This is a genomic window from Rhodococcus sp. Z13_19A (assembly GCF_058133575.1).
Genome location: NZ_JBYUNN010000004.1, coordinates 393,937 through 555,931, shown reverse-complemented (window position 1 = coordinate 555,931; position 161,995 = coordinate 393,937). Strand labels below are relative to the sequence as shown.

152 protein-coding genes, 3 tRNA genes, 1 other RNA gene and 1 pseudogene (1 of these 157 cut by a window edge) are annotated in these 161,995 nt (G+C 72.2%); 70 read left to right on the top strand and 87 right to left on the bottom strand.

Translation table 11 applies throughout. The features are described from left to right. Positions 1-69 precede the first annotated feature (69 nt). Entirely contained in the window at positions 70-1,062 is a 993-nt protein-coding gene (locus AC3YNX_RS17590) for an NlpC/P60 family protein (protein WP_127783354.1), read from the bottom strand. A gap of 306 nt (positions 1,063-1,368) precedes the next feature. On the opposite strand from AC3YNX_RS17590, the gene AC3YNX_RS17585 reads away from it, so the two are divergent. Beyond that, the gene (locus tag AC3YNX_RS17585; RefSeq protein ID WP_489996276.1) at positions 1,369-2,931 is read left to right on the top strand and encodes an MDR family MFS transporter; all 1,563 of its coding nucleotides are present in this window, start codon (positions 1,369-1,371) and stop codon (positions 2,929-2,931) included. Next, positions 2,928-6,848: an ATP-dependent RNA helicase HrpA gene (hrpA, locus tag AC3YNX_RS17580; RefSeq protein ID WP_489996275.1), complete on the top strand. Its 3,921-nt coding sequence runs from the start codon at positions 2,928-2,930 to the stop codon at positions 6,846-6,848. The genes AC3YNX_RS17585 and hrpA overlap by 4 nt, the downstream gene beginning before the upstream one ends. Before the next feature lie 161 nt (positions 6,849-7,009). Here hrpA and AC3YNX_RS17575 read toward each other — a convergent pair whose 3' ends face one another. Both AC3YNX_RS17575 and ctaC read right to left on the bottom strand, forming a co-directional pair. Next, positions 7,010-7,408 (bottom strand): cytochrome c oxidase subunit 4, encoded by a 399-nt coding sequence (locus AC3YNX_RS17575; protein WP_127783357.1) that lies wholly within the window; start codon positions 7,406-7,408, stop codon positions 7,010-7,012. A gap of 22 nt (positions 7,409-7,430) precedes the next feature. Next, a complete protein-coding gene (gene ctaC / locus AC3YNX_RS17570) occupies positions 7,431-8,396 on the bottom strand; it encodes an aa3-type cytochrome oxidase subunit II (RefSeq protein ID WP_127783358.1) in 966 nt (321 codons plus the stop codon). Positions 8,397-8,607: 211 nt separating this feature from the next. Between ctaC and asnB the strand changes: the two genes are divergently transcribed. Beyond that, complete coding sequence (gene asnB / locus AC3YNX_RS17565; protein ID WP_127783359.1) at positions 8,608-10,533, top strand: asparagine synthase (glutamine-hydrolyzing); 1,926 nt, start codon at positions 8,608-8,610, stop codon at positions 10,531-10,533. A 75-nt stretch (positions 10,534-10,608) separates the two neighbouring features. Here the strand turns inward: asnB and AC3YNX_RS17560 are convergent, their stop codons facing one another. Both AC3YNX_RS17560 and AC3YNX_RS17555 read right to left on the bottom strand, forming a co-directional pair. After that, positions 10,609-11,586 (bottom strand): carbohydrate kinase family protein, encoded by a 978-nt coding sequence (locus AC3YNX_RS17560; protein ID WP_127783360.1) that lies wholly within the window; start codon positions 11,584-11,586, stop codon positions 10,609-10,611. A 156-nt stretch (positions 11,587-11,742) separates the two neighbouring features. Continuing rightward, positions 11,743-12,096: a HesB/IscA family protein gene (locus tag AC3YNX_RS17555; RefSeq protein WP_127783361.1), complete on the bottom strand. Its 354-nt coding sequence runs from the start codon at positions 12,094-12,096 to the stop codon at positions 11,743-11,745. A 137-nt stretch (positions 12,097-12,233) separates the two neighbouring features. Between AC3YNX_RS17555 and AC3YNX_RS17550 the strand changes: the two genes are divergently transcribed. Next, entirely contained in the window at positions 12,234-12,851 is a 618-nt protein-coding gene (locus AC3YNX_RS17550; protein ID WP_127783362.1) for a DUF3043 domain-containing protein, read from the top strand. A 20-nt stretch (positions 12,852-12,871) separates the two neighbouring features. Here AC3YNX_RS17550 and AC3YNX_RS17545 read toward each other — a convergent pair whose 3' ends face one another. Next, positions 12,872-13,069 carry a hypothetical protein gene (locus AC3YNX_RS17545; RefSeq protein WP_127783363.1) on the bottom strand — a complete coding sequence of 66 codons (198 nt, stop codon included), beginning with the start codon at positions 13,067-13,069 and terminating at the stop codon, positions 12,872-12,874. A gap of 125 nt (positions 13,070-13,194) precedes the next feature. Between AC3YNX_RS17545 and cobU the strand changes: the two genes are divergently transcribed. From cobU to AC3YNX_RS17530, 3 genes are read left to right on the top strand one after another with little or no spacing between them, the layout of a single operon-like run. Beyond that, positions 13,195-13,713, top strand: a complete 519-nt coding sequence (cobU, locus tag AC3YNX_RS17540; RefSeq protein WP_241248893.1) for a bifunctional adenosylcobinamide kinase/adenosylcobinamide-phosphate guanylyltransferase — start codon at positions 13,195-13,197, stop codon at positions 13,711-13,713. Between the two features lie 60 nt (positions 13,714-13,773). Then, positions 13,774-14,859, top strand: a complete 1,086-nt coding sequence (gene cobT, locus AC3YNX_RS17535) for a nicotinate-nucleotide--dimethylbenzimidazole phosphoribosyltransferase (protein ID WP_127783364.1) — start codon at positions 13,774-13,776, stop codon at positions 14,857-14,859. Next, positions 14,856-15,620 carry an adenosylcobinamide-GDP ribazoletransferase gene (locus tag AC3YNX_RS17530; RefSeq protein ID WP_489996274.1) on the top strand — a complete coding sequence of 255 codons (765 nt, stop codon included), beginning with the start codon at positions 14,856-14,858 and terminating at the stop codon, positions 15,618-15,620. Before cobT ends, AC3YNX_RS17530 begins: the two co-directional genes overlap by 4 nt. Positions 15,621-15,654: 34 nt before the next feature. On the opposite strand, the gene AC3YNX_RS17525 is transcribed toward AC3YNX_RS17530, so the two are convergent. Next, positions 15,655-16,761 carry a branched-chain amino acid aminotransferase gene (locus AC3YNX_RS17525; RefSeq protein ID WP_489996273.1) on the bottom strand — a complete coding sequence of 369 codons (1,107 nt, stop codon included), beginning with the start codon at positions 16,759-16,761 and terminating at the stop codon, positions 15,655-15,657. 24 nt (positions 16,762-16,785) lie between these two features. Beyond that, positions 16,786-17,892, bottom strand: a complete 1,107-nt coding sequence (gene gcvT / locus AC3YNX_RS17520) for a glycine cleavage system aminomethyltransferase GcvT (protein ID WP_489996272.1) — start codon at positions 17,890-17,892, stop codon at positions 16,786-16,788. A 129-nt stretch (positions 17,893-18,021) separates the two neighbouring features. Here gcvT and AC3YNX_RS17515 point away from each other — a divergent pair, with 129 nt between their 5' ends. Continuing rightward, positions 18,022-19,542 (top strand): leucyl aminopeptidase, encoded by a 1,521-nt coding sequence (locus tag AC3YNX_RS17515; RefSeq protein WP_489996271.1) that lies wholly within the window; start codon positions 18,022-18,024, stop codon positions 19,540-19,542. Positions 19,543-19,551: 9 nt separating this feature from the next. On the opposite strand, the gene AC3YNX_RS17510 is transcribed toward AC3YNX_RS17515, so the two are convergent. Continuing rightward, positions 19,552-19,902: an oxidoreductase gene (locus AC3YNX_RS17510; RefSeq protein WP_489996299.1), complete on the bottom strand. Its 351-nt coding sequence runs from the start codon at positions 19,900-19,902 to the stop codon at positions 19,552-19,554. A gap of 194 nt (positions 19,903-20,096) precedes the next feature. Here AC3YNX_RS17510 and lpdA point away from each other — a divergent pair, with 194 nt between their 5' ends. Genes lpdA through AC3YNX_RS17475 form a run of 7 tightly spaced genes read left to right on the top strand, consistent with a single transcriptional unit; the run spans position 20,097 to position 27,985 of the window. After that, positions 20,097-21,482, top strand: coding sequence for a dihydrolipoyl dehydrogenase (gene lpdA / locus AC3YNX_RS17505; protein ID WP_127783369.1), 1,386 nt, complete (start codon positions 20,097-20,099; stop codon positions 21,480-21,482). A gap of 49 nt (positions 21,483-21,531) precedes the next feature. Beyond that, on the top strand, positions 21,532-23,454 hold the full coding sequence (sucB, locus tag AC3YNX_RS17500; RefSeq protein ID WP_489996270.1) for a 2-oxoglutarate dehydrogenase, E2 component, dihydrolipoamide succinyltransferase: 1,923 nt from the start codon (positions 21,532-21,534) through the stop codon (positions 23,452-23,454). A 7-nt stretch (positions 23,455-23,461) separates the two neighbouring features. Further along, entirely contained in the window at positions 23,462-24,346 is an 885-nt protein-coding gene (locus tag AC3YNX_RS17495; RefSeq protein WP_489996269.1) for a TIGR01777 family oxidoreductase, read from the top strand. Positions 24,347-24,372: 26 nt separating this feature from the next. Next, entirely contained in the window at positions 24,373-25,128 is a 756-nt protein-coding gene (gene lipB, locus AC3YNX_RS17490; protein WP_127783372.1) for a lipoyl(octanoyl) transferase LipB, read from the top strand. A gap of 20 nt (positions 25,129-25,148) precedes the next feature. Beyond that, on the top strand, positions 25,149-26,147 hold the full coding sequence (locus AC3YNX_RS17485; RefSeq protein ID WP_127783373.1) for an oxidoreductase: 999 nt from the start codon (positions 25,149-25,151) through the stop codon (positions 26,145-26,147). 46 nt (positions 26,148-26,193) lie between these two features. Next, entirely contained in the window at positions 26,194-27,195 is a 1,002-nt protein-coding gene (lipA, locus tag AC3YNX_RS17480) for a lipoyl synthase (RefSeq protein WP_489996268.1), read from the top strand. A gap of 52 nt (positions 27,196-27,247) precedes the next feature. Beyond that, the gene (locus AC3YNX_RS17475) at positions 27,248-27,985 is read left to right on the top strand and encodes a DUF4191 domain-containing protein (RefSeq protein ID WP_127783375.1); all 738 of its coding nucleotides are present in this window, start codon (positions 27,248-27,250) and stop codon (positions 27,983-27,985) included. Positions 27,986-28,019: 34 nt separating this feature from the next. Here AC3YNX_RS17475 and AC3YNX_RS17470 read toward each other — a convergent pair whose 3' ends face one another. Continuing rightward, on the bottom strand, positions 28,020-28,472 hold the full coding sequence (locus AC3YNX_RS17470; protein WP_489982921.1) for an RDD family protein: 453 nt from the start codon (positions 28,470-28,472) through the stop codon (positions 28,020-28,022). Between the two features lie 173 nt (positions 28,473-28,645). On the opposite strand from AC3YNX_RS17470, the gene glnA reads away from it, so the two are divergent. Continuing rightward, the gene (glnA, locus tag AC3YNX_RS17465) at positions 28,646-30,079 is read left to right on the top strand and encodes a type I glutamate--ammonia ligase (RefSeq protein ID WP_127783377.1); all 1,434 of its coding nucleotides are present in this window, start codon (positions 28,646-28,648) and stop codon (positions 30,077-30,079) included. Between the two features lie 80 nt (positions 30,080-30,159). After that, positions 30,160-30,645, top strand: coding sequence for a hypothetical protein (locus AC3YNX_RS17460; RefSeq protein ID WP_241248894.1), 486 nt, complete (start codon positions 30,160-30,162; stop codon positions 30,643-30,645). A 4-nt stretch (positions 30,646-30,649) separates the two neighbouring features. On the opposite strand, the gene AC3YNX_RS17455 is transcribed toward AC3YNX_RS17460, so the two are convergent. From AC3YNX_RS17455 to AC3YNX_RS17440, 4 genes are all read right to left on the bottom strand, one after another. Then, positions 30,650-31,477 carry a heme ABC transporter ATP-binding protein gene (locus tag AC3YNX_RS17455; protein ID WP_489996267.1) on the bottom strand — a complete coding sequence of 276 codons (828 nt, stop codon included), beginning with the start codon at positions 31,475-31,477 and terminating at the stop codon, positions 30,650-30,652. Next, a complete protein-coding gene (locus AC3YNX_RS17450; protein ID WP_489996298.1) occupies positions 31,477-32,502 on the bottom strand; it encodes a FecCD family ABC transporter permease in 1,026 nt (341 codons plus the stop codon). Before AC3YNX_RS17450 ends, AC3YNX_RS17455 begins: the two co-directional genes overlap by 1 nt. A 104-nt stretch (positions 32,503-32,606) precedes the next feature. Beyond that, positions 32,607-33,599 carry a heme/hemin ABC transporter substrate-binding protein gene (locus tag AC3YNX_RS17445; RefSeq protein ID WP_489996266.1) on the bottom strand — a complete coding sequence of 331 codons (993 nt, stop codon included), beginning with the start codon at positions 33,597-33,599 and terminating at the stop codon, positions 32,607-32,609. A gap of 65 nt (positions 33,600-33,664) precedes the next feature. Further along, complete coding sequence (locus tag AC3YNX_RS17440; RefSeq protein ID WP_489996265.1) at positions 33,665-34,321, bottom strand: biliverdin-producing heme oxygenase; 657 nt, start codon at positions 34,319-34,321, stop codon at positions 33,665-33,667. Positions 34,322-34,498: 177 nt separating this feature from the next. On the opposite strand from AC3YNX_RS17440, the gene AC3YNX_RS17435 reads away from it, so the two are divergent. Together AC3YNX_RS17435 and AC3YNX_RS17430 are read left to right on the top strand one after the other, a co-directional pair. Then, positions 34,499-35,161 (top strand): neocarzinostatin apoprotein domain-containing protein, encoded by a 663-nt coding sequence (locus tag AC3YNX_RS17435; RefSeq protein WP_489982916.1) that lies wholly within the window; start codon positions 34,499-34,501, stop codon positions 35,159-35,161. 52 nt (positions 35,162-35,213) lie between these two features. Beyond that, positions 35,214-36,983 (top strand): MFS transporter, encoded by a 1,770-nt coding sequence (locus AC3YNX_RS17430; protein WP_489996264.1) that lies wholly within the window; start codon positions 35,214-35,216, stop codon positions 36,981-36,983. 48 nt (positions 36,984-37,031) lie between these two features. Here AC3YNX_RS17430 and AC3YNX_RS17425 read toward each other — a convergent pair whose 3' ends face one another. Genes AC3YNX_RS17425 through AC3YNX_RS17410 form a run of 4 tightly spaced genes read right to left on the bottom strand, consistent with a single transcriptional unit; the run spans position 37,032 to position 43,865 of the window. After that, positions 37,032-40,031, bottom strand: a complete 3,000-nt coding sequence (locus tag AC3YNX_RS17425; RefSeq protein WP_127783381.1) for a bifunctional [glutamine synthetase] adenylyltransferase/[glutamine synthetase]-adenylyl-L-tyrosine phosphorylase — start codon at positions 40,029-40,031, stop codon at positions 37,032-37,034. Then, complete coding sequence (locus AC3YNX_RS17420) at positions 40,028-40,783, bottom strand: type 1 glutamine amidotransferase (RefSeq protein ID WP_489996263.1); 756 nt, start codon at positions 40,781-40,783, stop codon at positions 40,028-40,030. Before AC3YNX_RS17420 ends, AC3YNX_RS17425 begins: the two co-directional genes overlap by 4 nt. Before the next feature lie 31 nt (positions 40,784-40,814). After that, positions 40,815-42,158 carry a glutamine synthetase family protein gene (locus tag AC3YNX_RS17415; protein WP_127783383.1) on the bottom strand — a complete coding sequence of 448 codons (1,344 nt, stop codon included), beginning with the start codon at positions 42,156-42,158 and terminating at the stop codon, positions 40,815-40,817. A gap of 54 nt (positions 42,159-42,212) precedes the next feature. Next, positions 42,213-43,865, bottom strand: coding sequence for an alpha/beta hydrolase (locus AC3YNX_RS17410; RefSeq protein ID WP_489996262.1), 1,653 nt, complete (start codon positions 43,863-43,865; stop codon positions 42,213-42,215). Positions 43,866-43,964: 99 nt separating this feature from the next. Between AC3YNX_RS17410 and AC3YNX_RS17405 the strand changes: the two genes are divergently transcribed. From AC3YNX_RS17405 to AC3YNX_RS17390, 4 genes and pseudogenes are all read left to right on the top strand, one after another. After that, complete coding sequence (locus tag AC3YNX_RS17405) at positions 43,965-45,692, top strand: NAD+ synthase (RefSeq protein ID WP_489996261.1); 1,728 nt, start codon at positions 43,965-43,967, stop codon at positions 45,690-45,692. 108 nt (positions 45,693-45,800) lie between these two features. After that, on the top strand, positions 45,801-46,688 hold the full coding sequence (panB, locus tag AC3YNX_RS17400; RefSeq protein ID WP_489996260.1) for a 3-methyl-2-oxobutanoate hydroxymethyltransferase: 888 nt from the start codon (positions 45,801-45,803) through the stop codon (positions 46,686-46,688). A 335-nt stretch (positions 46,689-47,023) separates the two neighbouring features. Then, on the top strand, positions 47,024-48,118 hold the full coding sequence (locus tag AC3YNX_RS17395) for a ferredoxin reductase (RefSeq protein ID WP_241248897.1): 1,095 nt from the start codon (positions 47,024-47,026) through the stop codon (positions 48,116-48,118). An 11-nt stretch (positions 48,119-48,129) separates the two neighbouring features. Continuing rightward, positions 48,130-49,263 (top strand): annotated as a pseudogene (locus tag AC3YNX_RS17390) (fatty acid desaturase family protein); the annotation flags it as partial. A gap of 67 nt (positions 49,264-49,330) precedes the next feature. On the opposite strand, the gene AC3YNX_RS17385 reads toward AC3YNX_RS17390, so the two are convergent. The 7 genes from AC3YNX_RS17385 to AC3YNX_RS17355 form a co-directional block, all read right to left on the bottom strand. Beyond that, the gene (locus tag AC3YNX_RS17385; protein WP_489996259.1) at positions 49,331-51,226 is read right to left on the bottom strand and encodes a glycosyltransferase family 2 protein; all 1,896 of its coding nucleotides are present in this window, start codon (positions 51,224-51,226) and stop codon (positions 49,331-49,333) included. Positions 51,227-51,233: 7 nt separating this feature from the next. Next, the gene (locus AC3YNX_RS17380; protein ID WP_489996258.1) at positions 51,234-53,060 is read right to left on the bottom strand and encodes a hypothetical protein; all 1,827 of its coding nucleotides are present in this window, start codon (positions 53,058-53,060) and stop codon (positions 51,234-51,236) included. Continuing rightward, a complete protein-coding gene (locus tag AC3YNX_RS17375; protein ID WP_489996257.1) occupies positions 53,057-54,250 on the bottom strand; it encodes an NAD-dependent epimerase/dehydratase family protein in 1,194 nt (397 codons plus the stop codon). Before AC3YNX_RS17375 ends, AC3YNX_RS17380 begins: the two co-directional genes overlap by 4 nt. A 91-nt stretch (positions 54,251-54,341) precedes the next feature. Next, positions 54,342-55,079, bottom strand: coding sequence for a hypothetical protein (locus AC3YNX_RS17370; protein WP_206517994.1), 738 nt, complete (start codon positions 55,077-55,079; stop codon positions 54,342-54,344). A 20-nt stretch (positions 55,080-55,099) separates the two neighbouring features. After that, entirely contained in the window at positions 55,100-55,858 is a 759-nt protein-coding gene (locus AC3YNX_RS17365) for a helical backbone metal receptor (RefSeq protein ID WP_489996256.1), read from the bottom strand. After that, positions 55,855-57,327 (bottom strand): RNB domain-containing ribonuclease, encoded by a 1,473-nt coding sequence (locus AC3YNX_RS17360; protein ID WP_489996255.1) that lies wholly within the window; start codon positions 57,325-57,327, stop codon positions 55,855-55,857. The genes AC3YNX_RS17365 and AC3YNX_RS17360 overlap by 4 nt, the downstream gene beginning before the upstream one ends. A 22-nt stretch (positions 57,328-57,349) precedes the next feature. Continuing rightward, positions 57,350-57,535 carry a hypothetical protein gene (locus AC3YNX_RS17355; RefSeq protein WP_127783394.1) on the bottom strand — a complete coding sequence of 62 codons (186 nt, stop codon included), beginning with the start codon at positions 57,533-57,535 and terminating at the stop codon, positions 57,350-57,352. 139 nt (positions 57,536-57,674) lie between these two features. Here AC3YNX_RS17355 and AC3YNX_RS17350 point away from each other — a divergent pair, with 139 nt between their 5' ends. Next, complete coding sequence (locus AC3YNX_RS17350; RefSeq protein WP_489996254.1) at positions 57,675-58,493, top strand: formate/nitrite transporter family protein; 819 nt, start codon at positions 57,675-57,677, stop codon at positions 58,491-58,493. 49 nt (positions 58,494-58,542) lie between these two features. Here AC3YNX_RS17350 and uca read toward each other — a convergent pair whose 3' ends face one another. Genes uca through AC3YNX_RS17335 form a run of 3 tightly spaced genes read right to left on the bottom strand, consistent with a single transcriptional unit; the run spans position 58,543 to position 63,757 of the window. Further along, a complete protein-coding gene (uca, locus tag AC3YNX_RS17345; protein WP_489996253.1) occupies positions 58,543-62,196 on the bottom strand; it encodes an urea carboxylase in 3,654 nt (1,217 codons plus the stop codon). Then, a complete protein-coding gene (locus tag AC3YNX_RS17340) occupies positions 62,196-62,861 on the bottom strand; it encodes an urea amidolyase associated protein UAAP2 (RefSeq protein ID WP_489996252.1) in 666 nt (221 codons plus the stop codon). Before AC3YNX_RS17340 ends, uca begins: the two co-directional genes overlap by 1 nt. Continuing rightward, the gene (locus AC3YNX_RS17335; protein WP_489996251.1) at positions 62,861-63,757 is read right to left on the bottom strand and encodes an urea amidolyase associated protein UAAP1; all 897 of its coding nucleotides are present in this window, start codon (positions 63,755-63,757) and stop codon (positions 62,861-62,863) included. Before AC3YNX_RS17335 ends, AC3YNX_RS17340 begins: the two co-directional genes overlap by 1 nt. A gap of 198 nt (positions 63,758-63,955) precedes the next feature. Between AC3YNX_RS17335 and AC3YNX_RS17330 the strand changes: the two genes are divergently transcribed. From AC3YNX_RS17330 to AC3YNX_RS17320, 3 genes are all read left to right on the top strand, one after another. After that, positions 63,956-64,654 (top strand): TetR/AcrR family transcriptional regulator, encoded by a 699-nt coding sequence (locus tag AC3YNX_RS17330; protein WP_489996250.1) that lies wholly within the window; start codon positions 63,956-63,958, stop codon positions 64,652-64,654. 197 nt (positions 64,655-64,851) lie between these two features. Next, complete coding sequence (locus AC3YNX_RS17325; RefSeq protein ID WP_489996249.1) at positions 64,852-65,706, top strand: hypothetical protein; 855 nt, start codon at positions 64,852-64,854, stop codon at positions 65,704-65,706. A 36-nt stretch (positions 65,707-65,742) separates the two neighbouring features. Continuing rightward, positions 65,743-67,281 (top strand): amino acid permease, encoded by a 1,539-nt coding sequence (locus AC3YNX_RS17320; protein ID WP_489996248.1) that lies wholly within the window; start codon positions 65,743-65,745, stop codon positions 67,279-67,281. 602 nt (positions 67,282-67,883) lie between these two features. Here AC3YNX_RS17320 and AC3YNX_RS17315 read toward each other — a convergent pair. Continuing rightward, positions 67,884-68,234, bottom strand: a complete 351-nt coding sequence (locus AC3YNX_RS17315; protein WP_489996247.1) for a VOC family protein — start codon at positions 68,232-68,234, stop codon at positions 67,884-67,886. Between the two features lie 530 nt (positions 68,235-68,764). On the opposite strand from AC3YNX_RS17315, the gene AC3YNX_RS17310 reads away from it, so the two are divergent. From AC3YNX_RS17310 to AC3YNX_RS17300, 3 genes are all read left to right on the top strand, one after another. Beyond that, entirely contained in the window at positions 68,765-69,328 is a 564-nt protein-coding gene (locus AC3YNX_RS17310) for a hypothetical protein (protein ID WP_489996246.1), read from the top strand. Positions 69,329-70,226: 898 nt separating this feature from the next. Then, positions 70,227-71,267, top strand: a complete 1,041-nt coding sequence (locus tag AC3YNX_RS17305; protein WP_489996245.1) for an acyltransferase family protein — start codon at positions 70,227-70,229, stop codon at positions 71,265-71,267. 642 nt (positions 71,268-71,909) lie between these two features. Then, the gene (locus AC3YNX_RS17300; protein WP_489996244.1) at positions 71,910-72,302 is read left to right on the top strand and encodes a hypothetical protein; all 393 of its coding nucleotides are present in this window, start codon (positions 71,910-71,912) and stop codon (positions 72,300-72,302) included. 200 nt (positions 72,303-72,502) lie between these two features. Here the strand turns inward: AC3YNX_RS17300 and rnpB are convergent. Continuing rightward, positions 72,503-72,935, bottom strand: an RNA gene (gene rnpB / locus AC3YNX_RS17295) — RNase P RNA component class A. A gap of 114 nt (positions 72,936-73,049) precedes the next feature. Here rnpB and AC3YNX_RS17290 point away from each other — a divergent pair. From AC3YNX_RS17290 to AC3YNX_RS17275, 4 genes are all read left to right on the top strand, one after another. Further along, on the top strand, positions 73,050-74,255 hold the full coding sequence (locus tag AC3YNX_RS17290; protein WP_489996243.1) for an MFS transporter: 1,206 nt from the start codon (positions 73,050-73,052) through the stop codon (positions 74,253-74,255). Between the two features lie 631 nt (positions 74,256-74,886). Beyond that, on the top strand, positions 74,887-75,171 hold the full coding sequence (locus AC3YNX_RS17285) for a hypothetical protein (RefSeq protein ID WP_489996242.1): 285 nt from the start codon (positions 74,887-74,889) through the stop codon (positions 75,169-75,171). A gap of 201 nt (positions 75,172-75,372) precedes the next feature. Then, on the top strand, positions 75,373-75,906 hold the full coding sequence (locus tag AC3YNX_RS17280) for an ArsR/SmtB family transcription factor (protein ID WP_489996241.1): 534 nt from the start codon (positions 75,373-75,375) through the stop codon (positions 75,904-75,906). Then, on the top strand, positions 75,903-76,742 hold the full coding sequence (locus AC3YNX_RS17275) for a M23 family metallopeptidase (protein ID WP_489996240.1): 840 nt from the start codon (positions 75,903-75,905) through the stop codon (positions 76,740-76,742). The genes AC3YNX_RS17280 and AC3YNX_RS17275 overlap by 4 nt, the downstream gene beginning before the upstream one ends. A 15-nt stretch (positions 76,743-76,757) precedes the next feature. On the opposite strand, the gene AC3YNX_RS17270 is transcribed toward AC3YNX_RS17275, so the two are convergent. Both AC3YNX_RS17270 and AC3YNX_RS17265 read right to left on the bottom strand, forming a co-directional pair. Further along, positions 76,758-77,255, bottom strand: coding sequence for an anthrone oxygenase family protein (locus AC3YNX_RS17270; protein ID WP_489996239.1), 498 nt, complete (start codon positions 77,253-77,255; stop codon positions 76,758-76,760). Between the two features lie 35 nt (positions 77,256-77,290). Continuing rightward, the gene (locus AC3YNX_RS17265) at positions 77,291-78,121 is read right to left on the bottom strand and encodes an alpha/beta fold hydrolase (protein WP_489996238.1); all 831 of its coding nucleotides are present in this window, start codon (positions 78,119-78,121) and stop codon (positions 77,291-77,293) included. A gap of 82 nt (positions 78,122-78,203) precedes the next feature. On the opposite strand from AC3YNX_RS17265, the gene AC3YNX_RS17260 reads away from it, so the two are divergent. The 3 genes from AC3YNX_RS17260 to AC3YNX_RS17250 are packed head-to-tail and all read left to right on the top strand — an operon-like array spanning position 78,204 to position 80,801. Continuing rightward, positions 78,204-78,782: a TetR/AcrR family transcriptional regulator gene (locus AC3YNX_RS17260; RefSeq protein WP_489996237.1), complete on the top strand. Its 579-nt coding sequence runs from the start codon at positions 78,204-78,206 to the stop codon at positions 78,780-78,782. 31 nt (positions 78,783-78,813) lie between these two features. Next, on the top strand, positions 78,814-79,566 hold the full coding sequence (locus AC3YNX_RS17255) for a sulfite exporter TauE/SafE family protein (protein WP_489996236.1): 753 nt from the start codon (positions 78,814-78,816) through the stop codon (positions 79,564-79,566). Further along, positions 79,563-80,801, top strand: coding sequence for an ArsB/NhaD family transporter (locus AC3YNX_RS17250; protein WP_489996297.1), 1,239 nt, complete (start codon positions 79,563-79,565; stop codon positions 80,799-80,801). The genes AC3YNX_RS17255 and AC3YNX_RS17250 overlap by 4 nt, the downstream gene beginning before the upstream one ends. Before the next feature lie 9 nt (positions 80,802-80,810). Here the strand turns inward: AC3YNX_RS17250 and AC3YNX_RS17245 are convergent, their stop codons facing one another. From AC3YNX_RS17245 to cobC, 4 genes are read right to left on the bottom strand one after another with little or no spacing between them, the layout of a single operon-like run. Next, positions 80,811-81,917, bottom strand: a complete 1,107-nt coding sequence (locus tag AC3YNX_RS17245; RefSeq protein WP_489996235.1) for a bifunctional RNase H/acid phosphatase — start codon at positions 81,915-81,917, stop codon at positions 80,811-80,813. Further along, a complete protein-coding gene (locus AC3YNX_RS17240; RefSeq protein WP_127783413.1) occupies positions 81,914-82,651 on the bottom strand; it encodes a zinc ribbon domain-containing protein in 738 nt (245 codons plus the stop codon). Before AC3YNX_RS17240 ends, AC3YNX_RS17245 begins: the two co-directional genes overlap by 4 nt. After that, complete coding sequence (locus tag AC3YNX_RS17235; RefSeq protein WP_489996234.1) at positions 82,648-83,823, bottom strand: Nif3-like dinuclear metal center hexameric protein; 1,176 nt, start codon at positions 83,821-83,823, stop codon at positions 82,648-82,650. The genes AC3YNX_RS17240 and AC3YNX_RS17235 overlap by 4 nt, the downstream gene beginning before the upstream one ends. After that, the gene (cobC, locus tag AC3YNX_RS17230) at positions 83,820-84,866 is read right to left on the bottom strand and encodes an Rv2231c family histidinol phosphate aminotransferase CobC (RefSeq protein ID WP_489996233.1); all 1,047 of its coding nucleotides are present in this window, start codon (positions 84,864-84,866) and stop codon (positions 83,820-83,822) included. The genes AC3YNX_RS17235 and cobC overlap by 4 nt, the downstream gene beginning before the upstream one ends. Before the next feature lie 96 nt (positions 84,867-84,962). Here cobC and AC3YNX_RS17225 point away from each other — a divergent pair, with 96 nt between their 5' ends. Continuing rightward, positions 84,963-85,820 (top strand): SURF1 family cytochrome oxidase biogenesis protein, encoded by an 858-nt coding sequence (locus AC3YNX_RS17225; protein WP_489996232.1) that lies wholly within the window; start codon positions 84,963-84,965, stop codon positions 85,818-85,820. Here AC3YNX_RS17225 and AC3YNX_RS17220 read toward each other — a convergent pair. The 5 genes from AC3YNX_RS17220 to AC3YNX_RS17200 all read right to left on the bottom strand — a co-directional run bounded on the left by AC3YNX_RS17220 (position 85,752) and on the right by AC3YNX_RS17200 (position 88,673). Then, complete coding sequence (locus AC3YNX_RS17220) at positions 85,752-86,735, bottom strand: cobalamin biosynthesis protein (protein ID WP_489996231.1); 984 nt, start codon at positions 86,733-86,735, stop codon at positions 85,752-85,754. The genes AC3YNX_RS17225 and AC3YNX_RS17220 overlap by 69 nt on opposite strands. A 60-nt stretch (positions 86,736-86,795) precedes the next feature. Next, a tRNA-Val gene (locus AC3YNX_RS17215) sits at positions 86,796-86,870 on the bottom strand. A gap of 49 nt (positions 86,871-86,919) precedes the next feature. Continuing rightward, on the bottom strand, positions 86,920-87,384 hold the full coding sequence (locus AC3YNX_RS17210; protein WP_127783418.1) for a peroxiredoxin: 465 nt from the start codon (positions 87,382-87,384) through the stop codon (positions 86,920-86,922). Positions 87,385-87,524: 140 nt separating this feature from the next. Beyond that, positions 87,525-87,944: a DUF3052 domain-containing protein gene (locus AC3YNX_RS17205; protein ID WP_127783419.1), complete on the bottom strand. Its 420-nt coding sequence runs from the start codon at positions 87,942-87,944 to the stop codon at positions 87,525-87,527. A gap of 156 nt (positions 87,945-88,100) precedes the next feature. After that, a complete protein-coding gene (locus AC3YNX_RS17200; protein ID WP_489982882.1) occupies positions 88,101-88,673 on the bottom strand; it encodes a hypothetical protein in 573 nt (190 codons plus the stop codon). A 177-nt stretch (positions 88,674-88,850) separates the two neighbouring features. Here AC3YNX_RS17200 and aceE point away from each other — a divergent pair, with 177 nt between their 5' ends. Continuing rightward, on the top strand, positions 88,851-91,772 hold the full coding sequence (aceE, locus tag AC3YNX_RS17195; protein WP_127783421.1) for a pyruvate dehydrogenase (acetyl-transferring), homodimeric type: 2,922 nt from the start codon (positions 88,851-88,853) through the stop codon (positions 91,770-91,772). A 33-nt stretch (positions 91,773-91,805) separates the two neighbouring features. Here the strand turns inward: aceE and bluB are convergent, their stop codons facing one another. Together bluB and AC3YNX_RS17185 are read right to left on the bottom strand one after the other, a co-directional pair. Further along, positions 91,806-92,480 carry a 5,6-dimethylbenzimidazole synthase gene (bluB, locus tag AC3YNX_RS17190; protein ID WP_489982881.1) on the bottom strand — a complete coding sequence of 225 codons (675 nt, stop codon included), beginning with the start codon at positions 92,478-92,480 and terminating at the stop codon, positions 91,806-91,808. Between the two features lie 158 nt (positions 92,481-92,638). Next, on the bottom strand, positions 92,639-94,249 hold the full coding sequence (locus AC3YNX_RS17185; protein ID WP_127783423.1) for an ABC transporter substrate-binding protein: 1,611 nt from the start codon (positions 94,247-94,249) through the stop codon (positions 92,639-92,641). A gap of 196 nt (positions 94,250-94,445) precedes the next feature. Here AC3YNX_RS17185 and AC3YNX_RS17180 point away from each other — a divergent pair, with 196 nt between their 5' ends. From AC3YNX_RS17180 to AC3YNX_RS17155, 6 genes are all read left to right on the top strand, one after another. After that, positions 94,446-95,633 carry a PucR family transcriptional regulator gene (locus AC3YNX_RS17180; RefSeq protein WP_206517997.1) on the top strand — a complete coding sequence of 396 codons (1,188 nt, stop codon included), beginning with the start codon at positions 94,446-94,448 and terminating at the stop codon, positions 95,631-95,633. A gap of 202 nt (positions 95,634-95,835) precedes the next feature. Next, a complete protein-coding gene (locus tag AC3YNX_RS17175) occupies positions 95,836-96,753 on the top strand; it encodes an ACP S-malonyltransferase (RefSeq protein WP_127783424.1) in 918 nt (305 codons plus the stop codon). After that, positions 96,750-97,739, top strand: coding sequence for a beta-ketoacyl-ACP synthase 3 (locus AC3YNX_RS17170; RefSeq protein ID WP_489996230.1), 990 nt, complete (start codon positions 96,750-96,752; stop codon positions 97,737-97,739). Before AC3YNX_RS17175 ends, AC3YNX_RS17170 begins: the two co-directional genes overlap by 4 nt. 40 nt (positions 97,740-97,779) lie before the next feature. Continuing rightward, positions 97,780-98,019, top strand: coding sequence for an acyl carrier protein (locus tag AC3YNX_RS17165; RefSeq protein WP_127783426.1), 240 nt, complete (start codon positions 97,780-97,782; stop codon positions 98,017-98,019). Beyond that, positions 98,016-99,272: a beta-ketoacyl-[acyl-carrier-protein] synthase family protein gene (locus AC3YNX_RS17160; RefSeq protein ID WP_127783427.1), complete on the top strand. Its 1,257-nt coding sequence runs from the start codon at positions 98,016-98,018 to the stop codon at positions 99,270-99,272. Before AC3YNX_RS17165 ends, AC3YNX_RS17160 begins: the two co-directional genes overlap by 4 nt. An 82-nt stretch (positions 99,273-99,354) precedes the next feature. Continuing rightward, on the top strand, positions 99,355-100,791 hold the full coding sequence (locus tag AC3YNX_RS17155; protein WP_127783428.1) for an acyl-CoA carboxylase subunit beta: 1,437 nt from the start codon (positions 99,355-99,357) through the stop codon (positions 100,789-100,791). Positions 100,792-100,913: 122 nt separating this feature from the next. Here AC3YNX_RS17155 and AC3YNX_RS17150 read toward each other — a convergent pair whose 3' ends face one another. Beyond that, on the bottom strand, positions 100,914-101,429 hold the full coding sequence (locus AC3YNX_RS17150; protein ID WP_489996229.1) for a DUF3145 domain-containing protein: 516 nt from the start codon (positions 101,427-101,429) through the stop codon (positions 100,914-100,916). 427 nt (positions 101,430-101,856) lie between these two features. Between AC3YNX_RS17150 and AC3YNX_RS17145 the strand changes: the two genes are divergently transcribed. The 3 genes from AC3YNX_RS17145 to AC3YNX_RS17135 all read left to right on the top strand — a co-directional run bounded on the left by AC3YNX_RS17145 (position 101,857) and on the right by AC3YNX_RS17135 (position 104,451). Beyond that, positions 101,857-102,945, top strand: coding sequence for a GH25 family lysozyme (locus AC3YNX_RS17145; protein ID WP_164860636.1), 1,089 nt, complete (start codon positions 101,857-101,859; stop codon positions 102,943-102,945). A 12-nt stretch (positions 102,946-102,957) separates the two neighbouring features. Beyond that, a complete protein-coding gene (locus AC3YNX_RS17140; RefSeq protein ID WP_164860637.1) occupies positions 102,958-103,104 on the top strand; it encodes a hypothetical protein in 147 nt (48 codons plus the stop codon). 186 nt (positions 103,105-103,290) lie between these two features. Further along, positions 103,291-104,451: a lipase family protein gene (locus tag AC3YNX_RS17135; RefSeq protein ID WP_164860638.1), complete on the top strand. Its 1,161-nt coding sequence runs from the start codon at positions 103,291-103,293 to the stop codon at positions 104,449-104,451. A 66-nt stretch (positions 104,452-104,517) separates the two neighbouring features. Here the strand turns inward: AC3YNX_RS17135 and bphC are convergent, their stop codons facing one another. The 4 genes from bphC to AC3YNX_RS17115 all read right to left on the bottom strand — a co-directional run bounded on the left by bphC (position 104,518) and on the right by AC3YNX_RS17115 (position 107,135). After that, positions 104,518-105,423, bottom strand: a complete 906-nt coding sequence (bphC, locus tag AC3YNX_RS17130; RefSeq protein WP_127783432.1) for a biphenyl-2,3-diol 1,2-dioxygenase — start codon at positions 105,421-105,423, stop codon at positions 104,518-104,520. Positions 105,424-105,466: 43 nt separating this feature from the next. After that, entirely contained in the window at positions 105,467-106,648 is a 1,182-nt protein-coding gene (locus AC3YNX_RS17125; RefSeq protein WP_489996228.1) for an acyl-CoA dehydrogenase family protein, read from the bottom strand. Between the two features lie 274 nt (positions 106,649-106,922). After that, a tRNA-Ile gene (locus tag AC3YNX_RS17120) sits at positions 106,923-106,996 on the bottom strand. 63 nt (positions 106,997-107,059) lie between these two features. Continuing rightward, positions 107,060-107,135 (bottom strand) — tRNA-Asn (locus AC3YNX_RS17115). Positions 107,136-107,302: 167 nt separating this feature from the next. Here AC3YNX_RS17115 and AC3YNX_RS17110 point away from each other — a divergent pair. Beyond that, positions 107,303-107,584: a hypothetical protein gene (locus tag AC3YNX_RS17110; protein ID WP_127783434.1), complete on the top strand. Its 282-nt coding sequence runs from the start codon at positions 107,303-107,305 to the stop codon at positions 107,582-107,584. On the opposite strand, the gene AC3YNX_RS17105 is transcribed toward AC3YNX_RS17110, so the two are convergent. Both AC3YNX_RS17105 and dnaG read right to left on the bottom strand, forming a co-directional pair. After that, the gene (locus AC3YNX_RS17105) at positions 107,581-108,093 is read right to left on the bottom strand and encodes a hypothetical protein (RefSeq protein WP_489996227.1); all 513 of its coding nucleotides are present in this window, start codon (positions 108,091-108,093) and stop codon (positions 107,581-107,583) included. The two genes, AC3YNX_RS17110 and AC3YNX_RS17105, sit on opposite strands and share 4 nt — an antisense overlap. After that, complete coding sequence (gene dnaG, locus AC3YNX_RS17100) at positions 108,090-109,979, bottom strand: DNA primase (RefSeq protein ID WP_489982876.1); 1,890 nt, start codon at positions 109,977-109,979, stop codon at positions 108,090-108,092. Before dnaG ends, AC3YNX_RS17105 begins: the two co-directional genes overlap by 4 nt. A 69-nt stretch (positions 109,980-110,048) precedes the next feature. Here dnaG and AC3YNX_RS17095 point away from each other — a divergent pair, with 69 nt between their 5' ends. Further along, positions 110,049-110,969 carry a sigma-70 family RNA polymerase sigma factor gene (locus AC3YNX_RS17095; protein WP_489996226.1) on the top strand — a complete coding sequence of 307 codons (921 nt, stop codon included), beginning with the start codon at positions 110,049-110,051 and terminating at the stop codon, positions 110,967-110,969. A 10-nt stretch (positions 110,970-110,979) separates the two neighbouring features. On the opposite strand, the gene AC3YNX_RS17090 is transcribed toward AC3YNX_RS17095, so the two are convergent. Next, the gene (locus AC3YNX_RS17090; RefSeq protein ID WP_489996225.1) at positions 110,980-111,573 is read right to left on the bottom strand and encodes a carboxymuconolactone decarboxylase family protein; all 594 of its coding nucleotides are present in this window, start codon (positions 111,571-111,573) and stop codon (positions 110,980-110,982) included. Positions 111,574-111,697: 124 nt separating this feature from the next. Between AC3YNX_RS17090 and AC3YNX_RS17085 the strand changes: the two genes are divergently transcribed. Further along, complete coding sequence (locus tag AC3YNX_RS17085; RefSeq protein WP_489982874.1) at positions 111,698-113,326, top strand: long-chain fatty acid--CoA ligase; 1,629 nt, start codon at positions 111,698-111,700, stop codon at positions 113,324-113,326. A 6-nt stretch (positions 113,327-113,332) separates the two neighbouring features. Here the strand turns inward: AC3YNX_RS17085 and AC3YNX_RS17080 are convergent, their stop codons facing one another. Genes AC3YNX_RS17080 through AC3YNX_RS17070 form a run of 3 tightly spaced genes read right to left on the bottom strand, consistent with a single transcriptional unit; the run spans position 113,333 to position 116,243 of the window. Further along, the gene (locus AC3YNX_RS17080; protein ID WP_489996296.1) at positions 113,333-114,589 is read right to left on the bottom strand and encodes a deoxyguanosinetriphosphate triphosphohydrolase; all 1,257 of its coding nucleotides are present in this window, start codon (positions 114,587-114,589) and stop codon (positions 113,333-113,335) included. A 14-nt stretch (positions 114,590-114,603) separates the two neighbouring features. Then, positions 114,604-115,245, bottom strand: a complete 642-nt coding sequence (locus tag AC3YNX_RS17075; protein WP_489996295.1) for a YdcF family protein — start codon at positions 115,243-115,245, stop codon at positions 114,604-114,606. Between the two features lie 2 nt (positions 115,246-115,247). Beyond that, positions 115,248-116,243, bottom strand: a complete 996-nt coding sequence (locus tag AC3YNX_RS17070) for an XdhC family protein (protein WP_489996224.1) — start codon at positions 116,241-116,243, stop codon at positions 115,248-115,250. A gap of 118 nt (positions 116,244-116,361) precedes the next feature. Here AC3YNX_RS17070 and AC3YNX_RS17065 point away from each other — a divergent pair, with 118 nt between their 5' ends. Further along, positions 116,362-116,847, top strand: coding sequence for a nitroreductase family deazaflavin-dependent oxidoreductase (locus AC3YNX_RS17065; protein ID WP_489996223.1), 486 nt, complete (start codon positions 116,362-116,364; stop codon positions 116,845-116,847). 34 nt (positions 116,848-116,881) lie between these two features. On the opposite strand, the gene AC3YNX_RS17060 is transcribed toward AC3YNX_RS17065, so the two are convergent. Next, positions 116,882-118,285: a glycine--tRNA ligase gene (locus AC3YNX_RS17060; protein ID WP_489996222.1), complete on the bottom strand. Its 1,404-nt coding sequence runs from the start codon at positions 118,283-118,285 to the stop codon at positions 116,882-116,884. A gap of 135 nt (positions 118,286-118,420) precedes the next feature. On the opposite strand from AC3YNX_RS17060, the gene AC3YNX_RS17055 reads away from it, so the two are divergent. Then, the gene (locus tag AC3YNX_RS17055; RefSeq protein ID WP_127783440.1) at positions 118,421-118,765 is read left to right on the top strand and encodes an ArsR/SmtB family transcription factor; all 345 of its coding nucleotides are present in this window, start codon (positions 118,421-118,423) and stop codon (positions 118,763-118,765) included. After that, a complete protein-coding gene (locus AC3YNX_RS17050; protein WP_489982870.1) occupies positions 118,766-119,221 on the top strand; it encodes a Fur family transcriptional regulator in 456 nt (151 codons plus the stop codon). It abuts the gene before it with no gap. Between the two features lie 23 nt (positions 119,222-119,244). Here the strand turns inward: AC3YNX_RS17050 and AC3YNX_RS17045 are convergent, their stop codons facing one another. The 15 genes from AC3YNX_RS17045 to hemW form a co-directional block, all read right to left on the bottom strand. Beyond that, positions 119,245-119,646, bottom strand: a complete 402-nt coding sequence (locus AC3YNX_RS17045; protein ID WP_127783441.1) for a hypothetical protein — start codon at positions 119,644-119,646, stop codon at positions 119,245-119,247. A gap of 48 nt (positions 119,647-119,694) precedes the next feature. Further along, positions 119,695-120,525 (bottom strand): isoprenyl transferase, encoded by an 831-nt coding sequence (locus AC3YNX_RS17040; RefSeq protein ID WP_206518001.1) that lies wholly within the window; start codon positions 120,523-120,525, stop codon positions 119,695-119,697. Continuing rightward, on the bottom strand, positions 120,482-121,321 hold the full coding sequence (gene recO / locus AC3YNX_RS17035; RefSeq protein WP_489996221.1) for a DNA repair protein RecO: 840 nt from the start codon (positions 121,319-121,321) through the stop codon (positions 120,482-120,484). The genes AC3YNX_RS17040 and recO overlap by 44 nt, the downstream gene beginning before the upstream one ends. 40 nt (positions 121,322-121,361) lie before the next feature. Further along, positions 121,362-121,802, bottom strand: a complete 441-nt coding sequence (locus AC3YNX_RS17030; protein ID WP_489996220.1) for a DUF2752 domain-containing protein — start codon at positions 121,800-121,802, stop codon at positions 121,362-121,364. An 82-nt stretch (positions 121,803-121,884) separates the two neighbouring features. Then, positions 121,885-122,292: a CD225/dispanin family protein gene (locus tag AC3YNX_RS17025; protein WP_127783444.1), complete on the bottom strand. Its 408-nt coding sequence runs from the start codon at positions 122,290-122,292 to the stop codon at positions 121,885-121,887. 86 nt (positions 122,293-122,378) lie between these two features. Beyond that, complete coding sequence (locus tag AC3YNX_RS17020; RefSeq protein ID WP_489996219.1) at positions 122,379-122,918, bottom strand: hypothetical protein; 540 nt, start codon at positions 122,916-122,918, stop codon at positions 122,379-122,381. 90 nt (positions 122,919-123,008) lie between these two features. Further along, a complete protein-coding gene (era, locus tag AC3YNX_RS17015) occupies positions 123,009-123,929 on the bottom strand; it encodes a GTPase Era (RefSeq protein WP_241248902.1) in 921 nt (306 codons plus the stop codon). Then, positions 123,922-124,206: a cytidine deaminase gene (locus tag AC3YNX_RS17010; RefSeq protein WP_489996294.1), complete on the bottom strand. Its 285-nt coding sequence runs from the start codon at positions 124,204-124,206 to the stop codon at positions 123,922-123,924. The genes era and AC3YNX_RS17010 overlap by 8 nt, the downstream gene beginning before the upstream one ends. Positions 124,207-124,261: 55 nt before the next feature. Next, on the bottom strand, positions 124,262-125,641 hold the full coding sequence (locus AC3YNX_RS17005) for a hemolysin family protein (protein WP_489996218.1): 1,380 nt from the start codon (positions 125,639-125,641) through the stop codon (positions 124,262-124,264). After that, positions 125,638-126,186 (bottom strand): rRNA maturation RNase YbeY, encoded by a 549-nt coding sequence (gene ybeY / locus AC3YNX_RS17000; RefSeq protein WP_127783448.1) that lies wholly within the window; start codon positions 126,184-126,186, stop codon positions 125,638-125,640. Before ybeY ends, AC3YNX_RS17005 begins: the two co-directional genes overlap by 4 nt. Beyond that, on the bottom strand, positions 126,183-127,205 hold the full coding sequence (locus tag AC3YNX_RS16995; RefSeq protein WP_489996217.1) for a PhoH family protein: 1,023 nt from the start codon (positions 127,203-127,205) through the stop codon (positions 126,183-126,185). The genes ybeY and AC3YNX_RS16995 overlap by 4 nt, the downstream gene beginning before the upstream one ends. A gap of 181 nt (positions 127,206-127,386) precedes the next feature. After that, on the bottom strand, positions 127,387-128,145 hold the full coding sequence (locus tag AC3YNX_RS16990; protein WP_489982866.1) for a 16S rRNA (uracil(1498)-N(3))-methyltransferase: 759 nt from the start codon (positions 128,143-128,145) through the stop codon (positions 127,387-127,389). After that, entirely contained in the window at positions 128,146-129,297 is a 1,152-nt protein-coding gene (gene dnaJ, locus AC3YNX_RS16985) for a molecular chaperone DnaJ (protein ID WP_489982865.1), read from the bottom strand. Between the two features lie 96 nt (positions 129,298-129,393). Continuing rightward, positions 129,394-130,425 carry a heat-inducible transcriptional repressor HrcA gene (hrcA, locus tag AC3YNX_RS16980; protein WP_127783452.1) on the bottom strand — a complete coding sequence of 344 codons (1,032 nt, stop codon included), beginning with the start codon at positions 130,423-130,425 and terminating at the stop codon, positions 129,394-129,396. Between the two features lie 117 nt (positions 130,426-130,542). Continuing rightward, complete coding sequence (gene hemW, locus AC3YNX_RS16975; protein WP_489982864.1) at positions 130,543-131,757, bottom strand: radical SAM family heme chaperone HemW; 1,215 nt, start codon at positions 131,755-131,757, stop codon at positions 130,543-130,545. 86 nt (positions 131,758-131,843) lie between these two features. Between hemW and AC3YNX_RS16970 the strand changes: the two genes are divergently transcribed. From AC3YNX_RS16970 to AC3YNX_RS16935, 8 genes are all read left to right on the top strand, one after another. Then, positions 131,844-131,942 (top strand): putative leader peptide, encoded by a 99-nt coding sequence (locus AC3YNX_RS16970; RefSeq protein ID WP_489982863.1) that lies wholly within the window; start codon positions 131,844-131,846, stop codon positions 131,940-131,942. Between the two features lie 90 nt (positions 131,943-132,032). Then, the gene (locus AC3YNX_RS16965; protein WP_127783454.1) at positions 132,033-133,718 is read left to right on the top strand and encodes a nitrite/sulfite reductase; all 1,686 of its coding nucleotides are present in this window, start codon (positions 132,033-132,035) and stop codon (positions 133,716-133,718) included. Further along, positions 133,715-133,921, top strand: a complete 207-nt coding sequence (locus AC3YNX_RS16960) for a hypothetical protein (protein WP_127783455.1) — start codon at positions 133,715-133,717, stop codon at positions 133,919-133,921. Before AC3YNX_RS16965 ends, AC3YNX_RS16960 begins: the two co-directional genes overlap by 4 nt. Beyond that, a complete protein-coding gene (locus AC3YNX_RS16955) occupies positions 133,918-134,616 on the top strand; it encodes a phosphoadenylyl-sulfate reductase (RefSeq protein WP_489996216.1) in 699 nt (232 codons plus the stop codon). Before AC3YNX_RS16960 ends, AC3YNX_RS16955 begins: the two co-directional genes overlap by 4 nt. Positions 134,617-134,660: 44 nt before the next feature. Further along, entirely contained in the window at positions 134,661-135,548 is an 888-nt protein-coding gene (cysD, locus tag AC3YNX_RS16950; protein WP_127784833.1) for a sulfate adenylyltransferase subunit CysD, read from the top strand. Next, positions 135,548-136,843, top strand: a complete 1,296-nt coding sequence (locus tag AC3YNX_RS16945) for a sulfate adenylyltransferase subunit 1 (protein WP_489996215.1) — start codon at positions 135,548-135,550, stop codon at positions 136,841-136,843. The genes cysD and AC3YNX_RS16945 overlap by 1 nt, the downstream gene beginning before the upstream one ends. Positions 136,844-136,933: 90 nt before the next feature. Next, entirely contained in the window at positions 136,934-137,716 is a 783-nt protein-coding gene (locus AC3YNX_RS16940; RefSeq protein WP_127783458.1) for an enoyl-CoA hydratase family protein, read from the top strand. After that, positions 137,709-138,101 carry an RNA-binding S4 domain-containing protein gene (locus AC3YNX_RS16935; RefSeq protein WP_127783459.1) on the top strand — a complete coding sequence of 131 codons (393 nt, stop codon included), beginning with the start codon at positions 137,709-137,711 and terminating at the stop codon, positions 138,099-138,101. The genes AC3YNX_RS16940 and AC3YNX_RS16935 overlap by 8 nt, the downstream gene beginning before the upstream one ends. A 51-nt stretch (positions 138,102-138,152) precedes the next feature. Here the strand turns inward: AC3YNX_RS16935 and AC3YNX_RS16930 are convergent, their stop codons facing one another. The 4 genes from AC3YNX_RS16930 to AC3YNX_RS16915 all read right to left on the bottom strand — a co-directional run bounded on the left by AC3YNX_RS16930 (position 138,153) and on the right by AC3YNX_RS16915 (position 141,909). Next, complete coding sequence (locus tag AC3YNX_RS16930; RefSeq protein ID WP_127783460.1) at positions 138,153-139,058, bottom strand: ABC transporter permease; 906 nt, start codon at positions 139,056-139,058, stop codon at positions 138,153-138,155. Then, positions 139,045-139,836, bottom strand: coding sequence for an ABC transporter ATP-binding protein (locus AC3YNX_RS16925; RefSeq protein ID WP_489996214.1), 792 nt, complete (start codon positions 139,834-139,836; stop codon positions 139,045-139,047). Before AC3YNX_RS16925 ends, AC3YNX_RS16930 begins: the two co-directional genes overlap by 14 nt. A gap of 10 nt (positions 139,837-139,846) precedes the next feature. Beyond that, a complete protein-coding gene (locus AC3YNX_RS16920) occupies positions 139,847-140,926 on the bottom strand; it encodes an ABC transporter substrate-binding protein (protein WP_127783462.1) in 1,080 nt (359 codons plus the stop codon). A gap of 80 nt (positions 140,927-141,006) precedes the next feature. Then, entirely contained in the window at positions 141,007-141,909 is a 903-nt protein-coding gene (locus AC3YNX_RS16915) for a sulfite exporter TauE/SafE family protein (protein WP_489996213.1), read from the bottom strand. 249 nt (positions 141,910-142,158) lie between these two features. Between AC3YNX_RS16915 and AC3YNX_RS16910 the strand changes: the two genes are divergently transcribed. Continuing rightward, on the top strand, positions 142,159-142,662 hold the full coding sequence (locus tag AC3YNX_RS16910; protein WP_489996212.1) for an RrF2 family transcriptional regulator: 504 nt from the start codon (positions 142,159-142,161) through the stop codon (positions 142,660-142,662). A 112-nt stretch (positions 142,663-142,774) separates the two neighbouring features. On the opposite strand, the gene AC3YNX_RS16905 is transcribed toward AC3YNX_RS16910, so the two are convergent. Further along, positions 142,775-142,999: a hypothetical protein gene (locus tag AC3YNX_RS16905; protein ID WP_127783465.1), complete on the bottom strand. Its 225-nt coding sequence runs from the start codon at positions 142,997-142,999 to the stop codon at positions 142,775-142,777. A 38-nt stretch (positions 143,000-143,037) separates the two neighbouring features. Between AC3YNX_RS16905 and AC3YNX_RS16900 the strand changes: the two genes are divergently transcribed. Together AC3YNX_RS16900 and AC3YNX_RS16895 are read left to right on the top strand one after the other, a co-directional pair. Continuing rightward, on the top strand, positions 143,038-144,003 hold the full coding sequence (locus AC3YNX_RS16900; protein ID WP_127783466.1) for a quinone oxidoreductase family protein: 966 nt from the start codon (positions 143,038-143,040) through the stop codon (positions 144,001-144,003). Between the two features lie 68 nt (positions 144,004-144,071). Then, positions 144,072-146,048 (top strand): glycoside hydrolase family 15 protein, encoded by a 1,977-nt coding sequence (locus AC3YNX_RS16895; RefSeq protein ID WP_127783467.1) that lies wholly within the window; start codon positions 144,072-144,074, stop codon positions 146,046-146,048. An 8-nt stretch (positions 146,049-146,056) separates the two neighbouring features. On the opposite strand, the gene AC3YNX_RS16890 is transcribed toward AC3YNX_RS16895, so the two are convergent. Together AC3YNX_RS16890 and lepA are read right to left on the bottom strand one after the other, a co-directional pair. Continuing rightward, the gene (locus AC3YNX_RS16890) at positions 146,057-147,100 is read right to left on the bottom strand and encodes a nitronate monooxygenase (protein ID WP_489996211.1); all 1,044 of its coding nucleotides are present in this window, start codon (positions 147,098-147,100) and stop codon (positions 146,057-146,059) included. Between the two features lie 4 nt (positions 147,101-147,104). Continuing rightward, on the bottom strand, positions 147,105-149,015 hold the full coding sequence (gene lepA, locus AC3YNX_RS16885; RefSeq protein WP_127783468.1) for a translation elongation factor 4: 1,911 nt from the start codon (positions 149,013-149,015) through the stop codon (positions 147,105-147,107). Positions 149,016-149,105: 90 nt separating this feature from the next. Here lepA and AC3YNX_RS16880 point away from each other — a divergent pair, with 90 nt between their 5' ends. Then, on the top strand, positions 149,106-149,639 hold the full coding sequence (locus AC3YNX_RS16880; RefSeq protein WP_127783469.1) for a type II toxin-antitoxin system PemK/MazF family toxin: 534 nt from the start codon (positions 149,106-149,108) through the stop codon (positions 149,637-149,639). Here AC3YNX_RS16880 and AC3YNX_RS16875 read toward each other — a convergent pair. Beyond that, on the bottom strand, positions 149,636-150,439 hold the full coding sequence (locus AC3YNX_RS16875) for a sulfite exporter TauE/SafE family protein (protein ID WP_241248904.1): 804 nt from the start codon (positions 150,437-150,439) through the stop codon (positions 149,636-149,638). The genes AC3YNX_RS16880 and AC3YNX_RS16875 overlap by 4 nt on opposite strands. 131 nt (positions 150,440-150,570) lie before the next feature. Between AC3YNX_RS16875 and rpsT the strand changes: the two genes are divergently transcribed. After that, complete coding sequence (rpsT, locus tag AC3YNX_RS16870; protein ID WP_127783471.1) at positions 150,571-150,837, top strand: 30S ribosomal protein S20; 267 nt, start codon at positions 150,571-150,573, stop codon at positions 150,835-150,837. 81 nt (positions 150,838-150,918) lie between these two features. On the opposite strand, the gene holA is transcribed toward rpsT, so the two are convergent. Next, positions 150,919-151,917, bottom strand: coding sequence for a DNA polymerase III subunit delta (gene holA / locus AC3YNX_RS16865; RefSeq protein ID WP_127783472.1), 999 nt, complete (start codon positions 151,915-151,917; stop codon positions 150,919-150,921). 179 nt (positions 151,918-152,096) lie between these two features. Between holA and AC3YNX_RS16860 the strand changes: the two genes are divergently transcribed. The 3 genes from AC3YNX_RS16860 (at position 152,097) to AC3YNX_RS16850 (ending at position 155,181) form a co-directional block, all read left to right on the top strand. After that, positions 152,097-152,591: a MarR family winged helix-turn-helix transcriptional regulator gene (locus AC3YNX_RS16860; RefSeq protein WP_241248905.1), complete on the top strand. Its 495-nt coding sequence runs from the start codon at positions 152,097-152,099 to the stop codon at positions 152,589-152,591. After that, the gene (locus tag AC3YNX_RS16855; protein ID WP_489982852.1) at positions 152,588-154,300 is read left to right on the top strand and encodes an MDR family MFS transporter; all 1,713 of its coding nucleotides are present in this window, start codon (positions 152,588-152,590) and stop codon (positions 154,298-154,300) included. Before AC3YNX_RS16860 ends, AC3YNX_RS16855 begins: the two co-directional genes overlap by 4 nt. 188 nt (positions 154,301-154,488) lie before the next feature. Further along, positions 154,489-155,181, top strand: coding sequence for an NADPH-dependent F420 reductase (locus AC3YNX_RS16850; RefSeq protein WP_489996210.1), 693 nt, complete (start codon positions 154,489-154,491; stop codon positions 155,179-155,181). A 48-nt stretch (positions 155,182-155,229) separates the two neighbouring features. Here the strand turns inward: AC3YNX_RS16850 and AC3YNX_RS16845 are convergent, their stop codons facing one another. The 8 genes from AC3YNX_RS16845 to nadD all read right to left on the bottom strand — a co-directional run. Then, a complete protein-coding gene (locus AC3YNX_RS16845) occupies positions 155,230-157,551 on the bottom strand; it encodes a ComEC/Rec2 family competence protein (RefSeq protein WP_489996209.1) in 2,322 nt (773 codons plus the stop codon). Continuing rightward, positions 157,548-158,354, bottom strand: a complete 807-nt coding sequence (locus AC3YNX_RS16840) for a ComEA family DNA-binding protein (protein WP_489996208.1) — start codon at positions 158,352-158,354, stop codon at positions 157,548-157,550. The genes AC3YNX_RS16845 and AC3YNX_RS16840 overlap by 4 nt, the downstream gene beginning before the upstream one ends. Before the next feature lie 99 nt (positions 158,355-158,453). Next, positions 158,454-158,849 (bottom strand): hypothetical protein, encoded by a 396-nt coding sequence (locus AC3YNX_RS16835; RefSeq protein WP_489996207.1) that lies wholly within the window; start codon positions 158,847-158,849, stop codon positions 158,454-158,456. 248 nt (positions 158,850-159,097) lie between these two features. Next, positions 159,098-160,006, bottom strand: a complete 909-nt coding sequence (locus AC3YNX_RS16830; protein ID WP_489996206.1) for a DegV family protein — start codon at positions 160,004-160,006, stop codon at positions 159,098-159,100. Between the two features lie 50 nt (positions 160,007-160,056). Then, positions 160,057-160,773, bottom strand: a complete 717-nt coding sequence (octT, locus tag AC3YNX_RS16825) for a diglucosylglycerate octanoyltransferase (RefSeq protein ID WP_127783478.1) — start codon at positions 160,771-160,773, stop codon at positions 160,057-160,059. Further along, the gene (locus AC3YNX_RS16820; protein ID WP_489996293.1) at positions 160,770-161,381 is read right to left on the bottom strand and encodes a histidine phosphatase family protein; all 612 of its coding nucleotides are present in this window, start codon (positions 161,379-161,381) and stop codon (positions 160,770-160,772) included. Before AC3YNX_RS16820 ends, octT begins: the two co-directional genes overlap by 4 nt. A gap of 11 nt (positions 161,382-161,392) precedes the next feature. Continuing rightward, positions 161,393-161,848 carry a ribosome silencing factor gene (rsfS, locus tag AC3YNX_RS16815; RefSeq protein ID WP_489996205.1) on the bottom strand — a complete coding sequence of 152 codons (456 nt, stop codon included), beginning with the start codon at positions 161,846-161,848 and terminating at the stop codon, positions 161,393-161,395. Then, positions 161,845-161,995, bottom strand: partial view of a nicotinate-nucleotide adenylyltransferase gene (gene nadD / locus AC3YNX_RS16810; protein WP_489996292.1) — the end only. 560 nt of this gene lie beyond the right edge of the window; only the last 151 of its 711 coding nucleotides appear in the window; its start codon lies off the right edge, out of view; the stop codon is at positions 161,845-161,847. Before nadD ends, rsfS begins: the two co-directional genes overlap by 4 nt.

The window sequence follows — 161,995 nt, the reverse complement described above, 5'->3', positions numbered from 1 at the left end:
CTCGTGCTGAACCTAGATGCTCGTGCTGAACCTAGATGCTCGTGCTGAACCTAGATGCTCGTGCTGAACCTAGATGCGGCGAGCGGTGTTGTACTCCAGGTACTGGATCGGCGTGTACTTCACGCCCTGGCCGGCGGTGGGGGCGTTGAGCACGTTGCCCTTGCCGTCGTAGATGCCCACGTGCGAGACCGGGCTGTAGAAGAACACCAGGTCCCCGGCCTTGAGGTCACCCTTGGCGACGTGGCTGCCCACCGTGGCCTGCTGTGCCGCCGTGCGCGGGATGTTGATCCCGATCTGCCGGAAGGCCCAGGAGGTCAGGCCGGAGCAGTCGAAGGTGCTCGGGCCGTTGGCGCCCCACACGTAGGGCGCACCCAGCTTGGTGGCCGCCACGGCCAGCGCCTTCTGCCCCGCCGAGGACGGTGCCGAGGTGGTGTGCGCGGCCGGCGCCACCGCGGCGGCGGCGTTGCCGATCACCCGGGTCGCTCCGGTCTTGGCGTTCCAGATGATCGACCCGCCCTGGAAGTCGCTGCGCTTGCCCTCGCTCACCTTGTACTCGTCGGAGGTCGGGTAGCCCAGGGCGCCGGTCTCCCAGCCCATGCTCTTCCAGCGGTCCCGGATCGCGCCGTGCACCTCGTGCGCCCCCGTGGCGTGGGACCAGTAGATGCTGCCGCCCTGGAAGTGGTTGAACGAGCCGGTGTGCTTGGCCGTGCCCCACTCGTCGTTCAGCGGAAAGCCCAGGAAGGACCCGCTGGCTCCCATGTTGTAGTAGTGCTCGCGGATGAGGCCCTTGACGCTGTGGGCGCCGGACTTGTCGCTCCAGTAGACAGCGCCACCGGCGAAGCCCTGGGCACGACCGCCCGGCACCGCATGCTCGTCGTCCACACAGTGCCCGAGATAGGACTTGTTGCCCCCGGCGCCGTGCCAGGTGCTGCCGATCTCCCCGTAGGGCTGGCACGCCGGAGCCGCCTGTGCCGCACCCTGCCCGATACCGACTCCAGCGACTGCGCCAGCGGCCACGGCAGCCAGCGTGATCATGTCTCGCAGGCGGTTCTTTACACCCATGTCGTTCCCCAGTCACTCTTCGTCAGTGCGTGGCTACGCATCGTTTGGAGTACGTGACGGTAACGGATCGTGACCTCAGCCCAGGGGACCTTCGCCCGGTCAGCGGCCACGCCGCGGGGGCACTGCGGGACTCAGGCTTGCGCCCAGCCGCGGCCGGGTGTCACTATCCGCAGCGGGGTAGTTGGTTTCTGCACGTAATAGAAAAAGGACAGAGTGGGCATGGGGCGAGCGACGCGAGGCCACTCCGGACCGACCGCACCTGTCGCCGCCCCCGGCGCCGCTCCAGGCATGACTCACCGACAGGTCATGGAAGCCTTGTCGGGCTTGTTGCTTGCCATGTTCGTCACCGCGCTGGCATCCACAGTGGTGGCCAACGCGCTGCCCACCATCATCCCTGACCTGCACGGCAGCGACGCCGCCTACAGCTGGGTGGTCACCTCCACGTTGCTGGCGATGACCGTCTCCACGCCGCTGTGGGGCAAGCTCGCCGACCTGTTCTCCAAGAAGCTGTTGATGCAGCTTGCACTTGTGATATTCACCATCGCCTCGGTTGCGGCCGGCATGTCGGCGTCCACCGGGATGCTGCTCACCTGCCGGGCGTTCCAGGGCGTCGGGGCCGGCGGGGTCGCCGCGCTCACCCAGGTGGTGCTGGCCGCGATGGTGTCCCCGCGCGAGCGCGGTCGCTACAGCGGCTACCTCGGCGGGACGTACGCCCTGGCCACCGTGAGCGGGCCCCTGATCGGCGGCGTCCTGGTGGACACCAGCTGGCTCGGCTGGCGGTGGTGCTTCTACGTGGTGATCCCCTTCGCCGTGGCCGGGATCGTGGTGCTGCAGCGCACCCTGGTGCTGCCCGTGCAGCGCCGGCCGGTGCGCATCGACTACCTCGGGGCCCTCCTCATCAGCGCGGGGGTCTCGGCGCTGCTGATCTGGGTGAGCCTGGCCGGCAAGCGCTTCGCGTGGGCCTCCCCCACCACTGCAGTGCTGGTCAGCGGCGGGGTGCTGCTGCTGGCGATCGCCGTGGTGGTGGAGACGCGGGTGGCCGAGCCGCTGCTGCCGCTGAACCGGCTGCGCGGACGCACCGTCGTGCTGGCCACCGTGGCCTCCACCCTGGTCGGGGTGGTGATGTTCGCCTGCACGGTCTTCCTCAGCCAGTACTTCCAGGTCAGCCAGGGCGTGTCGCCCACCAAGGCGGGCATGCTCACCCTGCCCTTCATCGGCGGCATGTTCGTCGCCTCCACGGTGGTGGGCCGGCTGGTCAGCGCCTTCGGCTACTGGAAGCGCTACCTCGTGCTCGGCGCGGTCCTGCTGGTCGCTGGTCTCGCCGCGATGGCCACCGTCCGCGCGGACACGTCCTACCTGGTCCTCGCCCTGGCGATGTGCAGCCTGGGCACGGCGATGGGCCTGCTCATGCAGAACCTCATCCTGGCGGTGCAGAACACCGTGGACATGCGCGACATCGGTGCCGCCAGCTCCGGCGTGATGTTCTTCCGCACCCTTGGCGGTGCGGCGGGAGTGTCGGCCCTCGGCGCCCTGCTGGCCACCCGCGCCGCCCACCACGCCCGGGGCACCGGTGCGCTGCAGCCCGGCGGCGGCGGTGCGCTGCCCGACGTGGCCGCGCTGCCCGAGGCGACCCGCGCGGTGGTGCAGTCGGCCTACGGCCACGGCACCGGGGACCTCTTCCTGGTGGCCACCCCGCTGGGGATCCTCACGCTGATCTGCATCCTGCTCATCCGGGAGGTGCCGCTGCGCAAGACCGTGGACGCCAGCCCCACCGGGCCCACCGCGGACGCCCCCGCCGCCGGGGCCGCACCGACCGCAGCGGCGCCGCCGGCCCTCGGTGCGCCTCCCGGTACCCTGTCTGGGGCATGACCTCCACCTCTCCCGCACCCCGCGCCACCCCGTCGGTGGCAGAGCTGCGCGCGCGCCTGCCCGAGCTGGCCCTGCGTGACCAGCGCCGGCTGCGCAGCCGCTTGGAGCGGGCCCGCAAGGGCAAGGACCCTGCCCGCGCGCTGGAGCAGGTGGCCCGCGAGGTCGACGCCGCCGAGCTGCGGGTGGCCGGGCGCCGGGCCGCGGTGCCGGCCATCACCTATCCCGAGCAGCTGCCAGTCAGCCAGCGCCGCGACGACATCGCCGCAGCCATCCGCGACCACCAGGTGGTGGTGGTGGCCGGGGAGACCGGGTCCGGCAAGACCACCCAGCTGCCCAAGATCTGCCTGGAGCTCGGTCGCGGCGTGCTGGGCACCATCGGGCACACCCAGCCCCGCCGCATCGCCGCCCGCACCGTGGCCGAGCGGATCGCCGAGGAGCTGGACACCGAGCTCGGTGGCGCCGTGGGCTACACCGTCCGCTTCCACGACCAGGCCGGCGACACCACCCTGGTCAAGCTGATGACCGACGGCATCCTGCTCGCCGAGATCCAGCGCGACCCGCTGCTGCAGCGCTACGACACCCTCATCATCGACGAGGCGCACGAGCGCAGCCTGAACATCGACTTCATCCTGGGCTACCTCAAGGAGCTGCTGCCGCGCCGGCGCGACCTCAAGGTCATCATCACCTCGGCCACCATCGACCCGCAGCGCTTCGCCGAGCACTTCGCCACCGACGCAGGGCCGGCACCGATCATCGAGGTCAGCGGACGCACCTTCCCGGTGGAGGTGCGCTACCGGCCGCTGACGGTGGAGGTGGGCGAGCAGAGCATCGACCGCGACCCGGTGGACGCGGTGTGCGAGGCGGTGGAGGAGCTGGGCGAGGCCGGTGACGGCGACGTGCTGGTGTTCCTCTCCGGCGAGCGGGAGATCCGCGACACCGCCGAGGCGCTGCGCGAGCGCAACCTGCGCGGCACCGAGATCCTGCCGCTGTACGCCCGGCTCACCGCCGCCGAGCAGCATCGGGTGTTCACTCCCCCGGCCCCGGGCACCCGCCGCCGGGTGGTGCTGGCCACCAACGTCGCCGAGACCTCGCTGACCGTGCCCGGCATCCGGTACGTGGTCGACCCGGGCACCGCCCGCATCTCCCGCTACAGCGTGCGCACCAAGGTGCAGCGCCTGCCCATCGAGCCGATCAGCCAGGCCTCGGCCAACCAGCGGGCCGGCCGCTGCGGCCGGGTGGCCGACGGCATCTGCATCCGGCTGTACTCCGAGGAGGACTTCCAGTCCCGCCCGGAGTTCACCGACCCGGAGATCCTGCGCACCAACCTCGCGTCGGTGATCCTGCAGATGAGCGCCCTGGGCCTCGGCGACATCGCCGCGTTCCCGTTCGTGGAGCCACCGGACGCCCGCAGCATCCGCGACGGCGTGGCCCTGCTGGAGGAGCTGGGCGCGCTGCAGCCCGGTGAGCCCGACCCCCGCAAGCGACTCACCGCCTCCGGCCGCGAGCTGGCGCAGCTGCCGGTGGACCCGCGGATGGCCCGCATGCTCTCCCAGGCCCACCGCAACGGCTGCCTGGCCGAGGCGCTGGTGATCGTGGCGGCGCTGTCGATCCAGGACCCCCGGGAGCGCCCCACCGAGCACCAGCAGGCGGCGGATGAGCGCCACGCCCGCTTCGCCGACCCCACCTCGGACTTCCTGGCCTTCCTCAACCTGTGGAACCACCTGCGCGAGCAGCGCACCGAGCTGAGCAGCAACCAGTTCCGCCGGCAGTGCAAGGCCGACTTCCTGCACTACCTGCGCATCCGGGAGTGGCAGGACCTGCACGGGCAGCTGCGCTCCATCACCAAGCAGCTGGGGTGGACGCCCAACACCTCCCCGGCCGCCCCCAACGCGGTGCACCAGGCGCTGCTGGCCGGCCTGCTCAGCCACGTCGGGCTCAAGGAGGGCGAGAAGCGCGAGTACCTCGGCGCCCGAGGGGCCCACTTCGCGGTGTGGCCGGGCTCCGCGCTGGCCCGCAAGCCCCCGCGCTGGGTGATGGTGGGCGAGCTGGTGGAGACCAGCCGGCTGTGGGGACGCACCGCCGCACGCATCGAGCCGGAGTGGGCCGAGGAGCTGGCCCCACACCTGGTCAAGCGCACCTACTCCGAGCCGCACTGGTCCATCAAGCGGCAGTCGGTGATGGCCTACGAGCGGGTCACCCTCTACGGCATCCCCCTGGTGGCCCAGCGCCCGGTGCAGTACGGGCGCATCGACCCGGAGGTCTCCCGCGAGCTGTTCATCCGGCACGCCCTGGTGCAGGGCGAGTGGCGCACCCAGCACCGGTTCTTCCACGCCAACCGCGAGCTGCTCGAGGACGTCGCCGAGCTGGAGAGCCGAGCACGGCGGCGCGACATCGTCGTCGACGACGAGACGCTGTTCGAGTTCTACGACGCCCGGGTGGGCAAGGAGGTGGTCTCCGCCCGCCACTTCGACACCTGGTGGAAGAAGGCGCGCCGGGAGGACCCCGAGCTGCTGACGTTCACCCCCGAGGTGGTCACCAACCCGGCGGCGGCACCGGTGCTGGAGGGCGAGTACCCCGACGCCTGGCGGCAGGGCGAGATCCTGCTGCCGCTGAGCTACTCCTTCGAGCCGGGCGGCAACGCCGACGGGGTCACCGTGCAGGTGCCGCTGCCGCTGCTCAACCAGGTGCGTCCGCTGGGCTTCGACTGGCTGGTGGCCGGCATGCGCCACGAGCTGGTGACCGCGCTGATCAAGACGCTGCCCAAGCAGCTGCGCCGCAACGTGGTGCCGGCGCCGGACTACGCCACCGCCGTGCTGGACCGGGTCAAGCCGCGCAGCGCTCCCCTCACCGATGCCGTGGCCGACGCCCTGTGGTCGCTCAGCGGCACGGAGATCCCGCCCAGCGCCTTCGACCTGGACGCCCTGCCCGACCACCTGCGGATGACCTTCCGGGTGGTGGACACCGCCGGCGCCACGCTGGCCGAGGGCAAGGACCTGGAGGCGCTGCGCCGCCGGTTGCAGCCCAACGTGCGCACCGCGGTCAGCCAGGCGGTCTCCGGCGTGGAGCGCTCCGGGCTCACCGCCTGGAGCATCGGCGAGCTCCCGCGCAGCGTGGCGCACGCCGTGGGCGGACAGACCGTGCGCGGCTACCCCGCCCTGGTGGACACCGGCGACGCCGTGGCGGTGCAGGTGCTGCCCAGCGCCGCCGAGCAGCGCCGCGCCATGGCCGCCGGCCTGCGCCGCATGCTGCTGCTGGCGGTGCCCAGCCCCAGCAAGTCGGTGGTGGCGCGACTGAGCAACGCCGACCGGCTCGCGCTGAGCCAGAACCCGCACGGCAGCGTCGCCGCGCTGCTCGCCGACTGCACCGCCGCCGCGGTGGACGCGATCGCGGCCGAGGCCGGTGGCCCGGTGTGGAGCGAAGCCGGCTTCGCCGCGCTGCGGGACAGGGTGCGCGGCGAGCTGCCCGAACGGGTGTTCGCCGTGCTCACCGCGGTGCGCCCGGTGCTGGTCGCCGCCCAGCAGCTGCGCCTGACCCTGGCCGGCGCCCGGGGCGAGCCCGCCGAGGACGTGGCCCAGCAGCTGGCCGACCTGGTGCACGCCGGGTTCGTCACCGAGGTGGGCCAGCGACGCCTGCCCGACCTGGCGCGCTACCTCACCGCGGCGCAGCGCCGGCTGGAGTCGCTGCCCGGCAGCGCCAACCGCGACCGCGACGCCATGGTGGTGCTCAACCGGGTGCGCACCGAGCACGCCCAGCTGCTGGCGTCGCTGTCGCCGGACCGCCACGACGACCCCGACGTCGCCGAGCTGCGCTGGATGATCGAGGAGCTGCGGGTCAGCCTGTTCGCGCAGACCCTGCGCACCGCCTACCCGATCTCGGAGAAGCGCATCTACAAGGCCATGGACGCCCTCCCCGCCTGATCCCGCTCTCGGGGCGTCCAGGTCCCTCCTCGACCTGGCAGGGGCGAAAAGGGCGACAAGGGACCTAAACGCCCACCCGGGTCGGCCGGCAACGAGCCGCTCACCAAACGACTGATCGCCCCCGGCCGGTGGCCGAGGGCGATCAGTGGGGCGCGTTGCTGCTAGTGCTTCTCCGGGCCCATGTGGTACTCGAAGACCATCCCGGCCGCGGTGAGGATGACGACCACACCAGCCAGCACGATCATCCACACGTGGTAGAAGGCCAGGGAGATCGCCATCATGCCCGCGGCGGCAGCCACGACGACCGGCCAGTAGCTGCCCGGGCTGAAGAAGCCGAGGTCACCGGCACCATCAGAGATCTCGGCGTCGCCGTAGTCCTCCGGACGCAGGGCCAGCCGTCGGGCGACGAACCGGAAGTAGGTGCCGACGATGAGCGAGAGCCCAGCGCTGAGGGCCAGCGCCGTGGTGCCGATCGGCTCCTGGGAGAGCACTCCGTAGATCACCGCGACGATGAGGAAGAACGCGGTGAGCAGCTCGAAGATGCGCGCTTCGATTCTCATGGGTCAGTCCACGTCTCTCTTGTCAGTTGCCGTCGGCGACGGTCGCCTGGCGAGCGTCACGCTTGGTGTCGAACGGGATGGTCGACGTGGAGACCGGGCTGCACAGCTCACCGCAGGCGGTGTCCTGCTTGCCCAGCTCGCTCAGCGCGCCGGCCGTGGTGTACGGAGCGTTGGTCGCGGGGTCGACCTGCTTGCGCAGCGCGACGTAGCGGTCGAACAGCTCGGGGCTGACGGCGCGGACCTCGAAGTTCATCGCCGAGTGGTAGGTGCCGCACATCTCGGCGCAGCGGCCGACGAAGGCACCTTCCTTGTCGATGCTGGAGATCTGGAAGACGTTCTGGCTGTCGTTCTTCTCCGGGTGCGGGAACACGTCACGCTTGAAGAGGAACTCCGGGACCCAGAAGGCGTGGATGACGTCAGCCGACTCGATGGTGAACTCCACCCGCTGGCCCGTGGGCAGCACCAGGATCGGCACCTCCTCGCTGGAGCCGATGGTGGTGACCTCGCCGCCAGAGGGGGTGTCCCCCTCCTCCGGGTAGCTGAACTCCCAGTTCCACTGGAAAGCAGTGACGTTCACCTTGACGTCCGGGTCGGCCTGCACGTCGGTGACCTTGTTCTGCGTGATGACCGTGAAGTAGAAGAGCACGGCGATCATGAGGAACGGGATGACGGTGTAGACGACCTCGAGGGGGAGGTTGTACTGCGTCTGGCGGGGGAACTCCTCCGCACCCTTCTTCTTGCGGTGGAAGGTGATGGTCCAGAACATCAGGCCCCACACCAGCAGACCCACGACCAGGGCGGCGATGACCGACCACGTCCACAGCTCACGCATGTCCTCGGCCTCAGGCGTGATGCCCTCGGGCCAGCCGAAGCGGAGCACTTCCTCCGATGAACACCCGGACACCAGAACTGCGGTCAGCGCGAGCAGCGCCGCGAGCCCTGTACGGGTCGCCCGACGACGGGTGTTCCCACTCTGCGCCACGTCCACGCCCTCCTAGTCACAAACCCCAGCAGGTCTGCCGGGGTGGCGAAAGACTATCGCAGCCCGCCGCGCACGCGCGCCGTGGGTTCGCCCGGTGCGGCGCCGTGTCCCGGCGGCCCGTGGTGACTGTTCGCGAGGGCAGCAAGCGGCATACTGAGACCGTCGTCGGTCGCCCTGGCGATCCTCCCGACCAACTTGATTGAGGTGCTCTTACAGCGTGTGCGGACTGCTTGGACTTCTGACCTCCTCGGCTGACGCCGCCGACCATGCCAACGCGGTCGCCGCCGCCATGCACTGCCAGCGCCACCGCGGTCCGGACGAGACCGGCAGCTGGCACGACGAGGACCTGGCACTCGGCTTCAACCGCCTCTCCATCATCGACGTCGCGCACTCCCACCAGCCGCTGCGCTGGGGGCCGCCGGAGTCGCCGGACCGCTACGCCATCGCCTTCAACGGCGAGGTCTACAACTACGTCGAGCTCCGCGAGGAGCTGGAGCGCGAGCACGGTGTGGTGTTCACCACCCAGGGTGACACAGAGCCGATCGTGGCTGCCTTCCACCACTGGGGCCCGGACGCCGTCACCCGGCTGCGGGGGATGTTCGTCTTCGGCATCTGGGACACCCAGACCCGCGAGCTCTTCCTGGCCCGCGACCCGTTCGGCATCAAGCCCTGCTTCCTGGCCACCTCCGCCGCCGGCACCGCGTTCAGCAGCGAGAAGAAGAGCCTGCTGGAGCTGGCCTCGGCGATGGAGCTGGACACCGGCCTGGACCAGCGGGCGCTGCAGCACTACCTGGCGCTGCAGTACGTGCCCGAGCCGGAGACCCTGCACGCCCAGATCAGCAAGCTGGAGTCGGGCTGCTGGGCCGTGGTGCGCCCCGGCAAGGACCCGGAGATCACCCGCTACTTCCACGCCGAGCTCTCCGTGGTGCCCTTCGCCAAGGGCGACGCCACCCGGCGCTACGCGGAGATCTCCGAGGCGCTGCAGGACTCGGTGGCCAAGCACATGCGCGCCGACGTCACCGTGGGCGCGTTCCTCTCCGGCGGGATCGACTCCACCGCCATCGCAGCGCTGGCCAAGCGGCACAACCCCGACCTGATCACCTTCACCACCGGGTTCGAGCGGGAGGGCTACTCCGAGGTGGACGTGGCCGCGGAGTCCGCCGCCGCCATCGGTGTGCGCCACGTGGTGCGCACCGTGGGCCCGGAGGAGTTCGCCGCCGCGCTGCCCCAGATCGTCTGGTACCTCGACGACCCGGTGGCCGACCCCGCGCTGGTGCCACTGTGGTTCGTGGCCAAGGAGGCCCGCAAGCACGTCAAGGTGGTGCTCTCCGGCGAGGGCGCCGACGAGCTGTTCGGTGGCTACACCATCTACCGCGAGCCGCTGTCGCTGGCGCCGTTCGAGCACCTGCCCCGCGGCCTGCGCCGCGGGCTGGGCCAGCTGTCCAAGCGCATCCCGGACGGCCGCCGCGGCAAGGACCTGCTCCGCCGCGGGGCGCTGACCCTGGAGGAGCGCTACTACGGCAACGCGCGCAACTTCCGCGACGACGAGCTGCAGACGGTGCTGCGCGACTTCAACCCCGGCTGGGGCCACACCGACGTCACCGCCTCGCTCTACGCCCAGACCGAGGGCTGGGACCCGGTGGCGCGGATGCAGCACCTGGACCTGTTCACCTGGCTGCGCGGGGACATCCTGGTCAAGGCGGACAAGGTGACCATGGCCAACTCCTTGGAGCTGCGGGTGCCGTTCCTGGACACCAGGGTCTTCGAGGTGGCCTCGGCGCTGCCGCACCAGCAGAAGATCACCAAGGACACCACCAAGTACGCGCTGCGCCGGGCGCTGGAGGACATCGTGCCCGCGCACGTCCTGCAGCGGCCCAAGCTGGGCTTCCCGGTGCCGCTCAAGCACTGGCTGCGCGGCACCGAGCTCAACGCCTGGGCCCGCGACATCGTCACCCAGTCGGGCACCGACCACCTGCTGGACAAGGCCGCGGTGCTGCGGATGCTGGACGAGCACCAGGCCGGCACCACCGACCACAGCCGGCGCATCTGGACGGTGCTGGTGTTCATGCTCTGGCACGGCATCTTCGTGGAGCAGCGGATCAATCCGGAGATCTCCGACCAGCAGTACCCCGTGCTGCTCTAGCCCAGCACCCCGCCACGAGCAGGGCCCGGACACCGCGTGGTGTCCGGGCCCTGCTCGGTCTCAGGTGTCCAGGCGCTAGACGGGCAGGAGGGCGCCGAGCTCCTCGGCCGCCTCGTCGCCGTAGGCGCCCCGCAGCCGCGCGAGCGCCGCGTCGCGGTCCAGGGTCCACTCCTGGGTGCCCACCGTCTCCAGCACCAGCACCGCGATGAGCGAGCCCAGCTGGGCGGCGCGCTGCAGGCTCAGCCCGGCGCTGCGGGCGGTGAGGAAGCCCGCACGGAAGGCGTCGCCCACGCCGGTGGGGTCGGTCTTGTCGGTCTCGGGCACCACCCCCACGTGCAGCGAGGTGCCGTCGGCGCTGACGATCTCCACGCCCTTGTGGCCCAGCGTGGTCACCCGCATGCCCACCTGGTCGAGCACCTCGGCCTCGGTGAGCCCGGTCTTGCGCAGCAGCAGGTCCCACTCGTAGTCGTTGGTGAACAGGTACGTCGCGCCCTCGATCAGCCGGCGGGCCTGGTCACCGTCGAGGCGGGCCAGCTGCTGGGACGGGTCGGCGGCGAAGGGGATGCCCAGCGCGCGGCAGCCGTCGCTGTGGCGCAGCATCGCGTCCGGGTCGTCGGCGCCGACGAGCACCAGCTCCAGCTCGCCGTGCTTGTCCAGCAGCGGGCCCAGCTCGATGTCGCGGGCCTCGGCCATCGCCCCGGAGTAGAACGAGGCGATCTGCGCCATGTCCACGTCAGTGGTGCACACGAAGCGCGCGGTGTGCGCGGTCTCGGAGACGCGCACCGCCGTGCAGTCCACGCCGTGGCGCTCCAGCCAGGCGCGGTAGTCGGCGAAGTCGGCGCCCACCGCCCCCACCAGCAGCGGGTTGCCGCCGAGCACCCCCATGGCGAAGCAGATGTTGCCGGCCACCCCGCCGCGGCGGATCACCAGCTCGTCGACGAGGAAGCTGAGCGACACCTTGTCCAGGCGGTCGGCGACCAGCTGCTCGGAGAAGCGTCCGGGGAACTTCATCAGGTGATCGGTAGCGATGGAACCGGCAACGGCGATCGTCACGGTGGCAAGACCTTTCCAGTGTGGAGCGCGAGTCTGTCTACCGTACGGGCACCGTGGTGCGGACACGACCGAGGACCGCCACCCACGGGGGGGTGACGGTCCTCGGAAGCTCTGCCGGCTCGCGCCGTGCCCGGCCCGGCTAGCGGGCCGCTGGACTCAGTTGAACGAGTCGCCGCAGGCGCAGGAGCCGCCCGCGTTCGGGTTGTCGATCGTGAAGCCCTGCTTCTCGATGGTGTCCACGAAGTCGATGGAGGCACCGTCGACGTAGGGGGCGCTCATCCGGTCGACCGCGAGGTCGATGCCGTCGTAGCTCTTGACGAGGTCACCGTCGAGGGTGCGGTCGTCGAAGAACAGCTGGTAGCGCAGGCCCGCGCAACCACCCGGCTGGACAGCGATGCGCAGCGCCAGGTCGTCCCGGCCCTCCTGCTCGAGCAGCGCCTTCGCCTTGCTGGCGGCGGCCTCAGTCATGATCACACCATGGGTGGTGGTGGTCTCGTCCTGAACGCTCATGGGTCTCCCTCAGCTCGTGCTATTGGCTTTGCCTGGGCTAACGGTACTCCGCCTCCTGGCATTCCCTCACCCTGTGACCGGTACGTCCTGCCACCAGCACTGGTGACCGTCGTGGAGCTCTCGCCTACCCTGGTGCTGTGAAACTCCTGCGCCGACGCACGCCCACTCCCTCCGACACCGTGGAACCCACGGTCTCCGAGCCGGAGGTCGTGAACGGCAAGGGGCGCCCCACGCCCAAGCGGCGCGACGCCGAGGGTCGCCGCCGCGGACCGGTCCCCCCGCCGCCGGTCACCCAGCGCGAGGCCTACAAGCGCTCCAAGACCACCAAGGGCGCCAAGACCACCAAGTCGGAGCGACGCCAGGCCGCGGCGGAGCGGCGCGAGCGGATGATGTCCGGCGACGACCGCTTCGTGCTGGCCCGCGACCGTGGTCCGGCCAAGGCGCTGGCCCGCGACGTGGTGGACGGGCGCCGCAACATCACCGGGCTGTTCATGCCGCTGGCGCTGGTGGTGGTGCTCACCTTCATGATCCCGTCGCTGCAGAACGTCGTGGCCATCGGGATGCTGCTCATCATGATCGTGATGGCGGTGGAGGGTGTGTACCTGGGCAGGCTGGTCTCGGCCCGGGTGCACGAGCGCTACCCCGACGACACCACCAGCGGGCTGCGGCTGGGCTGGTACTCCTTCATCCGCGCCTCCCAGATCCGCCGCCTGCGGGCGCCGCGTCCCCGGGTCAAGCCCGGCGACCCGGTCTAGCCGCTCCCCCCGCCGGCCCGTCAGGCCGGGTCCAGGCCCATCGGTCCGTAGACCTTGGTGTCGCCGTCCAGCAGCACCACCTGGTGCACGCCGGCGCCGGCCAGCTCCTCCCAGCTGTCGCTGAACCAGGCCTCGGCCTCGGCGGCGTCGTCGAACTCCAGGTCCGGGCCCGCCACGGGGTGGCCCGCACTGTCCTCGTAGCGCCAGCGGTGTGCCATCGGTGTGCTCCTCCTGCGTGCGAGCTGCCCCGGTCGGGCGACCCTGGGGTGTGCCCAGACCGTAGCGGCGGCGCCGGGTGGCCGTGCCGCCGACCACGTCGTCGCGCACGGTAGCGTGCCCGGACGTGCGGACACTGGTGCTGGGCGGGGCCCGATCGGGCAAGTCCGCGCACGCCGAGCAGCTGCTGGGCACCGGGCCGGTGCGGTACGTGGCCACCGCCGCCGACCGCCCGCAGGACTCCGACTGGGCCGCGCGCATCGCCACCCACCGCGCACGCCGCCCCGCGCACTGGCTGACCGTGGAGGACGCCGACCTGGTGGCCGTGCTGGACGGTGCCGTCGCCGGCGACGTGGTGCTGGTGGACGACCTGGGCACCTGGCTCACCCGCGAGCTCGACGAGGCCGGCGCCTGGGAGTCCCCGCGCGGCACGCTGGCCCCCCGCTGCGCGGAGCTGGTGCGGGCCGTGGCCGGCTGCGCCGCCCGCCTGGTGCTGGTGACCCCCGAGGTGGGCATGGGCGTGGTGCCCGCCACCGTGTCCGGCCGGCTGTTCCGCGACGAGGTCGGTGCGCTCAACGGTGCCGTGGCCGCGGTGTGCGACGAGGTGCTGCTCGTGGTCGCCGGGCTGCCGCTCCGGCTGCGCTAGCCCAGTGACCCCGTACCCCGACCGCCGCACGTTCCCCACCCGTCCACCGAGAGGCTGCCCGTGAGCACCGACTTTCCCCCCGTCGCCCCGCCCGACGAGCAGGCGCACCGCGAGGCCGTGGCCCGTCAGCTGCAGCTGACCAAGCCCGCCGGCTCGCTCGGCCGGCTGGAGGAGCTGGGCGTGTGGATCGCCGCCTGCCAGGGCACCTGTCCCCCGCAGCCCATCACCCGCGCCCGCGTGGTGGTCTTCGCCGGTGACCACGGGGTGGCCGCGCACGGGGTGTCGGCCTACCCGGCCGAGGTCACCCCGCAGATGCTGGACAACATCCTCGCCGGCGGTGCCGCGGTGAACGTGATCGCCGCCGCCGCAGGGGCCACGGTGCGCGTGGTGGACGTGGCCGTGAACGTGGACACCGCCGACGTGGTCTCCGGCGGCAAGATCCGCCGCGGCTCCGGCCGCATCGACCGGGAGGACGCCCTCACCGCCCAGGAGTGCGCCGACGCCATCGCCCTGGGCCGGCGGCTGGCCGACGAGGAGGTGGACTCCGGCGCGGACCTGCTCATCGCCGGCGACCTGGGCATCGGCAACACCACCCCCGCCGCGGTGCTGATCTCCGCGCTCACCGGCGCCGAGCCGGTCACCGTCATCGGCCGTGGCACCGGGGTGGACGACAACGGCTGGATGCGCAAGGCCGCCGTGGTCCGCGACGCCCGCCGCCGGGCGATGGCCGTGGTGGACCACCCCGAGGCCCTGCTGCGCAGCGTCGGCGGCGCGGACTTCGCCGCCATGGCCGGCTTCCTGGCCCAGGCCGCGGTCCGCCGCACCCCGGCCATCCTGGACGGCATGGTGGTGACCGCCGCCGCGCTGGTCGCCGAGCGCCTCGCCCCCGGCGCCAAGGCATGGTGGGTGGCCGGGCACCGCTCCGCCGAGCCCGCGCACGAGCTGGCCCTGGGCCGCCTCGGCCTGGTGCCGCTGCTGGACCTGGAGATGCGCCTGGGCGAGGGCTCGGGCGCGGTCACCGCACTGCCGCTGGTGCAGTCCGCGGTGCGCATCCTCACCGACATGGCCAGCTTCGACAGCGCCGGCGTGGCCGGGCCCGCGGGTGATCCCGCTCCCGCCCCGGCGATCCCCTCCTCCGAGCGGTGAGCGCCACCCCAGCGGACTCGGCCCGGCTGGCGCTGTCCTGGTTGACCGTCGCCCCCGTGCGTGGCCCCGAGCAGGTCGACCGGCGGGTGGCCGGCGGCGCGATCACCGTGGCGCCCGTGGTGGGGCTGCTGCTGGGCGCGGTCACCGCGGGGCTGCTGTGGGTGCTGGGCGAGGCGCAGGCCCCGGCGCTGCTGGCCGGCCTGCTCGCGGTGGGCTGGCTGGCCCTGGCCACCCGCGGGATGCACCTGGACGGGCTGGCCGACACCGTGGACGGGCTGGGCTGCTACGGCCCGCCCGAGCGGGCGCTGAGCGTGATGCGCGACGGCAGCACCGGACCCTTCGCGGTGGTGGCGCTGGTGCTGGTGCTCGGCGTGCAGGTAGTGGGGCTGGGCACGCTCGCCGTCGAGGGCCGCTGGTGGGCGGTGGTGCTGGCGGTGGCCGCCGGACGAGTGGCCGTGGGCTGGGCCTGTCGCCGCGGCGTGGCCGCCGCCCGCCCGGAGGGGCTGGGCGCGCTGGTGGCCGGCACCCAGCCGGTGGCCGTGCCGCTGGCGTGGGGCGCGGTGCTGCTGGTGGCCTCCGCCGCGGCGGTGGACGGGCGCTGGTGGCAGGGCCCGGTGGCGGTGCTGGTCGGTGCCGCGGTCGCCGCGGCGCTGTCCTGGCACACCACCCGTCGCTTCGGCGGCGTCACCGGTGACGTGCTGGGGGCCTGTTCGGAGAGCGTGGTCACCGCGACCGTGCTGGTTCTCGCCCTGGGCGCCTAGCCCAGGGCACGCGGCCTGCGCCCTGCCGGGACGGTCAGCTCTTGATGACCTGCATCCAGCCGTGGGTGTCGGCGACGTCGCCGCGCTGGATGCCGGTGAGCGTGGCCCGCAGCTGGGACGTGACCGGCCCGGTGACCTCGTCGGAGATGGTGAACTCGCCACCGGCGTGCTTGACCCGACCGACCGGGGTGATGACCGCGGCCGTGCCGCAGGCGAACACCTCGGTGATGTCCCCGGAGGCGGCGCCCTTCTCCCACTCCTCGGTGGAGATGCGGCGCTCGGTCACCGGCAGGCCCATGTCCTGGGCCAGCTGCAGCAGCGAGCTGCGGGTAATGCCGGGCAGCAGCGAGCCGGACAGCTCGGGGGTGACCACCTGGGCGTCGGCGCCGGAGCCGAGGACGAAGAACAGGTTCATCCCGCCCATCTCCTCCACCCAGCGGCGCTCGGTGGCGTCCAGCCACACCACCTGGTCGCAGCCCTCGTCCGCGGCCTGGGCCTGGGCGAGCAGCGAGGCGGCGTAGTTGCCCGCGAACTTGGCGGCACCGGTGCCGCCGGGAGCGGCCCGCACGTACTCGGTGGACAACCACACGCTCACCGGCTTCACCCCACCCTTGAAGTAGGCACCGGCGGGCGAGGCGATGAGCAGGTAGCGGTACTCCCGCGCCGGGCGGACGCCGAGGCCGCCCTCGGTGGCGAACAGGAACGGGCGCAGGTACAGCGACTCCTCACCCCCGGCCGCGGGCACCCACGCCTCGTCCGCCTCCAGCAGCGCGGCGATGGAGCCCATGAACAGCTCCTCGGGCAGCTCGGGCATGGCCAGGCGCCGGGCGGAGGTGCGGAAGCGCTCCGCGTTGGCGGTGGGGCGGAAGGAGCTGATGGTGCCGTCCGCGTGGCGGTAGGCCTTGAGGCCCTCGAAGATCGCCTGCCCGTAGTGCAGCACCATCGCCGAGGGGTCCAGCTCGATGGGGCGGTAGGGCAGCACCTGCGCGTCGTGCCAGCCCCGCTCCTCGGTGTAGCTGATGCTCACCATGTGGTCGGTGAAGTGCGCGCCGAAACCCGGAGCAGCGAGAATGTCCGCACGCGCCTGCTCCGGGGCGGGGGACGGGTGCGGAGCTCGGGTGAAGGTGGCGGGCGCGTTCATGCCCTGCACGGTAGTACCCGCCGGTCAGCGGGTGTGCGCCGGGACGAACGGTGGCGCCACCACCTCGCAGGGCAGGCTGCGCCCGCGCACGTCCACCACCACCTGGCTGCCCGCGGACAGGCCCGCGGCGGTGTCCAGCAGCGCCAGCGCGATGCCGGTGCGCAGGGTCGGCGAGAACGTCCCGGAGGTGGTGCGGCCGACCTGCACGCCGTCGACGAGCACCGGCATGTCCGCCCGTGGCACACCGCGCCCGCTGGCCCGCAGGCCCCAGGTCCGGCGCACCGGACCGGTCGCCTTCTCCGCCTCCAGCGCCTGCTTGCCCCAGAACTCCGGCTTGCCCCAGCCGACGGCCCAGCCCGCCCGCGCCTGCACGGGGGTGATGTCGGTGGTGAGCTCGTGGCCGTGCAGCGGGTAGCCCATCTCGGTGCGCAGCGTGTCCCGGGCACCGAGCCCGCACGGCTGTCCCCCGAGCGGCTCGGCCGCGCCCAGCAGCGCGGCGAACAGCTCGGCGGTGTCCGCCCACCGCGGCAGCAGCTCGTAGCCGTGCTCACCGGTGTAGCCGGTGCGGCACACCCGCACCGCCCGGCCCTGCCACTGCGCGTCGGCGAAGGCCATGTAGTCCATGTCCTGCGGCAGACCCAGCTGGGCGAGCACCTCCGCCGAGCGGGGACCCTGCACGGCCAGCACGCCGTGGCCGGTGTGCTCGTCGGTGACGGTGACCCCCGCGGGCGCCGCCGCGGACAGCGCGGCACAGACGGCGGCGGTGTTCGCGGCGTTGGGCACCAGGAACACCTCGTCGTCGCTCACCAGGTAGGCGATGAGGTCGTCCACCACGCCGCCGTCGGGGTTGCAGCACAGGGTGTACTGCGCCTGGCCGGGGCTGATGCGGCCCAGGTCGTTGGTGAGGCAGCGGTTGACCAGCTCGGCCGCACCCGGTCCGCGCACCGCGGCCTTGCCCAGGTGGCTGACGTCGAACACCCCGACGGCCTCGCGCACGCTGGTGTGCTCGGCGACCACCCCGGCGTAGGACACCGGCATCTCCCAGCCGCCGAACGGGGCGAAGGTGGCGCCCAGCGCGACGTGCTGGTCGCGCACCGGGCTCTGGCGCAGCTGGCTCGACTGTTCGTCCACGTGCTGACGGTATCCCGCGGTGCCGGCGCGAACCGCTGGCGGCAGCCCGGACGCCGCTGCCGGCCCGGCACTAGCATCACCGGACAGAGACACGCGCTGTTCCCGCAGACCATCCCAAGGAGTCACCCCGTGAGCGCTCAACCAGCCAAGACCCTGCCCACCACCCCCGAGCTGCGGCTGGTCGAGGAGGTCGAGGGCGGCGTCGACGTGCTGGTCGTCGGGCTGCTGAAGGGCTCCAACGGCGACTCGCCCAGCCCGGAGCTGGTGGGCGCGGACGTGCTCGGGGGCAGCGAGCTGCTCGCCGAGCTCGCCGTCCTCGGTGCCACCGGCTCGGCCGGTGAGGTGACCAAGCTGTCGACTCGGGGTGCGGTGGGCGCCGCCACGCTGCTCGCCGTCGGGCTCGGCGCACTGGAGGAGGGCACCAGCGCCCCCACCGGCGAGCAGGTCCGTCGCGCCGCCGGCGTGGCCGCGCGCGCGCTGGCCGGCACCGCCCGCGCCGCCACCACGTTGTCCACGGTGGACCTGGGCGCCACCGCGGAGGGCGTCATCCTGGGCAGCTACGTGTTCACCGCGTACAAGTCCGAGGCGGGCAAGGCGCCGCTGGCCCGGATGGACCTGGTGGTCCCGGACGCTGCCGACTCCGCCGCCAAGGCCGCGCTGGCCCGCTCCACGGCGATCGGCGGTGCAGTGGCCACCGCCCGCGAGCTGATCAACACCCCGCCCAACGACCTGTTTCCCGCCTCCTTCGCCGACCGGGCCGCCGCCCTGGGCAAGGCCGCCGGGCTCAAGGTCGAGGTCCTGGACGAGAAGGCCCTGGCCAAGGGGGGCTACGGCGGCCTGCTCGGGGTGGGGCAGGGCTCCAGCCGGCCCCCGCGCCTGGTGCGGCTGTCCTACACCGGCGGCAAGCGGGGCAAGCCCTCGGTGGCGCTGGTCGGCAAGGGCATCACCTTCGACACCGGTGGCATCTCCATCAAGCCCGCCGCCGGGATGGACGCGATGACCTCCGACATGTCCGGTGCTGCTGCCGTGGTCGCCACCGTGGTGCTGGCCGCACAGCTCGCGCTGCCCATCAACGTGACCGCCACCGTGCCGATGGCGGAGAACATGCCCTCCGGCACCGCGCAGCGCCCCGGCGACGTGCTCACCCAGTACGGCGGCACCACGGTGGAGGTGCTCAACACCGACGCCGAGGGCCGCCTCGTGCTGGCCGACGCGATCGTGCGGGCCTGCGAGGACAACCCCGACTACCTCATCGACACCGCCACCCTCACCGGCGCGCAGATGGTCGCCCTGGGCAACCGCACCCCCGGCGTGATGGGCACCGAGTCGTTCCGGGACCGCGTCGCGGTGATCTCCCGCGAGGTGGGCGAGGGCGGCTGGGCCATGCCGCTGCCCGCCGAGCTGCGCGCCGAGCTGGACTCCCCCATCGCCGACCTGGCCAACGTCGCGGGCAACCGCTGGGCGGGCATGCTGGTGGCCGGCACCTACCTCAAGGAGTTCGTGGCCGACGGGGTGCAGTGGGCGCACATCGACATCGCCGGCCCGTCGTACAACACCGGCAGCCCGCACGGCTACACCGGCAAGGGCGGCACCGGCGTTCCGGTGCGCACCATGATCGCGGTCCTGGAGGACATCGCCGAGCACGGCTGATCGCTCGCGTCAGCCCCCGGACAACCCGGCCGCCCGCCTGCGCAGGATGCGTAGGCGGGCGTCGTGGTCCCGCATCCGCTGCGGGTAGCCCACCCGGTGCACGTCGTACACCGGGATCCTCAGGTCCTTGCCCAGCCGGCGCGCCGCGTCGGGGCCGTCGACGCGGCGGCGCGTCCACTCCCCGTCGTGGGCCACCAGCACCACCGTCATCCCGGTCACCGCGGTGGCCGGCTCGACGTAGGCCTCCACCCCGAGGTGCTCGCGCGCCCATGACCGCAGGTGACGCCCGTCCGCGGGCTCGGCCCGCTGCCACCGGTTGATCGCCGTCACGTCGCGGCGTCGCCGCCTGAACATCCCCACCGTGTGTCCCCCGGTCACGTCTGCTCGCACTGCCGTTGTGGCACTGAGCGGGTCGATAGTGCCACCTCGCCACCCGGCCGAGTTGGAGAAGTGAAAGGATGACCGGGCACCTGCTGCACCACCCGTCCCACCGGCGAGACGCCGCACTTCCGGTGCTGGACAGCAGGACGTGCGGCGACGACGAAGAGGAGACGATGTTGAGCGAAGCCACCGACCTGGTGATCCTCGGCGGAGGTTCCGGCGGGTACGCCTGCGCGCTGCGCGCGGCCGAGCTGGGCCTCACGGTCACGATGATCGACAACGACAAGGTGGGTGGCACCTGCTTGCACAAGGGCTGCATCCCGACCAAGGCCCTGCTGCACGCGGCCGAGGTGGCCGACTCCGCCCGTGAGGGTGACGCCTTCGGGGTGAAGACCTCCCTCGAGGGCATCGACATGAGCGGCGTCAACTCCTACAAGGACGGCGTGATCGCCAAGCTCTACAAGGGACTGCAGGGCCTGGTCAAGAGCCGCAAGATCACCGTCGTGGAGGGCACCGGCCGGCTGGTCGACAACACCACGGTGGAGGTGGACGGCGAGCGCTACACCGCCACCAAGGCCGTCGTGCTGGCCACCGGCTCCTACGCCCGCAGCCTGCCCGACCTGGAGATCACCGGTCGCGTGGTCACCAGCGACCAGGCGCTCAACCTCGACTACGTGCCCGAGCGGGTGGTGGTGCTCGGTGGCGGCGTGATCGGCGTGGAGTTCGCCAGCGTGTGGCGCTCCTTCGGCGCGGAGGTCACCGTGGTGGAGGCGCTGCCCCGCCTGGTCGCGCTGGAGGACGAGTGGTCCTCCAAGCAGCTCGAGCGGGCATTCCGCAAGCGTGGCATCACCTTCAAGACCGGCGTGAAGTTCACCGGCGTGGAGCAGTCCGACTCCGGCGTCACGGTCAGCCTGGAGAAGGGCGACCCCCTCGAGGCCGACCTGCTGCTGGTGGCCGTGGGTCGCGGACCCCGCACCGCCGACATCGGCTTCGCCGAGGCCGGCGTGGAGATGGATCGCGGCTTCGTCCTCACCGACGAGCACCTCAAGACCAGCCTGGACGGCGTCTACGCCGTGGGCGACATCGTCCCCGGCCTGCAGCTGGCCCACCGGGGCTTCGCCCAGGGCGTCTACCTGGCCGAGCACCTCGCCGGCCTGGAGCCGGCGCCGATCGACGAGACCGGGATCCCCCGCGTCACCTACTCCAACCCCGAGGTCGCCTCGGTCGGGCTCACCGAGTCCCAGGCCAAGGAGAAGTTCGGCGAGGTCAGCACCGTCGTCTACGACCTCGCCGGCAACGGCAAGAGCCAGATTCTCAAGACCGCCGGCGGCGTCAAGCTCATCCGTGCCGGCGGCAAGGACGAGCAAGGTCCCGTGGTGGGCGTGCACATGGTGGGCGCCCGCGTCGGAGAGCTCGTCGGGGAGGCCCAGCTGGTCTACAACTGGGAGGCCTACGCCGACGACGTTGCCCAGCTCATCCACGCCCACCCCACCCAGTCAGAGGCTTTCGGCGAGGCGCACCTGGCGCTGGCCGGCAAGCCCCTGCACGCACACTCCTAACCACCGTTAACAGCTTCACTCCGCTACGACTGACGAGGAGTCAGACGAAATGGCCTTCTCCGTCCAGATGCCGGCCCTCGGTGAGAGCGTCACCGAGGGCACCGTCACCCGCTGGCTCAAGCAGGAGGGCGACACGGTAGCCGTCGACGAGCCGCTGCTCGAGGTCTCCACCGACAAGGTCGACACCGAGATCCCCTCGCCGGCCGCCGGCGTGCTGCAGCGCATCGTCGCCGCCGAGGACGAGACGGTCGAGATCGGCGCCGAGCTCGCCGTCATCGCCGAGGAGGGTGAGTCCACCGACGACGGTGGAGACTCCGCCGACGACACCGCCGAGCAGGACAGCACCGAGGACGAGGACTCCGCTGCGGAGCCCGAGGCCGAGGAGTCCGGCGCCGAGGAGTCGAGCACGGAGGAGTCCGGCGCTGAGGAGTCCAGCCAGGACCAGGACGAGGCTGAGCAGGCACCGGCCGGTGGCGCCAAGCCCAACAAGGGTGGCTCCGGCACCGACGTGACCATGCCCGAGCTGGGCGAGAGCGTCACCGAGGGCATCATCACCCGCTGGCTCAAGCAGGTCGGTGACGAGGTCGCCGTGGACGAGCCCCTGGTGGAGATCTCCACCGACAAGGTCGACACCGAGATCCCCTCCCCCGTGGCCGGCGTGCTCCTGGAGCAGACCGCCGCCGAGGACGACACCGTCGAGGTCGGCGGGGTGCTGGGCAAGATCGGCTCCGCCGACGACGCCTCCGCCGGGGCCGACGACACCGACGACAGCGAGCCCGAGCAGGAGACTGCCGAGGGCGAGGCCACCCAGGACGAGACGGCGCAGCGCGCCGAGACCGACGACGCCGCGGAGGAGGCCGCCGAGGAGCAGGAGGCGGCCGAGCCGGCCAAGGCCGAGTCCAAGCCCGCCGACTCCAAGCCTGCTGAGGCCAAGCCCGCCGACTCCAAGCCTGCTGAGGCCAAGCCTGCCGACTCCAAGCCGGACGCGAGCACCTCGGCTGGGGACAAGGGCTCCGCGCCCTACGTGACCCCGCTGGTGCGCAAGCTCGCCAACCAGAAGGGCGTGGACCTCGACTCGCTCACCGGCACCGGGGTGGGTGGCCGCATCCGCAAGCAGGACGTGCTGGCCGCCGCCGAGGCCAAGGACGCCGACTCCCAGCAGGCCGCTCCGGCCGAGGAGGCCGCCAGCACCAGCGACACCGGCCGCTCCCCCGCGGCCACCGCTGGCGTGCGTCCCGAGCTGGCCGCCCTGCGTGGCACCAAGCAGAAGGCCAACCGGATCCGGCAGATCACCGCAACCAAGACGCGGGAGTCGCTGCAGACCACCGCGCAGCTCACCCAGACCTTCGAGGTCGACATGTCTCGGGTGGCGGCGCTGCGCACGCGGGCCAAGGCCTCGTTCCAGAAGTCCGAGGGCGTCAACCTGACGTTCCTGCCGTTCTTCGCCAAGGCCGTGGTGGAGGCGCTCAAGGCGCACCCCAACGTCAACGCCTCCTACAACGAGGACGCCAAGGAGATCACCTACCACGGCGCGGTGCACCTGGCGATCGCCGTGGACACCCCCAACGGGCTGCTCTCCCCGGTGATCCACAACGCCGGCGACCTGTCCCTGGCTGGGCTGGCCCGGGCCATCGCCGACCTGGCCGACCGCACCCGCAACAACAAGCTCAAGCCCGACGAGCTCTCCGGCGGCACGTTCACCATCACCAACATCGGCAGCCAGGGCGCCCTGTTCGACACCCCGATCCTGGTCCCGCCGCAGGCGGGCATGCTCGGCACGGGCGCCATCGTCAAGCGGCCGGTCGTGGTCACCGACGAGCTCGGCAACGACTCGCTGGCGATCCGGTCGATGTGCTTCCTGCCGCTCACCTACGACCACCGCCTCATCGACGGTGCCGACGCCGGACGCTTCCTGACCACGGTCAAGCAGCGACTGGAGGACGCAGCGTTCGAGGCTGACCTCGGTCTGTAGCGCCACGATGCGCGTGGTAGTCGCCGGCTCCTCCGGCCTGATCGGCACAGCCCTGGTGGCTCACCTGCGCGCAGGTGGGCACGAGGTGCTGCGGCTGGTCCGGCGCACGGCGGGAGCCGGCGACGAGCACGAGTGGGACCCTGCGGCCGGCCACGGTGCCGACGCCGCGCTCGACGGCGCCGACGCCGTGGTGAACCTCTGCGGCGTCGGCATCGGCGACAAGCGCTGGACCGGCAGCTACAAGCAGCAGATCCGGGACAGCCGCATCGCCCCTACCGAGGTGCTGGCCCGGGCAGTGCTCGCCCAGGGCGTGCCCACCTTCCTCAGCGCCAGTGCCGTCGGCTACTACGGCGACACCGGCGACGCGGTCGTCACCGAGGCGTCCCCGGCCGGACCGGACTTCCTCTCCCAGGTCTGCGCCGACTGGGAGGGCGCCGCCCTGCCCGCGGCAGCGGCCGCCCGCGTGGTGCTGCTGCGCACCGGGCTGGTCCTCGCCCCCAGCGGCGGACTGCTGGGCCGGCTCAAGCCGCTGTACTCCCTGGGCCTGGGCGGGCGCCTGGGCAGCGGCCGGCAGTACTACCCGTGGGTCTCCCTGGACGACCAGGTCGCCGCCATCGCCTTCGCGCTGGAGAACCCAGCCATCTCCGGCCCGATGAACGTCACCGGGCCCGCGCCGGTCACCAACGCCGAGTTCTCCCGTGCGCTCGCCGCGGTGCTGCACCGCCCCGCCCCGTGGGTGGTGCCCGGCTTCGCCCTGCGCGCCGTCCTCGGGGAGTTCGCCACCGAGGGCGTGCTGGCCGGGCAGCGGGCCGTGCCCGCGGTGCTGCAGCAGGCCGGCTACCGGTTCCGGCACGCTGACGGTGCGTCCGCCCTACGGGCAGCCTGCCGCTGAGCGCGCCGGGCGTAGCGTGTGCGCCCATGAGCGCACCCACCCGTTCGCTGCGGGCCGGCCACGACGCCGTGGTGGTCTCCCGGCACGGACTCCTCGACTACACCGAGGCCCTGGCCCTGCAGCGCGCCCACGCTGCGGCCCGCGCCGACGGCACCGGTGCGGACACGCTGATGCTGCTGGAGCACCCGCCGGTGTACACCGCGGGGCGGCGCACCACCGACGAGGAGCGCCCCACCGACGGCACCCCGGTGATCGACGTGGACCGCGGCGGCAAGATCACCTGGCACGGCCCCGGCCAGCTGGTCGGCTACCCCATCATCGGGCTGGCCGAGCCGCTCGACGTGGTGGACTACGTCCGGCGCCTGGAGCAGGCCCTGATCACCGTCTGCGACGACCTCGGCGTGCCCACGGGACGCGTGGACGGCCGGTCCGGGGTGTGGCTGGCGGCCACCAGCACCCAGCCCGAGCGCAAGATCGCCGCCATCGGCGTGCGGGTGCAGCGCGGGGTCACTCTGCACGGGTTCGCCCTCAACTGCAGTGCCGACCTGCGCAGCTTCGACAGCATCGTTCCGTGCGGCATCACCGACGCCGGGGTCACCTCGCTCACCCGCGAGCTGAACCGGCAGGTCGAGCCCGCCGACGTGGTCGACGCCGTCACCACCGCGGTGCTGGCCGCGCTCGAGGGTGCGCTGCCGCTGACCGAGCGGGACCTGCCGCGGCGCCCCCTGCAGGTACCCGGCCTTGACCTGCACCTGGGTTCCCTGGCCAGCAGCCAACCCTGATCACAGGGTATGCATAGAGAATGAACGTTCGAGCGACGCGCCCCACGTGGACCGAGATCGACATGCTGGACCAGAGCGGCCGCACCATCGTGGTGACCGGTGGGACCGGGGCGCTGGGTCTGCGGTCGGCCTGTGCGCTGGCCGAGCGTGGGGGCAAGGTGCTCATCACCGCCCGCAACCCCGAGCGGGGAGCTGCTGCGCTCGAGGAGGTCACCGCCTGCGCCACCGGGCAGCGCCCCGAGCTGGTGCAGCTCGACCTGGGGGACCTCAGCTCGGTGCGCCACGCCGCGGCCGACATCCGCGAGCGCACCGGTGACTCCGTGCACGCGCTGATCAACAACGCCGGCATCATGGCTCCGCCGCTGACCCTCACGGTGGACGGCTTCGAGTCGCAGTGGGCCACCAACCACCTGGGCCACGCTGCGCTCACCTGGCTGCTCTACCCCGCGCTGACCGCCACCCAGGGCGCTCGGGTGGTCACCGTCTCCAGCGTCACCGCACGCTTCGCCAAGATCTCCCCGCTGCGACTGGACGCGCAGAGCCGCGGCGCCGACTACAACCCGCAGTCCGCCTACTCCCGCTCCAAGCTGGCCAACCTGCTCTTCGCCTTCGAGCTGCACCGCCGTCTGCGGGTGGACGCCCCGCACGTGCTGAGCGTGGCTGCGCACCCCGGCTTTGCCGCCACCAACCTGGCCAACAGCATGCAGCGCGGCCCGCGCAGCCTCACCGGCCGCGTCACGGAGTTCGGCATCGGCCTGCTGGGCCAGACGCCTCGCCGGGGTGCGCTGCCCCAGCTCTACGCGGCCACCGCGCCCGGAGTGCTCAGTGGCGAGTACTACGGCCCCTCCGGACTCGGGCAGCTGCGCGGCGCCCCAGAGCTCATCGGGCCCTCCCCCGTCGCCCAGGACGAGCGGCTGGCCAAGGTGGTGTGGTCACTCAGCGGGCAGCAGTCCGGCATCGTTCCCGCGCCCAGCCTCATCCACCCGTCGGGACCGTCCAACCGCATCTCGCACGGCTGACTCGCCGCCCCAGGGGTGTCCGTTCGCCGGGCGTAGGATCCGGGACGTGACTGTGGCACCAGAGGGACGCAAGCTTCTCCGCATCGAGACCCGCAACGCCGAGACGCCGATCGAGCGCAAGCCGAGCTGGATCCGCACCACCGCGAAGATGGGCCCCCAGTTCACCGAGCTCAAGGGCCTGGTGAAGCGGGAGGGCCTGCACACGGTGTGCGAGGAGGCGGGCTGTCCCAACATCTACGAGTGCTGGGAAGACCGCGAGGCGACCTTCCTGATCGGCGGCGAGCAGTGCACCCGCCGCTGCGACTTCTGCCAGATCGACACCGGCAAGCCCGCCGCGCTCGACCGCGACGAGCCGCGCCGGGTGGCCGAGAGCGTGCAGGCGATGGGCCTGCGCTACTCCACCATCACCGGCGTCGCCCGCGACGACCTGCCCGACGGCGGTGCGTGGCTGTACGCCGAGACCGTCCGCCGAATCCACCACCTCAACCCGGACACCGGCGTGGAGCTGCTCATCCCCGACTTCACCGCCCAGCCCGACCAGCTGGCCGAGGTCTTCTCCTCCCGCCCGGAGGTGCTGGCCCACAACGTGGAGACCGTGCCCCGGATCTTCAAGCGGATCCGTCCCGCCTTCCGCTACCAGCGCTCGCTGGACGTCATCACCGCCGCCCGCGAGGACGGCCTGGTCACCAAGTCCAACCTGATCCTGGGCATGGGCGAGACCTTCGACGAGGTGACCGAGGCGATGTCGGACCTGCAGCAGGCCGGCTGCGAGATCCTCACCATCACCCAGTACCTGCGGCCCAGCCCGCTGCACCACCCCGTGGACCGCTGGGTCAAGCCGGAGGAGTTCATCGCTCACTCCGAGGCGGCCACCGCCATGGGCTTCTCCGCCGTGATGTCCGGGCCGCTGGTGCGCTCCAGCTACCGCGCCGGCCGGCTGTTCACCCAGGCCGTCACCCACCGGGGCGACGTCGTGCCGGAGAACCTGCGCCACCTCGCCGAGGCCGGCACGGCCCGCCAGGAGGCCAGCGCGCTGCTCGCGCGCTGACTCCGGGCCACCGGCGGCGAGCGGAGGGTGCCTCCGCCGTATCCTGGGAGGCATGGCGAAGGGCAAGCCCGACAAGGCGGCAAAAGCAGAGGCTCGGCGCGTGCGCAAGCAGGCGTCGAAGGAGCGTCGTGGCCAGATGTGGCAGGCGTTCCAGATGCAGCGCAAGGAGGACAAGGCGCTGCTGCCGATCCTGGTGGGCACCGTGGTGCTCACCACCCTGGTGCTCTTCGGGCTCGGCTACCTCATCGGCATCCAGTGGCTCACCCTGCCGTTCGGCCTCGTCATGGGTGTGCTCATCGCGTTCGTCGTGTTCGGCCGCCGCCTGCAGCGCAGCGTCTACACCAAGGCCGAGGGCCAGCCCGGTGCCGCCGGGTGGGCGCTGGAGAACATGCGTGGCGCGTGGCGGGTCAAGTCCGCCGTTGCTGCCACCACCCAGTTCGATGCCGTGCACCGCGTGGTCGGGCGTCCCGGCGTCATCCTGGTCGCCGAGGGTGCCCCGCACCGGGTGAAGGGTCTGCTGGCGCAGGAGAAGAAGAAGGTCGCCCGCCTGGTCGGCGACACCCCCATCTACGACATCGTGGTGGGCAACGAGGAGGGCCAGGTTCCGCTGAGCAAGCTGCAGCGGCACGTGGCCAAGCTGCCTCGCAACATCGACACCAAGCGGATGGACACCATCGACTCCCGGCTGTCGGCACTGAGCTCGCGCGGCGGTGGCCCGGCCATCCCCAAGGGGCCCAACCCCGCCGGCGCCAAGATCCGCAACCCGCAGCGCACCGCTCGCCGCCGCTAGGACACCCGGGTGCCGGGGCCCGGTCAGCGCGGGATCAGCGGGAGCGGATCACGGCGGTGCTGGTGAGCCGGTCCTGCACGCCGCGGCCGTCGCCGTCGGTGAACAGCGCCGGCAGCACGAGCCCCACCAGGGCGACGCGCACGACGGAGCGCCACAGCCCCACCGGCGCCTCCCGGTCGACGCGGGCCACCCCGATGCCCACGGCGGCCTGGCCGGGCGTCATCGAGAACAAGGCCACCGAGATGATCGACACAACCGCCCAGACGGCCAGGTTCCAGGACATCGAACCGATCGCCGCGGCGATCACCGTGGCGATGGCCCAGTCGATGGCCAGCCCCCCGGCCCGACGGCCCACGGTGGCCAGCGCACGTGGCCCAGTCTCGGGCAGCCCCAAGCGTTCTCCCCGGTAGCGTGCGGGCTTGCCGTCGGCTCCCATGGGCAGCCCCGCTGCCGATCCGGACAGCCAGGAACCGGTGATTCGTGCCATGCGGTCCAGGGTAGGCGGGCCCGCACGGGGCAGGGACCACCCCTCCCGCCCCGTCCCCGTAACATTGGCGAAACATACGGTTGACTACCGGGCAACAAGGCCTGTTTACAGTCAGAGCCCGTTGCAAACCCGCACGCTCTTGCCGCGCGGGACCGAGCGAAGGAGCCACTAGGTTGTTCAAAAATTCTGAAGAGGTCCTGAAGTACCTGGCTGACGAGGACATCGAGTACGTCGACATCAGGTTCTGCGACCTGCCCGGCGTGATGCAGCACTTCACCGTGCCGGCCAAGGCCTTCACCCAGGACGTCTTCGACGACGGCCTCGCCTTCGACGGCTCCTCGGTGCGTGGATTCCAGTCCATCCACGAGTCCGACATGATGCTGCTGCCCGACCCGGCGACGGCGCACCTGGACCCGTTCCGTGCCGCCAAGACGCTGAACATGAGCTTCTTCGTGCACGACCCGTTCACCCGCGAGTCCTACAGCCGCGACCCCCGCAACGTCGCCCGCAAGGCCGAGGAGTACCTGGCCAGCACCGGCATCGCCGACACCTGCTTCTTCGGGGCGGAGGCCGAGTTCTACATCTTCGACTCGGTCACCTTCGACTCCCAGCCCAACGGCACGTTCTACAAGCTCGACGCCGAGGCGGGCTGGTGGAACACCGGCCGCGAGAACGAGCTGGACGGCTCCCCCAACCTGGGGCACAAGACCCGCTACAAGGGTGGCTACTTCCCCGTGGCCCCGGCCGACCACTACGTCGACCTGCGCGACACGATGTCCACCAACCTGCAGAACGCCGGCTTCGAGCTGGAGCGCCTGCACAGCGAGGTGGGCTCCGGCGGCCAGGCCGAGATCAACTACAAGTTCAACACCCTGCTGCACGCCGCCGACGACGTGATGCGCTTCAAGTACATCATCAAGAACACCGCCAAGGCCGCGGGCAAGACGGTGACGTTCATGCCCAAGCCGCTCTTCGGTGACAACGGCTCCGGCATGCACTGCCACCAGTCGCTGTGGAAGGACGGCGTGCCGCTGTTCCACGACGAGGCCGGCTACGCGGGCCTGTCCGACGTCGCCCGGCACTACATCGGCGGCATCCTGCACCACGCCCCGAGCCTGCTGGCGTTCACCAACCCGACGGTGAACTCCTACCACCGCCTGGTGCCGGGCTACGAGGCGCCGATCAACCTGGTGTACTCCCAGCGCAACCGCTCGGCGTGTGTCCGCATCCCGATCACGGGCAACAACCCCAAGGCCAAGCGCATCGAGTTCCGCTCCCCCGACTCCTCGGGCAACCCGTACCTGGCCTTCGCCGCCATGATGATGGCCGGCCTGGACGGGGTGAAGAACAAGATCGAGCCCGCCGCCCCGGTGGACAAGGACCTCTACGAGCTGCCGCCCGAGGAGGCCAAGGACATCGCGCAGGCTCCGACCTCGCTGCCCGCCGTGATCGACCGCCTCGAGGCCGACCACGACTACCTGCTCGAGGGTGGTGTCTTCACGCCCGACCTCATCGAGACCTGGATCGAGATGAAGCGCACCAACGAGATCGACCCCGTCCGGCTGCGCCCGCACCCGTACGAGTTCTCCCTGTACTACGACTGCTGAGCACCTGAGCTGATCGACCGAGAGCCCGCACCAGTCCTGGTGCGGGCTCTCGGCGTTGGTGTGCGTGGAGGGGTGGCGCGATGTTCTCGACGGCGGGGCTGCTGATCGGGGTGGCCGTGCTCGGCCCGAGCCTGCTGCTCCTGGTCGCACCGCCCCAGGAGGGCCTGGCGGCACTGGGTGCGGGCACCACCACCACCGACCGGGTGCTCACCGTGCTGGAGCGGCTGGGCCAGGCGGGGGTGCTGGTGGCGCTGGTGCTGTCCGGCGACCGGTACTCCGCGCCGCTGGACGGCTGGTTCGCCGTGGGCGCGGCGCTGCTGGCCGGCTACTACGCGCTGTGGCTGCGGTACCTGCTGCGCGGACGGCACCTGGCGCTGCTGTTCGGCCCGCTCGCCGGGGTGCCGGTGCCGCTGGCGGTGCTGCCGGTGCTTGCCCTGGGCTGCGCAGCGGCGTGGGGTCGCTCGGTGTGGCTGGGCACAGCCGTGGTGGTGCTGGCGGCCGGGCACTGGCCCACCAGCTGGCGCACCTGGCGGCGGCTCGAGCAGCCGACCGCCGCCTCGGCGTGAGCTCCTAGCCGCGGGTGGGCACCACGATGGGCACCTGGGTGCGGGGATGGCGGATGACGTCGATGGACACCCCGTAGAGCTCGGAGAGCAGGTCGGGGCGCAGCACCTCCTCGGGGCTGCCACAGCCCACCACCCGCCCGTCACCGAGCACCACCACGCGGTCGGCGTGCACCGCGGCCGCGGACAGGTCGTGCAGCACCACCACCACGGCGCAGCCCTGCTCGGCGCGGCGGCGCATCAGGTCCATCACCGCCTCCTGGTGGCCGATGTCCAGCGCCGCGGTGGGCTCGTCCAGCAGCAGCACCTGGGTGTCCTGGGCCAGCACCCGCGCCAGCGCCACCCGGGCGCGCTCGCCGCCGGAGAGCTCGGTGAACCGGCGCTGGTCGAGGTGGGCGACGTCGGCTGCGGCCATCGACGCGGCGATGATGCGCTCGTCGTCAGCGGGCATGCTGGTCGCCGCCCAGGGGTGGCGCCCCATCGCCACCACCTCGTGGGCGCTGAAGGGAAAGCCCACCCCGTGCTGCTGCGGCAGCACCGCGCGGCGCCGGGCCCGCTCCCCGTCGGAGAACCGGCTGAGCTCGCGCTGGTGCAGCTGCACGGTGCCGGCCGCGGGTGCCACGTCGCCGGCGAGCACGCCGAGGGCGGTGGACTTGCCCGCCCCGTTGGGACCCACCAGCACCAGCACCTCCCCGGCCCGCACCTGCGCCGTGAAGTCGTCCAGCACGGTGCGCCCCCCGCGGCGCACCACCACCCCGGCGCAGCTGAGCAGTGGGGTCCCGGCCGGCGCGGTCGCCGGTGCACCCTCGGGGGCACGCCCGAACGGCAGGCGCATCACGACCAGCCGCCCTGGCGAGCACGGGTGCGCAGGATCAGCACGAAGAACACCGGACCGCCCACCAGCGCGGTGAGCATGCCCAGCGGGAGGTCAGCGTTGTGCACCAGGGTGCGGGCGCCCATGTCGGCCACCAGCAGCACCAGGGCACCGGCGACCGCGCTGGCGGGCACCAGCAGCCGGTGGCCGGGGCCGACCAGCATGCGCACCGCGTGCGGCACCACCAGGCCGACGAAGGCGATGATGCCGGTGAACGCCACGGCGGCGGCCACCAGCAGCGCGACCAGGGCGACCACGGACAGCCGCAGCCGCTCCACGTTCACGCCGAGGTGGCGCGCGGGGGCCTCCCCCAGGGCCAGCAGGTCCAGCTGGTGCGACAGCAGCACGGCTCCGAGAGCTCCGAGCACGATGGGTCCGGTGGCGAGGGCCACCGCCTCCCAGGTGGCGCTGCCCAGGGTGCCCAGCTGCCAGAACACGATCTGGTCGCGGGCGGTGGGTGAGCTGATGTAGGTGAACAGCGCGATCAGTCCGCCGGCGACGGCGTTGATGGCCACGCCCGCCAGCACCAGCGTGATCACGTCGGTGCGCTGGTGGGAGCGCGCCATCGCGTAGACCAGCATGGTGGTGAGCAGGCCACCGACGAAGGCGGCGCCGGCCACGCCCCACACCGCGGTGCCGGCGCCGCCGATGACGATGGCGGCACTGGCACCCACCGCCGCACCGGAGGACACCCCGATGACGCCGGGCTCGGCCAGGGGGTTGGCGAAGGCGCCCTGCAGCAGGGCCCCTGCGCAGCCCAGCGCCGCCCCGACCAGCAGCCCCAGCGCCACCCGCGGGAAGCGGACGTGCCAGAGGGTGTCGGTGGCCGCCGGGTGGGCGGGGCTGTCCAGCCAGTCCAGGCCCACCCCGTGCAGCAGCACGCCGAGCACCTCGGTGGGCGAGGTGGGGACCTGCCCGATGCAGGCGGCGAGGATGGCCGCGGCCACCGTGGCCAGCACCAGGACAGGCAGCAGCGTGCGGCGCAGCGTGGGCTGCAGCCGCCCGCGGCGGGACCCGCCGCGCGCCGGCGTGGCCGGCACGGTGGCCGGTGCGGCCTCCCCCACGCGCTGCGGACGCACCCTCTGGGTCGTCACTGTCCGGCGCTGCGGTGCACTGCCTCGCCCAGCGCCCGGATGACGTCACCGGTGTCGGCGCCGAAGCTGAGCAGGTCGGTGTCGTCCATGACCACCACGCGCCGGTTCTGCCCGGCCGGGGTCTGGGCGATGCCCGGCACCTGCAGCAGGCCGTCGATGCCGCCCACCGACTCCAGCCCGTGCGTCATCAGCAGCAGCACGTCCGGCTTGGCCACGATCAGCGCCTCGGGGGTGATGGGGGTGTAGGCGGTGCCGAGGCCGGAGTCCACCCCGGCGTCGACCTCGCCGATCGCGGCGATCAGCTCGTCGGCCCCGGAGCCCTTGCCGCCCATCATCGCCACCGAGGTGCCGCGCAGGTACAGGAACGCCACCCGCTCCCCCGTGGCGCGCTGGCGGGCCTGGGCGGTCGCGTCGGTGATGGCGGTGGCGGCGTGCTCGGCGAGCTGGCGGCCCTGGTCGGGAACACCCAGCGCCGTCCCGACCGCGGCCACGAGCCCGCCCACGCCCGCGACCGTCCGGTCACCGGGGAAGGTCACCACCGGGATGCCCGCGTCACGCAGCTGCTGCACGGCCGAGCGAGGGCCGATGCTGCCGTCGGTGAGCACCACGGTGGGCCGCAGGCCCAGCACGGCCTCGGCGTTGAGCTGGTGGCCGCCGGGGGTGATCACCGGCAGGTCGTGCACCTCGGGGAAGTCGGTGGCCAGGTCGCGGCCCACCAGCCGCTCCCCCAGGCCGAGCGCGAACACCGTCTGCCCCAGGGTGCCGTTGCGGTCCACGGCGACGATGCGATCGGCCGAGGTGACGGTGACCGGGCTGCCGTCGGCCGAGGCCACCGTCACCGGCAGCGTCGGCGCAGCTGTGGTGGCGACGATGCGTGGTGACTCCTGGGCCAGCGTCGCCGTGACCGGTGCGGAGGAGGAGGAGGAGGAGGAGGAGGCGGTGTCCCCGGCCGCCGAGCAGCCGGCCAGCACGGCGCCGGTCAGCAGCACGACGGCGACTGTTCGGAGGGGCCGGGAACGGACCCGGGCGGGGCTGGTGCGGTGCACGGCCGAGCTCACCGGGTGGCGGGGTGGCCGCCGACGTGGGCGTCGAGGTCCACGAAGAGCGCCTGGTTGAGCCCGAACGCCACGATCGCCTCCGCCACCACGCGCTGCGCACCGTCCTCGTCCACGTCCAGCGCGTCGAGCTTGGCCCGGTAGGCGTCCTTGTACGGCTTGGTCTTCGGGATCAGCGGGAAGTCGTAGAACTCCAGGCCCTCGTGCGTCAGACCCAGGTGTTCCTGCAGCTTGCGGCGCATGATCTGTCCACCCGAGAGATCGCCGAGGTAGCGGGTGTAGTGGTGCGCCACGAAGGCCAGCGGGTCCTTCGCCGCCACCGTCTCCAGCCGGTCGACGTAGGCCGAGGTCGCCGCCAGCGGGGTGACCGCCGCGCGCCAGCCAGGCTCCCCGAAGAGGTGGTCGAGGTCGCGCTCGAGAGCCGCCAGCCGCAGCAGTGCCTGGTCCACGAAGACCCCGGCGAGCGGGTCGTCGGCCAGTCGCTCACCGGCCCGCTCCAGCGCCCGGTAGAGGAACCAGGACTGCACCAGCAGCTCGCGGTAGTCCGCCCGGCTGAGGTGTCCCTCCACCAGGTTGGTGACGAAGTCCTGGCTCTCGGCCTGCTCGTGGACGGCCCGGGTCTCGTCCTTGAGCCGAGCGGCGAGGGACTGGGTCATGGCGGTCTCCCTTGAGTCAGCGCCAGGCGAGCGACGACCGCCGGCCCCGGTGCCACAGTGATATAAGTAAACCCATCCTAACTGAGTGAAGCCTAACCTAATGGCGACCTTTCCACTGGCCGGTCAGGACCCTCGGCCCCGCTGCCCACCTGCCAACCCTCACCACTGGAGCCCCCGATGAACCGTCGCACCGCCGCCACCGCCCTGGCCACCCTCTCGACGGGCGCCCTGCTCGGCCTCGCCCCCGGCACCGCCCTCGCCGCCGAGAACGTCGACCTCACCGTGACCAAGTCCGCGGACGTGCAGCCGGGCGAGAAGCTCACCGTCAGCGGCACCGGCGCCGACCCGCAGGCCGGCTACTACGTCGCCCTGTGCGCCGCCGGCACCACCAGCCCCAAGGGTCCCGACTGCCTGGGTGACCGCACCCAGCCCGGCACCCAGGTGTGGCTGAGCAACTCCCCCGGCGGCACGGCCAAGCTGGGCGCTGACGGCACGTTCAGCACCGAGCTGACCGTCCTCGCCAACGGCACCACCTCCACCGGCAAGGCCATCGACTGCACCACCACCGCCTGCGAGGTCACGCTCTTCCACGACCACCGCAACGGCTTCGACACCGTCGCGACCGTGCCGCTGAAGCTCGCCGCAGCCAGCTCGAGCAGCGCCACCCCCGCCACCAGCACCCCGTCCGCCGGCGCCCCCGCAGACTCCGCCACCACCAACACCGCGGCGGAGTCCGAGGACAGCAGCAGCGCCACCGGCTGGATCATCGGCGGGGTGGTCGTGGTGGTCGCTGCTGCCGCTGCCGCCCTGTATGTCCGGTCCCGGCGAAACGTCGGCTGAGCGGCGAGATCGGCAGCGACGGCGTCTGCGGTGCGCCGTACGGTGGGGGGTCGTGACCAGTACCGGCGCCGACTCCGGCGCACCCAGCCCGCGCGATGACCAGACGGGTGCCACCTCCCGCAGCAGCGGGGCGGTGCGCACCGACCAGGCGGCGAGCACGCGACCGCACGTCAACCCGTGGCTGTCGCTGACGGCCACCCTGATCGCGGTGTTCATGCAGCTGCTGGACGTGTCGATCGTGAACGTGGCGCTGCCGAGCATCTCCACCGAGCTGGGTGCGTCCTTCTCCACCCTGCAGCTGGTGATCACCGCCTACACGCTGGCCTTCGCCTGCACCCTGATCACCGCCGCCCGGCTGGGTGACCTCTACGGCCGGCGCAAGGTCTTCCTGCTCGCGCTCGCCTCGTTCACCATCGCCTCGGTGCTCTGCGGCATCGCGCAGAGCCCGGTGGAGCTGATCGGGGCCCGCTTCCTGCAGGGGCTCACCGCCGGGATGATGCTGGCGCAGACGCTGGCCATCATCACCTCCACCTTCCCCGCCGAGCAGCGCGGCAAGGTGTTCGGCATCTACGGCGCCACCATCGGGATGGCCACCATCCTGGGCCCGACCCTGGGCGGCGCCCTCATCTCCTGGGACGTCCTCGGCCTGGAGTGGCGGGCGATCTTCCTGGTCAACGTGCCGCTCGGGATCATCGCGCTGCTGTTCGGCTACCGACACCTGGTGGACAGCCGCGCGGAGTCCGCTCAACGCCTCGACCTGCCCGGCGTGGGGCTGTCGGTGCTGGGCCTGTTCCTGGTGGTCTACCCGCTGGCGGAGGGCCGTGAGCGGGACTGGCCCACCTGGTTGGTGCTGATGCTGGTGGCGTCGGTGCCGGTGCTGCTGGGCTTCGTGCTCCACGAGTACCGCCGTGGGCGGCGCAACGACTCCCCGCTGGTGGAGCTGCGAGTGTTCCGGGACCGCGCGTTCAGCGTGGGCTGTGTGATGGCGCTGCTGTTCTTCAGCTGCCTCATCTCGTTCTTCTTCACCATCTCCCTCACCCTGCAGGCGGGCTTCGGGTTCACCGCCCTGCACTCGGGGCTGATGACGCTGCCGTTCGCGCTCGGCTCGGCCGTGGCCTCGGGCTCGTCCAACAAGGTGGCCCAGAAGCTGGGCAGCCGGGTGCTCATCGTGGGTGCCGGGGTGCTGGCGGTGGGGCTGCTGTCGCTCTCGGTGGTGATGAACCAGCAGGGCACCTCTCCGCACTGGCTGGCCTACGCCGCACCGCTGCTGGTGTCCGGCGCCGGCCTGGGGCTGTTCATCGCTCCGCTGCAGACCATCATCCTGTCGGAGGTCAAGCAGGAGCACGCCGGCTCCGCCTCGGGGCTGCTGCCCACCTTCCAGCAGCTCGGCGGCTCCGTGGGGCTGGCGGTGATCGGCGTGCTGTTCTTCACCTTCATCGGCAACCAGGGACAGGCCGCGGTGCAGAACGTCACCCCGGAGCTCACCCAGCAGGTGGCCGTGAGCGGGCTGCCCGCGCCGGCGCAGTCGGAGATCATCGGCTCGTTCGGCACCTGCGCCGAGCGGCGGCTGTCGTCGGCCGACCCCACCTCGGCGCCCCCCGGGTGCGAGCCCGCCACCGCCACCCCGGGCAGCCCACAGGCGCAGGTGGGCCCGGCGCTGGCCGCGGCGGGCAAGGAGGTGGGTGGCCAGGCCTTCCTGCAGGGCCAGCGCCGCACGCTGTGGGTGTTCTCCGGGGTGCTGGTGGTGGTGATGGCGCTCGCGCTGGCGCTGCCCCGCCGCACCTCCGGCCACGGCGGGCCCTCCCGCGGCACCGCCGCCTGAGCACGGTCCGGGGCGCAACCGCCGCGCCCCGGACCAACCATCAGGTGCTCAGGTGCCGAAGGAGTGTTCCACCACGCCACGGGCCCGCCGGGTGACCTTGCGGTAGTGGTCCATGAAGGCGCCTGGGTCGTCGTCGGACCAGCCGGCGGCCGTGGCCACCGCGGCCAGCACCCGCCCCGGACCGGGCAGCTGGTCAGCGGGCTTGCCCCGCACCAGCACCAGCGCGTTGCGGGCCAGGGTGGCGGTCAGCCACGCCGTGCGCAGGGTCTCCGCGTCGGCGGCCGACAGCAGCTCGGCCGCACCGGCGGCCTCCAGCGCCTGCAGGGTGGAGGTGGTGCGCAGCGACGCGATCTCGTGGCCGAAGCGCAGCTGCAGCAGCTGCACCGTCCACTCCACGTCGGCGAGCCCACCGCGCCCGAGCTTGGTGTGGGTGGCCGGGTCGGCGCCGCGCGGCAGCCGCTCGGAGTCCACCCGGGCCTTGATCCGGCGGATCTCCCGGATGGTGGCGGCGTCCACCCCACCGTCGGGGTAGCGCACGTCGTCCACCATGGCGCAGAAGCGCTCGCCCAGCTCCCGGTCGCCGGCCACCGCGCGGGCCCGCAGCAGGGCCTGCGCCTCCCACGGCGCCGACCACTGCTGGTAGTAGGAGCGGTAGGAGGACAGCGTCCGCACCATCGGGCCGCTGCGGCCCTCCGGACGCAGCCCGGTGTCCACCTCCAGCGGCGGGTCGGAGCTGGCCTTGGCCAGCAGCGCACGCACCTTGTCGGCCACCCGCGACGCCCACCGCACCGCGGTCTGCTCGTCGGCGTCTCCCCGGGGCTCGCAGACGAAGAGCACGTCGGCGTCCGAGCCGTAGCCCAGCTCGGCGCCGCCCAGGCGGCCCATGCCGATCACCGCGATGGCCGCCGGAGCCTCGCCGTCACCGCGGGCCTCGGCGGCCACCGAGCTCAGCGCGGCGTCGAGCACCGCCGCCCACACCGAGGACAGCGCGGCGCAGACCTGGGGGACGTCGAGCAGCCCCAGCAGGTCGGCGCTGGCCACCCGGGCCAGCTCGTGGCGACGCAGCCCGCGGGCCGCCTCCACCGCGCGCTGCGGGTCGCGGTGGCGCCCGGCGCTCACCTGCAGGCTCTGCGCGACGTCGGCGGGCTCCACCTCCAGCAGCCGCGGCCCGCTGGGGCTGTCGGCGTAGAGGCGGAGGACCTCCGGTGCCCGGATGAGCAGGTCGGGCAGGTAGCTGGAGGTGCCCAGCACCCGCATCAGCCGCTTGGCCACCGCGCCCTCGTCGCGCAGCGTCCGCAGGTACCAGGGGGTCTCCCCCAGCGCGTCGGACAGCCGCCGGTAGGCCAGCAGCCCGCCGTCGGGGTTGGGGGTGTCGGCCAGCCAGCCCAGCAGGATCGGCAGCAGCACCGTCTGCAGCTGGCTGCGTCGTGAGGACCCCGCGGTGAGCGCGCGCAGGTGGTTCAGCGCGCTCTCCGGGGAGGTGTAGCCCAGCGCGGCCAGCTGGCGGGCGGCGGAGTCCTCCGACAGCCGCAGCTCCTCCGGCTCCGAGCGGGCCACCGCCTCCAGCAGCGGGCGGTAGAAGAGCTTCTGGTGCAGCCGGCGCACCCGCACCGCGTTGCGCCGGATCTCCGCGGCCAGCACCCCGGCGGCGTCGGTGCGACCGTCCGGGCGCACGTGCGCCGCCCGGGCCAGCCAGCGCATCGCGGCGGCGTCGTCGGGGTCGGGCAGGGTGTGCGTGCGCCGCATCTGCTGCAGCTGCAGGCGGTGCTCGAGCAGGCGCAGGAACTCGTAGGAGGCGGTGAGGTTGGCGCCGTCCTCGCGGCCGACGTAGCCGCTGGAGGACAGCGCACCCAGGGCGTCCACGGTGGACTGCACGTGCAGCGCCTCGTCGAAGCGGCCGTGCACCAGCTGCAGCAGCTGGACGGCGAACTCCACGTCGCGCAGGCTGCCGCTGCCCAGCTTGATCTCGCGGTCGCGCAGCTCGGCGGGGACGTTCTGCTCCACCCGGCGGCGCATCGCCTGCACCTCGGGCACGAAGTCCTCCCGCTGCGAGGCCGTCCACACCATCGGCGAGACCGCGTCGATGTACTCCTGGCCCAGGGCCATGTCGCCGGTCATCGCTCGGGCCTTGAGCAGGGCCTGGAACTCCCAGGTCTTCGCCCAGCGCTGGTAGTAGGCCAGGTGCGACTCCACCGTGCGCACCAGCGCCCCGGAGCGGCCCTCCGGACGCAGCCCGGCGTCCACCTCGAAGAAGGCGCTGCTGCCGATGCGGACCATCGCGCCGGCCAGCCGGTTGGCCACCGCGTCGGCGGGCTCGCCCACGAAGATCACGTCCACGTCGCTGACGTAGTTGAGCTCGCGGGCCCCGCACTTGCCCATGGCGATCACCGCGAGCCGGGTGCTGCAGGGCTCGTCCCCGCACACCTCGGCCACGGCCACGGCCAGGGCGGCGGTGAGCGCGGCGTCGGCCAGGTTGGCCAGGTGCAGGCCCACCTCCTTGTACGGCAGGACGGGCAGGTCCTCCACGGTGGCGGCCAGGTCGGCAGCGGCGAGCACCAGGGTGCGGTCGCGGTAGGCCGTGCGCAGCGCCGCCACGGCGTCGGAGCCGGTGAGCAGCGACCGCCACAGCGCGCTGCCGGGCTCGGGCTTGGCGTGCACCACGCCGAGCAGCTCTTCCTGCAGCTGCTCCACGCCCGGCAGCTCGATGTGCTCACCGGCCAGCAGCTGCCAGGTGTCGCCGTGGGCCACCAGGTGGTCGCTCAGCGCCGTTGAGGAGCCCAGGACGCCGAACAGCCTGCCGCGCAACGGCTTCTCGGTGAGCAGTCGCTTCGACAGCTCTTCCCAGCGCGACTCGGAAGACTCCGACAGGCGCTCCAGGCCGCGCAGGGCCAGGTCTGCGTCGGGCGAGCGGGACAGCGCCCAGAGCACCTCACGGTGCTTGTCGGTGGTCCAGCCCAGCTTGGCCAACACGTCCGCTGCACCCGGGTCGATCAGTCCCAGCCGGCCGGGGGTGGGCAGAGCCGAGCGGTAGCGATCAGAAGTTGTCACGACTCTCCGAGCAGGGGTAGGTCGATCCGCGTGGACTTCGGGCGGTGCGCGTCGGCGATCCCGACGAACGTGGCGACGATCGGCCGCCACGTCTCGGCGAGGTCGGCGTGGCCGTCCTCGAGCACGCCCGGTTGGTGCTGTGCCGGCGGCATGGTGGCCGCGGTCTCCGGGTTCTCCGTCATCCACCGGCGCACCAGCTCCGGCGTGGTCTCGATGTGGAACTGCAGGCCCCACGCCGTCGCACCCACGCGGTAGGCCTGGTTCGGGCAGCGCTGCCCGGCCACCAGCAGGGTGGCGTCGGCGGGCAGGCGGTGCACCTCGTCGGCGTGGAACTGCAGCACGTCGGGAGTGAAGGGCAGGGTGGCCAGCAGTGGGTCGGCCGCGGCGGCGTCCCGCTTGGCCACCAGCCGCAGGCCCGCCTCGGGACCGTCGGGCATGCGGCGCACGTCGCCACCCGTGGCCAGCGCCAGCAGCTGGGCACCCAGGCAGATCCCCAGCACCGGGGTGCCGGTGCGGACCGCGGCGCCGAGCAGGGCGCGCACGTCGGCCAGCCACGGGTGCTCGGCGTCGTCGGCGGCGCCCATCGCCCCGCCCAGGCAGACCAGCGCGTCCACCCCGGCGAGGTCGGCCGGCACCGGCTCACCGGCGAAGGGCCGCACCAGCCGGAGGTCCGCACCCGCCTCGACCAACCAGTCCTGCATCGGTCCGAGCGGATCGTCCGCCGCCGGCTGCAGGACGAGGACAGTGCTCACGGGCAGAGCCTAGCCACCAGCCGTGCCGCCGCTACAGGTTGAGGTAGGTCTTGAGCTCGTACGGCGTCACGTTGCGCCGGTAGCTGTCCCACTCCGCGCGCTTGTTTCGCAGGAAGTAGTCGAAGACGTGCTCGCCCAAGGCATCTGCCACCAGCTCCGAGCTCTCCATCAGCCGCAGCGCCTCGCTGAGGTTCTGCGGCAGCTCCTGGTAGCCCATCGCTCGGCGCTCGGCCTCGCTCAACGAGGACACGTCATCCTCCGACGCCGGCGGCAGCTCGTAGCCCTCCTCGATGCCCTTGAGCCCGGCCGCCAGCATCACGGCGAAGGTCAGGTAGGGGTTGCACGCGGAGTCCGGGGTACGGATCTCGATGCGTCGCGAGGAGGCCTTGCCCGGGGTGTACATCGGCACCCGGACCAGGGCGGAGCGGTTGGCCGCGCCCCACGCGGAAGCGGTGGGTGCCTCGCCGCCGGTGATCAGGCGCTTGTAGGAGTTCACCCACTGGTTGGTGACGGCACACAGCTCGGGGGCGTGGCGCAGGATTCCGCCGATGAACGCCTTGCCGGTGGCGCTGAGCTGGTTGGGGTCGTCGGGGTCGTGGAAGGCGTTGGTGTCGCCCTCGAACAGGCTCATGTGGGTGTGCATCGCCGAGCCGGCCTCGTCACGGAAGGGCTTGGGCATGAACGAGGCGCGCACTCCCTCGTTGATGGCCACCTCCTTGATGACGTAGCGGAAGGTCATCACGTTGTCGGCCATGCTCAGCGCGTCGGCGTAGCGCAGGTCGATCTCCTGCTGGCCGGGGGCGGCCTCGTGGTGGCTGAACTCCACCGAGATGCCCATGGACTCCAGCGCCTCGATGGCGTGGCGGCGGAAGTTCGGCGCCTCGTCGTTGACGGCCTGGTCGAAGTAGCCGCCGGAGTCCGCCGGGATCGGCACCGAGCCGTCGACGGGTCCCGGGCGCAGCAGGAAGAACTCGATCTCCGGGTGCACGTAGCAGGTGAAGCCCATGGCCTTGGCCCGGTTGAGCTGGCGGCGCAGCACGTGGCGCGGGTCGGCCCAGGACGGCGAGCCGTCGGGCATGACGATGTCGCAGAAGATGCGGGCGGAGTGCTGCTCGCCGCCATCGGAGTCCACCCAGGGCAGGATCTGGAACGTGGACGGGTCGGGCTTGGCCACGGTGTCGGCCTCCGACACCCGCGAGAAGCCCTCCACCGACGAGCCGTCGAAGCCGATGCCCTCCGCGAAGGCGCCCTCCAGCTCGGCAGGAGCGATCGCCACCGACTTGAGGTAGCCGAGCACGTCGGTAAACCACAGGCGCACGAACTTGATGTCGCGCTCTTCCAGGGTGCGGAGCACGAACTCCTGCTGACGATCCATAGCGGTGACCCTAGGCATTCCGGGTTACAAGCGTGTGTCGAGGGTCCTTGAGCGTCAGCACCGGGTGCCCTCCTCCGGCAGCTTCAGGTCCTCCAGGTAGGCGGTGACCACCTCGTCCACGCAGGACTGGCCCTGCAGCGCAACGGTGTGCTGGTTGCCCTCAAAGCTGAGCAGGCGGGCCTGCAGCTGGCGGGCCAGGTCGACCCCGGCCGCGTACGGGGTGGCGGGGTCGCCGGTGGTGGAGATGACCAGAACCTCCGGCAGGTCCGGGGCGCTGACCGGGTGCGGGGTGGACGTGGCGGGGACCCGCCAGAACGCGCAGGTGTCCAGCGCGGCGGCCCCGGTGGCGCGGCCGTCGTCCAGGAACGGCGCGACCTTGCGGTACTGGGTCTCGGCGGCGTCGTTGGTGGCGCGGTCGGTCAGCGGCGGGTCGTCCACGCACCGGATGGCGTTGAAGGCGTCGTTGGTGTTGTTGTACGAGCCGTCGGCGTTGCGGCCCTCGTAGAGGTCGGCCAGCGCCAGCAGGGTGTCGCCCTTGCCCGCGGCGAGCTGGGCCAGCCCGGCCCGCAGCGCGCTCCACAGCTGCGGGGAGTACAGCGCCTGCAGCGTGCCGGTCTGGGAGTCGGCGTAGCTGAGCCCGCGCGGGTCCCTGGTGGTCACGGGGGCGGCGACGAGCGGGTTGACCAGCTGGCGGTAGCGGACCACCGCCGCCTCCGGGACTGGTCCCAGCGGGCAGTCGCTGAGCTTGACGCAGTCGGCGACGAACGCGTCGAACGCGCCCTGGAAGCCCTGGCCCTGCAGCACCAGCTCCTGCACCGGGTCGGCCATCGGGTCGACGGCGCCGTCGAGCACCAGGGCCCGCACGTTGGCCGGGAACGCCTCGGCGTAGGCCGTGCCGATGCGGGTGCCGTAGGAGTAGCCCAGGTAGGTCAGCTTCTGCTCGCCGAGCACCGAGCGCAGCACGTCCATGTCCTTGACCACCTCACGGGTGCCGACGTGGGCGAGCACGTCCACCCCGACCCGGTCGGCGCAGGTGTTGGCGTAGTCCTTGGCCACCTGCTCGCTGCGGGCGATGCCGGCCGGGGAGGTGTCCACGTCCACCAGCGCGCGGCGGGCGTCGTTCTCCGGCCCGGTCAGGCAGGTCACCGCCGGCTCTGACGCGCCGACCCCGCGCGGGTCGAAGCCGACGAGGTCGAAGTGCTCCCCGACCGGGGTGCCGGCGACCGCCGAGGCCAGGTCGGCGGCCAGGCCCATGCCCGAGGCCCCCGGTCCGCCGGGGTTGACCACCAGCGACCCGGTGCGGGCCCCGCTGGCCGCCTTGCGCAACACGCCCACCGTCACCTGCCGGCCCGCCGGCTGGGCGTAGTCCAGCGGCACGGTCATCCGGGCGCACTCCAGCCCGTCGGCGGCGTAGGCCTGCTGGCTGTCCGGGCTGACCGCGAACTTCTCGCAGTCGCCCCAGGTGAGCGTCTGGGCGTAGAACTCCCCCAGCCCCTCCGGCACCGGGCCCACCGGCATGCCCGGGCTGGCCGAGACGCTCGGCGGGCCGGCGACCACCGGCTCCCCACCGTCGGCGGCGCAGCCGGTCAGCGCCAGCACCACGGCCCCACCCACGGCGATCCCGGCGGCCACCCGGCGGGTGCGGGGGCGCTGCCGCCACGGACGGGGCGGGCTCGGGGCGGGCGGGCTCGGGTGGCGCAGCGTCATGGGAGCGATCGTGCCACGCCCGCACCCGCACAGTGGTGACCCGACAGGGCCGTTCACCGTCGGCGCCCCCGTGCGCACCCGCCGATTAGGCTCACGCCCATGCCTCAGCTGCGACTGGCCCTCGCCCAGGTCAACCCGTGCGTCGGCGACCTGAGCAGCAACACCGACCTGGTGCTCGAGTGGACCCGGCGCGCCGTGCAGGGCGGTGCCCACGTGGTGCTGCTGCCGGAGATGGTGCTCACCGGGTACCCGGTGGAGGACCTGGCGCTGCGTCGCTCGTTCGCAGCGGCCTCGCGCCAGGCGCTGGACGCCCTGGCCGGCCGGCTGGCCGAGGCGGGCTGCGGCGACGCCTGCGTGGTGGTCGGCTACCTCGACCACGACGACCAGGGCGCCCGCAACTGCGCCGCGGTGCTGCAGGACGGCGTGGTGCAGGCCCGCTACACCAAGCACCACCTGCCCAACTACGGCGTCTTCGACGAGTTCCGCTACTTCGCCGCCGGCGACGACCTGCCGGTGCTGCGGGTGCACGGCCTGGACCTGGGCATCGTGATCTGCGAGGACATCTGGCAGGACCACGGCCCGGTGGCCGCCTACGGCGAGGCGGGGGTGGACCTGCTGCTGTGCCTGAACGGCTCGCCCTACGAGCGCAGCAAGGACGACACCCGCGGCGCGCTGGTGGCCCGGCGCGCGGCCGAGGCGGGCGCGGCGATCGCCTACGTCAACCTGGTGGGCGGACAGGACGAGCTGGTCTTCGACGGCGACTCCATGGTGGTGAACGCTGCCGGTGACGTCCTGGCGCGGGCGCCGCAGTTCAGCGAGCACCTGCTGCTGGTGGACGTGGACCTGGCCGCCGGCGGCGAGCGCGCGCAGGCGGTGCCGGGCTGGCAGCTGCAGCGGGTGACGCTGTCGCCGGAGCCGCTGCCGGCGTGGGAGCCGCAGCAGGCCCCGGTGGTGGCAGCACTGTCGGAGCCGGCGGAGGTGTGGGGCGCGCTGGTCACCGGGCTGCGCGACTACGTGCACAAGAACCACTTCGCCTCGGTGGTGCTGGGCCTGTCCGGGGGCATCGACTCGGCGGTGGTGGCCGCGCTGGCGGTGGACGCGCTCGGCCCGGACGCGGTGCACGGGGTGTCGCTGCCGTCGTCGTACTCCTCCGAGCACTCCCGCTCCGACGCCGACGACCTGGCCAAGCGCACCGGGCTGCACTACCGGGTGGAGCCGATCGCGCCGCTGGTGGACGCCTTCGTCCAGCAGCTGCACCTCACCGGGCTGGCCGAGGAGAACGTGCAGGCCCGCTGCCGCGGTGTGACGCTGATGGGGCTGTCCAACGCCGAGGGCCACCTGGTGCTGGCCACCGGCAACAAGAGCGAGCTCGCGGTGGGCTACTCCACCATCTACGGCGACGCCGTGGGCGGGTTCGCCCCGATCAAGGACGTGCCCAAGACGATGGTGTGGGAGCTGGCGCGGTGGCGCAACGCCGCGGCCGCCGAGCGCGGGGAGACCCCGCCCATCCCCGACGCGTCGATCACCAAGGAGCCCTCGGCCGAGCTGCGGCCGGGCCAGCTCGACAGCGACTCGCTGCCGGACTACGCGGTGCTGGACGAGATCCTGGCCCGCTACGTGGAGGGCGACGCCAGCTTCGCAGAGATGGTGGCCGACGGCTTCGACCCCGAGCTGGTGGAGGACGTGGTGCGCAAGGTCGACCGCGCGGAGTACAAGCGGCGCCAGTACCCGCCGGGCACCAAGATCGGCGTCAAGGCCTTCGGCCGGGACCGCCGGCTGCCGCTGACCAACAGCTGGCGCGAGCGCGCCCCGGAGCAGCAAACGTGACGAAGGTCGCTCCCGTGCGGAACCTGACGCTGCGAGTGGCACGATTTGCGCTGTCAGCACCGTGCAACCCGGGGACCCGACGAGGGCCTCGAGGGAGGATGGACAACGATGTCCGCAACCAGCCACGACCAGACCCAGCCCGCCGAGACCCCACCCGCTGAGACCCGGCCCTACGGCGGCACCCCGGCTGAGCCCCAGCGCCGCGGCAAGACCCGCACGCACCACATCGCGGCGATGAAGGAGCGTGGCGAGCGCTGGGCCATGCTCACCGCCTACGACTACTCCAGCGCCAAGATCTTCGACGAGGCCGGCATCCCGGTGCTCCTGGTGGGCGACTCCGCCGCCAACGTGGTCTACGGCTACGAGACCACCGTCCCGGTGACCGTGGACGAGCTGCTGCCGCTGGTGCGCGGTGTGGTCCGGGGCGCTCCGCACGCCCTGGTGGTGGCCGACCTGCCCTTCGGCACCTACGAGGCCAGCCCGGAGCAGGCCGTCGCCACCGCGGTGCGCTTCCTCAAGGAGGGCCTGGCCCACGCGGTGAAGCTGGAGGGCGGCGAGCGGGTGGCCCCGCAGATCGCCGCGATCACCGCCGCGGGGATCCCGGTGATGGCCCACATCGGCTTCACCCCGCAGAGCGTCAACGGCCTGGGCGGCTTCCGGGTGCAGGGCCGCGGCAGCGGTGCCGACCAGCTCGTCGCCGACGCCCTCGCCGTGCAGGACGCCGGTGCGTTCTCCGTGGTGATGGAGATGGTCCCGGCCCACCTGGCCGAGGAGATCACGGCCAAGCTGGGCATCGCCACCGTCGGCATCGGGGCCGGCCCGGCCTGCGACGGCCAGGTGCTGGTGTGGCAGGACATGGCGGGGATGAGCTCGGGCAAGGGCCCCAAGTTCGTCAAGCGCTTCGGCGAGGTGGGCAGCGCCCTGGGCGACGCCGCGTCGGCCTACGCCGAGGAGGTCCGGGCCGGGTCCTTCCCCGCCCCGGAGCACTGCTTCTAGCCAGGGCGAGCCGCACGCCGCCGGGGCGCACCCGTGCCCGGTGGCGCGCGGCCCACGCTCCCGCCGACCGGTACGGGCAACCCGGGAGCAAAGCCGCTGGTCACCCCGCTGCCACCCGGGTAGACGTTTCAGTGGACAGTCGTGCATCATGGCCCCACCCAGTCCTGTGAACTGCATCACGCAGACCTGAGTGCCGTTGGTCATCCGATCACGAGGGGGCTCCCGCCGTGCCAGCAAGATCCGTACCACTGCCGCAACTGCGTCGGCGCACCTGGACGGCGGCGGGCGCCGCAGCTGCAGCGCTGGGCGCCACGGCCATGGAGGTCCGTCGCCGGATGCAGGAGACCAAGGATCCCGCCGCCGCGCTGCACCCGGACGTGGACCTGCTGCGCGGTGCCGCCTCCCGGCTCACCACTCCCCTGCTGCCCGACGACTACCTGCACCTGCTCAACCCGTTGTGGTCGGCGCGGGAGCTGCGCGGCAAGGTGGTCAAGGTGGTCAAGGAGACCGACACCGCCGCCACGCTGGTGATCAAGCCCGGCTGGGGCTGGTCCTTCGACTACAAGCCCGGCCAGTACGTCGGGATCGCCACCCAGCTGGAGGGCCACTGGTACTGGCGCTCGTACTCGTTGACGTCCTCGCCGCGCCGCGACCAGGGCCACATCTCCATCACCGTGAAGGCCACGCCGGAGGGCTTCGTCTCCAACCACCTGGTCAACGGGGTGGAGCCGGGCTCCATCGTGCGGCTGGCCTCTCCCAAGGGGGACTTCACCCTGCCCGACCCGCCCCCGGCGAAGGCGCTGTTCCTCACCGCCGGCAGCGGCATCACCCCGGTGATGGGCATGCTGCGCACCCTCAAGCGGCGCGGCGGCATGACGGACATCCTGCTCATCCACTCCGCCCCCGACGCCGCGGACATGCTCTTCCGCGAGGAGCTGAAGCAGCTGGAGGCGGACTTCCCGACCTTCCGGCTGCACGAGCAGCTCACCAGGGAGAAGGGCAAGCTGCAGCTCAAGGACCTCGGCGAGGTCTGCCCGGACTGGACGGAGCGCCAGACCTGGGCGTGCGGTCCGGCGCCGATGCTGGACTCCGCCGAGGAGCACTGGAAGCAGCACAACCTGTCCGAGCAGCTGCACATGGAGCGCTTCACGGTGGCGCTGTCGGGGGGCGGCGGCGAGGGCGGCACGGTCACCTACCAGGTGTCCGACAAGACCATCGAGGTGGACGGGGCCACCACGCTGCTGGACGCCGGCGAGAAGGCCGGCATCCAGATGCCCTTCGGCTGCCGGATGGGCATCTGCCAGTCCTGCGTGGTGCCGCTGCTGGAGGGCAGCGTGCGCGACCTGCGCTCGGGGCAGGACCACCACGAGGGCGACCGAATTCAGACTTGCGTCTCCGCTGCCGCGGGCGACTGCGTACTCGAAGCTTAGGGGAGAAGAGCATGGCAATCACCGACATCAAGGCCTACGCGCACCTGACCGAGGCCGACGTGGAGAACCTCGGCCGAGAGCTGGACGCGATCCGGCGCGACGTGGAGGAGTCCCGCGGCGACAAGGACGCCGCCTACATCCGCAAGGCGATCCAGCTGCAGCGCGGCCTGGCCGCCGGTGGCCGCATCACCCTCTTCGCCAGCGCCTTCCCACCTGCCTGGGTGGCCGGCACCGCCATGCTCGGCGCGGCCAAGATCATCGAGAACATGGAGCTGGGCCACAACATCATCCACGGCCAGTGGGACTGGATGAACGACCCGGAGATCCACTCCACCAGCTGGGAGTGGGACACCACGTGCCCGTCCTCACACTGGAAGCACTCGCACAACTACATCCACCACAAGTACACCAACGTCGTCGGCAAGGACAACGACGTGGGCTACGGCATCCTGCGCGTCACCCGGGACCAGAAGTGGCACCCCATCAACCTGGGGCAGCCGCTCTACAACGCCATGCTGGCCACGCTGTTCCAGTACGGGGTGGCCCTGCACGACCTGAACATCGAGGCGATCCGCAAGCGGGAGAAGCCGCTGAGCGAGGCCTGGGCCCAGCTGAAGGTGATCGGCCGCAAGGTCGGCAAGCAGATGGGCAAGGACTACGTGGTCTACCCCCTGCTCACCGGCCCGGCGTTCGTCTCCACGCTCACCGCCAACGCCACGGCCAACCTCATCCGCAACCTGTGGTCCTACACGGTGATCTTCTGCGGCCACTTCCCCGACCGTGCGGAGAAGTTCACCGAGGCCGAGCTGGAGCGGGAGACCCCGCCGGAGTGGTACCTGCGCCAGCTGCTGGGCTCGGCCAACTTCCGCGGCGGCAAGCTCATGACGTTCATGAGCGGCAACCTGAACTACCAGATCGAGCACCACCTGTTCCCCGACCTGCCCAGCAACCGCTACATCGAGATCGCTGAGCGGGTCAAGGCGCTGTGCGAGAAGTACCAGCTGCCGTACACCACCGGCTCGCTGGCCCACCAGTACTGGCAGACGCTGCGCACCATCTGGAAGCTGTCGCTGCCGGACCGCTTCCTCACGGCCACTGCCGACGACGCACCGGAGACGGCCTCGGAGCGCAAGTACGAGCTGCGTGCGGTGGCCTGAGCAGCTGACCAGCCAGGCGCTGGGGTGACCTCGGCCGACCTGAAGAAGGCCGAGGTCACCCGGGGGTCTTCCTCCCGTGCTCTCGCCGCACCTGACGAGAGGTGAGCCGCGCCTTCGGGGAGCCCAGGGGTGGGAACTTCAGGCTGAGCACCGCAGCCAGCGTGAAGTAGCTGCGGACCAGGCGGAAGAGCAGGTACTCGGGCACGTAGAGCACCGCACGCGGTCGGCGCAGCAGCAGGCACACGGCGACCGCGAACAACGCCGGCAGGCCGATCACCATCGCCAGCACCGGCTCCCAGCGCAGCCCGGTGAAGGTGCCCGAGAAGACGCCGAACGTGAGGAGCGCGAACAGCAGGACCGGAAGCAGCATCGCGCGGCGCGCGGCGTTCCACAGGGCGAAGGGGAGCACGACGGCGCCGGCCATCGAGCCCTGCCGCAGCAGCGCCCGCCGGTGGTGGGCAGCGACGTGGTAGGTGCTGCGGAACCACCGGATCCGCTGCTCGGTCAGGTGGGCCCAGGTGAGGGGCACCTCGGCGTGGTAGACGGCGCGCGGCTCGACGAGGCACCGGTAGCCCAGCGAGTTCATCCGCATGCAGATGTCGGTGTCCTCGCCGTTCATCCCCTGGCTGATCGGACCGGTCTCCGCGAGGGCCGATCCCCGGTACGCCGTGAGCATGCCCGGGATCCCCACGATCCCGTCGTAGCCCAGCCGTGCGACCTGGTAGAAGCCGTGTCGCAGGAGCGCCTCGACCAGGCGGACCCGATCGATGAAGGTCTCGTTCTTCGCCGGCAGCGGCAGCCCACCCACCGCACCCACCCGGTCGTCGTGGAAGTGCCGCACGACCTGCTCGAGGCAGTGGTCGCTGATCACGGTGTCGGCGTCGATGCGGACCACGAAGGGTTCCGTGAGCCGGTCCAGGCCGTAGTTCAGGGCCCTGGCCTTGCCCGGTGTCGGACAGGACAGCATGCTCGAGCTCAGGTGGTGGGCGCGGCCCATGGCTCGCTCGGCGATCCTGGCGGTGTCGTCGGTGGAGACGTTGTCCACCACGTACAGGTGCACCGACGCTGCGTAGACCCCGGCCGCACGGTCGACCGCAGCGATGGTCTCGGCGATACCGTGGGCTTCGTTGTGCGCCGGGATCAGCACCCCGATCGGCGGTGCGAACCGGACCTGGCGGGACCGGGCGACCAGCACGACGCCGATGCCGGCTGCGATGAGCACGATCACCTGTTGCACCAGAAAGATTCCGGGGCCGACGCCGCCGAGCAGGGCGACCTCCCGCATCCCGGACAGGACGGGACCGAATCGCTGCGCGACCAGGGCTGCCAGTGCCCCCGCGATGCTCAACGGCACCAGCAACCGGACCCAGGCCACGGCGCGGATCCGGGCTGTAGCCGCAGGGGCTGGCGCGGGGTCCGGCAGGTGGGCGTTGCGCAGCACGACCACCGGGAACAGCGCCAGTCCCACGATCGCCGCCGTGATCTGCTGGACGGCCACTGGCGGCGAGAGGGCGGGGACCTGGCCAGCGACCAGCGCGGCGAGGTCCACGGCGAGGGCGGCCAGCAGCACACCACCGCACAGCTCGACCAGCACCAGCAGGCGACGCCAGAGGTTGGTGGCCAGGCTGAGGCTGAACACAACGAAGAAGACCAGGACGAACACCCGAACGGGGATCGTTGCTCGATCGCCCGAGGCGGAGAACACGACGATGTCGCGGCTGTCCTCCAGGTAGCCCAACCCGACCAGGACGGTGATCGCCAGCAGCGCCAGCAGGCTCAGGGCCACGAACGAGACCAGGCAGCTGTTCACCGCCCGCGGCGACCGGTTCAGGGAGTACTCCTCCGGCGCGCTGTCCACCGAGCGGTAGTGCTCGAGGACCGCCTCCGGGGCGGTGAGCTCCTCGAGCCTGGAGTCGGCCTGGCCTGACCCGCCCCTCGCCGGGGCGCTCACCGGGTGATCACCTCGGGCTCTCCGCCCGCACCTCGGGGGAGCTCACCACCTGGCCGGTCCTGCTCACCACGAACCCGCCACCGCCTTCGGTGACCAAGCGGGCCTCCTCACGCCCGTACGCCGGGACGCGCGTGCCCGGGTCGCCCACCGTGGTGAGCACCATGCCGCGCGAGCCCGGCCCGCGCACGCACTGCAGCACGATCCCGTCCTTGAAGGAGGAGAGATCGAAACCACCGGAGCGGATCCTGCCGTCCGCCACGGTGACCAGGGTGGAGACGCCGGCGGGGGGTGGCCCGAGGAACAGGAAGGGGCTCGCCCCGGGGGCGCCGTCCCACACGAAGGCGGCGTCTTGTCGCCAGCCACTGAACTCGGCCAGCGTCGGCACCAGCCCGGTGAGCGACACGGTCGGGTCCTGGAGGCTGGCGGCCGGCACGATCACGTCGAACCCACCGGAGTACTGCGCGGGCACGGCGGTGAAGCCGGCGCCGTCTCCGCCGAGCGCCAGCGACGACTGCTTGAGCAGCTGGACGTCGTAGGAGGTCTGGCGCACGTTGCACCCGCCGAGGTCACGATCGCGGATCAGGGTCACCACCAGCTCGTTGCGCACGCGCTGGGCGGCGGCCGGCAGCGGTGCCACCGCCGACTGCCGGCCGACACCCAGCGGCGAGCTGGCGACCAGCTCGTCGTTGAGTCGCACCTCCACCAGCCAACGGGCGTCGGCAGTGGTGGCTGGAATCAGCATCGCGAGACCGAACGACGTCGGAACGGCGCCGCCGGGGAGGTCGGCCAGCGAGTACGGGACCCGCCAGCTCCGACGGTCGGTGATCTGCTGCACCGAGGTGTCCACCCCGAGGGACTCCAGGGTGACCGGGCCAGCGCCGCTCCGCTCCAGCCGCACGGCCCTGGGGGCGGTGGACCCGGCGTCGGCGGTGGTGACCGTGCTCGTGGTGAGGAAGGTCGGCACCACGCCGGCCGCGGGCTCCACCACCCCGAGCGTCGCCTCGTCGGCGCGCTTGCCCACCCGCACCGAACCGTCGTCGGTCTCCGCGGCCCAGCCGAGAGTGGCGAGCACGTCGGGGGGCCCGAGAAGCACCGGAGTGCCCCTGCCGCCCGCCCCGTCCCCGCCGTCGGGGACCTGCTCGGAGTAGGACACGACCCGTCCCTGCTGGGTGAGGAACGCGCCCAGCCGCGCGGCGGTCTCGTACCACTCCCGGGAGTGCGCCCCGGGCGGGAGGACCAGGGTCACCTCGTGGTTGATCTCCGCGACCACGTCGCGCACCGTGCGCAGCGGCTCGTCCAGCGTGCCCCGGACCCGGGTGCGGTCCGGGTCGAGCACCACCAGCGCGCCGAGCTCGGTGGTGATGTTGCAGAACCGCTGGTCGAGGCTGCCGGTGGTGCGGACCTGCACCCTGAGCTCGCCGTCCTCGACCAGCGACTCGGGCAGGTCGATGTCGGCGTCGAGCGCGTGCTCGCCGGCCTCGAGCTGGTCGACGTACACGGCCTCGCCGTCGACCAGCACGCGCAGGAAGTCCGTGCTCGCCTCGGCCACCTGGGTGCGACCGCGCAGGGTCAGCACCAGGTCGTCGACCCGGGAGTCGACCGGTACCGGGACGGTGAAGCTCTGCGACGTCGTGGTGTCGTCACTGAGACGGATCCCGTTCGTCTCGCCGATGTCGAGCAGGCTCGTGGAGAAGGCCCGGTCGGCGGGCACGTCGTCCTCCTCGTCCTGGGTGAACCAGGCCGGGCGCAGCAGGGCGACACCGCCCACGACGAGCGCCGCGACGAGGAGGAAGGCCAGGGCCCCGATCGGCAGCCAGGTTCGTCGCCCGCTCACTGCCCTTCCTCCGCCGCGGCCCGACGGTCCATGGTCCAGAAGGACTCGGCCCGGATCTTCGAGCGGTCGCAGCGATCGGCATACCTGGTGGCGATCTCGACGGACTCCTGCATCAGCCCCTCGCTGACCAGGATCGGCTGGAACCCGAGCGCCCGCAGGTTGCTGTTGCGCAGGGCCAGCTCGTTCGCGGCGGCCTCGACCCGGGGGTTGGCGACGTGGTCGATCGACCCGTCGAGCATCCCGGCCACGAGTCGGGCGAGGTCCTCCACGCGCAGCGTCTCGGCGAGCTGGTTCATGATCCGAACCCGGCCCTTGACCTGGTCTGCGGACTCGACGGCCAGCCGGACGCAGCGCACGGAGTCCGCGATGTTGATGAACGCGCGGGTCTGGCCGCCGGTGCCGTGCACCGTGAGGGGGTAGCCGATGGCCGCCTGCATCAGGAACCGGTTGAGCACGGTGCCGAAGTCACCGTCGTAGTCGAACCGGTTGACCAGTCGGTCGTCGAGGCGGGTGTCGTCGGTCTGGGTGCCCCACACGATGCCCTGGTGGAGGTCGGTCACCCGCAGGTTGTCGTTCTCGGCGTAGTACTGCAGCAGCAGCTGATCCATCGACTTCGTCAGGTGGTAGACGCTGCCTGGCTTGGTCGGGTACAGGATCTCCCGCGTGACCGTCCCACCGAACCGGTCGGGATAGGTCACCTCGAGGTAGCCCTCGGGCAGGTCGACCGGCGAGGTCTCGTACCCGTAGACGCCGGTGGTGCCGAGGTGGACCAGGTGGGCGTCCAGCCGCGCCTCGACCAGACCGGTGAGCACGTTGTGCGTGGCGTTGACGTTGTTGTCGACCGTGTACCGCTTGTGACCGCTGTCCTCCATCGAGTACGGCGCGGAGCGCTGCTCGGCGAAGTGGACCACTGCGTCTGGACGCAGCCCGTCCAGCACGGCCAGCAGCCGGTCGTAGTCCTGAGCGAGGTCGAGATCCTCGTACCCGATCCCGAGGCCGGTAGCTTCTTCCCAGGCCGCCAGCCGTTCGGCGATCGGGGCGATCGGGGTCAGCGACTGCACCCCGAGCTCGTCGTCGGTCCGCCGCCGCACCAGGTTGTCGACGATGGTCACCTCGTGGCCCGCGCGGGACAGGTGCACCGCACTGGGCCACCCGCAGAAACCATCTCCCCCGAGCACAAGAACCTTCATCGCCTGCCCCTCGCTGTGGGATGCCATCCAGCGTAGGTCGGCCGCGGAGACCGAGTCGGCCGTCGGTCGCCGGACCGGTCATCCCGGACAGCTAGGCGTTGGGGGCGCCGCCCACGAAGTCCCGGACCCTGTTCCACCGAGCCTCGTAGGCGGCGTCGAAGCGCTGCTCGGCGCGGGCCCGGCGACGAGGGCGCTCGCGGTAGCGGCGCTGCGCCCACCAGGACCGGGGCTTGGCCAGCCGCAGCGCCCCCGCCAGCCCCACCGGTGGGACGAACACCGCCACCACGCCGGTGAGCACCTTGGCCTTGAGCAGGCAGACCACGGCCAGCACCAGGTCGACGACGAGCAGGGCGACCGAGCCCCACCAGGCGGCAGTCAGCGGGGCGCCGGAGACGAAGTCAGCGCCGCCGACGAGCAGACCGGTGGTGGCCAGCACGCAGAACATGGCGTCCACCGACTTGCGGCCGTCCTCGGTCCAGTAGACGTCCTCCAGGTGCAGCCACAGGGCGAACTCGTCGAAGGTCAGGCTCACCCCGATGCCGAACAGGGCGGCGAACACGTGCAGCGCGGCCCCCTCCGGGGTGGCGCCGATGAGGCCGAGCCCGGCGAGCAGCATCAGCGCGATGCCGAACACCTGGTGGTGGACGTGCACCCCGCCGATGGTGAGGTCGTTGAGCGCCCCGCCCGGGGTGGTGCGCGCGCGGATGTGCCGGGTGACGTAGCGGGTGCCGAGGAAGGTGACCAGCACCGCGAGGAACATGGTCATCAGCGGGCGGGTCATCGAGTCGTCACCGAGGTCGACGTTGATCTCCTGTGCCAGGACCGTCACCGCTACCCCCGGGCTCGTCGCTAGGTGGTCAGCTGCTCGCCGAGCAGGGTGTGGGCCGCCAGCAGCGACGGACCCCACCAGGTGAGGTGGCGGCCGGAGACCAGCACCGACGGCGTCGTGGGAAAGTGCTGCGGGCCGTCGTCGGCGGTGAACTCGTAGGGCTCGTCGGGCAGCACGGCCAGCTCGGCGCCCTGCAGCTCGGCGAGCGGCGGGCGTGGGTAGCGCTCCTCGTGGTCGGCGAAGGCGTTGCCCACCCCCAGCCGCAGGAGCACGTCCCCGGCGAAGGTGTCGCGGCCCAGCACCACCCAGGGCTTGCGCCACACCGGCACCACCGCCACCACCCGGGTGGGTGGCACCGCCGACCACAGCTGCTCGGCCTCCGGCAGCCAGATGGGCACGGCGAGGCTCAGCGCCTCGGTGAACATCCGGCGCAGCGCGAGCAGGGCCTGCGGCACCGACGCGGCCGCGGCGGTGGTCCACACCGGGACCCCGGCCGCCCGCAGCTCCAGCACGTCCTGCTCGCGGTTCTCCTCGGCGTTGGCCAGCACCAGGTCTGGCTCGCACGCCAGCACCGCCGCCACCGAGGGATATTTCGAGCCACCCACCCGGGCCACGTCCAGCCCGGCCGGGTGCACGCAGTAGTCGGTGGCACCGACCAGCAGACCGGAGTCGGCGAGGCACTCGGTGATCGACGGCACCAGGCTCACCACCCGCCGGGGCGGCTGGGCCAGGTGGACGGGAGCGGCCAGGTCGTCGCGCAGCCCGGAGCCGGCGGTCACACCGGCTCCGCCTGGGCGAAGACCACTGAGCGGGTGGCCGGGTCGGCGGTGGTGAGCACCGCCGTGACGTGCGTTCCGGGGTCGAGCAGGCCAGTGCAGGCAGCCAGCCGCGGGGGCTGCTCGATGAACACCTCGCCGTGCTCCTCCTCGTCGGCGCTGCGCACGGCGACCGCGGGGAAGGACTCGCCCACCCGGGAGGCGAGCACCGTCGCGGTGGTGAGGTCGACGCAGGAGTCGTCCACCTGGCGCACCACCGCGTCGGAGCTGTCCATCACGGCCGGCAGGGAGAGCAGCACCTCCCGCACCCACTCCGGGACCGGCTGGCCCTGGCTGGCGGCCAGGCACACCTCGGTGGCGTAGCGGTCGACCACCCGCCGCAGCGGGGCGGTGACGTTGGCGTAGGGCACGCCGAGCCCGTAGTGGGTGGTGGCGGCGGGCGGCTCGCCGTCGAAGGCGGCATAGGTGGCCCCGGCCAGCAGCGCACCAGCGGCGCGCTCGAGCACCAGGGTGGTGGGCGCGGCCTGGTCGAGGTTGGCCAGCACCTCCCCCACGGGGGCCTCCAGCGGCCAGGTCACGCCCAGCGCGCGGGCCCGGGCCCGCAGCCGCGCCACGGTGGTGGCCGCCGGCTCAGGGACGACGCGCAGGATGCCGGTCCCGACCTCCAGCATCATCGCCGCCGCGCAGCCACCCACCAGCAGCGCCAGCTCCGCCTTCCAGTCGTCGACGTCGCTGCGGCGGCGCACGCTCAGCTGCCAGCGGTGCTCCCCGGGCAGCTCCCGCACCTCCTGCTCGGGCTGGCGCAGGGCGATCACACCACGATCGCGGGCCGCGGACTGGCGCAGCCGGCCCAGCTCGGGCAGCGCCGCCAGGGAGGGGTGCAGCTCGGCGGAGCCGTCCACGCTGCGCTGCACCTCGTCGTAGCTGAAGCTCCCCACCGACCGCACCACGGCACGGCGCACCGACCTGTCCACCACCTGCGCGTCGTCGTCCAGCTCGATCCGCCACAGCACGGCGGGGCGAAGCAGGTCCAGCAGCAGGCTGGCGGCACGCTCGGTGAGCACCGCGGGGTGCAGCGGCACGGAGCCGCCAGGCAGCGGCACGCTCTGGCCGCGGCGGCGCGCCTCGGTGTCCAGCGAGCCACCGGGGGTGACGAGGGCGGCCACGTCGGAGACCGCCACGTGCAGCAGGAACCCGGCCGAGGTCCGCTCCACCTGGAAGGCCTGGTCGATCTCGCGGGCGCCGGCCTGGTCCAGGCTCACCAGCGCGAGGCCGGTGGCGTCGTCCCGGTCGGCCCACGGGGCGGTGGCCCACACGGGGTCGGTCGGCGGCACGTCCTGGGCGGCGGTCACCGCGGCCAGAGCCGCCTCGGCCTCGGCCAGCGCATAGCTGGGGAAGTCGACACTCAGCCCGAGCTCGTCACCGATGGCCGAGAAGTCGAAGGCAGGCGCAATGATCCGCGTCGTCGGCACAGCGTGAGGCTAGCCCGCGGGCTCAGCCGTTCCACTCACGGTCGGCGGCATCGGCTGCCTCGTTGCGGGCCCGCACCGTCGTCAGCGCCGCCTCGGCGGCCGCCTTGGTCGGATAGGGACCCATGCGGTCCAGCGCGGGCGCGTCCTTGCCCCGCCGCACCGAGTGGTCAGAGAGGGAGTAGTACCACTGGTCGTCGTCATCACTCATGGGCCCAGCATGACACCGGCCGCCACCGCCGGGAAGTGCTCCTCCCCCGGACCACTCACCGCGCGGGATGGGTGCTGCGTCCCTACGGTTTCCGGGTGCCCGTTCCCCAGCCTCACCGCCGCCCGCGCCAGGAGTTCCCGTGACCGACGACAGCAGCGCAGCCCACGAGCCCGACGCCAGGGGCAACGACACCGAGGACTCCGTGGACGACGCCTTCGAGCGCCTCGTCGACGAGGGCGACGAGCGGCTGTCCCGGCCGCTGTCGGCACTGGTGGGCACCGGCCTGCTCGGCGGCGTGGACGTGGGCACCGGGATGCTGGCCTACTTCGTGGTGCACCACCTCACCCACAGCACGCTGCTGGCCGGGATCGCGTTCTCGGTGGGGTTCGTGGCCCTGCTCATGGCGCACAGCGAGCTGTTCACCGAGAACTTCCTGGTGCCGGTGACCACCGTGGTCGCCGGACACCGCCCGGTGTGGTCGCTGGCGCGGCTGTGGGGCATCACCCTGGTGACCAACCTGATCGGCGGGTGGGTGGTGGCCTGGCTGATCATCACCGCGCGGCCGGACCTGCGGTCGACGGCGGTGGAGGTCTCCAACCACTACTTCGCGCTCGGCTTCAGCCTGAGCTCCTTCGCCCTCGCGGTGCTGGCGGGGCTGGTGATCACGTTGATGACCCGGATGCAGCACGCCGCCGACAGCCTGGGGGTGCAGATCGTTCCCGCCATCCTGTTCGGCTCCCTGCTGGCCGGTGGGCAGCTGTTCCACTCGGTGCTGGACTCGCTGTTCATGTTCGCCGGCCTGCACTCCGGCTCCGGGTACGGCTACCTGGACTGGCTCGGGGCGCTGGGCTGGTCGGCACTGGGCAACCTGGTGGGCGGGCTGGGCCTGGTCACGTCCATCCGCCTGCTGCGCACCAAGAACCGGGTGCAGCGGGAGCGTCAGAAGACCAAGGGCTGACGCCCCGCCGCACCGGTCGGGTCAGGCGGCTGCCGCCGCACCGGTCGGGTCAGGCGGCTGCCGCCGCGGGCACCTCAGCCAGCACCACCAGCGGCTCGCCGGCCACCACCTCGGTGGCGGTGCCCACCAGCACCTGCTCCACCACCCCGTCGGTCGGGGCGCGCACCACGGTCTCCATCTTCATCGCCTCCAGCGACAGCAGCGACTGTCCGGCCACCACCTGCTCCCCCACGGCGACGTCGACACGCCACACGTTGGACACGAAGGGTGCCTCCACCACGGTGGCGCCCTCGGGCACGACCAGCTGGGTGGCGTCGACGGCCACGGCGGGCTCGGCGGTCTGCCGGTCGAACTCGCCGCTGGCCTGCCAGGCGGTGCGCTCGGCCTCGAACGCGGTGGCCTGCTGGGCCCGGAAGTCCGCGATCGAGCCGGCGTTGGCGTCCAGGAACCGCTGGTGCTCGGCCAGGGAGAACTCGCCCTCGGTGATGTCCACCGTGCCGCGTCCGGCCGCGAGGTCGGCACGCAGGTCGAGCAGCTCCTCCGGCTCCACCGGGTACCAGGAGATCTTGTCGAAGAACCGCAGCAGCCACGGCGAGCCCGCCTGGAACGGGGAGCCGTCCAGCCCGGCGTGGTAGCGGCTCCACACCTGGGTGGTGCGCCCGACGAACTGGTATCCGCCGGGGCCCTCCATGCCGTAGATGCACAGGTAGGCCCCGCCGATGCCGACGGCGTTCTCCGGGGTCCAGGTGCGGGCCGGGTTGTACTTGGTGGTGACCAGGCGGTGGCGGGGGTCCAGCGGGGTGGCCACCGGCGCCCCCAGGTAGACGTCGCCCAGGCCGAGCACCAGGTACTCGGCGTCGAAGACGGTGCGGTAGACGTCGTCGGTGTGCGCCAGGCCGTTGATGCGCCGGATGAACTCGATGTTCCAGGGGCACCACGGGGCGTCGTCGCGCACGCCGCTCATGTAGCGCTGGATGGCCTCGCGGGTGGCCGGGTCGTCCCAGGACAGCGGCAGTCGCACGGTGCGGCTGGGCACCACCAGCTCCTGCGCCGAGGGGATCTGCGCCTCCAGCTCCAGCACCAGCCCCACCAGGGTGCGCACCGGAAGCACGTCCGGGTCGACGTGCACCTGCAGCGAGCGGATGCCCGGGGTGAGGTCGAGGATGCCGGGGCGGTTCACCTCCACCAGCCGCTGGTGCAGGGCGTGCACCCGGGCGCGCAGGCCGAGGTCGAGCACGATGTCGCCCAGCTCCACCAGCACGTTGTCGTCCCCGGAGCGGCGCACCGTGATCGAGGGCAGCCCGTCGCCGCGCGGGTCGCGGTGCAGCACCCCGGAGTCGCCGTCGCCGCCGGTGCTGGCCACGGTGACGGTGGCGGCGCCGCGGGTGGCGCTGAGGTCCCGCGGGGAGGGTGCGGCGGCCACCTGCACCGGGACGAAGCGCACGGTGTCCCCCGGCGCCAGCTGGCCCAGCTTCCACCGGTCGGCGGTGACCACGGTGACCGGGCAGACGAAGCCCCCCAGGCTGGGGCCGTCCGGGCCGAGCAGGATCGGGGTGTCGCCGGTGAAGTCCAGCGCGCCGATGGCGTAGGCGTTGTCGTGGATGTTGGACGGGTGCAGCCCCGCCTCCCCGCCGTCGGTGCGCGCCCACTGCGGCGTGGGCCCCACCAGGCGCACGCCGGTGCGTGCGGAGTTGAAGTGCACCTCGTAGCTGGTCTCCAGCAGCGTGGCGATGTCGTCGGGGGTGAAGAACTCCGGGGCACCGTGCGGGCCCTCGGTCACCGCCAGCTGCCAGCTGCGGGTCATCGCGGGACGGACGTCAGCAGCCACCCCAGTGGTGGCCTGTGCTTCGGTGGCGTGCGCGCGCAGCACGTCGGCGGGGCGCAGCGCGCGCCCGGCGTGCCCGCCGAACTGGCCGAGGGTGAAGGTGGCCGCGCTGCCCAGGTATGCCGGCACGTCCAGTCCGCCGGCGACGAGGACGTAGGTGCGCAGCCCGCCGCTGCCGGTGGGCGTGCCGTCCACCGTGCCGACGTCGAGCACCCCGCCGGCGGGCACGCGCACCGGCTGCCACTGCGGCACCGGATCGCCGTCCACGGTCACCGCCACCTCCGCACCGGTGACGCAGACGTCGGTGGCGTGGGTGAAGCGCAGGGCGGGCCCGGAGACGGTGCACTCCAGGCCGGGCGCGCCCTCGTCGTTGCCCAGCGCGGTGTTGCCCAGCCGGAAGGACAGGTCGTCCATCGGCCCGCTGGGTGGGACCCCCACCTGCCACAGGCCGACGCGGCCGGGCCAGTCCTGCACGGTGGTCATCAGCCCGGCCCGCTCCACCTCGATGCGCGGGGTGGGGTCGGTGACGTCGGCCAGGGTGGCGGTGCTGTGCGCGGCGGCGCGGACCACGGGGTGGGACACGATGGCGCGCAGCAGCCCCAGGTTGGTCTCGATGCCGTCCATCCGGGTCTGTGCCAGCGCCGCACCGAGGGCGTCCAGCGCGGCGTCGCGCGTGTCACCGGCGGTGATCACCTTGGCCAGCAGCGGGTCGTAGCTGGTGGAGACGTCGCTGCCGCTGCGCACCCAGCCGTCCACCCGCACCCCGGGCAGGTCCGGCAGCGCCACGTGCGTGAGTGTGCCGGCGCTGGGCCGGAAGTCGTGGTGCGGGTCCTCGGCGTAGACGCGAGCCTCCACGGCCGCACCGGACACCGGCACGGACCCGTCGGGGTAGGCGTCCAGGAAGGTGGTGTCGCCCTGCGCCGCGCGCAGCATCCAGGCCACCAGGTCCACCCCGGTGACCGACTCGGTGACCGGGTGCTCCACCTGCAGCCGGGCGTTGACCTCCAGGAACGACGCCTCCCCGCGGACGGGGTCGTAGACGAACTCCACGGTGCCGGCGGAGCGGTAGCCCACCGCGGCGCACAGGGCGCGGGAGGTGTCGTGCAGGCGGGTGCGCAGCGCCTCGTCCAGGTCGGGCGCGGGCGCCTCCTCCACCACCTTCTGGTTGCGCCGCTGCAGCGAGCAGTCGCGGTCGCCCAGGGTGAGCACGCGGCCGGTGCCGTCGCCGAACACCTGCACCTCCACGTGCCGGGCGTTCTCCACGTAGCGCTCGGCGAACACCCCGGTGGAGCTGAAGCTCTGCGCCGCCTGGCGCACCACGGTGCGGTACGCCTCGCGCAGCTCGTCGTCGCTGCGGCACACGGTCATGCCGATCCCGCCACCGCCGCCGGTGGCCTTGAGCATCAGCGGGTAGCCGATCTCGGCCGCCGCGGCCAGGGCGGCGTCGACGTCGGCCAGCAGCTCGCTGCCGGCGATCATCGGCACGCCGGCGGCGCGGGCGGCGGCCCGGGCGGTGTGCTTGGTGCCGAACAGGCGCAGCTGCTCGGGGGTGGGGCCGACGAAGACCAGGCCCGCCGCCTGCACGGCCTCGGCGAAGTCGGCGTCCTCGGAGAGGAACCCGTAGCCGGGGTGCACCGCGCCCGCACCGGTGGCGGCCGCGGCGGCCAGGATCGCCTGCGGGCGCAGGTAGGACTCCGCCGCGGGCGCGGCGCCGATGTGCACCGCCTCGTCGGCCAGCCGCACGTGCTCGGCGCCGCGGTCGGCCTCGGAGTACACCGCCACCGTGCGCAGGCCCAGCTCGCGGGCGGAGCGGATGATGCGGCAGGCGATCTCGCCGCGGTTGGCCACCAGCAGCGTGTCGAAGGCGGGCGCGCCCATCAGGACTCCTCGGTGATGATCATGCGGACCGGGGTGGGGTCGAAGCCGTTGCAGGGGTTGTTCACCTGCGGGCAGTTGGACACCAGCACCAGGGTGTCCACGTCGGCGCGCAGGGCCAGGCGCTTGCCGGGGCCGGAGCGGCCGTCGACGATGCCCAGGCTGCCGTCGGGGTCGACCGGGACGTTCATGAAGAAGTTGACGTTGGGCGCCAGGTCACGCTTGCCCAGGCCCCAGCGGGAGCCCTCGGCCAGGAAGTTCTCCACACAGGCGTGCTGGTGCTTGGTCTGGTGGCCGTAGCGCAGGGTGTTGGACTCCTGCGAGCACGCCCCGCCCACGGTGTCGTGCTGGCCCACCTCGTCGGCGACGATCGTCATCAGCGCGGTGGAGTCACCGGCGCGCAGCACGCTGCCGGTGGACAGGAAGATGTTGCGCTGCGCGGCGATGGTGGTGGCCGCGCAGTAGCGGCGGGTGTGGTCGGCGGCGGCGTAGAACAGGGTGTCCACGGCCTGGTTGCCGCGCAGGTCGACGATGGTGAGCACCTGCCCGGCGCGCACCACGGCCGACCAGGGGGCGCGGGCCGCCACCACGGAGTCGGCGAGCACGGTGCCCGGCACCAGGGCCAGGTCCTCGGGGCGGGCGGTCTCGGGGTGGGTGGCGGTGGTCATCAGGCGTCCTCTCCGGGCTGGGCGGCGGTCCAGGTGTCCTCGGTGTTGAGCACCGCGCGGGCGTACTCGGGGTCGGGGTTGGGCAGCTCGGCCAGCTCGGCGGGTGCCCGCCAGGCCAGCACCTCCAGCGACGTGGTGCCGAAGGTCTCGGCGGGGTCCAGCGGGTGCGCGGTGTTGGCGATCAGCACCACCAGCGGCAGGTGCAGCAGCAGGTCCACCGCGGTGTCCGGTCCGGCGCTGCCGGTGCTGAGCAGCTCACCGGTGGGACTCACCCGCACGCCGTGGAAGAACGACACCGAGGGGCCCAGGTCGCGCGGGGTGAGCCCGTGCTTGGCGGCGGCCAGGGTGAGCAGCTCGCGTCCGGCGGGGCTGGCGGTGTGCGGGGCACCCGCGCCGTAGCGGGCGGTGTTGGACTCCAGCGTGGTGGTGCCGCAGAGCGCGTCGTGGTGGGCGGAGGTGTCAGCCACCACCGTGGCCAGCACCCGGCCCTGGTCGGACAGCAGCGGGTGCCCGTGGCCGAGGTAGGCCTGCCACGGCACCTTCACCGTGTCGGCCATGGCGTAGCGCTCCCACGGCGCGTCGGCGCGGTGGAGCAGCACGTGCGCGCAGGCCGAACCGGCGACGTCGCGCAGCCGCAGCCGGGTCCCCCGGGCCAGCACCTTGGCGGTGTAGCGCCCGCCCGGCACCGTCTCGGCCCAGGTGAGGCGGGAGGGATCGACGTCGGCGGGCGGGGTGGGCCAGCTGCTGGCCGGCAGCACCGGCATGGCGTCGGTGACGGCCCCGGCCTGGGCGCGGGCGTGGGCCCGGGCGGCCGCCGTGGTGGCCGTGCTGCTGGTGGAGGTGCTGCTGGTCACTGTGCTGCTGGTGGAGGTGCTGGATACCGTCTCGGCGCTCATCGTGCTCCTGTCCGTCAAGGTCGACCGCCCCGCATTTCCTGTCAGGTGACAGTTTTGCGGGGCGATGTGTGCCGGACGTGTCTGCTGCGTGACGGCCACGGGTCGCTGTGTAACGGTGTCGTTTCCTGAGCGGAGCTGTGCCCGCGGCACCCGGGCAGGGGCGCTGGGCGCGCGCGGCGCGCTGGCACAATGACTCTCATGTCCACCGCCGGGCCAGGCCGACCGCGGCTGGCCGCGCCGCGTCGCCCGGGTCGCACCACCCGCGCGGAGATCCTCGACGCCGCCGCCGAGCTGTTCGTCAGCCACGGCTTCTCGGCCACCTCCACCCGCAGCATCGCCGAGGCCGTGGGCATCCGGCAGGCCTCGCTGTACCACCACTTCGCCACCAAGGAGCACCTGCTCACCGCGCTGCTGGCCGACACCGTGGACGCCCCCAACCGGGTGGCCACGCAGCTGCTGGAGCGCTCCGACCCGGCCGACGTGCGGCTGTACGCGCTGTGCCTGTTCGACGCCGGGCACCTCAACGCCGGCCGGTGGAACCTGGGTGCGCTGTACCTGCTGCCCGAGCTGCGGGGGGAGCAGTTCGCCGACTTCCGCGGCCAGCGCCAGGTGCTGCGGGAGCGCTACCACCGGCTGGCCTCGGCGGCGCTGGCCGAGCTGCGGCCCGGGCCCGGTGACACGGCGACCCTGCTGGCCGAGCTGCCCTTCCGCATCGTGGAGTCGGTGATCGACGTCCGCTCCGACGCCGACTCACCCGACCCGGGGCAGCCGGTGATCCTCCCGGCCCAGCTGGTGGCGGAGACCTGCCTGCGCGCCGTCGGCCACGCCGGGCCGGACGCGGAGCTGTGCCGTCAGGCGCAGGAGCTGCTCACCGAGCTCGACGTCGCCCTGCCCTGATCCCTGGGTCCTGCTCGCCTGGGCCGGACCGGTGCGTGGGGCTGTTCCGGCCTGCTGGCGTGGTCACGTCACACGAACGCAACGTGGCGGGCAATCACTTACCCACTCGAAACACGCCCTCAACTCCCCGGGTTCATCTGCTGGCTTCAATACCTGTCAGTCGAACGAAAACCCGTCGCAGCCCTGGGAGCGTGCCCGTGCTCGTGCAGACCACCGCCGTCGGACCCTGGCCCCAAGGTCCACCCGCCGACGCCAGCGTCCCCCAGCCCACCGAGCTCAACGGTGTGCTCAACCGCGACCTCATCGTCTGGCACGGCGGTGGGTCGGACACCACCACCACGGTCACCTGGCTGCAGGCCGACGGCTACTACGCCGACCTGCGCCAGCCCGCGGAGCAGCCGAGCTTCGCGGGAGTGAGCTGTCTGCGCGAGCTCACCGCCGAGCACGTCGGCTGGATGGTGCGCCAGGAGGCCTTCGCCGGCCGGCTGCTGCAGTCCACGGTGGATCCTGCGCACTACACGTGGGAGCGGGCCGTGGACTTCTCGCCCGCCCCGGCCGGGATCGACCACGGCACCCTGCACCGCGAGGGCGCGCTGCTGGTGGAGCGTGGCCTGGACCTGCCCTACCTGGAGCTGTGGGAGCACACCGAGCAGCACCAACCCGGCGACAGCGCCACCCTGGTGCTGGCCGATCCGGAGACCGCAGCCACCGCGCTGCTGCTGCGCACCGGCAACCGCTTCGCCCTGGTCCGCCCGCGCCCCGTGGCGGTGGAGCGGTTCCTGCGGCCCGACGAGCTGACCGACCCGGACGCGCTGCGCCAGGCCCAGGACCAGCTCGACTGCGAGGTCTCCCTGGGGACCGTGCGGCCGGACGGCTGGGTGATCGACCGCTCCACGCTGCCGTTCAAGGTCGGCTCCACCGCCGCCTTCACCGTCAGCGCCGCCCGCGACACCGTCCACCTGCACGACCTCTCCCCCGCCGGGCAGGCCTCCCTTCGCCGCTGGGTGGTCACCGACGTCGTGGGCGACCCCAGCCTGCTCACCCCCGCCTAGCCCCGACCACCGCCTCCACCCACCACAGGGGGAACCATGACCGCCACCCTTCCCAGCCTGGCCGCGCCCGCGACCCAGCGCGACGACCTGGGCGAGTTCGGCTACGAGCAGCAGCTGCACCGCAAGCTCGGCTCGTTCGCCTCCTTCGCCGCCGGCTTCTCCTTCATCTCGGTGCTCACCACCGTCTTCCAGCTCGCCGGGCTCGGCTTCTCCTTCGGTGGGCCGGCCTTCATCTGGGCCTGGCCGCTCGTGCTCGGCGGTCAGCTGCTGGTGGCGCTGTGCTTCGCCGAGCTGGCCGCTCGCTTCCCCATCTCCGGGGCGATCTACCAGTGGACCACCCGCATGTCCAACAGCACCTACGGCTGGTTCGCCGGCTGGATCATGATCGTCGGGCAGACGGTGGTGATGACCGCCGCCGCCATCGCCCTGCAGGTGGTGCTGCCCTCGGTGTGGTCGGGCTTCCAGGTGATCGGCGACGACCCCGACATCACCTCCACCTCGGGGGCGCAGAACGCCATGCTGCTGGCCGGTGGGCTGATCGTGGCCACCACCGTCATCAACATCATCGGCGTGCGGCTGATGGCCGTGGTGAACAACGTGGGCGTCACCTGCGAGATCGTCGGCGCGCTGGTGATCATCGGCCTGCTGCTCACCCACACCAACCGCGGCACCGAGGTGGTCTTCGACCTCGGCTCGGTGTCCTCCTCCGGCTACTTCGGCGCGTTCCTGTGCGCCTCGTTCACCGCCGCCTACGTGATGATCGGCTTCGACAGCGCCGGTGAGCTGTCCGAGGAGACCCGCGACGCCCGCCGGGTGGCGCCCCGGACGATGCTGCGCGCGCTGCTGGCCGCCGGCCTGCTCGGTGGAGCGCTACTGATGGCGCTGCTGCTGGCCGCTCCGAGCCTCACCGACGGCCGCTTCGCCAGCGAGGGCCCCGCCTACGTCATCAGCGCGCTGTTCACCGGCCTCACCGGGCACGTGCTGCTGCTGATGGTGGCCATCGCGATCTGCGTGGCCACCCTGGCGGTACAGACCTCGGGCTCGCGGATGTTGTTCTCCATGGCCCGCGACGGCAAGATGCCGATGGCCAAGACCCTGGCGCACGTGCCGAGCAGCACCGGCACCCCGGTGTACGCCGCCACCGCCATCGGGCTCGGCGCCATCGGGGTGCTGGCGCTCAACCTCGGCCCGCACTCGGCGTTCATCAACCTGGAGTCCACCTGCATCGCCCTGGTGTACCTGGCCTACCTGATGCTCACCACGGCCATGCTGGTGCAGCGGCTGCGGGGCAACCCGCTGCTCGCCGCGCACGTGGTGGACGAGCAGGGCGCGGCGGTGTTCAGCCTCGGCCGCTGGGGCCTGCCGGTGAACGTCGCCGCGGTGCTCTACGGGCTGGCCATGCTGGTGAACCTGGCGTGGCCGCGCCAGGAGATCTACGACCCCGAGGGCGGCAGCTGGTACATGCAGTACTTCGCCATCCTGTTCACGCTGGGCACCGCGGCGGTGGGGGTGCTGCTGTACTGGGCCAGCCAGCGCCGCCCGGAGCCGGTCGCGGAGCCGGTGCTCGCGGGCTGACCGGATCACCACGTGGGGCAACAAGGGCCCTGAACGCCCCTCATTCCGGCTCCGCCGGGGCGTTCAGGGCCCTTGTTGCCCTTCTAGCGACGGCTGGAGCGCAGCAGCACGACGGTGAGCACGACCCACAGGATCAGCCCGAACCCGACCCCCTCGAGCGCGGCTGACGACCACGCCTCGTCTTCCGTGACCTGCACGAGCGTCAGCAGAGCTCCTGCAGTGATCCCGCCGACGAGGCCGCCGACCACAACCCGGCTGCGGTAGTGACGTGGTCTCGCTGCCAACCCAGCCTCGTCCTGCGGCGTCCGCATCCCCGGCTGGGCAGCTCGTCGCCGGGCACGCACCGACTCCCACAGCGTGTAGGACGTCGAGGCCAGGAGGACGACACAGACGACGATCCGGCAGCGCCCTCCCCACCGAGGACGCTTCCCAGCAGAGCGACGCCATGAACGCCACGACGACCGCGCCCAGAGCGATCCCCCACCGCGAGGTCGGGAAGCCTGGCTGGACCGAACGCCTTGTCTCGCTGTTCTTCTACCCCATGCGCTCACCGTAGCGACCAGCGATCCCCGTCAGCTGACTTCCGGCGACGCGCGAGCTGGCTACGGCTGCGCGAGCACCAGGCACCACTCGTCGCCCTCGGGGTCGAGCATCACCTGGAACGCCCCGGCGACGTCGCGCTGGACCTCCCCCACGCGGCGGGCACCCAGGGCCTCGGCCGCCAGGGTGGCCACCTCCAGGTCGCGCACGTCGATGTCCAGGTGCAGCCGGTTCTTGCCGGTCTTGACCTCGGGCACCCGCTGGAAGGCCAGCCGCGTGGAGCCGGGCGGATCGACGTAGGCCCAGTCGTCGCTGCGCACCCGTGGCTGCCCACCCAGCACGACCGACCAGAAGCGGACCAGAGCGGCCGGATCAGCGCAGTCGACGACCACCGCGTCGATGTGTCCGATCATGGTTCGACGCTAAGCACCGAGCCGCGTCAGGGAGATGCGGGACGAGCTGGCCCGCAAGCCGGACACAGTGCAAACTACGACACACTCCCAGGTCAAAGCCCTGCATTGCAGGGCCTATCCCGTCTGCATCCCGTCACTCGACCGGCGTAGCGCCACAGCCCCGAGTACCGCGTGATGGCCTCCTCGGCACTGGTGCGCTCAATGCGGGCCATCACCTCACGCACCGACGCGCTGCGCCGCGCCGTTGGAGGAGGACACCTCTGTCCGTACCTGGTCAGGTCACCGACTATCGCCACGCTCGGTGGCGCCTGTGGCAGTGAGCGCCGGCACCGGGGAGATCATGGACGAACATAACTACCTCGTAGAGTGGCCCGTGCAGCTGGCCAATCAACTGGTGTGCATCCGGGTGGGACCGTGCTGCGTATTTCGGTCGCCGCCCTCTGGCTCGCCTCCCAGCCCCAGACCCTGCGCACAATGAACGGCGCGGTGGAGGCATAGACGAGATCGCCGACGTCATCGCCTCGGCCCGCATGTCCATAGAGCACCGCGAGCTGACCTGGGTGGGGCCGTGCAAGCGGTGCGCCCACGACCTCTACCTCGAGTCCGGCATCGACACCGTCATCTGCTCGCATTGCGGCGCCACGTACCTGCCCGCCGACCTAGGACGGATGCTGCTCGGCCAGGTGATCGACATCAATGTCATCCGCGAGGAGGCCGTCGGTGCGGTGCAGGCGTACCGCGGCGACCTAATCCCCGACGCCACCTGGCGCACCTGGCGGGCCCGGGGCCAGCTCAAGCCGCGGGCGTGGTCCGCATGGGCGACATGCTCGCCCTTCTCTCCGCCAAGCCACCCACCGCCCGGCGCAAGGTCCGCCGGCGCGCCCGAGAGGAAGCCGCCACATGAGCACCGAGGACCAGCAGCCCGCGCCGCCGAGAGCCTGCACATCAGCCCGACAACATCACCGCGGGTGCTCACCTCGTCTCGCGGATGCAGCGTGGGCACGGTCGTCCTCGACGAGGCACGGCTAACCCTCGACCCGCTCGAGGCCCGCGTCGCCGAGGCGTTCGAACCGTGGCTGCGGGGCCAGGTATGAGCCCGCCCACCGCGTCCCCGCGGCCCCGACCTCGAGGCGCTGGTGCGCGAGGAGGTCGCCAGGACGGTGCGCCACCGCGAGCAGAACGGCTCCCCTGGGAGCCGGGGTAGATGTTCGAGCTTGTCCGCGCTCGGGCGGCTGACGTGTGCCAGCAGGGCAGCCGGCTCGGCGACGACGGCCGACTGGTTCGCCGAGCGTCAGACGGCGTTCTTACGCGACATCTTCGGGCTGGAGCCGAGCCAGTGAGCAACGTGCAGGTGATGGTCGTGACCAGCTGGTCACGATCCTCCTGCTACACCGTCTGCAACGCCGCAAAATGACACGCTCTCGGCGGCCGACGCCATGCGCCCCCTCCGGCCCGAGTGCGTCGCTAAGAGTGCATTGCTTGGCGGCCAACAGCTCGCGAAACCGCTCCTGCTCCTGCTCCTGCTCCTGCTCCTGCTCCTGCTCCTGCTCCTGCTCCTGAAGGAGTGTCTCGCGAGCGCTACCTCCTCATTTCTGGCGTTCGCCTTTCCACGTTGCACCCAGCCTAGGTCTCGCCAGCAATTCCGTGACAGCGCTGGCGATTCTGCGGGGGTGGATTTTGACATGATGCTCAAGCCAACGGCGATCGCCTGATCTAGGGTTCGAGCATCGGCGTCGGCCACAAGGTGGGCCACGACCCCGGCGTAGGCCCCCTCTGGCAACCCCTCACCGTGGCGTAATTGCCACTCCAGCGTGCCCACCTTCGACCTCCGGATCTCGCTGGACGACTCGCCCGCCGACGGGGTGCATCAGCGCGCAACAACCGGGGGGGCACGGCCTGCCGCGTCGACAGAAATTGCACGCTACCTGACGTATGCGCCCACGTAGCAGAGCGGTTTTCAGGGGCACGCCGGTTGTGCGGCATGATGTCGCCATGATATCATCGATGGTAAGTCACAAACGGCACGGCTTCGACGTACTGCGCATAGCCGCCGCCTCTGCCGTACTCGTCGGCCACGCCTACCTACTCACCGGTGCCGACCTGTTCCCAATTTCATTCAGCGATACCCGCTACGCACTCGGCGCTGTCGGCGTGTTCGTGTTCTTCTCGATCAGCGGGTATCTCGTCACTGGATCATGGATGCGAGAGCCTGTCGTCGGACGATTCATAGAGAAACGCGCTCGGCGGATCTGGCCCGCACTCGCGGTGATGGTCCTGATTACCGCGTTCATTGTCGGGCCACTCTTCTCGAACCGTGACAGCTACTACACCGATCTCGAACCGTGGAAGTACATCGTCCGAAACTTGCTCGTGTTGCCGTATCAGCAGGAGATCGCCGGCACTTTCGCCAGCAACCCGTTCCATGAGATCAACGGTGTCATCTGGACGCTCGGTGTCGAGGTGCTCGCGTACGCTGCGCTGGGTATAGCGGGGTATGTCGGCGTCGTTAGGAAGTTGCCATGGCTCCTGCTAGCCGCTGCAGTTTCATGCGCACTGATCGGATGGCCCGCGCTGACCGGCGACTACCTCCCGAACCCACTGATCGTTCGGGTTGGCCTGTTCTCGTACTTCTTCATAGGCGCATTCGTCAAGGCCGTAAGCGCGGAACGCTTCTTGACGCCCTACGTCGTCGTCTCGCTCATCACGCTTGCTGGAATACTCGCCGTTTTCAATACGCCAGCCTCGATAGTCGCCGTGCCCGCGATCGCCGTCACCAGCCTGTATGTCGGAACTCGACAGTGGGCATGGGCTGAGACGATCACAAGCAAGGGCGACCCCTCGTACGGGGCGTACATCTTCGGCTATCCGATTCAGCAGATCTTCGTCCACAGCGGCTGGCTGGACGAGAACCCACCGTTGTTCGCCGTCGCGTCGGTGATCCTCGGCCTCCTGGCGGGTTACGTCTCGTGGCACGTGCTCGAGAAGCGAGTACTGCACCCGCGTCGGAAAGCCGACGCCCCACTGGTCGTTTAAACCACTGTCCCTCTGACCCCGTTGCTGCTGGCTCCTGCGCAGCGGTTCGGGCCTGTCGGACGCGAGCGCCGCGCAATCAGCGCCGAGGCCGAGGTTGCCAGGCGCGACGTCTGGCACTGGTAGGGGGACTGCCACCGCTGCTTCCATCCGCGCCGCGACCACGCCGACGATGGGCTCGGCCGCTGCGAGTCAACCGAAGGCGCCGACTGGGACGAGTGCAGCTGCGCCGGCTTCGGGGAGCCCGGCCAGTGAGCGCGATGGCGTGGCTGGTGCTGGCGCTCTTGCTGCTGGCGCCGGACGTCGAGTGTGAGTCACCACCGGGTCACCACTCCGTGGAGCACTGGGTCGGCGACTCATACGTCCCAGTGCGAGCCGAGTGCCTACCGTGCGGCCCGCCATTCGGGATCCGCGCCCTAGGACGCCGACCCGCCGCACCGACGTTGCCACGCTTGACGTGGTGACCTGACAGATGTCATGCGTCTGCGAGGCAAGATGAGACGACTGGCTGCGTCCGGGTCTCACCTTTTCGTCGATGCTGGGCGTGATCGCCTAAGCCATTGGCTAGGGCAGGGGCCACCACCACCCCAGACCGCCCCCCGGGGGCTGGGGCACAACGTCCCGCAGCCTGGAGGTCCGGCGCGGATGAACCGCTACACCGCGCTCGGCATCGCCATGGACGTCCACAGCGGCAAGACAGTGTGGGCGGTGCTCCCGCGGGATGGCGTGCCCGGCGGGGTCGCTGCGGCGCTCGACGAGATCCTTACCGCAGACCTGCCCGGGGATGGCGCTGGTCGATCCTGGACGACTACGTCCGAGTGCGCCCAGGCCCACGGCGACGAGCGGATCAGCCACCACTCGGGCGGCCGCGTGGTGGCTGATCGCGGCATCCGGTCCTACGCCGCGCAGCACATCGCGCCCGACGTCGCCCACTTAAGGGCGAGCCTCCCGCCCCGACGAATGGGAGGACGCGATGCTCATGCTCGGCAATTACGGTCGCCCCTTCGAAATCGTCCGCGGCTGATCACACCGGACTGACCGTAGCGGTGACGTCGTCATCGGCCCACCCGCCTCCGCTCCGGGTCCGACCATCCACTGCGGCGCCGCATCCCGTCAATATCCAGTCACTCGATTCAGTTTGGCGCATTCTGTGCGTTCGGTACGCGAAATGGCCCGGCCTAGAACATGTCCTCTGAGCTGGTAAAACGCCCCCCCCAGGGGATTTCCGAGAAGTTTAGGGGACGAGCTGGCCTGTAAGCCGGATCCTGTGCCTCGACGTGCTCCGAGGAGCGCGTCGAGCGGCGACCATCCATCTGGGTACATCGTCACCGATGCCCTCACGCGGTCCACCCGCAGGCTCGGGCGAGCAGCCCTCAAGCACCTGCGCAGCGGAACCTGCCGACCGAGGTCGACCGGTACCGCCTTTGACCTTGCTCCGGGTGGGGTTTACCTAGCCGCCCCGGTCACCCGGGGCGCTGGTGCGCTCTTACCGCACCGTTTCACCCTTACCAGTGCACGCACTGGCGGTCTGTTTTCTGTGGCACTGTCCCGCGGGTCACCCCGGGTTGCCGTTAACAACCACCCTGCTCTGCGGAGTCCGGACTTTCCTCGGCGACGGGCCTGGCAGCAGGTGCTGCCGGTTCCCGTCAACGCGGCCGCCCGGCCAGCTCGTCCGCCCCGCACTCTACTTGCCCGCCGGGTCCGGGTCCGCCACCCGGGATGGGCCGTTTCTCACATTGTGAGAAACGTTTCTCACTTCACGAGACAGCGCGGCACAATGGGTTCATGAGCTCCGCCGTGGCCTCCCCCAGTCGCTATCGCTGGGTGGTGCTCGGCGCCGGCACCCTCGCGCAGGCCTCCACCGCCGCGGTGTTCCTCGGCCTGGCCTCGATCACACCGCTGCTGCGCGAGACCTACGCCCTCAGCGTCTCCGGTGTCGGCCTGCTGCTCGGGCTCATCTCCGCCGGCATCCTGCTCACCCTCCTGCCGTGGGGCATGCTCACCGACCGCGTGGGCGAGCGTCCGGTGATCGTCGCCGGACTGGTCGGCGCCGCCGCCTCGCTGGGCGTGCTGTCGCTGACCACGTCCGCGGTCGCGGCCGCGCTCCTGCTGCTGCTCGCCGGCGCCTTCGGGGCCAGCGTCAACGCCGCGAGCGGCCGGGCCGTGCTCACCTGGTTCCCCGTGCGCGGACGGGGCGTGGCCATGGGGGTGCGCCAGTCGGCGGTGCCGCTGGGCGCGGCCGTCGCTGCCGCGGTGCTGCCGGGCATCGGCGAGACGCACGGGCTGCCCGCGGTGTTTCGCACCCTGGCGGCGGTGTGCCTGCTCAGCGCCGTGCTGGCCGCGGCGACGATCCACGACCCGGCAGGCACGGTGCGCCGCCCGGCCGGGCGCACGCCGATCAGCCGGGTGCTGGGCCAGCGCAGCCTGCTGCGGTTGTCCGCGGCCAGCGGCCTGCTGGTGGTGCCCCAGTTCACCCTGGGCGCGCTGCTGGTGGAGTACCTGCACGACGACAAGACGGTGGCGCTCACCGCGGCGGCGGCCACGCTCTCGGTGGCGCAGCTGGCCTCGGCGGTGGGCCGCCTGGCGGTGGGTGCGTGGTCGGACCGGGTGGGCAGCCGGGTGCGTCCACTGCGGACGCTCGGCTTGTGCACCGCCGCCTGCTTCCTGCTGATCGCCGTGCTGGACGTGGTGGTCACCGGGCCGACGCTGGTGGTGCTCGCGCCCGTGCTGGTGGTGGGCACCGTGCTGGCCACCTGCTGGAACGGCCTCGCCTTCACCCTGGCCGGCGAGATCGCGCCGCCCGGGCAGGCTGCCGCCGCCATGAGCCTGCAGAACTCGGCGAACTACTTCGCTGCCACCCTCACTCCGGCGCTGGCGGGGGCGGTGGCGGCGGGGCTGGGTTGGGCCGCGGTGTTCGTGCTCGCCGGGGTGTCGGCGCTGGGATCGGCCGCGCTGCTGCACCCGCGCCGGTTGGCCCGCGTCGCCGCGTGAAGCGGGGCGAGGTACACGGGAAACCCGCTCGGCCACACCTGTCTGCAAGGTCCAGCGTGCGTCCACGTGTAGTTGTGCGCGATCTGCTCACGTCACCCAACCCCCAGTCCCACCACCGCGAGCGCACAATCAGCGACACTGCAGCATCTGCACTTCGCACGAGGACGGAGGATTCCCATGGGTAGGCGGCTCGCGCGACCACCCTCTGAGCCGCAGGACGCTTCGGCCGCCAGGCCGGACCCGGATCCGCGGAAGCGGAAGACCCTGTGGCAGAGACCGGGGCTGCGGGTTGTCGGCCGGACGCTCAGCGCGCTGATCGAGAGCCTCCCGTCCTGATTTGTCGGCGTCCGTCGCCAGCCGCGAAACATGGGTGGCCTACGTGCAGAAGAACCCATTTCTCACCAACGATGTTGCGCCGGAGGGTCATTGGGCCTCTACGGTGAGCGCATGGGGCAGAGCCAGGGGTCGAGCCGGGTCCCCTTCCCGGGGTCGCGGTGGTGGGTGACGGTCTGCGCTGTCGCGGTCACCATCATGGCGGTCGGTGTCGTGGTCACCGTGGCGACGGGGCCGGACGTCGGTGAGCTTGTGATACCCCTCGTCCTTCTAGTGACCACGTCGTATGCGCTGCGGGATGCGCTACGTGCTCGCCGGAGAACTTCTCGGTGACGACGTTTGCTCGCAGGGCGGTCGAGCCCACGCACGGGCGCAATCGCGTCATGCGCACGACATGACCAGTCGAGGCAAGCACGCGCTGGTAGCGGGCATCGTCATCTACCTCATCGCACTGTCGGTCATCTCGGGCTTGGAGAACACGGCGGTGACGGTGTCCGGCTGGCTCATCCTCGTTGCTGCCGCCATCGGGGTGGGGTGCGTCCAGCTCGTGCGGCAGCGGCGGTCGAGCTCCGAGCGCCCCTAGACCTGGCTGCGCCGCACGTGCACTGGTAGCCCGTGGACCAGCCGGTCGACGCCCTGCCCGCTACAGCGGAGCCGTGCTGGTGGTCAGCCACGACGACGACCTGCTGGCTCGCCTGGACCTCACCACCACCCTGCTCCTCGACGCGGCGGGCGGGTTCACCCGAACAGATACGTAAGTACGTAGTGCCATATATTGCTAGGCATGGACGAGAACCTGGCCGACCTGCGAGACGAGCTGCGGCAGCTCACGCAGCGGGTAGCCGCGCTGGAAGGCGCTCGGCCGACGGCCAGTGGACAGCCCACCCCACCACTGGACCCGGCCACCTTCTGGGCCCTCACCGGGCTGCAGGAACGCCTCGCCGATCACCCCGGGACGGCGGACGGCGCGGTGCTGGTGGTGGGGTCGCTGACGCTGCCCACCGGCGAGCCCGTGGCCTGGCAGGAGGGCGCCGGGACCGCGGGAATGATGGAGACCGACTGGACCGACCACGCAGCCACGTTCGCCGCCCTCGGCCAGCCGGTGCGCCTGGAGCTGTTGCGGCACATCCTCTCCGGTGTCCGGACCACCGCCGACCTGGCCGCGATCGAGTCGCTCGGCACCACCGGGCAGCTGCACCACCACCTGCGCCAGCTGGTGGCCACCGGCTGGGTCCGCCAGAGCGGCCGCGGCAGCTACGAGGTACCGGCCGCCCGCGTCGTCCCGCTGCTGGCCTGCGTGCTGGGTGCAGGCGGATGAAGCGGATAGTGGTGGCGCTCTACCGGGTCCGGTTCCCCCTCTTCTACTGCGCGGGCGCCACCCTGGTGGCCAACAACCTGGTGGGGTCGCGGCTGCCGGGCGTGCTGGCCACCCGGATCTGCGCCCTGCTCGCGCTGCTCACCATGATCCTGGTGCTCGCCCTGGTCACGCTCGGCCCCCGGCACCTTCCGACCCACCCGACCACCGTGGTGGCGCCGCCGGTGCGCGGGCGGTGGCTGGCCCTGAACAGCCCGGCCACCAAGGTCCCCAGCCACGGCGTGCGCGCCTACGGACAGGCGTTCGCGGTCGACCTGGTGCACGAACCGACCGACGGGGCCCGCCCCGCCTTCGGTGGCACGGCGATGCGCGCCAACGGGCAGTACCCGGCGTTCGGACAGCCAGTGTTCGCGATGATCGACGGAACCGTGGTCAAGGCCTCCGGCTGGCGGCGCGACCACCGGGCTCGCTCCAACACCCTCGCCGTCATCCTCATGATGATCGAAGGGTCCGTTCGGGAGCTGGGTGGGCCCGGGTTCATCATCGGCAACCACGTCACCATCCGCAGCGACGACGGGGTCTTCGCCACGGTCGCGCACCTGCAGCGCGGATCAGTGCGGGTTCGGGTGGGCGACACCGTCCGCGCGGGCGAGCAGATCGGGCGGTGCGGCAACTCCGGCAACAGCAGCGAGCCACACGTGCACGCCCAGCTCATGGACCGGGCCTCCCCCTGGACCGGGCAGGGCCTGCCCCTCGCCTTCGCCGGCATCACCCTCGGCGACGACCCGCCCCAGGTCGACGCCGTCCCCCGCAACGACCAGCACATGAGCACTGTCTAGCGCGGACCGAACAGCTCAGGGTGTCCCGATGACCGCGAGGGCGAGGAACGCGAGCGCGGCGGTGCTGGTGGTGGTGCGCACCAGGTTCCAACGGTTCCAGCGACTCTCGAAGTGCTGGCGCGCCGCCTGGCGCTGCGCCTCGGACGCCACGGGTGCGGCATCGAGCGTCTGGTTCAGCGGCACGTTCGCCACGGCGGTGATGACGAACGTGGCCACCGAGCAGGCGGCGGCGGCCACCAGCCACGGCAACGAGACATCCCGGTGGGAGCCGAGCGCGAGGGCGGTCGCCGCGACCGCGGCCAGTGGCGCCGCGCCGAACACGGACAGGAACCAGGCGTTGAGGATCGCAGAGTTGATCGCACGAAAGGCGGTGACGTAGGAGCGGTCGTCGACCCGGCGCAGCGCGGGGCAGATGGCGCAGCTGAACGCGAAGAACAGCCCCGCCAGCAGCCCGTTGCCGACCACGGCGACGAGGAGCACAGCGGCGTAGGTCCACGAGCCGAGCGTCGTCATCACCGGACCTCCGAGTGTCTGTGCCGCAAGGCTAGTCAGTCGCTGAGGAACCGAAGAACCTCGTCGGTGACCCGCTCGGGTGCGTCCTCCATGACGAAGTGCCCGGCCTCGGGGATCACGACCAGCTCGGAGCCGGGGATGTCGGCGTGCAGCCGGTGTGCGTAGGCGACCGGCTGCCACTGGTCCTGCTCGCCCCAGACGATGCGGACCGGCATCGACAGCGTGCCGAGCTGGTCGGTGATCTCCTCGGTGTAGGTGGAGTCGTAGTGCCGCACCTGGTGCTCGAAGAACGACGCCCGCCCGACGGCCGACTGGTGCGGGGCGAGGTAGGCCTGCAGAGTTTCGCCGGTCATCAGCCCGGTGTCGTGGACGGTCATGCGCAGCTGGTCGGTGAGCAGCTGGTCGAGCTCGTCCTGCGGCAGACCGGCGTAGTCGTCCAGGTGCTCGTCGATGATCTTCTGCCAGGTGGACGACGGCCAGGAGTCGTAGCTCACGGTGTCGAGCACCATGAGTCGACGTACCCGCTCCGGGTCGGCGAGGGCGAAGCGGAGCCCGATCGCTCCCCCGATGTCGTGCGCGATGATCGTCGCCTGCGTCACACCGAGCCCGTCGAGCACGGCCCCGAGCAGCTCGGTCTGCCCGGCCACCGAGGTGTCGGCGGCAACCGGACGCTCGGAGCGCCCGTAGCCGAGCAGGTCGTAGACGATCGTGCGGTAGCCGGCCTGCTCCACCCGAGGCACCACCGCCCGCCACTCGTAGGAGTGCGACGGCGTCCCGTGCAGGAACACCACGGGCTCGCCCGTGCCGTGGTCCCGATAGGCGATTCGCGCGCCACGGGCGATGAGCGTGTCGGTGAGCAGTGCCATGTCTGCCGCCTCTCCGTGCAGTAAACCGATCTGTCACCCCCAGCATAAACAGATCTGTTTACTCGTGTCCTAGGCTGGGTTCATGACCGTGGTGCGGACGAAGAAGGCGGCGCAGGTCCTGCAGGCCGCCTCGGAGCTGTTCTACGCGCACGGCATCCACGCGGTCGGGGTGGACACCATCGCGGAGCGGGCCGGCGTGTCCAAGAAGACGCTGTACGAGCGCTTCGGCTCCAAGGACCGCCTGGTGGCGGAGTACCTGGCTGAGCGCGACTCCCAGTGGCACTCGTTCCTGCACGACTGCTTGCGGGAGGCCGACCCCTCGCCCGTGGAGCAGGTGGTGGCCATCTTCCGCGCCTCCGGCCAGTGGGCGGCAGAGCGGGGCGGCAAGGGGTGCGCGATGGTCAACGCCCACGCCGAGATCAGCGACCCTGCCCATCCTGCCCACGCGGCGATCGTCGGTCAGAAGCGCTGGATGCTCGAGCTGTTCCGCGAGCTGGCCGTCCAGGCGGGCGCGGCGGAGCCGGACGAGGTGGCCGAGACCCTCATGCTGCTGCACGAGGGCGCCGTCGTCTCTGCCGGCATGAGCACCTTTGCCGGCGCGTTCGACCGAGCCGCCACCGCCGCGCGGAGACTGATGGTGAGCCCGGCTCGTCGCCGGTGACGCCCGTTCCGGCTGGCTAGAGTCAGCAGCCGTGTCCGCCGCCCAGATGACGCTGCTGGCACTGGTCGGCGTGATCTCCGGTGCGGCCAACGCCATCGCCGGCGGTGGCTCGCTGATCGTGTTCCCGGCGCTGCTCGCCGTGGGCCTGCCGCCGCTGGATGCCAACGTCACCAACTCCATCGCCCAGTGGCCCAGCTACTTCGGTGCCACGGTGGGCCAGCGCGCCGACCTGCAGGGCCAGTCGGCCCGGCTGCGGCTGGTGGTGCCGCTGGCGGCCGCGGGCTCGTTCACCGGGGCGGTGCTGCTGCTGGTCCTGTCCAGCGCGGTGTTCGACACCGTGGTGCCGGTGCTGGTGCTGGCCGCCAGCGCCCTGATGGCCGTGCAGCCGCGGATCACGCACTGGATCGGTGACCCCCAGCCCGGGGACCCCGACCGCACGGTGGCCCTGGGCCTGTCCGTCTTCGTCGCCACGCTCTACGGCGGCTACTTCGGCGGTGCGCTGGGCATAATCATGATGGCGCTGCTGGCGGTGACCGCCAACGACACCCTGCGCCGGCTCAACGCGGTGAAGGTGGCGCTGTCCATGGTGGCGGCAACGGCCGCGCTGGCGGTGTTCGCCCTCGGCGCCCCGGTGCACTGGGGCTGGGTGGCGGTGATCGGCCCGGCCACGCTGGTGGGCGGCTACGCCGGCGCCAAGATCGCCCAGCGGGTGCACGCCGCGGTGCTGCGCTGGTCGGTGGTGGTGCTCGGGGTGGCGGTGGGCGCCTACCTGGTGGTGACCTGAGCGTGCTGGCGCTCGCGCTGCTGGTGGTGGTGCTGGTGTTCACCGTGGCCGCCCCACACCGGTGGCCGGAGGCGGTGGTGGCCGTGCCCGCCGCGGTGCTCACCGTGGCGGTGGGCGCGCTGTCCCCGGCCCAGGCGTGGGAGCAGGTGCGCGAGCTCGGCCCCACCGTCGGCTTCCTGGCGGCGGTACTGGTGCTGGCGCACCTGGCCGACGTGCACGGAGTGTTCCGCTGGGTCGGCGCGCTGCTGGCCGGCGGGGCCCGCGGGCAGCCGCGCCGGCTGCTGAGCCTGGTGTTCGTGGCTGCCTCGCTCACCACCGCGGTGCTCAGCCTGGACGCCACCGTGGTGCTGCTGACCCCGGCGGTGCTGGCCACCACGCTCCGGCTGCGGGTGCCGGCCCGTCCGCACGTCTACGCCACCGCGCACCTGGCCAACTCCGCGTCGCTGCTGCTGCCGGTCTCCAACCTCACCAACCTGCTGGCCTTCTCCGCCAGCGGGCTCAGCTTCCTGGGCTTCGCGGCGCTGATGGCGTTGCCGTGGCTGGTGGTGGTGGCCCTGGAGCTGGTGCTGTTCCGGCTGTTCTTCGCTGCTGATCTGCGTCCGCGCCTTGCCCTCGAGGTCCCCGTGGAGCCGGCCCCCACGCCGCGGCTCGCCCTGGTGGTGCTCGCGCTCACCCTCGTCGGGTTCGCGGTGTCCGGGCTGGTCGGGGTGGGGCCGGGGTGGGTGGCGGCCGTGGGCGCTGCGGTCCTGGCGGTGCCCGCGCTGGCGAACCGCAGCACCTCCGCGCCCCGGCTGGTGCGCGAGGCTGCGCCGTTGTTCTGCCTGTTCGTGCTGGCCCTGGGGGTGGTGGTGGGCGGGGTGACCGCTGGCGGGCTCGGGGGGCTGGTGGGCGAGCTGGTGCCAGAGCACCCCACGCTGCTGGCCCTGCTGGGCACGGCGGTGCTGGCGGCAGTGGCGGCCAACGTGGTGAACAACCTGCCCGCCACGCTGCTGCTGCTGGCCGTGCTCGGAACCACCGCCGACCCGGGGCTGGTGCTGGCGGTGCTGCTGGGGGTGAACATCGGCCCCAACCTCACCTACGTGGGCTCGCTGGCCACCCTGCTGTGGCGGCGGGTGCTGCGCAGCCGCGGGGTGGCGCCGTCGCTGCGCACGTTCACCGTGCTGGGCCTGCTCACCGTGCCGCTCACGCTGCCCGCGGCCGTCCTCGCGCTGTGGCTGGGCCTGCAGCTGCGGTGAGGGCTCGCCTCAGCTGGTGGGAGCGTTGACCAGGCGCACGCTGCTGCCGCCGTCGGGGTAGAACTCCGCGGTGCTCAGCGACGCCAGGTCCAGGTGCAGCCGGAACAGCAGCGACGGGCCGCAGTCCAGGGCCAGGCGCAGCAGCGTCTTGATCGGGGTGACGTGGCTGACCACCAGCAGGGTGGCCCCGGGGTGCGCGGCCACCAGCTCGTCGCGCGCCGCCTGCACCCGCTGGTGCACCTCGTCGAAGCTCTCCCCGCCGGGAGGAGCCACCGAGGTGTCCCCCAGCCAGCGGCGGTGCAGCTCGGGGTCGCGCTCGGCGGCCTCGCGGAAGGTCAGCCCCTCCCACTCGCCGAAGTCGGTCTCGGTCAGGCCCTCGTGCACGGTGACGTCCAGGCCCAGCTCCTGCGCCGCGGCGGCGGCGGTCTGGCGGGCACGCCCCAGCGGGGAGGACACCACGGCGGTGATCCCGCCGAGGCCGGCCACGTGCTTGGCTGCGGCGGCGGCCTGCTCGCGGCCCGCCGCGGTCAGCTCGGGGTTGCCGCGCCCGGAGTAGCGCCGGTCCACCGACAGTGCCGTCTGCCCGTGGCGCAGCAGCAGCAGCCGGGTGGGCGTACCCACGGCGCCGGTCCAGCCGGGAGACGCGGGCTTGGCCGCGGCGACCGGGGTTACGGCCGCGGGCGTGGGGGCCGGCGCAATGCCGGCGGCGGCGTCCATGGCCTGGTTGGCCAACCGGTCGGCGTGGGAGTTCTGGGCCCGCGGGATCCAGGTGAAGCCCACCCGGGACAGCTGCGCCACCAGCTCCTTGGCCTCAGCGGCCAGCGGGATCATGTCCGGGTGCTTGATCTTCCAGCGCCCGGACATCTGCTCCACCACCAGCTTGGAGTCCATCCGCACGTCCACCTCGTGGGCACCGAGCTCGATGGCGGCCTGCAGCCCCGCGATGAGCCCGCGGTACTCCGCGACGTTGTTGGTGGTGCGCCCCAGCGCCTCCTTGCGCTCGGCCAGCACCGTGCGCGCACCGTCAGCGCTGAGCACCACCGCGCCGTAGCCGGCGGGCCCGGGGTTGCCCCGCGAGCCTCCGTCGGCCTCCACCAGCACGTGGGCCAAGCTCACAGACCGGACTCCTTGGTGCGCACCAGGATGGCGCCGCACTCCTCGCAGCGCAGCACCAGCTCGGGCGGGGCAGCGGCGAAGCGAGCCATCACGCTGCGGTCCAGCTCCATGCGGCAGGCACCGCAACGGCGGGCCTGCAGCAGGGCCGCACCGGCACCGCGGGAGGCGCGCTGGCGCTCGTAGACGGTGAGCAGCTCGGCCGGGAAGCGCGGCAGCTGCTGGGCGCGCTGCTCGATGCAGCGCCTCTCGGCGGTGTCCAGGTCGGCCAGCGCCTCGTCGCGCTGGCGGGCGGCCTCGTTCAGCTCGTCCTCGACCTTGCTCAGCTGCGCGCCGGCGTGCTCGTGGTCGGCGGCGCTGGCCTCGCGCTGCTCCATCACCTCGAGCAGCTCGTCCTCCAGGATCCCCTGCCTGCGGGTGAGGGTCTCCAGCTCGTGCTGCAGCTCGGTCATCTGCTTGGGGGTGACGGTGCCGCCCTCGAGAAGCTTGCGGTCGCGGTCCTCGCGGCTGCGCACCGCCTCCACCTCGCGCTCGAGCTTGCGGATGTCGCGGTCGAGGTCTTCCACCTGCATCTGCACGGCCACGGCGGCGTCCTTGCGGGCCTGTCGCTCGGTCTCCAGGCGCTCCACCTCCTGCGCCTCGGGCAGGGTGCGGCGCCGGTGGGTGATGCGCGCCAGCTCGGCGTCGGTCGCGGCCAGGTCCAGCAGCGTGCGCTGCACGGCGGGGTCGACGTTCACTCGATGGGCTCCAATGTGTTGGTGTGTCCGGTGCCGCAGCCCACGGTCCAGGGGTCGGTGCGCAGCTGCGACACGCGCGTGCTCACCCTATCCCCGAACGCGGCCTGCACCACGCCCTGCGCCTGTGCGCACCACGGCTGCTCGCTGGCCCAGTGCGCCACGTCCACCAGGGCCGGCCCGCCGGTGCGCAGGTGCTCGTCGGCGGGGTGGTGGCGCAGGTCGGCGGTGAGGAACACGTCCGCCCCCAGCCGGGCCACGGTGCCCAGCAGGGAGTCGCCCGCGCCACCGCACACCGCCACCCGCTGCACCTGCCGATCGGGGTCGCCGGCAGCCCGCACGCCCCACACCGTGGCGGGCAGCGCGGCGGCGGCACGGGCTGTGAACTCGCGCAGCGTCTCGGCCTCGGCCAGCTCACCCAGGCGGCCCAGCCCCTGCGACGACGGCCGCGGCGCCACTTCCAGCACGTCGTAGGCCGGCTCCTCGTAGGGGTGGGCCCACACCAGGGACGCCACCACCTGCGCGCGCAGCCGCCGCGGGGCCACTACCTCGAGGCGGGTCTCGGCCACCTCGGTCAGCTCCCCGACCTCGCCGATCGAGGGCAGCGAACCGCCGCCGGGCAGGAATTGCCCGGTGCCGGTGACGGAGAACGCCGCCCGGCTGTAGGCACCCAGCTCGCCGGCCCCGGCGGAGAACAGCGCCGCCTTGACCCGCTCCACGTCCGCCCCCTGCGGGACCATCGTGACGATCTTGTCCAGGGCCGGCTCGGGCTCGGCCTCCAGCGGGCCCAGCACGCGCAGCCCCAGCCGCTCGGCGAGGGCGTCGGACACCCCGGGGTCGGCGGCGTCGGCGTTGGTGTGGGCGCTGAACAGCGCGCAGCCCCCGCGGATCAACCGGGTCAGCAGCGCCCCCTTGGCGGTGTCGGCCCCCACGCCGGTCACTCCGCGAAGCAGCAGCGGGTGGTGCACCACCAGGGCCTGCGCGCCCCACTCCAGCGCCTCGTCCACCACGGCCTCGGTGGCGTCGACGGCGAAGAGCACCCGGCCCACCGGGTCGGCGGGGTCGCCGCACACCAGCCCGACGGCGTCCCAGTCCTGGGCCAGCTCCGGCGGGTAGGCCGCGTCCAGGGTGGCCACCAGGTCAGCCACCCGCACACCGGTTGCTGCTGCAGTCATCGGAGCACCTCCGTCATCGTCTCGGTCAGCCGGTGGGCGTCTGCGCTGCTGCGCACCGCCACCCGCAGGTAGTCAGGTCCCAGCCCGGGGAAGGTGTCGCCGCGGCGCACCGCGATGCCGCGGGTGCGCAGCTCGCGGCGCACCCGCTCGCCGTCGGGCACGCGCAGCAGCAGGAACGGTCCCTGCGCGGGCCCGCACAGCCACGGCGCCAGCAGGGCCGCCATCTCGGCGCGCTCGACGGCGATCGCCTCCGCCTCCCGCTGCGTCCACGCCACGGCGTCGGGCTCGCAGCAGGCGCGAATGGCCTCCAGCTGCAGAGTGCCCAGCGGCCAGTGTGGACGTCCGCGCACCAGCCGGGCCAACAGGTCGGGCGGGCCCAGCACGTAGCCGGCGCGCAGCCCGGCCAGCGCCCAGGTCTTGGTGAGGCTGCGCAGCACCAGCACGTCCGGCAGCCGCTGGCCCGCCAGGCTCTGCGGCTCACCGGGCACCGCGTCGGCGAAGGCCTCGTCCACCACCACCACCCGGTTCGCGCGGCGCAGGCCCAGCACCTGCTCGGCGGGGTGCAGCACCGAGGTGGGGTTGGTGGGGTTGCCCAGCACCACCAGATCGGCCCCCGCGGGCACCGGCGCCCCGGCCAGCTGCCACGGCGGGGCCAGCACCACGCGCTGCACGGGCACGTCGGCCTCCCGCAGCACCAGCTCGGGCTCGGTGAAGGAGGGGTGCACCACGGCGGCCAGGCGCGGGCGCAGCCGCGGCAGCAGCGCGAAGCCCTCGGCCGCACCGGCCAGCAGCAGCACCTCGTCGGGGCGGCGGCCGTGCCGGGCGGCAACCTGCTCGCGGGTGGCCAGCTCCTCGGCCGCACGGGGGTACGCGCCCAGGTCGTCCAGGCGGGCGGCGAGGCGCTCGCGCAGCCACGCCGGCGGCGCCGTGCCCCGGACGTTCACCGCGAAGTCCAGCAGACCTGGCTCGGCGTCGACGTCGCCGTGGTGGCGCAGGGCCCGGTAGTCCAGTGCTGTGCAGTCCGGCCCAGTGGTGTCCTCCACGGCCACGACCCTACGGCCCGCCCTCGCCCGCCTGACGTGCCAGGGACCACACCTGGCGGAGGCGGCGCCCGGGCCACCGTGGCCTACCGTGGAACCGTGCGCCGACTGCGAACTCTGCTCAAACCGGGCTGGCTGGCCCTGGCCGTGGTGGTCGCCGGGTTCGCCTACATGTGCTTCACCGTGCTGGCGCCGTGGCAGCTGGACAAGAACTCCAGCACCGAGCAGCGCAACGACCAGATCAACGCCTCCTTCTCCGCCGAGCCGGTGGAGCTGGCCGAGGTGGTGCCGGGCACCGAGGCGCCGGAGAGCACCGACGAGTGGCGTCGCGTCACGGTCACCGGCGCCTACCTGACCGACGACCAGGTGCTCGCCCGCCTGCGCTCGGTGCTGGGCCAGCCCGCCTACGAGGTGCTCACCCCGTTCCGGGTCACCGAGGGCGTGCTGACCAACCAGGTGGTGCTGGTCAACCGCGGCTTCGTCCGCCCGATCCAGGGCACCCAGCCCCCGGCCATCACCGCCCCGCCGAGCGAGACCGTGAGGCTGGAGGCGCGCATCCGCCTGGACGAGCGCCCGCAGCCGCGACCGAGCTTCGACGACGGCGGAGTGCGGCAGATCTACGGCGTCAACGCCGGCCAGGTGGGCGAGGTGACCGGGCTGACCGTGCGCCCGGGCTACCTGCAGCTGGGCGACAACCAGCCCGGGGTCCTCGAGGCGCTGCCGCTGCCCCAGCTGGACGCGGGACCCTACCTGTCCTACGGCCTGCAGTGGATCGCGTTCGGCATCATGGCGCCGCTGGGCCTGGGCTACTTCGTGTGGGCCGAGCTCCGCGAGCGGCGGGACAACAAGCGGCGGATCGACCCCGCTGCCACCCCCGAACCGGAGCTCTCACCGCAGTCGCAGCCTGCCCCGGAGCCGGTCTCCACCCTGGCCGACCGCTACGGCAAGCGCCGCTGAGGCGAGCACCGCCCCACCCTGCACCAGCCGGGACAGCCGCACCGCCCGCCGCAGGTCCGCCACCGTCGGTGCCGCGCCGTGCCCCAGCAGCGGCCGCTGCTGCACCCCGTACGGGTAGGGCGTCGCCCCACCCAGCTGCACGCCCAGCGCGCCGGCGGCGGAGGCCTCCACCACCCCCGCGTTGGGGCTGGGGTGCGCTGCGCCGTCCCGACGCCACGCCCGCACCGCCTGCCGCGGTGAGCCGCCCACCAGCGGCGCGGCCGCCACGGTGAGCACCCCGGCCAGCCGAGCCGGAGCCAGGTTGAGCCCGTCGTCCAGCCGCGCCGCGGCCCACCCGAAGCGCTCGTAGCGCGGCGAGTGGTGCCCGATCATGGCGTCCAGGGTGTTGGCGGCGCGGTAGACCAGCAGGCCGGGCACCCCAGCCAGCGCACCCCACACCAGCGGGGCCACCGTGGCGTCAGAGGTGTTCTCCGCCACCGACTCCACCGTGGCGCGGGCCAGGCCGGCGGCGTCCAGCGCCGAAGGGTCGCGCCCGCACAGGGAGGGCAGCCGCCGGCGGGCGGCGTCCAGGTCGTCGGCGGTCAGCTCGGTGGCCATGGCCGAGCCCTCCCGCAGCAGCGAGGTGCCACCCAGCACCGCCCAGGTGGCGGCGGCCGTGGCCAGCACGTGCCCCATCCCGCGGCGGGGCGCCATCAGGCCCAGGCCCGCGGCGCCGGCCACCAGGACGCCGACGTGCAGCGCGCCGGCGGGGCGGGAGTCGCGGTAGGTCAGCCGCTCCAGGGCCGCGGCGGTGGAGCCGAAGCCGGCCACCGGGTGCCAGCGACGGGGGTCGCCGAGAGCACGGTCGAGGGCCAGGCCGAGCAGCAGACCGACCGCGCGGCGGCTGCCCGCGGTGGTGGAGACGAGAGCGGGCACGGGCGACACGGTACCGACCCGGCGGGCACGCCCGCGTGGGGCGGCCCCGGAGGAACAACGTGGTGGGCGCGATAGGGATCGAACCTACGACCGCCTGTGTGTAAGACAGGTGCTCTACCGCTGAGCTACACGCCCGTGCACACCCCGGCCGGAGCCGCGGCGTGCAGTGATCAACTCTGAGCGCTCACGCCGGCAGCGCTGCCAGCGCCTTGTCCCACGCGGACTGGTCGCGGGCCTCGCCGGGGCCGTTCATCTCAGCGAACCGGATGACGCCCTGCTTGTCGATGACGAACGTGCCCCGGTTGGCGAAGCCGGTCGCGTCGTTGAACACGCCGTAGGCCTGGGCAACCTCGCCGTGCGGCCAGAAGTCGGCCAGCAGCGGGAAGGTGTAGCCCTGGTCGGCGGCCCAGACCTTCAGCGAGGGCGCGGAACCGACCGAGACGGCGAGCACGACGGTGTCGTCGTTCTGGAACTTGGGGAGGTCGTCGCGCACCTGGCAGAGCTCGCCCTGGCAGGTTCCCGTGAACGGCAGGGGGTAGAAGACCAGCAGGACGTTCTTGTCACCCCGGTAGGAGGACAGCGTCACTTCCTGGTTGTTCTGGTCCTTGAGGGTGAAATCAGGTGCAGTCGTACCGACGTCGAGCGTCATGGAAGTCCTCTCCGTACCGCGGAGCCGCCATGGTGCAGCGGCGTCCGGGCGCACCCTGCGCCCCGCAAAAGCCTAGCGGGACGGGCCGGAGACTCCACGCACGGCTGAGACTCCACCCGGTGGTCACCCGACCGGCAGGATCAGCGCTTGGCCTTGGTCCGAGGCTGCACCAGACGGTTGGCGGTCCAGTCACCCAGGTTCATCGTCAGCGTCTGCGTCAACCCTGCGGTGGGCGCGGCCTCAGCGATCTCGCTCGGCTCGACGTGCCCGTTGACGCCGGTCTTGGGGCTCAGCACCCACACCACGCCGTCGTCGGCCAGCGGTCCGATGGCGTCCACCAACGCGTCGACCAGGTCGCCGTCACCGTCCCGCCACCACAGCAGCGCCACGTCGATGACCTCGTCGGTGTCCTCGTCGACCAGCTCGCTGCCGGACTGCTGCTCCACGATCGCCCGCAGGGAATCGTCGGTGTCCTCGTCCCAGCCAATCTCCTGCACCACCATCCCGTGCACAATTCCGAGCTTCTCGGCGTCATTTCGGGAATCCCCCGCGGCGACCACGGTGCGGTCCTCCTTCAGTTGGTGCTCAGGAACGGCGGTCGCCGCACCTCGTGTCGTGTTGCTCGTGTCAGGTGAGCGAACAGGCTCAGGCCCCCAGACGCAAGCCGAGACAGGATATTGAGACAGCGCCCTCCACACCAGCACCCGGGGCACGACCTAGGAGGTGCAGGAGGTCTTGATCTTGTCGAGGTGGGCGTTGTAGTCGTTCTTGGCGGCGTTGAACGGCGCCGACATCCGCTGCGGGATCGCCGCGATCACCGCGTCCAGCGAGGTGGCCATCAGCGGCAGCTCGGTGGTCAGCAGGTCAGTGGCCGGCAGCCGCTCCACGCCGGGGACGGTGCGCAGCTGTTGCGGCAGGGGCCCGAGCTTGGCGAGCGCGGCGGTCTCGGCGGCGACCAGCTCCGGGGTGACCCCCTTGCCGGCGTTGGCCACCGTGAGGAAGTCGTTCACGGCCTTGGTGGCCGCGTTGGTGAGCTGCGGGATGCGCCCGCACACCACGAGGCGGTCCCCGACGGCAACGACGGTGGGCGGCACACCCGTGGCGGATGCAGCGGTGCTGGTCGGGCGCGTGGTGGTGGGGCGCGCCGTGGTGGGGCGGGCCGTGGTGGTGGTCGTCGCGGTGGCTGAGGTGGTGCCCCGGGCCACGGCCAGCGCGGGGTCGGGCTTCGCCTCGCCGTCCACCTGGCTGGTGCAGGCCGCCCCGGCGCCGACCACGAGGAGCGCACCCACCAGAGCCGCCGTTGACCCCACTCGTGTCCTGCCCATCAGTCCCACCCGCTCTGCTCGTTCGCCGAATGCCCCAGGAGAGCAACGGTGCTCGTGCCAGCACCCCCGCTCCGGCGAGGACGCTACCCGCTGGTAGGGATCCCCATCGCACCTTGACCACTACATGCGGCACGATTGAGCATGGGACACACCGACTCCGTCGCTGCTGCCCCCGCCGTCCGCACCACGGACGCGTCCGGCACCGGGCTCACCCCAAGGCCCGTGCCCACCCAGAGTGAGGAGCACACCGTGGCCGAGCGATCGAGCGCCCCGTCGGAGCTTGGCGGGAGCGACACGCCCGCGAAGGGTCCGGCACGGGTTCGTGTCATCCGGGAAGGTGTCGGTTCCTACCTCCCCGACATCGACCCCGAGGAGACGGCCGAGTGGCTGGAGTCCTTTGACGCGATGCTCAGCGAGGCCGGTCCGCAGCGCGCCCGCTACCTGATGCTCCGGCTGCTCGAGCGCGCCGGTGACGCCCGGGTGGCCCTGCCGTCGCTGACCTCCACCGACTACGTCAACACCATCCCCACCGAGAACGAGCCGTGGTTCCCCGGCGACGAGGAGGTGGAGCGCCGCTACCGCGCCTGGATCCGCTGGAACGCCGCGGTAATGGTGCACCGGGCGCAGCGCCCAGGCGTCGGCGTCGGCGGACACATCTCCACCTACGCCAGCTCCGCAGCGCTGTACGAGGTGGGCTTCAACCACTTCTTCCGCGGCCGCGACCACCCCGGTGGCGGCGACCAGGTCTTCATCCAGGGCCACGCCTCCCCCGGCATCTACGCCCGCGCGTTCCTCGAGGGCCGGCTCTCCGCCGAGCAGCTCGACGGCTTCCGCCAGGAGTACAGCCACGCCGGCGAGAGCGGCGGCCTGCCGTCGTACCCGCACCCCCGGCTGCTGCCGGACTTCTGGGAGTTCCCCACGGTGTCCATGGGCCTCGGCCCGATGAACGCCATCTACCAGGCCCGCTTCAACAAGTACCTGCAGCACCGCAGCATCAAGGACACCTCCGACCAGCACGTGTGGGCCTTCCTCGGTGACGGCGAGATGGACGAGCCGGAGTCGCGCGGGCTGGTGCACGTGGCGGCCACCGACCAGCTGGACAACCTCACGTTCGTCGTCAACTGCAACCTGCAGCGCCTGGACGGGCCGGTGCGCGGCAACGGCAAGATCATCCAGGAGCTGGAGAGCTTCTTCCGCGGCGCCGGCTGGAACGTCATCAAGGTGGTGTGGGGCCGGGAGTGGGACAGCCTGCTGCACGCCGACCGCGACGGTGCGCTGGTCAACCTGATGAACAGCACCCCCGACGGTGACTACCAGACCTACAAGGCCAACGACGGCGGCTACGTCCGCGAGCACTTCTTCGGGCGCGACCCGCGCACCAAGGAGCTGGTCGACCCGATGACCGACTCCGAGATCTGGAACCTCAAGCGCGGTGGGCACGACTACCGCAAGGTGCACGCCGCCTACGCCGCCGCGATGGCGCACAAGGGCCAGCCCACGGTCATCCTGGCCAAGACCATCAAGGGCTACGGGCTGGGCACGCACTTCGAGGGCCGCAACGCCACGCACCAGATGAAGAAGCTGACCCTCGACGACCTCAAGCACCTGCGCGACAGCCAGCACATCCCGATCAGCGACGAGGACCTCGAGCGCGACCCGTACCTGCCGCCGTACTACCACCCCGGCGCCGACGCCCCGGAGATCAAGTACCTGCGGGAGCGCCGCCGGGTGCTGGGCGGCTACCTGCCCACCCGCAAGGTGACGGCGAACAACCCGCCGCTGCCCGAGGACAAGACCTACGACGTGGTCAAGCGCGGCTCGGGCAAGCAGGAGGTGGCCACCACCATGGCCTTCGTCCGGCTGCTCAAGGAGCTGATGCGGGACAAGGGGTGGGGCAAGCGGTTCGTCCCGATCATCCCCGACGAGGCGCGCACCTTCGGCATGGACTCGATGTTCCCCACGCTGAAGATCTACAACCCCAACGGCCAGCTGTACACCTCGGTGGACGCCGACCTGATGCTCGCCTACAAGGAGAGCGAGGTCGGCCAGATCCTGCACGAGGGGATCAACGAGGCGGGCTCGACGGCCGCGTTCACCGCGGTCGGCACCTCCTACGCCACCCACGGCGAGCCGATGATCCCGATCTACATCTTCTACTCGATGTTCGGCTTCCAGCGCACCGGCGACGGGCTGTGGGCCGCCGCCGACCAGATGGCCCGCGGCTTCGCCCTGGGGGCCACTGCCGGGCGCACCACCCTCACCGGTGAGGGCCTGCAGCACGCCGACGGCCACTCGCTGCTGCTGGCGGCGAGCAACCCCGCGGTCGTCGCCTACGACCCGGCCTACGGCTACGAGATCGGCCACATCGTGCGCGAGGGCCTGCGCCGGATGTACGGCGACGGCGGCCCGGACGGCGCCGGCGAGAACGTCTTCTACTACCTCACCGTCTACAACGAGCCCTACCAGCAGCCGGCCGAGCCCGAGGACGTCGACGTGGAGGGCATCCTCCGCGGCATCCACCGGGTGAGCACCGCACCGGCGGGAACGGGTCCGCGCGCGCAGATCCTCGCCTCCGGCGTGGCCCTGCCGTGGGCGATGAAGGCCCAGCAGCTGCTGGCCGACGACTGGGACGTGGCGGCGGACGTGTGGTCGGTGACGTCGTGGAACGAGCTGCACCGCGACGGCGTGGAGTGCGAGCGTGAGGCGCTGCGCCACCCCGAGGCGGACAAGCGCGTGCCCTACGTGACCGAGGCGCTGACCGACCTGGCCGGACCCGTGGTCGCGGTGTCGGACTGGATGCGTGCGGTGCCGGACATGATCCGCCAGTGGGTGCCCAACGAGTACATCACCCTGGGCACCGACGGGTTCGGCTTCTCCGACACCCGACCGGCGGCCCGCCGGGTGTTCAACGTGGACGCCGAGTCGGTCGTGGTGGCCGTGCTGTCCTCGCTGGCCGAGTCCGGCGACGTGCCCGAGAAGGCACCGGTCGAGGCGGCCGCGCAGTACAAGATCGACGACCCCCGCGCGGCCGGCCCCTCCACCGGCGACACCGGCGTCGCCTGAGCGGGTAGCTCCGCACTCACCGAGGCCGTGCGATCAGGAGCCGTAGCGCTCCTGGTGCACGGCCTCGCTGAGCGGGCGGCGGCTGCGCCAGCCGAAGCGCTCCAGGTCGGGCACCTCCTGGCGCCGGGCCACGTGGCCCACGCACAGCCAGCCGATGGGTCGCACCGGCTCGGCCACCCCCACCAGCTCGGCGAGCACCTCCTCGTCGTAGAAGCTCACCCAGCCCACCCCGAGCCCCTCGGCCGTGGCGGCCAGCCACAGGTTCTGCACGGCCAGCACGGTGGAGAACAGGCCGGTGTCGGCCACGGTGTGCCGGCCCAGCACGTGCTGGCCGCCGCGGCTCTGGTCGTGGGTGACCACCACGCCCAACCCGCTCTCCTGGATGCCCTCCACCTTGATGGGGTCGAAGGTGGTGGCCCGCTCGGGCGGCAGCGTGGCAGCGAACTCCCGGCGCTTGGCGGCCACGTGCTCGGCGAAGCGGTGCAGGGTCTGCGGCCGGCGCACCAGGACGAAGTCCCACGGCTGGGTCATGCCGACGCTGGGCGCGGCGTGCGCGGCGGTGAGCACCCGGTGCAGCACGTCCTCGGCCACCGCTTCTCCGGTGAACTCAGCCCGGACGTCCCGGCGCATCCGGATGGCGTCGTAGAGGGTGGTGGTGGGCTCGGCGCTGGGGGTGGACCCGGAGCTGTCGCGACGTTCGGCCGTCATCGGAGCCACGCTAGCCCAGCGCCCACACCCCGGTCACGGCGCTGCGCGCGCCGGTCAGCGGGAGTGACAGCACTGCGCGCCCCGAGGAAGTCCTCGGGGCGCGCAGTGGAGGGCGTCAGCCCAGCCCTACTTCATCCAGGCCCTACTTCATCCAGGCCTTACTTCATCCAAGCCTTGTCGAACAGGATGATCCCGTCCAGGCTCGGCTTGAGGCCGTGCACCGAGGTCTGCCACGGGATCAGCGCGGCCTGCGTGCCCCAGGTGAGGAACGGCACGGTCTCGTTCATCAGCTTCTGGATCTCCGCGATGGCGGTGCGCTTGTCCGCGTCGGTGCTCGCCGACTTCACCTTCACCAGCGCGGCGTCCATGGCCGCGTTCTTGTAGCCCATGGAGTTGGTGTCGGAGTCACTGGCCAGGGTGCTGGCGAGGCGGATCTGCGGAGCCGCCTCCCACAGGCTGAACGACCCGCGGCTGATGTCGTAGTCGTTGTCGACGTAGATCCGCTTGGTCAGCTCGGTGACGTTGTTGGCGTAGCTGATCTCCACGGTGAACCCGACGGCCTGCAGCATCGCCTGGACGGCCAGCGCCTGCGCCTGGGCCTTGGGCTCCATGAAGCCGGCGTAGGTGAGGCGACCGTCGTACCCGTCCTTCTTCGCCTCCTCGAGCAGCTGCTTGGCCTTCTCCGGGTCGTAGCCCAGCCCACGGACGTCGGTGTGCCAGCGCGACCACTCGGGGAAGAGGTCGGCGCCGGGCATGCCCTTGCCGGCGTACACCCGCTGGTCGATGGCCTCGGGGTTGACCGCGTAGGCCATCGCCTGGCGAATGCGCACGTCGGCGCCCGGGCGACCCGGACGGTGGTTGATCACGCCCACGTTGCCCAGCGCACCGGTGTCCACGAAGGCAGGTGCGTTCATCGCCGTGATCTGCTCGGTGGCCTCCGGGTTGCGCAGGTAGATCATCTGCACGCCACCGGACTTGAAGGCGTCGACCTTGGCCTGCTCACCGGCGATGTTCACGAAGCGCAGCGTGCTGATGTTCGGCTCGCCACCCCAGTAGCCCGGGTTGGCCTTGAGGACCAGCTCGTTCTGCGGAGACAGCCGCTCGACGGTGTACGGACCTGCCCCGATCGGGGTGAACTTCCCGCTCTGCATCGAGCTGGGCGCCACGATGACGCCCGGCCCGGAGGACAGCATCGCCCAGAACTCCGGCCACGCCTCGGTGAGGGTGAACACCACGGTGCTGGGGGTGGGTGACTCCATCTTGGACACCCCGGTCTTGAACAGCTGGCTGTTCAAGCCCCGCTTGTCCAGGTACCGCTGGATGCTCCAGAGCACGGCCTGCCCGTTCAGGGGCGTGCCGTCGCTGAACGTCACGCCGTCGCGCAGGGTCAGCGTCCAGGTCTTCTGGTCCTCGCTGACGTCCACGGCCTTGGCCAGCTGCGGCTCGTACTTGTCCGTCTGGGCGTCGTAGCGCACCAGCAGGTCGTAGACCGCGGCCAGCTCGGTGCCGCCGGTGGATCCGGTCGCGTAGGTGACGAGCGGGTCCAGGGTGGACACCGGGGCGTAGGTGGCATAGCTGAGCGTGCCGCCGCGGACCGGCTCGCCGCCGTCGCCCTGCTCACCGACGAGCCCGACCCGCACGGCAGGGCCGTCCTGGGCGGTCTTGTCACCGCTGCTCTCGGTGCCGCCGGCGCACCCGGCGAGCAGCAGGCTGCCCACCACGGTGGCTGCAGCCATCCGGCTCCAGCGCGTCCTCGTCAGACGGGTCATCGATGTTCCTCCTCCAGACGTGCAGGACCGGTGCGCGACGCCTGCTGAGACGTGCATCACGCACCGGAGATCGCCGCAATCCTGGTGATGCGGACCACACCTCGGCGGTTCGCCTCCCACTCACCGGAATGCGCCTGGGGCTGTGCCGCCCTCCCCTGCGCGCCGTTGCGCGTCGGCAGGCGCTACCTTGCCGAGGGTGTCCCCCTCCGCGTCCCGCCCCTCCGCGCCCCTGCCGAGCCGGCTGATCCGCAAGCTCGAGCTGTCCTCCGGCGAGTACTCGGTGCAGGCGATCGCGGCGATGCACGAGACGCTGCCCTTCTTCGAGGAGCTCGGCGCGGACGTCCGCGCCAGCGTGGCCCTGGTGGTGCAGACCGGCGTCACCAACTTCGTCCGCTGGCTGCGTGACCCCGACTCCGCGGTACAGCTGACCACCCAGGCCTTCGGCGCGGTCCCCCCCGAGCTGATGAAGCAGGTCAGCCTGCGGCAGACCGTGGACATGGTGCGCACCGCCACCGGGGTCTTCGAGCGCTACCTGCCCGCGCTGGCCTACGACGACGAGCAGCGGGTGGCCCTCACCGAGGCGGTGCTGCGCTACAGCCGGGAGATCGCCTTCTCCGCGGCCACCGTCTACGCCTCGGCGGCGGAGTCCCGGGGGGCCTGGGACGCGCGCCTGGAAGCCCTGGTGGTGGACGGGGTGGTGCGTGGCGACGCCGACGAGTCCTTGTTGTCCCGCGCGTCGGCGCTGGGCTGGGACCTCGGCTCGCTGGCCACCGTGCTGGTGGGCAACCCGCCCGACGACGAGGGCCTGGCACTGGTGGGTGCGGTGCACGCCGCGGCCGCCGAGCACGGACGCAACGCCCTGGTCGGGGTGCAGGGCTCGCGGCTGGTGGTGATCGTGAGCGGGCGGCTGCAGCCCGCCCTGCTCGACGACCTCGCGGCCTGCTTCGCCGCAGGGCCGGTGGTGGTGGGCCCGACGTCGAGCTCGGTGGGGGCAGCGCACCGCAGCGCACTGGAGGCGATGGCGGGGTTGCGCGCCGTCCCCGCCTGGCCCGCCGCACCGCGCCCGGTGCTCGCCGCCGACCTCCTGCCCGAGCGCGTGCTCGCCGGGGACCCCTACGCAGAGCGCGCCCTGCTGCAGGGCGTGGTGCACCCCCTGGACGAGGCCGGCGGGTCGCTGGCCAGCACCCTGCAGGCCTACCTGGAGGGGGGCGGCGCCATCGAGAGCTGCGCGCGGTCGTTGTTCGTCCACGCCAACACGGTGCGCTACCGACTGCGAAAAGTGGCAGAGATCACGCACCGCGAACCGAGCGTTCCGCGCGACGCGTACGTCCTGCGCGTTGCCCTGGCCGTCGGCCGACTCACCGAGTCTCGCCCCTCTGCCTAGCGATTCATCCGCACCCAGCCACGACGTCCGCGCACGTCAGCGACTCGCCCGCCCGCTAAGGACGCCCACTGCGGTTGCCCGCCCGGATGGCGCGGCACACCGACCGCCCCGGGACCGTTGTAGGAATCCCACAACACCGAGCCGCAGACTTGGTGCCCCAGAACGGGGACCTGCTGCACCCGGACCGTGTTTCCTGATGTCCGTGATCGCCTTACTCGCACCCGGCCAGGGCTCGCAAGCTCCCGGCATGCTCGAACCGTGGCTGGCGCTGCCCGGCGCACCAGAGCGAGTGGCGGCGTGGTCGGCTGCCGCTGACCTCGACCTCGCCCGGCTGGGCACCACCGCGACCGCCGAGGAGATCACCGACACCGCGGTCACCCAGCCGCTGGTCGTGGCCCTCGCGCTGCTGGCCTACGAGGAGCTCGAGCGTCGTGGCGAGCTGCCCAGCGAGGTGCTGACCGCCGGACACTCCGTGGGTGAGCTGGCCGCCGCCGCCATCGCCGGGGTCTTCTCCCCCGACGACGCGGTCGCGCTGGCCGCCGTGCGCGGTGCGGCCATGGGGGCCGCCTGCGCCGCCGAGGCCACCGGCATGGCGGCCGTGCTCGGCGGCGACGCCGCGGAGGTCACCGCCCGCCTGGACGAGCTGGGCCTGGTCCCGGCCAACCAGAACGCCAAGGGCCAGGTGGTGGCCGCTGGACTGCTCACCGCCCTGGACGCCCTCGAGGCCGACCCGCCGGCCAAGGCCCGGATCCGCCGGCTCAGCGTCGCCGGCGCCTTCCACACGCCCTACATGGCCTCCGCGCAGGACGCCGTCGCCGAGCGCGTCGCCGCCATCACCCCGCACGACCCGGTCCGCCCCCTGCTGTCCAACGCCGACGGCCAGGTGGTCCACAGTGGCCAGGACGTGCTGCGACGACTGGTCACCCAGGTGACCAACCCGGTGCGCTGGGACGCGTGCATGGCCACCATGGCCGAGCTCGGCGCCACCGCACTGGTGGAGCTTCCCCCGTCCGGGGCGCTGGTGGGCATGGCCAAGCGGGAGCTGCGCGGCACCCCGACCCTGGCCCTGAAGACCCCGGACGACCTCGCTGCGCTCACCGCCCTCGCGGTGACCCAGTGAGCCCCGCGCTCCAGCTGGCGGCACCTGTCGTCGGAGCCCGCCTGCTGGGCGTCGGCAGCTACCAGCCGGCCCGCGTGGTCACCAACGACGAGCTGGCCCTGACCATCGACACCACCGACGAGTGGGTCCGCTCCCGCGTCGGCGTGGTCAGCAGGCACGTGGCCGACCCCGCCGAGCTGCTGGTCGACATGGCCACCTCCGCCGCCACGGCGGCCATCGCTGATGCGGGCCTGGTGCCGGCCGACGTCGACACGGTCATCGTGGCCACCTGCACCATGCCCACCTCGGTGCCCAACGCCGCCGCCCGCGTGGCCACCGGCCTGGGCGTCAACGGCATCGGCGCGTTCGACGTGAACGCCGCCTGCGCCGGGTTCACCTACGGCCTGGCCGTCGCCGCCGACCTGGTCCGCTCCGGCAGCGCCCGCACCGTCGTGGTGGTGGGCGCGGAGAAGTTCACCGACTGGGTCGACCCGCAGGATCGCTCCACCGCCATCATCTTCGCCGACGGAGCCGGTGCCGCCGTGATCGGCGCAGCCGACGCCGAGCACCCCGCCGGCATCGGTCCGGTGGTGTGGGGCAGCTCGGGCGACATGGCCGACGTGATCAGCATCCCCGACCGCACCGCGTTCCTGCAGCAGGAGGGCCAGACGGTCTTCCGCTGGGCCACCACCAAGATTGCGCCGGTGGCGCTGGCCGCCATCGAGCGCGCCGGGATCAAGCCGGGCGACATCGACGTGCTGATCCCCCACCAAGCCAACCTGCGCATCCTCGAGGCCATCGCCAAGGCCCTGCGCAAGGAGGGCGCGCGGGACGAGATGGTCCTCGCGCGCGACATCATCAGCTCGGGCAACACCTCGGCTGCATCTATACCCATGGCACTGGACCACCTCCGCACGGAGGGGACGGTGCGCAGCGGCGACGTGGCCCTGCTCGTCGGCTTCGGCGCCGGACTGTGCTTCGCAGCCCAAGTTGTGCTGCTGCCATGATCTTGCGGTTCTACCCAACACCAGAAGGGAATCACCACCTGTGAGCAACGAAGAGATCACCTCCGGCTTGGCCGAGATCATCGAGGAGGTCGTCGGCATCGAGGCGTCCGAGGTGACCGTGGACAAGTCCTTCGTGGACGACCTGGACATCGACTCCCTGTCGATGGTCGAGATCGCGGTCCAGACCGAGGACAAGTACGGCGTCAAGATCCCGGACGACGAGCTCGCCAACCTGAAGACGGTCGGCGACGCCGTGAACTACATCGCGAAGAACAAGTGACGTCTTTCTCCAGCACTCCCGGTGACGGCGCCCCCCAGGGGGTCGTCGTCACCGGGCTCGGTGCCACCACACCCCTGGGCGGGGACGTCGCCTCCACCTGGTCCGGCCTGCTCGAGGCCCGCAGCGGCATCGCGCCGATGCACCAGGAGTGGGTCACCAAGTTCGACCTGCCCGTCACCATCGCCGCCCAGCTCGCGGTGCAGCCCACCGAGATCCTCACCCGCGTCGAGGCTCGCCGCCTGGACCGCTGCCAGCAGCTCGCCGTGGTCGCCTCCCGCGAGGCCTGGGCTCACGCCGGTGCCCCCGAGGTCGACCCCGAGCGTCTCGCCGTGGTCGTCGGCACCGGCATCGGCGGCGCCAACACCCTGCTCGACCAGGACGACCTGCTGGAGGGCCATGGCCTCCGCAAGGTCTCCCCCCTCACCATCCCGATGCTCATGCCCAACGGTGCGGCCGCAGCGGTCGGCCTGGAGCGCGGCGCCCGCGCCGGCGTGCACGCCCCGGTCTCCGCCTGCGCCTCCGGCGCCGAGGCGCTGGCCTGGGGCTGGCGGATGATCATGACCGGCGAGGCCGACGTGGTCATCGCCGGCGGCACCGAGTCGTGCATCGCCGCCATCCCGTTCGCCGGCTTCTCCCAGATGCGCGCGATGAGCACCCGCAACGACGACCCGACCGGGGCCTCGCGGCCCTTCGACGTCGACCGCGACGGCTTCGTCCTCGGCGAGGGCGCCGGCATCGTGGTGCTGGAGCGGGCCGAGTTCGCCGCTGCCCGCGGCGCGACCATCCTCGGGCGGCTCGCTGGCGTCGGCACCACCTCCGACGCCTTCCACATCACCGCCTCCCCGCCGGACGGCGAGGGCCAGTCCCGCGCCATGCGCAAGGCGCTCGCCACCGCCGGCATCTCCGCCGCCGACGTGGGCCACGTCAACGCGCACGCCACGTCCACCCCGATCGGCGACGCCGCCGAGGCGGCATCGATCCGCGGTGCCATCGGCGAGCACGCCGCGGTCACCGCCCCCAAGTCGTCGCTGGGCCACCTGCTCGGCGCGGCCGGTGCGGTGGAGTCCATCGTCACGGTGCTCTCGATCCGCGAGGGGGTCATCCCGCCGACTGCCAACCTGCACAACCAGGACCCGGCCATCGATCTCGACGTGGTCACGGGGTCGCCGCGCAAGGTGACCATCGACGCGGCGATCAACAACTCCTTCGGGTTCGGCGGGCACAACGTCGCGCTCGCCTTCACCCGCGTCTGACCAGCTCTGTGAACCTCTCTCTCCCGAACTGAGAGTCCGACCCGACCTGGGCCTGGCTCCCGCTGTCTGCCCAGGAGCACCCATGACCGCACTTGCCCACACCGAGGCAGCACCCCTCGAGGAGCTGGACCCGCGCGACCCGCTGGTCCGCCTCGAGAACTTTTTCGACCCCGGCACCGTCGTGCTGCTCCGCCCGCGCGACACCTCCGGGGTGCTGGCCGCCCGCGGGCTCGTGGACGGCGCCAAGGCGGTGGCCTTCTGCACCGACGCCACCAAGATGGGTGGCGCGATGGGTTCGGCGGGCTGCCTGCACATCGTCGAGGCCATCGACAAGGCCACCAAGGAGCGCTGCCCGGTGATCGGGCTGTGGCACTCCGGTGGTGCCCGGCTGGCCGAGGGCGTGGAGGCGCTGGACGCCGTGGGCCTGGTGTTCGCGGCCATGGTGCGCGCCTCGGGGAAGGTGCCCCAGATCTCGGTGGTGCTCGGCCCTGCTGCCGGCGGTGCCGCCTACGGGCCGGCGCTGACCGACGTGGTGATCATGGCGCCGGAGGGGCGGGTGTTCGTCACCGGACCGGACGTGGTGCGCAGCGTCACCGGCGAGCAGGTGGACATGGCCGCGCTCGGGGGCCCGGAGGCGCACGGCAAGAAGTCGGGCGTGGTGCACGTGCTGGCCGAGGACGAGCCGGACGCCCTGCAGCGGGCACGCCGCTTCGTGGGGCTGTTCGCGCGGCCGGGCATCTTCGACATGGCCAAGGCCGCGGTGCAGACCGACCTCGGCGTGGTGCTCCCTGTCGCCCGCCAGCGGGCCTACGACGTCCACCCGCTGCTGTGGGAGCTGCTGGACGACACCGCCGAGGGCATCTCCTCCTTCGAGGAGATGCAGCCCAAGTGGGCGCCCAACGTGGTGATCGGGCTGGGCCGGCTGGCTGGACGCACCGTGGGTGTGGTGGCCAACAACCCGCTGCGCCTGGGCGGCTGCCTGAACTCCGAGAGCGCCGAGAAGGCGTCCCGGTTCGTGCGGATGTGCGACGCCTTCGGGGTGCCCCTGGTGGTCATCGTGGACGTGCCCGGCTACCTGCCCGGCGTCGGCCAGGAGTGGGACGGGGTGGTGCGCCGCGGCGCCAAGCTGCTGCACGCCTTCGCCGAGGCGATCGTGCCGCGGGTGACCCTGGTGACCCGCAAGGCCTATGGCGGCGCCTACATCGCCATGAACGCCAAGTCCCTGGGCGCCACCGCCGTCTACGCCTGGCCCAACGCCGAGGTCGCCGTGATGGGGGCCAAGGCCGCGGTGGGCATCCTGCACCGCAAGGCGCTGGCCGCCGCGTCGGAGGAGGACCGCGAGGCCCTGCACCAGCGGCTCGCCACCGAGCACGAGGAGATCGCCGGCGGGGTGAACCGTGCCATCGCCATCGGGGTGGTGGATGACGTCATCGACCCCGCCGACACCCGGCGGCGCATCGCCGAGACCCTGGCGTCGGCCCCGGCCGGCCGCGGCGCGCACGGCAACATTCCGCTGTAGCCGCCGGGGGCAGGCAACCACCACCTCGTGGGGCGTTCAGGTTCCTGAGCGCCCCACAGGCGTCTCTCCAGGGGCGACAAGGGCCCGCAACGCCGGGTGAGCCTCCACCCCCGAGGCCGGCGTCAGCCGACGCTGCGGCGCAGCCAGGTGACCTCGAGGCCGTCGCCGCTGCAGCGGTAGGGCTCCAGCGCCTCGTCCCAGGCCGCGCCCAGCGCGCTGTCCAGCTCGGCGGCAAGCCGCTCGGAGTCGGCGCCCGCGGCGGCCATCATGGCCCGCAGGCGCTGCTCGCCGAGCACCACGTCGCCGTTGGCGCTGGTGCTGCCGTGCCACAGGCCCAGACCGGGCACGTGGCTGAACCGCTCGCCGTCCACGCCGAGGCTCGGGTCCTCGGTGACCTCGAAGCGCAGCATCGGCCACGCACGCAGCGCACTGGCCAGCCGCGCCCCCGTGCCCACTGGGCCGACCCACGAACAGGTCGCCTTCAGCTGCCCGGACAGCGCGGGCTGCTCGGTCCACCGCAAGCCGGCGCGCGTGTTCAGCGCGGCCGACAACGCCCACTCGACGTGTGGGCACACCGCAGCGGGGGACGAGTGGACGTAGACCACGCCCATCGTTCCCTCTGCGCACTGCTCTGACATGCCCACAAGTCCACCTCCGGCTCAGACGAGGTACGTCTTCCCCAACGACCTCGGTCCCGAAGCTGACACGTGCGCGTGTGCCGCAGCGCACTCAGTGTGCCCTGCGGTGCCCCTGTTACGCCAGTGACAGTTCTCTCAGGAAAAGAAATGGAATCTCCCCTTCTAACATCACTGTCCGTATGTTAGACATCACTGTGCGTCGGCGTGTTGGGCGACGGTGCACAACCCGCCCATGTCGCCGAGCGCGGAGCCCGCTCGAAAGGGCGCCCGCTCGTCGGTGAACGGTGCACCCGAGCGTTTCTCCGGGTGGCACGCACGAAACGCTGAGAATGCACCGCCGCTGACCACGCACGCCGTACCGAGAGAGGGTGCCATGAAGGCTCTCCCTAAGTCCCCCCGCCGATTCCGCTTCCGCACCGCGGCCACAATGACCCTCGCCTCAGCCTTTCTGCTGGGGCTGACCGGAACCGCCGCAGCACAGATATCCGGGGTCGACGCGGCGTCCTACCAGCACCCCAACGGGCAGAGCATCAACTGGTCCGCGGTCAAGAACCAGGGCGGGCAGTCCTTTGCCATCGTGAAGGCCACCGAGGGAAACTGCGGCTACGTCAACCCTTACTTCCGCAACGATGCGGTCGGCGTGAAGAACGCCGGGATGTACCTGGGCACCTACCACTACGCGCGCCCCACCGTGCAGGCCGGGGACCGCTACGCCTCTGCGGAGCAGCAGGCCAACTGCTACCTGGACACGATCGGCGACTACGCCAAGGTGGGGCACCTGCCGCCCGCGCTGGACTACGAGGACACCGGCTCCCAGCTCGGCGCGACCGACCTGGTCAACTGGGCGCAGCGCTGGCTGGACACCGTCGAGCGCCGCACCGGCCGGGTGCCCCTGGTCTACGCCGCACGCTGGTACTGGTCGGAGTACCTGAACAACACCACCCAGTTCGCCCGCTACCCGCTGTGGGCCGCGCACTACAACACCTCGATCTCCGCGCCCACCCTCTTCGGCGGCTGGACCTCGTGGAAGATCTGGCAGTACAGCGACACCGGCCGGATCGCCGGCATCAACGCCAACGTCGACATGAACCGCTTCTCCGGCGACGCCAACGCCCTGGCCCGGCTCGCCGGCAGCAGCGGCGGCGGGGCGGCCCCGGTCCCCCCCAAGACCGCCGACCTGCAGGTGACCCTCCAGGCTCCGCTGAACGTGGCCCCGGGGCAGAGCTTCACCGCCACCGTCACCGCGACCAACCACGGGCCCGCCAGCTCGCCGGCCGCGACCGTCAGCGTGATCCCGCTGGGCGCGTTCACCACCACCAGCACCGGTGGCGGCACCGCGGCGGGCCCGAACACCGACCTGACCGTTCCGGCACTGGCCGCGGGCAAGAACAAGACGTTCCCGCTCACCATCACCGCCAACGGCGGGCTCGGTGCGCTCATCGCCATCAGCCTGCCCTCCCCCGCCGACCCCGACTTCTTCAACAACATCGGCTTCGCGCCGGTGCTGTCCTTCTGAGAGGCTCTCCCCATGAGCAGCCATCCCGACCGTGACCCGGACCCGCGCAGTGACGACAGCCCCGAGCTGACGCCAGGACCGGAGGACAAGGGCGGTCACGGCGGGATGGCCACTCGCGAGGTGGAGGCGGAAACCCCGGGCGCACCCCACCGCGACTGACCTGGGCAAACACCCTCTGTAGTTCTGTATTGACAGGGCGTAGTTCTTTCCGCTATTCTCCCTGTTTTCCCTCGCCGCAGCGCCTGGGTCCGCTACTTTGCTGTCACTGTTGTCAGCAAGGGGGACTCAATGCACAGTGGACAAAAACGGGCCTGGGGGCACCGTGTTCGGAAGATGGTTCCGGCCATGGCGATCGCGGTGGCGGCGGTCACGACCACAGTGGTCGCCCCGCCGGCCGCGGTGGCGGCGCCGATGGTGCCGACGCCCGTCGCCGACCCGTTCTTCGCCGCGCCGGCCAACCTGGCCGCGCTGGCGCCGGGTGAGGTGATCCGGTCTCGACCGGTGACCATCCAGCTCTACAGCTATCCGGTATCCGGCTACCAGCTGGTCTACCGGTCCAACGACAGCCAGCAGAACCCTATCGCCGCAGCGACCACCGTGCTGCTGCCGGCCGACAACGGTCCGCGGCGGGTGGTCTCCTTCCAGGCCATCATCAACTCCATCAGCCCCGACTGCGCGCCGTCCCAGACGCTGCCCACCCGACGGTTCGGCGAGGAGTTCCACCTCGCGCTGCTGCTGCTGCTGGGCTACACCGTGACGGTCCCCGACCACGAGGGACCCAACGCCGCCTACGGCGCGGGGCGTCTCTCCGGGCAGGTGGTCCTCGACGGTGCCCGGGCGGTGCGGGGCTTCACCCCGCTGGGCATCGTCGGGCCCGACACTCCGTTCGGGCTGTGGGGGTACTCCGGCGGCGGACAGGCCACCGCGTGGGCCGCGCAGCTGCACGGCGCCTACGCGCCTGACCTGAACATCGTGGGCAGCGCCGAGGGCGGCGTCTCCTACGACCTCAACGACATCGCCCGCCGCAACGACGGGTCCGGCGCGTCGGGGCTGCTGCTGCGCTCCACCATCGGCCTCGGCCGGGAGTACCCGGATGCCGGCATCGAGGACCTGCTCAACGCCGAGGGGCAGAAGGTGCGGGACCAGCTGGCCACGGCGTGCGGCGACAGCACCAACTGGATCGGCGCGAACCGGCGGATCGACGAGCTCACCGTCACGCCCAACGCACTGGGCACCCCGGGCGTCCAGAATGCACTGGCGGACAACACCCTCGGTGGCAGCCCGCCGAAGTCGCCGGTGCTGATCTACCACGCGTTCATCGACATCCCCGTGCCCACCGAGGGCGCCGACCGGCTCGTCGGGCTGTACTGCGCGCAGGGGGCCGTCGTGGAGTCCCAGCGGATTCCGTGGCCCGACCACGGACTCCTGGCCATCCTGGGCATCCCGAGCGCCTTGGGCTTCCTGGGCGCCCGGTTCGGAGGGGCACCACCGGTCAACGTCTGCTGACCCACCACGCGCAGGGGGCCGGCTCACCCATGGGTGAGCCGGCCCCCTGCGTCGTGCAGGTGCGGACTACATCGCCGCGAGCGGCTCGCTGCCGGACCAGTCGTGGCCCCAGTAGCTGTCGGCGGTGATCTCCTCGCCGGAGTAGGTGCTCTGGTCGACCGTCATGCCCTCGGTGCCGAACTCGATGTCCCAGCCACCGGGTGCCCGCACGTAGAAGGACACCATCTTGTCGTTGGTGTGGCGGCCCAGGGTGGAGGACAGCGAGAACCCGTCCTTGGCCACGCGGTCCAGGGCCTGGCCCACGGCGTCGAGGGTGTCCACCTCCACCATGATGTGGATCAGGCCCGGGTCGCCGGACTTCTGGGTGGGGGCGAGCGCCAGGCTGTGGTGGCGCTCGTTGACCCCCAGGAAGCGGACCCGGATGGCGCCGTACTCCGGCGGGGTGGGCAGGCGGAAGGCGCCACGCGGGTAGAAGCCGAGCACCTCGGTGTAGAAGTCGAAGGTGCCGTTGAAGTCCTGCGCCGGCAGCACCACGTGACCCAGGCCCTGCGAGCCGGTGACGAACTTGGCGCCGTAGGGGGTGACGACGGGGCTGTGGTCGAGCACCGCGCCGTGGAAGATCTCGATGGCGGCGCCGGCCGGGTCGGTGAAGGCGATGACCTCCTCGACGCGGCGGGCGTCGGCCTCGGCGAGCGACAGCTGGGTCACCTCGACGCCCGCCTTCTCCAGGCGCTCGCGCACCCGCACCAGCGCGGCGTGGTCACCCACCTCCCAGCCCACGTTGACGACGCCGTCGGACTCAGCCGGGACGACGATGATGCGGGCGGCGCGCTCGTCCATGCGCAGGTACATCGCCTTCTCGTCGGGGCCGCTGCCCTCGGCGAAGCCCAGCACCTTGAAGGCGAAGGTGCGCCAGCGCTCCATGTCGGCGGTCTGGATCTTGACGTAGCCGAGGCCCTTGATGTCGGTCATCGTGTCTCCGTGTCTGTGGTGGAAGGTGCTGGTCAGAGAGAAATCAGATCATGGCGCGCAGCGCGCCCTGCGGCTCCGCGCCGAGCCGGCTCAGGGAGGCGGCGTGGAACACCGTGCTGGGAACGTGGATCGCGTGGTGCTGTCCGGCGTGGGCGTCCCGCCAGAACCGCTGCAGCGGCTTGTCCATCCGCAGGGCGTTGCCGCCACAGCGCGGGTAGATCTGGTCGATGGCGTTGACCGCGGTCCAGGCGGCGCGCACCTGGGTCTGGCGGCCCGCGGCGCGCTCCTCGAAGCTGACGGTCTTGCCGGCGTCGACCTTGTCCCAGATGCGGTCGACGTTGGCCAACAGGCTGTCCCGGGCAGCGCGGAGGTCCGCGGTGGCCTGGCCGAAGTGGTACAGGGTGTAGGGGTCGTCCTTGATGGCCGTGCCCGAGGCGCCGATGCGGTCGGCCTGGTACTCGTTGGCGTGGTGCAGCAGACCCTCGCAGATGCCGAGCGTGGCCGAGGTGATGCCCAGCGGGAACATGGTGGACCAGGGCATGAGGTACAGCGTCTCGGTGCGTCCGTACTTGCGTGCCGCGGTGCCGTCGCAGACCTCTTCCCACTCCATCACCCGGTAGTCGGGCACGAAGGAGTCCTTGACCACGACGTCCTTGGAGCCGGTGCCGCGCAGGCCCACGACGTCCCAGGAGTCGTCGATGATCTGGTAGTCGGTGCGCGGGATGATCACGTGCAGCATCTTCGGCGGCATGACCATGCTGCCGTCGGGGTTGCAGGCGAAGGCACCGAGAAAGGCCCAGTCGCAGTGGTCGGTGCCTGAGGAGAACTGCCAGCGGCCGGAGAACTGGTAGCCGCCGTCCACCGGCACGCAGGTGCCGCCGGGCATGTACGGCGAGGCCATCCAGGTGTTCTCGTCCTCGCCCCAGATCTCCTGCTGCACCCTGGGGTCGGCGTAGGCCAGCTGCCACGGGTGCACACCGACGATGCCGTGCACCCAGCCCGCGGAGGGGTTGATGGAGGCGGTGCGCATCACCGTCTCGGCGAACTCCCGCGGGTGCACCTCCAGGCCGCCGAACTCCTTGGGCTGGAGCATGCGGATGGAGCCGGCCTCCTTCATCTTCTTCGCGGAGTCGTCGGCCAGGCGACCGATGCGCTCAGCCTCCTCGCCCTCGACGAAGAGGGCATCCGCGTGCTCGTTGATGCGGGCGAGAACCTCGTAGCTCATGCAGTCGTCCTTCTGGGGGTGTCCGTGCCGGATGCTGCCGGAAGGTGCCGGCTCGCGCGCGGCGTGAAGGCTGGCGCGGCGCCCGGCGCCAGGGCGCGGTCCCGGACGACGTCGTCGGTGACGTGCATCAGTTCCTCCGCGGGGCCGCTCACGACGGCACTGGACAGTGCGTCTCGGCCATCGTGGCCCTGTGGGAGGTGAGGTAGCCGGCTCGTCCCGTTCAGCGGGAGCGGCGCGGCGGACGGCCCGCACCCTCGGCGGGGCAGGCTGTGCGTGGGGCAGGTCGGACTTGAACCGACGGCTGGCGGATTATGAGTCCGCTGCTCTAACCAGCTGAGCTACTGCCCCAGGTAGTGGACGGCTGGACGAGCCAGTCCTGAGCACACTAGCTGGGGACTGGCTCTGGAGTGGTGGCTCCCCCGACTGGACTCGAACCAGTAACCTGCCGATTAACAGTCGGCTGCTCTGCCAATTGAGCTACAGGGGACCGCAGTGCGCCGCTCCGGTGCTGCGTGGGGCGACGGGTTGAAACCTTAGCGCACGCCCAAGGGGGCCTCGCACCGGGCCAGGTTACCTCCGCCCGCGGTGCCCTGTACGACGCCGTACGGCAAGATGGACCGGGGCAGACGCACCGAGCGAGAGGGACCACCGACGATGATCGGGTATGTGATCGTGGCCGCGACCGGATACGTCATGGGCACCAAGGCCGGGCGCGAGCGCTACGAGCTGATCAACCGCAACTACCAGCGGATCGCCAACAGCCCCACCACGCGCAAGCTGGCCGTCATCGCGCGCGACGTGGCGCGGGACAAGCTGCTGGTGGCGCTGGACGCCCCGTCGACCAGGCAGCTGGAGCCGCTGGACGCCGACGGCACGGTGTACGTGGAGAAGCAGCGCGGCGCCGCGCGCACCACCACCGGCCCCACCCAGCCCTAGCGCGGCAGCTGCTCCGCCACCGAGGCGGCGATGTCGGCCACCACCTCGGCATCGGTGCCCCGGTCGACCCGCACCTGCAGCACCACCCCGTTGCGCCCGGGCACCGCGCGCTGCACGAACCACGCGCCGCCACCGGGCAGCGCCTTGTGGTGGGTGGAGCGGATGCTCGACGTCACTCGCTGCTGCACCACCTGGGGCAGCTTGCCGGGCCGCTCCAGCGCGTAGCTGTGCCGCTCCGCGTCGGCCAGCAGCACGGCCCGTCCCGCCTGCCCGGTGACCTCGGCGACCACCAGCTCCAGCGCGGCACCGTCCCAGGTGGCCTTGCTCACCAGGTGCCAGTCCAGCCGGCGCGGGCCGGCTCCCCCCGGCACCCACAGCCCCAGCCGCGTCGCCACCAGGTGCCCCTCGCGCAGGGGCGCCGCCACCAGCGCCTCCTCCTGGGGCTGCAGCGTGCCCACCGAGCCCTCGGGAACCGGGACCCGGTGCAGCAGCCGGTCGAGCAGGCTCACCCCACGCCCTGCTCGCCGTTGGTCTGCTCCAGCAGTCCGCGCCGGTACTGCTCGAGGGCGACCAGGTCGCCGAAGAGGTTGTGGTACTCGTCCGGGTCGTCCGCCGGTGAGATGCGCTGCAGCCGCGACTTCAGCTCGGCCACCTGCTTGCCCACCCAGACCTCCTGCAGCCGCGACAGCACGCTCTGCACGTACCGGGGCTCGTCGGTGGTGGTGATCCGCAGCGGCTCCACCGACAGCTCGGTGAGCAGCGACCGCACGGTGGGCGCGGCCACCTGGTGGGCGACGGCGTCCATCCAGGCCGCGCCACCCAGCCCGGCGGCGGTGCCGCCGGCGGCGCCGATCGCGGCGTGCAGGGCGACGTAGGCGGGGTGGTCGAAGGTCTCCGGGGGCAGCGAGTCGAACACCGGCCCGGCCACGGCGGGCAGCTGCAGCGCGGCCTTGAGCGCCTCGCGCTGCACCCACAGCCGCGGGTCGGCCGGGTTGGGCCGGGCCGGCCCCTCCGGTGCGGCCACGACCTCCACGGCGCGCGTGCGGCGCGGGCGCACCGGCCGCTCCCCCGCGCTCTCCCGCACCCGGCGCAGCACGTCGGCGGTCTCGTCCCAGCCGATCCAGCCGGCGAGCTGGCGGGCGTACTCGTCGCGCAGCGCCACGTCCTTGATGCGGGCCACCACCGGCGCGGTGCGGCGCAGCGCCTCCACCCGGCCCTCGGCGGTCTCCAGGTCGTGCTCGGCCAGCAGCGCCTTGACGGCGAAGGCGAACATCGGGGTGCGCCGGGCCACCAGGTCACGCACCGCGGCGTCGCCGGAGGCCTGCCGCAGCTCGCACGGGTCCTGTCCGGCCGGGGCCACCGCGATGAACGTCTGGGCAGCGAACTTCTGGTCGCTGTCGAAGGCCTTGAGCGCCGCCGCCTGCCCGGCCTTGTCGCCGTCGAATGTGTAGATCACCTCGCCGCGGAAGTAGGAGTCGTCCATCAGCAGCCGGCGCAGCACCCCCATGTGCTCCTCGCCGAAGGCGGTGCCGCAGGTGGCCACCGCGGTGGTCACCCCAGCCAGGTGCATGGCCATCACGTCGGTGTAGCCCTCCACGATGACCACCTGGTGGCGCTTGGCGATCTCCCGCTTGGCCAGGTCCAGCCCGAAGAGCACCTGCGACTTCTTGTAGAGCATGGTGTCGGAGGTGTTGACGTACTTCGCCTCGAGGGTGTCGTCGTCGTAGAGCTTGCGGGCGCCGAAGCCGATGACGTCGCCGCCGAGGTTGCGCAGTGGCCACAGCAGCCGGCGGCGGAAGCGGTCGATCGGGCCGCGCTTGCCCTCGAAGGCCAGGCCCGCCTCGATGAGCTCCTTGGCCTCGAAGCCCTTGTTCAGCAGGTGCTTGGTGAGGGTGTCCCAGCCGCCGGGTGCGTAGCCACAGCCGAAGGTCAGCCACGCCGCGGCGTCGAAGTTGCGCTCCACGAGGTAGGCGCGAGCGGCCTCGGCGTCGGGCTCGCGCAGCCGGGCGGCGTAGAACTCCTGCGCCGCGGCGTTGGCCGCCACCAGCCGGGCCCGGGTGCCGCGGTCGCGGTGCACGGTGGTGCCGCCGCCCTCGTAGGTGATCTTGTAGCCCACCCGGTCGGCCAGGCGCTCCACCGTCTCCACGAAGCTGAGGTGCTCCACGTTCTGGATGAAGCTGATGGCGTCACCGCCCTCGCCGCAGCCGAAGCAGTGGTAGGTGCCGTGCTCGGGCCGGACGTTGAACGAGGGGCTCTTCTCGTCGTGGAAGGGGCACAGGCCCTTCAGCGAGCCGCTGCCCGCGGGCTTGAGCGCCACGTAGTCGCCGACGATCTCGTCGATGCGGGTGCGCTCACGAATCTCCGCGATGTCACGTTCGGGGATTCGGCCAGCCACGCCCTGGAGTCTAGGACCCGGCACCAGCGAGGGGCGACCACCTCCGCCTCGCTCAGGCACACTGCCCTGGTGAGCGTCACACCCGACGCGCTGGCCCAGCGCTTCGTCGAGCACCGGCCACACCTGCTGGCGGTCGGCTACCGGCTCACCGGCAGCATCGCCGACGCCGAGGACGCCGTGCAGGAGGCGTGGCTGCGCCTGGCCGGCCTGGGCACCGACGCCGCGACGGAGATCACCAACCTGCCCGCCTGGCTCACCACCGTGGTCAGCCACCTCTGCCTGGACCGGCTCCGCTCGGCCGCGGCGCGCCGCGAGACCTACCCCGGCCCGTGGCTGCCCGAGCCGGTGGTCACCTCCCTGGACGCCGCGGGTGCCGACCCGCTGGAGCGGCTGGTGCACGACGACGACGTGCGCCTGGCCGTGCTGGTGGTGCTGGACACCCTCAGCCCGGAGCAGCGGGTGGCGTACGTGCTGCACGACGCCTTCGGGGTGCCCTTCGCCGACGTGGCCGCGACGCTGGGCTGCACGGTGGCCGCGGCCCGCCAGCACGCCTCCCGCGGCCGGCGGCGGCTGGCCGAGGCCGGCCCAGCTCCGCGCGCCGTGCCCGCCGCCCAGCAGCAGCTGGTGGGTGAGCTCTTTGCGGCGCTGGCCACCGGGGACGTGCTCGCGGTGACCGCGCTGCTGCACCCCGACGTGGCGCTCACCGGCGACGGCGGCGGCCGGGCGCGCACCGCGCTGAAGGTGGTGGTCGGTGCCGAGAAGGTGGCACGGTTCCTGCTCGGCCTGGTGCACAAGTACGGCTACGACCAGGCCCGGGCGGTGCCGGTGCTGGTCAACGGTGAGCTGGGGCTGGTGCTGCCGGCTGACCCCGGCGACGCCGAGCACGCGGCCACCGGCACGCACGTGGTCACCCTGGACGTGCGCGACGGGGTGATCACCGCGATCTACGACGTGGCCAACCCGGACAAGCTGCGCCACCTGCCCGCCTGAGCGCACCAGCTCAGGGCCGCGGCCCTGGGCTGGCGACGGGCACCGCGCACGCCGACCCGCTGGTGAAGCCCTGGTCGGTGATCCCCAGGGCGGCGTTGCCCCGTGCCCGGGCGTTCTCCAGCGCCACCAGGTAGGTGAGCTCCAGCAGCCCGGCGTGGCCCAGCCGGCGGTCCAGCTCAGCCACCTGCTCGTCGGTGACGGTGACCGGCAGCGCCGTCATGGCCCCGGCGTAGTCCAGCGCCAGCCGCTCGGTGTCGCTGTACAGCGGCGAGGTGGCGTAGTCGTCGAGGTGGCGCAGCCGGTCGGCGTCCAGCCCGCGGTGCAGGGCGAGCATCGCGCCGAAGTCGACGCACCACGAGCAGCCCACCACCGTGGCGGTGCGGTGCTGGACCAGCTCGCGCAGGCTCGGCTCCAGCACGGTGGCCGCCCGCTCCACCGCCGTCTCGTGGACCGCGGAGGCCAGCATCAGCCGTCGGTGGTGCCCGGCCACCGCCACCGGCTCGGGCACCGCCCCGAAGCGCCGGCGGGCGTAGGCGTGCACCACCCGGTTGAGCAGTCCGGCACCACGGCTGGGCACAGCAGGAACACGAGGCATGGTCGTCATCTCCTCCGCCTGGGCCCACCCGGTGTGGGCCGCACACCCTCCCGACGAGGCGGTGCACCCGGACGTGACACCGGCACCCCCACTTCCGCTGTTGTGTGACGTGGCTCACTGGCATGATCGGCCCATGCGCGGACTGATGCAGGACTACCCGCTCACCATCGACTCCCTCTTCCGGCGGGCGGAGACGCTCTACCCGGACCGGGAGCTGGTCAGCGCCGGCCCGGCGCCGGTCCGCACCACCTACGGGCAGTGGGCCGAGCGCACCCGACGGGTCGGCGGGATGCTGAACACGCTGGGCCTGAGCCCGGACGCCCGGGTGGGCACCTTCGCGTGGAACTCCACCCGCCACCTGGAGCTGTACTTCGCCGCCCCGTGCACCGGGCGCGTGCTGCACACCCTGAACATCCGGCTGTTTCCCGAGCAGCTCACCTACGTGGCCGACCACGCCGGGGACGAGGTGGTGTTCGTGGACCGCTCGCTGCTGCCCCTGCTGGCCCCGCTGCTGAACTCCATCCCGTCGGTCACCAACGTGGTGGTGATGGACGACGGCGCCGGCCCCGACGCGGCGGACGTGGTGATCACCACCGCCGAGGTGCACGACTACGAGGACCTGCTGAGCCAGTGCGACCCGGTGGACTTCCACGTCGACGACGAGCTGCAGGCCGCCGCCATGTGCTACACCAGCGGCACCACCGGCAACCCCAAGGGCGTCGTCTACTCCCACCGGTCCACCTGGCTGCACTCGATGTCGATGATGACCACCGCCGCGATGGCGGTGGCCGAGAGCGACGTCATCCTGCCGGTGGTGCCGATGTTCCACGCCAACGCCTGGGGCCTGGCGCACGCCGCGCCGATGGCCGGGGCGTCGCTGGTGCTGCCCGGTGCGGACCTGTCGCCGCAGTCGCTGCTGCAGCTGATGATCGACGAGCGGGTGACCCTCGCCGCCGGGGTGCCCACCATCTGGGCGGGCATGCGGCCCCTGCTCGCCGACGTCACGCTGCCCGCGCTGCGCGCCGTGCTGTGCGGCGGCTCGGCGGTGCCCGAGGCGCTCGCCGAGCTCTACCGCACCACCCTGGGCGTGCCGGTGCTGCAGGCCTGGGGCATGACCGAGACCCACCCGGTGGCCAGCGTCGGGCACGTCCCGCACCGCGAGCACCAGGCCGGCGACGCCGCCCAGGCCGCCCTGCGGGCCCGCCAGGGCACCCCGGTGCCCGGCGTGGAGCTGCGCATCGTGGAGCCGGGCGCCACCACCCCGCTGCCCTGGGACGACGTCACCAGCGGGGAGCTGCAGGTGCGGGGGCCGTGGGCGGCGGCCGGCTACCACCGCCCCGACCCGGGGGTGGAGCTGATGACCGCGGACGGGTGGATGCGCACCGGCGACGTGGCCTGCGTGGACGCCTTCGGCAACGTGCGCGTGGTGGACCGCACCAAGGACCTGGTGAAGTCCGGCGGCGAGTGGATCAGCTCGGTGGAGCTGGAGAACCACCTGATGGCGCACCCCGGCGTGGCCGAGGCGGCGGTGATCGGCATCGCCCACCCCAAGTGGGACGAGCGCCCGCTGGCCTGCGTGGTGCGCTCGGACGGCTCCAGCGTCACCGCCGAGGAGCTGCTGGAGCACCTGGGCCCGCGGGTGGCCCGGTGGTGGCTGCCCGACGCCATCGAGTTCATCGACGAGGTGCCCAAGACCAGTGTCGGCAAGTTCTCCAAGAAGGACCTGCGCACCGAGTTCGCCGACTACCAGCTGCCCGACTGAGCGGCCTCAGGAGCTGAGCAGGCCGCCCTCGCGCAGCATCCGCTCCAGCCGAGCCTCGGTGCACGAGGCGATCTGGTCCAGCACCACCCGGCGGCGGGCGGCGTCGTCGGCGGCGTGGCGCCAGTGGTCGGCGAACATCGGGTCCAGCGCCGGCTCCCCCGCCGCCAGCAGCAGCTGCACCGCCGCGTGCACCCACTCCCGCTGCCGGTTCTGCTCGGCCAGGCGCACCGGGTCGCTCATCACGTACCGCATCGCCATCGCCTTGAGCACCGCCACCTCCCCGGCCACCACCGGCGGCACCGACAGGTCCGCCGCGTAGCGGGTGAGCGCACCGTCGCCGGCCACCGCCCGCGTCCCGGTGACGGCGGCGGAGGCGAAGCGGCCCACCAGCTCGCTGGTGAGCCGCTTGAGCGACACCGAGGCGGTGAGCGAGCCGTCGTAGGGCCACACCGCGGCCACCACCGGCAGGTGCGCCAGTCCCGCAGCCGCCTCGATCAGCACCCCCTCGTCGGCCTCGCGGACGTAGCGCCGCGCCAGCTGGGCCAGCACCCGCTGCTCGCTGGGCACGCCCAGGGCCCGCAGGTCGATGCGACCGGCGATGATGCCGTCCTCCACGTCGTGCACCGAGTAGGCGACGTCGTCGGCCCAGTCCATCACCTGGGCCTCCAGGCACCGGCGGCCCTGCGGCGCTCCCTCGCGCACCCAGGCCAGCGCCTCGGCGTCGTCGTCGTAGGCGCCGTACTTCACCTCCCCGTCCCGGCGCAGCCACGGGTACTTGATGGCGGCGTCCAGGGCGGCACGGGTGAGGTTGAGCCCGGCGCTGCGGCCGGTCTCGTCGAGCACCTTGGGCTCCAGGCGGGTGAGGATGCGCAGGTTCTGGGCGTTGCCCTCGAAGCCGCCGCAGCTGGTGGCCGCCTCGTTGAGGGCCTGCTCCCCGTTGTGGCCGTAGGGCGGGTGGCCGATGTCGTGGGCGAGCCCGGCAGCGTCCACCACGTCGGGGTCACAGCCCAGCTCCAGGGCGATGCCCCGGCCGATCTGGGCCACCTCCAGCGAGTGGGTCAGCCGGGTGCGCGGGGTGTCGCCGTCGCGCGGACCGACCACCTGCGTCTTGTCGGCCAGGCGGCGCAGCGCGGCGGAGTGCAGCACCCGGGCCCGGTCGCGGGCGAAGTCCGAGCGCGAGCCCGGGGCGGCGCCGGACAGCGCGGCCTGCTTGGGGGCCTCCAGCACCCGGCGGGCCACCGAGTGCTCGTCGTAGGCCGGCACGACGGCTGCCACGACTACCAGTTCGCCGTGGTCTCGAACAGCGTGCTGGGCGCGTCGGTGAGCCGGTAGTACAGCAGCGCCCCCGTCTCGCGCATGATGCCCTGGAACTGGCTCTCCCTGGTGAGCACCGACGGGCCCTGCCGGGTGGGCGAGGACTGCGCGTGCAGGCCCTCGTTCTCGGCCATCGCCATGGTGCGGGCGGAGTGCCAGGGGTCGCTGACCACCACGACGCTGCTGAGGTTGTCCGCCCGCATCAGCTCCGCCACCGCCTTGATGCTGCCCAGCGTGTCGGCGCCGTCCTCCACCGCCACGATGGCGCTGGCCGGCACCCCGGCGTCGACCAGGTAGCGGCGCCCAGAGGCGGCCTCGGTGAACTCGTCCCCGGGCTGCTTGCCGCCCACGGTGATCACCAGCGGCGCCACGCCCTCGGCGTAGAGCGCCCTGGCGTGCTCCAGGCGGGCGGCGAAGACCGCGGACGGGGTGCCGTCGTACTGGGCGGCCCCCAGCACGAGCAGCGCGTCGGCCGGCGTGCGGTCGTCGTCACGGGCCACCTGCCACACCCGCAGCGCGGTGCCGCACAGCAGCACGACAGCCATGACGAGGGTGCCCACCACCAGGCGCACGGCCCAGGCCCCCAGTGCACTTCGGCGTCGCATGCTCACGCCTTGATCCTGCCAGTGGTTGCGGAGAGGGCACTGGGAGCGCGCCCAGAACGGACCGAGATGATCTCGGCCACCACCGACACCGCGGTCTCCGCCGGGGTGCGCGCACCGAGGTCCAGGCCCACCGGCCCGTGGATGCGGGCCAGCTCCTCCTCGGTGGCGCCGGCCGCCAGCAGCCGCTCGCGGCGCGCAGCCTGGGTGTGCCGCGAGCCCAGCGCCCCGGCGAAGCCGGGCCCCCGCGCGGTGCGCAGCAGGGCGCCGTCGAAGGCTGGGTCGTGGTCGAGCACCACCACGGCGTCGGCCTGGGTGAGCCCGGCCACCGTCTGCTCGGTCTCGGCCACCCCGGTGCGCACCAGCACGTCCCAGTCCAGCAGCCGAGCCTGGGCGCCGAGGGCGTCGGCCAGCGCTCCCCCACCCACCAGCACCAGCCGGCTGCGCGGCACCAGCACGTCCACCAGCGCCTGTCCGCCGTCGGTCAGCTCGACGGTCTCGGTGCAGCTGCGGCCGCGGCGCAGCAGCCCGCGCACCGCCGCCAGCGCCGGCTCGGGGTCGTCCAGCTCGGTGCTGACCTGCTCGGCGTCGCGACCGACGGTGACCACCAGCCCGGCCGGCGCGGACAGCAGCGCGACCGGGGAGCCGGCGAGAAAGCCGTCTGCCACGAGCTCGGCGGCCGCGTCCGGGAGCAGGTGGGCGTGCAGGGTGGCCCGTCCCGCGCAGGCCAGCCCGCTGCGCGCGGCGTTGGTCTCGTCCACGGCCACCTCAGCCTGGCGCGCGACGCCGTCGGCGAGCACCTGGGCCGCCAGCCCCCTGGCCTGCTCGTCGGCCGCTCCGGACAGCAGGCTGCCGTGCAGCTCCGCGCCATCGCTGAGCAGCAGCTGGGTGGGAGCGGTGGCGCCGAAGCCGTGCACCTCGCTCACCCGCACCACGCACACCGGGGTGTCGTTCAGCCGCCAGCGGGTGAGGGCAGCGCCCAGGTCCACGAGTTCAGCCATGCCTCCATCGTGCCCTACCCGCGCACCAACCCTGTTGCCCGGCAACGGCGTCCTGCCGGCCTGCAGGGCTGCGCGCAAACCCCCGCTCCGCCAGGCGTGGCGCGCCTAGAATCCGCCCATGCACCCTCTGGCCGCGATCGCGCGCGCAATCGGCACCAAGCCGTGGTTGATGAAGATCGAGCCGGCCATCCCGCGGGTGGAGCGGTGGCTGGCTCGGCTCACCCACGGCCGGATCACCCTGTTGCGCCTGGCCGGCCTGCCGGGGGTGCGGATCACCGTGCCGGGCCGCACCAGCGGCAAGCCGCGCACCACCAACCTGCTCTGCGTGCCCCACGGCGACTCGTTCATCGTCAACGGCTCCAACTGGGGCCGACCCCAGCACCCGGCGTGGACGGCGAACCTGGCGGCCGCCGACACCGCGGAGGTGTTCTTCGAGGGCGACACGTTCACCTGCCAGGTGCGCCAGGTCACCGGCGAGGAGCGCGCCAGGCTGTGGCCGCTGATGCTGCAGGTGTGGCCCGGGTACCGGATGGAGCACGAGATGTCCGGCCGGGAGTCGCGGGTGTTCGTGCTCACGCCGGTCGCAGCCAGCGCCGCTGCCTGAGCAGCGCGGGCGCGACCGGAGGTGAGTCAGGGCGTCAGCAGCCGATGAGCCGCGCGGCCAGGTAGCTCTCCACCTGGTCCAGCGCCACCCGCTCCTGCGCCATGGAGTCCCGCTCGCGCACGGTGACGGCCTGGTCGTCGAGGGTGTCGAAGTCCACGGTCAGGCAGAACGGCGTGCCGATCTCGTCCTGGCGGCGGTAGCGGCGGCCGATGGCTCCGGCATCGTCGAACTCCACGTTCCAGTGCTCGCGCAGCCGCGCGGCCAGCTCCTTGGCCTTGGGCGTCAGGTCGGCGTTGCGGCTCAGCGGCAGCACGGCGGCCTTCACCGGCGCCAGCCGGCGGTCCAGCCGCAGCACCACGCGCTTGTCCACCCCGCCCTTGGCGTTGGGCGCCTCGTCCTCGGTGTAGGCGTCCAGCAGGAAGGCCATCATGGCCCGGCCCACGCCGGCTGCCGGCTCGATGACGTAGGGGGTGTAGCGGGTGCCGGTGGCCTGCTCGAAGTAGTCCAGCGAGGTGCCGGAGGCCTCGGAGTGGGTGCGCAGGTCGAAGTCGGTGCGGTTTGCCACCCCCTCCAGCTCGCCCCACTCGCTGCCGCCGAAGCGGAAGCGGTACTCGATGTCGGCGGTGCGGGTGGAGTAGTGCGACAGCTTCTCCTTGGGGTGCTCGAAGAGCCGCAGGTTGTCCGGGTTGATGCCCAGGTCGGTGTACCAGCGAGTGCGCTCCTCCAGCCAGTACTCGTGCCACTCCGCGTCGGTGCCGGGCTCGACGAAGAACTCCATCTCCATCTGCTCGAACTCGCGGGTGCGGAAGATGAAGTTGCCCGGGGTGATCTCGTTGCGGAAGCTCTTGCCGATCTGGCCGATGCCGAACGGCGGCTTGCGCCGCGACGCCGTGAGCACGTTGGCGAAGTTCACGAAGATGCCCTGCGCGGTCTCCGGGCGCAGGTAGTGCAGGCCCTCCTCGGAGTCCACCGGGCCGAGGAAGGTCTTGAGCAGGCCGGAGAAGGCGCGCGGCTCGGTCCACTCGCCGCGGGTGCCGCAGCTGGCGCAGACGATGTCGGCCAGGCCGTTCTCCGGCTCGCGGCCCTTCTTCTCGGTGTACTCCTCCACGAGGTGGTCCTCGCGGTAGCGCTTGTGGCACTGCAGGCACTCCACCAGCGGGTCGGAGAAGGTGGCCACGTGGCCGGAGGCCTCCCAGACCTGGCGGGGCAGGATCACCGAGGAGTCGATGCCCACCACGTCGTCGCGGCGGGTGACCATGGACCGCCACCACTGGCGCTTGATGTTCTCCTTCAGCTCCACCCCCAGCGGCCCGTAGTCCCAGGCCGAGCGGGTGCCGCCGTAGATCTCCCCGCTGGGGAACACGAAGCCCCGTCGCTTGCAGAGGCTGACGACGGTATCGATGGGGGACGACTTGGCAGCCACTGAGATGAGCTCCATACAGGTATCGACGACGACGCGGTTGAACCCCAGACTATCCGGCGCACCAGGCGCACCTGTCCGGCTCCCCACCCGGTTTGTCGGCGCTCACTACGATGGGGGTCCACTCGTGATTTCACGACATCGGAGGCATTGGTGACCATCGAGGCAGAAGCGGTGCGGCACGCCGCCCACCGCACGCCGGTGGCCGCGGTGCCGCCCAAGGAGATCCTCGCCGGCGCGGGCGACCTGCTGCGCGCCCTGGCCGCCCCCGTGCGCATCGCCATCGTGCTGCAGCTGCGGGAGTCGCCGCGCTCGGTGCACGAGCTGGTGGAGGCGCTCGCGTTCTCCCAGCCCCTGGTCAGCCAGCACCTGCGGGTGCTCAAGGCGGCGGGCGTGGTGCACGGGGAGCGTGCCGGTCGCGAGGTGGTCTACAGCCTGGTGGACGAGCACCTGTCGCACATCGTGATCGACGCCGTCGCGCACGCCGAGGAGGACTGAGTGGCCGAGTCGACCAGGGGCGGCACCCGTGCGGCGGAGGTCCGCTCGCCCGAGGTGGGGGTGCGCGCCACCAAGCAGCGCAGCGCCATCTCCAGCCTGCTCGACGCCACCGAGGAGTTCCGCTCCGCCCAGGACCTGCACGAGCAGCTGCGCCGCCGCGGCGAGGGCATCGGGCTGACCACGGTGTACCGGACGCTGCAGAGCCTGGCCGACGCCGGCTCGGTGGACGTGCTGCGCAACGACAACGGCGAGGCGGTCTACCGCCGCTGCTCCTCCGGGCACCACCACCACCTGGTCTGCCGGCACTGCGGCGCCACCGTGGAGGTGGAGGGCCCGGCGGTGGAGCGCTGGGCGCAGACGGTGGCCACCGAGCACGGGTTCAGCGACGTCAGCCACACCGTCGAGGTCTTCGGCACCTGCCGGGCCTGCGCAGAGTCCCCGGACGCCGCGGGCTAGCAGCGCCCCGAGGAGACTCCGACCTAGCTGGCGGCCAGCACCTCGGTGCGCGCGTGCGAGGCGGCGGAGAGCACCAACAGCAGCAGCGTGGCCAGGGCTTCGGTGTCCAGCCCCGCGGCCGGGAAGGCGTAGCGCAGGGTCACGTCGGCGCGGTCGCCGTCGTCGAGCAGCCCCAGCGCACCGAACTGCACGTTGGCACCGGCCCGGGCCACCGCCGCGTCCAGCACCGCACTGCGGTCGAGGTCCCACGCGATGACGCAGGTGACCGACAGCACCACCAGCCCCTCGGCCAGCTCGATGGCCTGCGCCGCGCAGGGCACCTCCCCGTGCGCGAAGGCCAGTGCCCCGCTGGGGTCGACCGCCACGTCCACGTACCGCTCCAGGGCGGTGCGGGCCTCGGCGAGCAGCTCAGGCGCCGTGCTCACTGCGCGACTCCCGTCGCGGTGCTCACTGCGCGACTCCCGTCGCGGTGCTCACTGCGGCTCCTGTGGCGCCCGCTCGGGCACCCCGCCGAAGCGTCGGTCGCGGGAGGCGTACTCCACGCACGCCGCCCACAGGTCGCGGCGGTCGAAGTCCGGGAACAGGGTGTGCTGAAAGACCATCTCCGCGTACGCCGACTGCCACAGCAGGAAGTTGGAGGTGCGCAGCTCGCCGGAGGGCCGCAGGAACAGGTCCACGTCGGGCATGTCCGGCTCGTCGAGGTGGCGGGCGAGCATCTTCTCGTCCACCTTCTCCGGGTTGATCTCCCCGGCGGCGACCCGGCGGGCGATCTCCCGGGCGGCGTCGGCGATCTCCGCCCGCCCGCCGTAGTTCACGCACATGGTCAGCGTGAGCACGGAGTTGCCCGCGGTGAGCTGCTCGGCGGTCTCCAGCTCGTTGATCACGCTGCGCCACAACCGAGGCCGCCGACCGGCCCAGCGCACCCGCACGCCCATCTCGTTCATCTCGTCGCGGCGCCGGCGGATGACGTCGCGGTTGAAGCCCATCAGGAAGCGCACCTCCTCGGGGCTGCGCTTCCAGTTCTCGGTGGAGAAGGCGTACACCGACAACCACTCCACGCCCAGCTCGATGGCACCGCTCACCACGTCCATCAGCACGGCCTCGCCGCGCTCGTGCCCGGCGGTGCGGGGCAGCCCGCGCTCCTGGGCCCAGCGGCCGTTGCCGTCCATCACCAGGGCGACGTGGCGGGGCACCAGCTCCGGCTGCAGCAGCGGGGGCAGGGCGCCGGAGGGGTGCGGATCTGGCGGACGGACCGTCCGCTCAGACGCGGTGCGCAGACGTCGGCGTGGGATCACGGTGCCCATCCTGCCGGAGGGTGTCTGGGGTGTCGGTCTCCGGACCGGCCACCGGGGCGGGCACGTGGTGCGGACGGCTGCGCTCGATCAGCGGCAGGGTGCGCAGCTGGCGCTCCAGGTGCCACTGCAGGTGCGCGGCCACCAGCCCGCTGGCCTGGCGGCGGACGCTGCTGGTGACGTCCTCGGTGGTCGACCACTGCCCGTGCAGCAGGGCCAGCATCAGCTCGATCACCTCGGGGCTCGGGGTGGCCGAGCCGGCCGGGCGGCAGTGCACGCAGACCGCACCGCCGGCGGCCACGTGGAAGGCCCGGTGCGGTCCGGGCGCTGCGCAGCGCGCGCACTCCGCCAGCGCCGGTGCCCAGCCCGCGAACGCCATGGCCCGCAGCAGGAAGGCGTCGAGCACCAGCTCCGGAGCACGGTCACCGGCGGCCAGCGCGCGCAGGGCGCCGACGGTGAGCAGGTGCAGCCGCAGCACCGGCGTGCGCTCCTCGCTGGCCAGCCGCTCCGCCGTCTCCAGCACGGCGCAGCCGGTGGTGTAGCGGGTGTAGTCGGCGGCCAGCGGGCTGCTGAAGGCGTCCAGGGTCTGCACCTGGGTGATGATGTCGAGGTTGCGGCCGGGGTAGAGCTGCACGTCGATGTGCTCGAAGGGCTCCAGACGGGCGCCGAACTTCGACCGGGTGCGGCGGATGCCCTTGGCCACCCCACGGACCACGCCGTGCTGGCGGGTGAGCAGGGTGATGATGCGGTCGGCCTCCCCCAGCTTGTGCTGCCGGAGCACCACCGCGTTGTCTCGGTAGAGCCTCACGCTGCCATCGTCGCACTCCGGCCGTCGCGCTTCACCATCGCTAGACCTGCAGCCCGGTGAACGGCGCCCACGGCAGGTTGCGCACCACGAACCAGGTCAGCGTGACCACCAGCGCCACCCTGGGCACCCAGCTGACGTGCTGCCAGGAGCGCACCAGGTGGCCACGGCGCAGGCTCAGCACCCAGGCGCCCCACGCCCACACCATCATCACCACCGCCACCAGGGCGACAGCGTTGTACCGCAGCGCACCCGTGACGTCACCGTGCAACAGCGTGTAGACCATCCGCATGCCGCCGCAGCCGGGGCAGGTGAGGCCCAGCAGCGCGTTGGTCGGGCACACCGGCAGCACGCCACCCGGCGTGGTGGGGTCGGCAAGCCACAGCAGTGCGCACCCGGCCACGGCGGCCGCCGCCGCACCGGCCGGCGCGAGCCAGCGGGAGCGGTCGGCCGGCGGGGCCGAGAACGGGTGCGCGGTGCTCACGGCATTGCCTCCGGTGGTGCTGCGACTGACCGGACCAATCTAGCGAGCGGCCCCGACAGCGTTGGTGCCGTCGACGCGCTGCCTAGCTGCTGGTGTCGGTGTCTAGCTCAAAGCTGGCGAAACCGGCGGCGATCCCGATGACGTACAACACCAGGAACCCAACGGTGGTGCAGGCCGCGTAGATGGCGAACTTCTTGGCCTGGTCGGCCGACGCCCGGGCGGCGTCGTGCTGGCCCTGCGCCCACAGCGAGCTGACCTGGGTCGCCTTGACGATCGAGACGACGCCCAGCGGCAGGCAGCAGAACACGGTGGACAGGATCGCCCACACCAGGTGGTTGTCCGGCGCCGCCATCGGCGCCCCGTACCCGCCCTGGCCGGAGCCGCCCTGACCGTAGCCACCCTGGTCATAGCCACCCTGGCCGTAGCCGGGCTGGCCCTGCCCGTGCTGCTCCTTGTCCCAGCCTGAGCCCGGTCCGTTGGACGTGGTCATCGCTTCCCCCCCAGCGCGCGGTGGTCGCCCTCGGCGACCGGTCACCGAAAGTTACTGTGCCGCAACGTCGGTGGCAACCCCCGGGGTCAGTACCGCTGCGGGCTGAAGTACGCCTTGGCGGCGGGTCGGTACATGAACACGATGGCCGCGACCACGACCACCGCGGACACCAGGTTGACCACCGCGGCCAGGCCCGAGCCCTGGCTCAGGCTGAACACCGAGGACAGCACCCCGACGACGCCGAGCACCGTGAGCACGATGCGCGCCCAGTTGCGCCCGGCCCGCATCTTGAACACGAACAGCAGCTGCAGGGCCAGGATGATCAGCCCGATCACCGCGATCGACACCACGGTGGCGTTGACGACGGCGTCCACGTCAGCCGGTGCACTGCCCTCCGCGATCAGGTCCTGCTTGAGCTTGTCCCGGTCGGTGGCCAGCAGCCCGACGACGGTGCCGATCAGCCCGATCACGATGCTGGCCAGCCAGAGCTTCCACGCCTTGTCCACGTCGGCGGGCACGGTGCGGGGCTGCTGCCCGGGGTCGTTGCTGCCCGGCATCGGCCCGAGGTTGCCGGGGCCACCCGGGTAGGCAGGGGTGCCGGAGGGATGCTGCGGGCCGTCGGTCATGAGGGTCTCCAGGGGACGCAGGGAAAGGAGGACACCCCGAAACTACCCAGGAGAACCGGACATCGGGCCCAACGACGTCCCACGGCGTGGCTAGAACCCCAGCTTGCCCATCTGCTTGGGGTCGCGCTGCCAGTCCTTGGCCAGCTTGACGTGCAGGTCGAGGTAGATGCGGACACCAAACATGTTCTCGATCTGCTGGCGGGCCTCGGTGCCCACGTCGCGCAGCCGCGAGCCGCCCTTGCCGATGACGATGGACTTCTGGCTCTGGCGCTCCACGTACAGCAGCGCCCGCAGGTCCCACAGGTCCTTGCTGCCCTCGCGCGGGGCGAACTCGTCGATCACCACGGCCAGGCTGTGCGGCAGCTCGTCGCCGAGGCCTTCCAGCGCGGCCTCGCGGATCAGCTCGGCCATCATCTTCTGGTCGGACTCGTCGGTGATCTCGTCCTCGGGGTAGAGCTTGGGCCCCTCGGGCAGGTGCGCGGCCAGCACGTCGGCCAGCACGTTCACCTGCTCGTCCTTGACCGCGGAGACCGGTACCACCTCGGCCTCCTCGCCCAGAAGCGCCGACACCGCCATCAGCTGCTGCATCACCTGCTGCCGGCCCACCTTGTCGATCTTGGTGACCACGCCGACCACCGGCACCCGCGGGGCCACGTGGCGCAGCTGCTGCAGGATCCAGCGGTCGCCGGGGCCGATCTTCTCGTCGGCGGGGATGCACAGCCCGATGACGTCGACCTCGGAGTAGGTGTCCTTGACCAGGTCGTTGAGCCGCTGGCCGAGCAGCGTGCGCGGCCGGTGCAGCCCCGGGGTGTCCACCAGCACCAGCTGCGCCTCGGGGCGGTGGATGATGCCGCGGATGGTGTGCCGGGTGGTCTGCGGCCGGCTGGAGGTGATGGCCACCTTGGTGCCCACCAGCGCGTTGGTGAGGGTGGACTTGCCGGTGTTGGGCCGGCCCACCAGACAGGCGAAGCCCGACCGATGCGGCGCCACGGACTGCTCGGTGTCAGGCACCGGCGACCTCCTGGACGGTGCCGGTGCGGTCGGCGCGCAGCAGCAGCGCCTTCGGCGACAGGTCACGCACCGCGCGGGCACCGTCGGGGTCGAGCACGTCGGCCCCGGTGACCACCGCGGCCGCCTCCAGCCCGTCCACGCCGCTGGCCACCGCGGCGGCGACCGCGGCCTGCAGGGCGGTCAGCGACAGCGACGGCAGCGCCACGGTGGACGCGGCGTAAGTGCGCCCGTCGGTGTCGCGCACGGCGGCACCCTCGGCGGCACCGGTGCGGCCCATCGAGGAGCGGGCCAGCGTCACCAGCTTGGCGTCGTCGGGGTCGATCGGGCCGTGCTCAGCCACCGTAGGGGCTCCTGTCCTCTGCTGACGTCAGCTCCGGGGTTCGGTCGGAGCCGTCTGACCTGTCTGGGTGCTGCCGATCTGGGTGGTGCTCGCCGCCGTCGTCCGGCTGGTCGCGGCGCACCACGACGGTGCCCACCCGCACCCGCCCACGGATCTCCGGGCCGGCCTCCGCGCGCAGCACCAGCCCGTGGGTGGTGACCTCGGAGCCGGGCAGCGGCACGCGGCCGAGCACCTGCCCGAGCAGCCCGCCCACCGACTCCACGTCCTCGGCGGGCAGCTCGATGCCGAACACCTCGCCCAGGTCCTCCACCGACAGCCGCGCGGAGACCCGCACCGCACCGTCGTCGAGGTACTCCACCGGGGGGCGCTCGTCGGTGTCGTACTCGTCGGCGATCTCCCCGACGATCTCCTCCAGGATGTCCTCGATGGTGATCAGCCCGGCCACGCCGCCGTACTCGTCCACCAGGATGGCCATGTGATGGCGGCCCAGCTGCATGTCGCTGAGCAGCTCGTCCACCGTCTTGGAGTCGGGGACGAACACCGCCTCGCGCATCAGCTCGCGCACCGGCTCGCCGCGCTCGCCGTCGCGCAGGGTGAACGAGCGCTGCACCAGGTCCTTGAGGAAGACGATGCCGAGCACGTCGTCGGGGCCCTCGCCCACCACCGGGATGCGGGAGTGGCCGCTGCGCACGGCCAGGGACATGGCCTGGCGCATGGTCTTGTCCTGCTCGATCCAGATCATGTCCGTGCGCGGGACCATCACCTCGCGGGCGATGGTGTCGCCGAGGTCGAAGACGGACTGGATCATCCGTCGCTCCCCCGCGTCCACCACGCCACCCTGCTGCGCCATGTCCACCAGCTCGCGCAGCTCCACCTCGGAGGAGAACGGGCCCTGGCGGAAGCCGCGGCCGGGGGTGATGGCGTTGCCGACCAGGATCAGCAGCTTGCTCAACGGGTCGAGCACCGTGCCGAAGATCTTCAGCGGGGCCGCGGCCACCAGGCCGATGCGGTAGGCGTGCTGGCGGCCCAGGGTGCGGGGGCCGACGCCGATCACCACGTAGCTGACCACGGCCATCACCGCGGCGGCGATGAGCACGGCGAGCGCGGTGGACACCCAGCTGGCCACCGCGACGGCCACCAGCACGGTGGCGGTGGCCTCACAGGCCACCCGCAGCAGCACCAGCAGGTTGACGTAGCGCGGGCGGTCGCCAACCACCTCGAGCAGCTTGGGGGCACCGGGGCGCTCGTTGCGGGCCAGCTCGGCCACCTGCGCGTGCGAGACGGTGCTCAGGGCGGCGTCCAGCGCGGCGAAGAGGCCGGCGAGCGGGACGAGCACGATGGCGGCGAGGAGCATGGCAAGCGATCCGCTCACCGGGCGCGGCCTCCATCGTCGTCCAGCCCCACGGTGCCCAGCAGCCGCTGGTCGGCGGCGTCGAGCACCGCTTGCCGGGCCGCGCGCCGGCGGTCGGTGTGGAAGTCGGCCAGCAGGCGGTCCTGCAGGCCGAACATCTCGCGCTTCTCCTCGGGCTCGGCGTGGTCGTAGCCCAGCAGGTGCAGCACCCCGTGCACGGTGAGCATCCGCAGCTCCTCGGCCAGGGTCTTGCCGGCCTGCTCCGCCTGGTCGGCGGCGAAGGCCGGGCAGAGCACGATGTCACCGAGCATGGACGGGCCAGGGTCGGCCGCGTCGGGCCGACCGCCGGGGCGCATCTCGTCCATCGGGAAGGACATCACGTCGGTGGGGCCGGGCAGGTCCATCCACTGCTCGTGCAGGGTGGCCATGGAGGCGTTGTCCACCAGCACCATGGACAGCTCGGCGGCGGGATGCACCTGCATCCGCTCCAGCGCGAAGCCGGCCACGGCGACCAGGTCGGCCTCGTCCACCTCGACGCCGGACTCGTTGGCGATCTCGATGCTCATCGGCGGGTCCCGCGTCGCTGGCCGCCGCTGCGGTGCGCCGGGGCGTGTCCGACCGACTCCGGTCGGGTCTCGGCCTCGAAGCGCTCGTAGGCGTCGACGATGTCGGACACCAGCCGGTGGCGGACCACGTCGTTGCTGGTCAGCGTGGAGAAGTGCACGTCGTCCACGCCGTCGAGGATCTCCCGGACCACCCGCAGCCCCGAGGACGCCCCGCCGGGCAGGTCGACCTGGGTGACGTCGCCGGTGACCACGATCTTGGAGCCAAAGCCGAGCCGGGTGAGGAACATCTTCATCTGCTCGGCCGTGGTGTTCTGCGCCTCGTCCAAGATGATGAACGCGTCGTTGAGCGTGCGCCCGCGCATGTAGGCCAGCGGAGCGACCTCGATGGTGCCCGCCTCCATCAGCTTGGGGATGGCCTCGCGGTCCATCATGTCGTGCAGCGCGTCGTAGAGCGGGCGCAGGTACGGGTCGATCTTCTCGTTCAGCGTGCCCGGCAGGAAGCCCAGCCGCTCCCCCGCCTCCACCGCGGGACGGGTGAGGATGATGCGGCTGACCTGCTTGCTCTGCAGGGCGTGCACCGCCTTGGCCATGGCCAGGTAGGTCTTGCCGGTGCCGGCGGGGCCGATGCCGAAGACGATGGTGTGGGTGTCGATGGCGTCGACGTAGTGCTTCTGGTTCAGCGTCTTGGGCCGGATGGTCTTGCCGCGGCGCGAGAGGATGTCCAGGCTGAGCACCTCGGCGGGCGAGGCGGCCGTGTTGGCCTCCAGCATGCCCACCGTCCGGCGCACGCCGTCCGAGGTCAGCTCGGGGTTGCGCAGGGCCATGGCCACGAGCTCGGTGACCGCGCGCTCGGCGAAGGCCACGTCGGCGGGCTCGCCCAGCAGGCGCACCTCGTTGCCACGGACGTGGACGTCCGCGGCGAGCAGCTCCTCGAGCACCCGCAGGTTGCGGTCGGCGGAACCGAGAAAGGGCAGAACACCAGCGTCAGGGATGACGATGGTGCTGGTCACAGGATCCATTACCTCCTCATTCTATCCGGCTGTCCCGATGGTGACGGGGTGTCCACGCACCGGTGGCCGGAAAGGGCAAGCCTACGGCGCGGACGGCGCGATCTCGCGCTGCCCTTGGGACAACAGCCCGCAGGCCGCGCGTGTTCCGGCCCACCCGGGCGAGCCCGCCTAGGCGAACCGGCGAGCCCGGCTAGGCGAACGGGCGAGCCAGCCAGCGCGGGGTGAGCACACCCAGTGCGCCCAGGGCGACCGCGGCAGCGGTGGAGGTGCGCAGCACGGTGGGACCCAGGTGCACCGCGACCGCACCCTGCGCGGTGAGCGCGGCCAGCTCGTCGTCGGCGATGCCGCCCTCGGGGCCGACCACCAGCAGCACCCGCGGTCCGTCCAGCACCAGGTCGGCCATCGGCGCCTGCGCCGACTCGTGCAGCACCAGGGCGTGCCCACCCTCGGCCACCGTCCGCGCCACCAGCTCCGCCACCTCGGTGGTGCTGTGCAGCGGCGCCACCTCGGGCACGTGGGCCCGGCGGGACTGCTTGGCGGCCTGGGTTGCGGTGCTCTGCCAGCGCTGCACCCCCTTGTCGGCCTTGGGCCCCTGCCAGCGGGCCACGCAGCGCGCTGCCTGCCAGGGCACCACCGCGTCCACCCCGGCCTCGGTGGCCAGCTCCACGGCGAGATCGGAGCGCTCGCCCTTGGGCAGCGCCTGCACCACCGTCACCTGCGGCACCGCGGGCGCCACGTCCTGGCGCGCCTGCACGGCCAGCTCCAGGCGGTCGCGGCCCACGGTGGTGACGGTGCAGTCAGCCACCCCGCCGCGGCCGTCGGTGAGCAGCACCCGCTCCCCCGACCGCAACCGCCGGACCGTGGCCGCGTGACGGCCCTCGGCGCCGTCGAGCACCGCGGTGGCCCCGGCCGGCGGGAGCGGGGCCAGGTGGAAGACCGGGGGCGCCACCTAGCGGCCGCTGAAGGTTTCCCGCAGCCGGGAGAACAGGCCGCCGCTCTGCTTGGAGCCGGCGGTGACCACCTCGGACTGGTCCCGGGTGCGCAGGTCGGCGAACTGGCGCAGCAGGTCGGCCTGCTTGTGGTCGAGTTTGCTGGGCACCACCACGTCCAGGTGCACGTGCACGTCGCCGCGCACCCCGCTGCGCAGCCGGGGCATGCCGTGCCCGCGCAGGGTGGTGATCGTGCCGGGCTGGGTGCCGGGCTCCACCGCGATCTCGGCGTGGCCGTCGATGGTGTCCAGGCCCACCTTGGTGCCCAGCGCCGCGTCCGTCATCGGGATGCGGATGGTGCAGTGCAGGTCGTCGCCGTCCCGGACGAAGGTCTCGTGCGGCTTCTCCACCACCTCCACGTAGAGGTCGCCGGCGGGGCCGCCGCCGGGGCCGACCTCGCCCTGCCCGGAGAGGCGGATGCGCATGCCCTCGGCCACGCCGGCGGGCACCTTGACGGTGATGTCGCGGCGGGAGCGCACCCGGCCGTCGCCGGCGCACTGCTGGCAGGGGTCGGGGATGGTCTCGCCGGTGCCGCGGCAGGTGGGGCACACCCGTGCGGTGACCACCCGGCCCAGGAAGGACTGCTGCACCGACTGCACCTCGCCGGCGCCGCCACAGGTGTCGCAGCGCACCGGGCTGGTGCCGGCCGCGGTGCCTGCGCCGTGACAGGTGGTGCAGAGCACGGCGGTGTCCACGCTGATGTCGCGCTGCACCCCGCTGGCGCACTCGGCCAGGGTGAGCTCCACCCGCAGCAGGGCGTCGGAGCCGGGCTGCACGCGGCTGCGCGGCCCACGACCGCCGCCGCCCCCGCTGCCGCCGAAGAAGGCGTCCATGATGTCGCCGAAGCCGAAGCCCTGGCCGCCGAAGCCACCGGCGCCGTTGCCGCCGCCCCCGCTCTCCAGCGGGTCGCCGCCGAGGTCCACCACCTGACGCTTGGCCGGGTCGGAGAGCACCTCGTAGGCGGTGGTCACCTCACGGAAGCGGGCCTGCGCGGCCTCGTCGGGGTTGACGTCGGGGTGCAGCTCCCGGGCCAGCTTGCGGTAGGCGCGCTTGATCTCGTCGGCACTCGCCTTGGTGCCGACGCCGAGCGTTCCGTAGTAGTCCCGTGCCACGTGTCCCTCTAGTCCTTACTGGTAGGTCTGGTCTGTCTCTCAGCCGCGGGTGTGCAGCCTGCCGGACGCCCTGGGGGCGCGCTCCGGTGGTGGGGGTCAACGACCGGCGAGCACCTCGCCGACGTAGCGGGCCACCGCGCTCACCGAGGCGATGGTGGCCGGGTAGTCCATCCGCGTCGGTCCCACCACGCCCATGCCCCCGAGCACGGTTCCGGCGGCACCGTAGCCGATGGACACCGTGGAGGTGGCGCGCATCTGCTCGGCCTCGTTCTCCCGGCCGATGCGCACCGTCACCGTCTCCGGGCGCTTGGCGGCGGCCAGCAGCTTGAGCACCACCACCTGCTCCTCCAGCGCCTCGAGCACGGCCCGCAGCTCGCCGGGGAAGGGGGTGAAGTCGGCGGAGCTGGTGAGGTTGGCGGTGCCGCCCACCACCATGCGCTCCTCGTGGTGCTCCACCAGGGTCTCGATGAGCACCGTGGAGGTGCGCAGCACCACGTCCTTGAGGTCGGCGGGCACCTTCTCGTTCAGCTCGGAGACCGCCACGGAGGCGTCCGCCAGGCGCTTGCCCTCCAGCGCCTCGCCCAGCAGCTGGCGCAGCCGGCCCACGCCGTCCTCGTCGAGGACGTCCCCGAGCTCGACGATGCGCTGGTCCACCCGGCCGGAGTCGGTGATGAGCACCAGCAGCAGGCGCGCCGGGGTGAGCGAGACCACCTCGATGTGGCGCACCGAGGACACCGACAGCGTGGGGTACTGCACCACCGCCACCTGGCGGGTGAGCTGGGCCAGCAGCCGCACGCCCCGGCGGAGCACGTCGTCGAGGTCGACGCCGGTCTCCAGGAAGCCCTGGATGGCCCGGCGCTCGGCCGACGACAGCGGCTTGACGGAGTCGATGGCGTCCACGAACTGGCGGTAGCCCTTGTCGGTGGGGATGCGTCCGGCACTGGTGTGCGGACGCACCAGGTAGCCGTCGTCCTCCAGCGCCGCCATGTCGTTGCGCACGGTCGCGCTGGACACCCCCAGGTTGTGCCGCTCGACCAAGGTCTTGGAGCCGACCGGCTCCTGGGTGGACACGTAGTCGGCGACAATGGCGCGAAGCACCGCAAAACGACGGTCATCGGTGTTGGACATCGGTCGTCACCTCCGGTTTCGCAGGGGGCACCACTGTCGAGCCCCAGCGGGGCTGCATCCCCGCCATTCTAGGCGTTGCGCCCGCTATGCCCTGCTCAGCACTCGCCAGCCCCGGAGCTATTCCCCCACCAGCACCCGGCGGATCACCGCGTCGGCCAGCAGCCGGCCGCGCGGGGTGAGCACCAGGTGCGTGCCCTCGTCGGTGAGCAGCCCGTCGTCCACCACCCGCTTCGCGGCGGCCAGCTCGTCCGGGCTCAGCTCCACCACCGGCAACCCGGTGCGCAGCCGCGCGGTGAGCATCACCCGCTCGGTGTGCTGCTCCTCGGCGGTGAGCAGCTCGCGCCCAGCCGCCGGGGAGGAGCCCTCGCCCAGCAGGGTGGCGTAGCGCGCCGGCGCCTTGACGTTCCACCAGCGCACCCCGCCGACGTGGCTGTGCGCCCCGGGGCCGGCGCCCCACCAGTCGCCGCCGTCCCAGTAGCCCAGGTTGTGCCGGCAGCGGGCGTCGTCGGTGCGCGCCCAGTTGGACACCTCGTACCAGTGCAGCCCGGCCGCGCGCAGCCCGGCGTCGAGCTGCTCGTAGCGGTCGGCGAGCACGTCGTCGTCGGGCATGGGCAGCTCGCCGCGGCGCACCCGCCGGGCCATGGCGGTGCCGTCCTCCACGATCAGCGCGTAGGCGGAGACGTGGTCCACCCCGGCGTCGAGCACCGCCTGCAGCGAGCCCGCGAGGTCGGCGTCGGTCTCGCCGGGGGTGCCGTAGATGAGGTCGAGGTTCACGTGGTCGAAGCCGGCCGCGCGGGCCTCGCGGGCAGCGGCCACCGGCCGACCCGGGGTGTGCGTGCGGTCCAGCACCCGCAGCACGTGGGCGGCGGCGGACTGCATGCCCAGCGACACCCGGGTGTACCCGGCGCGGCGCAGGCCGTCGAAGAACTGCGGGGACGTCGACTCCGGGTTGGACTCGGTGCTCACCTCGGCGCCGGCGGAGAGCCCGAAGCTGGCGCGCACGGCGTCGAGCACCTCGGTGAGGCCCTCGGCGCCGAGCAGCGACGGGGTGCCGCCGCCGACGAAGACGGTGTCGGCGGTGGGCGGGGTGCCGAGCACCCGGGCGGCCAGGTCCAGCTCGCGGCGCAGTCCCTCCAGCCACGACTGCGGCGACGCCGCGCTGCCCAGCTCGGCCGGGGTGTAGGTGTTGAAGTCGCAGTAGCCGCAGCGGGTGGCGCAGAAGGGGACGTGCACGTACACCCCGAACGGGCGGGTGCCCAGCCCCTGCAGCGCGGCCGCGGGCAGCGCGCCGTCGGTGGGTGCGGGATCGCCGTCGAGGGGGGTGCTGGCCATGCCCCCATTCTCCCCCGCCTGCGCAGTGGTCCAGGTCATGGTGCTCCGATGCGGACAGCGGAGAGTGACGTGGCAGACTGTGACGCATGACTGGTGCAGGTGTGCGACTCGTGGCGCGGCGCCACGTCGACCTGCAGCGAGTCGCCAGCGCGCTCTGCCGCTGCTCCTCACTCTCACGCCCCTGATCCAGCTCACCCAGCGGCGTCGGACGTGCCGTGTGGGTGCAGCCCTGCGTCGTGCTCCGGTGCCTGAGATCTCCGGAGGACCTTTCCCCGATGACGACCACCACGGACCGCGCGGTGCCCGCTCGACCGCGCAAGAAGTCCGAGGGCCAGTGGGCCAAGGGTTACCGCGAGCCGCTCAACCAGAACGAGCGGACCAAGAAGGACGACGACGCGCTGAACGTCCGGGCCCGCATCGAGAACATCTACGCCAAGCAGGGCTTCGACAGCATCGACGGCGGTGACCTGCGCGGACGCTTCCGCTGGTGGGGGCTGTACACCCAGCGCGCCGAGGGCCTGGACGCCACGTTCACCGGCATGGACGACGAGGAGCAGCTGGACGCGCGCTACTTCATGCTGCGCATCCGCACCGACGGCGCCCGCCTGAGCACCGAGCAGCTGCGGGTCATCGCCGGCATCTCCACCGAGTTCGCCCGGGACACCGCCGACCTCACCGACCGCGAGAACGTGCAGCTGCACTGGGTGCGCATCGAGGACGTGCCGGAGATCTGGCGCCGGCTGGAGCAGGTGGGCCTGAAGACCACCGAGGCGTGCGGGGACTGCCCGCGTGCCTTCCTCGGCTCGCCGCTGGCCGGCGTGGCTGCCGACGAGGTCATCGACGCCACCCCCGCCATCGAGGAGACGGTGCGCCGCTACGTCGGCGACCCGCGCTTCTCCAACCTGCCGCGCAAGTTCAAGACGGCCATCTCCGGGCTGCAGGACGTCGCCCACGAGGTCAACGACGTCTCCTTCGTCGGCGTGAACCACCCCGAGCACGGCCCCGGCTTCGACCTCTGGGTCGGTGGCGGGCTGTCCACCAACCCGATGGTGGCCCAGCGCCTGGGTGCCTGGGTGCCCATCGACGAGGTGCCCGACGTGTGGGAGGGCGTGGTCTCGGTGTTCCGCGACTACGGCTACCGCCGGCTGCGCTCGCGGGCCCGCATCAAGTTCCTCATCAAGGACTGGGGCGCGGCGGAGTTCCGCCGCGTGCTGGAGGAGGAGTACCTCAAGCGTCCGCTGCTGGACGGTCCGGCGCCGGCGCCGCAGGTCGGCATCCGCGACCACATGGGCGTGCAGCGCCAGCGCGACGGCCGCAACGCCGTGGGCGTCGCCCCGGTCGCCGGCCGGGTCAGCGGCACCAAGCTCGCCGCCGTCGCCGACGCCATGGACCGGGCGGGCACCAACCGGGTGTGCATCACCGCCTACCAGAAGCTGGTCTTCCTCGACGTCGCCGACGACACCCTCGAGACGTTCGTGGCCGACCTGGACGCCCTGGAGCTGCCCGCCCGTGGCTCGTCCTGGCGGCGCAACGTGATGGCCTGCTCCGGCCTGGAGTTCTGCAAGCTCGCGTTCACCGAGACCCGGGTGCGGGCGCAGACGCTGGTGCCGGACCTGGAGCAGCGCCTGGCCGACCTGGAGCACGAGCTGGACACCCAGGTGACGGTGAACATCAACGGCTGCCCCAACTCCTGCGCCCGCGTGCAGGTGGCCGACATCGGCTTCAAGGGCATCCTGCTCACCGACGACGACGGCCAGCCCGTGGACGGCTTCCAGGTGCACCTCGGTGGTGGGCTGGGCGCCGACGCCGGCTTCGGCAAGAAGCTGCGCGGGCACAAGATCACCACCCACGAGCTCGGCGAGTACGTCGAGCGCGTGGTGCGCAGCTACGCCAAGCAGCGCGAGCACGGTGAGCGCTTCGCGCAGTGGGTCACCCGGGCCGAGGAGTCCGACCTGCGATGAGCAGGGCCGTCGGGAACACGCCCAGCCCACGTGCTGTTCCCTTCTACTGTCCCTACTGCGGTGACGAGGACCTCCGTCCGGACGCCGCCGACGGGGTGGCCCTGCCGCACGGCACCTGGCGGTGCGGGGCGTGCCAGCTGATGTTCGCGCTGAAGCGGCTCGCCACCAGTCCGGTTCGAACGGAAGATGAGGTGACCGAGTGAGCGTCTCCACCGATCTCGACCTTCGTGCGGTGGCCGAGCGTGGCGCGGCCGACCTGGACGGGGCCAGCGCGGCCGACGTCCTGCAGTGGGCCGCCGACACCTTCGGCGACCGCTTCATCGTGGCCTCCAACATGCAGGACGCGGTGCTGGTGCACCTGGCCGTGCAGGCCCGCCCCGGCGTGGAGGTGCTGTTCCTGGACACCGGCTACCACTTCGCCGAGACCATGGGCACCCGCGACGCGGTGGAGCAGGTCTACGGCGTGCGCATCGTCAACGCCAAGGCCGATCTCAGCGTGCCGGAGCAGGACGAGGTGCACGGCAAGAACCTCTTCGCCAGCGCGCCGGACCGCTGCTGCGCCATGCGCAAGGTGGCCCCGCTGAAGAAGACCCTCGCCGGCTACGACGCCTGGGTCACCGGCGTGCGCCGGGTGGAGGCCCCCACCCGGGCCAACGCCCCGCTGATCTCCTTCGACGAGGCCTTCGGCCTGGTCAAGGTCAACCCGATCGCAGCGTGGTCCGACGAGGACATGCAGCACTACATCGAGGAGCACTCCATCTTGGTCAACCCGCTGGTCGACGCCGGCTACCCCTCCATCGGCTGCGAGCCGTGCACGGTCAAGCCGCTGCCGGGTGCGGATCCGCGCAGCGGCCGCTGGGCCGGGCGCGCCAAGATCGAGTGCGGGCTGCACCAGTGAGCGCCGCCACGGTGCAGACCCCCACTCCGGGCTTCGTCACCCCGATGTCCACCCTGGACGCCCTGGAGTCGGAGGCGATCCACATCTTCCGCGAGGTGGCCGGGGAGTTCGAGCGCCCGGTGATCCTGTTCTCCGGCGGCAAGGACTCCACCCTGCTGCTGCACCTGGCGATCAAGGCGTTCTGGCCCGCCCCGGTGCCCTTCGCGCTGCTGCACGTGGACACCGGCCACAACCTGCAGGAGGTGCTGGACTTCCGCGACATGGTGGTGGCCAAGCACAACCTGCGGCTGCACGTGGCCAAGGTGCAGGACTACCTCGACGACGGCCGGCTGCAGGAGCGCCCGGACGGCATCCGCAACCCGCTGCAGACGGTGCCGCTGCTCGACGGCATCGCCGAGGGCAAGTTCGACGCGGTGTTCGGCGGTGCCCGCCGGGACGAGGAGCGCGCCCGAGCCAAGGAGCGCATCTTCAGCCTGCGCAACGCCTTCGGCCAGTGGGACCCCAAGCGCCAGCGGCCCGAGCTGTGGAACCTCTACAACGGCCGCCACGCACCGGGTGAGCACGTGCGGGTGTTCCCGCTGAGCAACTGGACCGAGCTGGACGTGTGGCGCTACATCGCCCAGGAGAAGGTCGAGCTGCCCAGCATCTACTACGCCCACCAGCGCGAGGTGTTCCTGCGCGACGGCATGTGGCTCACCGAGGGCCCGTGGTTCAGCGCGCGCGAGGACGAGGAGGTGCGCACCCTGTCGGTGCGCTACCGCACCGTCGGCGACGGGTCCTGCACCGGCGCGGTGGAGTCCACCGCCGCCGACGTGCAGGCCGTGCTGGACGAGGTGGCCGCCTCCCGCGTGACCGAGCGGGGCGCCACCCGTGCCGACGACCGCGTCTCCTCCGCCGCCATGGAGGACCGCAAGCGAGAGGGCTACTTCTGATGAGCACCACCCAGCTCCTGCGCCTGGCCACGGCCGGCAGCGTGGACGACGGCAAGTCCACCCTCGTGGGGCGGCTGCTCTACGACACCAAGTCGGTGCTCGCCGACCAGATCGACGCCGTCACCCGCGCGTCGGTGGACAAGGGGCTGACCACCCCGGACCTGTCGCTGCTGGTGGACGGCCTGCGCGCCGAGCGCGAGCAGGGCATCACCATCGACGTGGCCTACCGCTACTTCGCCACGCCCGCGCGGTCGTTCGTGCTGGCCGACACCCCCGGCCACGTGCAGTACACCCGTAACACCGTCTCCGGCGCCTCCACCGCGCAGCTGGTGATCCTGCTGGTGGACGCACGCAAGGGGGTCATCTCCCAGACTCGCCGCCACGCGGCCGTGCTGGCGCTGCTGGGCGTGCCGCGGCTGCTGCTGGCGGTCAACAAGATCGACCTGGTGGCCGACGCCGCCACGGTGTACGCCGAGATCTCCGCCGAGTTCACCGCCCTCACCCGGGCGCTGGGCTGGTCCGAGGACGCGGTGCAGACCATCCCGGTCTCGGCCCTCAACGGCGACAACGTGGTCAACCGCTCCGAGCACACCCCCTACTACGACGGTCCCACCCTGGTCGAGCACCTCGAGCAGGTGCCGGTGGACGCCGAGCCGCACCGGGTGGGCCTGCGGATGCCGGTGCAGTACGTGATCCGGCCCCGCACCGCGGAGCACCCCGACTACCGCGGCTTCGCCGGGCAGGTCGCCGCCGGCACCGTCTCCCCCGGCGACGAGGTGGTCGTGCTGCCCTCGGGGGTGCGCACCACCGTGCTGCGCGTGGACACCCCGGACGGCGAGCTGGCCACCGCCGAGGTCGGGCGCAGCGTCACGCTGGTGCTGGCCGAGGAGGTCGACGCCTCCCGCGGTGACCTCATCGCCTCCCCCGCCGACGCCCCGGTCCCGGTCTCCGAGCTGGAGGCGACGGTGTGCTGGCTGGCCGAGGCGCCGCTGCGCCCGGGAGCACGGCTGCTGATCAAGCACGGCACCCGCACCACCCAGGCCATCGTCTCGACCATCGTGGAGCGCTTCGACGAGCAGGCGCTGTCCGCGGTGCCCACCCCGGACACCCTGGCGCTGAACGAGATCGGCCGCGTCAGCATCCGCACCGCGGAGCCGCTGGCGGTGGACGACTACGCGCTGAACCGGCGCACCGGCAGCTTCCTGCTCATCGACCCCGCCCAGGGCAACACCCTGGCCGCGGGCCTGGTGGGCGACGCGCTGTCCAAGGTCGAGCTGAACGCCACCCTGGTCTAACCCGCCCTGGTCTGACCCGCCCTGATCTGACCCGCCCTGGTGAGCCGCTCGGGGCAGGCGTCCTGGCGCACCCGTCGTAGGGTCACCACCATGACGTCTGCCGCCACCGAGCTGGTGCACCTGGAGATCGCGGCGGGAGTGGCCACCCTCACCCTGGACTCCCCCGCCAACCGCAACGCGCTGTCCACCCAGCTGCGCGAGGAGCTGCTCCGCCACCTGCGCGACTGCGCGCAGGACACCGAGGTGCGGGTGCTGGTGCTCACCCACACCGGCACCGTGTTCTGCTCCGGGATGGACCTGCGCGAGGCCGAGGGCGCCGCCCCTGACGAGCAGGGCGTCAACGAGTTCCCGGAGATCCTGCAGACCATCTGGCAGCACCCCAAGCCGGTGATCGCGCGGGTGGCCGGGACCGCCCGGGCCGGCGGCATCGGCATCATCGCCGCCTGCGACCTGGCGGTGGCCGGGGCCTCCACCACGTTCGCGTTCAGCGAGGTGCGCATCGGGGTGGTGCCCGCGGTCATCTCCGTCACCGTGCTGCCCCGGGTGCAGCCCCGCGCCGCCCAGGAGCTGTTCCTCACCGGGGAGACCTTCGACGCCGAGCGGGCCGCGCAGATCGGGCTGCTCACCGCCGCGGTGCCCGACGACGACCTCGACGCGGCCGTCGCCCGCTACGTCGCCGCGCTGGCCAAGGGCGGACCCCGGGCGCTGGCCGCCACCAAGGTGATGCTCAGCGCCCGCAACGGCCACATGGCCGAGGAGTTCAGCGAGAAGTCCACGCTGTCAGCGTCCTTCTTCGCCTCCGAGGAGGCCCAGGAGGGCATGGCCGCCTTCGGCGAGAAGCGCCCGCCGGCCTGGGTGCCGAGCGATGGCTGAGGCCGCCACCGTCCGGGTGGACGCCTGGCTGTGGGCGGTGCGCATCACCAAGACCCGCTCGCTGGCCGCGGCGCAGTGCAAGGGCGGGCACGTCCGGGTGAACGGGTCCTCGGCCAAGCCGGCCCAGCTGGTCAAGCCCGGCGACGAGGTACGGGTCCGCGCGGGCGGGCTGGAGCGGATCCTGGTGGTCCGCCGCTGCATCAACAAGCGGGTCAGTGCCACCGTCGCCGCCGAGTGCCTCACCGACAACAGCCCCCCGCCGCCGCCCAAGGAGCTGGCGGCCCCGCCGCTGCAGCGCGACCGCGGCGCGGGGCGGCCGACCAAGCGGGACCGCCGGCTGATCGACCGCCTCCGCGAGCGCGGCTGGCAGCCGCCGGAGGAGTAGGCACTCCCCCGGCGGCCCCACGGCAGCCAAGCGGGCTAGCGGGCTAGCGGGCTAGCGGGAGACGAGCAGTCCGCGGCTGCGCAGCACCCGGCGCTCCAGCGGCGCGAAGATCAGCACGTCGATGGCCACCCCGACGATGAGGATCATGATGATCGCCACCACCACCAGGCTCAGGTCGCTCAGCTCGCGGCCCTGGTTGAGCATCTGGCCGAGGCTGCGCCCCAGCGCCGGCGAGTAGGAGATGATCTCCGCCGCCATCAGCGAGCGCCAGGAGAACGCCCACCCCTGCTTGAGGCCCGCGATGAAGCCGGGCAGCGACGCCGGCAGCAGCACGTACCGGATCTGCTGCAGCCAGTTGGCCCCCAGCACCGTGCCCACCCGGGCGTACAGCGGAGGTACCTGGTCGAGCCCGGCCACCAGCCCGTTGGCGATGGACGGCACCGCGCCCAGCACGATGACGAAGTACATCGCTCCCGGGGTGAGGCCGATGAGGATGATCGCCGCGGGCACCCAGGCCACCGACGGCAGGCTCTGCAGCCCGCTGACGATCGGCCCGATGGCGGTGCGCACCAGCGGGACGCGGGCGATGAGCAGTCCCAGCGGTGCACCGATCACCACCGCGATGGCGAAGCCGACGATGCCGCGGCGGACGCTGTTGTACACCGACTCCCAGGCGGCGCCGGAGCTCCACTCCGTCCGGAAGGTCTCCCAGACGTCGGTGGGGGACGGGGTGTTGTAGGCCGCCGAGCCGGTGCGGGTGCTGGCGTAGAGCTGCCAGACGAGCAGCACCAGCGCCACGGCGACCACTGGGGGGAGCACGGAGCGGCGCAGGCGCTGGCCCCAGCCGTGCTTGACGGTCACCTCGGTGGAGAGGGCGTCCAGGCCCGCCTCCACCGATCCCGTGTCAGGTGCCTCGGTTCCCGAGGGCTTGACCGATCCTGGCTCAGCGACGCCCATGGCGGATGATCTCCTCTCGCAGCACGGCGGTGATCTCGGTGGACAGCGCCGCCACTGCGGGCGACTCGATGCGCCGCTCCCCGGTGATGTCGACCTCCCACTGCCGGACCACGCGGCCCGGACGCGAGGACATCAGCACCACGCGCTGGCCCAGCCGGACCGCCTCGCGAACGTTGTGCGTCACGAACACGATGGCCACGCCCGTCGCCCGCCAGATGCGGATCAGCTCGTCGTGCAGCACGTCCCTGGTGATGGCGTCGAGCGCAGCGAACGGCTCGTCCATCAGCAGCACGTCGCGCTGCTGGGCCAGGGCCCGGGCCAGGGCCACCCGCTGGCGCATGCCCCCGGACAGCTCGTGCGGCCGCTTGCCGTAGGCGTCGTCCAGGCGGACCAGGTCGAGCAGCCGCCGGGCCTCCTCCTTGGCCTCGGCCCGGCCCACGCCGCGCAGCTTGAGCGCGAGCTCGACGTTGCGCCCGGCGGTGAGCCAGGGGAACAGCGCCGCGTCCTGGAACATCAGCGCCGCCCCGCTGCCCGCCACCTGCAGCGTGCCGGCGGTGGGCCGGTCCAGCCCCGCCACCAGGTTCAGCAGGGTGGACTTGCCGCAGCCGGACGCCCCGAGCAGCGCCACCAGCTCGCCAGGCTGCACGGTGAGCGAGACGTTCTCCAGCACCGGCAGCGGCGAGCCGCGGAAGCTCTTGCTCACCCCGTCGAGCTGCACGGCGGGGTGGGTGGTGCTGCTCACCGGCGGGACCTCCTGGTGGATCTGCGTGCTCGTCACGTCGGGTGCCTCAGCCCTGTCCGAGGCCGGCGTCGCCCAGCGCGGGCTTGCCCTGCTCGGCGAGCAGCGCGTTGAGCAGGCGCAGGTCGTAGATGCCCGTGAGCTCGCCCTGCTTGGTGGTCCCTGCGGTCACCGCGTCGTCGGCCGACTTCTGCAGGCTGGCCGCCAGCGGGTCGTAGGTGAAGTCCAGGTTGGGCCATGCCCGGTCGATGGTCGGCTGCGTGAGTGGCTTGCCGGTGAGCTCGTCGATCTGGTTGTTGGTGTCCTTCTTGGCCGCCTCGCTGTTGGCCGAGATGAACTCCACCGACTCGAGGTTGGCGGCGAGCAGGTCACGCACCGTGCCCGGGTAGCTGTTGAGGAAGTCGGTGCGCACGATCAGCTGGGTGGTGACGAACTTGCCCTCCGGCCACAGCGTCTTCTCGTCCACCAGCACCTTGGCCCCGGCCTCCAGCACCAGCCGCGAGGACCAGGGCTCGGGCAGCCAGGCGCCGTCGATCTTGCCGTCCCGGAACAGCTGCAGGGTGGTGGCGTTCTCGGTGGGGGTGATGGTCACGTCGCCGCCGGAGCTCACCGAGGTCTTCAGGCCGTTCTCGTCCAGCCACGCGCGCAGGGCGACGTCCTGGGTGTTGCCCAGCTGCGGGGTGGCCAGCGTCTTGCCCTTGAGGTCGGCGACGTTGTTGATGCCCTCGCGGACCACCAGCTGCGCACCCCCGGAGGCCGCCCCGGAGACGATGCGCAGCGCCTCGCCCTTGGTCTGGAGGAAGCCGTTGACCGACGGGCTCGGGCCGATGTAGGTGGCGTCGATGGAGCCCGAGCGCAGCGCCTCGATGGCGGCCGGTCCGGCGTTGAACACCTGGGTGCTGAGCTTGGTCGCGCCCAGGTTCTTGGTGAGGAATCCCTCGCTGAGGCCGACCAGGGCCGGGGCGTGGGTGACGTTGGCGAAGAAGCCCAGGCGCAGCTCGGCCGCCTTGGCGGTGGGGTCGGCGGACGGGGCTGAGGCGGCCTCGCCGCTGGAGCCGCAGGCGGCGGTGAGTCCCACCACGGCCAGCAGGGCAGCGGCGACGAGCGCACGGGTTCGGAAGAGCGTCATGACGAAGGGGCTCCAGCTGGGCCAGGGCCGACCGCCCGCAGGACGGGCGGCCGATCACGGGGTGACGGGGTGAGGTGGAGCTAGCGAGCAAGCACAGGTTCGCGCTTGACCAGGTCGACCGGCGGGTGGTCGGGCACGACGGGGCCGCGACCGAGCCAGCAGGTGCCGGCCGCGGCTGCGGCGGCACCGAGAACCAGCACCGGGGTGGGTGCGGAGAGCAGGGCGAGCGCGGAGCCCAGCAGCACACCGGCCACCACTGGTCGGGTGAAGCTGGCCGAGGCCTGCGCCGACAGCCGGGCCCCGACGTAGACGCCGGGCAGCGCGCCGACCAGCAGCGACGCGGTGACACCGAAGTGCACCTCGCCGAGAAGCAGGTGCCCCAGCGCCGCGGCAGCCACCAGCGGGATGGCCTGCACGATGTCGGTACCCACCAGCTGCGCCGGCCGCAGCCGGGGGTAGGCCAGCAGCAGCATCGCGATGATCAGCGACCCCGCTCCCACCGACGTCATGCCGACGGCGACGCCGCCCACCACGCCGATCACCACGGTGCGCACCGGCTTGACCACCAGCGGCCCGGTGGCCCCGGGCGTGCCCGCCCGCCGGTCGAGCACCAGCCGGGCGATGGTGCAGCCGAACGACCCGACGAGCGCCACCCCGATGGCGATCTTCAGGTAGTGCTGCATGTCCGCGGAGTGCCCGATGCTGCCGATGAGCACGGAGCCCAGGAAGCCGGCGGGCACCGCGCCCAGTGCCAGCCACCACACCAGCCCGGTCTGCACCGTCTTGCGGCGAAGGTGCACTGCCGCCCCGACGGGCTTCATGACCAGGCTGGTGACGAGGTCGCTGGAGATGGCGGCCAGCGGCTGCACGCCGAAGACCAGGACGAGCAGCGGAGTGAGCAACGCGCCCCCGCCCATTCCGGTGAGGCCGACCAGGAGGCCGACGACGAGACCGGCGACGGAGAGCGAGGGATCTATGGGCATGCGAGGAGCCTCTGCTGCTCAGCTGGCCGCACGGGCGCAGCAGTCGTTCGAGCGACGGTGCCGCGCGAGCGGCGGGTGGTGCTAGCGAACCGTCGGACAACCGCTGCTGGGCAGGCGCATCAGGTCCACGTGCAGGCGGCGCACCAGCACGGGTCGCGCGGGCAGCGCGACGTTGACAGACCTGGACACCACCTCAGTCTGGCATTGTTGACCGCAAGCGTCAACAAATGGGTGGGGCAAGATCAGGGCATGCAGATCACCGCCAAGTCCGACTACGCGCTGCGCGCCATGTGCGTGCTCGCCGTGGCCGAGGAGGGCGTGGTGGTGAAGGCCGCCGACATCGCCGCAGCGCAGGACATCCCGCCCAACTTCCTGGACGCCATCCTGGTGCAGCTGCGCCGCGGCGGGATGGTGGTCAGCCGTCGTGGTCCCGGCGGAGGGCACCAGCTGGCGCGCCCGGCGTGGGCGATCACCCTGGCGGACGTGGTGCGGGTGATCGACGGCCCGCTCACGCTGATCCACGGGGAGCGTCCGGAGGCGATGTCGCACCCCGCACCGGCGACGCACCTGCAGGACGTGTGGGTGGCGGTGCGCGCGGCGCTGCGCGGGATCATGGAGGAGACGACGCTGCGGCAGGTGGTCACCGGGGACCTGCCCGCACCGGTCACCGCGCTGGGCACTGACCACCGCTCGTGGACGTCGGTGTGGCCGCCACCGGAGACGGACCTGCCCGAGCAGCAGTCCGAGGCGTAGCGGCTACCAGACGCTGACGAGCCAGGCGAGCAGCACCAGCACCAGCAGCGCGACGAGGGCGGCGTTGATACGGGCGGCAGGGCTCAGCCGGAGCTTCTTCACCTGGTCGAGCCTAGTCGTCGCCGTTGCGCGCCCACTCCGGCCCGGGCGGGTCGTCCAGCGTGTCGGTGCGGGTGCCGATCTTGTCCGCCACCAGGCCGCCCACGCGGTCGAGCGCCACCGCCGCGGCGCCGCACAGCGGCAGCGCCACCAGCATCATCACGGTGATCTGCGCCGCGAAGGGCAGCCCGACGACCCAGAGCTCGGCCGCGTCCCACCATCTCGCCAACGTGTTCACCCCAGCAACGGTAGTCGCCCCTCGTTAGGGTGAGCCCCATGTTTGCCGTCTACGCATCCGAGCCCAATCCCGACAACCCCCTCGCGTCCCTGCGCGTGGGCGAGCGGGAGGCCCCCGTCGCTCCGGAGGGCTGGGTGGAGGTCAACGTCCGCGCCGCCAGCATCAACATGCACGACCTGTGGACCCTGCGGGGGGTGGGCATCAAGCCCGACCAGTTCCCGATGACCCTGGGCTGCGACGGCGCCGGCACCCTGGACGACGGCACCGAGGTGGTGCTGCACTCGGTCATCGCCAGCGACGACTGGATGGGCGACGAGACGCTCGACCCCCGACGCACCCTGCTCACCGAGAAGCACCAGGGCACGTTCGCGGACAAGGTCATCGTGCCGCGGCGCAACGTGCTGCCCAAGCCAGCCGACCTGTCCTTCGCCCAGGCCGCCTGCATGGGCACCGCCTGGCTGACCGCCTACCGCATGCTGTTCGTGAAGTCGGGCCTGCGCCCGGGCCAGACCATGCTGGTGCAGGGCGCCTCGGGCGGGGTGTCCACCGCGCTCGTCCAGCTGGGCCGCGCGGCAGGCCTGCGGGTGTGGGTGACCGGACGCAGCGAGGACAAGCGGGCGCTGGCCACCGCGCTGGGTGCGCACGAGACCTTCGAGTCGGGCGCGCGGCTGCCGGAGAAGGTGGACGGCGTGTTCGAGACGGTGGGCAAGGCCACTTGGGGACACTCGGTGCGCTCGCTCAAGCCGGGTGGGGTCATCGTGGTCTCCGGCTCCACCAGCGGCCCGGACGCCGACGCCGAGCTGCAGCGGGTCTTCTTCCTCCAGCTGCGGGTCGTCGGCTCCACCATGGGCACCCGTGACGAGCTGCAGGACCTGCTGGCGTTCTGCGCGCTCACCGGCATCAGCCCGGAGATCGGGCTGGAGCTGCCGATGGAGCAGGCCGAGCAGGGGTTGCGGGCGATGCTCGACGGCGACACCGCGGGAAAGATCGTGCTCACTCGCTAGATCGTGATCCGGCGCACCCGGAGGGCGCACAAGCCCACAGGTGGCTCCTGGTGGGGAAGGATGCAGGAATGTCAGCACCGCCGACACCGCCAGGAACCCCGCCGCCCGGGATGGTGACCTCCCCGGTCCGCAGCCAGTTCCCCCCGATCGCCGACTACGCCTTCCTGTCGGACTGCGAGAACACCTGCCTCATCGCGCCGAACGGGTCGGTGGAGTGGATGTGCCTGCCCCGGCCGGACTCCCCCAGCGTCTTCGGGGCGATCCTCGATCGCGGCGCCGGGCACTTCCGGCTCGGCCCGTACGGGGTGAGCGTCCCGGCCGCGCGCCGCTACCTGCCCGGCAGTCTCATGGTGGAGACCACCTGGCAGACCGAGACGGGCTGGATCATCGTGCGCGACGCGCTGGTGATGGGGCCCTGGCACAACACCGACGAGCGGTCGCGGACGCACAAGCGCACCCCCAGCGACTGGGACGCCGAGCACATCCTGCTGCGGACGGTGCGCTGCGTCAGCGGCACGGTGGAGCTGGAGCTGAGCTGCGAGCCGGCCTACGACTACCACCGCCGGGACCTCACCTGGGAGTACTCCGGCCCGGTGTACGGCGAGGCGGTGGCCCGGTGCACCGAGCCCGCCGACGGCAAGGCCGAGCGGCGCGACACCTTCCCCGACCTCCGGCTGACCACCAACCTGCGCCTGGGCCTGGAGGGCCGCGAGGCCCGCGCCCGGACCCGGCTGCACGAGGGCGACGACGTGTTCGTGGCGCTGTCGTGGTCGGAGCTGCCGGTGCCGCAGGACTACGCCGAGGCCGCGGACAAGATGTGGAAGACCGGCGAGTGCTGGCGGCAGTGGATCGCCGCCGGCAGCTTCCCCGACCACCCGTGGCGCAGCTTCCTGCAGCAGAGCGCGCTGGCGCTGAAGGGACTGACCTACTCCCCCACCGGAGCCCTGCTGGCCGCCTCCACCACCTCGCTTCCGGAGACCGCCGGCGGGGAGCGCAACTGGGACTACCGCTACGCCTGGGTGCGCGACTCCACCTTCGCGCTGTGGGGGCTGTACACCCTGGGCCTGGACCGTGAGGCCAACGACTTCTTCGCCTTCATCGCCGACGTCTCCAGCGCCACCAACGGCTCGCCGCACCCGCTGCAGGTGATGTACGCCGTGGGCGGGGAGCGGGAGCTGGTGGAGAGCGAGCTCGACCACCTGTCCGGCTACGGCGGGGCGCGGCCGGTGCGCATCGGCAACGGCGCGTACAACCAGCGCCAGCACGACATCTGGGGCTCCGTGCTGGACTCGGTGTACCTGCACACCCGCTCCCGCGAGCACGTGCCCGAGCAGCTGTGGCCGCTGCTCAAGGCGCAGGTGGAGCAGGCGATCGAGCACTGGCGCGAGCCCGACCGCGGCATCTGGGAGGTGCGCGGCGAGCCGCAGCACTTCGTGTCGTCCAAGCTGATGTGCTGGGTGGCGCTGGACCGCGGGGTGCGGCTGGCCAAGCTGCACGGCGAGGACTCCTACGCGGAGAAGTGGGCCCGCGTCGCCCAGGAGATCCACGACGACGTCACCACGCACGGGGTGGACGAGCGCGGCGCCTTCGTGCAGCGCTACGGCTCCGACGACCTGGACGCCTCGCTGCTGCTGGTGCCGCTGCTGCGGTTCCTGCCCGCCGACGACCCTCGGGTGCGCACCACGGTGCTGGCCATCGCCGAGGAGCTCACCGAGGACGGGCTGGTGCTGCGGTACAAGACCGACGCCACCGACGACGGCCTGGAGGGCGAGGAGGGCACGTTCACCATCTGCTCGTTCTGGCTGGTGTCGGCGCTGGTGGAGATCGGTGAGCTCAAGCGGGCCCGGCACCTGTGCGAGCGGCTGCTCTCCTACGCCAGCGCGCTGCAGCTCTACGCCGAGGAGATCGACCCCAAGACCGGGCGCCACATGGGCAACTTCCCGCAGGCCTTCACCCACCTGGCGCTGATCAACGCCGTGGTGCACGTGATCCGGGCGGAGCAGGAGGACGGCGGCAGCTTCCAGCCCGCGCACAGTGGACCGTAGCCGCAGCCCTAGTGCAGTCCAGCCGCCACCGCGCGCACCACGTCGGCGGCGGGGACCGCCCGCGCGAGCGAGTGCCGCTCCCCCGCCCACAGCGCGACCGCGGACTCGTCGCCCGCGGCGGCGGAGGCGGCGCGGATCGGCTGCGACGCTCGGTTGAGGTGCGGGTACAGCGCGGGCGCGCCGTCGGTCAGCTCGTCCAGCAGCTTGTTGCGGATGCCCCGCGCGGGCCGGCCGGAGAACGCCCGCGTCACTGCGGTCGGCCGCTCCGACGCCAGCGCCGCGCGGTGCGGGACTGAGGTGCCCGACTCCGGGCAGAGCAGGAACGCCGTGCCCAGCTGGGCCGCCCGTGCCCCGGCCGAGAGCACCTGCGCCACCGCCGCGGCGTCGGCCAGTCCCCCGGCAGCCACCAGCGGCAGGTCGGTCACCGACTGCACCAGCCCCAGCAGCTGGAGCAGCGGCACCTGCTGGTCGGGGTCGTCCAGGGCGTTGGTGAAGCAGCCGCGGTGCCCGCCCGCCTCCGGCCCCTGCACCACCAGTGCGTCCAGGCCCGACTCCGCCGCCAGCCGCGCCTCGGCGCGGCTGGTCACCGTCGTCCACACCTCGGTGCCCAGCGCGTGCAGCTCCTGCACCACCTCCCGCGGCGGCGCGCCGAAGTGGAAGGTGACCAGCAATACCGGGTGCGCCACCAGCCAGTCGATCTTGGCCCGCCAGTGGTCGTCGTCCCACGCCGCCTCGCCGCGGCGCACGCCGTAGCGCTGCGCCCACGTCTCCAGCGTGGCCAGGTGCCGGTCCAGGGCCGCCCGCCCGTCCGCGTCCAGGGTGGGCTCGGCGGTGGGCAGGAAGAGGTTCACCCCGAACACGCCGTTCGCACCGATGGCGGGACGCAGCGCCTGCACCCGCTCGCCCATCGCGTCCACCGACAGGTTGGCCCCAGCCAGCACGCCGAGGCCGCCGGCGGTGGAGACGGCCGCGGCCAGCTGCACCGTGCTGGGCCCGCCGGCCATCGGCGCTCCGATGATGGGGACCGGCAGACGCTCCAGCAGCGGCGACACGGGGCTACTTCTTCTTGTCCCCGCTGTTGGAGGGCGAGTCAGACGACAGCGCGGCGACGAAGGCCTCCTGGGGCACCTCCACGCGCCCCACCGTCTTCATCCGCTTCTTGCCCTCCTTCTGCTTCTCCAGCAGCTTGCGCTTGCGGCTGATGTCACCGCCGTAGCACTTGGCGAGCACGTCCTTGCGGATGGCGCGGATGTTCTCGCGGGAGATGATCTTGGACCCGATCGCGGCCTGGATGGGCACCTCGAACTGCTGGCGCGGGATCAGCTCGCGCAGCTTGGAGGTCATCTTGTTGCCGTAGGCGTAGGCGGCGTCGCGGTGCACGATCGCGGAGAACGCGTCCACCGCCTCGCCCTGCAGCAGGATGTCCACCTTCACCAGGTCGGCGGCCTGCTCGCCGGACTCCTCGTAGTCCATGCTGGCGTAGCCCTTGGTGCGCGACTTCAGCGAGTCGAAGAAGTCGAACATGATCTCACCCATGGGCAGCGTGTACCGCAGCTCCACCCGGGTCTCGGACAGGTAGTCCATCCCGCGCAGCTCGCCGCGGCGGGTCTGGCACAGCTCCATGATGGCGCCGATGTACTCCGACGGGCTGATGATCGTGCACTTCACCATCGGCTCGAAGACGTTGCGCACCTTGCCCTCGGGCCAGTACGACGGGTTGGTCACCTCGTGCGGGGTGCCGTCCTCCAGCTCCACCCGGTACACCACGTTGGGCGCGGTGGAGATGAGGTCGAGGTTGAACTCCCGCTCCAGGCGGTCGCGGGTGATCTCCATGTGCAGCAGGCCCAGGAAGCCGCAGCGGAAGCCGAAGCCCAGCGCCACCGACGTCTCCGGCTCGTAGGTGAGCGCGGCGTCGTTGAGCTGCAGCTTGTCCAGCGCGTCGCGCAGCACGGGGTAGTCGGAGCCGTCCATCGGGTACAGCCCGGAGTAGACCATCGGCTTGGGGTCGCGGTAGCCGACCAGCGGCTCGGTGGCGCCCTTGCGGGTGGTGGTCACCGTGTCACCCACGCGGGACAGCCGGACGTCCTTGACGCCGGTGATGAGGTAGCCCACCTCGCCCACCCCGAGGCCCTGGCTGGGCTTGGGCTCCGGGGAGATGATGCCGACCTCGAGCGCCTCGTGGGTGCTGCCGGTGGACATCATGGTGATCTTCTCGTGCGGCAGGATCCGACCGTCCACCACGCGCACGTAGGTGACCACGCCGCGGTAGGCGTCGTAGACGGAGTCGAAGATCATCGCCCGTGCCGGGCCGTCGGCGTTGCCCACCGGCGGCGGCACCAGCTTGACGATCTCGTTGAGCAGCTCCGACACGCCCGCGCCGGTCTTGCCGGACACGCGCAGCACGTCGTCGGGCTCGCACCCGACGATGCCGGCGATCTCCTTGGCGTAGCGGTCCGGGTCGGCCGCGGGCAGGTCGATCTTGTTCAGCACCGGGATGATGGTGAGGTTCTTGTCCATCGCCAGGTACAGGTTGGCCAGCGTCTGCGCCTCGATGCCCTGGGCGGCGTCCACCAGCAGCACCGCGCCCTCGCAGGCCTCCAGCGCCCGGCTCACCTCGTAGGTGAAGTCCACGTGGCCGGGGGTGTCGATGAGGTGCAGCACGTGCTCGGTCTCTGGACCGTCCACGCCCGGCGCCACCCACGGCAGCCGCACGTTCTGCGCCTTGATGGTGATGCCGCGCTCACGCTCGATGTCCATGCGGTCCAGGTACTGGGCCCGCATGGCGCGTGGGTCGACCACCCCGGTGAGCTGCAGGATGCGGTCGGCCAGGGTGGACTTCCCGTGGTCGATGTGCGCGATGATGCTGAAGTTGCGAATGCGCTCAGGCGGGGTGAACGTCGTGTCGGCGAAGCTGGAAATGAGACACTCCCTGGTCCAGGTGGTGGCGGCTTGGCTCCATGGTCCCATGCGCGCGGCCCGTCCCGAGCACGCCGGAGGTGTTCGCCGGTGCGGCGTCCCTCAGACGGGTCTCCCCGCGGGGTCGTAAGGTCGGGCCCCGTGGCGAGCATCTGGAAGTCCGTGGCACGGCAGGTCGGCAGGCTCGCGGTGCGGGAGGGCCCCCGGCTGCTGCGGCGGCTGCAGAGCTCCCGCGCCCCGCTCCCGGCCCCCACCGGTGTGGCCGGCCGGCCCGTCGCCACCCGCACGGTCCCCACCGCACAACGTGCCCGCACCATCAGCTACTCCCCCTCCCTGGACGGCCAGGCCGACCCGGGTGAGGTGGTCTGGACCTGGGTCGCCTACGAGGAGGACGCGCACCAGGGCAAGGACCGCCCGGTGCTGGTGGTCGGCCGCGAGGGCCCCGGCGTGCTGCTGGGGCTGATGCTCTCCAGCCAGAGCCACCGGGACGGCCAACCGGGGTGGCTGTCGCTGGGCACCGGCTCGTGGGACGCCGAGGGACGGCCCAGCTGGGTGCGCCTGGACCGGGTGCTCGACGTCCCCGAGGAGGGCATTCGCCGGGAGGGCGCCGTGATGGCCCGCCAGGACTTCGACGTGGTGGCCGCCCGGCTGCGGGCCGACCACGGCTGGCGCTAGAACGAGCCGGCGATCTTCCAGGACAGGCTCAGCGCCAGCAGCCCCGCGACCACCAGGAACACCCGGCGGACGAAGGCCGAGCCCAGCTTGATGGCCAGCCGCGCGCCGAGCGTGGCGCCGGCCAGGTTGCCCACCGCCATGCAGCCGCCCACGCCCCACACCACCAGCCCGTGCGGGGCGAAGTAGGCCAGGGCCCCGAGGTTGGTGGCCACGTTGGCCAGCTTGGCCGTGGCCGAGGCGGCCAGGAAGGCGTAGCCGATCCAGCCGACCAGCACGAAGACCAGGAACGAGCCGGTGCCCGGGCCGGCCAGGCCGTCGTAGGCGCCGATCAGCGCTCCGGCCACCATCATCGCCACCACCCGGGCGCGGCCGTGGAAGCGGTGGTTCTCCTCCACCCCCAGCGACGGGCGGGCCAGCGTGTAGGCGCCCACCACCACGATGGCCACCAGCACCACCACGTTGAGCGCCGTGGCGGGCAGGGCGGTGGCGAACGCGGCGCCGCCCACCGAGCCGGCCGCGGCCGCTGCAGCCATCAGTCCGGCGGCCCGCCAGTCCATCGGGGTGCGCCGGGCGTAGGTGATGGTGGCCGCCGAGGTGCCCACCACCGACGACACCTTGTTGGTGGCCACCGCCAGCACCGAGGCCCCGGGCAGCAGGAGCAGCAGGGCGGGCAGCTGGATGAGCCCACCCCCACCGACCACCGCGTCCACCGCGCCGGCGACGAACGCGGCCAGCACCAGCAGCAGCAGCGCGGAGACGCTGATGCCCGCGAATCCTGGCCAGGTCAGCGTCGTGTCCACGGCTGCGCACGCTATCGCCCGCACCGCGGTTTGAGGATCCGGGTGCACCACTGATAACCTTCGTGGTCGGCGCATGTTTGACCTGCGCAGCTGATCTTTCCCACACTCGACTGAACTAGAGGGCGAAACGCGTGGCCAACATCAAGTCCCAGGTGAAGCGGATCCGCACCAACGAGCGGCAGCGACTGCGCAACCAGTCGGTGAAGTCCTCGCTGCGCACCGCGATCCGTCACTTCCGTGAGGCGGCCGCGAGCGGCAACAAGGAGCAGGCCGCCGAGGCCCTGCAGGTTGCCTCCCGCAAGCTGGACAAGGCGGCCAGCAAGGGCGTCATCCACGCCAACCAGGCAGCGAACAAGAAGTCGGCGATGGCCCAGGCGGCCAACAAGATCGACGCCTGACTCGCTCCACCCGAACACCGCTCCACCACGCAGAGCCGCCCAGGTCGTCACGACCGGGCGGCTTTCTGCGTGCACGGGCACTCAGCGGCGGTGCAGCTCGACGACAGCCAGCACGGCCCGCTCCACGGCGTAGTCGTTGTCGGCCGCGGCACCCTTGACGTCGGCGTTGAGCCGGGCCACCACCTGCAGCGCCTCGCCCAGCGCCTGCGCCGACCACCCGCGCGACTGTGCGACGGCCTTCTTCACCTTCCACGGTGGCATGCCCAGCTGACCGGCCAGCCGGAACGGGTCGCCCCCGGCCGAGGCGCTCACCCGGGCGATGGTGCGCACCGCGTCGGCCAGGGCGTCGGCCAGCAGCACGTGCGGGACCCCCAGCTGGGTGGCCCAGCGCAGCGACTCCAGGGCAGCGGCCCGGTTGCCGGCCACCGCCTTCTCCGCCACGTCGAACCCGGTGACCTCCGCCCGCCCGCGGTGGTAGCGGTGCACCGCGGCCACGTCGATGGGGCCTGCGGTGTCCGCGACCAGCTGCGAGCAGGCCGCCGACAGCTCGCGCAGGTCTGACCCGACGGCCTCCAGCAGCGCCGTCACCGCGTCCGCGGTGGGCTTGGCGCCCGCGCCGCGCAGCTCGGCGCGGACGAAGTCGGCCAGCTCGGCCGCCCGGGTGATCTTGGCGGCGGCGTGCACCTGGGCGCCGGCCTTGCGCAACGTGTCCACCATCGCCTTGGACCGGCCGCCTCCGGCGTGCACCACCACCAGGACCACGCCCTCGGGCAGGTCGGTGGCGGCACTGAGGATGAGGGCCACCGCGTCCTTTCCCGCCTCCTGGGCAGCCTCCAGCACGAGGATCCGGGCCTCGGCGAACAGCGAGGGGCTGAGCATCTCCGCCAGCTCGGGGCCGGACACCGCACCCGCGCGCACCTTCTGCACGTCCGCCGCCGGGTCGGCCAGGCGGGCGTGGGTGACGATGCCCTCCACGGCCCGGTCGACCAGCAGCTCCTCGTCGCCGAGCACCAGGTGCAGGCGCTGCTGCTCGGTGCCGCTCGCCGGGTCCTGCGCCGTGTGCTGTGCTGCCCTCGCCATGCCTCAGATCGTCCCACGACGCCCGGACACCGCGGCCGAGCCGGCTGCCAAACCGGTCCAAAACCCTGCTTTACCTGGGCTTTGTGTGACTCGACAGACATCGAACCAGGGTGCTTACTCACGCGAAGCATGTATATAGTTGTTTTTAGCACGCATATTCGATCACTTGTGGGGACTTAGTGTCAGTGTCACGCGCCACCGTCGAGGCCCTAGTCGACGAGATCATGCACTTTGGCAGGGCGCTGCGGATCAGCCTCTCCAACGCCGACGACGGCCCCTTGCCGTTGCCGCTGGAGGGCGTGCTGCAGGTGCTCGCCAACAACGGCGAGTGCCGGCAGAACGAGCTGGCCGCGAACCTGTGCATCAGCCAGTCCGCCCTCAGCCGCCAAGTATCTGAGCTGGTGGAGCTGGGCCTGGTGTCCCGACAACCCGACCCGGCCGATGGACGCGCCTCCCGCGTCCAGGCCACCGCCGAGGGACTGGCCCTGCTGGCCAGCTCGCGCTCCCGCCGAGCCGTGCGACTGCGCGAGCTGCTCGGCGAGTGGGAGCAGGACGACGCCGCCAGCGCGGTCGCCTCCCTCGGCCAGCTCACCGAGACCTTCCTGAACGACGCACTTCCCTCCGAACCCACCCGTCGGAGCAGCAACAACACCCGATTGGGGGCACACGCATGACCACCACCACCGTGGACCGTCCGCTCGACGACGAGCCGGAGGCCATGACCCACCGCCAGATCCTCGAAGCGCTGCTGGGTCTGCTCGCGGCGCTGTTCACCGCGCTGCTGAGCACCACCATCGTGGCCACCGCGCTGCCCACCATCATCGGTGACCTGAACGGCTCGCAGACCGCCTATGCCTGGGTGATCACCACCGCGCTGCTGGCGAACGCGGCGTCCACCCCGATCTGGGGCAAGCTCGCGGACCTGTTCAACAAGAAGGTGCTCGTGCAGAGCGCCATCATCATCTTCGTCATCGGCTCGATCATCGCCGGCATGTCGCACAACGTGCCGCTGCTGCTGGTGGCCCGCGTCATCCAGGGCATCGGCATGGGTGGTCTGACCGCCCTGGTGGTCGCCATCATCGGCACCATCGTCTCCCCGCGCGAGCGGGGCCGGTACTCCGGCTACATGGGCGCGGTGATGGCCGTGGCCATGACCGGTGGCCCCGTGCTCGGTGGCGTCATCGTGGACAGCCCGCTGGGCTGGCGCTGGTGCTTCTACGTGTGCGTCCCGCTGGCCGTGATCGCGCTGGTGCTGCTGCAGCGCACCCTGCACATCCGCACGGTGCGCCAGGACAACGTGTCCATCGACTGGCTGGGCGCCACCCTGCTCACCGCCGGTGTGTCCGTGCTGCTGATCTGGGTCTCCTTCGCGGGCAAGGCCGGCTACTACGGCTGGATGTCCACCGAGACCGTGCTCTACGTCCTGGGCGGCCTGGCGCTGCTGGCGGCCACCGTGGTCGTCGAGTCCAAGGTGTCCTCGCCGATCATCCCGCTGAAGATCATCACCGAGAAGACCACCGGGCTGGCGATCATCGCCTCCATCGCCGTCGGCGTCGGCATGTTCGGTGCCACCACCTTCCTGGGCCAGTACTTCCAGACCTCGCGCGGCTACAGCCCCACGGCAGCGGGTCTGCTCACCATCCCCATGGTGGTCGGCATGCTGGTCGGCTCGGTCGGCTCCGGCCAGCTGATCTCCAAGTTCGGCAAGTGGAAGGCCTTCGTGGTCAGCGGTGCCGCGCTGATGGTCGCCGGCTTCGCCCTGCTGGGCACCCTGGACCACACCACCAACCTGGTGCTGGTCAGCGCGTACATCGCCATCGTCGGCTTCGGCATGGGCATGCTGATGCAGAACTTGGTGCTCGCCGTGCAGAACACCGTGAGCGTCAAGAACATCGGTGCCGCGTCCGGCTCGGTCGCCTTCTTCCGCACCTTCGGTGGCGCGATCGGCGTGTCGGTGATGGGCTCCATCCTGGCCACCCGCGTGGCCGACCTCTCCGCGGAGGGCTTCGCACAGCTGGGCATCAACTCCGGCGGCAGCACGGCCGGGTCCAACTTGAACGTGGGCGCCCTGCCTGCTCCCGTCCAGGAGGTCATCCGCGCCGCCTACGGTGACGCGACCGGCCGGATCTTCCTGATCGCCGCCGTGATCGCGCTGGTCACGCTGGCGTGTGTGGCTGTCCTGCCAAACACGCCGCTGCGCACCACCATCGACCTGGTGCAGGACGACCCCGAGGCGGTGCCCGCCGAGGAGCTGCCCAGCGACAAGCCAGCCGGCAAGGACGGTGCGGTCACCTCCGGTGCCGCCGCTGGTGCCACCACCGGCGTCTCGGCCGGCACCGACGCCGGAGCTGGTGCGGGCAAGCACCGGGCCGACAACAGCTAGTCCGCTCCACCAGGAGGGCCCCGCAGCACTGCGCTGCGGGGCCTTCCCGTGTCTGCGGGCTCGGCTCCTGACCCAGGCCCTCCCGAGCCCCGGGGGTGACAGGACCCTCGGTGTGCGCTGCGACGCGGCCTAGCCTGGCGGTGCGAGCGAGACGACGATTCGCCTAGGTACACAGAGGAGAAACGACTGTGACTCTTGTCGGCATCATCGGCGCGGGCCAGGTGGGGAGCACGCTTGCCCGTGCGGCGATCGCGGCGGGCTACGACGTCGTCATCGCCAACTCGCGGGGACCCGAGACCTTGACGGGTCTGCTCAGCCAGCTGGGCCCGCAGGCACGCGCCGCGCACACCGCCGATGCTGCAGCGGCCGCCGACTTCGCGGTCACCGCCTACCCGTACACGCCCGCCGACACGCCGCCGCTCGAGGAGCTCGCGGGCAAGGTCGTCATCGACAACAACAACTACATGGCCTGGCGGGACGGGAGCTTTCCCGAGGTGGACTCCGGCCGCAGGACGATTCACGAGCTGCGTCAGGAGCAGCTGCCCGCCTCGAAGGTCGCCAAGGCGTTCACCCACGTCCAGTTCCACCCGCGCTCCCCCGTCCGCGTCCCCAGCGACACGCTGCCTGCCCTGCTCCGGCTGGCCCGACCGGCCGGACACCCCTACCGCAAGGCGCTGGTCGTCTCCAGCGACTACCCCGACGCCGTCGAGCTGGTGACGCGGTTCTACGACGATCTCGGCTTCGACGCGGTGGACAACAGCCCGCTGAGCGAGTCCTGGCGCAGCGCCCCCGGCACGCCGATGTGGCGCCACCACGTCGACGGACAGAGTCGCGAGGAGCTCGTCCGCAACCTGCAGCGCGCCGAGCGCATCCTCGGCTGAGCAACGAGGGGGCTGACTCCGGCTTCCCGAGCACCGGACCGTCCGGGCTCAGCGGGTGACCAGCGCCGGCCCGGGCAGCAAGGCGATGTCGCCCCGCTGGTCGGTACGGACAGTGGTGGCGCCCTGGCGGGCGAGGTGGTCGAGCACGCCGGCGTTGGGGTGGCCGTAGGTGTTGCCGGTGCCCACGCTGACCACCGCCAGGCGTGGGTGCACCGCGTCCAGGAACTCCGGCACGGAGAAGCGCGAGCCGTGGTGGGGCACCTTGAGCACGTCGGCACGCAGGTCGGCCCCGGAGTGCAGCAGCGCGCTCTGCCCGGACTCCTCCACGTCACCGGTGAGCAGCACCCGTCCCGCTGCCGTCCGCGCCGACAGCACCACGGAATAGTCGTTGAGCTCGGTGCCCTCATCGCCCCCCAGCGCACCGGGCACGCGGCGCACCGGCCCCAGCACGTCCAGCGTGAGCGCCGTCCCCCACTGCAGGGACTGCCCCGCGCTGAGCTGCACCACGGGCACGCCGTGGCGGTCGGCCACCTGCTGCACCTCGCGCAAGGTGCCGGCCGGCAGGTGCAGCGGGCCCAGCGCCACCGCACCCACGCTGCGTCCGGCCAGCACCCCGTCCAGGCCGTCCACGTGGTCGGCGTGCAGGTGGGTGAGCACCACCAGGGGCACCTGCTGCACCCCCAGCCGGTCCAGGCAGCCCGCGACCGCCCGCGCCTCGGGCCCGGCGTCCACCACCACCGCCTGACCCCCGCCGGTGGCCAGCGCCAGCGCGTCGCCCTGCCCGACGTCGCACATCACCATCGCCCAGCCGGGCACCGGCCACCCTGGGTGCAGCACCCGGGTGGGCACCCACACCAGCACCGCGCCGGTGACCGCGGCCAGCAGCACCACCCGCACGGCGTGGCTGCGGACGAGCACCAGCAGCACCACGGTGGCCGCGGCCATGCCCAGCGCACCCGTGGTGCCGCCCGGCACCGCTACCGCCGCCGAGGGCAGCGCCGCACATCGGTGGGCCACCTGCACCAGCCACCACACCGCCGGCCCGGCGAAGCGCACCGCCAGCTCGCCCGCCGGCGTCCAGATCGGCAGCAGCACGGTGGCCAGCACCCCAAGCACGGTGGCCGCCCCCACGGCGGGGGCAGCGAGGATGTTGGCCAGCACGGACACCACGCTCAGCTGCGCAGACAGTCCGGCGATGACGGGTGCGGTGACCGCCTGCGCGGCCAGCGGGACGGCCAGCAGCTCGGCGACCCCCGCGGGCACGCCCCGGCGACGCATCCCGTCGACCCAGCCTGGGGCCAGCAGAACCAGTCCCCCGGTGGCCAGCACCGACAGCGCGAACCCGGCGTCCACCGCCAGCTGCGGCGACACCAGCAGCAGCACCAGCACCGCCCCGGCGAGCGCGGGCAGGGCCCGCTTGCGGCGTCCGGTGACCAGGGCGAGCAAGGCGATGGCGCCCATCACCGCCGCCCGCAGCACGCTGGGCGAGGGCCGGGCCAGCACCACGAAGGCCACCAGGGCCACCGCGGCCAGCACCGCCCGGGTGCGGGGGCTCGCCCCCACCAGCCCGGTGAGCAGCAGCACCGCCCCGCAGACGATGGTGATGTTGGTGCCGGACACCGCGGTGAGGTGCGTCAGCCCAGCCGTGCGGAAGTCGTCCAGCAGCGGCTGCGGCAGCCGGGAGGTGTCCCCCACCACCAGGCCGGGCAGCAGGGCACCGGGCTCGGCGGGCAGCACCCGGGCCGCAGCGTCGCGCAGCTGGGTGCGCAACGCCCCGGCCACCCGCTGCACCCGCGGCGGTTGCCCCACCAGCTCCGGTGGGTCGCTCACCCGCACGGCGCCGACGGTGAGGTCGTTGCGCTGGGGCGGGGCCAGCCGCCCGCTCACCCGTACCTGCTGACCGGGCAGCAGGTGTTCCCAGGAGTCGGCTGGGGCCAGCAGCACCACCGCACCGTGCATCTCGGGGTAGCCCTCAGCGCTGGTCAGCTGGGCACGCACCAGCACCCGCTGCGGGGCGCCGGGGAGGGTGGCGCGCAGCAGCTTGGGGTCGTCGCTCAGCCGCACCTGCAGCTGCGCGCTCTCGCCCCGCTCCGCCGCCGCGGCCAGCGGGTGGACGTCCACCGCGTGGGTCCGCAGCGCGGTGGCGGCGGAGAACCCGGCGGTGACGGCCAGGGCGGCCAGCAGCCCGGCGGCCACGGTGCGCTCGTGGCGGCGCCACACCCACGCGATCCCGCCCAGCGCCAGGGCGGCCACCACCGCTGATGCCTGCCAGCCCGCGAGCAGGCCCAGCAGCACCGCCGCCCAGGCGCAACCAGCGCTGGGCAGCAGCCGGACGTCGAGCCGCTCGGTGGGAGCAGCACTGGTGGTCACACTGTGACCAGCGGCGTCAGCTGGGCCAGCCGCGCCGGGCCGATGCCGCTGACCTCGGAGAGCTGGTCCACGCTGCGGAAGCTGCCGTTCTTGGTGCGCCAGTCCAGGATCGCCTTGGCCATCACCGGGCCCACCCCGGGCAGGTCCTCCAGCTCGGCGGCGCTGGCGGTGTTGAGGTTCACCAACCCGGGTGTGCTGGACGGGTCAACGGCCGGGCCCGCGGAGGAGCCGGCAGACGTGCCGCCGCTGACCGGCGCGCTGCCCGGCGGCGGGACGATGCCCACCAGGATCTGCTGGCCGTCGGTGAGCGGTTGAGCCAGGTTCAGCGCCACCAGGTCGGTGCCGGGCAGCGCCCCACCGGCGCCCGCGAGCGCGTCGGCCACCCGCGCTCCTGGCGCCACCGTGACCAGTCCGGGGTTGCGCACTCGGCCGGCCACGCTCACCACCAGCGTGGTGGGGGCCGCGCTCGCGGCCGGTGCGCTGCTGGGTGCGCCGGCCGCCACCGGGGCCAGCGCCACTGCCGGAGCGGACGGCACCACCTCCGGGACCGGGCGGTCGCGCCACACCCCGACAGCCGCGAGCACCGCTGCCGCGGCGGCCACCGCGGCGAGGGCGAGCGCGCCGTGGCGGCCGGAGTCGACTCGCGCACCCTGCCAGCGGGTGGGCAGCCACTTCTCCCGCCAGCCGCGTGGGGTGGGTAGTGGCTCGTCGTCTGGGGTGGCGGATGGCTCGTCCGAGGCAGCTGGCGTGGTGATGCGCCCGAGCCGGTGGCGGCTGCGCTGGTTCTGCTCACGGGACGGCACGCCTGCTGACGCTAGGGACGCACAGCCCGCTCGGGACCGGTGTCCGAGGCCGCTGTGGACCACCTGCACCGATGTGCACAACCAGCCAGGCGTGCTGCGCTACTGCGCCGGTCGCGCAGGCGAGTCACGTCGCCCGCACCTAACATCACCCAAACACGACAAGGGAATTGAGATGAACATGCGACACCTGGCGGCCTCCTTGGCTGCAGTGGCACTGCTGGCCGCTGGATGCAGCAGCAGTGCGCCCACGGCCCCGTCGCCGACCACCGAGGCGCCGTCGGTGGCGCCTTCCAGCACGATGCCCAGCACCCCCACCCCGCCTGCGACGACGCCTCCCGCACCGACGGCGGTGTACACGCCGCCACCGGTCAGCACCACCGGCACCCTGCCGCCCGCCAAGGCCCCGGCCCCCACCACCCGCAAGCCGCCCACCACCAAGGCCCCGGCCACCACCACGCGCAACCGGCCTGCCACCAAGGCCCCGGCCAGCATCACGCGCCCCCGTGTCGCAACACCACCACCCACCACGCAGGAGTGGACCCAACCGTCCTGCCCACCTGGCACTGAGTGGAGCAACTTCGGATCGGTGTGCCTCACCAAGGCGCAGATAGCCGAGATGCTTCGACTGGAAGGCCTCTGCGGCGGGGGTGGCGGCACGCTCGCCGAGTGCGGACCAGGCCAGCGGTCCGATGGCACCCCGCGCACCAATTGAGGGCCGACCGCTCCCCGCGGGCATGCTCTGACTACTGCTCCGGGTCTCCGGCGCCGCCGGGGCAGACCACCACGCCGACCATGCCCGGCCCCAGGTGCGCACCCACCACGGCGCCGACCTGCGACTCGTAGACCTCGGTGAGGTGCGGGATGCGCTGCTTGAGCTGCTCCACCAGCGTGGCGGCCCGGTCGGCCGCACCCAGGTGGTGCACCGCCACGGCGGTGGGCTCGTCGCCGGCGGCCTCCACCGCGATGTCGGCCAGCCGCGCCAGCGCCCGCGAGGAGGTGCGCACCTTCTCCAGCACCTGGATGCGCCCGTCCACCACGTGCAGCAGCGGCTTCATCGACAGCGCGGTACCCAGCAGGGCGGCGGCGGTGCCGATGCGGCCCCCGCGACGCAGGTGCTCCAGGGTGTCCACGCACAGCAGGGTTCGGCAGCGCGAGGCCACGTCCACCGCGGCGGCGTAGGCCTCCCCCAGGCTCTTGCCGGCGGCGGTGGCGCGGGCGGCGGCGAGCACCGGAAAGCCCAGGCCCATCGCCGCGGAGCGGGAGTCGACCACCCGCACCTCCACGTCGGGATGCTCCGCGCCGAGCTGCTCGGACGCCAGCCGCGCCGCCTCCCAGGTGCCGGAGAGGTGCTGGGACAGGTGCAGCGCCAGCACGCCGTCGGTGCCACCGGCGGAGGTGCCGCGCGCGGCGCGCAGGTAGGCCTCGCGCAGCTCGGTGGGGGTGCAGCGGGAGGTGGTGATGGTGGGCCGGCGGCGCACGCCGTGGCGGCCCTGGGTGAGCGCGGCGGCGAGCTGGTCGGCGTCGAAGTCCACCCCGTCCAGGTGCGGCTCGTCGTCCACCGACAGGTGCAGCGGCACCACAGTGATCCCGTGTCGCTCCGCCACCCCGGGTGGGAGGTAGGCGGTCGAGTCGGTCACCACGGCCGCATGCACAGGTCAGACCTTAGTGCCTCACCGCGGTGAACAGGGCAGGCACGGGCAGCTCAGGGACGGGTGGTGGCCCGGATCTCGGCGAGCACCGCGTCGGCCACCGCGCGGTGACCCTCCCAGCCCCAGTGCATGCCGTCGGGGTTGCAGCGGCCCGCCTCGACGTGCGGGCCCACGGCGGCGGCCAGGTCCACCAGCGGGACGTCGCGCTGGGCCGACCACGAGCGCAGCGCTCGCTCGGCGGCGGGACGGCCCCGGTGCACGCCGCCGTAGGCGGCGGAGCGGTGCACCGAGGGCAGCGTGCCGATGACGGGCAGGTCAGGGCGCAGCGCCACCAGGGCGGCGCGGCACTGCTCCAGGTACTCCACGCTCAGCCGCGGCGGCAGCGCCACCGGCCGGCCGAGTCGGGACAGGTGGGGCTGCGCGGCCGTGTAGGCCTGGCGCACCACCCGGCGCAGCGCGGGCGGGCGCAGGTAGCGCAGCTGCTCGCGCAGCGCGGTGGGCAGCGGCGAGGGCAGGGTGTCCATGCCCCCCACGGCCAGCACCACCGCGGCGGCGTCGGGCACGGCCGCCCACACCCGTGGGTCCTGGGTGATGGCCCACCACACGTCGCGGGAGGTCCAGCCGATGCGCGCCACCAGCTCCAGCCGCCAGCCCAGCTCGTCGGCCACCAGGTTGGGCCAGATCTGCGGGTGGTCGGCAGGGTGGGCGGTGCGGGGACCGTGGTGGGCCAGGGAGTCGGCGAACACCAGCAGCACCGGCTGCTCGCTCACACCACGCCCGCGTTCCAGGCGTCCAGCCGCCACTGCCCGTCGGCGCGGGTGCTCAGCTCGGCCCAGCGGGCGTTGCCCAGCGACCCCAGCGTGGACCAGCTGTCCCGCGGCAGGCCCAGCAGCGCAGCGGTGAGGGCCAGGATCAGCCCGCCGTGGGCCACCAGCACCACCGGGTGCGCGTCCCAGGTGCTCGGCTCGATCTCCTGCACCACGGCCACGCTGCGCGCGGCCACCTGCTCCTTGCTCTCCCCGCCTGGCGGCACGTAGCGGACGTCGGTGCGCCAGTGCCCCAGCCCACCGGGCCAGCCCTGCTCCACCTCCGAGTGCGTCAGCCCCTGCCACTCGCCCAGGAACGTCTCCCGCAGCCGCGGGTCGTGGCGCAGCGGCACGTCCACCAGGTCCACCAGATGGCGGGCGGTGTCCGCGGCGCGGGTGAGGTCGGAGGAGATCACCAGGCCGGGCTTGCGCTCGGCCAGCACCTGCGCCGCCGCAGCGGCCTGGCGCACCCCCAGCGGGTTCAGCTCGGTGTCGAGCTGGCCCTGCATGCGGCTGGTGGCGTTGTAGCTGGTCTCCCCGTGGCGCAGCAGGATCAGGCGGCGCTTGATCAGGGGACGGCCGCTCACTGCCCGTTCAGCAGGTCGTTCAGGCGCTGGGTCTCGGTGCGCTCGTCGTCGGCGTCGCCGTAGACCTCCTCCTCGGCGTCCTCCGGGGTGTGTGCGGCCGCGTCGAACTCGATGACCGGGCAGTCCTTCCAGAGCCGCTCCAGGCCGTAGAAGCTGCGCTCCTCCACGTGCTGCACGTGCACCACCACGTCGGTGAAGTCGAGCAGGACCCAGCGGCCCTCCTTGGTGCCCTCGCGGCGCACCGGCTTGACGCCGTGCTTGCGCAGGTCCTCCTCCACCTTGTCCACGATGGCGTTGACCTGGCGCTCGTTGCGCGCCGAGGCGATGACGAAGCAGTCGGTGATGACCAGCTGGTCGGAGACGTCGAGGACGACGATGTCGGTGGCGATCTTCTCGGCCGCCGCGGCGGCGGCCACGAGGGCCACCTCGCGGGCGGTGTCGGTGGCAGTCACTGCGGGAGCTCCAGGTTGTTCGGGTCGTGCGAATGGTCTGTGTGGGTAGCGGCCCCGTTGTCGTGCGGCACGCGGGGCGCGCGGCTCGGCACGGGGTCGGAGGTGCGGCTGGTGCCGTCGGCGCGCGGACACTCGGCCGGCCGGTAG

Excerpts from the sequence above, each read along its gene's own strand:
- AC3YNX_RS17340 (WP_489996252.1), bottom strand. The coding sequence starts at position 62,861 with ATGACCACCGCCACCCACCCCGAGACCGCCCGCCCCGAGGACCTGGCC.
- AC3YNX_RS17285 (WP_489996242.1), top strand. The coding sequence starts at position 74,887 with ATGCGCTACGTGCTCGCCGGAGAACTTCTCGGTGACGACGTTTGCTCG.
- AC3YNX_RS17260 (WP_489996237.1), top strand. The coding sequence starts at position 78,204 with ATGACCGTGGTGCGGACGAAGAAGGCGGCGCAGGTCCTGCAGGCCGCC.
- lpdA (WP_127783369.1), top strand. The coding sequence starts at position 20,097 with ATGTTGAGCGAAGCCACCGACCTGGTGATCCTCGGCGGAGGTTCCGGC.
- AC3YNX_RS16970 (WP_489982863.1), top strand. The coding sequence starts at position 131,844 with ATGACTGGTGCAGGTGTGCGACTCGTGGCGCGGCGCCACGTCGACCTG.
- AC3YNX_RS17125 (WP_489996228.1), bottom strand. The coding sequence starts at position 106,648 with ATGAGCTACGAGGTTCTCGCCCGCATCAACGAGCACGCGGATGCCCTC.
- AC3YNX_RS16945 (WP_489996215.1), top strand. The coding sequence starts at position 135,548 with ATGAGCACCACCCAGCTCCTGCGCCTGGCCACGGCCGGCAGCGTGGAC.
- AC3YNX_RS17275 (WP_489996240.1), top strand. The coding sequence starts at position 75,903 with ATGAAGCGGATAGTGGTGGCGCTCTACCGGGTCCGGTTCCCCCTCTTC.
- AC3YNX_RS17455 (WP_489996267.1), bottom strand. The coding sequence starts at position 31,477 with ATGCGCCTGCCGTTCGGGCGTGCCCCCGAGGGTGCACCGGCGACCGCG.
- sucB (WP_489996270.1), top strand. The coding sequence starts at position 21,532 with ATGGCCTTCTCCGTCCAGATGCCGGCCCTCGGTGAGAGCGTCACCGAG.
- AC3YNX_RS17440 (WP_489996265.1), bottom strand. The coding sequence starts at position 34,321 with ATGACCCAGTCCCTCGCCGCTCGGCTCAAGGACGAGACCCGGGCCGTC.
- AC3YNX_RS17590 (WP_127783354.1), bottom strand. The coding sequence starts at position 1,062 with ATGGGTGTAAAGAACCGCCTGCGAGACATGATCACGCTGGCTGCCGTG.
- AC3YNX_RS17280 (WP_489996241.1), top strand. The coding sequence starts at position 75,373 with ATGGACGAGAACCTGGCCGACCTGCGAGACGAGCTGCGGCAGCTCACG.
- AC3YNX_RS16930 (WP_127783460.1), bottom strand. The coding sequence starts at position 139,058 with ATGGGCGTCGCTGAGCCAGGATCGGTCAAGCCCTCGGGAACCGAGGCA.
- AC3YNX_RS17135 (WP_164860638.1), top strand. The coding sequence starts at position 103,291 with ATGGCGATCGCGGTGGCGGCGGTCACGACCACAGTGGTCGCCCCGCCG.
- AC3YNX_RS16895 (WP_127783467.1), top strand. The coding sequence starts at position 144,072 with ATGTCAGCACCGCCGACACCGCCAGGAACCCCGCCGCCCGGGATGGTG.
- lepA (WP_127783468.1), bottom strand. The coding sequence starts at position 149,015 with ATGGGACCATGGAGCCAAGCCGCCACCACCTGGACCAGGGAGTGTCTC.
- AC3YNX_RS17300 (WP_489996244.1), top strand. The coding sequence starts at position 71,910 with ATGAACCGCTACACCGCGCTCGGCATCGCCATGGACGTCCACAGCGGC.
- AC3YNX_RS17320 (WP_489996248.1), top strand. The coding sequence starts at position 65,743 with ATGACCGCCACCCTTCCCAGCCTGGCCGCGCCCGCGACCCAGCGCGAC.
- bluB (WP_489982881.1), bottom strand. The coding sequence starts at position 92,480 with ATGACGGCCGAACGTCGCGACAGCTCCGGGTCCACCCCCAGCGCCGAG.
- AC3YNX_RS16940 (WP_127783458.1), top strand. The coding sequence starts at position 136,934 with ATGACGTCTGCCGCCACCGAGCTGGTGCACCTGGAGATCGCGGCGGGA.
- lipB (WP_127783372.1), top strand. The coding sequence starts at position 24,373 with ATGAGCGCACCCACCCGTTCGCTGCGGGCCGGCCACGACGCCGTGGTG.
- AC3YNX_RS16960 (WP_127783455.1), top strand. The coding sequence starts at position 133,715 with ATGAGCAGGGCCGTCGGGAACACGCCCAGCCCACGTGCTGTTCCCTTC.
- AC3YNX_RS17305 (WP_489996245.1), top strand. The coding sequence starts at position 70,227 with ATGATATCATCGATGGTAAGTCACAAACGGCACGGCTTCGACGTACTG.
- AC3YNX_RS17085 (WP_489982874.1), top strand. The coding sequence starts at position 111,698 with ATGCGCGGACTGATGCAGGACTACCCGCTCACCATCGACTCCCTCTTC.
- AC3YNX_RS17070 (WP_489996224.1), bottom strand. The coding sequence starts at position 116,243 with ATGGCTGAACTCGTGGACCTGGGCGCTGCCCTCACCCGCTGGCGGCTG.
- holA (WP_127783472.1), bottom strand. The coding sequence starts at position 151,917 with ATGGCGAGGGCAGCACAGCACACGGCGCAGGACCCGGCGAGCGGCACC.
- AC3YNX_RS17395 (WP_241248897.1), top strand. The coding sequence starts at position 47,024 with ATGCAGGAGACCAAGGATCCCGCCGCCGCGCTGCACCCGGACGTGGAC.
- AC3YNX_RS17355 (WP_127783394.1), bottom strand. The coding sequence starts at position 57,535 with ATGAGTGATGACGACGACCAGTGGTACTACTCCCTCTCTGACCACTCG.
- AC3YNX_RS17495 (WP_489996269.1), top strand. The coding sequence starts at position 23,462 with ATGCGCGTGGTAGTCGCCGGCTCCTCCGGCCTGATCGGCACAGCCCTG.
- AC3YNX_RS17040 (WP_206518001.1), bottom strand. The coding sequence starts at position 120,525 with ATGGGCACCGTGATCCCACGCCGACGTCTGCGCACCGCGTCTGAGCGG.
- uca (WP_489996253.1), bottom strand. The coding sequence starts at position 62,196 with ATGGGCGCGCCCGCCTTCGACACGCTGCTGGTGGCCAACCGCGGCGAG.
- AC3YNX_RS17460 (WP_241248894.1), top strand. The coding sequence starts at position 30,160 with ATGTTCTCGACGGCGGGGCTGCTGATCGGGGTGGCCGTGCTCGGCCCG.
- AC3YNX_RS17185 (WP_127783423.1), bottom strand. The coding sequence starts at position 94,249 with ATGACCCGTCTGACGAGGACGCGCTGGAGCCGGATGGCTGCAGCCACC.
- AC3YNX_RS17020 (WP_489996219.1), bottom strand. The coding sequence starts at position 122,918 with ATGACCGACGGCCCGCAGCATCCCTCCGGCACCCCTGCCTACCCGGGT.
- AC3YNX_RS16935 (WP_127783459.1), top strand. The coding sequence starts at position 137,709 with ATGGCTGAGGCCGCCACCGTCCGGGTGGACGCCTGGCTGTGGGCGGTG.
- AC3YNX_RS17270 (WP_489996239.1), bottom strand. The coding sequence starts at position 77,255 with ATGACGACGCTCGGCTCGTGGACCTACGCCGCTGTGCTCCTCGTCGCC.
- hrpA (WP_489996275.1), top strand. The coding sequence starts at position 2,928 with ATGACCTCCACCTCTCCCGCACCCCGCGCCACCCCGTCGGTGGCAGAG.
- AC3YNX_RS17555 (WP_127783361.1), bottom strand. The coding sequence starts at position 12,096 with ATGAGCGTTCAGGACGAGACCACCACCACCCATGGTGTGATCATGACT.
- AC3YNX_RS17415 (WP_127783383.1), bottom strand. The coding sequence starts at position 42,158 with ATGGATCGTCAGCAGGAGTTCGTGCTCCGCACCCTGGAAGAGCGCGAC.
- AC3YNX_RS17405 (WP_489996261.1), top strand. The coding sequence starts at position 43,965 with ATGCCTCAGCTGCGACTGGCCCTCGCCCAGGTCAACCCGTGCGTCGGC.
- AC3YNX_RS17375 (WP_489996257.1), bottom strand. The coding sequence starts at position 54,250 with ATGAAGGTTCTTGTGCTCGGGGGAGATGGTTTCTGCGGGTGGCCCAGT.
- AC3YNX_RS17155 (WP_127783428.1), top strand. The coding sequence starts at position 99,355 with ATGACCGCACTTGCCCACACCGAGGCAGCACCCCTCGAGGAGCTGGAC.
- hrcA (WP_127783452.1), bottom strand. The coding sequence starts at position 130,425 with ATGTCCAACACCGATGACCGTCGTTTTGCGGTGCTTCGCGCCATTGTC.
- AC3YNX_RS16855 (WP_489982852.1), top strand. The coding sequence starts at position 152,588 with ATGACCACCACCACCGTGGACCGTCCGCTCGACGACGAGCCGGAGGCC.
- AC3YNX_RS17090 (WP_489996225.1), bottom strand. The coding sequence starts at position 111,573 with ATGACGACCATGCCTCGTGTTCCTGCTGTGCCCAGCCGTGGTGCCGGA.
- AC3YNX_RS17290 (WP_489996243.1), top strand. The coding sequence starts at position 73,050 with ATGAGCTCCGCCGTGGCCTCCCCCAGTCGCTATCGCTGGGTGGTGCTC.
- AC3YNX_RS16965 (WP_127783454.1), top strand. The coding sequence starts at position 132,033 with ATGACGACCACCACGGACCGCGCGGTGCCCGCTCGACCGCGCAAGAAG.
- aceE (WP_127783421.1), top strand. The coding sequence starts at position 88,851 with ATGGGACACACCGACTCCGTCGCTGCTGCCCCCGCCGTCCGCACCACG.
- ybeY (WP_127783448.1), bottom strand. The coding sequence starts at position 126,186 with ATGAGCATCGAGATCGCCAACGAGTCCGGCGTCGAGGTGGACGAGGCC.
- AC3YNX_RS17110 (WP_127783434.1), top strand. The coding sequence starts at position 107,303 with ATGATCGGGTATGTGATCGTGGCCGCGACCGGATACGTCATGGGCACC.
- AC3YNX_RS17145 (WP_164860636.1), top strand. The coding sequence starts at position 101,857 with ATGACCCTCGCCTCAGCCTTTCTGCTGGGGCTGACCGGAACCGCCGCA.
- AC3YNX_RS17065 (WP_489996223.1), top strand. The coding sequence starts at position 116,362 with ATGCACCCTCTGGCCGCGATCGCGCGCGCAATCGGCACCAAGCCGTGG.
- AC3YNX_RS16920 (WP_127783462.1), bottom strand. The coding sequence starts at position 140,926 with ATGACGCTCTTCCGAACCCGTGCGCTCGTCGCCGCTGCCCTGCTGGCC.
- hemW (WP_489982864.1), bottom strand. The coding sequence starts at position 131,757 with ATGGCCAGCACCCCCCTCGACGGCGATCCCGCACCCACCGACGGCGCG.
- AC3YNX_RS17315 (WP_489996247.1), bottom strand. The coding sequence starts at position 68,234 with ATGATCGGACACATCGACGCGGTGGTCGTCGACTGCGCTGATCCGGCC.
- AC3YNX_RS17335 (WP_489996251.1), bottom strand. The coding sequence starts at position 63,757 with ATGAGCGCCGAGACGGTATCCAGCACCTCCACCAGCAGCACAGTGACC.
- AC3YNX_RS17330 (WP_489996250.1), top strand. The coding sequence starts at position 63,956 with ATGTCCACCGCCGGGCCAGGCCGACCGCGGCTGGCCGCGCCGCGTCGC.
- AC3YNX_RS17010 (WP_489996294.1), bottom strand. The coding sequence starts at position 124,206 with ATGGGCCGCACCGGTGCCGCCGAGGGTGCCGCCGTGCGCGACACCGAC.
- bphC (WP_127783432.1), bottom strand. The coding sequence starts at position 105,423 with ATGACCGACATCAAGGGCCTCGGCTACGTCAAGATCCAGACCGCCGAC.
- AC3YNX_RS16910 (WP_489996212.1), top strand. The coding sequence starts at position 142,159 with ATGCAGATCACCGCCAAGTCCGACTACGCGCTGCGCGCCATGTGCGTG.
- AC3YNX_RS17235 (WP_489996234.1), bottom strand. The coding sequence starts at position 83,823 with ATGACTGCAGCAGCAACCGGTGTGCGGGTGGCTGACCTGGTGGCCACC.
- AC3YNX_RS17525 (WP_489996273.1), bottom strand. The coding sequence starts at position 16,761 with ATGAACGCGCCCGCCACCTTCACCCGAGCTCCGCACCCGTCCCCCGCC.
- AC3YNX_RS17545 (WP_127783363.1), bottom strand. The coding sequence starts at position 13,069 with ATGGCACACCGCTGGCGCTACGAGGACAGTGCGGGCCACCCCGTGGCG.
- panB (WP_489996260.1), top strand. The coding sequence starts at position 45,801 with ATGTCCGCAACCAGCCACGACCAGACCCAGCCCGCCGAGACCCCACCC.
- AC3YNX_RS17585 (WP_489996276.1), top strand. The coding sequence starts at position 1,369 with ATGGAAGCCTTGTCGGGCTTGTTGCTTGCCATGTTCGTCACCGCGCTG.
- AC3YNX_RS17410 (WP_489996262.1), bottom strand. The coding sequence starts at position 43,865 with ATGACGCTGCGCCACCCGAGCCCGCCCGCCCCGAGCCCGCCCCGTCCG.
- AC3YNX_RS17435 (WP_489982916.1), top strand. The coding sequence starts at position 34,499 with ATGAACCGTCGCACCGCCGCCACCGCCCTGGCCACCCTCTCGACGGGC.
- AC3YNX_RS16995 (WP_489996217.1), bottom strand. The coding sequence starts at position 127,205 with ATGGATCCTGTGACCAGCACCATCGTCATCCCTGACGCTGGTGTTCTG.
- AC3YNX_RS17060 (WP_489996222.1), bottom strand. The coding sequence starts at position 118,285 with ATGGAGCTCATCTCAGTGGCTGCCAAGTCGTCCCCCATCGATACCGTC.
- AC3YNX_RS17140 (WP_164860637.1), top strand. The coding sequence starts at position 102,958 with ATGAGCAGCCATCCCGACCGTGACCCGGACCCGCGCAGTGACGACAGC.
- AC3YNX_RS16915 (WP_489996213.1), bottom strand. The coding sequence starts at position 141,909 with ATGCCCATAGATCCCTCGCTCTCCGTCGCCGGTCTCGTCGTCGGCCTC.
- AC3YNX_RS17475 (WP_127783375.1), top strand. The coding sequence starts at position 27,248 with ATGGCGAAGGGCAAGCCCGACAAGGCGGCAAAAGCAGAGGCTCGGCGC.
- AC3YNX_RS16900 (WP_127783466.1), top strand. The coding sequence starts at position 143,038 with ATGTTTGCCGTCTACGCATCCGAGCCCAATCCCGACAACCCCCTCGCG.
- AC3YNX_RS17485 (WP_127783373.1), top strand. The coding sequence starts at position 25,149 with ATGAACGTTCGAGCGACGCGCCCCACGTGGACCGAGATCGACATGCTG.
- AC3YNX_RS17575 (WP_127783357.1), bottom strand. The coding sequence starts at position 7,408 with ATGAGAATCGAAGCGCGCATCTTCGAGCTGCTCACCGCGTTCTTCCTC.
- AC3YNX_RS17470 (WP_489982921.1), bottom strand. The coding sequence starts at position 28,472 with ATGGCACGAATCACCGGTTCCTGGCTGTCCGGATCGGCAGCGGGGCTG.
- AC3YNX_RS17075 (WP_489996295.1), bottom strand. The coding sequence starts at position 115,245 with ATGCGACGCCGAAGTGCACTGGGGGCCTGGGCCGTGCGCCTGGTGGTG.
- AC3YNX_RS17210 (WP_127783418.1), bottom strand. The coding sequence starts at position 87,384 with ATGACGCTCGACGTCGGTACGACTGCACCTGATTTCACCCTCAAGGAC.
- AC3YNX_RS17310 (WP_489996246.1), top strand. The coding sequence starts at position 68,765 with ATGTCCATAGAGCACCGCGAGCTGACCTGGGTGGGGCCGTGCAAGCGG.
- AC3YNX_RS17150 (WP_489996229.1), bottom strand. The coding sequence starts at position 101,429 with ATGTCAGAGCAGTGCGCAGAGGGAACGATGGGCGTGGTCTACGTCCAC.
- AC3YNX_RS17265 (WP_489996238.1), bottom strand. The coding sequence starts at position 78,121 with ATGGCACTGCTCACCGACACGCTCATCGCCCGTGGCGCGCGAATCGCC.
- cysD (WP_127784833.1), top strand. The coding sequence starts at position 134,661 with ATGTCCACCCTGGACGCCCTGGAGTCGGAGGCGATCCACATCTTCCGC.
- AC3YNX_RS17025 (WP_127783444.1), bottom strand. The coding sequence starts at position 122,292 with ATGACCACGTCCAACGGACCGGGCTCAGGCTGGGACAAGGAGCAGCAC.